The sequence below is a fragment of the Mycolicibacterium stellerae genome, from assembly GCF_003719305.1.
In the GTDB taxonomy this organism is placed as follows: Bacteria; Actinomycetota; Actinomycetes; order Mycobacteriales; family Mycobacteriaceae; genus Mycobacterium; species Mycobacterium stellerae.
The window spans coordinates 57,531-221,298 of record NZ_RARC01000008.1 but is presented as its reverse complement, the minus strand read 5'-3'; the positions used below and the strand labels follow the sequence as shown (position 1 = coordinate 221,298).

153 protein-coding genes, 1 tRNA gene and 3 pseudogenes are annotated in these 163,768 nt (G+C 66.5%); 63 read left to right on the top strand and 94 right to left on the bottom strand.

What is annotated here, in order from left to right; genetic code table 11:
• The 5 genes and pseudogenes from D6M19_RS13365 to D6M19_RS13345 all read left to right on the top strand — a co-directional run.
• A pseudogene (locus D6M19_RS13365) lies at positions 1-502 on the top strand (NADH-quinone oxidoreductase subunit L); the annotation flags it as partial.
• Positions 496-2,064: an NADH-quinone oxidoreductase subunit M gene (locus D6M19_RS13360; protein WP_123025696.1), complete on the top strand. Its 1,569-nt coding sequence runs from the start codon at positions 496-498 to the stop codon at positions 2,062-2,064. The pseudogene D6M19_RS13365 and the gene D6M19_RS13360, both read left to right, overlap by 7 nt.
• Entirely contained in the window at positions 2,061-3,644 is a 1,584-nt protein-coding gene (nuoN, locus tag D6M19_RS13355) for an NADH-quinone oxidoreductase subunit NuoN (protein ID WP_123025695.1), read from the top strand. Before D6M19_RS13360 ends, nuoN begins: the two co-directional genes overlap by 4 nt.
• A gap of 83 nt (positions 3,645-3,727) precedes the next feature.
• A complete protein-coding gene (locus D6M19_RS13350) occupies positions 3,728-4,519 on the top strand; it encodes an enoyl-CoA hydratase (RefSeq protein WP_123025694.1) in 792 nt (263 codons plus the stop codon).
• A 28-nt stretch (positions 4,520-4,547) separates the two neighbouring features.
• Positions 4,548-5,318, top strand: coding sequence for an SDR family NAD(P)-dependent oxidoreductase (locus D6M19_RS13345; RefSeq protein ID WP_123025693.1), 771 nt, complete (start codon positions 4,548-4,550; stop codon positions 5,316-5,318).
• A 3-nt stretch (positions 5,319-5,321) separates the two neighbouring features.
• Here the strand turns inward: D6M19_RS13345 and D6M19_RS13340 are convergent, their stop codons facing one another.
• Both D6M19_RS13340 and D6M19_RS13335 read right to left on the bottom strand, forming a co-directional pair.
• Positions 5,322-6,002 carry a PIG-L deacetylase family protein gene (locus tag D6M19_RS13340; RefSeq protein WP_123025692.1) on the bottom strand — a complete coding sequence of 227 codons (681 nt, stop codon included), beginning with the start codon at positions 6,000-6,002 and terminating at the stop codon, positions 5,322-5,324.
• A gap of 5 nt (positions 6,003-6,007) precedes the next feature.
• Complete coding sequence (locus D6M19_RS13335) at positions 6,008-6,610, bottom strand: TetR/AcrR family transcriptional regulator (protein WP_123025691.1); 603 nt, start codon at positions 6,608-6,610, stop codon at positions 6,008-6,010.
• Positions 6,611-6,651: 41 nt separating this feature from the next.
• On the opposite strand from D6M19_RS13335, the gene D6M19_RS13330 reads away from it, so the two are divergent.
• Entirely contained in the window at positions 6,652-7,788 is a 1,137-nt protein-coding gene (locus tag D6M19_RS13330; RefSeq protein WP_123025690.1) for a phosphotransferase, read from the top strand.
• Complete coding sequence (locus D6M19_RS13325) at positions 7,788-8,903, top strand: Rv3169 family protein (protein WP_123025689.1); 1,116 nt, start codon at positions 7,788-7,790, stop codon at positions 8,901-8,903. Before D6M19_RS13330 ends, D6M19_RS13325 begins: the two co-directional genes overlap by 1 nt.
• Positions 8,904-8,982: 79 nt before the next feature.
• Here the strand turns inward: D6M19_RS13325 and D6M19_RS13320 are convergent, their stop codons facing one another.
• From D6M19_RS13320 to D6M19_RS13310, 3 genes are all read right to left on the bottom strand, one after another.
• Positions 8,983-10,083, bottom strand: coding sequence for a ferritin-like domain-containing protein (locus D6M19_RS13320; protein WP_123025688.1), 1,101 nt, complete (start codon positions 10,081-10,083; stop codon positions 8,983-8,985).
• A 289-nt stretch (positions 10,084-10,372) separates the two neighbouring features.
• Positions 10,373-11,851, bottom strand: coding sequence for a flavin-containing monooxygenase (locus tag D6M19_RS13315; protein ID WP_123025687.1), 1,479 nt, complete (start codon positions 11,849-11,851; stop codon positions 10,373-10,375).
• A gap of 18 nt (positions 11,852-11,869) precedes the next feature.
• Positions 11,870-12,841 (bottom strand): TIGR03617 family F420-dependent LLM class oxidoreductase, encoded by a 972-nt coding sequence (locus tag D6M19_RS13310; protein ID WP_164478472.1) that lies wholly within the window; start codon positions 12,839-12,841, stop codon positions 11,870-11,872.
• 28 nt (positions 12,842-12,869) lie between these two features.
• Here D6M19_RS13310 and D6M19_RS13305 point away from each other — a divergent pair, with 28 nt between their 5' ends.
• Positions 12,870-14,270 (top strand): flavin monoamine oxidase family protein, encoded by a 1,401-nt coding sequence (locus D6M19_RS13305; protein ID WP_234834839.1) that lies wholly within the window; start codon positions 12,870-12,872, stop codon positions 14,268-14,270.
• Here the strand turns inward: D6M19_RS13305 and D6M19_RS13300 are convergent.
• The gene (locus D6M19_RS13300; protein ID WP_123025685.1) at positions 14,267-15,238 is read right to left on the bottom strand and encodes an alpha/beta fold hydrolase; all 972 of its coding nucleotides are present in this window, start codon (positions 15,236-15,238) and stop codon (positions 14,267-14,269) included. The two genes, D6M19_RS13305 and D6M19_RS13300, sit on opposite strands and share 4 nt — an antisense overlap.
• Before the next feature lie 63 nt (positions 15,239-15,301).
• Here D6M19_RS13300 and D6M19_RS13295 point away from each other — a divergent pair, with 63 nt between their 5' ends.
• Complete coding sequence (locus D6M19_RS13295; protein ID WP_123025684.1) at positions 15,302-16,273, top strand: NADPH:quinone oxidoreductase family protein; 972 nt, start codon at positions 15,302-15,304, stop codon at positions 16,271-16,273.
• Entirely contained in the window at positions 16,270-17,112 is an 843-nt protein-coding gene (locus D6M19_RS13290; RefSeq protein WP_123025683.1) for an endonuclease/exonuclease/phosphatase family protein, read from the top strand. Before D6M19_RS13295 ends, D6M19_RS13290 begins: the two co-directional genes overlap by 4 nt.
• Here the strand turns inward: D6M19_RS13290 and D6M19_RS13285 are convergent.
• The 5 genes from D6M19_RS13285 to D6M19_RS13265 all read right to left on the bottom strand — a co-directional run bounded on the left by D6M19_RS13285 (position 17,093) and on the right by D6M19_RS13265 (position 20,545).
• Positions 17,093-17,530 (bottom strand): hypothetical protein, encoded by a 438-nt coding sequence (locus tag D6M19_RS13285; RefSeq protein ID WP_123025682.1) that lies wholly within the window; start codon positions 17,528-17,530, stop codon positions 17,093-17,095. The genes D6M19_RS13290 and D6M19_RS13285 overlap by 20 nt on opposite strands.
• 87 nt (positions 17,531-17,617) lie before the next feature.
• A complete protein-coding gene (locus tag D6M19_RS13280; RefSeq protein ID WP_123025681.1) occupies positions 17,618-18,370 on the bottom strand; it encodes an alpha/beta hydrolase family protein in 753 nt (250 codons plus the stop codon).
• A 3-nt stretch (positions 18,371-18,373) separates the two neighbouring features.
• Complete coding sequence (locus tag D6M19_RS13275; RefSeq protein ID WP_123025680.1) at positions 18,374-19,273, bottom strand: NAD-dependent epimerase/dehydratase family protein; 900 nt, start codon at positions 19,271-19,273, stop codon at positions 18,374-18,376.
• Positions 19,274-19,293: 20 nt separating this feature from the next.
• The gene (locus D6M19_RS13270; RefSeq protein ID WP_123025679.1) at positions 19,294-20,166 is read right to left on the bottom strand and encodes an alpha/beta fold hydrolase; all 873 of its coding nucleotides are present in this window, start codon (positions 20,164-20,166) and stop codon (positions 19,294-19,296) included.
• A 25-nt stretch (positions 20,167-20,191) separates the two neighbouring features.
• Positions 20,192-20,545: a Fe-S protein gene (locus D6M19_RS13265; protein ID WP_123025678.1), complete on the bottom strand. Its 354-nt coding sequence runs from the start codon at positions 20,543-20,545 to the stop codon at positions 20,192-20,194.
• 289 nt (positions 20,546-20,834) lie between these two features.
• Here D6M19_RS13265 and D6M19_RS13260 point away from each other — a divergent pair, with 289 nt between their 5' ends.
• Positions 20,835-21,284 (top strand): STAS domain-containing protein, encoded by a 450-nt coding sequence (locus D6M19_RS13260; RefSeq protein ID WP_327389791.1) that lies wholly within the window; start codon positions 20,835-20,837, stop codon positions 21,282-21,284.
• Positions 21,285-21,324: 40 nt separating this feature from the next.
• Here the strand turns inward: D6M19_RS13260 and D6M19_RS13255 are convergent, their stop codons facing one another.
• Both D6M19_RS13255 and D6M19_RS13250 read right to left on the bottom strand, forming a co-directional pair.
• Complete coding sequence (locus D6M19_RS13255; RefSeq protein WP_206428517.1) at positions 21,325-22,641, bottom strand: aminotransferase class III-fold pyridoxal phosphate-dependent enzyme; 1,317 nt, start codon at positions 22,639-22,641, stop codon at positions 21,325-21,327.
• A gap of 126 nt (positions 22,642-22,767) precedes the next feature.
• Positions 22,768-22,911: a hypothetical protein gene (locus tag D6M19_RS13250; protein WP_123025675.1), complete on the bottom strand. Its 144-nt coding sequence runs from the start codon at positions 22,909-22,911 to the stop codon at positions 22,768-22,770.
• A gap of 219 nt (positions 22,912-23,130) precedes the next feature.
• On the opposite strand from D6M19_RS13250, the gene D6M19_RS13245 reads away from it, so the two are divergent.
• Both D6M19_RS13245 and msrA read left to right on the top strand, forming a co-directional pair.
• On the top strand, positions 23,131-24,132 hold the full coding sequence (locus D6M19_RS13245; protein ID WP_123025674.1) for an alpha/beta fold hydrolase: 1,002 nt from the start codon (positions 23,131-23,133) through the stop codon (positions 24,130-24,132).
• 77 nt (positions 24,133-24,209) lie between these two features.
• The gene (msrA, locus tag D6M19_RS13240) at positions 24,210-24,923 is read left to right on the top strand and encodes a peptide-methionine (S)-S-oxide reductase MsrA (protein WP_123025673.1); all 714 of its coding nucleotides are present in this window, start codon (positions 24,210-24,212) and stop codon (positions 24,921-24,923) included.
• On the opposite strand, the gene D6M19_RS13235 is transcribed toward msrA, so the two are convergent.
• A complete protein-coding gene (locus tag D6M19_RS13235; protein ID WP_123025672.1) occupies positions 24,896-25,300 on the bottom strand; it encodes a hypothetical protein in 405 nt (134 codons plus the stop codon). The genes msrA and D6M19_RS13235 overlap by 28 nt on opposite strands.
• A 119-nt stretch (positions 25,301-25,419) precedes the next feature.
• Here D6M19_RS13235 and D6M19_RS13230 point away from each other — a divergent pair, with 119 nt between their 5' ends.
• Complete coding sequence (locus D6M19_RS13230; RefSeq protein ID WP_123025671.1) at positions 25,420-25,791, top strand: hypothetical protein; 372 nt, start codon at positions 25,420-25,422, stop codon at positions 25,789-25,791.
• A gap of 9 nt (positions 25,792-25,800) precedes the next feature.
• Here the strand turns inward: D6M19_RS13230 and D6M19_RS13225 are convergent, their stop codons facing one another.
• From D6M19_RS13225 to D6M19_RS13195, 6 genes are all read right to left on the bottom strand, one after another.
• The gene (locus D6M19_RS13225) at positions 25,801-26,484 is read right to left on the bottom strand and encodes an alpha/beta fold hydrolase (RefSeq protein WP_123025670.1); all 684 of its coding nucleotides are present in this window, start codon (positions 26,482-26,484) and stop codon (positions 25,801-25,803) included.
• A complete protein-coding gene (locus D6M19_RS13220; RefSeq protein ID WP_123025669.1) occupies positions 26,481-26,858 on the bottom strand; it encodes a hypothetical protein in 378 nt (125 codons plus the stop codon). The genes D6M19_RS13225 and D6M19_RS13220 overlap by 4 nt, the downstream gene beginning before the upstream one ends.
• Before the next feature lie 1,053 nt (positions 26,859-27,911).
• Positions 27,912-28,550 carry a sigma-70 family RNA polymerase sigma factor gene (locus D6M19_RS13210; protein WP_234834838.1) on the bottom strand — a complete coding sequence of 213 codons (639 nt, stop codon included), beginning with the start codon at positions 28,548-28,550 and terminating at the stop codon, positions 27,912-27,914.
• Complete coding sequence (locus tag D6M19_RS13205) at positions 28,547-29,119, bottom strand: hypothetical protein (protein ID WP_123025666.1); 573 nt, start codon at positions 29,117-29,119, stop codon at positions 28,547-28,549. The genes D6M19_RS13210 and D6M19_RS13205 overlap by 4 nt, the downstream gene beginning before the upstream one ends.
• 18 nt (positions 29,120-29,137) lie before the next feature.
• Complete coding sequence (locus D6M19_RS13200) at positions 29,138-29,791, bottom strand: HD domain-containing protein (RefSeq protein ID WP_123025665.1); 654 nt, start codon at positions 29,789-29,791, stop codon at positions 29,138-29,140.
• Positions 29,788-32,634: a helix-turn-helix transcriptional regulator gene (locus D6M19_RS13195; protein WP_123025717.1), complete on the bottom strand. Its 2,847-nt coding sequence runs from the start codon at positions 32,632-32,634 to the stop codon at positions 29,788-29,790. Before D6M19_RS13195 ends, D6M19_RS13200 begins: the two co-directional genes overlap by 4 nt.
• Positions 32,635-33,010: 376 nt before the next feature.
• On the opposite strand from D6M19_RS13195, the gene D6M19_RS13190 reads away from it, so the two are divergent.
• The 4 genes from D6M19_RS13190 to D6M19_RS13175 are packed head-to-tail and all read left to right on the top strand — an operon-like array spanning position 33,011 to position 36,323.
• Positions 33,011-33,649, top strand: a complete 639-nt coding sequence (locus D6M19_RS13190) for an HD domain-containing protein (RefSeq protein ID WP_123025664.1) — start codon at positions 33,011-33,013, stop codon at positions 33,647-33,649.
• Positions 33,650-33,664: 15 nt separating this feature from the next.
• On the top strand, positions 33,665-34,927 hold the full coding sequence (locus tag D6M19_RS13185; RefSeq protein ID WP_123025663.1) for an MFS transporter: 1,263 nt from the start codon (positions 33,665-33,667) through the stop codon (positions 34,925-34,927).
• A gap of 11 nt (positions 34,928-34,938) precedes the next feature.
• Positions 34,939-35,877, top strand: coding sequence for an NADP-dependent oxidoreductase (locus D6M19_RS13180; protein WP_123025716.1), 939 nt, complete (start codon positions 34,939-34,941; stop codon positions 35,875-35,877).
• Entirely contained in the window at positions 35,874-36,323 is a 450-nt protein-coding gene (locus D6M19_RS13175; protein WP_123025662.1) for a cupin domain-containing protein, read from the top strand. Before D6M19_RS13180 ends, D6M19_RS13175 begins: the two co-directional genes overlap by 4 nt.
• Positions 36,324-36,350: 27 nt before the next feature.
• Here D6M19_RS13175 and D6M19_RS13170 read toward each other — a convergent pair whose 3' ends face one another.
• The 8 genes and pseudogenes from D6M19_RS13170 to pdxR all read right to left on the bottom strand — a co-directional run bounded on the left by D6M19_RS13170 (position 36,351) and on the right by pdxR (position 44,529).
• On the bottom strand, positions 36,351-36,587 hold the full coding sequence (locus D6M19_RS13170; protein ID WP_206428516.1) for a helix-turn-helix domain-containing protein: 237 nt from the start codon (positions 36,585-36,587) through the stop codon (positions 36,351-36,353).
• A gap of 192 nt (positions 36,588-36,779) precedes the next feature.
• Entirely contained in the window at positions 36,780-37,565 is a 786-nt protein-coding gene (trpC, locus tag D6M19_RS13165) for an indole-3-glycerol phosphate synthase TrpC (protein ID WP_123025715.1), read from the bottom strand.
• A 269-nt stretch (positions 37,566-37,834) separates the two neighbouring features.
• A complete protein-coding gene (locus D6M19_RS13160) occupies positions 37,835-38,017 on the bottom strand; it encodes a hypothetical protein (protein ID WP_123025660.1) in 183 nt (60 codons plus the stop codon).
• 46 nt (positions 38,018-38,063) lie between these two features.
• Positions 38,064-39,311, bottom strand: a complete 1,248-nt coding sequence (locus D6M19_RS13155) for a nucleotide disphospho-sugar-binding domain-containing protein (protein ID WP_123025714.1) — start codon at positions 39,309-39,311, stop codon at positions 38,064-38,066.
• Between the two features lie 121 nt (positions 39,312-39,432).
• Positions 39,433-40,212 (bottom strand): MFS transporter, encoded by a 780-nt coding sequence (locus D6M19_RS13150; protein WP_234834837.1) that lies wholly within the window; start codon positions 40,210-40,212, stop codon positions 39,433-39,435.
• Between the two features lie 49 nt (positions 40,213-40,261).
• Positions 40,262-41,884: an AMP-binding protein gene (locus D6M19_RS13145; RefSeq protein ID WP_164478468.1), complete on the bottom strand. Its 1,623-nt coding sequence runs from the start codon at positions 41,882-41,884 to the stop codon at positions 40,262-40,264.
• A 62-nt stretch (positions 41,885-41,946) separates the two neighbouring features.
• A pseudogene (locus D6M19_RS13140) lies at positions 41,947-42,878 on the bottom strand (NADP-dependent oxidoreductase).
• A 238-nt stretch (positions 42,879-43,116) separates the two neighbouring features.
• Positions 43,117-44,529: a MocR-like pyridoxine biosynthesis transcription factor PdxR gene (gene pdxR / locus D6M19_RS13135; protein ID WP_123025658.1), complete on the bottom strand. Its 1,413-nt coding sequence runs from the start codon at positions 44,527-44,529 to the stop codon at positions 43,117-43,119.
• Between the two features lie 981 nt (positions 44,530-45,510).
• Between pdxR and D6M19_RS13130 the strand changes: the two genes are divergently transcribed.
• Complete coding sequence (locus D6M19_RS13130) at positions 45,511-48,276, top strand: helix-turn-helix transcriptional regulator (RefSeq protein ID WP_123025713.1); 2,766 nt, start codon at positions 45,511-45,513, stop codon at positions 48,274-48,276.
• A 142-nt stretch (positions 48,277-48,418) separates the two neighbouring features.
• Here the strand turns inward: D6M19_RS13130 and D6M19_RS13125 are convergent, their stop codons facing one another.
• A complete protein-coding gene (locus D6M19_RS13125) occupies positions 48,419-51,148 on the bottom strand; it encodes a helix-turn-helix transcriptional regulator (protein ID WP_123025657.1) in 2,730 nt (909 codons plus the stop codon).
• Positions 51,149-51,239: 91 nt separating this feature from the next.
• Positions 51,240-51,347, bottom strand: a pseudogene (locus D6M19_RS35255) (IS481 family transposase); the annotation flags it as partial.
• Between the two features lie 112 nt (positions 51,348-51,459).
• Here D6M19_RS35255 and D6M19_RS34240 point away from each other — a divergent pair.
• Positions 51,460-51,681 carry a hypothetical protein gene (locus D6M19_RS34240; RefSeq protein WP_164478455.1) on the top strand — a complete coding sequence of 74 codons (222 nt, stop codon included), beginning with the start codon at positions 51,460-51,462 and terminating at the stop codon, positions 51,679-51,681.
• Between the two features lie 90 nt (positions 51,682-51,771).
• Here the strand turns inward: D6M19_RS34240 and D6M19_RS13115 are convergent, their stop codons facing one another.
• The 5 genes from D6M19_RS13115 to D6M19_RS13095 all read right to left on the bottom strand — a co-directional run bounded on the left by D6M19_RS13115 (position 51,772) and on the right by D6M19_RS13095 (position 60,899).
• Complete coding sequence (locus D6M19_RS13115; RefSeq protein WP_123025656.1) at positions 51,772-52,101, bottom strand: hypothetical protein; 330 nt, start codon at positions 52,099-52,101, stop codon at positions 51,772-51,774.
• Positions 52,102-52,738: 637 nt separating this feature from the next.
• Positions 52,739-52,812, bottom strand: a tRNA-Met gene (locus tag D6M19_RS13110).
• A 16-nt stretch (positions 52,813-52,828) separates the two neighbouring features.
• A complete protein-coding gene (locus tag D6M19_RS13105; protein ID WP_234834836.1) occupies positions 52,829-56,719 on the bottom strand; it encodes a bifunctional diguanylate cyclase/phosphodiesterase in 3,891 nt (1,296 codons plus the stop codon).
• Between the two features lie 67 nt (positions 56,720-56,786).
• On the bottom strand, positions 56,787-59,798 hold the full coding sequence (locus tag D6M19_RS13100; RefSeq protein ID WP_123025655.1) for a UPF0182 family protein: 3,012 nt from the start codon (positions 59,796-59,798) through the stop codon (positions 56,787-56,789).
• A 78-nt stretch (positions 59,799-59,876) separates the two neighbouring features.
• On the bottom strand, positions 59,877-60,899 hold the full coding sequence (locus D6M19_RS13095; protein ID WP_123025654.1) for a YlbL family protein: 1,023 nt from the start codon (positions 60,897-60,899) through the stop codon (positions 59,877-59,879).
• A 93-nt stretch (positions 60,900-60,992) separates the two neighbouring features.
• Between D6M19_RS13095 and D6M19_RS13090 the strand changes: the two genes are divergently transcribed.
• The 3 genes from D6M19_RS13090 to D6M19_RS13080 are packed head-to-tail and all read left to right on the top strand — an operon-like array spanning position 60,993 to position 64,610.
• Complete coding sequence (locus tag D6M19_RS13090) at positions 60,993-62,363, top strand: zinc-dependent metalloprotease (RefSeq protein ID WP_123025653.1); 1,371 nt, start codon at positions 60,993-60,995, stop codon at positions 62,361-62,363.
• A 56-nt stretch (positions 62,364-62,419) separates the two neighbouring features.
• On the top strand, positions 62,420-63,283 hold the full coding sequence (locus D6M19_RS13085) for a bacteriocin biosynthesis cyclodehydratase domain-containing protein (RefSeq protein ID WP_123025652.1): 864 nt from the start codon (positions 62,420-62,422) through the stop codon (positions 63,281-63,283).
• Positions 63,276-64,610: a macrolide-binding ATPase MABP-1 gene (locus D6M19_RS13080; protein ID WP_123025651.1), complete on the top strand. Its 1,335-nt coding sequence runs from the start codon at positions 63,276-63,278 to the stop codon at positions 64,608-64,610. The genes D6M19_RS13085 and D6M19_RS13080 overlap by 8 nt, the downstream gene beginning before the upstream one ends.
• A gap of 19 nt (positions 64,611-64,629) precedes the next feature.
• Here the strand turns inward: D6M19_RS13080 and D6M19_RS13075 are convergent, their stop codons facing one another.
• The 3 genes from D6M19_RS13075 to D6M19_RS13070 all read right to left on the bottom strand — a co-directional run bounded on the left by D6M19_RS13075 (position 64,630) and on the right by D6M19_RS13070 (position 67,457).
• Positions 64,630-64,941 carry a WhiB family transcriptional regulator gene (locus tag D6M19_RS13075; protein ID WP_123025650.1) on the bottom strand — a complete coding sequence of 104 codons (312 nt, stop codon included), beginning with the start codon at positions 64,939-64,941 and terminating at the stop codon, positions 64,630-64,632.
• A 138-nt stretch (positions 64,942-65,079) separates the two neighbouring features.
• Entirely contained in the window at positions 65,080-65,250 is a 171-nt protein-coding gene (locus D6M19_RS34235; RefSeq protein WP_164478467.1) for a hypothetical protein, read from the bottom strand.
• A gap of 101 nt (positions 65,251-65,351) precedes the next feature.
• The gene (locus D6M19_RS13070; protein ID WP_123025649.1) at positions 65,352-67,457 is read right to left on the bottom strand and encodes an ATP-dependent DNA helicase UvrD2; all 2,106 of its coding nucleotides are present in this window, start codon (positions 67,455-67,457) and stop codon (positions 65,352-65,354) included.
• A 99-nt stretch (positions 67,458-67,556) separates the two neighbouring features.
• Between D6M19_RS13070 and mrx1 the strand changes: the two genes are divergently transcribed.
• Positions 67,557-67,805 (top strand): mycoredoxin Mrx1, encoded by a 249-nt coding sequence (mrx1, locus tag D6M19_RS13065; protein ID WP_123025648.1) that lies wholly within the window; start codon positions 67,557-67,559, stop codon positions 67,803-67,805.
• Between the two features lie 108 nt (positions 67,806-67,913).
• On the opposite strand, the gene nudC is transcribed toward mrx1, so the two are convergent.
• Both nudC and D6M19_RS13055 read right to left on the bottom strand, forming a co-directional pair.
• Complete coding sequence (gene nudC, locus D6M19_RS13060) at positions 67,914-68,852, bottom strand: NAD(+) diphosphatase (protein ID WP_123025647.1); 939 nt, start codon at positions 68,850-68,852, stop codon at positions 67,914-67,916.
• Entirely contained in the window at positions 68,849-69,943 is a 1,095-nt protein-coding gene (locus D6M19_RS13055) for a potassium channel family protein (RefSeq protein WP_123025646.1), read from the bottom strand. Before D6M19_RS13055 ends, nudC begins: the two co-directional genes overlap by 4 nt.
• A 48-nt stretch (positions 69,944-69,991) precedes the next feature.
• Between D6M19_RS13055 and D6M19_RS13050 the strand changes: the two genes are divergently transcribed.
• A complete protein-coding gene (locus tag D6M19_RS13050) occupies positions 69,992-70,387 on the top strand; it encodes a DoxX family protein (protein WP_123025645.1) in 396 nt (131 codons plus the stop codon).
• On the opposite strand, the gene D6M19_RS13045 is transcribed toward D6M19_RS13050, so the two are convergent.
• Together D6M19_RS13045 and D6M19_RS13040 are read right to left on the bottom strand one after the other, a co-directional pair.
• A complete protein-coding gene (locus tag D6M19_RS13045) occupies positions 70,384-73,647 on the bottom strand; it encodes an ATP-dependent helicase (protein WP_123025711.1) in 3,264 nt (1,087 codons plus the stop codon). The genes D6M19_RS13050 and D6M19_RS13045 overlap by 4 nt on opposite strands.
• On the bottom strand, positions 73,644-76,781 hold the full coding sequence (locus D6M19_RS13040) for an ATP-dependent helicase (protein ID WP_123025644.1): 3,138 nt from the start codon (positions 76,779-76,781) through the stop codon (positions 73,644-73,646). Before D6M19_RS13040 ends, D6M19_RS13045 begins: the two co-directional genes overlap by 4 nt.
• 64 nt (positions 76,782-76,845) lie before the next feature.
• On the opposite strand from D6M19_RS13040, the gene D6M19_RS13035 reads away from it, so the two are divergent.
• A complete protein-coding gene (locus tag D6M19_RS13035; RefSeq protein ID WP_123025643.1) occupies positions 76,846-77,643 on the top strand; it encodes an alpha/beta hydrolase in 798 nt (265 codons plus the stop codon).
• A 2-nt stretch (positions 77,644-77,645) separates the two neighbouring features.
• Positions 77,646-77,942: an MGMT family protein gene (locus D6M19_RS13030; RefSeq protein ID WP_123025642.1), complete on the top strand. Its 297-nt coding sequence runs from the start codon at positions 77,646-77,648 to the stop codon at positions 77,940-77,942.
• Positions 77,943-78,224: 282 nt separating this feature from the next.
• Here D6M19_RS13030 and D6M19_RS13025 read toward each other — a convergent pair whose 3' ends face one another.
• From D6M19_RS13025 to D6M19_RS13015, 3 genes are all read right to left on the bottom strand, one after another.
• A complete protein-coding gene (locus tag D6M19_RS13025) occupies positions 78,225-79,079 on the bottom strand; it encodes a TIGR02569 family protein (RefSeq protein ID WP_123025641.1) in 855 nt (284 codons plus the stop codon).
• An 80-nt stretch (positions 79,080-79,159) separates the two neighbouring features.
• On the bottom strand, positions 79,160-80,338 hold the full coding sequence (gene moeZ / locus D6M19_RS13020) for an adenylyltransferase/sulfurtransferase MoeZ (protein ID WP_123025710.1): 1,179 nt from the start codon (positions 80,336-80,338) through the stop codon (positions 79,160-79,162).
• 87 nt (positions 80,339-80,425) lie between these two features.
• Positions 80,426-81,496, bottom strand: a complete 1,071-nt coding sequence (locus D6M19_RS13015) for a DUF3152 domain-containing protein (protein ID WP_407665332.1) — start codon at positions 81,494-81,496, stop codon at positions 80,426-80,428.
• Between the two features lie 113 nt (positions 81,497-81,609).
• Between D6M19_RS13015 and D6M19_RS13010 the strand changes: the two genes are divergently transcribed.
• Positions 81,610-82,263 carry an HTH-type transcriptional activator FasR gene (locus D6M19_RS13010; RefSeq protein WP_123025639.1) on the top strand — a complete coding sequence of 218 codons (654 nt, stop codon included), beginning with the start codon at positions 81,610-81,612 and terminating at the stop codon, positions 82,261-82,263.
• Here D6M19_RS13010 and D6M19_RS13005 read toward each other — a convergent pair.
• Positions 82,250-82,507, bottom strand: a complete 258-nt coding sequence (locus tag D6M19_RS13005) for a DUF3107 domain-containing protein (protein WP_123025638.1) — start codon at positions 82,505-82,507, stop codon at positions 82,250-82,252. The two genes, D6M19_RS13010 and D6M19_RS13005, sit on opposite strands and share 14 nt — an antisense overlap.
• A gap of 178 nt (positions 82,508-82,685) precedes the next feature.
• On the opposite strand from D6M19_RS13005, the gene D6M19_RS13000 reads away from it, so the two are divergent.
• Positions 82,686-83,408, top strand: coding sequence for a hypothetical protein (locus D6M19_RS13000; protein WP_123025637.1), 723 nt, complete (start codon positions 82,686-82,688; stop codon positions 83,406-83,408).
• A gap of 7 nt (positions 83,409-83,415) precedes the next feature.
• Here the strand turns inward: D6M19_RS13000 and D6M19_RS12995 are convergent, their stop codons facing one another.
• The gene (locus D6M19_RS12995) at positions 83,416-84,120 is read right to left on the bottom strand and encodes a ferritin-like fold-containing protein (protein WP_123025636.1); all 705 of its coding nucleotides are present in this window, start codon (positions 84,118-84,120) and stop codon (positions 83,416-83,418) included.
• A 222-nt stretch (positions 84,121-84,342) separates the two neighbouring features.
• Here D6M19_RS12995 and D6M19_RS12990 point away from each other — a divergent pair, with 222 nt between their 5' ends.
• Together D6M19_RS12990 and D6M19_RS12985 are read left to right on the top strand one after the other, a co-directional pair.
• Positions 84,343-85,806, top strand: coding sequence for a DEAD/DEAH box helicase (locus D6M19_RS12990; RefSeq protein ID WP_123025635.1), 1,464 nt, complete (start codon positions 84,343-84,345; stop codon positions 85,804-85,806).
• Between the two features lie 17 nt (positions 85,807-85,823).
• On the top strand, positions 85,824-87,035 hold the full coding sequence (locus D6M19_RS12985) for an Rv3212 family protein (RefSeq protein ID WP_123025634.1): 1,212 nt from the start codon (positions 85,824-85,826) through the stop codon (positions 87,033-87,035).
• Here the strand turns inward: D6M19_RS12985 and D6M19_RS12980 are convergent.
• Positions 87,032-87,865 carry a ParA family protein gene (locus D6M19_RS12980; RefSeq protein ID WP_164478466.1) on the bottom strand — a complete coding sequence of 278 codons (834 nt, stop codon included), beginning with the start codon at positions 87,863-87,865 and terminating at the stop codon, positions 87,032-87,034. The genes D6M19_RS12985 and D6M19_RS12980 overlap by 4 nt on opposite strands.
• A gap of 50 nt (positions 87,866-87,915) precedes the next feature.
• Between D6M19_RS12980 and D6M19_RS12975 the strand changes: the two genes are divergently transcribed.
• From D6M19_RS12975 to D6M19_RS12965, 3 genes are read left to right on the top strand one after another with little or no spacing between them, the layout of a single operon-like run.
• Positions 87,916-88,557 carry an acid phosphatase gene (locus tag D6M19_RS12975; RefSeq protein ID WP_234834835.1) on the top strand — a complete coding sequence of 214 codons (642 nt, stop codon included), beginning with the start codon at positions 87,916-87,918 and terminating at the stop codon, positions 88,555-88,557.
• Positions 88,554-89,651: an isochorismate synthase gene (locus D6M19_RS12970; protein WP_123025633.1), complete on the top strand. Its 1,098-nt coding sequence runs from the start codon at positions 88,554-88,556 to the stop codon at positions 89,649-89,651. Before D6M19_RS12975 ends, D6M19_RS12970 begins: the two co-directional genes overlap by 4 nt.
• Positions 89,648-90,130 carry a GNAT family N-acetyltransferase gene (locus tag D6M19_RS12965; protein WP_123025632.1) on the top strand — a complete coding sequence of 161 codons (483 nt, stop codon included), beginning with the start codon at positions 89,648-89,650 and terminating at the stop codon, positions 90,128-90,130. Before D6M19_RS12970 ends, D6M19_RS12965 begins: the two co-directional genes overlap by 4 nt.
• Here the strand turns inward: D6M19_RS12965 and D6M19_RS12960 are convergent.
• The 3 genes from D6M19_RS12960 to D6M19_RS12950 are packed head-to-tail and all read right to left on the bottom strand — an operon-like array spanning position 90,076 to position 92,758.
• A complete protein-coding gene (locus D6M19_RS12960) occupies positions 90,076-90,510 on the bottom strand; it encodes a hypothetical protein (RefSeq protein WP_123025631.1) in 435 nt (144 codons plus the stop codon). The two genes, D6M19_RS12965 and D6M19_RS12960, sit on opposite strands and share 55 nt — an antisense overlap.
• Positions 90,507-90,953 carry a type II 3-dehydroquinate dehydratase gene (gene aroQ / locus D6M19_RS12955; RefSeq protein WP_123025630.1) on the bottom strand — a complete coding sequence of 149 codons (447 nt, stop codon included), beginning with the start codon at positions 90,951-90,953 and terminating at the stop codon, positions 90,507-90,509. The genes D6M19_RS12960 and aroQ overlap by 4 nt, the downstream gene beginning before the upstream one ends.
• Positions 90,950-92,758: a bifunctional sugar phosphate isomerase/epimerase/4-hydroxyphenylpyruvate dioxygenase family protein gene (locus D6M19_RS12950; protein WP_123025629.1), complete on the bottom strand. Its 1,809-nt coding sequence runs from the start codon at positions 92,756-92,758 to the stop codon at positions 90,950-90,952. The genes aroQ and D6M19_RS12950 overlap by 4 nt, the downstream gene beginning before the upstream one ends.
• Before the next feature lie 76 nt (positions 92,759-92,834).
• Here D6M19_RS12950 and D6M19_RS12945 point away from each other — a divergent pair, with 76 nt between their 5' ends.
• From D6M19_RS12945 to D6M19_RS12930, 4 genes are all read left to right on the top strand, one after another.
• Positions 92,835-93,482 (top strand): TetR/AcrR family transcriptional regulator, encoded by a 648-nt coding sequence (locus D6M19_RS12945; protein WP_123025628.1) that lies wholly within the window; start codon positions 92,835-92,837, stop codon positions 93,480-93,482.
• A 173-nt stretch (positions 93,483-93,655) separates the two neighbouring features.
• On the top strand, positions 93,656-94,513 hold the full coding sequence (locus D6M19_RS12940) for a shikimate dehydrogenase (RefSeq protein WP_123025627.1): 858 nt from the start codon (positions 93,656-93,658) through the stop codon (positions 94,511-94,513).
• A 35-nt stretch (positions 94,514-94,548) separates the two neighbouring features.
• Positions 94,549-95,904 carry an MFS transporter gene (locus D6M19_RS12935; RefSeq protein WP_123025626.1) on the top strand — a complete coding sequence of 452 codons (1,356 nt, stop codon included), beginning with the start codon at positions 94,549-94,551 and terminating at the stop codon, positions 95,902-95,904.
• A gap of 78 nt (positions 95,905-95,982) precedes the next feature.
• A complete protein-coding gene (locus tag D6M19_RS12930) occupies positions 95,983-96,942 on the top strand; it encodes a diacylglycerol/lipid kinase family protein (RefSeq protein ID WP_123025625.1) in 960 nt (319 codons plus the stop codon).
• Positions 96,943-97,000: 58 nt separating this feature from the next.
• Here D6M19_RS12930 and D6M19_RS12925 read toward each other — a convergent pair whose 3' ends face one another.
• Positions 97,001-97,216, bottom strand: a complete 216-nt coding sequence (locus D6M19_RS12925; protein ID WP_123025624.1) for a hypothetical protein — start codon at positions 97,214-97,216, stop codon at positions 97,001-97,003.
• A 596-nt stretch (positions 97,217-97,812) separates the two neighbouring features.
• On the opposite strand from D6M19_RS12925, the gene whiB1 reads away from it, so the two are divergent.
• On the top strand, positions 97,813-98,067 hold the full coding sequence (gene whiB1 / locus D6M19_RS12920) for a transcriptional regulator WhiB1 (RefSeq protein ID WP_123025623.1): 255 nt from the start codon (positions 97,813-97,815) through the stop codon (positions 98,065-98,067).
• 110 nt (positions 98,068-98,177) lie between these two features.
• On the opposite strand, the gene D6M19_RS12915 is transcribed toward whiB1, so the two are convergent.
• Together D6M19_RS12915 and D6M19_RS12910 are read right to left on the bottom strand one after the other, a co-directional pair.
• Positions 98,178-99,674 (bottom strand): two-component system sensor histidine kinase PdtaS, encoded by a 1,497-nt coding sequence (locus D6M19_RS12915; protein WP_123025622.1) that lies wholly within the window; start codon positions 99,672-99,674, stop codon positions 98,178-98,180.
• Positions 99,675-99,698: 24 nt separating this feature from the next.
• Positions 99,699-99,914, bottom strand: coding sequence for a biotin/lipoyl-binding carrier protein (locus D6M19_RS12910; RefSeq protein WP_014208824.1), 216 nt, complete (start codon positions 99,912-99,914; stop codon positions 99,699-99,701).
• Positions 99,915-100,062: 148 nt separating this feature from the next.
• On the opposite strand from D6M19_RS12910, the gene D6M19_RS35250 reads away from it, so the two are divergent.
• Positions 100,063-100,155 carry a 50S ribosomal protein bL37 gene (locus D6M19_RS35250; RefSeq protein WP_003882799.1) on the top strand — a complete coding sequence of 31 codons (93 nt, stop codon included), beginning with the start codon at positions 100,063-100,065 and terminating at the stop codon, positions 100,153-100,155.
• Here the strand turns inward: D6M19_RS35250 and rsrA are convergent.
• Positions 100,152-100,445: a mycothiol system anti-sigma-R factor gene (rsrA, locus tag D6M19_RS12900; RefSeq protein WP_123025621.1), complete on the bottom strand. Its 294-nt coding sequence runs from the start codon at positions 100,443-100,445 to the stop codon at positions 100,152-100,154. The genes D6M19_RS35250 and rsrA overlap by 4 nt on opposite strands.
• Positions 100,442-101,104, bottom strand: coding sequence for a sigma-70 family RNA polymerase sigma factor (locus D6M19_RS12895; RefSeq protein ID WP_206428519.1), 663 nt, complete (start codon positions 101,102-101,104; stop codon positions 100,442-100,444). Before D6M19_RS12895 ends, rsrA begins: the two co-directional genes overlap by 4 nt.
• A gap of 254 nt (positions 101,105-101,358) precedes the next feature.
• On the opposite strand from D6M19_RS12895, the gene ybaK reads away from it, so the two are divergent.
• Together ybaK and D6M19_RS12885 are read left to right on the top strand one after the other, a co-directional pair.
• Positions 101,359-101,853 carry a Cys-tRNA(Pro) deacylase gene (gene ybaK / locus D6M19_RS12890; protein WP_123025619.1) on the top strand — a complete coding sequence of 165 codons (495 nt, stop codon included), beginning with the start codon at positions 101,359-101,361 and terminating at the stop codon, positions 101,851-101,853.
• 9 nt (positions 101,854-101,862) lie between these two features.
• Entirely contained in the window at positions 101,863-102,708 is an 846-nt protein-coding gene (locus D6M19_RS12885; protein ID WP_123025618.1) for an SDR family oxidoreductase, read from the top strand.
• An 84-nt stretch (positions 102,709-102,792) separates the two neighbouring features.
• Here the strand turns inward: D6M19_RS12885 and D6M19_RS12880 are convergent, their stop codons facing one another.
• Positions 102,793-104,334, bottom strand: coding sequence for an aldehyde dehydrogenase family protein (locus tag D6M19_RS12880; RefSeq protein ID WP_123025617.1), 1,542 nt, complete (start codon positions 104,332-104,334; stop codon positions 102,793-102,795).
• A gap of 45 nt (positions 104,335-104,379) precedes the next feature.
• The gene (locus tag D6M19_RS12875; protein WP_407665331.1) at positions 104,380-105,108 is read right to left on the bottom strand and encodes a YqjF family protein; all 729 of its coding nucleotides are present in this window, start codon (positions 105,106-105,108) and stop codon (positions 104,380-104,382) included.
• Between the two features lie 26 nt (positions 105,109-105,134).
• On the opposite strand from D6M19_RS12875, the gene D6M19_RS12870 reads away from it, so the two are divergent.
• Positions 105,135-105,917, top strand: coding sequence for a class I SAM-dependent methyltransferase (locus D6M19_RS12870; RefSeq protein ID WP_123025615.1), 783 nt, complete (start codon positions 105,135-105,137; stop codon positions 105,915-105,917).
• Positions 105,918-105,920: 3 nt separating this feature from the next.
• On the opposite strand, the gene D6M19_RS12865 is transcribed toward D6M19_RS12870, so the two are convergent.
• A complete protein-coding gene (locus D6M19_RS12865; protein ID WP_206428515.1) occupies positions 105,921-106,679 on the bottom strand; it encodes an SOS response-associated peptidase in 759 nt (252 codons plus the stop codon).
• A 62-nt stretch (positions 106,680-106,741) separates the two neighbouring features.
• On the opposite strand from D6M19_RS12865, the gene aroA reads away from it, so the two are divergent.
• Together aroA and rsgA are read left to right on the top strand one after the other, a co-directional pair.
• The gene (gene aroA / locus D6M19_RS12860) at positions 106,742-108,043 is read left to right on the top strand and encodes a 3-phosphoshikimate 1-carboxyvinyltransferase (protein ID WP_123025707.1); all 1,302 of its coding nucleotides are present in this window, start codon (positions 106,742-106,744) and stop codon (positions 108,041-108,043) included.
• Between the two features lie 3 nt (positions 108,044-108,046).
• Positions 108,047-109,024, top strand: a complete 978-nt coding sequence (gene rsgA, locus D6M19_RS12855; RefSeq protein ID WP_123025613.1) for a ribosome small subunit-dependent GTPase A — start codon at positions 108,047-108,049, stop codon at positions 109,022-109,024.
• 82 nt (positions 109,025-109,106) lie between these two features.
• On the opposite strand, the gene D6M19_RS12850 is transcribed toward rsgA, so the two are convergent.
• Positions 109,107-109,340 carry a hypothetical protein gene (locus D6M19_RS12850; protein WP_123025612.1) on the bottom strand — a complete coding sequence of 78 codons (234 nt, stop codon included), beginning with the start codon at positions 109,338-109,340 and terminating at the stop codon, positions 109,107-109,109.
• Positions 109,341-109,554: 214 nt separating this feature from the next.
• Between D6M19_RS12850 and D6M19_RS12845 the strand changes: the two genes are divergently transcribed.
• Both D6M19_RS12845 and D6M19_RS12840 read left to right on the top strand, forming a co-directional pair.
• On the top strand, positions 109,555-110,403 hold the full coding sequence (locus tag D6M19_RS12845; RefSeq protein ID WP_123025611.1) for an aldo/keto reductase: 849 nt from the start codon (positions 109,555-109,557) through the stop codon (positions 110,401-110,403).
• Between the two features lie 125 nt (positions 110,404-110,528).
• On the top strand, positions 110,529-110,783 hold the full coding sequence (locus tag D6M19_RS12840) for a hypothetical protein (protein ID WP_123025610.1): 255 nt from the start codon (positions 110,529-110,531) through the stop codon (positions 110,781-110,783).
• A gap of 30 nt (positions 110,784-110,813) precedes the next feature.
• On the opposite strand, the gene D6M19_RS12835 is transcribed toward D6M19_RS12840, so the two are convergent.
• The 7 genes from D6M19_RS12835 to D6M19_RS12805 all read right to left on the bottom strand — a co-directional run bounded on the left by D6M19_RS12835 (position 110,814) and on the right by D6M19_RS12805 (position 118,699).
• Entirely contained in the window at positions 110,814-111,464 is a 651-nt protein-coding gene (locus tag D6M19_RS12835; RefSeq protein WP_234834834.1) for a TetR/AcrR family transcriptional regulator, read from the bottom strand.
• A 28-nt stretch (positions 111,465-111,492) separates the two neighbouring features.
• Complete coding sequence (locus D6M19_RS12830) at positions 111,493-112,776, bottom strand: fatty acid desaturase family protein (RefSeq protein ID WP_123025608.1); 1,284 nt, start codon at positions 112,774-112,776, stop codon at positions 111,493-111,495.
• A gap of 75 nt (positions 112,777-112,851) precedes the next feature.
• Positions 112,852-113,994, bottom strand: coding sequence for a ferredoxin reductase (locus tag D6M19_RS12825; RefSeq protein ID WP_123025607.1), 1,143 nt, complete (start codon positions 113,992-113,994; stop codon positions 112,852-112,854).
• A gap of 44 nt (positions 113,995-114,038) precedes the next feature.
• On the bottom strand, positions 114,039-114,578 hold the full coding sequence (locus D6M19_RS12820; RefSeq protein ID WP_123025606.1) for a DUF6912 family protein: 540 nt from the start codon (positions 114,576-114,578) through the stop codon (positions 114,039-114,041).
• Between the two features lie 14 nt (positions 114,579-114,592).
• Positions 114,593-115,453 (bottom strand): polyphosphate kinase 2, encoded by an 861-nt coding sequence (gene ppk2, locus D6M19_RS12815; RefSeq protein WP_123025605.1) that lies wholly within the window; start codon positions 115,451-115,453, stop codon positions 114,593-114,595.
• Between the two features lie 44 nt (positions 115,454-115,497).
• Entirely contained in the window at positions 115,498-117,228 is a 1,731-nt protein-coding gene (locus D6M19_RS12810; RefSeq protein ID WP_123025706.1) for a BCCT family transporter, read from the bottom strand.
• A gap of 61 nt (positions 117,229-117,289) precedes the next feature.
• Positions 117,290-118,699 carry a WS/DGAT/MGAT family O-acyltransferase gene (locus tag D6M19_RS12805; RefSeq protein WP_123025604.1) on the bottom strand — a complete coding sequence of 470 codons (1,410 nt, stop codon included), beginning with the start codon at positions 118,697-118,699 and terminating at the stop codon, positions 117,290-117,292.
• Between the two features lie 174 nt (positions 118,700-118,873).
• Here D6M19_RS12805 and D6M19_RS12800 point away from each other — a divergent pair, with 174 nt between their 5' ends.
• Positions 118,874-119,446 (top strand): Rv3235 family protein, encoded by a 573-nt coding sequence (locus D6M19_RS12800; RefSeq protein WP_123025603.1) that lies wholly within the window; start codon positions 118,874-118,876, stop codon positions 119,444-119,446.
• Between the two features lie 33 nt (positions 119,447-119,479).
• Here D6M19_RS12800 and secA read toward each other — a convergent pair whose 3' ends face one another.
• The 3 genes from secA to D6M19_RS12785 form a co-directional block, all read right to left on the bottom strand.
• A complete protein-coding gene (gene secA / locus D6M19_RS12795) occupies positions 119,480-122,293 on the bottom strand; it encodes a preprotein translocase subunit SecA (protein WP_123025602.1) in 2,814 nt (937 codons plus the stop codon).
• 117 nt (positions 122,294-122,410) lie between these two features.
• Positions 122,411-123,082, bottom strand: coding sequence for a ribosome hibernation-promoting factor, HPF/YfiA family (hpf, locus tag D6M19_RS12790; protein ID WP_123025601.1), 672 nt, complete (start codon positions 123,080-123,082; stop codon positions 122,411-122,413).
• A gap of 299 nt (positions 123,083-123,381) precedes the next feature.
• A complete protein-coding gene (locus D6M19_RS12785) occupies positions 123,382-124,020 on the bottom strand; it encodes a ComF family protein (protein WP_123025600.1) in 639 nt (212 codons plus the stop codon).
• Positions 124,021-124,081: 61 nt separating this feature from the next.
• Between D6M19_RS12785 and D6M19_RS12780 the strand changes: the two genes are divergently transcribed.
• The 3 genes from D6M19_RS12780 (at position 124,082) to D6M19_RS12770 (ending at position 128,176) form a co-directional block, all read left to right on the top strand.
• Positions 124,082-125,389 carry a DUF2252 domain-containing protein gene (locus D6M19_RS12780; RefSeq protein WP_123025599.1) on the top strand — a complete coding sequence of 436 codons (1,308 nt, stop codon included), beginning with the start codon at positions 124,082-124,084 and terminating at the stop codon, positions 125,387-125,389.
• Positions 125,390-125,573: 184 nt separating this feature from the next.
• Positions 125,574-126,065: a (2Fe-2S)-binding protein gene (locus tag D6M19_RS12775; protein WP_123025705.1), complete on the top strand. Its 492-nt coding sequence runs from the start codon at positions 125,574-125,576 to the stop codon at positions 126,063-126,065.
• Positions 126,062-128,176: a xanthine dehydrogenase family protein molybdopterin-binding subunit gene (locus tag D6M19_RS12770; RefSeq protein ID WP_123025598.1), complete on the top strand. Its 2,115-nt coding sequence runs from the start codon at positions 126,062-126,064 to the stop codon at positions 128,174-128,176. Before D6M19_RS12775 ends, D6M19_RS12770 begins: the two co-directional genes overlap by 4 nt.
• 20 nt (positions 128,177-128,196) lie before the next feature.
• Here D6M19_RS12770 and D6M19_RS12765 read toward each other — a convergent pair whose 3' ends face one another.
• The 5 genes from D6M19_RS12765 to D6M19_RS12745 all read right to left on the bottom strand — a co-directional run bounded on the left by D6M19_RS12765 (position 128,197) and on the right by D6M19_RS12745 (position 133,591).
• The gene (locus D6M19_RS12765; RefSeq protein WP_123025597.1) at positions 128,197-128,634 is read right to left on the bottom strand and encodes a QcrA and Rieske domain-containing protein; all 438 of its coding nucleotides are present in this window, start codon (positions 128,632-128,634) and stop codon (positions 128,197-128,199) included.
• Between the two features lie 91 nt (positions 128,635-128,725).
• Positions 128,726-130,480 (bottom strand): MtrAB system accessory lipoprotein LpqB, encoded by a 1,755-nt coding sequence (lpqB, locus tag D6M19_RS12760; RefSeq protein ID WP_268812312.1) that lies wholly within the window; start codon positions 130,478-130,480, stop codon positions 128,726-128,728.
• Between the two features lie 20 nt (positions 130,481-130,500).
• Positions 130,501-132,150 carry an MtrAB system histidine kinase MtrB gene (gene mtrB, locus D6M19_RS12755; protein ID WP_123025595.1) on the bottom strand — a complete coding sequence of 550 codons (1,650 nt, stop codon included), beginning with the start codon at positions 132,148-132,150 and terminating at the stop codon, positions 130,501-130,503.
• A gap of 76 nt (positions 132,151-132,226) precedes the next feature.
• Positions 132,227-132,913 (bottom strand): two-component system response regulator MtrA, encoded by a 687-nt coding sequence (mtrA, locus tag D6M19_RS12750; protein WP_011895547.1) that lies wholly within the window; start codon positions 132,911-132,913, stop codon positions 132,227-132,229.
• Between the two features lie 48 nt (positions 132,914-132,961).
• Positions 132,962-133,591, bottom strand: a complete 630-nt coding sequence (locus tag D6M19_RS12745) for a dTMP kinase (RefSeq protein WP_123025594.1) — start codon at positions 133,589-133,591, stop codon at positions 132,962-132,964.
• 93 nt (positions 133,592-133,684) lie between these two features.
• On the opposite strand from D6M19_RS12745, the gene D6M19_RS12740 reads away from it, so the two are divergent.
• Complete coding sequence (locus D6M19_RS12740) at positions 133,685-134,041, top strand: heme-binding protein (protein ID WP_123025593.1); 357 nt, start codon at positions 133,685-133,687, stop codon at positions 134,039-134,041.
• Positions 134,042-134,257: 216 nt separating this feature from the next.
• Here D6M19_RS12740 and D6M19_RS12735 read toward each other — a convergent pair whose 3' ends face one another.
• From D6M19_RS12735 to D6M19_RS12705, 7 genes are all read right to left on the bottom strand, one after another.
• Entirely contained in the window at positions 134,258-135,517 is a 1,260-nt protein-coding gene (locus D6M19_RS12735) for a lipase family protein (protein ID WP_234834842.1), read from the bottom strand.
• A gap of 158 nt (positions 135,518-135,675) precedes the next feature.
• Positions 135,676-137,148, bottom strand: coding sequence for an adenosylhomocysteinase (gene ahcY, locus D6M19_RS12730; RefSeq protein WP_123025591.1), 1,473 nt, complete (start codon positions 137,146-137,148; stop codon positions 135,676-135,678).
• Between the two features lie 73 nt (positions 137,149-137,221).
• Positions 137,222-137,845 (bottom strand): TetR family transcriptional regulator AlkX, encoded by a 624-nt coding sequence (alkX, locus tag D6M19_RS12725; protein WP_234834833.1) that lies wholly within the window; start codon positions 137,843-137,845, stop codon positions 137,222-137,224.
• Positions 137,846-137,862: 17 nt separating this feature from the next.
• Positions 137,863-138,045, bottom strand: coding sequence for a rubredoxin (locus D6M19_RS12720; protein ID WP_123025590.1), 183 nt, complete (start codon positions 138,043-138,045; stop codon positions 137,863-137,865).
• 107 nt (positions 138,046-138,152) lie between these two features.
• Positions 138,153-138,323 (bottom strand): rubredoxin, encoded by a 171-nt coding sequence (locus D6M19_RS12715; RefSeq protein WP_123025589.1) that lies wholly within the window; start codon positions 138,321-138,323, stop codon positions 138,153-138,155.
• Positions 138,320-139,549, bottom strand: coding sequence for an alkane 1-monooxygenase (locus D6M19_RS12710; protein ID WP_123025588.1), 1,230 nt, complete (start codon positions 139,547-139,549; stop codon positions 138,320-138,322). The genes D6M19_RS12715 and D6M19_RS12710 overlap by 4 nt, the downstream gene beginning before the upstream one ends.
• Before the next feature lie 109 nt (positions 139,550-139,658).
• Positions 139,659-141,131, bottom strand: coding sequence for an amino acid permease (locus D6M19_RS12705; protein ID WP_123025587.1), 1,473 nt, complete (start codon positions 141,129-141,131; stop codon positions 139,659-139,661).
• A 73-nt stretch (positions 141,132-141,204) separates the two neighbouring features.
• Between D6M19_RS12705 and D6M19_RS12700 the strand changes: the two genes are divergently transcribed.
• Entirely contained in the window at positions 141,205-142,587 is a 1,383-nt protein-coding gene (locus D6M19_RS12700) for an FAD-dependent oxidoreductase (RefSeq protein WP_123025586.1), read from the top strand.
• Here D6M19_RS12700 and D6M19_RS12695 read toward each other — a convergent pair.
• From D6M19_RS12695 to D6M19_RS12675, 5 genes are read right to left on the bottom strand one after another with little or no spacing between them, the layout of a single operon-like run.
• The gene (locus D6M19_RS12695; protein WP_123025585.1) at positions 142,541-143,464 is read right to left on the bottom strand and encodes a cation diffusion facilitator family transporter; all 924 of its coding nucleotides are present in this window, start codon (positions 143,462-143,464) and stop codon (positions 142,541-142,543) included. The genes D6M19_RS12700 and D6M19_RS12695 overlap by 47 nt on opposite strands.
• Entirely contained in the window at positions 143,464-144,690 is a 1,227-nt protein-coding gene (manA, locus tag D6M19_RS12690; RefSeq protein WP_123025584.1) for a mannose-6-phosphate isomerase, class I, read from the bottom strand. Before manA ends, D6M19_RS12695 begins: the two co-directional genes overlap by 1 nt.
• Positions 144,691-144,694: 4 nt before the next feature.
• On the bottom strand, positions 144,695-145,768 hold the full coding sequence (locus tag D6M19_RS12685; RefSeq protein WP_123025583.1) for a TobH protein: 1,074 nt from the start codon (positions 145,766-145,768) through the stop codon (positions 144,695-144,697).
• A complete protein-coding gene (locus tag D6M19_RS12680) occupies positions 145,765-147,165 on the bottom strand; it encodes a phosphomannomutase/phosphoglucomutase (protein WP_123025582.1) in 1,401 nt (466 codons plus the stop codon). Before D6M19_RS12680 ends, D6M19_RS12685 begins: the two co-directional genes overlap by 4 nt.
• Before the next feature lie 39 nt (positions 147,166-147,204).
• Positions 147,205-147,618 carry a DUF3499 domain-containing protein gene (locus D6M19_RS12675; protein ID WP_123025703.1) on the bottom strand — a complete coding sequence of 138 codons (414 nt, stop codon included), beginning with the start codon at positions 147,616-147,618 and terminating at the stop codon, positions 147,205-147,207.
• Positions 147,619-147,735: 117 nt separating this feature from the next.
• Between D6M19_RS12675 and D6M19_RS12670 the strand changes: the two genes are divergently transcribed.
• The gene (locus D6M19_RS12670; RefSeq protein ID WP_123025702.1) at positions 147,736-148,158 is read left to right on the top strand and encodes a metallopeptidase family protein; all 423 of its coding nucleotides are present in this window, start codon (positions 147,736-147,738) and stop codon (positions 148,156-148,158) included.
• A 41-nt stretch (positions 148,159-148,199) separates the two neighbouring features.
• Here the strand turns inward: D6M19_RS12670 and D6M19_RS12665 are convergent, their stop codons facing one another.
• Positions 148,200-148,466: a WhiB family transcriptional regulator gene (locus tag D6M19_RS12665; protein ID WP_206428518.1), complete on the bottom strand. Its 267-nt coding sequence runs from the start codon at positions 148,464-148,466 to the stop codon at positions 148,200-148,202.
• Between the two features lie 435 nt (positions 148,467-148,901).
• On the opposite strand from D6M19_RS12665, the gene cofD reads away from it, so the two are divergent.
• From cofD to D6M19_RS12645, 4 genes are all read left to right on the top strand, one after another.
• A complete protein-coding gene (gene cofD, locus D6M19_RS12660) occupies positions 148,902-149,888 on the top strand; it encodes a 2-phospho-L-lactate transferase (RefSeq protein ID WP_123025700.1) in 987 nt (328 codons plus the stop codon).
• Entirely contained in the window at positions 149,885-151,225 is a 1,341-nt protein-coding gene (locus D6M19_RS12655) for a coenzyme F420-0:L-glutamate ligase (RefSeq protein WP_123025581.1), read from the top strand. Before cofD ends, D6M19_RS12655 begins: the two co-directional genes overlap by 4 nt.
• 22 nt (positions 151,226-151,247) lie before the next feature.
• Positions 151,248-151,787: an NUDIX domain-containing protein gene (locus tag D6M19_RS12650; RefSeq protein ID WP_123025580.1), complete on the top strand. Its 540-nt coding sequence runs from the start codon at positions 151,248-151,250 to the stop codon at positions 151,785-151,787.
• Between the two features lie 105 nt (positions 151,788-151,892).
• Entirely contained in the window at positions 151,893-152,744 is an 852-nt protein-coding gene (locus D6M19_RS12645) for a hypothetical protein (RefSeq protein ID WP_123025579.1), read from the top strand.
• 57 nt (positions 152,745-152,801) lie between these two features.
• Here the strand turns inward: D6M19_RS12645 and manB are convergent, their stop codons facing one another.
• The 3 genes from manB to rfbD all read right to left on the bottom strand — a co-directional run bounded on the left by manB (position 152,802) and on the right by rfbD (position 155,699).
• The gene (manB, locus tag D6M19_RS12640) at positions 152,802-153,890 is read right to left on the bottom strand and encodes a mannose-1-phosphate guanylyltransferase ManB (protein WP_123025578.1); all 1,089 of its coding nucleotides are present in this window, start codon (positions 153,888-153,890) and stop codon (positions 152,802-152,804) included.
• Position 153,891: 1 nt separating this feature from the next.
• The gene (locus D6M19_RS12635; RefSeq protein WP_123025577.1) at positions 153,892-154,773 is read right to left on the bottom strand and encodes a glycosyltransferase family 2 protein; all 882 of its coding nucleotides are present in this window, start codon (positions 154,771-154,773) and stop codon (positions 153,892-153,894) included.
• 74 nt (positions 154,774-154,847) lie between these two features.
• Positions 154,848-155,699, bottom strand: coding sequence for a dTDP-4-dehydrorhamnose reductase (gene rfbD, locus D6M19_RS12630; protein WP_123025576.1), 852 nt, complete (start codon positions 155,697-155,699; stop codon positions 154,848-154,850).
• Positions 155,700-155,765: 66 nt separating this feature from the next.
• On the opposite strand from rfbD, the gene D6M19_RS12625 reads away from it, so the two are divergent.
• The 5 genes from D6M19_RS12625 (at position 155,766) to D6M19_RS12610 (ending at position 160,435) form a co-directional block, all read left to right on the top strand.
• On the top strand, positions 155,766-157,238 hold the full coding sequence (locus D6M19_RS12625; protein WP_123025575.1) for an LCP family protein: 1,473 nt from the start codon (positions 155,766-155,768) through the stop codon (positions 157,236-157,238).
• Complete coding sequence (locus D6M19_RS12620; RefSeq protein ID WP_123025574.1) at positions 157,235-157,942, top strand: TIGR03089 family protein; 708 nt, start codon at positions 157,235-157,237, stop codon at positions 157,940-157,942. The genes D6M19_RS12625 and D6M19_RS12620 overlap by 4 nt, the downstream gene beginning before the upstream one ends.
• Positions 157,943-158,171: 229 nt before the next feature.
• Positions 158,172-158,336: a hypothetical protein gene (locus D6M19_RS34230; protein WP_164478464.1), complete on the top strand. Its 165-nt coding sequence runs from the start codon at positions 158,172-158,174 to the stop codon at positions 158,334-158,336.
• A gap of 105 nt (positions 158,337-158,441) precedes the next feature.
• A complete protein-coding gene (locus D6M19_RS12615) occupies positions 158,442-159,881 on the top strand; it encodes a multicopper oxidase family protein (RefSeq protein WP_123025573.1) in 1,440 nt (479 codons plus the stop codon).
• 146 nt (positions 159,882-160,027) lie between these two features.
• Positions 160,028-160,435: a hypothetical protein gene (locus D6M19_RS12610; RefSeq protein ID WP_206428513.1), complete on the top strand. Its 408-nt coding sequence runs from the start codon at positions 160,028-160,030 to the stop codon at positions 160,433-160,435.
• A 10-nt stretch (positions 160,436-160,445) separates the two neighbouring features.
• On the opposite strand, the gene D6M19_RS12605 is transcribed toward D6M19_RS12610, so the two are convergent.
• The 3 genes from D6M19_RS12605 to D6M19_RS12595 form a co-directional block, all read right to left on the bottom strand.
• Positions 160,446-161,606 carry an acyl-CoA dehydrogenase gene (locus D6M19_RS12605; RefSeq protein ID WP_123025572.1) on the bottom strand — a complete coding sequence of 387 codons (1,161 nt, stop codon included), beginning with the start codon at positions 161,604-161,606 and terminating at the stop codon, positions 160,446-160,448.
• A gap of 407 nt (positions 161,607-162,013) precedes the next feature.
• Complete coding sequence (gene purE / locus D6M19_RS12600) at positions 162,014-162,526, bottom strand: 5-(carboxyamino)imidazole ribonucleotide mutase (protein WP_123025571.1); 513 nt, start codon at positions 162,524-162,526, stop codon at positions 162,014-162,016.
• On the bottom strand, positions 162,523-163,674 hold the full coding sequence (locus D6M19_RS12595) for a 5-(carboxyamino)imidazole ribonucleotide synthase (RefSeq protein WP_234834841.1): 1,152 nt from the start codon (positions 163,672-163,674) through the stop codon (positions 162,523-162,525). The genes purE and D6M19_RS12595 overlap by 4 nt, the downstream gene beginning before the upstream one ends.
• Between the last annotated feature and the right edge of the window lie 94 nt (positions 163,675-163,768).

Sequence of the window (163,768 nt, the reverse complement as noted above, 5' to 3'; positions counted from 1 at the left end):
GCCGATGATCCTGCTCGCCGTCGGCTCAGTGGCATCCGGCGCCCTGTTCGCCATCGGCGGCACCCTGGCGCACTGGCTCCAACCCGTCGTCGGCGCCCACGAAGCACACCACGCCCTACCCGCCTGGCTCGTCACCATCATCGTGCTCTCCGTCGTCGCCATCGGCATCCTCATCGCCTACCGCATGTACGCACAAAAGCCGGTCCCCGACACCGCACCCCAGGAGGTATCGGCACTCACCGTGGCCGCCCGCAAAGATCTGTACGGAGATGCGATCAACGAGGCTCTGCTAATGAAATCGGGCCAGGTCCTGACCAAGGATCTGTTCTGGGTCGACAACAAGGGGGTGGACGGCGCCACAAACGGGCTGGCCACTCTGGTCGGGCGCACCTCGGACGGCCTGCGGCTGGTGCAGACCGGTTTCGCCCGCTCCTACGCCCTTTCGATGCTGGCGGGCGCAGCCCTCATCGTCGCAGTGATCCTGGCGGTGCAGCTGTGGTGACCTCAGTGCCTTGGCTGACGATCATGTGGGCGGTGCCGATGCTCGGCGCCGCGGCGGTGATGCTGATTCCGGCCACCGGTCGCGCGCTGGCCAAGTGGTTCGCGCTAGCGGTCTCGGTGGTGGTGCTGGTGCTCGCCGCCATCGTCGCTGTCGGGTTCGACCCGTCGGGCCAGCAGTACCAGTTCGTCGAAAACATGCCATGGATACCGTCTTTCGGAACGGGCTACATCCTCGGAATCGACGGCATCGCGCTGGTGCTCATCGTGCTGACAGCGGTCCTTGTGCCGCTGCTGATCGTCGCGGGCTGGAACGACGCCGATGACCAGGAGGGGTTGCGCGGCCGCTCCACACACACCTACCTCGCGCTGACCCTTGCCGTCGAGGGCATGGTGGTGATCTCCCTCGTCTCGCTGGACGTGCTGCTGTTCTACGTGTTCTTCGAGGCCATGCTCATTCCGATGTACTTCCTGATCGGCGGGTTCGGCGGCGAGAATCGGTCCAAGGCGGCGGTGAAGTTCCTGCTGTACAACCTGTTCGGCGGGTTGATCATGCTGGCCGCGGTCGTCGGCCTGTATGTGGTGACCGCCCAGAGCGATGCCTTCGAGGCGGGCACCTTCGATTTCCGCGCGATCGTCGCCGCCGTGACCAGTGGTGAACTGGCCGTCAACCCGGCCATCCTCAACGCCCTGTTCCTGGGCTTCATGTTCGCGTTCGCCGTCAAGGCACCGCTATGGCCTTTCCACCGCTGGCTGCCCGGCGCCGCCGTGGAGGCCACCCCGGCCAGCGCGGTGCTGATGATGGCGATCATGGACAAGGTCGGCACCTTCGGCATGTTGCGCTACTGCCTGCAGTTGTTCCCCGACGCCTCAGCGTATTTCCGGCCGCTGATCATCACCCTGGCCGTCATCGGCATCGTCTACGGCGCGATACTGGCCATCGGCCAGACCGACGTGATGCGGCTGATCGCCTACACGTCGATCTCGCACTTCGGTTTCATCATCCTCGGCATCTTCGTGATGACCAGCCAAGGCCAGTCGGGTTCGACGCTGTACATGGTCAACCACGGCATCTCAACCGCCGCGCTGTTCCTGATCGCCGGGTTCCTGGTGTCGCGCAGGGGAACCCGCCTTATCAGCGCCTATGGCGGCGTTCAGAAGGTGGCCCCCGTTTTGGCGGGCACATTCCTGGTCGCCGGGCTGGCCACGCTGTCGCTGCCAGGGCTTGCGCCGTTCATCAGCGAATTCCTGGTCCTGATCGGCACATTCACGCGTTACCCGGTGTTCGCGGTGGTGGCATCGAGCGCCCTGGTGCTTTCGGCGATCTACATCCTGTGGATGTACCAACGGATGATGGGCGGTCCGGTGACCGAAGGCAACGACCGGCTACGTGACCTGATCCCCCGCGAACTGGCGGTGGTGACGCCGCTGATCGCGCTGCTGCTGGTACTCGGCGTGTACCCGAAAGTTGCTCTGGACGTGATCAATCCGGCCGTCAGCCACACGCTGACCACCATCGACCAACCCGATCCCCCTGCCAAACTGGCGGAAGGCCGCCCACGATGAACCTGCCAACTCCCAGCGTCGAATACGGCCTGCTGTCGCCGATGCTGATTGTGATCGGAGCCGCCATCGCGGGCGTGCTGGTCGAGGCCTTCGTACCGCGCGAACGGCGTTACATCGTTCAGGTGCTCCTCAGCCTGGCCGGTCTGGTGGGCGCATTCGTCGCGGTGGTGCAGTTGGCCCGTGGGCTGCACGGCGCCGTCGGCCACCTGGCCGTGGTCGGAGCGGTTGCCATCGACGCCCCCACCCTGTTCCTGCAGGCCACGATCCTGGTGGTCGGAGTTCTCGGCATCCTGCTCATCGCCGAGCGGCGAATCCCCGCCGAAGACGCGTCGGAGTCCGAAAACGCTGTGGGCGGGCTCGATTCGTTCACCCCGCAGGCGTCCGCGGCAGTCGGAAGCGTCGCCGAGAAGGCGGCGACCAAGGCCGGCGTGATGCAGACCGAAGTGTTCCCGCTGACGCTGTTCGCGATCGCCGGAATGCTGATCTTCCCTGCGGCCGACGACCTTCTGGCCATGTTCGTGGCGCTCGAGGTGCTGTCGCTGCCGCTGTATCTGATGTGCGGCCTCGCCCGCCGACGTCGCCTGCTGTCGCAGGAAGCGGCGCTGAAATACTTTCTGCTCGGCGCGTTTTCGTCGGCGTTCTTCCTGTATGGCGCCGCGATGCTGTACGGCTATGCCGGCACGCTCAGCCTGAATGGGATCGCCGACGCGATCCACGCCAACACAGGCAAGGCGTCACTGGCGTTGATCGGTGTCAGCCTGGTGCTTGTCGGCTTGCTCTTCAAGGTCGGTGCGGCGCCGTTCCACTCCTGGATCCCCGACGTCTATCAGGGCGCGCCGACACCCGTCACGGCGTTCATGGCGGCGGCAACCAAGATCGCCGCGTTCGGCGCCCTTCTGCGCATCTTCTACGTCGCCGTGCCCGAGATCCGCGCCGACTGGCGACCGGTGCTGTGGGCGATCGCGATCCTGACCATGGTGGTCGGCACCGTTACCGCGATATCCCAGTCCGACGTCAAGCGGATGCTTGCCTACTCCGCGGTGGCACACACCGGGTTCATCTTGACCGGCGTGATCGCGCTGAACGAGTCCGGCCTTTCGGCGACGCTGTTCTACCTGTTCGCCTACGGGTTCAGCACGGTGGGCGCGTTTGCCGTCGTCGGCCTGATCCGCGACCGGGCGGGCGAGGAAGAGACCACGCTTGCGCGCTGGGCCGGGCTTGGCCGCCGCTATCCCATTGTCGGCATCGTGTTTGCGTTGTTCCTACTCGCCTTCGCGGGCATTCCGCTGACCAGCGGGTTCGTCAGCAAGTTCGCGGTGTTCAAGGCCGCCGGTGAGGGCGGCGCAATCCCTCTGGTGATCGTCGGTGTGATCGCCAGCGCCGTCGCCGCGTACTTCTACGTGCGGGTCATCGTGCTGATGTTCTTCACCGACCCGCCCGAGGATGCGCCGATCGTGGTGGTGCCAAGCATCTTCACCACGGCAGTCATCACGATCACCGCCGCAGTGACATTCGCGCTCGGCGCGCTGCCGCAGCCCGTGCTCGACCTGACGAACATCTCCAATCAGTTCCTGCGCTAGCCCCCTTTCCGCCCAAACCAACACATGGGCGAGAAAGTTCGAGAAGATCTCGCCATTACGTCCATCTCGACGAGAGGGAGGTCATGGCGCAACCGCTCGTCCTGATCGCCGATCACGGCGCGGTTCGGGTGCTGACGCTGAACCGGCCCGCCGCGAGAAATGCGCTGAGCCGCGCCCTCATCAAGGCCGCTTACAGCGCGTTGACCGAGGCCGACGCCGACGAGTCCGTCCGCGCGGTGGTGCTGACCGGCGCGGACCCCGCGTTCTGCGCGGGCGTGGATCTCAAGGAGGCGCAACGCGACGGGCTCGGCTACTTCGAGGAGTTCCGGTCGCAGAGCTGTATCGCCGCGGTGGCGAAGATGCGCACACCGATCGTCGGGGCGATCAACGGTGCGACGTTCACCGGTGGACTGGAGATGGCGCTCGGCTGCGACTTTCTCATCGCGTCGCAGCGAGCCGTGTTCGCCGACACCCACGCCCGCGTCGGGATCCTGCCCGGCGGCGGAATGACCGCGCGGCTGCCCCAGCTCGTCGGCCTCGGCATGGCCCGTCGGCTGTCGATGACCGGCGAGGTCGTCGACGCCGCCCGCGCCGAGAAGATCGGGCTGGTGACCGAGGTCGTCGCACATGAGCGGCTGCTGGAGCGCGCGCTGGAGCTGGCGGGCCAGATCGCCGAAGTACCGAGCCCAACGATGTTGGGGCTCAAGGAGATTTACACGACCGGAGCCGCTGCGGTGATCGATCCGGCGTTGGCCGCCGAGGAGAAGATCGCGTTCGCGCAGCACCGCGACTCCCCGGACTTTTCGGCTGGGCTCGGCGACCAGTTCCGTGCCGTGGCCGAACGCAACAAGCGCCAGATCGAGTCGACGGAATAGCGCGCCACGGGTCCCCGTTGTTGGGCCCATGGCATCCTTGACGGGTAAGACGGCGCTGGTGACCGGCGCTTCACGGGGAATCGGGCGGGCGATCGCACTGCGATTGGCCGGCGACGGCGCGGTCGTCGCCGTTCACTACGGAAGCAACGAGTCGGCCGCGGCCGCCACTGTCTCCGAGATCGAAGTCGCGGGCGGGGAGGCATTTCCCGTTCGCGCCCAGCTCGGCGTCGACGGTGACGTCGACGAGCTGTTTGACGGGCTGGAGAAGGGCCTCGCAGGCCGGCCACTCGACATTCTCGTCAACAACGCGGCCATCTCCACCTCCGAGGCCACCATCGAGGCGGCGACGCGCGACCAGTTCGACCGAGAGTTCGCGATCAATGTCCGTGCGCCGTTCTTCATCACTCAACGTGCGCTGCCGCTGATCCGCGACGGCGGGCACATCATCAACATCTCGTCCGGCGTCACATGGTTCGCCACTCCGCAGATCGTCTACTCGATGACCAAAGGGGCCCTCAACGTGATGGGCCGCGCGCTGGCGCTCGCTGTCGGCGAACGGGGAATCACCGTCAACAACGTGTCCCCCGGCGTCACCGACACCGACATGAACTCGTGGCTGCACGACAGCGAGGAGGCATCGGAGGGGGTCAAGCAGATCGTCGCGCTCAAGCGCGTCGGGCAGGCGGCCGAGATCGCCGACGCTGTCGCGTTTTTCGCCGGTAACGACAGCCGATGGGTGACCGGGCAGACACTCGACGTCAACGGCGGCCTCTGGCTGGGCCGCGGTGTGGTGCAATGAGGCTCAGCACTCCCGCTTGAGGATGAACTCCACCGAGCGGTGACCCTCCAGCCCCGGCAGCGGCGGAAGTGTCGTCATGTCAACCTGCTTGCGGGCTTGCTCGGCAACCGGCACGTCGGGGTTGTACACCGACAGGTAGACGTCGTGAGCGGCCAGCGACGCGACCGCGACGTCGATGAAATCGTCGACAGTCTCGCCGTGCGTGCCATATGGACCGTGCTCGAAGAACCATCGCGGTTTGTCCGGCAGCGAGTCATACGCCGCCGCAACGGCTAACGCGAACTCGATGTGGTCGCGCTGATTCGGCGCACCTGGCGCCCACTCCGGTCCGCTGTAAAGGGTGATGACGACGTCGGGGGCCAGTTCGGTGATCGTCTCGGCGATTTTCGCCCGCAGCTCGGGCGTGTTGAAGATCTGGCTGTCGGGGAAGTCCCAGAACTCCACATTGTCAACGCCCACGATCGCCGACGACCGTCGCTGCTCTCGCTCACGCAGCGGGCCGCACTCCTCCGGCGACATACCGGGGATGCCGACCTCGCCGCGGCACGCCAGCGCGTAATGCACGTGCTTGCCTTGCGACGTCCATTTGGCGACGGCGGCGGCGCAGCCATACTCGGTGTCGTCGGGATGGGGAACCAGGACCAGCGCCGTGGCCCAGTCGGTGGGAAACGGTTGATGGACCACGGATATCAGGCAATCACACCGTGGGCGACGATGGCAGTCGTCTGGTCAACCCAGTCGTCGTCGAGTTCCTCATCGGGCCACAACAGCAGTCGCAGCATGGTGGCGCCGCCGATCACCTCGATCAGCCGCTGCGGGTCGATGTCGGCGTGCACCTCCCCGCGGCGAACTGCGTCGGCCAACCGAACCCGCACGGCGTTGAATACGTCGGCGAAGCGCCCCATCACTCTCGCGTTCAACTCGGCGTCGGCGGTCATGTCGGCGATCAGACCCGGCAGCGCGGCGCGCACCACCGGGCTGGTGAACACACTGCCCGCTGCGGCGATCATCGCGCGCACGTCGGCACGGAAATCCCCCGCCGGTGTCTCGATTGCGGTCGGCGCCGCGGGAAACGCCGCCTCGTGGACGAGCTCGGCCTTGCTGGACCACCGGCGGTACAACGCGGTCTTGGTGGTGCCCGCCCGGTCGGCGACCGCCGCCATCGTCAGGTTCGAATAGCCGATTTCCACAAGCAGATCCGCGGTCGCGCGCAGTATGGCAGCGTCGATGCGTGGGTCCCTTGGCCGCCCGGCCGCTGGGCCCTTGTCAATTGAAGTCGGGTCTGCTTTCATAACGCTACCCACCGTATCGTAATTAGGCCGGAGGAATAACCTTGGCTACAGAACCGGCTGTCGAAGACGTCGGCCGACTCCAGCGCTCCGCACGAGACATCAGCACGCTTCCCGATGTGATGTCGCAGTGGCTGTCCACGGTGATGCCCGGCGGTACCAAGCCGGCGGTGACCGTGGAGAGCGGCGTGGACTCGAACGGGATGTCCTCGGAGACCATCATCCTGACCGGACGCTGGGACGCCGACGGCCAACGCCATGAGGAGAAGTGGGTGGCGCGCGTGGCGCCGGCCAATGAGGACGTGCCGGTGTTCTCGTCCTACCGGATGGACCACCAGTTCGACGTGATCCGGTTGGTCGGAGAGCAGACCGACGTCCCGGTGCCGCGGGTGCGGTGGCTGGAGCCGACGGGCGCGGTGTTGGGCACGCAGTTCTTCCTGATGGACTATGTGTCCGGGGTCGTCCCGCCTGACGTGATGCCCTACACGTTCGGCGGCAACTGGTTCGCCGACTCGCCCGCCGAGTCGCGCCGCGAACTGCAGGACAACACCGTCGACGTGCTGGCCAGGCTGCACTCGATACCCGAGGCCGAGGACACCTTCGGGTTCCTGGCCGATGGGCGTGACGAGCCAAACGCGTTGCGGCGCAACCTGGACTGGCTCACGGCGTGGTATGAGTTCGCGGTCCCCGACATCGGCCGGTCCCCGCTCGTCGAGCAGGCGCTCGAGTGGCTGGAGGCCAACTGGCCGCAAGACGTCGCCGCCACACAACCGGTACTCGTCTGGGGCGATTCCCGGGTGGGCAACGTCCTCTACGAGGACTACAAGCCGGTCGCCGTGCTCGACTGGGAGATGGCGACGCTGGGGCCTCGCGAGATGGACGCCGCGTGGATGGTCTTCGCGCACATGGTTTTCCAGGAGCTCGCGGGCCTGGCAGGCATGCCGGGTCTGCCCGACTTCATGCGTGAGGACGACGTGAAGGCCACCTACGCCCAGAAAACCGGCGTCGAGTTGGGCGACCTGAACTGGTTCTACATCTACTCCGGGGTGATCTGGTGTTGCGTCTTCATGCGGACCAGCGCCCGTCGCGTCCGGTTCGGTGAGATCGAGAAACCCGACGACGTCGAGTCGCTGTTCTATCACGGCGCCCTGCTGCGGCGCCTCATCGGAGGAGAAGCCTGATGCTCGGCCCCATGGATGAATTCCCGATCCACCAGCTCCCGCAGCCCATCGCGTGGCCGGGTTCGTCGGACCGCAACTTCTACGACCGGTCCTACTACAACGCGCACGACCGCACCGGCGACATCTTCCTGATCACCGGCATCGGGTACTACCCAAACCTGGGCGTCAAGGACGCGTTCGTCCTCGTCCGGCGCGGCAATACGCAGACGGCGGTGCACCTTTCGGATGCGATCGACCAGGATCGGCTCAACCAGAACGTGTTGGGCTATCGCATCGAGGTCACCGAGCCACTGCACAGGCTGCGGATCGTGATGGACGAGACCGAGGGCATGGCCGTCGACCTGACCTGGAACGGGTTGTTCGACGTTGTGCAGGAGCAGCGGCACATTCTGCGAGCCGGCACCCGAATCACGTTGGACGCGCAGCGGTTCGCCCAGGTGGGTTCATGGAGCGGGCACATCGCCATCGACGGCGAGGAGATCACCGTCGACCCGTCGGCGTGGATCGGCACGCGCGACCGGTCGTGGGGAATCCGGCCCATCGGCGAGGCCGAACCGGCTGGGCGGCCTGCGGATCCGCCGTTCGAGGGCATGTGGTGGCTGTATGTGCCGATGGCGTTCGACGACTTCTCGATCGTGCTCATCATCCAGGAGGAGCCGAGCGGGTTCCGGTCACTGAATGACTGCACCCGGGTGTGGAAGGACGGCCGCGTCGAGCAGCTGGGCTGGCCGCGGGTGAAGATCCACTACACGCCGGGCACCCGGATCCCTACGGGCGCAACGATCGACGCCACCGCGGCCGACGGCACTCCCGTGCACTTCGATGTGGAATCCAAACTGCCCGTGCCGATTCACGTCGGCGGCGGCTACGGCGGCGACTCGGACTGGATCCACGGCGTGTGGAAGGGCGACAAGTTCACCGAGCGGTTGACCTACGACATGACCGATCCCGCGATCATCGGGCGGGCCGGCTTCGGCGTCATCGACCACGTCGGTCGTGCGGTGTGCACTTCAGCGCACGGGACGCCGACGGAGGGTTGGGGTCTCTTCGAGCATGGTGCGCTTGGCCGCCACGACCCGTCGGGCTTCACGGACTGGCTCACCGTCGCGGACTAGTTCGATTGCGCGAAATCGACGTTTGGGCGCGTTCTCGGACTTTCTCGCCCAAACGTTGGTTTGGGCGGCACTTTTTGGGTCAGCTCGCGCCCGCCGCGATCACCTCGTCCACCTCGATAGCCCGGCTGGCCATCTCGGCGTGTGCCTTGTCCAGGGCCTCGGCCTGATCCTCATCGGCCTTCATCAGCGCATCGATGTCGAAACCGGCCATGTCGTGCACACCCATGTCCGTGAACGCGCGCTGCACCTTGTCGCCCCACAACCCGATGTCCTTGACGATCGGCACGATGCGGCTGAACAGGTGTGAGCGGAACTGGATCATCAGCGGCGACGTGTCGACCCACTCGGCACACGCTTTCACGTCGAGGCCGAGGGTCTCGAAGACCTCCTCGCCGCGGAACCGGTCGCGCATCAGGTAGCAGGCGTCCACGACGAACTCTTCGCGCTCACCCCGCTCTGCCTCGGTCAGCGCAGAGTAGTAGTCCTTCAACGAGATTCGCCCGAAAGCGACGTGGCGGGCCTCGTCCTGCATGACGTAGGCCAGCAACTGTTTGGCCATTGAGTCCGGCGGCGCCAAGTCACGCAGCACCCCGAAAGCGGCGAGTGCCAGTCCTTCGATGAGCACCTGCATGCCGAGGTAGGGCATGTCCCAGCGCGAGTCGCGCAGGGTGTCTTCCAGCAGTGCAGTGAGGTTCTTGTTGATCGGGTAGACCAGCTCGACCTTGTCCTGCAGGAACCGCGAGAACGCCTCGACATGCCGAGCCTCGTCCATGGTCTGGGTGGCCGCGTAGAACTTCGCGTCCAGGTCCGGGACGACCTCGACGATCTTGGCCGCGCACACCATTGCGCCCTGCTCGCCGTGCAGGAACTGCGAGAACTGCCAGGCTTGGAAGTGCTTGCGCATCTCGGCCCGACGTGAATCGTCTGCTGACTCCCACATCGGGCTTCCGAACAGCGGATGGAACTCGTCGGGCAGCCCGACCGGGTTCATCGGGTCGACGTCTTGGCCCCAGTCGATCCGCGACTGGGCGTCCCACTGCTTGTCCTTTCCCTTTTGGTACAGAGAAAGGAGCCGGGCGCGTCCGTCGTCGTACTCCCACGTGAAGCGTGCGTCACCGGCGCTGGGGACCTCCCACGAGTACGGCTCGGGCACGTCGGTGTATTTGTCCCTCGTGGTCATACGTTTTGCCGCCCCTCTGGTGGTCGGATACTGACGGATAAATTAATCAAGCACTGTTTTGCCGAAAAGAGCGCTCAATTTACAAAATCTCCCTCACCGGGGCGTCGTAACCCTGTCGGCGCAGACCGTCGCGTTCACATTGGCCACGGCAGAGCCACTGATCAACGTTTTGCAGCCGACTACTCGCACTTTGACTGCGAAACGTCGATCGCTGGTGCCTGTGGGATCGGCGCCCAAACGTTGGTTTGGCAGCCGAACGGGCGGATCAATGGTCGCCGAGCCGGACTTCCTAGGCCGTCTGAGTCGACTTGGCGTCGACACGACCGAACACCATGGACTCCTCGATGCGGTCGAAGCGGTGGTCGATCGAGTCCAACACGTAGTTGTGCCGCACATTCCACGGCCGGCGCGTGCCCGACTTCGGCAGCGCGTGCAGGGCCCGCTGCACGTAACCCGCGTTGATGTTCCATGCAGGCTTCTCCGGCATCGGGACGTCGCCCAGATGCGGGTAGGCGTGCGTGTAGCCATGAGAGTCCATGTACGCCAACAGCTTTGCCACGGCGCGCGCCGTCAGGTCAGCCCGAAGCGTCCATGACGCGTTGACGTAGCCGACGCACCAGGCTGCGTTCGGGACGTCCTCGAGCAGGTGCTCCTTGTAGACGAAACGATCCTGCGGCTTGACCTCTGCTCCATCGATGCTCAGCGCGACACCGCCGAGCGCCTGAAGTTGGATGCCGGTGGCGGTCACGATGACATCGGCGTCAAGTCGCTGCCCGGAGCGCAAAACGATGCCGGTCGCGTCGATGTGGTCGATGTGGTCGGTGACCACGTCAACCCCGCCGGCGGCGATGGCTTCGTAGAAATCGTCGTCGACCATGACGCACAGCCGCTGATCCCACGGGTCGTAGCGCGGGTTGAAGTGCACGTCGACGGGATAGTCCGCAGGCAGTTTGCTCTTTGCGTGGCTGCGGATGTACCGCCGGCTGAACCGGGGCGCCGCACGGGCGACTCCGTAAACCAGGACTGTCAAGAACTTGGCGAACAACAAGATCGCGGCATTGGCAGCCCGGCGCGGCAAGACTCTTCGGAACGCCTGCACCGCAGGGTTGATCCGCGGCGTGGACAGCAGGTAGGACGGCGAACGCTGAAGCATGGTCACGTGGGCGGCCTTCTCGCTCAGCGACGGGATCATGCTGACCGCGGTGGCACCGCTGCCGATGACCACAACCCGCTTGCCCGTGTAATCGAGTGACTCCGGCCATAATTGGGGGTGCACGACATCACCGGTGAATTCGTTGATGCCGGGAAAGTCGGGGACGTAGGGCTCGTCGTAGTTGTAGTAACCGGAGCCGAAGAACAGGAACCGGCCGCGGTACGTCGTCGGCTCACCGCCGGCGATCTCGGTCTGCACCGTCCAGGTGTCGGTCGCCGAATCCCAGTCGGCGGACATGACGCGCGTGTTGAAGCGGATGTGGCGGTCGATGCCGTGCTTGCGGGCCGTCTCAGTCAGGTAGGCCTGGATGTCGGGACCGTCGGCGACGTACTCCGGGCGGGTCCACGGCTCGAAGGGATAGCTCAGCGTGAAGATGTCGCTATCGGACCGAATGCCCGGATAGCGGTGAAGGTCCCAGGTTCCGCCGATCCGCGCTCGCCGTTCGAGAACCCGGTAGGACAGCTTCGGGTTCTTTTCGTGGATGCGGTAGGCCGCACCGATCCCGGAGATCCCCGCGCCGATGATCAGAACGTCGGAGTATTCGGACTCGGCCATGGGTTCCACGATATGTGGTCAGCCGCTGAGCGCGTCAACGATCTCGGCCAACGTCTCCGGCGCTACCGGACCGGGCTGATAGAGGCAGATCCGGTCGGCTATGCCGTCGACCCGATCACGGATATGGGCCGCCACCTCGGCGGGCGTGCCGCACGCGGCGATGGTGTGCAACACGTCGTCGTCGATGAGCGTGCCCATCTCCTGCCACCTGCCCTGCTTGGACAGCGCGTTGAGTTCCGGCTGCAGATCGCCCCAGCCGTGGATCTCGAGCACCGGGCGATAGGCGGGCGTCGAGCCGTAGAAACCGAGAAGCCGGCGCGCAGCCGTGTGGTCGTCGCCGACCGACACGATGATCTCGGGGATGACGGCGAAGTCCTCGACCGCCTTGCCCGCGGCGGCAAGACCCTCCCGCACCGCGGGCATCGTCACCTCGTGCAGGAACCGCTTGTTTCCGAAGGGCATCACGAGCAGGCCGTCGGCGTGCTCGGCGGTCGCGCGGGTCAGCCGCGGGCCAAGCGCACCGACGTAGATCGGCGGCGGCCCGTACGGGTTCTCGCCGGGGCTGAACGTCGGGGTCATCAGCGTGTGGCGGTAGTACTCGCCGCGAAAGTCGAGCCGTTCGCCGGTCTCCCAGGCCTGGAATATCGCCCTCAGGGCCGCGACGAGCTCGGTCATCCTGGCGACCGGCTTGTCGAAGTCGGCGCCGAACCGTTTCTCGATCTGGGTGCGGATCTGCGTGCCAAGGCCGAGCGCGAACCGGCCCTCGCTGAGCAGCTGATGGTCGATCGCCTGATGGGCGAGATGAATCGGATTGCGGGGAAACGCAATTGCGACGTTGGTCATCAAATCCAGGCCGCCGACGGTCGACGCCAGGGTGAGCGGCGAGAACACGTCGTTGGTGCCTTCGAACGTGAACACCCCGCTGGCACCCGCATCGCGGTAGGCCCGCGCCTGTTCGATCGCATTGATGGGCCCGAACAACGCTGTCATCACCCGCACGGCGTGAGAGCCTAGTCGCGTGGCACAAACCGCCGACGAGCGCTCGCGCGAGGAACCGATAGTCGACGTCGTCGTCGTGGGGGCCGGGTTCGCGGGCCTGACCGCGGCGCGCGACCTGGTGCGGCTCGGCTACGACGTCGTCGTGCTGGAGGGCCGTGACCGGGTCGGCGGGCGGTCGTCGACCACGACGATCGCAGGGACGCCGGTCGACCTCGGCGGCACATTCGTCGGCCCGACGCAGGAGGCGGTCGTCGAACTCGCCCGCGAGCTGGGCTGCAAGACGGTGCCCACCCACAACCGCGGCAAGAACCTGATCAAATGGCGCGGCCGGGTCCGCAGATACCGCAGCACGATCCCCCGGCTGTCCATGCTCGAACTCTTCGACGTCTCCCGGATCCAGTGGCGATTCGACAGGATCAGCCGTCGGATATCGGTCGCCGAGCCGTGGAAGGCGCCCCATGCGCTCAGCCTCGACGACCAGACGCTGGACCGCTGGTTGCGGTCCCTTCACGCGAGCGCCTCGACGCGCGACCTGATGGCGATCATGTCCAGGGTCACGTGGGGCTGCGAACCCGACCAGGTGTCGATGTTGCACGCCGTGCGGTACGTCAAGGCGGCAGGCGGGATCGGGCGCATGCTCGACGTGGAGGGTGGCGCCCAGCAGGACCGCTTCCCCGGTGGCACGCAGCAGATAGCACTGCGGCTAGCCGACGAGTTGGGTGAGCGCGTCCGGCTGAATGCGATCGTCCGGCGCATCGAACGGCATGCCGACACCATCACCGTCGGCGCCGACGGTGGAGACGTCACCGCCAAGGCCGTCATCGTGGCCATCCCGCCCGCTCACCGTGGCGCCATCGACTTCTCCCCCGTCCTGCCGCCGGAGTACGAGAAACTCGCACAGCACTGGCCGCAAGGAAACCTGAGCAAGGCATACGCCGCCTACGAGACGCCGTTCTGGCGCGCGAACGGGTGCAGCGGGGAGGCGCTGTCGGACGAGGGGCCGGTGTTCATCACCTTCGACGTCAGCCCCGAGGACCCCGAGCAGTCTGGCTCCTCGCGTCCGCAGGGCCCCGGCATCCTGTTGGGCTTCACCGACCCGCGCACGTTCGACTCGCTGCCGCCCGCCGAACGCCGCGAGCGCGCACTGTCGGGGTTCGCCGACCTGTTCGGCGACGAGGCGTTGCAACCGATCGACTACATCGACCACTGTTGGGGGACTGAGGATTTCGCGCCGGGGGGGCCGACGGCCGCAGTCCCGCCGGGTTCCTGGACCACCTACGGGCCGTGGCTACGCAAACCCGTTGATCAGATCTTCTGGGCAGGCACCGAAACCGCCGACCAATGGACCGGCTTCCTCGACGGTGCCGTCCGGTCGGGGCGCCGCGCGGCGGCCGAGGTGCACACCGAACTATCCGACTAGGACGTGGCTCGTTGCGGTTCGCTGACCGACTCGACGAGCCAGCGCAGATGCGCGTTCACCTCGTCGGGCCGCTCCAGAATCGCGCAATGCCCGCCGGACAGCTCGACGAACTGCGCGAGGTTGGGCGCCATCCTCGCGATGTGGCGCGACGAGGCCATCGGCAGCAGCCGATCCTTCTCGCTGCCGATCACCAGCGTCGGCACCGTGAGGTTCTGCAGCCCGATGTGCTTGTTGGTGCGCAGCGAGTCGACCAGCGTGCGCGCCCAGCCGCCGCGACCCGCGGGCGGTGTCTCGGTGAACAGCTCGTAGATGAACTCGGCGATCGCCGGATCCGCGCCCCGGCCGACGGCCATCATCTGCACGAAGCGCTTGCTCGGCCGCTCCACGCCACGCAGCAGGGGCGCCGCGCCGAAGTTCTTCAGCAGAACCTCCGCGGTGCGCACCCTTGCCCCGCTCAGGGTCGGCGGCACGGGCACGAGCTTGACGTGCCGCAGCAGGTCACCGGTGGTGGTGTTGATCAGGGCGACGGCGTCGGCGCGCTGGGCGACCCGGCGGGGGTAACGCTCCGACCACGAGCTGATCGCGATCCCGCCCATCGAATGGCCCGCGATGACGGCACGTTCGCCGGGCTTCAACGTCGCTTCCAGAACCGCGTCGAGGTCGGCGGCCAGGAAGTTGAGGCCATAGTTCGCGCGCCGGGTCGGCAAGCCGCTTCGGCCGTGGCCGCGGTGGTCGTAGGCGATCACCCGGTAGTCACCGGCCAGGTCGTTGATCTGGTGGACCCACACCCGGACGGCACACGTGATGCCGTGGGCCAGCACGATCGGATAGCCGTCCTCGGGACCGAAGACCTCGGCGTGCAGGGCGGTGCCGTCGCCGGCACGCACGGTCATCGGACGTGACGGCGGCAGGGCGTCGGCCGCGGCGAACCGCCGCGCCCTGTGCTTGACCCGCTGACGTCTAGGCATAGCGGCGAAATACTACCGTCAGGCGCCCACGGGCCTGTTCACGCGAGGTTGTTAAATGGGGCGATGCGCGCAATTCAGATAGCCAGCCTCGACGGTCCGGAAGCGGCGAAGCTTGTCGAGATCGATGAGCCGACCGACGGGGACGCGGTCGTCGTCGAGGTCCATGCGGCAGGGGTGGCGTTTCCCGACGCACTGCAATCCCGAGGGCTTTATCAGTACAAGGCGAAGTTGCCGTTCGTGCCGGGCGCCGAGATCGCCGGCATCGTGCGCAGCGCGCCGGCCGACAGCGGATTCACGGCCGGTGATCGGGTCGCCGGGCTGACCATGCTGAACGGCGCCATGGCCGAAGTTGTTGCGCTGCAACCGGATAGGGTGTTCACGCTGCCGGCCAACGTGTCGTTCGAGGCCGGCGCTGGCCTACTGTTCAACGACCTCACCATGCATCACGCACTGCTCACCCGCGGTCGCCTGGCCCGCGGTGAGACAGTGCTGGTGCACGGCGCGGCCGGCGGCATAGGAACATCCACGCTGCGGTTGGCACCGGCATGGGGTGCGGCACGGACCATCGCGGTCGTCGGCACCGAGGACAAGATTGCGATCGCCAAGGCCGCGGGCGCATCCGATGTGGTGCTGGCCGACGGCTTCAGGGACGCGGTCAAGGAGCTGACCGACGGGCGCGGCGTGGACATCGTCGTCGACCCCGTCGGCGGTGACCGTTTCACCGACTCGTTGCGCTCCCTGGCGCCGGGCGGCCGGCTGCTGGTGATCGGGTTCACCGGCGGTGAGATTCCCACCGTGAAGGTGAACCGGCTGCTGCTCAACAACGTCGACGCGGTCGGCGTCGGCTGGGGTGCATGGGCGGGAACGCATCCGGGCTACCTGGCCGAGCAGTGGGCGGAGCTCGAACCGCTGCTGGCGTCGGGCAAGGTGTCCGCACCGCAACCGGAGGTCTATCCGCTCGAGCGCGCGGCCGATGCGATCGCATCGCTGGAGAACCGGACCGCCAAGGGCAAGGTCGTCGTCAAGCTCCGGTGAGGCTGCTTCCGCGGCGCCGTGGCGTCAGAGTCGAAAAGTTCGATGTGGCGACGGGCCGGTGGGCTGAGCCCGCCGCATCAGGTGGCGCCGACCGCGATGAGCTGACCCTGGCGACATACAACGTCTGGAACGACCCCAAATACTTCGGGGAGCGCTATCTCGCTATCGCGCAACTGCTTTCCCGTCATGCACCCGACATCATGGTGTTCCAGGAAATCACGCCGCCTGCTCTGGACGTATTCGTGTCGCAGCAGTGGATTCGCGACGGGTACTCACGGGCGTCGGTGGTCGGTGGCGATGCGGGCAGTTACGGGATGCTTCTGCTATCCCGGCTGCCGCTTTCCCGCGTCACGTACACCCGGCTGCCGTCGCGCCAATCCCGCGGATTCCTGCAAGCCGAACTCACCCTCAACGGCAGGCGACTGGTGGTCTGCTGCATACACCTTGACAGCGGGAAGGCATCGTCGCGATTGCGCGGCTGGCAGCTGCGCAGGATTTTCGGCGCGCTGAAGATGGCGGAAGATGCTGTGGTGCTTGGTGATTTCAACATGCGCGACGCCGAAGACTCGCGCATAGCCGCACCGTACCGCGACGTGTGGCCGACCCTGCGGCCCGGCGAGGACGGCTTCACCGAGGACACGTCGATCAACTTGATGCGCTACGACATGAAGGACAAGCACAGGCACGTCCGGTTCGACCGGGTGCTCCTCAAAGGTCGGCAGTGGTCCGCGGCAAATATCGAACTACTGGGCACGAAGCCCATAGCCGCTGATCTACCGCGGGTGTTTCCGTCAGACCACTTTGGCGTGAAATGCCTTCTTACAACCCGTAATCCATAGGTGGGCCCTGAGGACCAACAGCCGACTTGTCGGCGACGGCCGTGGCGACGACGGTTCCACCCTGCCGGGTTCCGACCACCATCACCTCATCGTTGACGGTGAATGACGCTGCGGGGCTTGCACTTTGTCCGCTGCCGGTGACGGCGGTGGTGCTGGGGGTGACAGCGTAGGTGTTGATGGACCCGTCGGCGCTCTGCGTCGTCAGCGAGTCGGCCGTGACCTCAACCAACCGGCCCTGCTGGGTCAACGGTTGCTGCTGGGAGGCTTCCGGCGCCGGGGCATTGGCGGCGGGCGGCGCTTCTGGCGACACGAGTTCGACGATCGCAGCAGCCAGCACGCTGGACACGCCAACCGATGCGGCGATCGAACCGATTACGAGGTTGGACCTCGATACCTTCGCGCGATGTCTTCCACTCATGGGCCTTTCCCCGCAGCTCGACGACATAAGTCAGGTTCTCTATGAGCTACCCCAGCAAAACCGCGCTGAAACACCTAGGGGAGAAAGTCACAAGTACGGGTCCGACCAGGCGCTGATGATGCGGGCCGCCCGCGCCGCCTGGTTCTTGCCGGTCAGCAGATGGTCGGCGCCTTCCAGCGATACGAAACTGCGCGGGTGGCGGGCGGCCCGGAAGATCTCGCTGGCGTTCGCGATGCCCACGGTGTTGTCCGTGGGCGAATGCATTACCAGCAACGCGCGGCGCAATGTGCGGATCTGCTCGCGGAGGTCCGCGTTGCGGACGTCTTCGATGAAGTGCCGCTTGAGGGTGAGCGCCTTGCCGCCGACGGGGAACGGCGCCTCGCCCTCGGCCTCGATCCGCGCGATCAGCGCGTCGTAGTTGTGCTCGACGTGACCGGGGTCGTACGGCGCCCCGATGCTGGCCACGGCCACCACGCTCGGACAGTCATGGGCGGCGGCGAGCGCGGCCGATCCACCGAACGAATGCCCGACGAGCAGCCGCGTCTCACGGCCGGAGTCGTTCATGAACTCCACTGCGCGCACGGTGTCGGCCACCTTGTGGGAAAACGACCCGTCGCCCCAATCCCCTTCGGAATCACCAAGTCCGAGATTGTCGAAACGCAACATGCCGATGCCTTCACTGGCCAGCTGCTTGCAGATCCGGCTCGCGGCAGGGCTGTCCTTGCCGAGTGTGAAGCCGTGCGCGAAAACACCCCACCCGCGCACCTCGTCCTCGGGCACATCCACCAGACCAGCCAGTGTGGGCCCGGTGGTGCTCGGGAATTTCACACGCTCGGCCATCGGCTAACCGACCAGCTCCGGGTGGAACGTCGCGACCATCCGGCGGAAGCCGTCGCGCCAGTCGACCGTCGTCCCGCCGACGAGCTCACGCATCAGCGTTGCGTCGGTCGGGTTGCCGCGCAACGCCTGCAGGCTCTTCTCGAAGACCGGTTCCTTACCGATCAGCGTGCCGATGTAGGTGCACCACTCCTGGAGGCTGACGGCTTGTTCACCGCACCAGTTGACGGTGGGCGCAGGCACCGCGGCCTTCTCCAGCAGTTTCGGGAGCATCGCGATGATGTCGTCTTCGTGGATCGGGTTGTAGACGGCGGGGCCGCCCTCAGGCACGGGGATCGGGATGTCGCCCAGCATCATCTCCATGTGAAAGAACGGCCACCCGCCGTTGTTTCCGTACGGCACGTTGAGACGCGCGATGATGGCGGGGACGCCGAGCGCGCGCGACATCGTCCGGACGACGACCTCTCCGGCGATCTTCGAGATGGAATACGTTGGGAACATTGGCTTGTGATTGTCGCCCAGCGCGGCGCGCTCGGTCCGGGGTTCGTCGTCGGGCGGATCGTAGACGGCGGCCGACGAGCAGTGCAGAAAGGCCTTCGCGGTGCGGCAGTGCGCCATCAGCAGGCCTGCCGATTCGGCGTTGGCGCCCAGGTCCTTGTCCCATCTGCCGCTCTTGGCCACCGCCAGGTTGAGCACGTAGTCGAAGTCGGTCGGGAGTCCGGTGAAGTCCCCGGAGGCGAGGTTGACGGTTTCGCACCGAACGCCCGCCTTCTCCAGGCTTTCGCGCGCCGACGGGTCGCTGAAGCGGGCGATGCCCCACACCTCGTTGTCGGTCGCGAGGGCCTTCGCGATGGGTGCGGCAACCTGGCCGCTGGGTCCGGTGATGAGGATTTTCGATCCGCGCATGCGCTGATCGTAGGGAATGGCTAGCGTGTGGCGTGCCGGTTGAGGAAGTCGACGACGGCCTCGGCGAACAGATCGTTGCGATCACCGGCCACCATGTGTCCGGCCCCCTGCACGTCGACGAACTCGACCTGGGGGAAGCGGGCGAGGAACTCCTCGGCACGGTCCTCGCTGACGAGGTCGCTGACCTGGCCGCGCACCAGCATCATCGGCACGTCGTCGGCGAGGATCGCCTCAACGGCCGCGTGCATGCGGTCGGGGTCGGTCACCTCGAACGGCGGATTAGCGGCGGTGCCGTCGATGAACTGCGGATCCCAGTGCCAATACCAGCGGTCGCCGCGACGACGAAGGTTGGCGCGCAAGCCATTCAGGTCGCTGGGCCGAGGCCGATGCGGGTTGTATTCGGCGATCATGTCGGCGACCTCGCCGAGTGAGGCGAAGCCCTCAACCATCCGCTCGGCCATGAAATCGTGAATGCGGGCCGCGCCGGACGGGTTCATGCTCGGCACGATGTCGACCAGCACGACGGCGCTCGCGATGCCGCGCGACAGCTCACCGGCGAGCAGCATGGACGTGAAGCCGCCGAGAGAGGCGCCGACCAGGACGGGGTTCGGTGGCAGCTGCGCAAGTACCCCGCACACGTCCTCGGCGAACGTGACGACGCGGTAATCACCCTCGGCCGACCAGTCGGATTCGCCGTGGCCGCGGAAGTCGACGGTGATGGCCTGCCAGCCTCGGGTGGCCACGGCGGCGGCGGCACGGGCCCATGACCGCCTCGTCTGACCACCGCCATGCAGGAACACCACCGCGGGGGCCTGCGGATCTCCGAGCCGGTCGGAGACGATGCGGATGCCGCCGGGCGCCTGCGTCACGAACGGCTGCGGCGCTGTGGTCATCCTGAAGATCGTAGGGTGCGGCAATTCACCACAGGACCGCGATACCCGCTGCGGTCAGCGACAGAATGCCGATCAGGGCAAACAACGCACGCGGCACGGACTCCCCCGTGCGGCGTTGTCTCGCGTTGCCCATACCGAGCAGGCCGCCCAGCACGACGAGGATGACGAGCTTGACCCCGATCTTGGGATAGTTCAGTTCGATTCCGGCGGGCCACGGCGCTGCCAGCGCGAGACCGCTGACAAGCGAGAGCAGCAGGCCGTAGTCCATCAGGCGGGTGGTGCGGTACCGACGCGCCGCGGCTTCGGCCGCCCACGCGCCGAACGTAACCGCGAAGCCGACGATATGCAGCAAAACAACTACGTGCCGTAGTAGTTCCATGGCGGCAGCTTACCTCGCGACGAATTCAGTCGCGACAGCGCCGATATCGATGGCCACCGGGTGTCCCAGCGGAGAACAATGAATCCCAAAAGTCAACTTACGCAACGGCTTCTTGAGAGATTGCTGAACTTTCCGCCACATCGTGGAATTCGTAGTAGCCTCGATTTCGGTTGAGCTTGCAGCCGGTCGCGGTGCGCGGGGATCGAGGGCGCCGCTTATCCGGCCTTCAGACCGAAGGGCCGTTCGAGAACCACTCGAGCGTCTTCGTGCGCTGTGGAAGGAGTTCACCTTGACCACTGCCAGCCCTGTTCAGCTGCACGACGTCCGGATGCCATCAGCCGACGAGGTGCAGCGCAGCGGCAGAGCGGTCTTCAGTGCGCAGGAACTGGCCGACGGGCGCGTGCTCGTCACCGTTCGAGGCGACGTCGACGCCACCAACCGCCAGGCGCTCGGCCGCTTCATAGCGCGACACACCCGCGTCTCCAAGCAACTCATCCTCGATCTGACAGCCGTCGACTTCTTCGGGAGCCAGGGCTTCACGGCGCTGTACTACGCCAGCGTGCAGTGCGCCAGGCGCGATGTGGACTGGATGATCGCGGGCAGCCGACCGGTGCAGCGGATCCTGCGGATCTGTGACCCCGACGGTGAGCTCCCTCTGATTTGCGACCTCGAAGCGGCGCTTGCCAGACTGGACCACGTCGCCAAATGCAGGCACGCCGTGGCCTGGGGTGACGCCTGACACGTGTCCGAGCGCGGTGCCGTGTGGAAGACCTCTGCGGTCATCGGGAAAATTCGCCCTCGCTGATCTCGCAGACGGCCTCGCTGAACAGCCGCAGACCGCTTTGCGCCTCCTCGGCCGAAAGGACGAGCGGCGGTGTCATTCGAACGACGTTCTCGCCTGCCTCCAGGACGAGCAGGCCCTTCTGGAAGCAGCGGTTCTGGATCGCGTTGGCGACCTGGCCGTCGGGAAACTCGACACCGATGAAGAGGCCGACTCCGCGGACGTCCCGCATGACCTCAGGCTGGTCGGCCTGGAGCTTGCGCAGGCCTTCCAGGAGGTAGGTGCCGAGTTCGGTGGAGTTCTCGAGCAGGTTCTGCGACCTGATGACCTCAAGGGTCGCAAGGCCGGCCGCGCACGGCACGGGACTGCCGCCGTATGTGGAACCGTGCGCGCCTGCACTCCAAGCGGTCATGATCTCGTCGCGGGCGATGACGGCGCCAAGCGGAAGGCCCGAAGCCAGACCCTTGGCGCTGGTGACGATGTCCGGCTCGACCGAGGTGTGCTCGATCGCCCACATTTTGCCCGTCCTGCCGATGCCGGACTGAACCTCATCGGCGACCAACAGGATGCCGAATTCGTCGCACAGTTCGCGAAGGTCCTCCATCCAGCCGTCGGCCGGGACGATGATGCCGCCCTCGCCCTGAATGGGCTCGACGAATATCGCGGCAACCTCTGTCGGGTCGACCTCGTAGCGGAACAGGACGTCGCGTAGGAAATCGACGGTCGCGGTGTCGCGGTCACCGGATGCCCTGCGCCGCGGGTCCGCATAGGGAGCATGCAGCACACCGGGGAGAAGCGGTCCAAATCCCTTGTGATACTTGGCCTTCGAATCCGTCAGGCTGAGTGCGCCCATCGTCCGGCCATGGAAGGCGCCGTAAAAGCTGACGACGTAGGCACGTTTGGTGGCGTAGCGGGCCAGCTTGAGCGCGGCTTCCACCGCCTCGGCACCCGAATTGGACAGATACACGCGCGTCGGGCCCGATATCGGGGCCACGTCGCGCAGCGCCGCACACATCTCGGAGTAGATGGGCAGATAGAAGTCCGACGCCGAGTAGTGCAGGATCTCACCGGCCTGCCGCCGGATTGCTTCAACGACCGTCGGGTGGGCGTGGCCGGTCGAGCTCACCGCGATGCCGGCGTTGAAGTCGAGAAATACGTTGCCGTCGACGTCTTCGACGCTGGCGCCGCGGCCGCGCTGGGGAACGAGTGGGTACGCACGGGGCAGCGATGGACTGGTGACGGCTTCGTCGCGGGCGAGCACTTCGGTGGCAAGCGGCCCGGGAAGCGCGGTCTTGATGAACGGCGCGGTTTTCACGGACGAGATTCTGCTCGATGATCGGCTCGAGGGCCTCGGCTTTCGCTCAGAGCCGTGGCCGACACGAAAGCGGCCCCCGGAAGAATCTCCGAGGGCCGCTTGGACGGGCTGCTTTTGGCTGCCGCGTCAGCGCTCGCTGAATTCGTGCCGCTGGGCGATGGCCAGCAGTTCCTCACGAACAGTCGAATCGGGCAGTGCGTTGATCCGTGCATAGATACGCCGCCGACTGCGGGCGCGCTTCACATCTGCGCGGAACTGCGCGAAAGACATTTCCTCAACTCCTTATTGCCACCCCGGATCGCGGGGTGTGTTTGCTGTAGCGATCCACATGGGCGGATTACCCGTTAAGTAGAACGCCTTGATCCTCCTTGTTAATTCTAAGTTAATCAACTTTCGCGAGGTGATCTTGGCTACACACCGCGGGACGGTACTGTTTGCTGTGACGGGCGTCACTCGGGGCGCGACGAACCACCGTCGAAAGGCGGCATCGTGGACATCTTTGCGGACTGGCGCAACGGCGCGACGACAATGGAGTGGCGGTCGACAACCGAAGCCAATGACGGCGCCGACGTCACCGTGTTCGTCCGGCGCGCAGGCACACCCGGCGCACCGGCTCTGGTGTGCGTACATGGCTTTCCCACGTCCAGCATCGACTTCTACGCATTGGCGCGGGAACTAGGCGCCGAGTTCGACATTTTCGTCCTGGACTTCCCCGGCTACGGGCTGTCCGACAAGCCGCAGCCGCCCTATGTCTATTCGCTCTACGACGATGCGCGGCTGCTCGTCCACGCCATCACCGAAGTGTGGAATCTGACCGACTACTGGATGGTGACCCACGATCGCGGCAGCAGCGTCGGGATGATCGGTCTGGAGATGCTCATTGCGCGGCGTCGGGGCGCGGTGCCTGCAGGCGTCGTCATGACGAATGCCAACATCTACCTACCGCTCGCCAACCTCACCGCGTTCCAGACCGCACTTCTCGACGACGCGACCGGTCGCGCCACGGCGGCGGCGACGACGCCGGAGCTGTTGGCCGCGGGCCTGGGAGCGAGCACGTTCATGCCGCGGCGGGCCCTGCAGGATCCGGAGATCGCAGCGCTGGCGAAGTGTTTCGCGCACAACGACGGAATCCGTGTCCTGCCGGACACGATCCGATACCTGCACGAGCGCGCAGATAATGAAACCCGTTGGCTCGAGGCCCTTTCCAGGTGTGAAGTCGACCTGTCGCTGGTGTGGGGTGTGCACGACAACGTCGCGCCGCTGCGCGTCCCCAACCATGTGTGGCAGACGTACCTGAAAGACAAGCCGGGCCAAAACCGCTACTGGGTGGTGCCGACCGCCGACCACTACGTGCAGTGCGATGCGCCTGCCCAGTTGGCGCAGATCATCCGGACGACCGTCGACGGCTCCGATATCGCGCTGCAGACACTCGGCGACCAACCCGATGGCGCGGTCCTGGTGGACCAGAGCGATACGTCGTCCCGAAGCTGAGAACAATCGGTCTTACGGAAAAAGAACGTCGTTGCCCACGCGAGCCTCAATGCGTGATTCGCCTGGACACTGGAGCCATGCCACACAGGTCACGCACCCAATTCACCCTGGCGACCGTTCTCGGATTGGTCGGTATCGCCGCGGTGGCGTTGCTCGATGTACATCCAGCAGGCGCGGCGGAGTCGTTCGCGGTCCCGGCGCCAGCCGTCGACGAGCAGGCGCCTGCCGCAGGCACTGAGACCGCCGTTTTGGCAGGCGGCTGCTTCTGGGGTGTGCAGGGAGTGTTCCAACATGTCAGAGGCGTGACGCAGGCGGAATCCGGCTACGCGGGAGGCGCTGCGGAGACCGCACACTACGAGACCGTCGGCACCGGTTCGACCGGTCACGCCGAGGCGGTGCGGATCACCTACGACCCCACCCAGGTGACGTACGGCCGACTCCTGCAGATCTACTTCTCTGTCGTGACCGACCCGACTCAACTCAACCGTCAGGGGCCCGACGTGGGCAGCCAGTACAGGTCGGCGATCTTCACCCAGAACGCCGACCAACAGCGTGTCGCGCAGGCCTATATCGCTGCGCTGTCGCAGGCGGGCGTCTTTCCCGCGCCGATCGTCACGAGGGTCGAGCCGAACACCGGGTTCTTCCCCGCCGAGGGGTACCACCAGAACTACCTGGACTTGCATCCGACATCGGCGTACATCGCGATGAACGACATGCCCAAGGTCGCCGATCTGGCGCGCTTGTTTCCGCTGCGGTATCGCGATCAGCCCGTGCTGGTTTCAGTGGCCTGATTCAGCTTCGCCTCGACCCCGTGCGCAACGCGGTCCCCTTCGGCGGTGAGGTCCAGCCAGGAGTACCACGGCCACCTGTCCTTGTCGTCGTACCGCTCGACGTACTCGCCGCGAATCCGTTGCAGCGAGGCCTCCGTAGATGTGTCCCATGCGACGAAGCGGCCGCCGTCCCCGGTCAGGTCACCGATGAGAAACAGGCCCTCATCTGCCAACGTGCGAACCAGGTCCAACGTCTCGGCCTGGATGTCGGCCAGCGAAGCGCCGGGGTTCGCTCGTTCGACATACGAGTGGATCTGACCGAGGTCCACCCAGTCGTCAAGGGCGGATACCAGAACCTTTTCTCGGGGTGTGCTGGCCTCCCACACTGCGTCGTCCACACGCTTATCCTAAGCGTGATGGGCGCATGCTCAGGTCCCCCGTTTGAGACTGCGCTGAGCGCGGAGCCGCTCGATATTTCGCGCTCTCAACGCAAATTCGACGCCCATATAATTCTCCTATGGCTTCGGTTCAGGTCGACGCGGGCGGAATGGATACGCTGGCCGCTCACTGTCAATCGCTGGCAGTTGACGTGGCCGGGGTCAGCGCCTCTCCGGATCTATCGATGCCGTCCGGGCAAGCCACGGCGGTAGCGGTTCAGGCGGTGCACGCCGACGTAGCAGCGGCCGGTGCGGCGATGGTCGCACGCCTGGAAGCCACATCGGCCAAACTGGCCGCCGCGGCAGTTTCATTCACCGACCAGGAGACCAGTTCGGCAGCCGAGGTCGCCGCCGTGGCGCCAACGTCGACGTGGCCGATCATCGCTGTCGCATCTGGGTTACGTTGCGGCGAAATCGATTTCGCCTACCGTGAATCCTCGGACGTCCGGTGAAAACGCTATCTAACCGCAGGCTCGCCGAATGAGGGCGGCAACGGCGCGCGGTTGTGACATGTAGACGGCGTGGCTGGCGGCCACCTCGACCGTGGTGGCGCTGGCCCGCTGCGCCATGGCGCGCTGGGCGGACGACGGGATCATGCGATCCTCGGTCGCGATAAGGTACCAGGTTGGCTTGCCGCGCCAGGCTGGATGGGTGACCCGCCCCGCCATGGCGTCAGCCCCCCACGGGACCTGGGAGTCGGCCATGAATACGGCGTCTGCAGCGGGCAGGTCAGCACCGAACGAGTCGTGGAACTTCGCCCGGTCTTGGCACCAAAACCCTTCCGACACTGGGACGATCGGTGATCCCGGCGCGTCGGGATCCCCCCCGAGCGCTCGCACCGACTCACCCTCGTCGGGCGCGAATGCCGCGATGTAGACCAAGGCCGCTACCTTGTCGTGGACGCCGGCCTCCGTGATGACCGCGCCGCCGTACGAATGCCCAACGAGCACGACCCGACCGTCTTGCGCGTCGATGACCTGCCGTGTCGCCGCCACGTCGCCCGACAGCGACAGGGTGGGATTCTGCACGACGGCGACGTGATAACCGTCCCCGGTGAGCAGGTCATACACCGCCCGCCAGCTCGATCCGTCCACGAAGGCGCCGTGCACTAGAACGATGTTCCGCGCTCCGGAGCCCGTAGTCATGGAGACCTTCGTACATGACGACCACTGCTGTCGCCACAACGGCGGCAGCGACGCATCATCGTCAGGATGGCTGCGCTCGAGCTCATGCAGCGAGTTACGTCCGCGATGCCACCCCCGTAGACAGCCGAGAGAAACGTGTCCAGTTCCCGGGGAATATGAGGTCCCGAGGGTTCGATCATGATCTCGGTGGCACCGGCTTGGGCCATTTCGGTCACCCACTTTCTGACCGTGTCGGCGGACCCGGTCAGGGTGGCCGACGGAACGAAGAATTGGCCGCCGGCGTGCCAGGCTTCTAGGTCGGCGTCGCTCATCTCCACCATGTGGCCCTGGTGGACGTGCAAGTGGCGCAGCCGCTCGGGCAGCTTCTCGATCACGTTGAGACAGGCGCCCCGCCAGACAATGGCAATATTACGTCAGGGCGCTTGGCGGTGTACGTGAAGTGATATGTCGCCGCCCGTGGGGCGCCCACGGCCGCGCAGACCCGCTCGCTAGCCGGGCTTTCCCCTTCGCCGAGGACGGTGCCCATAGTTGGTATCACTGCGCGCGGGGAGTCGCGCCGGCCGGGCACGACGTCGAACATGGAGATTACTCCGTAGGAGCCCAGCCGTTTCGAAACATCGGCGCCCGTGCGCCCGATTGCGGCCAACAACAACGGGATTCGCAAGGGAGATCGTTTGCTTGCGCCGAGGTGAGAATCACCTTGATGGCCGCGCCTTCCCAGTTGGGAATCGGCGGCGCTGGCCGATGGCTGCGCGGCTCGAGAATCCAGTGCCGAACGAGTCACGACACGTCCGGGCGACAGTTGATGCAGTGACACCGTTTGTGCGCCATCAGGGTCTTCTGTTCGGGCTGTGGGCCCGCGCAGTCGGCGGGCGGCCTCGTGGTTCATCTGCGGTCGGGTCTTCTTGTTCCCTCGGTGTTCGCTCCGTCTTCGGTGGACCGTTGATCGGTCGGGGATGCTGCCGCCGCGTGGATGGCTGCACGCCGTCGACGACGCGTATGCCGGTCGTCTTGGCGGTGAGGGTTTGCGTTCTGTACACCGGCCAGCTGCTTAGATCGAAGCACCAAGGAGGCAATGTCTGATTCCCGTGTCGCCGCTTGCATTTGTCGTGTCCCGTTTTCGGCGACGGCAGCGGTAACACCTCTTCGGGCGGCCACACGGTTGGATCTCCTGGCAGGCTCGGTTCCTGACCATGCGGCGATATGCGCGGATGCCCGACGGTGACCGGACCGCCAGCTGCAGCGGCGGTACTGCCGTCATCGGTCGTCACCTGCAGGCCGCCCGCGGCGTCAGATGGACCCTCCGCTGACACCGACGCGGCGAAGATCAGCGACAGCGCAGCGGCCGAGAGTGCGATGGTCACGATCGCACTCGCGCCTGGATGCGGTCGCCGCCGCACGCGTTCACCTCGAGCTGCGCGGTGTCATCAGCCGGCCCGCGCCAGCTTGGCGAATCGCCGATCCGGACCGTGGCCGCGACGGCTGGTAGCCTCGACCAAGCTCGCACGCAGCCGTTTACGGCCTCGATGCAAGCGCGACATGACCGTGCTGATCGGGCAATCGCTGAGGGTGGCGATCTCTGCGTACGAGAGCCCGAGGACGTCGGCGTAGTAGATCGCCGTCCGCATGTCCACTCGCAGGGCGGCGAAAGCCGTCGTGACGTCCTCGCTCGGCATCGACGCCAGCGCAGCGTCTTCGGCCGACGGCGAAGCGCTGGACGCTCGCACGCCGACACCAGAGTGTTGCACGCCGAAAATGAATTCCATCGAGACCTCATCGGGCCGACACTTCTTCTTGCGGTGTTCGCTTATCCAGGTGTTGCGCAGAATGCGATAGAGCCATGCCGTGTGGTTGGTGCCGGCTCGGAACGAACCGAAGCCGGCATACGCACGAAGCAGAACTTCCTGGACGAGATCTTCGGCGTCCTGCGCATTGTGAGTGAGACGCAGTGCAGCCGTGTGGAGTTGATCAGCGAGCGGAAGCACGGTGACTTCGAAATGGTGCTCACGCTGATCCGACACTGGCTCCGTCGTCAGGCAGTCGTCGCCGGAGAGTCGCATGCTCATCGTGGCCCGCCGGAGACTGCCGCAGGATCAATCCATTCGACGGTGCTTGGCGTCTCCGACCGGGCCGCCGAGTTGACGCTTCGCGATTCCGCGCTCACCAACAGCGCCTCCTTCCCGAGGGTGTTCGCAATCGCCTCTAGAAGAGAACCGATCGACGTGTCCGCATCGTCTATCTGGTCGCCGATGCGGCAAATGGTGCTGTGCACCATAGCTATTCGATGCACCATCATGTTGGCGGCCGCCGTCGTGCAGCGCTCCCCAGGGTGCAACCCGGGGATTCTGGTTGGAAGCTCCGTGATGACCGGGGTGCGCCCGCTGTCGCCGTCCATTCCTCGCAACGCGTCGGCGACGGCATTGCTGGCCTCGCGGGCGGTCTGCACGATGGTCTCGAGATGGCGCTGGAACTCCACGAATCTCGTCCCGATGAAGTGCGCATGCGTTTCGATGCCCTGGACGTGCAGCTCGAAGAGCTGACCGAGGATGGCCTGCAAGTCTTCCCGAAGGCGTTCCGCGCTGGCGGCGTGGTGCTTCGCGGCTCCACGAACCGGCATGGTGATGATTCTCGTCATAGCAGTCCCGGTCCTTCGCTATTCGGGCCAGCTGCTCTGGAGGATGATGGTGACGAAGTCGTCGCGGACGAACGACGTGTCGAAGTGGGCGAGCACATCGGCGTTCACCGTGCCGAACGTGGTACGCGGCCGATGCTTCATACCGACTGTGAAAGCCTGCAGGATCTGGTGTTTGAAGTCTGGCCGTGGGTGCGCGGCGGTGACGGACGACAACGCCTTCGGCGCCAGGTCCTCGCGGCCGATGCCCAGGACGTCGGTCTCGACACCGGCGGTCACCAGGGCTACCTCCGGTTCGAGGAACTCAGGCACCGCCGGCGTGGTGTGCAACGCGATGCCGAGCCAGACCTTGCGAGCCTCGGCGGCATCGACACCGTGTTGGAGGAGGAAGTCCCGGGCGGCGTTCGCGCCGTCGACTTCGAAGCGGAGGCTCGAGGAGGTGCGGTAGCGTTCGGTCAGGCCGAGGTCGTGAAACATCGCGCCGGCGTATAGCAGTTCGAGATCGGGCTGAAGGTTACGGCGTTGCCCCTGCAGTGCTCCGAAGAAGAACACCCGCCGGGAATGGTTGAACAGCAGGTCGTCCTCGGCGTCTCGGATGAAGGTGGTGATGTCGCGTGTCAGTGGGGTGTCGGGAACGGTGATGCCGGCGACGCTGTCGACCAGTTCGATGCTCATGGGTGGATCTCCGTTCGTAGTGAAAGTTCGTCACTACTACTGTCGGCCGTGCGCCGGTGCGCCGCCATCACCCGGGGGGTGATCTTTAAGGATGGCTGTCGAGACTCGCTCAGCAGCCCTGGCAATTGCGCGCGTGACTTGATGCCGAGCTTGGCGAACGCACTGCGGACATGGGACTTGACGGTGTTCGGCGAGAGATGCAAGCGTTGGGCAACAACCGCATTCGTCGCGCCCTCGGCGATCAGGTTGACCACTTTCAGCTCCGCATCGGTAAGGCTGTCCCAGCCGGTCCTCTCGCGTGAGTGGGTGCCGATCCGGCGCGTCACCCCCAGTCGACGCAACGCGTGGGCCACTCTGCGGGCGGCGGCCGTTGCCCCGGCGGCAACGTACATGTCGAAGGCGACATTGAACTCATCGACGGCTTGAGCGTTCTTGCCCGTCTGCGCCAGTGCCGCACCGGCATCCTCGGCGGCACTGGCCGACGACAGCGGGCGCACGGTGCGCAGCGCGGCGGCCGCGTCGACCAGTGCGGCAGCGTCGCGTTCCAGGATGCCCCGGGTGTGCTGGATCACCGCGGCAAAGAGCGGGACGTCGTCGCTGTCGTGCTTGAGGATCTCGAGGCTGCCCAGAACCCGGGCTCGCAGCCCGGCATCGCCGGCCGCAACCGCCAATCGTGCAGTGAAGATCAACTGGTCGAACGGATTTGCCGACTGCGCACTGACCACTTGCCCGACTTCACGACTTGACCAGCGCACCGCTTCGTGTACGTCGCCGCAGTCCCATGCTGCCAACGCAAGAACGTACGCCGCACCCCCGTTCACGTGTGTCGGGCCTGTGGGGTTCGCCGCCCGTGCCTCGATCACCAACTCCTGCATCAAGTTTCGATCGCCGACACGGGTGGCGACCTCGGCCAGAACCAGCCACCGCTGCATGGCTATCTCGCTCATCGCGCCCCACAGTGGCGCTGCCACCGCATCCAACGTCGCACGCGCGGCGGCCAAGTGTCCGGCGGCCAGGTGGAACATCGCTTCCTGCGATGCCCACAGCACAGCCGCCACCTCGCTGCCCTCGCGGCGTGAGGCCTCCACTCCGCGCGTCATCACCTCCCGGGCTTCATCCGCTCGGCCGAGGAATTGCAACACGTTGCAGAGGTGTACCGCGGCCAACTCACGGGTGAAGGTCGGATCATCGCCGTCGGTTCGAAGGTCGAGCCTCTCGATCCGATTCAACGCCCGCAATGCCTCGCCATCGACGGCTTCGGCGATGGTCAGCGCTATTTGGCAGATGGTCCGGCTCTCCGGATCCCCGGTCGCCTCGGCGGCGGCGACGGCCTCGTTGATGACCGACTCGTCGCGAGGCAGACCGCTGACCGCATGGTTGCACGCCAGCCAGGCCAGATGACGGGCCCGGGTGGCATCGCTGACCTGGCTCAACTGCAGCGCGCGGCGGTTCTCCGCGATGCGCTCTTCGACAGCATCGGCCGCCCTGGGGGTGCGCAGGCGCGTTTGTGCTTCCTCCTCCGGTGACAACTGCTCCAGCGTGGCGGCCGCGAGGTCGTCGGCCTCCTGATAACGCCCGGAACGATTCAGCAGCCCAACGGTTTCCACCACCACCGCTCCGCGCTGCGGGTCATCGGCGGGCAGTAGGTCGAGGGCTCGTCTGCTCAGATCGGCCGCACCGCTCTTGTCACCGTTCGCCACGGATTTGGCGGCGTCGCGCAACGCAGTGACCGCCGCCTGATCGCCGACCTCCGCGCTGCGAACCAGCTGGGTCGCAACCTCTGCCGGCGCGGCACCCATCTCCATCATGACTGTTGCCGATTGACGTTCGATCGCACGAAGCAGCGACGGGGGCAACGATTGACGCGTCGCTTCCCGGAGGAGGTCATGACCGAACCTCAAGTGGTCGCGGTCTTCCACCAACAGGTCGGCGCGCACCGCCTCGTCCACGGCCGACACCAGAGCCGCCGGGCGCCGTGCCAGCATCTGCGCGAGGAGGGCCGCGGTGAAGCGATCGGGCAGCACGGCAGCCACCTGAACGGTTTCCTTCGTCTCGTCGGACAACTCGTCCAATCGCTGTCTCATGGTCAGGCTCAACCGCCGAGGCAGCGTTTCACCCGTCGCGACCGCGCACCCACGGCTGACGCGCAACCGGCTTTCCTCGGTCAGCCCTCCGAGCAGCTCTGTCACCAGGAACGGGTTGCCGTGTGCCTTGTCGGCCAACGTCAGCAGAGAGACGTCGGCACGCGCTCGAACCGCGTCTTCAATCATCTCGATGACCCCGGACCGCGACATGGCCGACAGCCGGACGAAGGTCGCCCCCTGCCGCTCCAACTCGGCTACGGTATCCCGGGCTGCCGGACTGCCGGCACCGGTTCGCGTGCTGAGGACCCACAGCACCGGCGCGTCGATCGGCGTCGTCGCCGTCAACTCGCGCAAGGCCAGGAGCGTACTGGTGTCCGCCCAGTGGACGTCCTCGAGAAGGATGACCAGCGGAGTTTCCGACGCGGCGACGCGAATCCCATTCTTGAGCACGTGCACCACCCAGTGGTGGAGGTCCACCGACGTGCCCAGCCGGCTAAGCGCCGTGGCATCACCCACGGGCGGGTCGGCATGCAGGGTGGCCGTGAACAGCGAGAAGAACGGCACCGTCTGCTGATACTCGAAGGCTTGACCAGACAAAGTTCGCGCCCCGGCCGCCGCGGCGAGAACCTTCGCCTCCATCATCAGTCGGCTCTTGCCGATACCCGGAGGCCCCTCGACGATCAGCACACCACCGCGGCCCTGCCCGAGTTGCTTCACCAGCGAGCCGACCGTGCTCAGTTCGGCCGCCCGCCCGCGCATCGGACGCAGGTGCTCGGCCGTCGACGTCTGTGCACCCTGCGCCTGCACAGACGAACTGAGGAGGCTCGTCACGCTCTCAGAATGCGTCGAACCGGCTGATGCTCGCATCCACCACTGGCTAGCAGCTAGCCATCGATCCGGCGGTGGCTTAGGTCAGGACGTACTCGAGCCGGCTGCGTGAGGTGATGTCGAGCCAAAAATCTGAACCGTCGTGCAATGCCGAGGGCGGACCGAGGCGTTTATGACTCATGTGTCATCGCATCGGGCGGTCGGCCCCTGACGACGATTGCGATCGTTGCCAACCGTCCACGTTCGAGGGATTCCCGGCCAAATGTAAGACCGAGTCCGACGACTACGAACCGAAAGCGCATCAGTCATGTCAGAAATCATTGCGGGTGTAGAAGTTCCCGACACGGCGGCGGTCGCGGAAGCGACCCGTCTCGCCCAAGAGATGACCAGCCCGCTCATCTACCACCACTCCCGCAGGGTCTTCTTCTTCGCACAGCACCACGCTCACCGGCTCGGCGTGAAACCCGACCCCGAGCTGCTCTATCTGGCCGCCATGTTCCACGACACCGGTCTCACGACGCCCTTTTCCGATGCGGTACAGCGCTTCGAGGTCGACGGGGCCGACCACGGACGCGAATTCCTGCTCGAACACGGCTTCTCCGCTGCGGACGCCGACACCGTGTGGACGGCGATTGCGCTGCACACGACACCGGGAATTCCCGACCACATGGGCCCAGAGATCGCTACCACGTACCTCGGTGTGCTGACCGACGTGATCGGACTCGGCCTCGACGGGCTGGACACCGACCAGGTGGACGAGATCCTCTCCGTACACCCGCGGGGCCATTTCAAGAACGAGTTCCTGCGCGCCTATTTCGACGGTTTCAAGCATCGCCCCGAGACGACCAACGGAACCGTGAACTCCGACGTTCTTGAGCACTTCATCCCCGGATTCCAGCGCGCAACCACTGTCGAGCGCATGCTCGGCTCGGCCTGGCCGAGCTGACCGGAGCATTTCGTCGTGGACACCGCGCTGACTGATGCGAGTCGCCTCCCAGGTGAGCGTCCCCTCGGACGAGGTGCCGCTTTCGGCCTGCTCGTGTTCGCCAATGTCCTGCTGATGGCATCGACCAGTGCGCCCTCGCCGATTTACCCGCTCTATCTGCAGAGATGGAGCTTTTCGGTGACGATACTGACAGTGGTCTTCGCCGTCTACGTGGCCGGCTTGATCGGTGCCCTCCTTACGGTCGGATCGCTGAGTGACCACCTGGGGCGCCGTCCGGTGCTGGTCGCGTCCCTTCTGGTGGCCGCGGTCGGGACGGCCATCTTCTGGGCGGCCGACGGGGTCTTCTCGCTCGTGCTCGCCCGGGTCGTGCAGGGCATCGCAACCGGGACGGCGACGGGTGCGCTCGCCGCTGGGTTGGTCGAGTTCTGCCCCGTGGGCCGGCCCCACGTGGGGCCGACGATGACGGCCGTGGGCACGAGCTTCGGGCTGGCCGTCGGCGGGGGGCTGGCTGGTTTGCTCGTCCAGGTGAGCCCGCGTCCCGATGCGGTGCTCTTTCCGACGCTCACGCTGGCGTTCGTGGTCCTCGCCGCGCTGGTCTTCGCGATCCCGGAGACGGCCATCCGACGCGCAGGAGGACTTGCCGCGTTGCGCCCGAGAATAGGGGTTCCCCGGGAAGCGCGGCGGGAGTTCTTCGCCGCGCTTCCCGCCATCGTCGCGGGGTGGTCGGTCACCGGATTGTTCCTCGCACTCGCACCGTCGCTGGTGCGTGACGTCCTGCACGTCCAGTTCGGCGCCGCAGGCGGCCTCTGCATCACAGTGCTGTTCATCGCCAACTGTGCGGGTGGACTGTGGGCGGCGCGGCGCCCCGCGCGAGCCGCCACCTTGCTCGGAGCGGTCCTGCTGTCGCTGGGCGCGGCGGGTTTGGCCGCTGCCCTGGTTTTCGCGTCCCCGTCCGCCTTCATCGGTGCATCGACCGTCTCCGGGTTGGGCGTTGGCCTGACCTTCAACGGGACGTTCCGCGGCATAAGCGGGACCACCACCGCGCACTCACGATCGGAAGTCTTTTCCGCCGCTTTCATAGTCAGCTATACGGCGCTGGGCCTTCCGGCTCTCGCCGCCGGGTTGGCGGCCCCTTACTTCGGCCTGGAAACCACTGGCTACCTGTACATCTCGTTCATTGCGGTGCTGTCCGTAAGCGCCGCGTTGCACGCCGCGAAGGCCACACTCACCACACGTCCGCCCGCGACAACACCTGTGGGCGTTCGAGAAACCGCGTGAAGAGGCTCGACATGCAAGCCATCACCGTACGAGACCGCGACGCCGGTGTCGGTGGGCTCACCCTGACCGAGCTGCCGTATCCGCACGCTGCCGAGAACGACGTCATCGTGCGCGTGCACGCCGCGGGCTTTACCCCAGGCGAACTCGATTGGCCCGGCACCTGGACCGACCGGGCCGGCCGTGACCGTACGCCCAGCGTCGCTGGGCACGAACTGGCCGGAGTAGTCGTCGAGCTGGGTTACGGCACCACTGGCCTCACCGTCGGCCAACGGGTGTTCGGCCTCACCGACTGGAGCCGCGACGGATCGCTGGCCCAATACACCGCAGTCGAGGCACGCAACCTCGCCCCGCTCGCGACCGACATCGACGACGCCGTGGCTGCTGCACTGCCGATCTCGGGACTGACCGCGTGGCAAGCGCTGTTCGTTCACGCCGGGCTCGCCACCGGCCAGACCGTCTTGGTCCACGGCGCTGCCGGCGGGGTGGGATCGATTGCCGTCCAGCTTGCGAACGCGGTGGGTGCTCGGGTGATCGGCACCGGACGGTCATGTGACCGCGACGTCGTGCTGGGCCTCGGTGCACACGCGTTCGTGGACCTGGGCGCTGACCCCGTGGAGGACGCCGGCGAAGTCGACGTGGTGTTAGACGTCATCGGCGGCGAGGTCCTCGAACGGTCAACCGCGCTGGTGCGCGCCGGGGGCACCCTCGTGACCATCGCGATGCCACCGACGGTGCGACCCAAGGACGGGCGCGCCGTCTTCTTCGTGGTTGAGCCCGACCGCAGCCAGCTTGCGCACCTGGCCCAGCGAGTGAGGGAGGGGCGGCTGAAGCCAATCGTCGGCGCCGTGCGGCCCCTGGCCGAGACGGCCGACGCGTTTGCCCCGCGCCGACGCATTCCGGGCAAGACGATCATCCAGGTAGCAACAGAGCAAGAAGGGAAACGTCCATGAGTCGAGCCGCCATCGCCAACGTCCTCCTGACCACCGCAGTCGCCGCCGTGGTCGCGGGTTGTACTCCTGGGACGGAAACCCGGGCCGACGCCGCCCCACCGGAACACCCGTCTGAGACCATGGCGCCCCTTTTCCAACAGGAACTCCCCAACGTGCCCGACAAGACGTTCACCTCGGCGATCGTGACCTTCCCGCCGGACGCACGTGCAGTCCCTCACCGCCACGGCGACGCGTTCGTGTACGCGTACGTGCTCGAGGGCACCGTAAGCAGCCAGCTCGAAGGCGAACCTGCCCGTGTTTACCACCAAGGAGAGAACTGGTCCGAACCGCCAGGCGCCCACCACCTGGCCACCGAAAACGTCAGCCCGACCGACCCGGCGAAACTGCTGGTCGTCTTCATCGCCACCACTGCAGACCCCCTCAAGGTCGACGATCAGCACGGGTGATCTGCGTAGCCGTCGCGGGGTCGAACGCTAGAGGTATCTCCGCGCCGCTGCATCTTGGAGCTGATTGCGAGATTTGATGCCAAGCTTGCTGAACACCTTGCCCAAGTGGTACTGGACCGTCTTGGCGCTGATGAACAGTCGCGCTCCGATCTCCGCGTTCGTCAACCCTTCGACGGCCAGCCTCGCCACCCGCACTTCCTGCGGCGTCAGCCCTGGGACGCTGTCCGCTGCCGCGCTGTGCTGCGCGTTCTCCCCCGTGGTCACGAGCGCACGTCGTGCCCGCTGGGCGAACCCCGCCATCCCCCATCCCGTCGAACATGTCGTGGGCGATGTGAAGTGGCTTGCGTGCGTCGAGGAGACGCCGTTCTTGGCTCAGCATTCGCATTCGGCAAGTCCCCTGTTTTCATCGAGGCGAGCCGAGTGCCGCCCCTGCGGCGGGGGATTGCTCGGCGTGGGTTAGACATTGGCGGCCTCGATGAAACGGCGGATGGCGGTGCGTGGGTCTCCAGAACGCACCAGTGCCTCACCGATGAGAACCACGTCGGCACCCCAGTGGTGGTATTGCGCGACATCTTTCGGGCTCGCCACGCCCGACTCTGCTACGCGTACAGATCCTTCGGGGACGAAAGCTACGAGCTCGGCGAATACCGAGCGGTCTACGTTCAAGGTCGTCAGGTCTCTAGCGTTGATCCCCAGGAGCTTCGCTCCGGCATCGACTGCACGGCCGATTTCCTCGGCCGTATGTGACTCGACAAGCGCCGTCAATCCGAGCTCGTCGCACAGTCCCAACATGTCGGCCAACTGGCTGTCACTGAGCGACACGACCATGAGCAGCGCGATGTCGGCACCATGGGCGCGGGCTTCCCACAGTTGATACGGGTCGACGATGAAGTCCTTGCGCAGCACCGCAATGTCGACGTGATTACGTACGGCGTCCAGGTCGGCGAGGGATCCTCCGAAGTGGCGGCGTTCGGTCAGCACACTGATCGCGGAAGCGCCGCCCCCCGCATATTGGCCAGCCAGAGCGGCTGGATCTGAAATGTCTGCAAGCTCACCTTTGCTCGGGCTCTTGCGCTTGACCTCCGCGATTATCGCCACGCCAGGTTCCCGAAAAGCCGGCATTGGGTCGAGCGCAGGCGGCATGTCAACAACCCTGGACCGCAGCAGTGACAGGGGCGTCTCACTCATCCGTTGTGTGAGGTCTTCGACAACACCCGCGACGATTTGGTCAAGAACGTTCATGTTCATTCCCTCCGACGTATGTTTCGGTGTACCTCGGTCCGGACCCCTTCCACGACCGCTGATACCCCCTCTGGTTAACAACGCGGTCCACATGGCCGTCGCCACTAGAAACCGCTCGGCGTCCTCGCGCGTCACGAGATCAAGCTTTCCTGCGAACACTTCCCAGCAGCGGGTGTTCGTGGACCGGGTCAGCCTGTTGGACTTCTTCCTCTCTGCCATCTGTTGACCGATCGAGACTGTCGTCGCGGGCGGTCCTGTGCACCAAGCATTTACAGACGCGCTTGCGCGATCATGTCTGCGTCGGCATACATGTCCCGTAGAGCGGGGTCATTGCCGCTGCTTGTCATCGTGACGGTGTGCAAATCGAGATCCCGCAGTTCGTCGATGAGTCGGCGAAAGTGCTCTAGCTTGCGCCAGGCGCCCGGGACGATGAACTGTGAGGGAAGAGTCATGACACCCTTTCTGAGAGTTGAGATTGGACTCGACAACCCCTGACGTTTATGCGGGACGCGATCGGAGTTGTGGTGAGGCGAGCAGCCGTTGTTCGATCAGGTCGGCGCCATGGGCCGCACCACCCGTCGCGACATATCCGGCCGCGACGCGGCGGGCACCCTCGGTCATCGCCATGGCCTGAATAACCTTGTCGCGCAACCGGGCAGCGGTGAGGTTCTTGGGCAGCAGCCAAGTGCCGCATTTCGCCATTTCCACGCGTCGGGCGACTTCGAACTGATCGCGTCCGTAGGGCACAACGCACGCCGGTACGCCTCGCGCCAGCGCCTTTTGGGTGACGCCCATTCCACCGTGGGTGATCGCGCATACCGCGCGGTCCAGCACCAGGCTGTGCGGCACGAACTCGCACACCGTGGCGTTGGCCGGTGCCGCGATGTCCGCCGGCACTCCAGCTGGGAATGTAGCTACGACGTGGACGGGCTGGTCCGCCAGTGCGGCGAGCGCTACGCGTGCCAGCTCGCCATCCCCCTGGTCCTCTGAGGACGTCGATGCCAGGACAATCGGTCGGTCGATTTGCGCCAACCATTCCGGCGCGGTCGAAGGCGCCGAGTCATAGGAGCAGGCGCCGATGAACTGGATGGAGTCATCCCAGTCCGGATGTGGGTAGTCAAACGGTTGGGCTGTGGCAACGAGAACCAACGGTGGACGACGTGCATAGTCGTCAATCGAGGTGAGCGGCGAGACACCGAGCCGGGCGCGGATGATGTTGAGCGGGCCGACCCACGAGTCAATCGCCGTGAACTTCCGTCGAAGCAGCGCGTCTCGCAGCCGACCGACCGGGCCCGGCCACGGCCGCAGCCCCGGCCCCCACGGCGGCACTCCCTGTGATCGCAGATATGGCAAGAAGGCCCAGAACGACGCCCAAGGCAACCCGCTCGCTTCGGCCACCGCGTATGCACCCCAGCAATTCGGGTCGACGATCAGCACGTCTGGGCGAGCGTCGTCGATCGCCTTGGTCAGATCGGGGACTTCATATTCCGCACGCCGCGCGAACAGATCTCCTACTCGCAACAACGCCTCCTGCGGATTCGAGGCGCCCCCGTCGTCCAAGGGCATAGCCTCGATCCGGGGATCGACTGGTGCAGTGTCGAATCCCATGCTGAGGCCGGCCTCGACTCCGTCGGCGAGGGTACGTAACGCGATGTCGTGCCCCCGGTTACGCAGCTCCGTGAGCAGCACGCTGATCGGAAAGAAATGACCCATCGCCGGGGTCTGGTACGCGAGTATTTTCGCCATATTGTGGCCTTTCATTGGACCAAGCGGAACATCGGACAATCGCCGCCGTGAAGAAGCCCAAAAGGGCAATAGTTGGCCAGGGCGTACTCCGCCTATCGTGACCGTCAACAGGATGAGTGCACTAATCATCACTAGCGCCATGACTCCGCCGCCAACACCCGACACGGTGCAACGCTCTTGATGGTGAGGCGTGCGACGGCACTCCTGCGGCAATCGCAAGAGAAAACGAGGCGAATGTGTAGGAATATGCGGCCGGCGATAAAGCAATGATCTTCCGCAACACGAAAGGTGATGCAGACGCGTAGGCGAACATTGCCGCCGCGATGAACGCGGTGGTGGCGGTGTACCCGACGTAGTGGCGATTGCCCAGCACACTGCACGCGTTGGCGACCAATGCCTTTAGCCCGCTGGGCCGGCGACGGCGTTTGGGCAGCGATTCGTCGACGAGGAGAACCACGCCCAGAAGAGACATAAGGTTCATCACAGCCAGCGCTACAAACACAGCACGCCACCCCACGGCGGTAACGATCACACCGCCGAGCACCGGCGCCGCTAGCGGCGCGAGCAATGAGGTGAATTTCATCGTTGAAAAGAGCTGCGCAGCAACGTGTCCCCGGGCACGGTCGGCGATTACAGCACGGGCGATGACGACGCCCGCCGCACCCGTGAAGCCCTGTACGAACCGCAGACATACCAGGATTTCAATCGCCGGAGCGAACAAGTCGCGCGCCATCTGAGGAAATGCGGACAAGTACATGTCGATCGAGAACGGAGCGATCGGGGTGAGTGCCGCCAGCACGGCGATGAGTCCCGGCGAAGTCCCCACTGACCGGTGCGGCCGCTCAGAGGACGGGCGAGCAATAGCTAACCCGTCAACTCGATTCATCTCGCTCACAGTCACTTTCACACTATGTCTCGCCCTGCAGAACGGCTCTTCTGTGAGCAGTTCATCAATCGGAAAGGGAGGCTTGACCGACCAGCCAACGCCGAAGTAGTTCCTTGCTGACCTTCCCATTACCATTGCGCGGCAACGCTTCCACGTATTCCAGTCGTGTGGGCAGGTACCACTCGGTCATACCCTCGTCAGTGAGGTACTGGCGCAACTCATCCAAACTGATCGGCGGTGTGGTGGCGGCGACCAGCACGGCGCATACCAACTCGCCGCCCTGTTCACCTGGATAGCCGACCAGCGCGACGTCCTTGATGCGGGGGCTCCTCAGAAGCTCGGACTCGACATCGTGCGCGGGAACCATGAATACTCCACCAATTCGGTCGCCGACGCGGCCCATCAGCCGGATCCCGCCGCGCCTGTCCGGAACGGCGAGGTCACCGGTGTCAAACCAGCCGTCGTCCTGCTCGGCGGTGATTTTCACGACCCCGGCGTCACGGCCGACGGTGGCTATACAGACCGCACTACCACGAGCGAACACACGCCCGGGCCGTTCAACGGTGATATCCGCGCCTGAGCGAAGGTCGAGCTCCATGCCTCTGATGGGACGGCCGTCGCTGTAGGCGGCCCAGTTCGGCGGATCATCGCGGCGGGTCACGGTTCCGGTGCCGATTTCCGTTGAGCCCCATCCACTCTGCAGAAGCACGCCGAAGGTGTCCGGTACCGCTGCGACGAGCGGTTTAGGGATGGTCGTGCCCACGCAGCGAACCGTGCGCAGCGCTGGCAACTGGGTGGGCTTTCCGTCGGTCACCGCAAGCATGTCGTAGACGAAGCTAGGAGCGGCCACCAATCCGGTGGTTGCGCTGTCGGCCAGGACCTGCAAGCCTCGCCGACCGGACCAAGCGTCGAGCAATACGACGGATGCGCCGGCAATCAAGGCTGATCGGGCCGCATCTTGCCCAACGGTGTGCATCAGCGCGTGCGGGGTGAACCGCACGTCCGCGCGTCCGAAGTCGTCTACCTGAATAACGCTCGATGCGGAGGCGTACAACGTGTTCTGGGTATGCAGCGCGCCCTTCGGCTCACCCGAGGTACCGGAGGTAAACAGGATCATCGCAACGCGGTCGGGGTCTTCGATCGCGTCGTCCAGCGCCACCGGATGGCGGTCCTCCCAAGGTGTCTCGTCGAAGAACGATCGGAAATCGACGTCCCCGGCGGCCGCGTCCCCGATCACCACACGGTGTTGCAGTTCGGGCAGCGCCGAAGCAATGTCCTTCAAGGCCGCAGCATGATCGAATCCCGCCCATTCGTCGGCGGTGGCGCACACACAAGCTCCGACGCGATGCAACACCCGCTGCAGCTCTCGCGGCCGTATGGTGGTCATTATCGGCGCCACAACCGCCTGCAGCCGAGTAGCCGCCAGCACGAAGGCGTGTGCCTGCCACCAGTTCGGCAGCTGACAAGCAACCACCCGTCCCGGCCGTACACCCAGCTCATAGAGCGCGCCAGCGTATCGCTCGACCCGACCAGCCAACTCGGCGTATGTGATGAGCCTTGCCTCGCCATCAGCCTGGTACGCCCGAATGGCTGTCGCCTGCGGTGTTTGGTCCCGCCATCGTCGCAGATCACTTATCTGACCCGAGTCGCGCCAAACGCCGGCGGCACGGTACCGAAGCGCCGCCACCCAAGGAGGGCGAATCGTCAGGTCGGATAGAGTCGAAATAGAACCTCCCGCAATGATTTCGGTCACTCGCCATCCCCATCGTCGATGACGCGGATGATCGTCTTGCCGCGACTGTGGCGGGTCGGGTCGAATGCTGCAAGAGCATCTTCGAGGGAATAGATCGCTCCGACGCGTGGCCTCAGCCGCCCATCTCGAAGCCGGCGCTCCAGCGCCACAAGCTCCATTCCATCGGGTTCGACGACGAAAAATATGACCCGTGCGATTCCGGTAGGAACCGGCGTTGGTTCAGTGATGCTGACGAGCGCACCGCCCGAACGGACCAACGTCGCCGAGCGATGGAGGGTTTGACCGCCGATCACGTCGAACACCATGTCGACTTCGCCGATGTCCTCTAGCCGGTTGTGGTGCAGGTCCACGAAGTAATGGGCGCCCACATCGAGCACGGTCTGGCGGTGGGCCGCGCGGCCGGTACCGATCACCCGAGCCCCCGCCTCACGGGCCAATTGCACAGCGACCGAGCCAACGGCTCCGGCGGCGTCGTGGATGATAATCGTCTGGCCGCCGCGAGTCGTCCGTGAACGAAGAGCCCCTGCCATGCGGTCAGGCCAGAGATCGGCAGGGCAGCGGCCAGAATGGGATCAACTCCGGGCTCCAGCGGCGCAAGGTTGCGTGCTTCCACCGCCACGAATTCGGCCAGCGTGCCGTTGCGGCACCAGTCGGTAATCCCGAAGACTCGTTGGCCGACATACAGTCCCGTGGTCCCATAACCCAACTCGGTGACCACCCCGGATGCCCCGTGGCCGGGAATGGTCGGCGTACGGTCACGCCCAGCCCGATCGGTCCAACTGCCTGGCCAGTCAAGTTCGCCGGGGGTGAAGCCCGCCGCACACACCCTGACAATGACATCGTTCTCGGCAGCGTGGGGGTAGGGCACCTGCGCTAGCGCGAGGCCGCCAATACCGGCAGCGCGCTCACGCGCGATGATCGCTTGCATCCTCTTCATCACACGAGTCCCCGAGCACTTGGACGACGCAAGGAATCGCGCGGCGCCGTCTCTTGCGGGTCGAGCATCGTGATCATGTCCACTCCGGCAGCGCAGACGCAGACCGCAAGAAAGCGGGTTCGGTGATCCTGGCGTTGCCTGCGACTATCACGCTTTCCACGCTAAGTACGGCATCGCGCTCAACGTGGGCCACTTAGCCGCCGCGATACGGGGCCACTTGATCCGAGTGTCACGGCAGCAGTCCAGTCAAGGCATCCAAAGCTGCTGACCATGCACTCGGTGCGGGTGCTGCAAAGCCGATCACCAAACCGTCGCGCTCGTCGTCGACTTCCGGGTGCCGAAAGAAGTCAAGTCCCTGGACGCCAAGTTGTCGCCACCCGAGTTGACGGACCAGCGCGCTCTCGTCGCCACCGGCCAGCTCGAGCACCACCTGCAGGCCCGCAGGCATCCCAGCCACCGTGCTCTTCGGTGATGACCGGGCGACGGCGACGACGAGTTGCTCGCGACGGCGCCGGTACTGGGCGCGCATGGTGCGAATGTGTCGGTCATAGGAACCCGACACAATGAATTCGGCCATCGCCAACTGTTCGACGAAGCCGGAGGTCTCCTCGGTTTCACCCTTCTGCCGGACCACCGCGTCGACGAGTCGTTCGGGCAATACCAACCAGCCGAGCCGAAGCCCCGGCGCCAGCGACTTGCTCACCGTACCCATATAAATGACGCGTTCAGGATCGCCGCCGTGCAGCGCGCCGACGGGCCTGCGGTCGTAGCGAAACTCTCCGTCGTAGTCATCCTCGATGATCACTCCACCAGTTCGTCGCGCCCAATCGATAACCCCCGCGCGGCGGTCGGAATGCAACGACACACCGAGCGGGAATTGGTGCGACGGCGTGAGCAGCACACCCCCCACGTCTGCCATGTTCTCCAGTGCTCTGACGTCAGCACCATCGGAGTCCACAGTCAATGGCGGGCAACGTAACCCCGTTCTGGTCAGCGACGCCCACTGTGTGGACAGGCCAAACGCCTCGACGGCGACGGCGGCGACGCCGCCGTCTGTCAAAGCACCGGCGACGAGCCTCAGTCCTTCAGCGGCCCCGCAGCACACAACGATGTTGCACGGTCGGGCCCGAACTCCCCGAGCGCGGGCCAGATACTGGGCAAGGGCGAGACGAAGCTCCGGCCGGCCATGCGGGTCGGCGTAGCCGAAAGCCTCAGATGGTGCCGCGTCCAACGCGCGCTTGACCGCACGGCTCCACGCCGCCCGTGGAAACGACGACAGGTCAGGATGGCCGGGCCGCAAGTCGTGGTCCAACAGGCGCGCCGCCCGGCGCCTGGGCGGTGCGGCGATGGACCGGATCGCCTCGGCCGTACGTGGGGAAACCACGGTGCTTGAGCCATGCTGCGACGTCAACCAGCCCTCGGCGATGAGTTCGGCATACGCACGCGCCACGGTATTCCTCGCCACACCGAGGTCGGCGGACAACGCGCGGCTTGACGGCAACCGGGTCCCCGGCACTAACCGCCCCGAACGGATCGCATCGCGAATGGCGTCCATCACACTGTTACGCACCCGGCCCCCAGCGCGATCCAGGAATAGATCCAAACCAGCGACCGAGCTACCCGGTCCTGTCGTTACGTCCATGTCAGTGCTCGCGGTGCAGACTGCACGCGGTCAGCGATGCACGCCAACCGGGACGCGGAGGCCGGCCTCTCGCAGCTTTGGGAGCACCGGCTCCTCGCGAGCGAGTGCATACGGGGCGCGCCGATCCACGATGCCCGCTGTCGGCGATACCGTCCAAGCGTCATATCTCCTATAACGCAAATCACCACGGTAACTGCGGCAATTAATGAACTGGGCTTCATCGGGTTGCAGCCGAAACACGTCGTTGTCGTCGAGACCACAACAGCCACCGCGTGTCGCCGCGCCTGCCCAGGCGCCGCTGCCGCCGTTAAACACCGGCCGACGCCGGGCTGGCGCCGCATCGCCATTCCGCGCCGGTTTTCGGGTTGGTACTCGAGGCAGGATCCTATTCGACTCTCGCACGGACATTCGAGACACAACGCCGCGGACGACGTGCCGAGCCCTGCGGCCGGTTCCAACACGCGGGAAGCCTGGGGCCCTTGGGAGCCCGGCCACGACAGGCGCAAGAAGCAAAGGGAAACCGATGACTACTGCCATGGTGCACCGACCCTGGCGCCGGGTGGGTCGGTTCTCCCACCCTGCGGGTCCGGCCCAACGCTGCTGCCCACCGGGCATGTGTGATGCGATCGGCTGTCGTCTTCACCCGTCTGTCTGAGAGTCCATCGACGGCGAAAAAAAGATGAGCTACGGCAGCGCCGACAACGCTGGACCGGGTACCTTACCGATCGCAGCCGATGGCGCGTGTGCTCGAGTTTGTTGCTGGCTGAATGATTGTTTAGGGCGCGATGATTACGCGGTCCGACGTCTGGCGGGCGACTGCACGCTAGCCGCGGGCCATCGGGCATCGGTACATGGCCGTGATCGGAAGCGGCAGTATCGCACCCCTGTCGAAGGGGTCGCTTAGCCAGGATGTGACCCGACGGCTTATTCGCTGTCGTTGTGGCCTAGCAGTCGGTGAAGGCCACCAGTACCGTCGTTCCCGTGCATTCATCGGAGGGGGGCGTTGCGGCGAGCTTGACGGGCCGTCGCGCGGAACGCCGAACCCTCGACCAGCTAGTGGCGGCGATACGCAACGGTGAGAGCCGGTCACTGGTGGTGTACGGAGACGCTGGCGTAGGAAAGACGGCGCTGCTGGAATACCTGGCCGGCCAGGCCACAGGGTGCCAGATCGCCCGCGCGGCGGGCGTCCAGTCAGAGATGGAGCTCGCGTTCGCTGGGCTGCATCAACTGTGCGCGCCGTTGCTGGATCACCTCGACGGCCTCCCGGTGCCCCAGCGCGACGCCCTACGGTCCGCGTTCGGCATGAGTGCGGGGCCGGCCCCGGACCAGTTCCTGATCGGACTCGCGGTCTTGAGCCTTTTATCGGACGCGGCCGAGCGGCGGCCGCTGCTGTGCGTGATCGATGACGAGCAATGGGTTGACAGCTCCTCGGCGAACGTCCTGGCTTTTGTCGCCCGCCGCCTCGGGGCGGAGTCAGTCGGCATGGCCTTCGGCGTGCGAGTGCCCGGTAAAGAACTGACGGCCCTGGCTGAGCTACACGTCACCGGCCTGCCGGTTGCGGATGCACGGGAGTTACTGGACTCTGCGCTGGTCGGGCCGATGGACAGCCGGGTCCGCGACCAGATCGTCGCCGAGTCGCTCGGCAATCCGCTGGCATTGCTCGAGATCTCACGAGGCCTGACGGCCGCAGAGCTGGCCGGCGGGTTCGCCTTACCCGGTGCGGCGTCTGTCTCGGGTGACGTCGAGACGAGCTTCCGACGCCGCATCACCGCACTCCCGCCCGAAACTCAGCGGCTGCTACTGCTCGCGGCCGCGGACCCGACCGGGGATTCGGCGCTCGTATGGCGGGCGGCTGAGCAGCTAGGGATTGAGGCCGCCGCGGCGGGTCCTGCTGTCGAATCAGGTCTCGCCGAGATCGCCTCCCGCGTGCGGTTCCGGCATCCACTGGTGCGCTCGGTTATCTACTCCTCGGCATTGTCTGCGCAACGGCAGGCCGTGCACGGTGCACTGGCGCAGGCCACCGACAGGGCCTTAGACCCCGACCGCCGAATCTGGCACCTAGCCGAGGCTGCTAGCGGACCCGACGAGAACATCGCAGCGGAGCTGGTGCTGTCGGCTGAGCACGCACAGGCGCGGGGCGGGCTGGCCGCCGCGGCCGCGTTCCTCGAACGCGCCACGCTGCTGACGCTCGACGAGGATCGAAAGGTTGAACGAGCGCTCGCTGCGGCAGGAACAAAGCTGCAGGCCGGCGCGTTTGAGGCGGCGACGAACCTGCTGGCGGCGACCGAGACCGGACCGCTCAGCGAGCTGCAACAAGCCCGCGTCGACCTCGTGCGCGCTCAGCTCGCGTTCGCCACGAGCCGCGGAGGTGAAGCTCCGCTTCTCCTACTCAGGGCCGCCCGCCGATTCCACCCGATCGAGCCGAGCCTCGCCAGAGAGACCTACCTCGACGCCATTTCCGCGGCCGCCTTCGCCGGTCGCCTGGCCACGCCCGGTGGCCACGTCCTCGAGGCGGCCCGGTCCGCTGCCACAGCCCCGCGCCCAGCGCATCCGCCCCGCGCGCCGGATCTCCTGCTGGACGGGTTGGCCGCGAACTTCTCCTACGGATACCCGGCAGGCGCGGCCGACCTGCGAGCGGCGCTGGCCGCCTTCGGAAGCGGTATGTCGCTCGACGAAGAGCTGCGCTGGATGTGGCTGATCAACCTTGCAGCCCTCCATCTGTGGGATGACGAGGATTGGGACGCGCTCTCCGCCCGCTACCTACAGCTGGCGCGCAAGGCCGGCGCGGTAAACGAGCTCCCCCTTGCCTTGAGCACGCGCGCCCTCATGCTGTCGTTCGTCGGTGATCTGACCACCGTGAGCGCGCTGGTCGACGAACAGCACACGGTGACCGAAGCCACCGGAATCGGTCTCGCACCCTACGCCGGCATGAGGCTTGCCGCGATGCGCGGCCAGCGGGCACAGACCCTCGCCCTCGTCGAACAGACAGCCGCAGAGGCGCCGCAGCGAGGCGAGGGGATTTCGGTAGCGGTCGCCGAGTGGACGAGGGCTGTACTTTACAACGGCCTGGGCAACTACTCGGAGGCAATGGCGGCCGCGAAGCAAGCCCTCTATCACCAGGAGTACCCGGACATCCGGTATCCGGGCGTGGCGAACTGGGCCGCTGCCGAGTTCATCGAGGCAGCGGTTTACAGCGGAATGGTCGAGGCGGCGGCGGAGGCAACTCGCTGGATCACCGAGATGACGGGAGCCAGTGGCACCGCGTGGGCGCTTGGGGTCGAGGCGCGCTCGCGGGCGCTGTTGGCCGAAGGCGAGGATGCCGAGCGCCACTATAAAGAAGCGATCGCTCATCTCGGCCCCAGCCGCGTCCGTACCGAACTCGCCCGCACGTACCTGCTATACGGCGAGTGGTTGAGACGCGAACGTCGGCGCAGCGATGCGCGCGAATATCTAGGCACGGCCCGTCAAATGCTCGACGAGATGGGTATGGCGGCATTCGCCGATCGGGCTCAGCGGGAGCTGCTCGCCATCGGCGGCGCCGCTCGAAAGCGCACACTCACCGCGGGAACCGCGGACTTGACCACGCACGAGCGACAGGTAGCCCGACTGGCGCGGGACGGCTTGTCGAATCCCGAGATCGGGGCGCGCCTGTTCATCAGCCCTAAGACCGTCCAGTACCACCTGAGCAAAGTCTTCGTGAAGCTCGAAATCACCTCGCGCAGTCAGCTTGTCGGCGTCCTTGTCTAGCCGATGTTCACGGCTCGTATCCTTTCACGCCGGTCGCTACACATCGAGCTCTCCTGCGACGCGGACACTGATTTCGCATCGGCCCGTGCCTGGCCGGCACCCAGCCGGCTGACGAGTCATTGGGCCGAACTGGGCCCTCTTGCTAGCGCCGCTCGCTTATCAGCGCTTCATGGAGCTGGCTACGTGAGCTGATGCCGAGCTTGGGGAAAACGTTGCTCAGGTGGTACTGGACGGTCTTAGGGCTGATGAACAGGCGCGCCCCGATCTCCGGGTTGGTCAGCCCATCGGCAGCCAATCGCGCGATCTGTGCTTCCTGCGCCGTCAACTGTGGGCCGTTCAGGGCCGCGGTGCGCTTACGGGCGGTCTCCCCGGTGGCAAGCAGCTCACGGCGGGCCCGCTCGGCGAACGCCTCCATTCCCATCTCGTCGAACATGTCGTGCGCGAAGCGCAACTGCGTGCGCGCATCGATGCGGCGGCGCTCCCGGCGCAACCATTCCCCATAAAGCAGACGGGCGCGGGCGAGTTCTGTGCGGATGCGGGTACGACCAAGTCGCTCGATCGCGCTGCGATACAAACGCTCAGCTTCTGCACCGTCGCTCAGCAGCGCGCGTGCCCGCGCTTCGACGCCAAGCGCCCAATCAGTGTTACTGGGACCTGTGATCTCGGCAAGGCGACTAAGAGCATCGGCTGCGATTTCCGTCGCGCCGCTGCGTACGCCTGCTTCGACGAGCTCGGCGGCGGCCCAGCTCGACACACTGCCGAATACGGGCTCTTCGGCGGTGTGTCGCACAGCGACGATGGCGTCACCGTAACGGCCGAGGCCGTTGTTCAGCACCGCGGTTGTCCACTCGGCGACGGTTAGTCCGATGCCCTCCCCTCGGGTCGTCGCATCCTTGGTCGTGGCCGCCGTCAATGCCGCTACCGCAGCTCGGTCGCCGCGAAATGCGGCGAGTGCGATTGCGCCGTTAGGAGAGAGGCTGCTACCGGTCGCCTCGGTCACCGACTGCACCTCGCGTACGAGTATTTCTGCGGCATTCAGTTCGCCTGCGAATACATGCATGACCACGCGCGAAGTGAGGGCGAGCGGCAGCTCGGTCAGCGCGCCGCTGGACCGGGCAAGCTCAACATGACGCGTCGAGAGACGCTCCCAGCTTTCATCGTCCCAGACGTGCAGGGCCGCGATGCCAACCTGCCACAAACACCTCAGTAGGTTGTCTGACGACGGTCCGTCGTGCGCGCAGCTGACCGCACGGCGCAAAATCGGCAGAGCCGCCGCATTGCCGTCGATGAAATATGTAGCGAGACCTTCCAGCAGAAGGTCGGACAGTAGCGGAGTCGATGCACGCGGTAATGCCTCCACGGCTCGAGCCACGTCCAGCACCCCGGCGCCAACGGCCAATCTTCCAGCGAAGATCGCGGCGGATAAGGCCTCCAGGTAGGTCGCGCGGGACAATGCCGCGTCGATCGGCTCGAGCCGTTGAGCGGCCTTCAGCAGCAGCGGCGGGGCGTCGCTGCCGCGGCCGGTAACGTAGGCAAGCTGGGCCCGGATGAGGGCGGCGCTGGCAATCTGAAAATCGGTGAGCGACATCCCCTCGGCCATGGTCAGCAGATCCAGCGCTGCATCGAAAGCACCCGCGTGCACCTTGGCCGACGCAGCGGCCAGCGCCCGCTCCGCCCGTCGAGCAGGTTCGAGCGTCAGCAACATGGCGCGCTCGAGAAACGCAGCCCTGGCAGCCAGTCCACCACGCGCTCGCGCCCGGTCAGCGGAGCGCTCCAACTCAGCGGCGACACCCTCGTCGGGTCCCTGCGCCGCCTGTGCCCGATGCCACGCACGCCGGTCCGGGTCGCTATCCAGATCGGTCACGTCTGCCAGAGCTTGGTGCACCACCTGTCTCTCTTGAAGGGGCGCTGCCCGGTAGGTCGCCGAGCGTACGAGCGGATGTCGAAACCGCACCCGAATGCCGAACTCTGCCAGGCCGTCTGCGACAGCGGGTAAGGCAGCGCCGGTGCCGATCCCCAGCCGAGCCGCGGCTCGCCACATCAGGATCGGATCACCTGTCGGCTCAGCTGCTGCGATCAACAACAGCCGTCGGGTCCGCTCGGGCAACGCGGCAAGGCGGCGCTCATAGCTTTCTTCGATGCGACCCGAAAGCCTTAGCGCACTGGGCATCCCGAATCCGGCGACCAACTCGTACTCGGTTAGATCGCGAGGAAGTTCCAGAAGCGCGAGCGGATTACCCCGTGTCTCGGCGACAATCTGATCGCGCACCCGCTCGTCGAGCGGTACGGCCCATGCCACTTCCAGCAGCTCCCGGGCGTCAGTGTCGCGCAGACCTGTTAGCTCCAACTTGGGCAACTTAGACATTTCGAGGTCAAGGACGCGCGTCGCCATGATCAAGACAACGGATTCGGCGCCCAGCCGCTTGGCCACAAACGACAGCACTTCCGCCGAGGCGGCGTCGAGCCATTGCATATCATCGATCAGGCAGACCAGCGGCTGATCCTCCGCGACATCTGACAAAAGGCTCAAGACGGCCAGCCCGATCAGCAGCCGATCCGGTGCAGGGCCGGTGCCCAGGCCAAACGCGGTACGGAGAGCATCCCGCTGGGGCGGCGGGAGATGATCGAGGCGATCCAGCGTCGGTGCACACAACTGGTGCACTGCGGCATGCGCAAGCTCCATCTCGGACTCGACACCGGCCGCGCGGAGTAAGCGGCAGCCCGCGGCATGCGTGACTACATAATCCATCAACGCCGATTTACCCACGCCCGGATCACCGTGCAGCACCAGCACCCGGCTCTCCCCCGACCTGCCGTCATGCAGAATTTCGTCCAACAATCCGCATTCGGCGCGGCGATCGATCAGCTCCATCGCTACAGGTCCCACCTCGGCTGCACCCACATAGTTGCCGGCTCCAACTCTCCGAAGTACGGCCGTTGCCGCAGTGCGGGTAGGCCGCCGGCTAGTTGTGATGTCCAGAGAGGTTGGTCAGTCGGGTGACTGGTGGCTGGCCTCCGATGGCTGAGTGGGCTCGGTGGTGATTGTAGAAGTGCAGCCATCCGGGCAGGGCGTTGTGCGGTTGAGGCGTAGAGGCGGTCGTAGGCCCAGCCGTCGGCCACGGCACGGTGGAAGCGCTCGATCTTGCGGGTCCTGATCAGGTGACGTCCTGGCAGGCTGGAGACATGACGAACAATAAGAAATGGGCGGTAACCATCCATCGGGCGGGCGAGGGCCCCAGCACCCACGGGTACGAAGGACCTGACGAAGAGTCTGCGCTCAAGTTTGTGGCCGAGGAGCTCGAACTCGACGTTGACGACGAAGGAAACGTCACGGGCGACCCCCAGATCACCCGTCTGACGGTCGAGGACGACCCCGAAATGCTCATCCATCACGAAGAGCAGTAGCCAAGAAAACCAAACACCCCGTCGATCACCGCTTCGCGGCGCGGAAAGGTGAGGCTTCGTTCGGCCGCTAGGTGGTGATCGCCGCAAAGATCATCCCTCGCCGCCCAGCTCGGTTTTGTGGCGTTCGGTCTTGGCGGCGTCCTCGGTCATTGCCGACTCGTCGAGCCACTTCTGGACATCGCCACCAAGGCGGTCGGCGCTCAGGTGGGCGAAGTCGAGGGCCTGTACCGCCATCGCTGCTAGGACCTTCATGGCCCGTCCGCTGCGGTGGATCTCCATCATCAGCGCACTGAGTGCTTGATTGTCTTCGGCGCACAACGCCGACAGGTAGTGGCGGGCATCAGCGAACTCGCGATCGACGTGGGCCATCTTCCTCCGGAATACGTCGGGCGACGCCAGGTCGTCGGGCGAATCGATCATGGCTTTCACTTTCGCTGGTGGGTGACCAACTCATTTTCGGGGTTAGCTTGTGCTGGTGGTATCTTTCTGCGCTTTTGACTTGCCTACGATCGGATCACGGCGGTGGAAAGCAGGCGCGGTGTCCTTCGCAAGAAGCCTGCTGATTACAGCTGGCTGCCCGCCGGCGTTGCGGCCTAAGAAGTCTCCCCGCGCAAGCCTTGAGCGACCTTCCAACTCCGCATTCGCCGAGCCTTTTTAACGCTCGCTAGTTCAGGATTGTGGACCTCTTGGGTATGAGCCGAGACCCGTCTATGGAAACGACAAATGTCTGTTCGCTGCCATCCCGCTGTGCGAACTGACGATGCTCAAAGGAATGCCGACGGTGCACCTGCGGGAGCCGCCCGATGGATAAATCCGACCTTCTGCTGTCGCGCGCGGGCGGACGGCAAACCCATGCCGATACGCGACTACAGCCGCGCGTTCGCCGCAGAGCGAAGCCGCCGGACTTAAAGCGCCAGACCGCAGCATGGTTTTCGGCACCTGTTCCGCCCAGCACATGCGGGCGCATAACTCGTTAGCCTTGCGAATGTTCCCAAAAGCGTTCCCAACCCCAATGAAAACGGCCCCCGGAGAGTTCTCCGGGGGCCGTTTTGCCTAGTAGCGGGGACAGGATTCGAACCTGCGACCTCTGGGTTATGAGCCCAGCGAGCTACCGAGCTGCTCCACCCCGCGTCGGGTGAACGCCACGTTACCGAAGGTCAGGGTGCAGAGCCAAATCGCTGACCGAGAGCGGGGGCGTGCAGCGCTCGATCCAGGCGATCAGCTCGTCGGCGGGCAGCGGCGGCGTGTGCACGTAGCCCTGGGTGATGTTGCAGCCGTATCGACGCAGCGCCAGCAGGGTGGCCTCGTCTTCCACCCCTTCGGCGATCAGATCCGCGCCCAGGCTGTGCGCCAGCGCGACCGTCGATCGCACAATGGCGATCGAGCGTGGGTCTTCAGCCAGCCGTGAAACGAACACGCGATCGAGCTTGAGCTCGTCGACCGACATGTCCTGCAGGCGGGCAAGCGACGACCAGCCGGTGCCGTAGTCATCGAGGGAGATCCGCACACCGAGTCGCCGGAGGGCGTGCACGGTATTGCGGGTACGAGCCGAGTCATTTGCGAAGGTGCCCTCGGTGATCTCCAGGATCAGCGCTTCTGCCGGCACGGCGTGACTCTTCAGCAGCCCGTCGATGGTGTCGACCAGATCGAGGTCCAGCAGGTTGGCCACCGACAGGTTGACCGCGACCGTCATGTCGACACCGTCGCCCTTCCAGGCCCGCACCTGACCGAGCGCCAAGTTGACCACGCAGTTGGCGATCTGACGCATCAGGCCGGCCCGTTCGGCGGTGGGCAGGAACTCCTCTGGAAGTAGCAGACCGCGACTCGGGTGGCGCCACCGCAGGAGTGCCTCGACGCTGTGCACTTGCCCGTTGTCGGCGCGAATCTTGGGCTGGTAGTAACACGTCAGCTCGTCGTTGGTCAGTGCGGCACGCAGCTCCCCGATGAGGTCGTCGTCATGGTCCTTCTCCATGCGCACCTTGCCCGGGTCGTGCACCAGGATCTTGCTCGACCCGGCCCTGGCATCCAGCATCGTCGTCTCGACGCAATTCAGCAGGTCGTTGGGATGCTCACAATGGTCGGGGTACAACGCAATCGAGATGCTCGCGTCGACCTGCAGGGTGATCGGATCGAGCTCGAACGGAGCACGCAACTCCTCGAGCATCGCGCCCGCCCGCGCCCGCGCAGTGGTGACGTCGAGGCTGTCGGCGAACAGGATGGCGAACTCGTCACCACCCGTTCGGGCGATCACGTCACCGGACCGGACGGATCGGGACAGTCGCTCCGCGATGCGAATGAGCAGCTGGTCGCCGACATGTCGACCTGCGAAATAGTTGATCTCCCTGAACTGGTCGATGTCGAGCAGAAGCAGCGCGCGGCTCGACCGTGTCCGGAACACCCCCGACGACTCGTCGACGGAGACGGCCGTCAACGTCGTGGCCAGCGACCTGCGGTTGGGCAGCCCCGTCAACTCGTCAGTCATCGCCTGCCGATGCGCCTCCGCCGTCGCGCTGACATCGCGGAACGTGACCGCGAATCGCCAGGCGACCGCGATCAGGGTCAGCGCCGCCAGCGTCACCGCGACTCGGCTCTGGTTGGCCAGCACGGCCATGACCAGTGCGATTCCACCGCACAGGACGGCCGGAACATAGGCCGCCAGACCGGGTTTCGGACGAGGGCTGGCACCCGAGGACGAAAGCCAACTGGAAACGGCGATAAGCAATGCGGCGATCAGCCAGCAGGCATCGACCCATGTGCCCTCCAAATACGTGCCTGCCGACGCCTGAAAGAGGTAGATGGTGTCGGCGATCGCAAACGCCATGAAACCGGCGACGAGAAGGCCCCATCGAAGTTCGGCACGCCAGCCGAGAATCGGAAGCATTCCCGCGGTCAGTGCCAACAACAACAAGTCACCAACGGGATAGGCGAGCCCGACGAACACTGCCGCCGGCTCACCCTGCAATGCCGCATTGATCGGACCGGTCGCGACCGCCGCGGAAACCGCTCCGAGCGTCAGCCCGCAGATCAACGCGTCCAACCGGAACGCGGTCGGGACGCGAGTGAGCCGGTCGCGCATCAGCAGGACAATTCCGGCGTAGACCAACGGATAAAAGGCAAGGTATAGCGGGTCTGCCGCAGACAATATCTGACCCTCGGGCACCCAAGCGGCGTACACCACGTCGCCTGCGGCGGAACACGCCATGCCCGCTCCGATGAACAGCCACGGCCAACGCTCGGTGCGGACCTGGTACGCACGAAGCAAAACAAACGCCGCCGCCGAGATGTTCAGCGCCGGATACATGACACTGTCGAACGCCGTGATGCGCCCGGCATGGTCGCGTAAAAGAGTCGACGCCGTGAAGACCGCGACGCCGAGCGCCAGCACGCCGAGGGCCACGCACATCCCGGGTGACGGCCATCCGCCGCCTCCAGACGGTTCCTTGCCCGCCCTGTGTCCATCGCCCGGAGCCGCCCCGCCACCGGTCAGTGGAACCCCATCCCATCGTTCGACAGGCTCTGCTGTGCGCTCCTGAAGTTCCCACGGGGCCGGAAGATCGGGCACGAAGCTTCGCACACACCCGCCACCGTCCCGTTTGGCCGCGTACATCGCCAGGTCGGCGTTCAGCAGGAGGTCGTCGGAGGTCTGTACCGAATTGGCGGCGGCCACCGTCAGCCCGATGCTCGGCCGAACAGTCTGCGGGACGCCGCCGAGGATGATCGGAGTGCGGCACGCGTCGAGCACGCGGTTGGCCGCCGCCAACGCGTCGGTGTGCCCCTCGTGGATCGCTGCGAATTCGTCACCCCCGAGACGCGCGATCGTCCACGTCTCACCGAGCACGCTCGTCAGACGCCCCGCAACCCGGATCAGCAACTCGTCGCCCGCTGGATGGCCCAGCGCATCGTTGACGGCCTTGAAGTTGTCGAGATCGAGACACAACACGGCGACAGGTTCGCCGCTTCGGCGCCGCCGAGCGATCGCACCGTCCAGCTTGTCGAGGAAATTCGCGCGGTTCGCGAGACCGGTCAGGTTGTCGTGAAACGCCTCGCGGGCTACCTCGGCGAGAAGACGCTGGTTCTCTGTGAGCACGAACAGCTGACGGATGAGCACCGCCGTCACCAGAATCGCCTCGGCGATGAACAGCTGCCGGTGGTCGCGGTGAGAGAGTTCGAAACTGACACCGGCGATCCCGGCCGCCAACAGCGGCAGATACGGCAACCACACCCGGACGCCGGACTGCAAGTCCATCGCCGACGGCTGAGCGGGCTGTTCGTCGATGCTGAACAACGCCGCGAAGCCCAGCATGCCGAACCCCGCCGCACGGACGACATCGACGAGGCCGCCGTCGTGGTAGCCCCCTACCCCGGCCAGGTAGACACTGGCGATGTCCGCCAATTGGATCGTTGCCATCCCCGCCGCCAGGACGGTGACGCTCACCCGGGCAAGCGGCCGTGACCACACCACGATCGCGGTCGTCAGCAGGATCACGTCGACCGTGATGTGCAGGACGGTCAAGCCTGGCGCGCCACCACCATCGGACAGTTTCCTGAGTACACACACCCACGAGACGACGAACAACGACGTCGCCATGATGACGCTGTCGAGTATCAATCGCCTGCGTGGGGCCTTGTCGAGATCGCCCATCAGCAGCAGGCATGCATAGGCCGCCACCGGAAACACGACCAGAAAGCCCTGTGTCAGCGACGGATGCCACGACTCGCCGTCGCCCCGGACCTCTTCGAACATCCGGACGACCAAGCCGATGAGCCACGCCGAGAGTGCGACTATGAGGGCCACCCAGCCGTACCGACGGCGCCCCTCGGCGGAACGGGCGGCGTAGGCGGCACAGGCCACCGCCAAGACGAGGTACACCAGATAGGCGATTTCATCCAGCGACTTGGTCGGGTAGTTGTCCTCCCACGAAAACACTGCCCAAACGACCATCACCGCCGAGGCCCCGAAGAAGACCGCCGCCGCGATCCGGCCGATAGGGCCCAACCGCGCGAACCGACGGGATGCGGCTCGCGCCCATTGACTCATGGAAAGATGAAAAAGGCCGATATCCGATTTTGCCCTGAATTTCGGTTGGTAGCAAACGCCGAACGCGTTACTTCGTCGTGTCGTACCTCTTCATCGCGTCATCTAAGCGCTGCAACGCAGTGCCGAATTCGCCGAAATCACCGCTTTGCTGTGCGGTTCGCAGCGCACCCAGAGCCGACTGTACGTCCTGCAGGGCCGCGGCTTTGCCAGGCGACAGCTGGGTCGGTCCACCCGGCCTCGGCACCGCCGCGACGGGCGTTGGCACCTCCGGTGGCGTGGCCTGCTGGTTACCCGGTTGGGCGGCAGGCTGACCATCCGATTGGGGTGCGGCGGCAGGTCGGCCGCCCGGTGGGTTCGCCGGCGCTGGACCGGTTGCGGTGGCATCGGCGCCAGCCCCGAACAACTCGGTGAGCGCGTCACGCACCGTCGGCCCGTAGCCGACCCTGTCCTCATACATCATCGCGACACGGATCAACCGCGGATAGGACGACGCCGCGTCGCTGGCGCCGGGTGAGGCGTACACCGGCGCAACGTAGAGCAACCCGCCGTCGGCCACCGGCAGCGTCAACAGGTTGCCCCAGCGGATCCGGTTCTGGTTGTCGCGGCCGATGACGCCGAGGTCCTGGCTGACCGCGGTATCGGTACTGATCGCGTTGAACGCCAACTTCGGGCCGTTCACCTGACCCGGGATCGTCAACACCGTGATCTTTCCGTAGGTGTCCGGATCCGAGCTCGCGCTGATGTAGGCGGCGAGGAAGTCACGCTGGAAGCGGTTCATCGCGCTGGTCAATTGAAACGAGGCCGATTTGTCGTTCTTCGCAAGATCTTTCGCGACGATGTAGTACGGCGGCTGGTAACTGCTGGCCGTCGGGTTCGGATCCTGCGGCACGTTCCAGAAGTCCGATGTCGAGAAGAACGTAACCGGATCGTTGACGTGATACTTGGCCAGCAGCGCGCGCTGCACCTTGAACAGGTCCTCGGGATAGCGCAGGTGCTCCTGTAATTCGGGGGTTATGTCACTCTTCGGGTGGACCACGCCGGGAAAGATCTTCATCCACGCCTGCAGCACCGGATCCTGTTCGTCCTGTGCGTACAACGTCACCGTACCGTCGTAGGCATCGACGGTGGCCTTGACCGAGTTGCGAATGTAGGAGACCTGTTTGTCGGGCGCGAGCCGGTTGAACGCCACTTCGGTGGAATCGGTGGTGACGCTCGACAACGACGTCAGCTCCGAGTACGGGTAGTTGTCCAAAGTCGTGTAGCCGTCGACGATCCAGACCATCCGCTTGTTGACGATGGCCGGGTACATGCTGGTGTCTGTGGTCAGCCACGGCGCGACCGCCTTCACCCGCTCGGACGGATCGCGATTGAACAGGATCTTGCTGTCCGGCCCGATCGGACTGGGGAACACCAGCTTTCGTTCGGAGAACTTCGCGGCGAACACGGCGCGGTTCAGCCAGTTGCCGATCGGCACGCCACCCTTGCCGCTGTAGGTGTAGTTCTTCGTCTCGGTGTTGGTCTCGTAGTCGTACTCGCGGTCGTTGCCGCTCTTTCCGACGATGGCGTAGTCGTCGGGCGTGCCCGCGATGACCGGCCCGAAGTAGACGCGCGGCTGCTCCAGAGGCGCGGGCCCAGGCGAGACGACGCTGCCGTTGGCGCCGACGACACTTGCCAGGAACTCCGGGTAGCCGCCGTTCTGGTTGGGGTCGTTGGCGACGCCACGAACCGTGTTGGCGGGCGACGCGATGAAGCCGTTGCCGTGGGTGTACACGAAATGCCGGTTGATCCAGTCACGCTGGTTGTCGATCAGCCGGTCGGGGTTGAGTTCACGCGCGGCGACGACATAGTCGCGCAGATTCCCGTCGGGACCGTTGTAGCGGTCGATGGACAGCTGATCGGGGAAGTAATAGAAGTTCTTGCTCTGCTGGAACTGCGTGAACGCGGGGCTGACGATCGTGGGGTCCAACAGCCGGATGTTCGACGTCGTCGCACGGTCGGCCGCCACCTGCTGGGCGGTGGCCGGTGCGTTGCCCGGGTAGTCCCGATAGGTGACCGTCTTGTCGGTCAAGCCGTAGGCGTCCCTTGTCGACGTGATGCTACGGCTGATGTACTCGCTTTCCTTCTGTGCCGCATTGGGTTTGACGCTGATCTGCTCGACCACCAGCGGCCAGCCCGCGCCGACCACCAACGACGACAACAGCAACAGCACGACGCCGATCGCGGGAATCCGCAAGTCGCGCAGCACAATCGCGGAAAACACCGCCACCGCGCAGATCAGCGCGATCGCCAGCAGGATGAGTTTGGCGGGCAGCACCGCGTTGATGTCGGTGTAGCCCGCGCCGGTGAATGGCTTACCGCTGCGGGTGTTCGACAACAGCGCATAGCGATCGAACCAGTACGCGATCGCCTTGAGCAGCACCAAGGTTCCGACCAGGCTGATCAACTGGATGCGGGCAGACCGGCTCAGCGCGCCGGTCCTGCCGGAGAGCCGGATACCGCCGAACAGATAGTGGCCCAACAGGTTGGCGATCAACGCCAGGAAGACCGCAACGAACAGATAGCCAAGCACCATCTGATAGAAGGGCAGTTGGAAGGCATAGAAGCCCAGATCCATGCCGAACTGCGGATCCTTGATACCGAAGTCGCCGCCATGCAGGAACAGCTGGATCCGCTCCCAGTAGGTCTGGGCCACGATGCCTGCGAAGAAACCGATGACCGCCGGGACGCCGATACCGACCAGCTTCAGTCGCGACATCACCGCCGTGCGATACCGCGCCACCGGGTCGTTGGGCCCGGCGGTCGGGACGAACACCGGGCGCGTGCGGTACGCCAGCGCCAGCGCCGCGAAGACGATAGATCCGACCAACGCCCACACCACAAGGAAGACGACGAGCTTGGTGAGCAACTGCGTGGTGAAGACCGAGCGATAGCCCAGCTCGCCGAACCACAACCAGTCGACATAGGCGTCGACGAGCCGTGGCCCGATCAGCAGCAGTAAAACGACCGCCAGGGCGACCGTGATCAGAATTCGGCTACGTCGCGTCAGCTTCGGCATCTTGGCCGCGGGCCGCATACCCACTCGTCAACTCCCGGTCTTTGCCCATGCACGTCTTGTATGAGGTGCCACAACTCTACGCATCGGTTTCCCGCGGCCCGATCAACATCGTGGGGCTTCGCCACCGGCAGAAAGCGCCTTGAGCGCGTCGACCGCATCGCCGAGTTTCTCGACCCTGACCAGATCGATGCCATCTTCGTGCGCCGACTTGGCCTCTTCGCAGTTGTCGGCGGGGACCAGGAACACCGTCGCACCGGCCTCGTGAGCGGCCAGAATCTTGTGAGTGATGCCGCCGATGGAGCCCACCTTGCCGTCGGCGTTGATGGTGCCGGTGCCTGCGACGAACCTCGAGCCGCTCAATTCGCCGGTGGTCAGCTTGTCGATCACGGCCAGGCTGAACACCAGGCCCGCCGACGGGCCCCCGACGTTGGCCAGGTTGAACTCGATGGTGAACGGCGCCCACGGGGCCTCGACAACACCGATGCCAAGCACGCCCTGCTCCTTATCCGGTGCCGAACCCAGCTTGACCGTCGTCACCCCGGGTGGCGCGTTCTTCCTGCGGAAGTCGAGCACCACCTCGTCGCCCGGCTTCGTCTTTCCCATCAGCGACTGAAACTGCTCCAAATCGGTGACCCGGGTTCCGTTCACGCCGTCTATCGCGTCGCCTTCTTTGAGCTTGTCCGCCGATGCCCCGTCCTTGCTGACCGTCTCGACGGTGACTGCGGGCGCGTATTTCAGGTAGCCAAGCGCGGCGTATGCGGCGCTGTCCTCCGACCGCTTGAAATCCTGGTTGTTGGCCTCATCGATCTCGTCCTTGGATTTATCGGGCGGGTAGACCAGGTCGCGCGGAACCAACTGCTCACGACCCGACATCCACAACGTCAGCGCCTGCCCGAGCGTGAGGTTGTCGCGCTGAGACACCGTGGTCATGTTCAGGTGCCCGGTCGTCGGGTGCACATCGGTGCCCTCGATGTCGACGACCTCTTTGCCCTCGACCTCGCCGAGGGTGTCGAACGTCGGGCCGGGGCCCAGTGAGACGTAGGGCACCGTCACCAACGCCAGCAGCACGCCGAAGGCGACGATCGGCGCCACGGCCACCAACAGCGTAGAAATCCGCCTGTTCACGCCAGCAACATTAGACGGCCCGCCGAGTGCGGTTCACTCAGAGCGTGACGGTGTGCGCCGCACGACGCGGCCATGGTGAGTACCGTTGGGGACATGTCTGACCTGCCCTTCGGCTTTTCGCCCGGAGATGACCCTGAGCGCGACAAGCGCAAGAAGGATCCCGATTCGGGGTCCGGCTCGGGCTCCGGAAACGACCCGTTCGGCTTCGGTGGCGGTGAATTCGACATGTCCCAACTCGGTCAGATCTTCAGCCGCCTCGGCGATATGTTCAGCGGCGCGGGCAACGTGATGGCCGGCGGCCAGCAGTCCGGCCCGGTGAACTACGACCTCGCCCGGCAGCTGGCGTCCAGCTCGATCGGTTTCACCGCCCCCATCCCGGAGAAGACGAACGCGGCGATTGGCGACGCCGTGCGCCTTGCCGAGACCTGGCTGGACGGGGTGACGGCGCTACCCGCAGGCACCACCAAGGCCGTCGCCTGGACACCCAACGACTGGATCGACAACACTCTGGACACCTGGAAACGGCTGTGTGACCCGGTGGCAGAACAGATTTCGACGGTGTGGGCGTCGGCGCTGCCTGAAGAGGCCAGGGCGATGGCCGGCCCACTGCTTTCGATGATGACGCAGATGGGTGGCATGGCGTTCGGCTCGCAGCTCGGCCAGGCGCTTGGCAAGCTCAGCAGCGAAGTCCTCACCTCCACCGACATTGGTCTGCCGCTAGGCCCCAAGGGTGTCGCCGCGTTGATGCCCGATGCCATCGAGTCGTTGTCCGAAGGCCTCGAGCAACCGCGCAGCGAGATCATGACGTTCCTGGCGGCGCGGGAAGCCGCCCACCATCGTTTGTTCAGCCATGTGCCATGGCTGGCCAGCCAATTGATGAACGCCGTTGAAGCGTTCGCCAAGGGCATGAAGATCGACATGAGCGGCATCGAAGAGTTCGCGGCCGGATTCAACCCCGCGTCGTTGACCGACCCGTCGCAAATGGAGCAACTACTCAACCAGGGCATCTTCGAGCCGAAGGCCACCCCAGAGCAGACCGCCGCGCTGGAACGGCTGGAGACGCTGCTGGCGCTGATCGAGGGCTGGGTGCAGACCGTGGTGAACGACGCGCTTGGCGAACGGATCCCCGGCGCCTCCGCGCTGAGCGAGACGCTGCGCAGGCGGCGGGCCACCGGTGGTCCGGCCGAGCAGACGTTCGCGACGCTCGTCGGCCTCGAACTACGCCCTCGCAAGCTGCGGGAGGCCGCGGCGCTGTGGGAGAAGTTGACGGAAGCCGCCGGTATCGACGGGCGCGACGCCGTGTGGCAGCACCCCGACCTGTTGCCGTCGTCGAGCGACCTCGACGAGCCCGCCGGGTTCATCGACCGCATCATCGGTGGCGACACCAGCGGCTTCGAGGAGGCCATCGCCGACCTCGACAAGGGACACGAGGACGACAATGGCGAGGGCGACAAGAAGGGCTGATCCGCCTGCCTGTGGATAACTCCTGGCGAGGATGGCCGGCGTGGCAGAGTCGGTCCATGACGCGCTATGGCCTCAATCCGGCCACGCCCGTGTTGTCCCGGCCCGACGGGGTGGTCCAGGTGGGCTGGGATCCACGGCGCGCGCTGCTGGTTCGGCCGCCATCCGGGATGACCACCGCGGCGCTCGCCCACCTGCTGCGAGCGCTGCAATCCGGCGCCACCCTTGCCGATGTCCAGGCCGCCGCCGGCGGTGTCGACGCGACCACGATCGCCGACCTCGTCGCCGGACTGGTCGACGCGGGAGTGGTGAAGGCGATGCCGCGGCCAGCCACCCGCTCGGCGTCGATCCGGATTCACGGCCGCGGTCCGCTGTCGGACCTGCTGACCAGTGCGCTGCGCTGTTCGGGCGCCCGGATCAAGAACAGCAACCAGCCGCACGCCGCCGTCACCGCAGAGACCACCGACCTTGTCGTGCTGTCGGATTCACTGGTCGCCGATCCACGGATGCTGCGGGAACTGCACGCCGCCCGGATCCCGCACCTGGCGGTGCGGGTGCGCGACGGCGCCGGTCTGGTCGGGCCGCTTGTGGTGCCAACCGTGACCAGCTGTCTGAGGTGCGCGGATCTGCATCGCAGCGACCGGGATGCCGGCTGGCCAGCCGTCGCAGCGCAGCTCCGCGACACCGTCGGCAACGCCGACCGGGCAACCGTGCTGGCCACCGCGGCGCTGGCGCTCAACCAGATCGATCGCGTCATCGCGGCGGTGCGCGGTGGCGTACGCATCACCGACATCGATCGCGCACCGCATCCGCCGTCGACACTGGACACCACACTGGAGTTCGACGTCAGCACCGGCTCGACCATGGCGCGCAGGTGGATGCGGCATCCGCGGTGCACTCAGTGCTCCGCCGGTCATGGATGATGGACGGGTGAGCGACATCAAACGCGGCGGGGCAGCGCGCAACGCCAAGCTCGCCGGTCTCGGGGCCGGTATGGCGGGACGCGCGGCGCTCGGAATCGGCAAGCGGCTGACCGGCAAGTCCCGCGACGAGGTCAACGCCGAGCTGATGGACAAGGCGGCTCAGCAACTGTTCACCGTTCTCGGCGAGCTCAAGGGCGGCGCGATGAAGGTCGGCCAGGCGCTGTCGGTCATGGAGGCCGCGATCCCCGAGCAGTACGGCAAGCCCTACCGCGAGGCGCTGACCAAGCTGCAGCGGGAAGCCCCGCCGCTGCCCGCAGCCAAGGTTCACCGCGTGCTCGACGGCCAGCTGGGAACTAAGTGGCGCGAGCGGTTCTCGTCGTTCGAAGACACCCCGGTCGCGTCGGCCAGCATCGGCCAGGTGCACAAGGCGGTCTGGTCCGATGGCCGCGCGGTCGCCGTCAAGATCCAGTACCCGGGCGCCGACGAGGCGCTGCGCGCCGACCTGAAGACCATGCAGCGCATGGTCAGGGTGCTCAAGCAGCTGTCCCCCGGCGCCGATGTGCAGGGTGTGGTCGACGAGCTGATCGAGCGCACCGAGATGGAGCTCGATTACCGCTTGGAGGCCGACAACCAGCGCGCGTTCGCGAAAGCCTATGCGGGACATCCGAATTTCGTCATCCCGCACATCGTGGCCAGTGCGCCCAAGGTGGTGATCCAGGAATGGATCGAGGGCATCCCGATGTCGGTGATCATCCGCGACGGCACCCAGGAGCAACGCGACCTGATGGCCACCCGGCTGTTCGAGCTCACCCACGACGCGCCGCGGCGGCTGGAGATGATGCACGGCGACGCACATCCCGGAAACTTCATGCTGCTGCCCGACGACAAGATGGGCGTCATCGACTTCGGCGCCGTGGCCCCATTGCCGGGCGGGTTGCCCGTCGAGCTCGGCCTCATGCTGCGTTACGCGCTGAACAAGGATTACGACAATCTGCTGCCGACAATGGAGCAAGGCGGGTTCATCCAGAAGGGTGGGCAGGTCTCGATCCGCGAGATCGACGACATGCTGCGCCAGTACGTCGAGCCGGTCGAGGTCGACGTCTTCCACTACAGCCGAAAGTGGCTGCAGAAGATGACCGCATTGAACATGGACAAGGCGGCCGGTCAGATCAAGGCTGCCCGACAGATGGACATACCGGTCAAGCTGGCCATCCCGATGCGGGTAATCGCGTCGATCGTCGCGATCTCCTGCCAGCTCGACGCGCACGTGCCCGTCAAAGCCATTGCGGCCGAACTGGTTCCAGGCTTCGCCGACGAAGCGGCATAGGCCGGGAACCGGCAGCCTGCTAAGCGGCTGCCGGCTCCTCGGCATTCTTGCGTGGACGCCCCCGCGGACGCTTGCGCGCGACGATCGTGCCGCGCTCGAGGATCTCCCCACCCCAAACGCCCCACGGTTCGCCACGGTCCAGCGCCGCTGACAGGCACTCCCGTCGGATCGGACAATCTGTGCACAGTGCCTTGGCACGCTCCAGATCGACGGGACTCTCCGCGAACCACAAGTCGGGATTTCCGACATGACATGGCAGGTCCGGCAGCGTCCTCGTTCGGCATGTCTCAAGCTCGATGCGATTCGCGCAAGCGGTCATCGATCCCGACATGGCTCTGTTCACCTGCTTCCTGGTCGTTGATCTTTGTTTCTTTCGGATCTGTGACCAGGTGTTCGGGGGTGTCCCAAAAACTTTGGCCACGGATCCGGTGATTTCGGGTCCGTGGCCATTTGGCGTTTCGAGGGCTTTCTAGATGTGACCCCGATTCACGGACGCGACAATCGCGGTGGCGGTACGCGGCTTGCGCGGCGAAATCGCAGCGGCAGCGGCATGCGCCGAGGCGGCGTCGGCAGCGATGACATGGAGGGTTCGCGCCATGCCGGCTACGCCAACGCTGGAAAACGCATTGATGTTCGTCATGATTGCAGCAACCCTCCTCTGTCAACTCGGATGATCTTGAGGCTAAGCGTAGCAGCCGTTTTGCACAACCAATTTTCTGACCTGCGGGTTTGGCATGATTTTTACGAGGATTGGCGGCCTTTGACCAACGCGAGCACGTCCGGACCGAACTGCTCCAGCTTGCGGGCGCCGATGCCCGGTATCGAGACGAGCGCGGCCTCGTCGGTCGGCAGCGTCTCGGCGATCGCGATCAGCGTGTTGTCGGTGAACACCACATAGGCGGGCACGCTCATGTCCTTGGAGGTGCGCAGCCGCCAGTCCTTGAGGTCGGCGAGCAGCTGCTCGTCGATATCGGACGGGCAGCCCTCGCAGCGGCGCAACATGACGGCCGCCGGGGTGGTCAGGGTGTTGTTGCAGACGCGGCAGCGCGGCGTCGGGCCACGCGCCTTCTTCGGCTTGCCCGGGTTGTCGGCATGCGAGTTCGGTGCGATGCCGTTGAGGAAGCGCGACGGTCGCCGACCCTGCCTTCCGCCGGGATTGCGAGCCAGTGCCCAGCTCAGCGCCAAATGCACTCGCGCCCTTGTTATCCCGACGTAGAGCAGCCGCCGCTCTTCCTCGACGGCCTCGCTGTCCTGGCCGTGCGCCAGCGCGTGCGAGATGGGCAGTGTGCCGTCGGCGAGGCCGACCAGGAAAACCGCGTCCCACTCCAAACCCTTGGCCGCGTGCAGCGAGGCCAGGGTGACGCCCTGCACGACGGGTGCATGCCGGGCGTCGGCACGCTGCCGCAACTCGGTGAGCAGCGCGCGCAGATCGAGCGAAGGCCGTTGCGCCACTTCGTCATCGACGAGCTCGGCGAGTGCGGTCAGCGCCTCCCACCGCTCCCTGGCCCGTGTTCCCGACGGTGGTTCGGCGGTCAACCCCAGCGGATCGAGCAGCTCGCGCACCAACGGTGGCAGTTCATCGCCCGACGCGTCGGCGCCGCGTTCGGCCGCGCGCTGCATCGCCAGCAGCGCCTGCCGGATCTCCTGGCGGCTGAAGAAGCCTTCGCCGCCGCGCACCTGGAACGCGACGCCCGCTTCGGTCAACGCCTCCTCGTACACCTCCGACTGGGCGTTGATCCGGTAGAGCACCGCGATCTCCGACGCCGGGGTGCCGTTGTCGATGAGGCGCGTGATCTTCTTCGCGACCGCCGCCGCCTCGGCGACCTCGTCGGGATGCTCGGCGAAAGACGGCTTCGGGCCCGGGTCACGCTGGCCGATCAGGTGCAGCTTGCTGCCCGCCACCCGGCCGCGGGCGGCGGCGATCACCTGGTTGGCCAGCGACACCACCTGTGGCGTCGACCGGTAGTCGCGTTCCAGCCGTATCACCGCGGCGTCGGGGAAGCGCCGCGAGAAATTCAGCAGGTACTTCGGGGTTGCCCCGGTGAACGAGTAGATGGTCTGGTTGGCGTCGCCCACGACCGTCAGGTCGTCGCGCTCACCGAGCCAGGCGTTGAGCACCCGCTGCTGCAGCGGGGTGACGTCCTGATACTCGTCGACGACAAAGCAGCGGTATCGATCACGAAACTCCTCGGCCACCGCCGAGTCGTTCTCTATCGCGGCGGCGGTATGCAGCAGAAGGTCGTCGAAGTCGAGCAGCGCCGTGCCGTCGCTGCGGGCCTTCAACGTTTCATAGCCCGCGTAGACGCCTGCCACCTTCGCCGCGTCGAGCGGGATGTCGCGGCCCACCCTGGCGACGGCGGCCGCATAGTCCTCCGGGCTGATCAGCGACGCCTTCGCCCATTCGATCTCGCCCGCCAGGTCGCGCACGTCGTCGGTGCTGGCCTGCAACCCGGCGCGGCTTGCGGCCTGGGCGACGACGGAGAACTTGCTGTCCATCAGCTGCCAGCCGGTGTCGCCGACCACCCTCGGCCAGAAGTACTGCAGCTGGCGACGTCCCGCGGCGTGAAACGTCATCGCCTGCACCGACCCGGTACCGGATCCGTCGTCCAGCGCGCGCAGCCTGCTACGCATTTCGCCGGCCGCGCGCTGGGTGAACGTGACCGCCAACACCTGGCTCGCGGCGACATGTCCCGCCGTCACCAGCTGCGCGATGCGCCGGGTGATCGTCCGGGTCTTGCCGGTACCTGCACCGGCAAGCACACACACCGGACCACGCGCGGCCAGCACCGCTTCGCGCTGCTCGTCGTCGAGGTCATCGAGGTGCGAGCACGCAGCGTCGACCGACATGGGCTACATCATGGCAGGGCTTACCGACATTGGCGGGGACCGTGTGCCGCGTGGCCGAGTTTGGGCATTTTTGCGGGGCTCGGATACGTTGAACGCGTTATGACAGTCAGCGACGCGCCGCTCACCATGTACACCACATCGTGGTGCGGCTACTGCTCCAGGCTCAAGATCGCCCTCAAAGCGCAGGGCATTTCCTACACCGAGGTCGACATCGAAAGCGACCCGGCTGCTGCGGAATTCGTGATGTCGGTCAACCGCGGAAACCAGACGGTGCCGACGGTGAAGTTCGCCGACGGGTCCACCATGACCAACCCGAGCGCACGCGACGTCAAAAAGAAGCTCGGCTAGAGCCGCTATCCACCGCGCCGAGAGAGCTATCTACCGCGCCGAGATCGACAAAATGGCGCGCTCTTCTCGCACAAATCCGCCCAATCGTTGGTTTGGGCATCATGAGCGTCAGTCCAGGGCGGCCCAGGACTCGATGATCTCGCGCGCGATCGAGATCGACCCGGGCAGAAGCAGGCGCGACTCCGAGCCACTGTTCCAGTCGCCGTGTTCGAGCGCCTCGCGGATCTCGGCCCTGCTGAACCACGCAGCCTCGGCGATCTCACCGTCGTGGAAGGCGAACTCCTGCTCGGGGTCGCCGATGGCGTGGAAGCCGACCATCAGCGAGCGTGGAAACGGCCACGGCTGGCTGCCCAGATAGGTGACATCGCGCACCGTCAGCCCAACCTCCTCGGCGATCTCGCGCGTGACACACGCTTCGAACGATTCGCCTGCCTCGACGAATCCGGCCAGGATCGAGAACAACCGCTCGGGCCACACGGTCTGGCGGGCCAGCACCGCGCGGTCGTGTCCGTCGTGGACCAGGCAGATCACTGCGGGGTCGATCCGTGGGAATTCCTCGTGCCCGTTGACCGCGTTGACCCGCGACCAGCCGCCCTTGACGGGCTTGGTCGCCGAACCGTCCACGGCGCTGAACCGTGCGCTGTCGTGCCAGTTCAGCAGTGCCGCCGCGGTGGCCACCAATTGTGCGCTGACATCGTCGAAGATGTGTCCGGCCCGGCGCAGGTCGAGGACTTCGGTCTCATGCTCGGAATCCTCGGGAGCCACCAGCGCGCTGCGCACCGCCCAGGCATGCCTGCCGTCGTTCATCCGGCCGAGGAATACCGCACGTTCGGGGGGCTTGTCGCCCAGCGCGGTCGCCTTACCGAGCACAACCCGGCCGTCGGAGATCAGCACCTGGTTGCGCGAATCAACCCGCAGCAGAACGGCATCCGCCCAGCCGGCCACCGCCGCGTCGATGTCGGTACGCACCGTGTCGGCGCGGTCGGCACCGACACGGGACAGCAGCGGCACATTGCGCAGCGAGAAAGACGTCAACCGATCGCTCATCGGTCGGGTTCGGCGCTGCGGACGTACAACAGCCGGTCTCCGAGTTCCAGAGAATCGACCTGAGGATCGTCGACGCGCAGCAGCTTTCCGCCGCGCACCACGCCCAGCACGATGTCGGGGTTGTGCCGTGGCGAGCCGCCGACCTCCTTGGTCTCGACCTCGCGCTCGGAGATGGCGAATCCCGCGTCGGGCGTCAGCAGGTCTTCCATCATCTCTACAACGCTCGGCGTCTGCACGGCTATGCCCAGCAGTCGGCCGGCTGTCTCGGAGGTCACCACCGTCGAGTCCGCCCCGGACTGTTCGAGCAGGTGCTGGTTCTCGGCTTCCCGGACCGCGGCGATGATCTTGGCGTTGGGCGCCAGCTCACGTGCGGTGAGCGTGACGAGGACGGCGGCGTCGTCGCGGTTGGTGGCCACGATGATCGCCTTCGCATGCTGGGCGCTGGCCAGGCGCAGTACCTCCGAGTCGGTCGCACTGCCTCGGACGGTGACCAGGCCTGCGCTCTTGGCACGCTCGAGGGCCGCGGGGTCCTCGTCGACGACCACGATGTCGGCGGGCGCGACGTCGTCGCCGACCATCGCGGCGACCGCCGTCCTGCCCTTGGTGCCGTAGCCGACGACGATGGTGTGGTTGCGCACTTTGCTCCTCCATCGCTGGATCTTCAGTGCCTGGCGCGACTGCGTGGTCAGGGTCTCGACAGTGGTACCGATCAGCACGATCAGGAAGGCCACCCGCAGCGGCGTGATCACCAGAACGTTGACCAACCGGGCCGACGGGGTGACCGGGGTGATGTCGCCGTAACCGGTCGTCGACAACGACACCGTGGCGTAGTAAATGCAGTCCAGCAGCGACAGCGGATTGTTGGCGTTCGGGGTGGACTCCACGTCACGGTAACCGTGCCGATCCAGGTAAACGATGAGCACTGCCAAGATCAGCGCCGACATCGCATAGATGATCCGGCGGATGATCCGCTGCGTCGGGCTGACGAACGGCTCGGGAATCCGCAGAATGTCGACCAGATCGGCATCCGGTCGAGTGGTCAGATTCTGGTCGATGGCGGCCAGCCGCCGACGCAACCTACCTTTGGCCACGAGACCCTGTCATCGATCCCGGTAGGGTGCGCACGCCATTATGTAATCATGACCTCTCCCGCAGCCGAACCGCAGCAGATCGCCAACGCCACGCGCGCGTCCCGGATGGGCGCGATGCTCGTCGGCATGGGACTGCTGCATTTTGCGGCGCCCAAACCCTTCGACTCGATCGTTCCCGCCGAATTGCCGGGTAACGCGCGGTTCTACACCCACGCCTCGGGCGTTGGGGAGATGGTCACCGGGGGGCTGCTGCTTGCGCCGCGCACCCGCAAGCTCGGCGCGCTCGCCGCGGTCGCGCTGTTCGTGTCGGTGTTCCCGGCCAACGTGAACATGTGCCGGCTGTGGAAGGACAAGCCGCTGCCGATGCGGATCGGCGCGATCGCCCGGCTTCCGCTGCAGATCCCGATGATCATCCAGGCGCTGAAGATCTACCGGAACGCTTAGGCAGCCGGTAACTCCAGCAGGGCTGCCAGGTCGTCGAAGTCCGGCAGCGTGTCGGGGACGACGATCTGCCCCGACCGCACATAGTGAAACGCGGCGCGGACGGATTCGGCAGGCACGCCGCGCAGCGCCGCCCACGCCAACCGGTAGACGGCGAGCTGAACCGCGGCGTGGCGCTTGGCCTCTGGAGTGTCTGGCGGATCGCCGGTCTTCCAGTCGACGACTGTGGCGCCGTCAGCGTCGGCGAAGACCGCGTCGATACGGCCCCGCACGACCGTGCCGCCGATGACCATGTCGAAGGGCACCTCGACGTCCACCGGGATGCGCGCCGCCCACGGCGACGCCATGAACGCGGCCTGCAGTTCGGCGAGGCTGTCGGCGTCCTCACGTGCCAGCTGCCCGTCGACCGCCCCAGGTAGATCGTCGAGGTCGAACAGCCGCTCCGCGCCGTAGAACCGCTGCACCCAGTCGTGGAATGCGGTGCCAAGCAGGGCATGCGGGTCGGGGCGGACGGGGACCCTGCGGCGCAACCGACGCAGCGCGCCATCGCGATCGCGGCCCAGTTCGACCAGACTGCTCACCGACAGCGCCGCAGGCAGGGTGGCGGGCCGTTGCGGCGCGACCCGGTCCCGCTCGGCGAGCAGTGCGTCGACGTCGGCGGCCCAGTCGTCGGGACCGTCGGTGGGCGCGTCGGCGGGCGCGTCGAGCCCGCCCGTCAAAGCCCGGCGCACAAGGGCCGCCCCGCGATCGACATCACCGCGGCGCGCCCCCGCCGGATCGGCAGGCCATACCGCCTCGATCACCCTGTCCCGCAATGGATTCGGCTCACCTTCAGCAGGTGTCGGCGCCCAGTGTTCGACCACACCGCACGGCTCACCGGCCTGCGCCGAATCGTCGATGATCTCCTTGAGTTCGCAGAGGAACTCCGAGGGCCCCCGCGGCTTGGCCTCCGACGGGCCCCAGTGATGACCGGACAGAAGCAGTGTGTCCTCCGCACGGGTGAGCGCCACGTACAGCAGCCTGCGCTCCTCATCGACGCGGCGCTGATCGAGGCGGCGCTTGTGCTCGGATATCTTGTCCGACAGGAGTTTCCGATCGTTGACGTCGGACGTGTCGAGCACCGGGACACCGTGGGCGCCCATGATGGCACGATCACCGCGCAACAACGGCGGCAGGTCGCCCGCATCGGTGAGCCACGTCCGCATCGATGCCGTCGACGGAAACACCCGTCCGCTCAGATGAGGAACGGCAACCACCTGCCATTCGAGGCCCTTGGCGGCGTGCACAGTCAGGATCTGCACGCGGTCGTTCGCGACGGTCAGTTCAGGGGGTGCCAGCCCGTTCTCCACCACCATCGCGGCGTCCAGGTAGGAAAGCAGATCCGACACCGTCGCACCCGGCCGCGCGGCCGCATAGTCGGCCACCACATCGGCGAAGGCATCGAGGTGTTCGGTACCCGTCCAACCTGCAGACGGCGTGCGGGCCGCGCGGGCCTCGGCGTCGACGCCGAGCACTCGACGCACCTCGGCGACCAGATCGGGCAGCGAATGCGCGAGATGCGAACGCAGCCCGGTCAACTCATGGCCCAGTGCGATGATTCGCCGATGGCCCTCCGACGAATAGTCGGCCGCGGCCCCCGGGTCGCTGATCGCGTCGGCCAGGCAGGCGGTATCGGCGTCAGGAGCGGCCTTGGCGACGATCTCGTCGCTCGACGAGGCCTCGCGCGGCCCGCCGACACCGTCCAGTTCGACGGCGCGGCGCCAGAGCGCGGAGATGTCGCGGCCGCCGAGCTGCCACCGCGGCCCGGTCAGCACCCGCATGGCGGCCGCACCCGCGGCGGGCTCGGCGGCCAGGCGCAGCATGGCCACCACGTCCGCGACCTCGGTAACCGTGAGCAGCCCCGCCAGCCCGACCACCTCGACCGGCACTCCCCTTGCTGTCAACGCGTCGGCCATCGGCGCCGCATCGGCGTTGCGCCGCACCAGCACCGCTACGGTGGGCGCTGGGGTGCCCGCGTCGCCTGCCTCGCGGTAGCGGAGGGCGATGTGGTCGGCTACCCAGTCGCGTTCGGCTTCGACGTCGCCGAGCAGTGCGCACCGGATGGTTCCTGGTTCGGCGCCCGGCCTTGGCCGCAGCGGCTGAACCGCCACTGACCTGCGCCTGGCTTCGGCCGACACCGCGTTGGCCAGATACAGCGCCCGCGGCGGATTGCGCCAGCTGGTGCGCAGCTCCAGCGTCGGCGCGGGACTGCCGTCCGAGCGGGGGAAGTCGGTGGTGAACCGCGGCAGATTGGTCGCAGACGCCCCGCGCCAGCCGTAGATCGACTGAATCGGGTCGCCGACGGCGGTCAGCGCGAGTTCGTCGTCCACCCCGCCCCCGAACAACGACGACAGGGCCACCCGCTGGGCGTGGCCGGTGTCCTGGTACTCGTCGAGCAACACGACCCGGAAGCGTCGGCGCAGTTGCTCCCCGACCTGCGGGCAGGTCGACGCCAGCCGGGCGGCCGCCGACATCTGCATGCCGAAGTCCATCACCTTCTCGGCCCGCATGCGCTCGTGTAGTGCGTCGATCAGCGGCACCAGCACGGTGCGCTCGGTCTGGGTGGCCAGCATCCGCAACAGCCATTGGCTGGGTCCGCGGTCCCGCTGATACGGACCTGCAGGCAGCGTGTGCACGAGCCGTTCCAGCTCGACGTGGGTGTCTGTCAGCTGCCCGGTGTCGACGAGGTGCTCGGCCAGCTGACCGGCCAGTCGCAGCACCATGGTGGTGATCGCGGCAGGCGTCTTGTCCGTGTCCAGGGCACCCCGGTGTTCGGTGACGACGCGAAACGCCAACTGCCACAACTCTGTTTCGCTCAGCAGTCGGGTGTCGGGCTCCACCGGCAACAGCAGACCGTGCTCACGCAGCAGCGTGCCCGCAAATGCGTGATAGGTGCTCACCGTCGCCGGATCATCGGCCGCATCAAGGCCACCGGGCACGATGCCCGCGCCTGCAAGCCGCGCCAACCGGGAGCGGACCCGCCGCAGCAGCTGCCCGGCGGCCTTGCGGGTGAATGTCAGGCCGAGCACCTCACCGGGCGAGGCGTAGCCGTTGGCGACCAGCCACACCACCCGGGCCGCCATCGTCTCGGTCTTACCCGCCCCCGCACCCGCGACCACCACAAGCGGACCCGGTGGTGCGGCGATGACCGCCGCCTGTTCGTCAGTCGGAGCGAAAAGCCCGAGAGCAGAGGCCAACTCGGCAGGATCGAACTTCGCCGTCACGACGTCGCCGTCCCGTCGGCCGTCGCTTGAGCCGGGCAGCTCCTTCGCACCGGGCAGTGTGCACAGCTGTCGTTGACCCGGGCCGTGAACTGCGGTCCCTGCGTCGCCGCGGCCGCCTTGGCGACCAACTCGCGCCACTGCCCGCGGGCCTGCGGTGTCAGCGGATCCTGTTGCCGCTCGGTCGGACCAGCCGTTCCCGCCTTACCGAGGTAGACCAGCCGCCCGCCACCGGGCGAATCCCCCTCCTGCAGGACGCCTTCGGCGATGGCCAGCTGATACATCGCGAGCTGCGCGTGACGCTGCGCGTCGTCCTTGCTGACGGGGCTCTTTCCGGTCTTGATGTCGACAACGACAAGGCGGCCGGCAGCATCGCGCTCGAGCCGGTCGAGCCTGCCGCGCACCCGCACCCCTGTGCCGTCGCAGTCGAGAACGCCGTCGACATCGACCTCGGTACCCACCTCGGTGAGCTCTTGACGTGTCTGCTCGCGCCACTGCGCGAAGGTGGACAGCATCGACCGGTGCCGCGCCAGCTCGTTGTCCGCATACCACGTCGACTCGAACGGCAGGTCCCCCCAGACCCTTTCGATCTCGGCGACCATCTGGCTCTCGGTCATGCCAGGATCGGCGACCAGGGCGTGCACCAACGAGCCGATCGCCGAGCGCACATCGCGGCCGTCGCTGCCGCCGTGCCGTTCCAGCAGCCAGCGCAGTGGGCAGTCGGCCAGTGTCTGCAACGTCGACGGCGACAGCCGCACCACATGGTCGTTCCCGGACCACAGCGGCTCGTCGGTGCTCGGCGAGGTCATGCCGTACCACTGCTCGGGATCGGCGCCGGAAACGCCTGCCGCGGCAAGGCGTGCCAATTGTGCTGCCGCACAAGCCCGAATCGCGTCGTTGGCCTCGCCTTCGGGTGCGCAGATCACCGCGCGGAGCCTGCCGACCAGCGGCGCAGGAGCCAACACCCGCGGGGCGTGCACCGGCTCGGAGTCGTGCGTGTCGGCATCCGTCGCGAATTGTTCGAGCTCGGCGAAGAACGGTGAGGGCAGCATCGCGTCGTCGCCGCATTCGCTGTCGACGGCCGTCACCAGCAGGCGGCTGCGGGCGCGCCCCATCGCGGCGATCAGCAGCCTGCGCTCCTCGGCGAGCAGCGGTGCCCGGCTGGAGACGCCGGTGGCCCCTACGGCTGCGACCACCCCGTCGAGGACGTCGACGAGGTGCTGGGTACCGAGCACGCCCCCTCGCGGAGTTGTATTGGGCCACAGCCCCTCCTGCAGGCCCGCGATCACGACGACGTCCCATTCCCCGCCGAGCGCGGCGTGCGCGCTGACCAGAGTGACACCGTCGACATCGGCTGGTGGATCGCCCGCCGCAGGCAGCGAGCCCAGCGCGCACACGTGTTCCACAAGGCCACGCAGGGATGCTCCGGCGGTCCGTGACACGTACCGCTCCGCTACGTCGAACAGCGCCGTGACGGCGTCCAGGTCGGCATCGGCATTCGCGCCAGCCGCGCCGCCCCGCTCACTCGCCGCCAGCCAACGCTTCTGCAGACCGGTGCGGTGCCATGCCTGCCACAAGGTGTAGCGAGGGTCCGCGCCGTCGGCATGGCTGCGCCGCGCCGCGGCGAGCACCGCTTGCACCCTCTGCAGCGGACGAGCGAGATTGCCTGACACACAAGAATTCTCGGATTCCAGCGCATCGACAAGCAGTTCTCCGAAGTCGCGTGGCGGGTCCGTTCTATCTGCCCGGCGCAGCGCCCTGCGCAGTTGCCGCAGCGACACCGGATCGACCCGGCCGATGGGACCGGTCAGCAGCTGGGTGGCGCGGTCAGCGTCGAGGCCGTCGGCCACGGCCTCGAGCACGGTCAGCAGCGACCGCGACGCGGGCTGCTCGGCGACCGGCACCCCCGACGGCGGCATGACCACGGGTACACCCGCCGCGGTGAGCGCTCGGGACAGCGCCGCGCCGCTCTGCCGCAGCGAGCGGACGATTACGGCCATCTGCGACCACGGCACCCCATCGACCAGATTGGCTCTGCGCAGCGTGTCGGCGATCAGCGCGGCCTCGGCGTGCGGCGACGCGGCCAGCCGCACGGACATCGAGCCGAGATCGTCGCCCGCACCCAGCAGTTCACGCCCCTCCCCCGCGCCGGGCAACCGCCGCGCGACGCCGGTGACGGCCCGCGCCACCGAGGGGGCGCAGCGGTGCGACTCCCGCAGCGTGATGACCGGATCGTCGTCGTCACCTACCAACAGGGCGGGATCGGCGCCCCGGTAGGAAAACACCGACTGGATGGGATCGCCTGCGATGACGGCCAGCTCAGCGCTCGCCGCAAGCACCCGCACCAGGCGCGCCGCCTGAGGGTCGAGGTGCTGGGCGTCGTCGACAAGGAGCAGCTTCACCCGTGCGCGTTCGGCGGCGAGCAACTCGGGGTCGACGGCGAACGCCTCGAGTGCGGCGCCGACGAGTTCGGCCGCGCCAAGCGCGGGCACGGTGGCCTGCGGGGCGGCCATCCCGACAGCCGACCGCAGCAGCATCGTCTCCTCGTACTGCTGAGCGAACTGTCCGGCGGCCAGCCACTCCGGACGGTTGGACAACCGGCCTATGCGTTGCAACGCAAGGGGATCGACGCCGCGCTCGGTACACCGTGCCATCAAATCGCGTAGCTCGGTGGCGAACCCGACGGTGCTCAACGCAGGCCGCAGCTGACGGGGCCAGGCGACGGCGGCCCTTTCGCCGTCCTCCAGATCGCCCGCGAGCAGTTCGCGGATGATGCCGTCCTGCTCGGCGGTGGTGATCAGCCGCGGGGGCGGGTCCCCGTTGCGCTGGGCGGCGAGCCTCAACACCGCGAACGCATACGAGTGCACCGTGCGGACCAGCGGCTCACGAACGACGGCGCGACTGCCCGCCTGCAGCAGCGCCGACGTGATGGCGGCCCGCGCCTGCGCGCTGAGCCGTGCCGAACCCGTCAGCAGCAGAACGGATTCCGGCTCAGCACCGGCTGCGATGTGGGCGGCCGCGGTCTCGATCAGCGCGCGGGTCTTGCCGGTGCCCGCGCCGCCAAGCAGCCGCACCACACCGCGAATGCCGGATTGGGCCAACACTGCCGACGTGAACGCGATGTGTGGTGCGGACATGTGGGCATGACACCACGAGGGTCCGACAAGCCTCCGCTCACGGCGTGCGCTTAGCATCGACGCCGTGGCCAGCAACTCGCATTTCCTCAATGTGCATCGATTCGGCCCCGAGCAGCCGGCGCAGATTCTCGCCGTGCACGGGCTGACCGGACACGGGCTTCGGTGGCGGACGCTGGCGACCGAGCACCTGCCCGGCTTCTCGATCCTCGCACCGGATCTGCTGGGGCACGGCAGGTCGTCGTGGGAAGCCCCGTGGACATTGGAGTCCAACGTCGCCGTGCTCGCCGAGCTGCTCGGCACCCACACCAGTCGCCCCGTGGTGGTCGTCGGGCACTCGTTCGGCTGTGCGGTGGCGCTCAGACTGGCCGTCGCGCGCCCTGACCTCGTGGCGTCGCTGGTCCTGCTCGACCCGGCCGTCGGCCTCGACGGTGCGTGGATGGCCAATATCGCAGACGACATGATGGCCTCGCCGTTCTACCTTGACCGCGACGAGGCGCGAAACGAGAAGGCGTCCGGGTCGTGGGCCGACGTTGATGCCGCCGAACTGGACGCCGAACTCGACGAGCATCTGATCGAGCGGCCGGACGGCCGGTGCGGCTGGCGGATCAGCATCCCAGCGATGATGTCCTACTGGAGCGAGCTGGCACGCGATTTCGTGGTGCCGCACAAGGGAATACGGACGACACTGGTCCGGGCCACCCGGACCAGTCCGCCCTATGTGACCGAGGCGCTCGTCACCGCGCTGCAGGAGAAGCTCGGCCCGCGGTTCTCGCTGGTCGATTTCGACTGCGATCACATGGTGGCCCAGGCCAAACCGGTCGATACCGCCGCGGTGATCCGCGACCGCCTCGAACACGCCTAGCCATGGCCGCCATCACCGACGAACAGGTCGAGGCGGTGCGCGCGCTGGTCGCGTCGATCCCGGCTGGCCGGGTGGCCACCTACGGTGACATCGCCTCGGCGGCGGGGCTGCCGAGCCCGCGCATCGTCGGATGGATCATGCGCACCGACTCCTCCGACCTGCCCTGGCACCGGGTGATCTCGGCGTCGGGGAGGCCCGCCAAGCACCTGAGGGACCGGCAGCTGGAACTGCTGCGCGCAGAAGGGGTGCTCGCGGTCGACGGACGGATCGCGTTGGCGCACGTGCGCCACGGCTTCTGAGTCCGGACATCGGCCGCACGAGCGCCGCGGCTTGGAACACCCGGCGAGTTGCCCGCCTTCGGGCGACATTGTCGCCAATAGTTAGAGGGGTGTCGGCTTCGACGACATTGTCGCCAAGAGGCGGGCACCACGCCGGTGGTCCTTCCCGCCGCACCGGCATGAAATTCCTGTCACGCCGGTGGTCCTTCCCGCCGCACCGGCATGAAATTCCCGAATTCTGCACACGTGTCGTGGTATTCCAGCTGTGCGCGACCATTCTGCAGAAGTCAGCGGCGCCGAGGCTCAGAGCATCAGCCGCACGAGCGCCGCGGTGCGGGCCAAACCGGGAAACGCGGCGGCCGTCGACCGTGGGTGCAGGGCGTGCACGGCAAGCCTGAACATCAACGCGCGCAACAACATCTGCGGCCACTCCGGCAACGGCGCCCACCGCTCGATCAGGCCGTCGTCGGCCTCGCCCCACGAGATCGCGTCGACCACCACAACGCCTGCCGCCCACGCCGCCGGACGCCAGTACGGCGTGATGTCGGTGATGCCGGGCGCCGCCGTCCCCGCGAAAAGCACTGTGCCGTAAAGGTCGCCGTGCACAAGCTGGCTCGGGCTCTTCGTCGGCTTGCGCAGTCCGGCCAATTGGTTGATCAGTTCGATCGACCGCTGACTGTCCGCCGATCCCGGGGAAACGCGTGCGCCGGGGGCCAGCGACTGCAGCGGGCGTTCCTCCCATGCCGCCCGGTCGGCGGCGATGAACACGTCGACGTCTGCCCACGGCGCGACCGGCGGCTGCGTCAGGAACCGGGGCCGCTCCAACTTCGCCGTCGCCTCGTGTAGCCGCACCGCGGCCGAGACGACCTCGTCATGGCGCGGCTCCGGGGTACCTGCGACAAAGGTGTCCGCGCGCCAGCCGGCAACGACATACCGCCCGTCGGTCGACCGGACCGGCCTGGCGAGCCGGACGCCGTCGACGAAAAGTGTCTCTCGGACCTTCGCCGCCCATGCGGCGCGGGCATGGTCGGCAACCATTGACAGCACGACTTCGCCGCACCGCCAGCCACCCTCCCAGCCGGCGCCGAGTTGCACGGGACGCAGGCCACTGACGCCGAACGCCACCAGCACATGATCTGGTGGGCGTTCGTCATTCACAGCGCCAGGCTACCGTCGGCGCAGGCCAGAAAGCCTTCGCTGACCAGCTGTGTCCGCCAGCTGTTTAAGCCTGGACCCAGTCAGTACATGACCATGTCGGGCTCGAGCTGTTTACCCCACGCCACGATTCCACCCTGCACGTGAAGCGCGTCCGAGAAGCCGGCCTTCTTCGCGATGGCCAATACCTCGGCCGAGCGCACGCCGGTCTTGCAGTAGAACACCGGGGTGCGGTCGACCTGCAGCCTGGCAAGCGCTTCACCCGATTCAAATTCCGACTTCGGGATCAGCTCTGCGCCCTCGATTCGGTTGATGTCCCACTCCACCTGCTCGCGGACGTCGATCAGGGACACCGACTTACCGGAATCGATCATCTCGCGCAGCTCGCGCGGGGTGACGGTGGAGTCGGCCGCGGCCTCGGCGGCAGCGTCGGAAACCACACCACAGAACTCCTCGTAGTCGATCAGTTCGGTGATCTTCGGCGTCGCCGGATCCTTGCGGATCTTGATGGTGCGATAGGTCATGTCGAGCGCGTCGTAGACCATCAGCCTGCCGAGCAGCGGTTCGCCGATGCCGGTGATCAGCTTGATCGCCTCGGTTCCCATCACCGACGCGATCGACGCGCACAGGATGCCGAGCACGCCGCCCTCCGCGCAGGACGGCACCATGCCTGGAGGCGGCGGCTCCGGATACAGGTCGCGGTAGTTGAGGCCGACACCGCCTGGGGCGTCCTCCCAGAACACCGACACCTGGCCCTCGAACCGGTAGATCGATCCCCACACATACGGTTTGCCTGCCAACACCGCCGCGTCGTTGACCAGGTAGCGGGTGGCGAAGTTGTCGGTGCCGTCCAGGATCAGGTCGTAGGACTCGAAAAGGTCGACGGCATTGTCGGGCTCCAGCCGGACCTCGTGCAGCCGCACGTCCACGAGCGGGTTGATCTCCCGGATGGAGTCACGCGCACTCTCGGCCTTCGACCGGCCGATGTCGGATTGCCCGTGGATGATCTGGCGCTGCAGGTTGGATTCGTCGACCACGTCGAACTCCACGATGCCGATCGTGCCGACGCCCGCGGCCGCGAGGTACAGCAGCGTCGGCGAGCCGAGCCCACCGGCGCCGATGACCAGCACACGCGCGTTCTTCAGCCGCTTCTGACCGTCCAGCCCGAGGTCGGGAATGATCAGATGGCGGCTGTAGCGCGCAACCTCTTCGCGCGTCAGCTCAGCCGCGGGCGCTACCAGTGGCGGCAACGGTGTAGGCACCGATACCCTCCTCGATTCGAAGTCGGGGTTGCTTTCCATCACAACAGTTACCCAGCTCAACGGCAATCACGGCCAAGACCTTCCCGGCTAAGGGATGGGGTACGGCCACGGGTTGGGCTTGCAGGTCTTGCCGTCCGCCTTGACCCATTCCGGGTCGAAGCGGGAATTGTCGTTGTCGCTGGTGGAGAAGGTTTGTTGCATCATCACCGGTGCCAGCTGGCCGTTCTCGGCGCACGGCTCGTGACGCTGATAGCCGATCGCGTGGCCGACCTCGTGATTGATCAGGTACTGGCGGTAGGCGCCCACGTCGCCCTGGAACGGCACCGCACCGCGTACCCAGCGGGCCTCGTTGATGAATACCCGCGGCTGGCCGTCGGGGGTGAAGGACGGGTTGTAGCAGGACGTCTCGATGGGAATCTCGTAGCCGCAGCCCTCACGCAACGTCATCGGCGTGGTCAGCGACACCCGGAAGTCGGGCTCGCCGCTGTCGATTCGGGTGAACGCGAACTGCGGGTTGTGTGTCCAGCTCTTCGGGTTGGCCAGGGTCTGGCTGACCATCCGCGCGAAGTTGTCATCGCCGCCGAACGAGGTGGTGTCGATGCCGTCCTCGACCTCGACGGTGTAGGTGAACGTCTTGGTGGTGCCCTCGCCGGCCTTCGGATCGGCGCCGGGCACGATGTGCCAGGTCTTGGCGCCTGCCTCGGTGTAGGGGCCGCCGTCGGGCAGCATGCCGGTCGGCAGGTTGGCGTCGAACTGGGTCAGCCCCTTGGGCGGTGCGCCGACGATCGCCGTGCTGGCCGCATCGATAGTGGGCGGCCCCTGCGCGGGACCCGACTCCTCCCCGGTGCCCGACACACTGGTTCCGGTGACCGTCGAATACACCACCCACACCGTGAGCGCGACGAGTGCGGGCAGCGCGTAGGCCCGCCAGCCGTAGGTCGAGATGAACCAACCGAGCCAGGTCTGCTTACGCCACCGGCGCCGCTCATCCCGGTTCGACCTGGGCCGGCCGGAGTCCTCGGCGAGCGGATCGCGCTGAGCGCGCAGAGGCTCGCGCCACTCGTCCCGCAGCACGGGAACACGTCCTCTGTTGGACTCGGGGTCGCGACGCGGTTGGCCTCCGGCGCTCCGCATGCGGCGCCCCGGGTCGTAGGTCACCGGACCAGGATGGCATAGACCTGCGCCGCACCACCGTCCTGACGCGTACCTCCACCAACGGGTAGTAGTGTCGATGCGAACGAGGCCGGGTTGCGGCCAGATAGTAGGGAGCGATGAGCGATCTCGCCAATGCCACCGAATCGAGGGGTGGCGGGGCAGCCCCCAATCGGCGTGGCAGCCGGCTGCCACGCGACGAGCGCCGCGGACAGTTACTCGGCGCTGCCAGCGAGATTTTCGTCGACCGTGGCTACCACGCCGCAGGAATGGACGAGATCGCCGATCGGGCGGGTGTCAGCAAACCTGTTCTCTATCAACACTTCTCGTCGAAGCTGGAGCTGTATCTCGCGGTGCTGGCCCAGCACGTCGACAACCTGGTCTCCGGTGTGCGCCAGGCGCTGCGCACCACCACCGATAACCGGCAGCGGCTGCGCGCCGCCGTGCAGGCGTTCTTCGACTTCATCGAGCACGACGGCCAGGGTTACCGGCTGATCTTCGAGAACGACTACGTGACCGAGCCACAGGTGGCCGCGCAGGTCAAGGTCGCCACCGAGTCCTGTACCGATGCGGTGTTCGACCTGATCAGCAGGGACTCCGGCCTCGAGGCCCACCGCGCCAGGATGATCGCGGTCGGGCTGGTGGCGCTCAGCGTCGACTCCGCCCGCTACTGGCTCAACAACGACAGGCCGACCACCAAGGACGCCGCTGTCGAGGGGACCGTGCAGTTCGCCTGGGGCGGCCTGTCACACGTGCCGCTTACCCGTTCTTGACCGCCTCGGCGCCCACGACGCCGACGCCGAATCCGACCCGCCGAATGTCGGCGGCACCAATCTCGACGTAGGCGATCTTGGCTGCCTGTACCAGGAATCGACGACCTTTCTCGTCGGTCAGCGCCAGCACGCCCGAATCCTCACCCAGCGCATCGGTGATCAGCTTCTCCACCTCGGTGGGCGTCTGCGCGCTGTTGAAGCTGATCTCGCGCGGGCTGTCCGTGACACCGATCTTGACCTCCACGCTGGGTCCTCTCTGAGTCTTCGCTTTATCGAATTCGTTCTCCTGAGAAAGGCTAGTGGACACGTCTGGGTGAACTGAGTCCGGACCGTTACCAACACGCTGGGCTCGTGACCTCATCTGTCACTTCTGCATCGATAGCATCAGGCCTGCATCACTCGAACGGACGAGGATTACGCGCATGAACAGGCCTTCTTCGCCTTGGGCAGCCGGATCGGTCACCGACCGGATTCACGACGACGTGGACGACGAATTCGTCGACGCCGAGGACTACGACGCGTACGCCGACTATGACGACTACGACGACGATGACTACGACGCCTACGGCGGTTACGCCGTCGATCACGACGACCGACGCTGGCTGTGGGTGGCCAGCGTCGCGGGCATCGTGCTGCTGATCGCCGTGGCGGGCACGTTGATGATTCTCAGCGGAGGCGACAGCGGCACCACCTCTGCGACGGTGTCCCCGTCCACCAGCAGGCCCGTCCCGTATCCCAGCGATGCGCCAAGCAGGACGCCGTCGGCGACCGCGTTGCCGCCCGAGACCATCACAAGCGTCACGCCGACGCCGACCGCCGCGCCGCCAAGCGCCATCGCCGAGCCGACGGAAGTCGCGCCGCCACCCGCGGCCAGCCCGGGCACCGTCACCTACACCGTGACGGGGAACCGTCAGCTCTTCGATCTGGTCACGATCATCTGGACCGACCAGCAGGGCGCTCTGCAGACCGACGTGAACGTCGCACTGCCCTGGACGAAGCAGGTGACACTCGATCCGGGGGTATCGCTCACCTCGGTCACCGCGACCAGCGTGGGCGGTCAGCTCAACTGCTCGATCACCGACGGTGCGGGCGAGACGCTGGTGGCGCAGAACAACAACACGATGATCACCAACTGCACCCGCTGAGCCGGCGTCAGGCCAGGCCGAGCTCCTGCATGCGAGAGCTGTGCGTGCGCTGCATACGTTCGAAGAACTCGGTCAGCTGGCCCAGTCCTTCGGTGCCTGCCAACACCAGGTCGACGAGCTCGTCGTGGTCGGCCATCACAAATTGGGCCTGGGTGATCGCCTCGCCGAGCAGCCTGCGCGACCACAACGCCAGCCGATGACGCTGCTTCTGACTCGAGGTGACCGCCTTGCGGACCTCGGCGACGACGAACTGCGAGTGGCCCGTCTCGGCGAGCACCGCGCGGACGACGTCGGCGACTTCGGATGGCAGCACGTCGGCGATCATGAGATGGAAGTCGGCCGCAAGCGCGTCGCCGATGTAGGTCTTCACCAGCGCCTCCAGCCAGGTGCTGGGAGTGGTGAGCCGGTGATAGTTCTCCAGCGCCGATGCGTATCTCGTCATCGCAGGAACGACGTCGACGCCTCGACGGGCGAGTTCGTCGTGCAGCAATTCGTAGTGCGCCATCTCGGCGGCCGCCATGCTGGCCATGTTGATCCGGCCGAGCAGGTTGGGCGACATCCGTGCCTCGTCGGTGAGCCGGTAGAACGCGGCCACCTCGCCGTAGGCCAGCAGCGCGAAGAGCTCGTTGACCCCGGGATGGTCGGGCGAAACGCCCGACGCCGCCGACGTGGCGATGTGCTCCGGAGATGCCGCAGGCTGCGTCGAACTCATGCGCCCAACTCTAGACGGCGACCGGCTGACTGACCGCCCGGCAAACCCTACCGGTATCATGGGTGCGGGCGGTGGCTGCAGACAGCGGCTCGCTACCCAAGAAATGTGCGTGCACGACGTTGGCCCGCCTACCTCAGCGCAGGGCCCCGCGAAGTTTTCTCGACATACTCGTGCGCGCGTGGACGCAACGAGGAATGAATCGAAAGGCTTCGTCTACCAAGCATGACTGTACTCAATCCAACATTTGCCAAACTCGGGGTCCGCGACGAAATAGTTCGCGCACTGGCCGAAGACGGCAAGGAACATACATTTGCCATTCAAGAGCTGACCCTGCCGCTGGCGATGGCGGGCGACGACTTGATCGGACAGGCCCGCACCGGCATGGGCAAGACGCTGGCGTTCGGCGTGCCGCTGCTGCAAACGATCACCACCGACACTGAACGTCCACTGACCGGCGCCCCGCGGGCCATCGTCGTGGTGCCCACCCGCGAACTGTGCCTGCAGGTATACGGCGACCTCTCGCTGGCCGCGAAGTACCTGACCGTTGGCGACCGCAAGCTGTCGGTGGTGGCGATCTACGGCGGGCGCGCCTACGAGCCGCAGATCGACTCGTTGCGGGCCGGCGCCGATGTCGTCGTCGGCACCCCGGGACGGCTCCTCGACCTGGCTCAGCAGGGGCACCTGCAGCTCGGCGGCATCTCCGTGCTGGTGCTCGACGAGGCCGACGAGATGCTCGACCTCGGCTTCCTGCCCGATATCGAGCGAATCCTGCGGCAGATCCCCCAGTCGCGGCAGTCGATGCTGTTCTCGGCGACGATGCCAGATCCGATCATCACGCTGGCCCGCAGCTTCATGAATCAGCCGACGCACATCCGCGCCGAGTCGGCGGCGTCGTCTGCCGTGCACACCACCACCGACCAGTTCGCCTACCGCGCCCATGCGCTGGACAAGGTGGAAATGGTCAGTCGGCTGCTGCAGGCCCGCAGTCGCGGCGCCACGATGGTCTTCACCCGCACCAAGCGCACCGCGCAGAAGGTGTCCGACGAGCTCGCCGAGCGCGGCTTCAAGGTGGGCGCCGTGCACGGCGACCTGAACCAGAGCGCCCGCGAGAAGGCTCTCAAAGCCTTCCGCACCGGTGAGATCGACGTGCTGGTCGCCACCGACGTGGCCGCCCGCGGCATCGACATCGACGACGTCACCCACGTCATCAACTACCAGATCCCCGAGGACGAGCAGGCCTACGTGCACCGCATCGGCCGCACCGGCCGCGCGGGCAAGAGCGGTGTCGCGGTCACCCTGATCGACTGGGATGAACTGGCACGCTGGGAAATGATCGACAAGGCGCTGGGTCTGGGTCACCCGCATCCGGCCGAAACCTATTCCAGCTCACCGCATTTGTACGAAGAGCTGGACATCCCGACCGATGCGGCGGGAAGGATCGGCCCGGCTGCGCCCGCAAAGGCCGCCAAACGGCCCCCTCGCGACGCCGCCGAGGCGCCAGCACGCACCCGCACCAAGTCGCGTCGCCGCACGCGCGGCGGCAAGCCGGTGAGCGGTCACCCGGAGGGCGATAAGCCTGCCGAGACGTCCGACAACGGCGACAAACCCGCCGCAGAAGGCGAAGGGGCCACCCGCAAGCGTCGCCGTCGTCGCCCGCGCAAGGCCGCCGCGGCGACCGCCAACTAGCACGGTCCCGCCCGCCGATGGTCAAACCCGAGCGTCGCACCCGGGCCGACCTCATTGCCGCCGCGGCGATCGCCGTCGTGGTCGCCGTCGTCGCCGCGCTGATCTGGTGGACCAGCGACGCAAGGGCCACCATCAGCAGGCCCGCCGCGTCGCCGGTGAAGACACTCACACCCGCCAAGGTCGTTCCGGCGTCACTGCGGGAACTGTGGACGGCGCCGAGCCCGAAGACCACGATGCCGCTGCTCGCGGGCGGCAGCGTGGTGACCGGGGCCGGCCACCAGATCGACGGCCGCGACCCGAAGACGGGATCGGTGTTGTGGAGCTACACCCGCGACCTCGACCTGTGCGGGGTCACCACGGTGTACAACTACGCGGTCGCCGTCTATCCCGACAGTCGGGGTTGCGGCCAGGTGACCACCATCGACGGGCAGACCGGTATGCGCGGCCCTGGCCGAACCGCCTACGCCGACCCCGAGATCGCGCTGTCCTCCGACGGCACCACGGTGCTCGCTGCAGGGGCCAGCAGGCTCGAGCTCTGGCGTTCCGACATGGTCCGGATGATCAGCCACGGCGCGCTGGACGCCCCGATCAAACCCGGCGTTCCAGGCCCGGTGCTGTGTCGACTGGGATCCGCGGCGGCCAGCAATGCTGCGGTGGCGGTGCTCGAGGCGTGCCCCGACCAGCCCGACGTGCGGCTGACGGTGTTGCGGCCCGCCAAGGAGGAGGACACCCCCGACCTCAAGTACGTGCCGCTGCCCGGCGTCAAGGAGGACTCCGGCGCCAGGGTGGTCGCCGTCTCCGACACCACCACCGCCGTCTACGTGCCCGTGCCGAGGCCGTCGCTGATGATCGTCGACGAAACCGGGTCGACGACGGCCAACCTGCCACTGCCCAAGCCACCGTCGCCGGAGGCCGCCGCAACCCACCCCGGTGACCTGATCACGTGGTGGACCGGCAACGCCGTGATGGTGTTCTCCGCCAGCGGCATGCAGTACCGCTTCACCGTCGGCCCGGCCGGGGCCCACGTGCCGATCGGACCGGCGACGATGATGGCCGGGCGGTTGATCATCCCGGTCAGCGACGGCGTCGGCGTCTACGACCCGACGACGGGTGTCAACGAACGCTTCATCCCGTTGCGGCGCCAGCCTGCGCAGTCGGCAGTGGTGCCCGGCGTTGCCGGCGCCGTGCTGCTGGAGCAGCGCGGGCCCTCGCTCGTCGCGCTCGGTTAAACCTCGGGCGCGAACGTCGCAAGCGCCTTGCCCGACTTCCAGTGCTTGAGCAGGGCGGCGGCCAACTCACGGTAGGCGACGGCACCCTTGTTCTTCCGGCCTGCCAGCACCGAGGCACCCGACGCGGTCGCCTCGGCGAAGCGCACCGTGCGGGGAATCGGCGGCGCAAGCACCGGCAGGTCATACCGGTCGGCGACGTCGAGCAACACGTCGCGGCTGTGGGTGGTGCGTGAGTCGTACAGCGTGGGAAGCGCACCAAGAAGCGTGAGATCGGCGTTGGTGATCTGCTGAACGTCGGTGATCGTGCGCAGGAACTGGCCGACCCCGCGATGTGCGAGGGTCTCGCACTGCAGGGGAACGATCACGTCGTCGGCGGCGGTCAGCCCGTTGAGGGTGAGCACGCCCAACGACGGCGGGCAGTCGATGATCACCACATCGAAGGGCTGATCCGATGTCGCCGCCGCTGCGGCTCCGACACCGAGTTTCGCCAGTGCCCGTTTGAGCGCGTACTCGCGGCCCGCCCGCATCAGCAGCATCGCTTCGGCGCCTGCCAGGTCGATGTTGGCAGGCAGCAGCGTCATTCCCTCCGATGTCGACACCAGCGCCGCGGACGGCTCCACGTCGCCGAGCAGCACCTCATGGATCGACACCGCCAGCTTGTCGGGGTCCTGGCCGAGCGAGAACGTCAGGCATCCCTGGGGGTCCAGGTCGACGAGCAGCACCCGTCGCCCTTTCTCCGCCATCGCCGCACCCAACGACGCCACCGTCGTCGTCTTGGCTACCCCACCCTTTTGATTGGCGACCGCAAGTACTCGCGTCACACTGTCCATACAAGCACGCCTACAGACACCGGCGCCCCGCGTGGGGCAGAATCGCCCACGTGAAGGTGGCCCGGAGCCGCGATGGCGGCGACATCAGGCTGCAGCACCGGCTGCTTCTGCTGCGACATGGCGAGACCGAGTGGTCGCTCAGCGGCAAGCACACCAGCCGCACCGACCTCGACCTCACCCAGACCGGTCGAGGTCAGGCGAAGGCGGCCGGCGAGACAATCGCCCAGCTGAACCTGGACAACCCCTACATCATCAGCAGCCCGCGTAGACGCGCCATCGTGACCGCCGAGCTGGCCGGGCTCGACGTCGACGAAGTGAATCCGCTGATCAGCGAATGGGATTACGGCGACTACGAAGGCATGACCACCCCGGAGATCCGCGAGGCCGTGCCGAACTGGCTGGTCTGGACGCACGGCTGTCCAGGCGGCGAAACCACCGCCGCGGTATGCGAACGGGCCGACCGGGCGATCGCGTTGGCATTGGAACACATGGCGACACGCGATGTCGTCTTCGTGGGACACGGGCACTTCTCCCGCGCGGTCATCACCCGCTGGGTCGAGCTGCCCGTATACGAGGGGATCCGGTTCGCGATGGCCGCGGCGTCCATCGCCGTGTGCGGCTACGAGCACGGGGCACGACAGCTCAACGCACTCGGGTTGACCGGGTATCCGAATCCGACCGTGTTCACGTGACCCGCGAGCCGACGTTCGTCCTCGCCACAGCTGGCAGCGCCGTCGTCGCCGAAGGCGTGCACACGGCATACAAGAGCATCGCGGACGCGCGCACCTCGCTGACCTCGCACAGCACCCCGATCATCGTGGGCGCCTTGCCGTTTGACATATCAAGGCCTGCCGCTCTGATGCGGCCGCAGGACGTGGCTTTCCTCGACGCGCTTCCGATGTGGCCGTTGCGGCCGCTGCCCGCTGTGCGGGTGGCCGAGACGCTGCCCGACCCCGATGAGCACCGCGCCAGGATCGCTGCGGCGGTGCAGCGGCTGCGGGACCCGGCGAGCGGACTGCACAAGGTGGTGCTCGCCCGCGCGTTGCGGTTGGTGGCCGACGGCCGGCTCGACGCGCGCACGATCATCGACCGTCTCGTCTCCGCTGATCCGGCGGCCAACGCCTATCTCGTCGACCTGACGGCCGCGGGCGGCGACTATTCGGGGACCGTGCTGATCGGCGCGAGCCCCGAGCTGCTTGTGGCCCGCCACGGCGAACGCGTGGCCTGCGCACCGTTCGCGGGTTCGGCGCCGCGAATGTCGGATCCGGATGCGGACCAGGCCAGTGCGGACGCCCTTGCCGCGTCGGAAAAGAACCGCCACGAGCACGCGCTTGTCGTCGACGCGATGCGCACCGCGCTCGATCCGCTGTGCGTCGATCTGCGAATTCCGTCTACTCCCAAGCTGAGTCGCACCGCCGCGGTCTGGCATCTGTCCACACCCATCAGCGGACGGCTGCGGGAGAAGTCAACGACCGCTTTGGATCTCGCACTTGCCCTGCACCCGACCCCGGCGGTCGGCGGAGCGCCTGCAGCAGCAGCTGCGGAACTGATCGGCGAGATCGAGGGTGACCGGGGATTTTATGCCGGCGCCGTCGGCTGGTGCGACCAACGCGGCGACGGCCGCTGGGTGGTGTCCATTCGGGGTGCGCAGCTGTCGGCCGACCGTCGCACCGCCGTGGCGCACGCAGGCGGCGGAATCGTCGCCGAATCCGATCCCGACGACGAAGTAGACGAAACCACAACGAAATTCACCACCATCCTGTCGGCCCTGGAGGCCCAACCATGATCATCCGGCGAGCGGAGCCCGGCGACGAGGTCGAGTTGACGGCGATGATTCACGAGCTCGCCGAGTTCGAACAGGCCGGCCATGAATGCACTGTCACCGAATCACACTTGCGCACAGCGCTTTTCGGCGATATGCCGACGGTGCACGGCCATATCGCCGTGGAGGACGGGCAGGCCGCCGCAGGCGCGCTCTGGTTCCGCAACTTCTCGACGTGGGACGGCGTCGCCGGCATCTACCTCGAGGATCTGTTCGTGCGCCCGCAGTTCCGCCGTCGCGGGTTGGCCCGCGCGATGCTGGCCGCACTGGCCCGCGAATGCGTCGAGGGCGGCTATACCCGGTTGTCGTGGGCGGTGCTCGACTGGAACGTGAACGCGATCGCGCTCTACGATGCCGTCGGCGGAAAGCAGATGAACGAGTGGATCACCTATCGGGTGTCGGGCCCGGAGTTGTCGGCTCTGGCCGAGCCGCCGGAGTCGTGAGCGCCGCTGAGCCACCGCACGGCCGACGGGCTGAACAGCAGCGCCAGCGTGACGATCGCGACGATGGCGAGACCGATGCCGTAGATCAACCGCCCAGAGCCGACGCCGAGATACCAGGCCACCGGCAACAGCAGCAGCTGGGCGAACACGGCGACGCCACGCCCCCAGCGGTGGCCGGTCCACAGCGCCCAGCCCGCCGCGAGTACGGCTCCACCGAAGATCACGAACCATCCCGCGGTGCCGAACATGTTCAGGCCCGGCTCGTCTCCGCCTCGGATGCCGCTCACGACGTAGACGATCGCGGCCAGCACACCCGTCGCCCCTTCGAGCGCCACCAGAACGGCGGCCCGCCGAACAGATGTCGGCGGGGGCACCGTCACGGCGTGTGCCCTTGCGCGAGATATCGGACGGCGGCCGCGTAGCCTTCCGGACCCGCCCCTGCCACCACCATCTCGGCGACCGCGGAGACATACGAGTGGTGCCGGAACGGCTCCCTGCGATGGATGTTCGACAGGTGCACCTCGGCCACCGGCAGGTTCACCGCGCTCAACGCATCGGCGATCGCGATCGACGTGTGGGTCAACGCACCGGGATTGATCACGATGCCGCAGCAGTCGTTGCGGGCATTGTGGATCTCGTCGATCAGGACGCCCTCGTGGTTGCTCTGCACCGCCCGCACATCGAGCCCGTGCTCGGCGGCGGTCACGGTCGCGAGCTTCTCTATGTCGGCGAGCGTGACGGTGCCGTAGACCTCGGGTTCGCGGGTGCCGAGCAGGTTCAGGTTGGGCCCGTTGACGAGGAGCAGCCTGTGCCGATGTGTCACGTGCGTACGGTACCGACACCCGCGCCGCGCTGGGCGGCCAACCGCACCGGCGCGTTGTCGGCGCCATAGCCGTCATACCGTCCGCGCCGCTGTACGAACTCGAAGAACACCGTGCCGACCGTGCGGGTGTAGAAGTGCACGAAGTCGCCACCAGCATCCCTGTCGTAGAGCAGGTTGAGTTCGCGGTAGGTGTTGACGGTGGCGTCGTCGAGACCGAACCGCCCGGACAGGTAGTCGTAGTAGTTGTCAGGAACTGCCAACAGCTGCGCCCCGTTCGCCCTCGCGGCGCGGGCCAGGCCGACGACGTCGGAACACGAGAACGCCACGTGCTGAGGCATACTCGCCTCGCCGAGAATGTGCGGCGCGACGTTCAGCAGCAACCGCACCGCGTCGTCGGCGGTGCGCATCGACTGGCTCCGCACCAGCCCGTTGGGACCGGGCACCTCGGCGGGGGTGTCGGCCGACAGACCGAACACGCTGGTGAAGAACAACACCGCGTCGTCGAACGTCTGCCAGGGTTGCGCCAGGTTGACGTGGTCGATGCCGCACACTGGGGTGGCCGCCGCGGGCAGGCCGTTCTCGAACTCGTCGACCCAGGCGGAGTCGCTGACCCAGTACATCTCGGTGCCGTCGGGTGCGACGGCGGCGCCGAGCGTCTGCTCGCTGGCGTAGGTCCTGCGGTAGGCGACGGGCGCCATCAGTTCGGCCGCCCGGCGAGAGGTGGCGACGGCGTCGGGCACCTGCAGGCCGACGGCCGCGACGTGCGGAATCTGGTCGCGCGCCTGCTGTTCGTTGAGCACGACGCGGGCGTCGCCTGCCGACCACAGCGACACCGGCTTGGTGCGGTGCCGACCGCCCGGCGTGAAGCCGAGCTGCTGTAGCGCCACCTCCACCTCGCTGGTGTCCTCTGCCTTGATCTCGACGAAGTCGAAGCCGGTCGGCGGCTTGGTCTCGGTGAGGGTGGCAAGGTCACGGCGCCAGCCCTCGGGCGCCAGCGCGGCGGTTCTGTCCTGCAACCACAGGAGTGAGCGCAGGGCGTGGACGGCGGTGCGGTCGGGGTCGGTCTGCCGGAAGGTGTCGTTGAACACCTCGAGCGACAGCGGTCCCTGGTAACCGGTGGCCAGCACGTGGGATAGGAACCCGGGGAGGTCGAACGCGCCCTCGCCGGGGAACAGCCGGTGGTGGCGGCTCCACGAGAGCACGTCCATGCTCAGCGCGGGCGCGTCGGCGAGTTGTAGGAAGAAGATCTTGTCCGCCGGGATGTCCTCGATCGCCGACGGGTCGTGGCCGCGGGACAGCACGTGGAAGCTGTCGAGGCAGACGCCGACGTTCGGGTGGTCGGCGAGGGCGGCGACGCGCCAGGCGCGCCGGTAGTCGTCGATGTACCTGCCCCAGGCCAGCGCTTCGAACGCGACCTTGATGTCGTATCGCGCGGCCAGGTCGCCGAGGCGACGCAGTTGGTCGGCCGACACCTCGTCGGAATCAACCGTCGCGGTCGCGACATTGCTGCACACCAGGACGAGGTCGATGCCGAGGCGTTTCGCCGTCGCGAAGGTGGCGGCAGCGCGGCGCAGGTTCTCGGTGAACAGCTCCTCGTCGACGCCCTCGATATCCCGCAACGGCTGGTAGAGGTCGAGCGACAGCCCGAGCCGGCTGCTCAGCGCGCGGATCTCCTCAGGGCTGTGGTCGTTGGCGATCAGGTCGGGTTCGAACAATTCCACCCCGTCGAAGCCGGCGGCCGCGCAGGCGTGCAGCTTCTCGGTGAGCGACCCGCTCAGTGAGACGGTTGCGATGGACGTCTTCATGGGCTCAACCTTCCGACCAGATTAATGTACGGAATGGTTAGTTACATCACAAGCGCCAGCCGGTAAGCTGCCCGTTGTGACCGCCGAGCCGCGTCCCGAACCGTTGCGCGACGCCGAGCGCACCCGGTCCGATCTGATCGAAGTGGCTACCGCGGTGTTCGCCGAGCAGGGTTACTCGGGCGCCCGCGTCGACGAAATCGCCGAGCGGACCCGGACCACCAAGCGGATGATCTACTACTACTTCGGCGGTAAGGAACAGCTGTACCTGGCGGTTCTGGAGAACGCCTACCGCGGCATCCGCGAGGCCGAGCAGCGACTGCAGGTCGACCATGTCGACCCGGTCGACGCCATCAGGGCCGTGGCCGAGATGACCTTCGACCACCACATCGCCCATCAGGACTTCATCCGGCTGGTGGCCATCGAGAACATTCACCGCGGCCAGTTCATCGCCCGCCTCGACACGCTGCGCACATTGGGCGCGCCTGCCACCTCACTGCTCGGGCAGATCCTCGACCAGGGCCGTGAGCGGGGAGTTTTCCGAGACGACGTGGATGCGCTCGACGTGCACATCCTGATCAGCAGCTACTGCGTGTTCCAGGTGGCCAACCGCTACACCTTCGGCCACCTGTTCGATGTCGACTTCACCGAACCGGACACCCACGCCCACCTGCGGCGGATGCTGGGCGACGTGGTCGTCGGCTGGCTGACGTCCCGGCATCAGTGATTTCGGCGCGCTGACCGACGCTCACCGCACGTGAGCGCGCCGAAATCACTCGCACGTAGCGACGCGGATCACATTCACCTCTTGACGAGACGCGCGCCACTGTGTTGGACTTCACGTACGTACTAGTTCGTACATTACGGAAGCTAGTTCGTACATTACGGAAGCGGAATCCAATGGCGCATCGTCCCTATCTGGTCGGGCTGGTCGGCACGGGTGTCGGCCCATCGCTGACCCCCGCGCTGCACATGGCCGAGGCAAGCGCTCAAGGCCTGGACTACCTCTACCGCACCATCGACCTGACCGCCGTCGGCATCGCCTCCGAACGAATCGGCGAGGTACTCGACTGGGCCCGCGCACTCGGCTTCGACGCGCTGAACGTCACCCACCCCTGCAAGCGCATCGTCATCGAGCACCTCGACGATGTCGACGACGTCGCCGCTGAGCTCGGCGCGGTGAACACCGTCATCTTCGACGGACCTCGTACGGTCGGATACAACACCGACACAACAGGTTTCGCGCTCGGATTCACCGAGGGCCTGCCCGGCGCGGCCACCGACAACGTGGTGCTGATCGGGGCGGGCGGCGCAGGCGCCGCAGTCGGCGACGCGCTGCTGCGCCTCGGCGCCGACCACCTGACGATCGTCGACCTCGACGTCGAACGGGCCACCGCGCTCGCGCGCGAACTGGCCGCCATGCGTCCAGAGGCGCGGGTCGACGCGTCGTCCCCGGAGAAACTGGCCGTGCTGCTGCCCGCCAGCGACGGCGTCGTGCACTGCACTCCCACCGGCATGGCCGAGCACCCCGGCATGCCGCTGGACCCCGAGCTGCTGCACCCCGGCCTGTGGGTGACCGACATCGTCTACCGGCCGCTGGACACCGAGCTGCTTGGCGCGGCGCTGGCTGCGGGATGCCGCGTCTGCGACGGCGGCCACATGGCCGTGCACCAGGCCGCAGAAGCCTTCGCGCTTATCACCGGCGTCAGCCCCGATGCCGAACGCATGTCCCGCCACTTCCGCCGCCTCGTCGGCTGACCAAAACAACCACCGAGAGAAGAAATAGGAGAATCATGAGCGGCATCGCAACCACCAAACCCGATGGCACGGGCGGTGATTCGCAACGGCGAACCCCCGGACGCGCCGCAGTGGCCAGCTTCATGGGCAGCGCCGTCGAGTACTACGACTTCTTCCTGTTCGGCACCGCGGCGGCGCTGATCTTCCCGAAGGTGTTCTTCCCTTCGGGCGACGACGCGGCACAGGTTCTGTCGTTCGCGACATTCGGTGTCGCCTACGTCGCACGCCCGGTCGGCGCCTTCGTCCTCGGCCACTTCGGCGATCGCATCGGCAGGCGCAACGTGCTGATGTTCACGCTCGTGTTGATGGGTGTGTCGACCTTCGCGATCGGCTGCCTGCCCACGTACGCCGCCGCCGGCTGGCTCGCGCCTGCGCTTCTGGTCCTGTGCCGCCTCCTGCAGGGTTTCTCCGCCGCGGGAGAGCAGGCCGGCGCCAGTTCGCTGACCCTGGAACACGCCCCTGATCACCGCCGCGCGTTCTTCACGTCGTGGACCCTGACCGGCACGCAGGGCGGCCTGATCCTGGCCTCGCTTGTGATGATTCCGTTCGTGTCGCTGCCCGACGACGCCGAACTGTCCTGGGGGTGGCGAGTCCCGTTCTGGCTCAGCGCAATCGTCGTCGTGGTGGCCTTCTTCATCCGTCGGCGGCTGCATGAGACACCTGAGTTCGACGAGGCAAAGGCCACCGGTGCGCTCGCCCGGATGCCACTCAAGCCGCTGCTGCAGAACCACTGGAAGGACGTGCTGCGGGTGTTCTTCTGCGCGTTCATCGCCGCGGTGTCGACGGTGATTACGACTCTGGCCATCGCCTACGGCAAGAAGGTCGGCCTGGAAAGCGCCATCACGGTGTGGCTCGTCGTGGTCGCCAACGTGTTCGCGCTCGGTACTCAACCGCTGTTCGGCATGCTCGCCGACCGGATCGGACGCAAGCCGGTGTTCATCTACGGCGCGTTGTCGTCGGCGGCCATGTTGCCCTTCTACCTGCTGTCGATGAGCAGTGGTAACACCGTGCTGACCTTCGCGCTGGCGGTCGCCACCTTCGCCTTCGGGTACGGGGCCGCGAACGCGGTCTGGCCGTCCTTCTACGGCGAGATGTTCAGCACCCAGGTGCGGTTCTCCGGTATGGCGATCGGCACCCAGCTCGGCTTCCTGGTCGCCGGCTTCGCGCCTTCGATCGTCACTGCGCTCGGCGGCGTCCGCGAAGGTGGCTGGGTTGTCATCAGCGTCTTCACCGCCGTCGTCTGCGTCATCGCGACAGTGGCCGCGTTGACCGCGCGGGAGACCAAGGACGTTCCCACCGCACTGCTCGGGCGCAAGCTGCCCGATTCGCAGAAGGCTCTGGTGAACGGCTGAGCACGACCACGTGCACGCGGATGTCCATCGAGCTGGGCTGAGCCGGCCCGACACCTGACCCGGATAGGCTCTTGGCTCGTGCGCGCCGTGCTGATCGTCAACCCCAACGCGACGTCGACCACGCCCGCCGCTCGCGATCTTCTCGCCCATGCGCTGGAGAGCCGGGTCAAGCTGACCATCGCCCACACCGACAGCCGCGGTCATGCCATCGACATCGCCCGCGACGCGGCCCGTGACGGCATCGACGTGCTGATCGTGCACGGCGGCGACGGAACCGTGAACGAAGTCGTCAACGGCGTCCTCGGCGAGTGCGGCCGGACACCGCCCAAGAACACCCCCGCGGTCGGCGTGGTGCCCGGCGGGTCGGCGAACGTGTTCGCCCGTGCGCTCGGCATCAGCCCGGACCCGACCGAAGCCACCAACCAGCTCGTCGACCTGCTTGGCGAGCACCGGCGGAGAAAGCCCTGGCGGCGCATCGGCCTGATGGACTGCGGCGAGCGCTGGGGCGTCTTCACCGCAGGCCTCGGGGTGGACGGCGACGTGGTGGCGGCCGTCGAGGCCCAGCGGGACAAGGGCCGCAAGGTCACCGCATCGCGCTACGTCCGCGTCGCCGTGCGGGAAATGCTGGCCAACGCCCGCAAGGATCCGTCGCTGACGCTTCATCTGCCCGGTCGTGACCCGGTTTCCGGCGTGCATTTCGCGTTCGTGTCCAACGCCAGCCCGTGGACCTATGCCAACACCAGGCCGGTGTGGACGAACCCCACCACCACGTTCGACACCGGGCTGGGCGTTTTCGCCACGACCAGCATGAATGTCTGGGCCAACCTGCGGCTGGTCCGGCAGATGTTGTCGAAGAAGCCCAAGATCGTGGCCAAGCATCTGATCCGCGACGACGACCTCGCGTGGGTCAGGGTGACCAGTGACACCCCGGTGGCCTGCCAGATCGACGGGGATTACCTCGGATTGCGCGACGATGTCACGTTCCGGTCGGTGCCCGAGGCCCTCGCGGTGGTCGCACCGCCCGCGAAAAAACTTTGAGCGAAAGAAGTTGTGAAGCGGATACGAAGCCGTCCCCTCCGCGGCTTCGTATCCGCGATTAGGACGGTAGGTGCCGCGTGCCCGGGGGAATACAGGGATTTCCCTGGCCGGTGGGCGCGTTCACGGCGACGAGCAGCCGTATCGGGTGCCCAAGACCATGCAGTTGCGCTGCCGCCTCGCCAAGCGCGGCGACGACGTCGTCGAGGCCCGCCCGACGGAAGGCGGGCTGATACCACTCCATGAGGAAGCACCCTCGCGTCGCAGGAGTGGTCACCGCATCGACGCTACTGGCCGTGCGTGTCGTCCGAAGCAGGGTTTTCCCTGGTATCGGCGTCGCCGAGTCGCGAGTGCAGGTGGGCACGCGAGCGGATTCCGAGCGGTAGGCGCTGCTCAGGTTCATTTCGACGGTTTTGGGTGCCAGGAACGGGCGACACCATCACCGTCACCCAGATCTCCGTTGCCCAAGCACCGACAGTTGTCGTCTGATGTCACAACGGGCAACTACCAGCCCCGCCGCGTGCCAGATCGACAGGGGTTATCTCGGATTGCGGCGAAGTTGTGACGTTCCAGACGACGCGGGAGGCGTTCAGCTAGGTCACAGCGCCCCTGAAATGTCGTTGAGCTGCATCGATCGCGGCGGGCTGGCTCAACGAGAGCGCAAGTGGGTTGAGTGTAGTACAAACGAGTGAGGCGATTGCGAACAGATTGCCGTAGTGAGATACCCCACGAGTTACCGAACGGTATTGACACCTGTTCAGCGTGTGGGAGCATCGAAGTAAGCAACAGTGCAGAAACAATTTGTTCGCACGCGTTAACAGCCGAAGAAAAGCTCGTGCGCCCCGCTGCGCACATAGTGAGGAGAGTTGAAACATGGATTGGCGCCACAAGGCGGTCTGTCGCGACGAGGATCCGGAACTGTTCTTCCCGGTGGGAAACAGCGGTCCGGCGCTTGCGCAGATTGCTGACGCGAAGCTCGTGTGCAACCGCTGCCCGGTCACGGCCGAGTGCCTGACCTGGGCATTGGACTCCGGCCAGGATGCCGGCGTCTGGGGCGGGATGAGCGAAGACGAGCGGCGCGCACTCAAGCGACGCAACGCCCGCACGAAGGCCCGCACCGGCGTCTAGCCTCACCGCAATCTCACGGAAGCGGCCCCGGCAAAAAGTCGGGGCCGTAACTGTGTGCAATTGCAATTGTCCGATTTGCGCAACGATCGGCGATTTAGGTAAACGGCCGGCTACTGCGCCAGTCGCGCACGCCTTCCGATCGGAACGCGCAGCACCACGTCGGTGCCGCCGGTGGACGAGGCGTGCATCCCCAACGAACCGTCGAGTTCGGCCGACACCAATGTCCGGACGATCTGCAGCCCCAACCGGTCGGCCTTCTCGAGACTGAAGCCCTCCGGCAGGCCGCGGCCGTCGTCGTGGACGACAACGTCGAGCCAGCGCGCTGAACGCTCCGCACGAATGGTCACTTCTCCGGCGTCGGTGGTGCCGTCGAAGGCATGCTCGATGGCGTTCTGCACCAGCTCGGTGATCACCATGACCAACGCCGTCGCACGGTCCGCATCGAACACCCCGAAATCACCCGTCTTGCTGATGCGGATCGGAGTGTCAACGGTGGCAACGTCATTCATCATCGGCAGGATCCGGTCCACCACGCCGTCGAGGTTGACCTCCTCATCCACCGACATCGACAGCGCGTCGTGCACCAGCGCGATCGACGACACCCGGCGCACGGACTCGGTCAGGGCCTCTCGGCCCTCGGCGTTGTTGGTCCGCCTAGCCTGAAGTCGCAGCAGCGACGCGACGGTCTGCAGATTATTCTTCACCCGGTGGTGGATCTCGCGGATCGTGGCGTCCTTGGACAGCAGCGCACGGTCGCGGCGCTTGATCTCGGTGACGTCGCGGATGAGCATCGCCGCACCAACCGCTTCGCCGTGCACCACCAGGGGCATTGTGCGCAACAGGACGGCCGCACCTCCTGCGTCGACCTCCATCCGCATGCTGGATCCGCCGACGAGTGAGTCGCGCACGTGGTCGGCCATTTCCTGCGCCTCGAACGGGTCGGAGATCAGCGGCCTGGTCACCGCGACCAGGTTCTGCCCCTCCAGTTCGGCGGTCAGGCCCATCCGGTGATAGGCCGACAGCGCGTTCGGGCTTGCGAATACCACCACACCTGCCACGTCGAGCCGGATGAACCCGTCACCGACCCGGGGGCTGGACCGCGAGATCGAGAGGTCCCCGACGTTGGGGAAGGTGCCCTCGGACAGCATGTGCACCAGATCGCCAGCGCAGTCGAGATAGGCGCGCTCCAGCGGGCTGGCCTTGCGTGCGGCGAATGCGGTCTGGTGGGTGAGAACGGCGACGATGTTGTTGTCGTAACGAACCGGCACCGCCTCGCTCGAGATGGAGTTGCCTGGCGCTGAATCGGCTTGCCCCTCTTGGCTTTCCCGCCCGATCGCGCCCGATTTGAACGCCGCGGTGACCAACGGCATATCGCCGTCTGCGGCGAGCGTGCCCACGGCGTCGGCCAGCAGCACGGTCGGTGCGGTGTTGGGCCGGCACTGCGCCACACAAACCAGGGCGCCGTCGTCGCGGCGCACCCACATCAGATAGTCGGCGAAGGACAGATCGGCCAGCAGCTGCCACTCACCGACCACCGCGTGCAGATGGTCGACGGCATTGCCGGGCAGCATTGTGTGCTCGGCGAGCAGATCACCGAGGGTAGACATCGGGCCCTACGGGGAAAACCAGCGCTAGCTGATCACTGCGATGAGGTCGCCGGCCTGGATGACGTCGCCAACGGACACGCTCACCTTGCTGACGGTCCCCGCCACTTCGGCGAGCACCGGGATCTCCATCTTCATCGACTCCAGCAGCACCAGGGTGTCGCCCTCGCCGATCTGATCGCCCTCGTTCACCACGACCTCGAGCACACTGGCCACGATCTCGGCGCGAACATCCTCGGCCATCTTCACCTCATTCACATTGGCTGCCTGCCGCTCTATCGAACCACAACCACATGGGGGCAGACTGCTCACCGGCTCATGAGAGAATGGAGAAGACGCGCCCCGCTGGATGCGGGCGTACACAAACCCCTGATCACACGGAGGTAGAACCATGGCCAAGCGTGGCCGCAAGAAGCGTGACCGTAAGCATTCGAAGGCCAATCACGGCAAGCGGCCCAACGCCGGCTCGAAGTCGGTGCGCTAGCCGCGGGTGATCGTGGTGCGGCTGATCTGGATCCGCAGCCGCTGGCGGAGCCCCTCGGGTGCCTTCTCACCGCTGCATTTGGCGGCGATCAGCCGTTTGACGCGCTCCTCGACCCCGTAGTGCCGTAGGCACGCCGGGCACTCCTCGAGGTGGTGCTTGAGCTTGTCACGGCTTTCTGCGGTGCATTCACCGTCCAGCAGCGTCCATACCTCGGCGATCACCGCCGCACACTCGGGGTGCTCGGGATCTACCGGGCCTACTGGAGGGGACCAGCGTTCGTCGTCGGTCATGACGACACCTCCTCGGGGGTGTCGAGCTGTCCCCGAATGAAACCACGATCCTTGGCCACATCGGCCAGTAACCCGCGGAGTTGGCGCCTGCCCCGGTGCAACCGGGACATCACAGTGCCGATGGGCGTGTCCATGATTTCGGCGATCTCCTTGTACGGAAAGCCTTCGACGTCGGCGTAGTACACCGCCATCCGGAACTCCTCCGGCAGCGCCTGCAGAGCTTCCTTGATCTCGCTGTCCGGCAGCAACTCCAGCGCCTCGACCTCGGCCGACCGCAACCCTGTCGAGGTGTGTTCGGCGTTGGCCGCCAACTGCCAGTCGGTGATCTCCTCGGTCGGATACTCCGCGGGCTGGCGCTGCTTCTTGCGGTAGCTGTTGATGTAGGTGTTGGTCAGGATGCGGTACAGCCAGGCCTTGAGGTTTGTCCCCTCACGGAATGAGCGGAAGCCGGCGTAGGCCTTAACCATGGTTTCCTGCAGCAGGTCCTCGGCATCGGCCGGGTTGCGCGTCATCCGCAGCGCACCGCCGTAGAGCTGGTCGAGCAGCGGAATCGCGTCGCGCTCGAACCGCGCGGTCAGCTCTGCGTCGCTCTCTTCGGCTTGCGCGGGCGCCGACGTTTCCGGCGCCGAGTCGGGTCCCGAGGCGTCGATGTCGGTCATCTTGGGGAACACCGTCCCTTCCGTCGAGGCGCCGCCAATCACGTCGAGCAAATGCACCTGACGCACTGGGCCGTCTATGGCCAATGTTGGCACCGAAGTAACCACCCTTCTTGATCCTAGAGGTTGAGGTCGACATCTTTTCTTCGCTGGCCCGGCGCAAGGCCGTTACCACCTCGGTCAACAGCGCCGATGGCCACAGTTGTTCCCCGGGTCACCGGCCTCCGCGGGGTCGGTACCGGTTCTAGGCTGGGTGCGTGGCGCGTGCGGCGACCCCGGCGATCAAGGCCCTTCTGGCCGCGGAAATCCCCCATGAGGTGCTGCGATACCACCACGACCCGCAGAACGAGTCGTTCGGCGAAGAGGCCGTCGCCGAGCTCGCCGGGGTCGATGGGGTGGATCCGGAGCAGGTTTTCAAGACGCTGGTCGTCGCGCTGCCAAAAGCGGGGCTGGCCGTCGCGGTGCTGCCGGTGCCGTTCCAGCTGTCCCTCAAGGCCGCCGCTGCGGCACTGGGCGTTGCCAAGGCCACCATGGCCGACCGGGCTGCGGCCGAACGGTCGTCGGGCTACGTGATCGGCGGGATCTCCCCGTTCGGCCAGCGCAAGCAGCTGCCGACGGTCGTCGACAGCTCGGCGCTGCGGTGGGACCGCGTGTTGTGCAGCGCGGGCAAGCGCGGCTGGGACGTCGCGCTGCACCCGCAGGACCTCATTGCGCTCACCGGTGCGGTGATTGCCGATATCCGCACGTCCTAAGGTGTCCCCATGACGCTTGCCGGCAAAACCATGTTCATCTCGGGCGCCAGCCGTGGCATCGGGCTCGCGATCGCCAAGAAGGCCGCCGCCGACGGCGCCAACATCGCGTTGATCGCCAAGACCGCCGAACCGCACCCCAAGCTGGAGGGCACCGTCTACACCGCGGCCAAGGAGATCGAGGAGGCGGGCGGGCAGGCGCTGCCGATCGTCGGCGACATCCGCGACGGCGACTCGGTGGCCGCAGCGGTGGCCAAGGCGGTCGAACAGTTCGGCGGCATCGACATCTGCGTGAACAACGCGTCGGCGATCAATCTCGGTTCGACCACCGAGGTTTCGCTCAAGCGGTTCGATCTGATGAACGGCATCCAGGTGCGTGGCACCTATGCGGTGTGCCAGGCATGCATCCCGCACATGATCGGCAGGGACAACCCGCACATCCTGACGTTGTCGCCGCCGATCCGGCTGGAGCCCGAGTGGCTCAAGCCCACCGCATACATGATGGCGAAGTACGGAATGTCGTTGTGCGCCTTGGCGTTGGCCGAGGAGCTGCGCGGCGATGGAATTGCGTCGAACACGCTGTGGCCACGCACTCTGGTGGCGACCGCGGCGGTGCAGAACCTGCTCGGCGGCGACGAGGCGATGGGTCGCGCCCGCAAGCCCGCGGTGTACGCCGATGCGGCATATGCGGTCCTCAACAAGCCGTCGCGCGAGTACACCGGCAACGCGCTGCTGTGCGAAGACGTGCTTCTGGAGTCGGGCGTCACCGACCTGTCGGTGTATGACTGTGTGCCCGGCTCGGACCTCGGCGTCGACCTGTGGGTCGATACGCCCAATCCTCCTGGCTACAGGCCTTAGCCCTCAACCGAATTCGAGCTGACCGTCGACTGCGCGGATTTGTACGCCGCCGCGGCGTGTCGCGTACGAAACCGCACAACCGGCCTATGCGCCCTTCGGCTTGAGGCCGAATCGTCGCCGCCCGCGTGCCGCGGCGGCCCGCACGACGGCCATCGTCGCCCGGTATGGGCGGCGCTTGTATGGAAACCACAGCAGCTCCCGGGCCTGCGTCGCAATGCGCGGCGCGGTAATCGCCTGGGTCCGGCAATATTTCAGCAATCCATACGCTCCGCCGTTACGCGCTCCGATCCCGGAGCGCTTCCATCCCCCCATCGGAAGCGCGAAGCTGAACCCGTTGGCCAAGGCGTCGTTCACGTTGACCGCACCCGCTTCGAGCCGACGGGCCACCCGCTCCCCACGTGCGACGTCTTTCGTCCACACCGTCGCCGAAAGCCCGTAATCCGAGTCGTTGGCCAGTCGGACCGCCTCGTCCTCGTCGGCCACCTTGACCACAGGCAACGTCGGGCCGAACGTCTCCTCCGTCATGCACGTCATCGATTGGTCGACGTCGACCAGCACGGTGGGCTGGTAGTAGGTGCCCGCGGCGCCCGGCTTGCCGCCGGTGGTCACCCGTGCACCCGCGGCGACCGCTTCGTCGACGTGGCGCGCGACCTTGTCCCGCTGCACGGCGGTGGCAATCGCGCCGACATCGAAGCGGAAGCGATGGTCGTCGTCACCCTGGCGCAGCCGACTCACCTTGTCGGTGAGCTTGGCGACGAACTCGTCATAGACGGGTGCCTCGACGTAGACCCGTTCGACGGAGACGCAGGCCTGGCCGGAATTGAGCATGCCCGCCCATGCGATGCCGTTGGCCGCGCGCTCGAGGTCGGCGTCGGCGAGCACGATCGCCGGGTCTTTTCCGCCGAGTTCGAGGCTGAAGGGGATCAGTCGTTCGGCACAGGAGACCGCGACCTTGCGGCCGGTCGCCGTCGAACCGGTGAACTGCACGTAGTCCGAGTTGGCGATCACCGCGGCGCCTGTCTCTGCGTAACCGTTGACCACACCAAGGACCGGCGGTGCACCGATTTCGGCCCAGCCGCGGGCGAATTCGGCGGCACACAGCGGTGTCACCTCCGACGGCTTCACCAGGAGCGCCGCACCGGCGGCCAGGGCCGGTATCCCGTCGATCACCGCGTTCATGAACGGGAAGTTCCACGGAATGATCAGGCCCACAACCGGATAGGGACGATGGACCGTGGTCAACCGCTTGACCTTCATCAGCGGACTGTGCGGCTTCGGATGGCTCTCGGCCAGGAAGTCGGCGGCGTTGCGCGCCCAGTACTGCACGATGTCGGCCGACATCGTCGGCTCCAGAAGTGCCTCGGCCATCGCCTTGCCGGACTCCGTCTGCACCAGGTCGCTGATGCGCTCGGCATTGTCGAGGATCCAGTCCTGGAATTTCAGCAGCCATTCCTTGCGTCCGCCTGCGCCCATCGCCTCCCATTCGGGCTGGAACAGTCGTAGTTCGCGGGCCTTGGCGGCAACGGCCTGCTGGCCGTCCACTGGAACTGAGCCGATGACGGAGCCATCGGCGGGTTTGCGCACTTCGATCGTGGTGAGCTGCGGTTTGGAATGCAGATCGGTCATGTGCAACAGCGTCCCCCACCAGCGGAACGCGGTGTGCGTAATCGGCTACTTGACCTTCGCCGGCCGGCCGAAGCGCGCCTGCACGCCGGGCGAGAACAGCGCCCGCAGACGGTCGCCTGCGACCTCTATCCCCGCGGCGGCCATCAGATCGTCGTCGACCCCGATGACCTCGGCCGATCGCAACGGCCACGGCCCGTGCTCGTTGGGCACCCACCACGTCCGGCCTGCCTTGCGGGTGTGCGCACCCCACCTCGCGGTCAGCCAGATCTCCAGCGGGGTCGGTTCCACCACTTCACCGATTCGGACCATCAGTTCGCTGCGCAACCCTCGTCGCGGCCATCGGCGTTGGCTGTCATAACGGATGTGGTCACCGGACCGGTCGATGCGCATCCGCGACCAGGTGTACGGCACACCGAGGGTGGCGCGCATGACGGGCACCACCGCAAGGCGCGCAGTCTCCAGTGATCGGAACACGACGCCGTGGCGGCCCGCGTCGTCGATCGAGTACAGCCGGACGTTGGTCTCGTGAAAGGTGCCGAAGTACGGCACAGGCAGCGCGGTGCCCACCGCCGTCGCGCGCATCGTGAACGGAATCAGCCCCGCATACGTCTGGCCGTCGAACAGGTCGGGGCGGGTTCCCGGCGGCAACAGGTCAGCGACGTCCTCAGGTCGCACCGGCCAGTGCACGAACGTCAGGTCCGCCCAGAACTGTTGGAAGAACACGGGCCGAGCAAGCGGCGGCGCGGTGACGGGATAGCCGGTCAACGACGTCACCACCCCATCGTGACACGCTTGGCGTCATGTCCTCCCCCACCTCATGGTCATCCGGCCGCTACGACGCGATCGGCGATCGCATCGCGGCGATCGGGGCCGACGTGGTGTCCGCGGTAGCGCGCCGGCTGCCGCTGCGTGGCGCCGCGGTGGTCGACCTGGCCTGCGGCACCGGCAACGTCGCGCTCGTCGCGAGCGCAGCAGGCGCGCGGGTGACGGGCGTCGACATCACCGGTGAGCTGATCGCGCTCGCCGCGCAGAAGGCCGAGGCGGCAGGCCTGACGGTCGACTGGCTGACCGGCGACGCCTCCGACACCGGGCTGGCAGGCGGATCGTTCGACGCGGTGATGTCGAATATGGGCATCATCTTCGTCGAACCCGCCAGCCAGGTCGCCGAGATCGCGCGGCTGCTCAGGCCGGGCGGCGTGGTGGGCTTCTCCTCGTGGGTGCCCGATCGTGACATCCCGTTCTACAAGCCGGTCGTCGCGGTGCTCGGGACACCGCCCGCCTCGGCATACTCCCCCGATCAGTGGGGTATGGCCGACGTGATCACCGACCGGCTCGCCGCGGACTTCGACGACATCGTGATCGAAACAGCCACGCACACATGGCATTTGGGATCGGTCGACGACGCAATGTATCTGTTGGAGCATGAGTCGCCGATTCACGTCTCGCTGCTGGGGAACCTCGACGAAGTCAAGCGCGGCGAGCTGCTGGCCGCCTTCGAGGACGCGATGCGCGCGAGCGTCGGCGCGGACGGCCGTGTGGCGTTCGATGGGCCGTATGTGGTGGTGACGGCGCAGCGCCGGTGACGCCTACAGCAACGTCGCTTGCTCGGCCTCCGGCTCCGCCGGCTCGATCAACTCGGGGCCGTTGTTGCGGACACTGTTCACCAGCCGCGACACCTCGCGGATCTCGATCCGGTCGAGGTCGCCGTGCCCGCGAAGCAGGCCCTCGTCGACGGGTGCGTCCGGGTCGAGCCAACGGTCCCAGTCGCTGCTGCTGATCGTCAGCGGCATCCGGTCGTGGATCTCGGCCAGCGGGCCTGCCGCGTCGGTGGTGATGATCGTGGCGCTCAACAGCGGCGCAGAGTCCTTGCTCGCCCCCTTGGGCCGCCACGTCGACCACAGGCCGGCCATGAAGAGCGGCTCGCCGTCGGCGCCGTACATGTAAAACGGCGTCTTTTTGCCCTTCTCGCCGCGCCACTCGTACCAGCCATCCATCGGGACCAGGCAGCGCTTGCTCTTCGCCGAGTTTCGGAACGCGGGCGATTTGGTGATCGTCTCCGCGCGAGCGTTGATCAGCAGCGGGCCCTTGGTATCGGGAACACCCTCCGAGGCCTCCTTGGCCCACGGCGGTACAAGGCCCCACCGCATCAGCCGGATCCGCCGCGTCGACTCGTCGTCGGGCTCGCTGTGCCGCTTGACGACGGTGCTGATCGTGGTGGTCGGCGCGACGTTGTAGTTCGGCCCGCCCGCGTCCTTGCCTTTGGTGGCCGCAGTGGCCTCATCGATGGCCTGGATCTTCTCGGCCAGCAGCGCCGGATCGGTGGTTACCGCGAATCGCCCACACATATAGCCCATGGTGGCAGAACGCAGCGACAAGGCAGGATGGAGTGGTGACGGACCGCGCACCTGTGGGGCAACAAAGCAACTGGCGGGCACCGACGACGACGGGCCCGGTGCACGCCACGGTGACGGTGCCGGGCAGCAAGTCGCAGACCAATCGGGCGCTCGTGCTCGCGGCGCTGGCCACCGCACAAGGAGCCTCCACGATCAGCGGTGCGCTGCGCAGCCGGGACACCGATCTGATGATCGGTGCGCTGCGCACCCTCGGCGTCACTGTCTACGGCGACGGCGACGAGCTGTCGGTCAGCGGCCGCATCAACCCATCGGTCGGCGCCACGGTCGACTGCGGCCTGGCGGGCACCGTGCTGCGATTCGTTCCGCCCGTCGCGGCGCTGTCCACCAGGACCGTGGTGTTCGACGGCGACGCGCAGGCCCGCGCCCGCCCCATCGCGCCGCTGCTGGATGCGCTGCGCGGGCTCGGTGTGCACCTCGACGGTGACGGCTTGCCGTTCTCGGTGCGCGGCTCCGGAGCGGTGGACGGTGGCCTGGTCGAGATCGACGCCTCGGGGTCGTCGCAGTTCGTCTCCGGGCTGCTGTTGTCCGGTGCATCGTTCACCGACGGGCTGACGATCGTGCACACCGGCGAGTCGGTGCCGTCGGCCCCGCATGTGGCGATGACCGTGGCGATGCTGCGCGATGCGGGCGTCGACGTCGATGACACGCAGGCCAACCGCTGGCGGGTCTCCCCCGGCCCGATCTCCGCGCGGCACTGGGTGATCGAGCCCGACCTGTCCAACGCGGTGCCGTTCCTGGCCGCGGCGGTCGCCAGTGGGGGGATCGTGCGCATCGCGGGCTGGCCGGCGGCCAGCACGCAGCCGGCCGACGCCATACTCGGCATCCTCGAGAAGTTGGGTGCCATTGTGCGGCACAGCAATTCGTATCTCGAGGTGCAGGGTATCGGTGTCTACGGCGGTTTCGATGTCGACCTGCACGATGTCGGCGAGCTGGCGCCTGCGGTGGCGGCGCTGGCCGCGCTGGCCTCGCCCGGGTCGGTATCCCAGCTCACCGGCATCGCCCATCTGCGCGGTCACGAAACCGACCGGCTAGCCGCGCTGAGCGCCGAAATCAACGGTCTCGGCGGTCATTGCGAGGAGATCCCCGACGGCCTCGTCATCACCTCCCGGTTGATGCGCGGCGGCGTGTGGCGGTCCTACGCCGACCACCGGATGGCGACCGCGGGCGCGATCGTCGGGCTGCGGACGCCTGGCGTAGAGGTCGAGGACATCGGTACCACCGCGAAGACGCTGCCGGACTTCCCGCGGATGTGGGCCGGGATGCTGGCCGGCCAGGCGTCCATGCCAGGGGCATGAGGTGTGAGCAGGGAATACGACGAGTCCGACGTCCGGATCCGACCGGGTCGGGGTTCCCGGCCGCGCACCAAGATCCGCCCCGACCACGCCGACGCCAAGGACGGCATGGTGGTGACGGTCGACCGCGGGCGATGGGGCTGCGCGCTTGGCCGCGACCCCGACCGCATCGTGACGGCCATGCGGGCACGCGAACTGGGCCGAACGTCGATCGTGGTGGGCGACGACGTGGGCCTTGTCGGCGACCTCTCCGGACGCGCGGACACCCTGGCGCGCATCGTGCGGCGCGGTGACCGCCGAACGGTGTTGCGGCGCACGGCCGACGACACCGACCCGACCGAGCGCGTGGTCGTCGCCAACGCCGACCAGCTGCTGATCGTCGTCGCGCTCGCCGACCCGCCGCCGCGCACAGGCCTCGTCGAACGCACGCTCATCGCGGCATATGCGGGTGGGCTGACGCCGATCTTGTGCCTGACCAAGACCGACCTCGCACCGCCTGAGCCCTTCGCCGCGCAGTTCGCCGGACTGGACCTTTCAATCGCGATCGCGGGCCGCGACGATCCGCTCGATGCCGTTGCGCCACTGCTGGTGGACAAGGTGACGGTGCTGCTCGGCCACTCCGGCGTCGGGAAGTCCACGCTGGTGAATCGGCTTGTGCCGGAGGCGGATCGGGCCACCGGCGATGTGTCCGGCGTCGGGAAGGGGCGGCACACGTCGTCGCAGTCGGTGGCGTTACCGCTGCAAGGTTGCGGCTGGGTCATCGATACGCCGGGCATCCGGTCGTTCGGGCTGGCCCACATCGAGCCCGACGACGTGATGCTGGCCTTCTCTGATCTGGCCGAGGCGATCGAGGACTGTCCCCGCGGCTGCGGCCACCTCGGCCCGCCCGCCGACCCGGAATGTGCACTGGACACGCTGACGGGGCCCGCGGCCGACCGGGTCGCGGCGGCGCGCCGCCTGTTGGCCGCGATGCGCGAAGGCTGACTACCCCCGAGACACCACGCGGGCCTGCTGGACACAAGAAGCCCCCTCCGATACCGGAGAGGGCTTCTTGCGCGATGGGCTATCAGCTGCCGTTGAGGGCGTGGATGTGCCACGCGCCGTGGTGGTTGTGCCAGCCCGGCTTCTGCGTCGGGGCGGGCTTCGCCTTGACGCTCGGGGCGTAGGAGTAGCCGGGGCCGGTCGCGCCGTTGGTGGTCGCGGCGCTGGCCATGCCTGCCAGGCCTACAGCGGCGCCGCCGAGCAGGCTTCCTCCGACGGTCAGCAGGACGAGGTAGCGGGCGAAGACGTTCTTGATCATTTCGAGTTCTCCTGTGTAAGTTAGCTTTTCGGTTGTCTGCCGGTGTGTTCCGGCGATGACTCAAGAATGCCGGAGAGCAAAGGCGCTGTATGTCCGGCGATCGGGCCGAGCATCGGATGAACCGGGTGTCCCCCGATCGGTGGACATAAATCGCGAGACGGGGGTGTTTGACCCGATCGAGTACCGGGCAGGCTGACCTTGAGGAGGATCAATTGTGAGCGAAGTACCGACCATCGAACTCAACGACGGTGCCAAAATCCCGCAGCTGGGGTTCGGCGTCTATCAGATCGAGCCGGGCGAGACCGCCGAGGCCACCAGGAAAGCGCTGGAGCTCGGCTATCGGCACATCGACACCGCCGAGATGTACCAGAACGAGGCGGGCGTCGGGCAGGGCATCCGCGACGCAGGCATCGACCGTGCCGAGGTGTACGTCACCAGCAAGCTGAACAACGGCTTCCACAAGCCAGACGACGCCCGGCGCGCATTCGACTCAACGCTGGCCGAGCTCGGCTTCGACTACGTCGACCTGTTCCTGATCCACTGGCCGTTGCCGACGCTGTACGACGGCGATTTCGTCTCGACGTGGCAGACGCTGGAGGAGTTCAAGAGGGACGGCCGGGCCCGCAGCATCGGGGTATCGAATTTCCAGGTCCCCCACCTCGAGCGGTTGGCAAAGGAGACCGAAACCGTGCCCACGGTGAACCAGATCGAGGTGCACCCCTACTTCACCAACGACGAGGTGCGCGCCTATGGACAGCAGCACGGGATCGCCACCGAGGCGTGGTCGCCGATCGCGCAGGGCGCGGTGCTCGGCGACCAGGTTGTGCAAGGTATCGCCGACGCGACGGGCAAGTCGCCCGCCCAGGTGGTGTTGCGCTGGCACATCCAACGTGGTGACATCGTGTTTCCGAAGTCGGTGACACCGGCGCGCATCAAGGAGAACTTGGATATCTTCGATTTCGAGCTGAGCTCCGACGACGCCGACGCCCTCACCGAACTGAACAAGGGCGAGAAGGGACGAACCGGCCCCAACCCGGACAGTTTCGACTACATTCCCAGCTGACACACAGGTCCCATTGGACTATCTGGTCTCATTTGGGCGGATACTCCCATTGACGAGCCCGGGAACTGGACGATATAGTTCAGTTCGTATTTCTATGTCGTTCCACGCTACGAACAGGACCCCACATGAAGACAGGCTGGTCGACCCGTCGAGTCGCCGCCTCACTCGGTATCGCTGCCATCATCTCGATGGGAGCGCTGACCGCGTGCGGTAGCGAGGAGAAAGAGGCTCCATCCGAAACATCAACCACCACAACGACAACCACGACGCCGGCAAGCCCGACGGAGAAGGCGCCGCGGCTCGATCCCACCGGACCGAACCCGTTCTCGCCCGAAATCAAGGCGCCGCCCGCGCCGACCGCCCCTCCGGGCGACAACTAGCTAAGACAGCAGTCAGACCGAGCGGGCCAGTCAGCGACTGGCCCGCTCGCTGCTGTCTGGGGCAAACGACATGATGTGGGAGATCGCAGCATTGAGCGATATCTGCATCAGACGCGGGTCGTGCGCGGTCTGGGACAGCAGGTAACCGCCCTCGACGGCGGCCAGAAGCCCGGTCGCCAGCGCGGGAGCGTCGATGTCTGTGCTCAGCACCCCATTGTCGCGCATCCGCTCCAGTGCGCCCGCCAGAATCGCCCGCCATTCGGCGAAATGCTCGGCCAGCGAGGCCCTAGCCTTGTCGTCGGTATCCGACAGTTCGGCGGCCAGCGACCCCAGCTCACAGCCCCACAGGCCACGGCGCAACACACAGCGCTGCACCATCGCGTCACGCCATTGATGAAGCCCGCGTAGCGAATCCACCTTCTCCAGCCGCAACCGCTGCCAGGACAGAATCTCGTCGGCGCGCAGCGTGATGACTTCGTAAACCAGCTCGGACTTGTCGTCGAAGTGCTGATAGAACTGCGACTTGCTGGTCGCGCTCGCGGCAAGCACCTCGTCGATGGTCGTCGTCGCGACGCCCTGGGCATGCATGATCTCAGCGGCGGCGAGCACGATCCGGTTACGGGTCGCGACACCGCGGGAGGTCAGCCGTGACCTCGCCCCGCGATTATCTGGCGGCGACACCGCCTAACTGTAACCCGCTGGTCCAGTCTCAGGCTGCCAGGTCGTCGGAGCCAGCCGCTTGCTTGGCCGCGCGCCTATCGCGTCGCCACTGCCGCACCGTCGCGATCGCGGTGTTCAGACCGCGACGTCGGCCGGTGGCCGGATCGATGGCCGCGAAGCCGGGCTCCAGGTCGGTGAACATCCGCTCGCTGCGCGTCTCGGGTGCGTCGTCGGCGGTGTCGCGCAGGTAGCGGTCCGGCAGTGACAGCTTGGCGATCGTCCGCCATGTCTTGCCGTACTGCACCAAGAACGATCCCGTCGTGTACGGCAGGTCGTACTTGTCGCACACGTCCTTGACCCGCAGCGAAATCTCGTGGAGCCGGTTGCTCGGCAGATCCGGATAGAGGTGGTGTTCGATCTGGTAACACAGGTTGCCGCTCATGAACCGCAGCGCCGGGCCGTTCTCGAAGTTGGCACTGCCGAGCATCTGGCGCAGATACCACTGACCCTTGCTCTCGCCGACCATGTCGGTTTTGGTGAATTTCTCTGCGCCGTCAGGGAAATGACCGCAGAAGATCACTGCGTTGGACCAGACGTTGCGGATGACGTTGGCCACCGCATTGGCCTTCAGCGTCGACATGAAGCTCGCCCTTGGGGACAGCGACGTCAGCGCCGGGTAGGCGATGTAGTCCTTGGCCACCTGATGACCGGCCTTCACGCCGAATTCCTTCACCCGTTTCATGGTGGCGGCGCGGTCGTCGCGACCCTTGGAGATCTTGCCGAGCTCCAGGTGTTGCAGGCCGACACCCCACTCGAACCCGATCGCGAGGATGGTGTTGTAGAGGATGTTGCCGAGATTGAACGGTTTCCACCGCTGATCCCTTGTGACGCGAAGCGTGCCGTAGCCGACGTCGTCGTCCATGCCAAGGATGTTGGTGTACTTGTGATGCATGAAGTTGTGGGTGAAGCGCCAGTGCTTGGACGCCCCGCCCATATCCCACTCCCATGTAGAGGAGTGGATCTCGGGATCGTTCATCCAATCCCACTGGCCGTGCATGACGTTGTGGCCGATCTCCATGTTCTCGATGATCTTGGAGACGCCCAGAGTGACGGTCCCGGCCCACCAGGCCGAGCGCTTCGATCCGGCGGCCAGCATGAGGCGGCCTGCCACCTCGAGCGCCCGCTGCGCGGCGATGGTGCGGCGGATGTAGCGCGAGTCGCGCTCACCCCGAGAGTCCTCAATGTCCTGGCGGATGGTGTCCAGCTCGAAAGCCAGATTGTCGATGTCGGCTTCGGTCAAGTGCGCGAATGCCGGAACGTCGGTGATAGCCATCGTTGGGCCCCCTTCCCTTTTGTAGTACCTACTCTAACGTAACCTACGGTCGCGTAGGTTACCAGCCAGTAAAGTCTATGCGTCCAGCACGCAATCGCCAGATGCTGCGGAAATGCACGTCTGTACCCGGCTTCCCGGTTCGTGTTCCACGCCTGTGCGCAGGTCACGCACGTGTCCATCAAGCAGCCCGACGACACAGGACTGACAGATCCCCATTCGGCAGCCGAACGGCATCCGGACACCCGCGCCCTCGCCCGCGTCCATCAGTGGCGTCGCGGCGTCCACGGTGACCGATTTCCCGCTGCGGGCGAACTCGACCGTGCCGCCCTGGCCGTGCACCGCCGTGCGGGCGGCCGCGAAGCGCTCCTGATGCAGCTGCTCCTTCAGACCGGCCGACGACCAGAGATCCTCGGCGGCGGTCAGCATTCCCTCCGGCCCGCAGGTCCAGGTCTGGCGGTCGCGCCAGTCAGGCACCTCGTCATCGAGCCGGGAGAAGTCGAGCCGGCCCGCCTCGCGCGTCGCGCGCACGCGAAGCCGGTATCCGGGGTGGTTGCGCGCAAGCTCGGCCAGCTCGGCGGCGAACATCAGGTCGGATTCCGTTGGCGCGGAATGCAAGTGCACGATGTCGGTGATCTGGTCTCGCCGCGACAGCGTGCGCAGCATCGACATCACCGGGGTGATACCTGACCCGGCGGTGATGAAAAGTACGGCGGCCGGCGCCGGATCGGGCAACGTGAAGTTGCCCTGCGGCGCGGCCAGTCGCACGATCGTGCCTGGCGCCACCCCGCCGACGAGGTGCGTCGACAGGAACCCCTCGGGCATGGCCTTGACCGTGATGGTGATGGTTCGGCTTGGGCCCGATGTCACCGGGCTCGAGGTCAGCGAGTAGGACCGCCACCGCCAGCGGCCGTCCACCAACAGTCCGATGCCGACGTACTGACCGGGTTGGTAATCGAACGAGAAACCCCACCCCGGCTTGATGACCAGCGTCGCGGAGTCGACGGTCTCCGGACGCACCTCCACCACACGTCCCCGCAGCTCACGGGCCGACCACAGCGGGTTGGCGAGCTTCAGGTAGTCGTCTGGCAACAGCGGTGTGGTGATCCGCTCAGCGATGGTGCGCAGGGCGTGCCAGCCCGGGTGTTTCTTCGCGCCGGCGATCTTCGGTCGCACGGTGTCGGCGACATTGGCCGACACCTTTATGGAGTTCTTGGCCACGCAACCTACGGTACCGTAACTTACGCTTCCGTATCCACTCGAAGCTAGAGAAATTCAAGCAGGAACGGCAGTTCCTGGGTGGCGTACCAGGCCAGATCGTGGTCCTGCGCATCGCCGACGGTCAGCTCGGCGTCCTCGTCGCCCAGATCGGCGGCGTCGATCGCGTCGATCGCGGCCAGCACGGCCTCCTCGGCGGCTTCGTTGTCGACGTAGACGGCGATCACGTCGTCGATGGCGACCGGCCCCGTCAACCGCACCACGGCGTCGTCGAGGTCGGGGCGGGCCTTGACGTCGTCCACCTCGGCGACCAGCACGGCGCGCCGCGGCGGCAGCTCCGCGGGCGCAGCCGTTCGGTCTGCGACATCGCGATCAGCCTCGTCGCCTGCCCCGGCCAGCAGCCGCACGGATGCCAGCGCCGCCTCCCGCAGGGCCACGTCGGCCAGTTCCTCGTCGTCACCCTCGGCGTAGGACTCGCGCAGCGTCGGCGTCACCGCGAATGCCGTGCCGTTGACGGCGCGCAGCTCCCGGCCGGAGACGAGCTGCGCCAGCATCGCCAGGGTCGCAGGAACGTAGACACGCACCAGGGGAGGTTAGCGTGTCATTCGGCGTCCCCCATCAGCGCGACGACGTGGTCGTCGACGTACTTCGACAGTTCCCGCGGTGGTCGCTGGTAGTTACCGCTGAGAACGGGCCGCTCCGGCAACTCGACCTTCGAGTGTTCGACGTCCTCGTACTCCAAGGTCGACAACAGATGGGCCATCATGTTCAACCGGGCATGCTTCTTGATGTCGGATTCGACGACGTACCACGGACTCGCGGCCGTGTCGGTGTGCACCATCATCTCGTCCTTGGCCCTGGAATAGTCCTCCCAGCGGTACACCGATTCCAGATCCATCGGACTGAGCTTCCATTGCCGCACCGGGTCATTGAGCCTGGACTTGAACCGCCGCAACTGCTCGTCATCCGAGACCGAGAACCAGTACTTCCGCAACAGGACGCCGTCCTCGATCAGCATCTGCTCGAAAATCGGGGTCTGCCGCAAAAACAGCGAATGTTCTTGCGGGGTACAGAATCCCATGACCTTCTCGACGCCCGCCCGGTTGTACCACGACCGGTCGAACAACACGATCTCTCCCTTCGCGGGCAGTTGCGCGATGTAGCGCTGGTAATACCACTGGCCCCGCTCACGATCCGACGGCGCCGGAAGCGCGGCGATCCGGGCGATGCGCGGACTCAGATATTCGGTGATCCGCTTGATCGTTCCGCCTTTGCCTGCGGCGTCGCGCCCTTCGAAGACTATGACGACGCGGGCGCCGGTATGTCGCACCCACTCCTGGAGCTTCACGAATTCCGTTTGAAGACGGAATATTTCGGCCTCGTAAACCTCTGGCGAAATCTTGCGCTTCTTGGGCTTGCCTGCCTTGGCGCCCGATTTACCGTTCGGCTTTTTCGTACCCATCCGCGCATCGTAGGAGCCATCGACGTTTGTCGCGCGGCGAACCGTCAGCTCCTCTTGGGATCCTTCTCCACCGAGATCATGAAGTCGTCGCCGTGTTCGGTGACGCCGTGTACGACGGCGCTGTCCACCGCGTCTGCGGCGTATCTGCGGCGCACCATCAGTGGATCCTGACGCAGGTCCTTGACCAGCGCGACGGCCAGGCCCACCATCACGAGCACAAACGGCAGTGCGGCGATGATGGTGATCGTCTGCAGGCCGGTGAGTGCGTCCTCCCCGCCGACCAGCAGCATCACCGCGGCGACGGCGCCCATCGCGACGCCCCAGAAGATGACGGTGCCCCTGCTGGGTTTGATCGTTCCCCGTTCGGACAGCGAGCCCATCACGATCGAGGCGGCGTCGGCGCCGGAAACGAAGAAGATCGCCACCAACACCATCACCAGCACGCTGGCGATGATCGCAATCGGATACTGGTCGAGCAGGCCGAACAGCTGCGCCTCGATGCTGCCCTCACCGGCCAGGTCGACGCCGTCCTGCTGGACCTTGATCGCCGCGCCGCCGAACACGCAGAACCACACCAAAGACACCAGGCTCGGCACCAGCAGCACACCGGTGACGAACTGACGAATCGTGCGGCCACGCGAGATCCTGGCGATGAACATGCCGACGAAGGGCGTCCAGGAGATCCACCACGCCCAGTAGAAGATCGTCCAGGACTGCAGCCAGGTGTCGACATCGGTGCCTTCGGCCCCGGTACGCGCCGACATCATCGCGATGTCTTGGAAGTAGCTGCCCAGTGAGGTGGGCAGAAGGTTGAGGATGAAAATGGTTGGCCCGACTACGAACACGAATGCCGCGAGCAGCAAGGCAAGCACCATGTTGATGTTCGACAGCCACTGAATGCCCCTGGCCACACCGGATACCGCCGACAGCACAAACGCGACAGTGAGCACCGTGATGATGACGACCAGCACCGTGTTGCCGGTCTCGCTGACGCCCGCGACGATGTGCAGCCCGCTGCGGATCTGCAGTGCACCGAGCCCGAGTGAAGCCGCCGAGCCGAAGAGGGTCGCGAAGATCGCCAGCATGTCGATGACCTTGCCGCCCGGCCCGTTGGCGCGGTTACCCAACAGCGGCTCGAACGCCGCGCTGATCAACTGCATGCGGCCCTTCCGGTAGACGCCGTAGGCGATCGCGAGCCCGACGACCGCGTAGATCGCCCACGGATGCAACGTCCAGTGGAAGAGCGTGGTGGCCATCGCGGTCTGCACCGCCTCGGGATTCCCGGCGGCACCGGTGCCCGGCGGTGGCGTCGCGAAGTGGGTGAGCGGCTCGGCGACGCCGAAGAACATCAGGCCGATACCCATGCCCGCGCTGAACATCATCGCCACCCAGGAAATGGTCCGGAACTCGGGCTCCTCGTCGTCACAGCCCAACGGGATGGCACCGAACCGGCCAAGCGCAAGCCACAGCACGAACACCACGAACCCGGAGGCGGTCAACACGAACAGCCAGCCCACGTTGTCCATCACCCAGGTCAGTGCGGACCCCGATGCGCCGGCCAACGTTTCGGTGCTGACGAAGCCCCACACCAGGAACCCGAGGGCAATTACGGCGGTGACGCCGAACACCACCTTGTCGAGCCCGCGGTTGCGGGCGTGCCGTTCGTCATCGATCGGTACCGCGAAGATCGGATGCGATACGGGCTGCCCTGCTGTGGTACGCGCCGGGGCGGCGGAGTCTTTCGAGGTTTCAGGAGATTCACTGCTGATGGTCATGGTGAATTCATTCGAACCGGGTTGCACGCCTTCGTCAATACCCCGCCGCGCAACGATTGCGTTACTGAGCGGCTTCGAGCAGTTCGTCGAGGGATTCGCGCAGCAAAGACGGCAGGACGTCGACGTCGCTCATCGCGTCGCGATCGGCGTTGATTCCGAAATAGAGCATGCCGTTGTAGGAGGTGACGCCGATCGCCAGCACCTGGTTGTTCAGCAGCGGCGGCACCGCATAGGTCTCGAGCAGCTTGGTGCCCGCGATGTACATCTGCTTCTGGGCGCCCGGCACGTTGGTGATCAGCAGGTTGAACTGCCGCGCGGGGTATGTGGTCGCGACCCGAATTCCCATGGCGTGCAGGGTCGGTGGCGCGAAACCGGACAGGGTGACGATGGTCCTTGCATCGACGAGGCTGGCGGCCGTCGGGTGCGACTCCGTCATGTGCGCGATCTGGGATAGCCGCACCACCGCGTTGCCCTCACCCACGGGTAGGTCGACGAGGAACGGCGATACCTCGCTGATCGCCTGACCCGGACCCGACGAATCCAGCTCTTCGTCCGGGTACACCGACATCGGAGCCATCGCCCGCACGGTGGCCGTCGGCGCAACCGGCTCGCCCCGCGACAGGAGCCAGTTCCGCAGGGCACCCGCGATCACCGCGAGCACGACGTCGTTGACATCGCAGTCGTAACGGGCGCGCAGGTTTCGGTAGTCCTCCAGCTTGGCGCTGGCAACGGTAAACCGGCGGTTGCGCGACACCTTGGCGTTGAGCGGGCTGGACGGCGCGGTGCCCCTGGCGAAGGTCCGCGCGGCGGCGCTGAACCGCCTGCCGACCTCGAGCAGCTCCCCCGAGTTGGTGGCCATCTCGGTGACCGCGGATTGAACGGCCGCTATCTGCGCGCCCGGCCGGGCGATCCACTCACCGACGGCGCCCAGCAACAGCTGGGCGTCGCCAGGCTCGCGTGCCGGGATCCAGATATCCTCCCCGAACATTGGCGGCTTCTGCGAGCGGTCGGCGATCACGTGCCCGATCTCGAGCGCCGTCATTCCGTTGACCAGCGCCTGGTGCGACTTGGTGTAGATGGCGAGGCGGTTTCTGGCCAACCCCTCGACCAGGTACATCTCCCACAGCGGACGCGTCTTGTCCAGCGCGCGAGACCCCAGCCTCGCCACCAGCTCGTGCAGCTGCGCATCGCTGCCCGGGGACGGCAGCGCTGACCTGCGGACGTGATAGGTGATGTCGAACTCGCGGTCGTCGACCCAGACCGGCCGCGCCAGCCCGAGGGCCACCTCTCGCACCTTCTGCCGGTATCGCGGAATCTGGGGCAGACGCTGTTCGACCGTTGCCAGCAGGCTCTCGTAGCTCAGCCCGCCGCGAGGCTTGCGGAGAATCACCAGCGAGGACACATACATCGGCGTCGAAGAGTCCTCCAGGCCGAAAAACGACGCATCAGACGCCGACAACCTGGTCACCATATGCGGCGCTACCCCTCCCCTAGACCCACACCGAACCCCGACACGGTAACCGCCGAATCTGTACGTACGCATCACGGGTGCGTGCGGGCCCCGCCAGCCATGGGATCATGGACAGGTCTGTTCCTCTCCAGCAGACGTCGCTTGCAGTCGTTGAAAAAGTGCTGGAGAGGTCCGTTGACCGCATCGCAGATCCCGTTCGAGGCGGGCGCGTTCACCACGCCCGTCGTCGACTACGAACCACCGCCATACGATGTCGCCGGCGGCCCGGCTCCGCCATTCGATGTCGCCGGCGGCCCGGCTCCGCCATTCGATGCATGCCCGACGCCTGCCTCGTTGCACCGCTCGTCTCGGCGTGCACAGCGGCAGGTGCCCACCCACGTCGCACCGCCTCCGGCGGCTCCCCATGTTGCGCCGCCTCCGGCAGCGGCTGCCTTCGCCGATGCCGTGCTGCGACGGGTGCTCGAGGTGATCGATCGGCGCAGGCCGATCGCTGCGCTGCGGCCGATGCTGACGCCCCCGCTTCTGGACATGGTGTTCACGCTGAACAGGGCAGCCGGGCCGGACAAGGCGGCGGTGCTGCGGCGGGTGCGGCTGCGCACCGCTGCCGTCGATGACCGCCAACCACACCAGCCGACGGCCGCCGAGGTGTTCGCGACCTACACCAGGGGACAACGGGTTCGGGCCATCGCGGGCCGCATCGAAGTCACCGATGGCCGCTGGCGCATGGTGGCCCTTCAGATCGGGTGATGGACCGGTGCATCCAGACACCGTCGGCGTCGACTAGCCCTTCTTCGCCGACTTCGCCTGCTTGCGTGCGGCCTCGCGACGCTCACGCCTGCTGGGTGCCGCATGCCTCGGGCTACCGTTTCCGCCGTGCTGCTGCACCTCCGCAGACCCGTCCTCGGCCGGGCCGGTATAGGTCAGCGGCGGCGCATCGTCGTCAATTCCCTTGGTGCGCAACGCCGGCGCCTGCTGCCGCTCCTTCGTCGCGACGCCACCCTCTTGGGCTCGCGAAGCGGCCTCTGCGGCGAATTCGGCCAGCCCGGTCGGTGCGGCGACGGGAGCCACCTGCGCTGCAGGCGCGGTGGGCACCGCTTCGACGGTGACGTTGAACAGGAAGCCGACGGCCTCCTCTTTCATCGCGTCGAGCATGCCGTTGAACATGTCGAAGCCCTCGCGCTGGTATTCGACAACGGGATCCTTCTGCGCGACGGCCCGCAGGCTGATGCCCTCCTTGAGATAGTCCATCTCGTAGAGGTGCTCACGCCATTTCCGGTCGATGACGTTGAGCAGCACATTGCGCTCGAGCTGGCGCATCGCGCCTTCGCCCGCGAGTTCCTCCAGCTGCTTCTCGCGCTCGGTGTAGGCCCGCTCGGCGTCGGCGACCAACGCGTCGAGCAGCTCCTCGCGGGTCAGCTCGCCTGGCTCGCCGACCGCGTCGGAGTCGATCAGGTCGTTGTGGTCGATGCTGACCGGGTACAACTGCTTCAACGCCGTCCACAGCGTTTCGAGGTCCCAGTCCTCGGAATAGCCCTCGGAGGTCGCGCCGTCCACGTAGGCCGTCAGGACGTCGACCATCATCCCGTGCGCCTGCTCCTTGAGGTTCTCCCCTTCCAGGATGCGCAGGCGCTCGGCGTAGATGACCTTGCGCTGCTGGTTCATCACCTCGTCGTACTTGAGGACGTACTTGCGGATCTCGAAGTTCTGCTGCTCGACCTGCGTCTGGGCGCTCTTGATGGCGCGGCTGACCATCTTGGCCTCGATGGGCACGTCGTCGGGAAGGTTCAGCCGGGTCAGCAGCGATTCGAGCGCGGCGCCGTTGAACCGCCTCATCAGCTCGTCGGCCAGCGACAGATAGAACCGGGACTCCCCCGGGTCACCCTGGCGGCCGGACCGGCCGCGCAGCTGGTTGTCGATGCGGCGAGACTCGTGCCGCTCGGTGCCCAGCACATATAGGCCGCCCGCGGCGATGACCTCCTCGGACTCCGCCGCCGCCTCGTCCTTCACCTGCAAGCGCAGCTCATGCCATGCGGCGTCGTACTCGTCTGCGGTTTCGACCGGGTCGAGGCCCTGGTCGCGCAGGCGCTTGTCGGTGAGGAAGTCGACGTTGCCGCCGAGCACGATGTCGGTGCCGCGGCCCGCCATGTTGGTGGCCACGGTGATCGCGCCGCGGCGACCGGCCTCGGCGATGATCCCGGCCTCCTGCTCGTGAAACTTCGCGTTGAGCACGTTGTGCGGGATGCGGCGCTTCTGGAACTGCCGCGAGAGGTACTCCGAGCGCTCCACGCTGGTGGTGCCGATCAGCACCGGCTGACCCTTCTCGTAGCGCTCGGTGACATCGTCGACGACCGCGATGTACTTGGCCTCTTCGGTCTTGTAGATCAGATCGGACTGGTCGGTGCGGACCATCGGCTTGTTGGTCGGGATCGACACCACGCCGAGCTTGTAGATCTCGTGCAGCTCAGCGGCCTCGGTCTGGGCGGTACCGGTCATCCCGGCGAGCTTGTCGTAGAGCCGGAAGTAGTTCTGCAGCGTGATGGTGGCCAGCGTCTGGTTCTCGGCCTTGATCTCGACCTTTTCCTTGGCCTCGATGGCCTGGTGCATGCCCTCGTTGTAGCGGCGGCCCAGAAGGACGCGGCCGGTGAACTCGTCGACGATCAGCACCTCGCCGTCGCGCACGATGTAGTCCTTGTCGCGCATGAACAGCTCTTTGGCCTTTATCGAGTTGTTCAGGTAGCTGACCAGCGGCGAGTTGGCGGCCTCGTACAGGTTCTCGATGCCGAGCTGGTCCTCGACGAATTCGACGCCGAGCTCGTTGACGCCGATGGTGCGCTTGCGGATGTCGACCTCGTAGTGCTTGTCCTTCTCCATCATCGGCGCCAGCCGCGCGAACTCGGTGTACCAGTTCGACGACCCGTCGGCCGGGCCGGAGATGATCAGCGGCGTGCGGGCCTCGTCGATCAGGATGGAGTCGACCTCGTCGACGACGGCGTACGCGTGTCCGCGCTGCACCATCTCCTCCACGGTGTGCGCCATGTTGTCGCGCAGGTAGTCGAAGCCGAACTCGTTGTTGGTGCCGTAGGTGATGTCGGCGCTGTAGGCGACGCGACGCTGATCGGGGGTCATCTGCGCGAGGATCACGCCGACTTCGAGGCCGAGGGAGCGGTGCACCCGCCCCATCCACTCGCTGTCGCGTTTGGCCAGGTAGTCGTTGACGGTGACGACGTGCACACCCTTGCCCGACAGGGCGTTCAGGTAAGCGGGCAGCACACACGTCAGGGTCTTGCCCTCACCGGTCTTCATCTCCGCGACGTTGCCGAAGTGCAGGGCGGCCCCGCCCATCACCTGCACGTCGTAGGGCCGCTGGTCGAGGACGCGCCAGGCGGCCTCGCGGGCCACCGCGAACGCCTCCGGCATCAGGTCATCGAGGTCCTCGCCGTCGGTGTAGCGCTTCTTGAACTCGTCGGTCTTGGCGCGCAGCTCGGCGTCGGAGAGCTTCTCGACGTCATCGGACAAAGTGTTGACGTAGTCAGCCACCCGCTTGAGGCGCTTGACCATGCGGCCTTCGCCGATCCGGAGCAACTTATCGAGCACGCTGATTTCCCCTGTGGGTCTGATGGATCTCGTGATGTATTAGACGAGGTCCATCGTAGGTGACTCGTCGAACTGGCCCCTCGGCCGAGGTCAGGCCAGGCGAATCAGCCCACCGGCTCAGGCGAGCCGAATCAAGCCGTAGTCGTAGGCATGCCTGCGGTACACCACGCACGGTTTGTCGCTCTGTTTGTCGTGGAACAGGAAAAAGTCGTGCCCGACCAGTTCCATCTCGTAGAGCGCATCGTCCACGGTCATCGGCTTGGCCGGGTGTTCCTTGGTGCGGACGATCTGGCCGGGTTCGTGGAACTCTTGGCCGTCGACCGCCTCGGATTCGTCGCCTGCGCCCTGAACGAACGCCTCGGGAGCCGACACCTTCGTGGCTTCTGCCAGCGACACCGGCGTCTTGTCGCCGTAGTGCACCTTGCGGCGATCCTTGCTCCGCCGCAACCGGTTCTCGAGTTTGCAGACCGCCGCCTCGAGTGCGGCGTAGAAGCTGTCGGCGCACGCCTCGCCCCGTACGACGGGCCCGCGGCCCCGTGCGGTGATCTCGACGTGCTGACAGTTCTTGCGTTGGCGCCGATTGCGCTCATGGTCGAGTTCGACGTCGAAGAGGTAGATGCTGCGGTCGAATCGCTCGACGCGCGCCAGCTTTTCTGAGACATAGATGCGGAAGTGGTCGGGGATCTCGACGTTGCGGCCCTTGACGACGACCTCGGCATGAGGCGCGGGCGCGTTCTCTTCGTCCTCAACGATCATCGAGCGGTCTGTTTCCATGGAACGGATTGACATGCTTGGCGACTCGTTTCTGTTTCGCGTCGCACGCGCACTGCGTGCCTACCTGGCAGAAGATGCACCGAAAGCGCCTGTTATCTCGCCGCTCGCCGGTACAAGGTGTCGATCAGTCACCTCCTACCGCTGGGCGATGGTTGGCGCTTCTTGCCAGAGCGCCGCCGTGAGGTGTTCACGGGCGTTGGACCCGACGGTAGTCCGTGTTCACCCGGTAGTGCCAGTAAATTCGCCTACCTGTTTTCAGTTCTTCACACCGGTTTGATCTCGAAGAAATTGGCCGCGCCGTCAGGGGTGAGGAGTCATGCGTTCGCCAGCGCAAGGACGGCGAACACCCGGGCTCCAGAAGTTTGCAGGACGCGCACCGATTCGGCTGCGGTCGCGCCGGTGGTGACGATGTCGTCGACCAGCACCACGTCGCCTGTCAGCCGCTGCACCGGCCCGCGCAGCCGGACCCGGCCCGCCACGTTTCGCTGGCGCGCCGCGCCGGACAGCCCGACCGAGTCGCGGACCATGGTCGTCATCCGAAGGGCCTGGACGACCCGCGCGTCGCGACCATCCGATGTGGCAGCGAGCGCCATCCGCGTGACGGGGTCTCCGCCGCGCCTGCGGGCCGCGTAGCGGCGGGTTGGTGCAGGCACGACGGTCAGCGGCGGGCCGAGCACGCCCCACGTCAACAGCTGCCGCAGCCCGCCCCGCAGCGCGGCGCCGAGCGGGTCGATCAGGTCGGCGCGACCGTGCTCCTTGACCGCCACGATCGCGGCGCGCCGGGCGCCCGCGTAGCGGCCGAGCGAGAAGACCGGCACGCCTTGGTGCACTCGGGGGGTGACGACGTGCGGTTCGTCGGCGCGAACCGCAAGCTGCCGCGCGCAGGCGTCGCACCAGCGGGTCGACGGGGCGCCGCACCCCCCGCACTCCAGCGGAAGAACCAGGTCGAGCACTCGCCCAGTCTCGCGGCGGGCGGTGACATCGATTTCGCGCGCTGCGGGTACTCCACAGGTCATGGCCGACGCTCGTGAATCCTTCATCGTCGAATGCCTCGAGGATGCGTTCTCCGATCTGATGCAGGCCGACCCGGATGCGTTCCGCACGAAGTTCCGCAAGATGGCCGCCGAACCGTTCGCGTTCTACCGCGGCAGCGCCTGCGTCTTCTACGCCGACGTCGCCGATCGAGAGGACCGATGGGCCGACGAGCGAACCGGCCGCGTCTGGATTCAGGGCGACCTGCACGCGGAGAACTTCGGAACCTACATGGACGGCTCCGGGATGCTGATCTTCGACGTCAACGACTTCGACGAGGCCTTCGTCGGGCACTTCACGTGGGACCTGCAGCGGTTCGCGGCAAGCGTGGCCTTGATGTGCTGGCAGAAAGCCCTGTCCGACAGCGTGATTCGTGATTTGATCGCGGCATTCACCCGGTCGTATCTCGATCAGGTGGCCTGGTTCCGGCAGACCGAAGACGACTCGACGTTCTCGTTGAACCTCGACACCGCCCGCGGTGCGGTGCTTGCGGCGCTGCAGGACGCGCGCCTGTCTACGCGCTACGAGCTGCTGCACAGGACCACTCATGTCGACGGGGCGGACCGCCGTTTTCGCGAATTCTCCGGTGTCCGCCGGCTCGATGAGGCCGAATACGACAAGGTCAACGCCGCCTTCGCGGCCTACCAGGAGACCATCCCGAAATCGAAGAAGTTCCGCGAAATCGCCTACGACGTGAAGGACATCGTCGGCAGGACAGGCTTCGGCATCGGCAGCGCGGGCCTGCCGAGCTACAACGTGCTGATCGAGGGCTTCAACCAGGCGCTCGATAACGACATCGTGCTGTCGATGAAGCAGGCCAACGTCGCTGCGCCGAGCCGCGTCGTCGACGACGAGGCCGTGCACAAGTACTTCAAGCACCACGGGCACCGCACCGCGGTGTCGCAGCGGGCGCTGCAGGCACACGCCGATCCCCTACTCGGCTACACCGAGGTCGACGGAATCGGTTACGTCGTCGCGGAGCTTTCGCCGTATGAGTCCGACCTCGACTGGAGCGAGCTGACCGAGCCTGACGAACTGACCGAGGTGATCGAACAGCTCGGCCGCGCGGTGGCCAAGGTGCACTGCGTCGGCGATGCCGACAGCGACCAGGAGCTGGTCGGATTTCAGACCGAGGATGCTATCGCGGAACTGATCGGGGACCGCGCCGACGAGTTCGTCGACGACATCGTCGAATTCGGGCTTGACTACGCCAAAACCGTGCGCGAGGACCATCGGCACTTCGTCGAGGCGTTCCGCGAGGGCAGGATTCGCGGCGTCACCTCGGCCTGATCGGTCGCCGAGCCTGCCGACAGATCGCCATCTCATGAATTTTCGCGATCTCCCCGCAGTTTCGATCGTCATGCGCGCATCGGTCGTCAAGCGCGCGCACCAGGAACTTGGACGTTTGATGTCGAAACACTGTGTGTGACGCATCTTGCTGGCGCCGCGCGCGCCCGCCGGTGATTCTGGAGTGATGGCACACGAGGGGCCTGCCGCCTCGACCGTCACGGTGAACGGTCGCCAGCGGGAGCTCGTCACCGAGCCTGACACGCCGCTGCTCTATGTGCTGCGCAACCACCTCGGCCTCAAGGGCACCCGGTTCGGCTGCGGCCTCGGCGTCTGCGGTGCCTGCCTCGTGCTGGTCGACGGGGACCCCGCCTACTCGTGTGACACCCCGATGTGGTCGGTCGAAGGCAAGGATGTGACGACGGTCGAAGGCCTCGGCGTCGACGGCCAACCGCATGCGGTCGCCCGTTCGATCGTCGCGCAGCAAGCCGCGCAATGCGGCTATTGCATGTCAGGGATCGTCGTGCGCGCCGCGCATCTGCTCGCCGGCAACCCGGACCCGTCGGAGGCCGACGTGCGTGCGGCGCTTGACGACAACCTGTGCCGCTGCGGTTCCCACAACCGCGTGGTTCGCGCCGTGCTCGCGGCGGCGGCCGAAATACGCGGTGGCACACCATGACCGGCGATACGCCGCTGCCGCCGACGTTGGCGGCCAACCCGCGCCTCGGCGACTGGCTGCGAATCGGGGCCGACGGCACGGTTGAGGTGCGCTCCGGCAAGGTCGAGCTCGGCCAGGGCATCCTCACCGCACTGGCGCAGATGGTCGCCGAGGAACTCGACGTCGACGTCGGCCGGATCGAGATGACCGCGACGGCAACAGGCCTCAGCCCGGACGAAGGTACGACGGCGGGCAGCCTGTCCATTCAGCAGTCGGGTGCCGCGCTGCGCGTGGTCTGCGCAGAGGCGCGCGACCTCTACCTGTCCATCGCCGCGGAGAAGCTCGCGGTCCCCAAGGAGGACTTGTCCGTCGCCGACGGACGGATCACCGGTCGCGACGGCACGGCGACCACATACTGGGAGCTGGCCGACGAGTCCGTGCTTGACCGCCCCGCCAGTGGCGGCGGCAAACCGAAACCGGAGTCCGATTACCATGTCATCGGCACGGACGCGTCACGAATCGACCTGCCGGACAAGCTTTTCGGGCGCCCGCGCTACGTACACGATTTACAGTTGGACGGAATGCTGTACGGCCGGGTGGTGCGCCCTCCTTCGCGGGGCGCGACGCTCACCGCGCTCGACGACACGCCGACGCTGGCGCTGCCCGGGGTGGTCACCGTGGTGCGCGACGGCGATTTTCTGGCCGTGATCGCCGAGCGCGAGGAGGCCGCGCTGCGGGCGGCCGACCGGCTGTGTGCCGATGCAGTCTGGGAGCAGACGCCGTCGTTGCCGGACGAGGACGACCTCCCGCGGTTTCTGACCGAGGCGCCCGCCGACACCACCGTCGTCGCCGAAGGCCAGAAGTCGCTCGACGCGGTGCGGCGGTCGTGGTCGGCCACCTACCATCGTCCGTTCATCGCGCACGGTTCGATCGCACCGTCCTGCGCGGTCGCGCTGGCGGGTGACGGCGCGCTGGAGATCTGGTCGCACAGCCAGAGCGTCTACAACCTGCGCCGGGAGATCGCGCGCGAGTTGGGCATGCTTCCCGAGCAGTTGGTGGTCCGCCACGTCGAGGGCGCCGGGTGCTACGGGCACAACGGCGCCGACGACGTTGCGATGGACGCGGCCCTGCTGGCGCTGGCGGTACCGGGCCGGCCGGTCCATGTGGTGTGGTCGCGCGCCGACGAGCTGGCGTGGGCGCCGCTCGGAAGCGCAGGCGTGGTTCGGGTTTCGGCGCAGACGGCGATCGACGGCGCGGTGCTGTCCTGGCGGCACGAGATCTGGAGCGGCACCTTCGTCAGCCGCCCCGGCACGACGGACCCGCCCGCGTTTCTTGCCACCAGCCACCGCGACCGCACGGCGATGCACTCCGGCACCGAACCGCCGCTGGAACGCGGCGGTGGCACGCGCCGTAACGCCGTGCCTGGTTATGACTTTTCGTCGTATGAAGTCGTCAACCACCTGATCCCGGAGATGCCGTTGCGGACCTCTGCGCTCCGCTCACTGGGGGCTCACCTCAATGTCTTTGCCGCCGAGTCGTTCATGGACGAACTCGCCGCACAGGCGGGCGTCGACCCCGTCTCCTACCGGCTTGCCCACCTGTCCGACCCGCGCGCTCGTGCTGTGGTGGAAGCCGTCGCGCGCCGTTCTAATTGGGGTCAATGGGCAGCATCGGACTCGATCGGTCACGGCATCGGCTACGCACGGTACAAGGGCTCGAGTGCGTATTGCGCCGTGGTCGCAGAGGTGGAGGCCGTCGAGCAGGTGCGTGTGCGCCGGTTGACCATCGCCGTCGACGCGGGCCTCGTCATCAGCCCGGCCGGGGCGACCAACCAGATCGAGGGCGGCGCGGTCCAGGCGACCAGTTGGACGGTCAAGGAGCGCGTCCGGTTCGACCGGTACACCGTCACGAGTGACAACTGGGAGAGCTATCCGATCCTGCGGTTCTCCGAGGTGCCCGCCGTCGACGTCGAACTCATGGCCGGCGACGGACACCAACCCCTCGGCGTCGGCGAATGCGCGCAGGGCCCGACGACCGCCGCGATCGCCAACGCGCTGTGCGACGCGATCGGTGTGCGCGTGCGATCGCTGCCACTCACCAAGGAGCAGATCGTCGCGGCGATGCCGGACTGAAGTCTTCCGTCACCGGGCGATCACCCTAAGACGATCGAATCACCCTGCACCGAAATCGTTTTCGGCTCAAGCGGTTCGGTCGCCGGCCCCTTGGCGACGGCGCCGTCCAGGGTGAACTTGCTGCCGTGACAGGGGCAGTCGATCGTTCCGTCGGCGACCTTGTTGACCGCGCATCCCTTGTGCGTGCACTTCGACGAGAACGCCTTGAAGTCACCCGCCGACGGCTGCGTGACCACGACGTCGCCGACGATCACCCCCGAACCGACCGGCACGTCGGCGGTCTTGGTGATCGCACCACCAGTCGGCGGATCCGCGGATGGCGGCGTCGTCACCGCCTCGCTACTGGCTGCGGGCTTGTCGCCGCCACCGCTGCACGCGGCAAGTGTTCCTGCGGTCAATAGGAGCCCGGTACCGCGGATCATCTGTTGCCGGGGCATCCGAACGTCGTCAAGGGGCATGGTGAAACCTTTCGGCGGGCTGGGCCTTAAGTGACAGCAAACTCCACTCGATGCACTCTTGTCTGCACAACGGCGAAAGCGACGCGGTAGTTCAGCCCGGCAGGACGGGTATCGCGCCTGGCGTCATCAACGGGCGGACCTCCACCCATCGGGGGTCGTTCTCGGCCGCTGAACCCGACAGTTGCAGGATGCCGCGGGCATCGGCCACGTACACCGTCGACGGGTTCGCGGCCACCGCACCCACCGGCATCAGCAGGTTGCGGCTCGGGCCGTCGGAGTTCACCCCGTCGAGGTTGACGTAAGACACCGGGTGTTGCGCATCGGTGCGGCTGACGACGATGTCGTCGCCCGTGCGCCAGCACAGCGACACGACGGTGTCCTTGAGGCCGAAGCCAAGCCTGCGGGGGTAGGTCAGCGCGAAGCCTCCGCCCAGTGTCTGCTCGACGCTGGCCAGAATCACCTGGCCTTGGATCAGGATCGCCGCGCGTGTTCCGTCGCGGGACAACTGCAGGTCGGCGATCGGCCCGGGGAACCGGGTGGACACCGCTGTGGAATCGACCGGTATGCGGCCCGGCTGCCCGGATGCGTCCTGCACGGTGCGCACCACGTTGTTGCTGTCCACCACCACCCATACTGCGTCATCCAGCGACCAGGTGGGCCGCGACAGCGTGCGACCGTCCATCGCCTGCAACGGGTTTCCACCGATCGGACCGACCCACAGCGAAGACGCCATATCCGGTGCACCCGCATTCAGCGTCACCACCGATGCCGCGTCCTGGCCGCTGCGCGACACCGCAGCCGCGGTCTGATTGGGCGTCGCACCGAACGGGCCGGGAACGCGCGGCGCCCGTTGTCCGTCCAGCGCCACCAGCGACCCGTCGACCAAGGCGTGCAGCCCGGCGGCCGCCCCGTCTGCCGCACCGGGGTCGGTGGCCGCGACGTCGGAGGTCCGCCAGCCCTCGGCGAACCGGTCGTCGAGCGCCGCGCCGTCGGCGTTGATGACGTAGGGGCCGTTGATTCCCGCACGGGAGAGCGTCCAAATGATCTGTGCCGCAAGAAGTTGACGGCTGTGGGGGTCTGTGGTCGACAGGTTCTCCAGGTCGACGCGAGCACCGCCGTAGCCGCGGCCGACCCCCATCTTGCCGCCGTCGGCACGGGTTACCGGTCCGCGCAGGCGCAGCGGCGGGCCGAGCAGGTTGCGCACGGTGTTCGCCATCTCAGGACGGGGCCCTGCGATCAGCTTGGTGACCAGCTCGGTGGCCAGCTGGTCCGGATCGGATACCGCGACATAGCGGGGATCGGGAACCACGGTCTTCCCGGTCGGATCGGCGAAGTACAGCGTGTTGCGCTTGTACGTCTCCTGAAACTGTTGCCAGTCAAGGAAAACACCGTTCGGCAGCTTGTCGATGCGCCAGCCACCAGGCGTCTTCACCAATTCGATCGGGCCAGGGTCGGGCAACGCACCCTCGCCGGTCTCGAACACCCCGATGTCGGAAAGCGACCCGAGGATGTCGGCGCGCATGCTGACCGAAACCTTTTCGGGTCCGCGCGTTTCGACGAATACGACCCGGTCGATCAGCAGCGCGCTGCCCGCGTCGTCCCAGCCGTTGGACGCCGATTCGGTGAGGAACTGCCGCGCGGCGAGATGGCGGTTCGACGGATCGGCGGTGGCCTTGATGAACTCGCGCAACAGCACATCGGGGTCCATGTTGGCCGTCGGCTTCGGCAGGCTCGGTGGTGCGGGGCGGTCGACCGTCCCGATCGCCTGCGGCGCCGACGAGCTGGGCACACCTGCGCATCCGGCCAACACCATCGCGCACGCGACGGGCGCGCACGCGAGGAGCAGAGGCCGCACGAGGAGGCGCTTCACACGCTCTCCCCCGCCGGTTGCCGGTCTTTATCCGACCTCCGTGGCTTGCGTTCGCGCCCAATGGGTTTCAACGGGAGCGGGCTTGTCGTCACCTTGTGGCCGCGAATCAGCGGCAGGGTGAGCCGGAAGCACGCACCCTTACCGGGCTCGCCCCACGCCTCGAGCCTGCCCTGGTGAAGCCTGGCGTCCTCGATGCTGATGGCCAGCCCCAGCCCGGTGCCGCCGGAGCGGCGAACCCGCGACGGGTCGGAGCGCCAGAACCTGCTGAACACCAGCTTTTCCTCGCCGGGCCGCAACCCGACGCCGTAGTCGCGGACGGTGACCGCGACGGTGTCCTCGTCGACGGCCATCCTGATCCGCACCGGCTTGCGTTCGGCGTGGTCGATCGCGTTGGCGATGAGGTTGCGCAGGATGCGCTCCACCCGGCGTGGGTCGACCTCGGCGATGACCTCCTCGGTCGGCACGTCGACGATCAGGTCGATCTGGGCGTCGCCCGCGAGGTGGCCGACGCTGTCCAGCGCGCTCTGCACGGTGTCGCGCAGGTCGACCGCCTCAACGGACAGCTCCGCCACGCCTGCGTCGTGCCGGGAGATCTCGAGCAGGTCGTTGAGCAGCAGTTCGAACCGGTCGAGTTCGCTGACCATCAGCTCGGTGGACCGCCGAAGCGCGGGCTCGAGTTCTTCGTTGTGGTCGTGGATCAGGTCGGCGGCCATCCGAACCGTGGTCAGCGGGGTGCGCAGCTCGTGGCTGACATCGGAGGTGAAGCGGCGCTGCAGGTTGCCGAACTCCTCGAGCTGGGTGATCTGCCGCGACAGGCTTTCGGCCATGTCGTTGAACGACACCGCCAGGCGCGCCATGTCGTCCTCGCCGCGCACCGGCATCCGCTCGGTGAGGTGACCTTCGGCGAACCGTTCGGCGATCCGCGAGGCCGACCGCACCGGCAGCACGATCTGGCGGGCGACGATCAGCGCGATGGCGGCGAGCATGAGCAGCAGCACCACGCCGCCGGTGGCCATCGTGCCGCGCACCAAGGCGATCGTGGATTCCTCGTTGTTCAGCGGAAAGACAAGATAAAGCTCGAGGTTGGTGACCGGCGACGACGTCGGGGTGCCGATGATCAGGGCAGGCCCGGAGAAGCCTTCTGTGTGCACCGTCGCGTACTGGTAGCTGACCTGGCCTGCCTTCACGAAGTCGCGAAGGGCGTTGGGGATCTGCGCGACGGGTCCGGCGGCGGTCGCGGCGCGCGGTCCGTCACCGGGGACGACGAGGACGGCGTCGAATGCGCCTGCCAGGCCCGCTCCCGCGTCGGCCTTGCGATCGATAAGGGTGTTGCGGGCCAGCTGCAGGCTGCTGTCCAGCGACCGGGTCTCCTCGCCGCCGACGATGCCACTGACGGTGTTGCGGGCCCGTTCGATCTCTTCGGTGGCCGCGCGCACCTTGACCTCGAGGATGCGATCGGTGATCTGGCTCGTCAGCACGAAGCCGAGCACCAGGATCACGGCCAGTGACAGCCCGAGCGTCAGCGACACCACCCGCAGCTGCAGGGAGCGGCGCCATGCAAGGCCCAATGCTCGACCCAGCGCACCCAATCCGCGCAGCAGTGGTGCAGATCGCCGATGAATGCGCCGCCTCGAGCTGAAGATCACGGCGACCGCCGACCGGTCAAGGTCACGACCGCGGCTGAGCCGCGCAAACTCACGACCGCGGCTGAGCCGCGCAAACTCACGGAGGTCCGGCCTTGTATCCCACTCCTCGAACAGTCAGCACAACTTGCGGATTCTCAGGATCCTTCTCGACCTTCGCCCGCAGACGTTGGACATGCACGTTCACCAAACGGGTGTCGGCGGGGTGCCGGTAGCCCCACACCTGTTCGAGAAGCACATCACGAGTAAACACCTGCCGCGGTTTGCGTGCCAGCGCCACCAACAGGTCGAACTCCAGCGGTGTCAGCGAAATCTGCTCGCCTTGCCGGGTCACCTTGTGGGCGGGTACGTCGATGTCCACATCGGCGATGGAAAGCATCTCGGCTGGCTCGTCTTCGTTGCGGCGCAGCCGGGCGCGCACACGGGCGACCAGCTCCTTCGGCTTGAAGGGCTTCATCACGTAGTCGTCGGCGCCGGACTCGAGGCCCAACACCACGTCAACGGTGTCGGTCTTGGCCGTCAGCATCACGATCGGCACCCCGGAGTCGGCGCGCAGCACACGGCATACGTCGATTCCGTTCATGCCGGGCAGCATCAGGTCCAGCAGGACCAGATCGGGCCGCAACTCGCGCACGGCGGTGAGCGCCTGGGTGCCGTCGCCGATGACTGCGGTGTCGAACCCTTCACCGCGCAGCACGATCGTCAGCATCTCGGCGAGCGAAGGGTCGTCGTCGACGACCAGAATCCTTTGCCTCATGGAGTCCATGGTGTCACCAAATCGCGATAAATCGCTGATAGCGCGCCCGCGAGTCGGCTATTTACCCAGCTCGGCAGCTAGCGCGGCGCCGTCGATGTGCGGTCCGGCCACGAACCACCGGCCAACCCAGCCCGTCGCTGCCAGCTCCGAGTAGACCAGGCCGGTACGCCGCTGCAGGCCGTCGTCGCGCTCATAGGCGTCCTTCGCCCGGTCGGCTTCGGTGTTGGCGCGGTGCTCCGCGCGCTCGGCGGCCAGCTCGGCAGGCACGTCGAGCAGCACCTGCCAGTCGGGTACCGGTAGCCGCAACCGTCCGTACTCGAGTTCGCGCACCCATGCCACCACATCGCCGTCGGAGTCCTGGTGCAGACGTGCCGCGCTGTAGGCGGCGTTGGAGGCGACCCAGCGATCGAGGATCAGCACGTCGTACTCCGTGTGTAGGAGTTCGATCTCCTCGCGCGCACCGGCGCGGTCCATGGCGAAGAGCACGGCCATCGCATACACCGAGCCCGACAGGTCGCCGTGCTGGCCGTGAAGCGCCTCGGCGGCGATGTCGGCGGGCACCGACTGGCCGTAGCGGGGAAACGACAGGCTTGCCACGGTCCTGCCGTCGCCCTCGAACGCCGCGCGTAGGCCCTGGGTCAGGGTGCGCTTGCCCGCACCGTCGACACCCTCTATCGCGATGAGCACGCCGCGAGCGTAACCCTCTGGTTCTCTTCAGGTTTCCTGCGAGACTGCTTGTGATCGGCGCAGCGGGACACAGCGTGCTCAAAACTAAGAGGTATGAAGCTCTTCGTGTGTACCGCGATGATCGGCGCGGCGCTGTTCGCAGGCACTCCGCTGGCGTACGCCAACGAGGACCCCAACGCCAACCCGCCCAACTGCAGTGCCGCCGATCTGGAATTCGCGCGGGCCGGTGTGCAGCAGGCGACGGCCGACTACCTCTTCGGCCATCCCGACGTGAACAACTTCTACAACAGCCTCGAAGGGTTGACGCGCGACCAGTCGACGCCGAAGGTGCAGGCGTACATGAAGGCGCACCCGAAGACAAAGGCGGACCTGACCGCTATCCGGCAGCCGCTGATGGACATCAAGAATCGCTGCGGCAACCCGGCCCCCCCGCCGCCTCCGACTCCCTAGAACTCGCCGCCGCGCACCGGTCTCGGACGAACGGCGTGCGGCGTCGACACGGTGCTCCCTTCGACGTCGACTGGCCCTTTCGTTCGGCCGCCCGCCTTCGAGCGACTTTGTCGCCAAAACGTTGGATCGCTAAGTGCTAGCGACTTTGTCGCGCAGAGGCGGGCACCTCGATCGTCACGTCCGCGAAGGGGCAGGGCGGCCACGGGCGCTACCGCCCTAGAACTCGTCGCAGTTGGGTGTGGTCGGTAGTCCGTTGAACCGGTCGGCGATCCACTGCATGCCGCGTTCACCGTCGACGAGCATCGGCAGTGCGTGGTTGATGATCGCCTTGTTGAGGAACGGCGGTTCTTCGTTGGTGAAGAACTGCACATCGGCCCCCTGTGCGCACCAGTCGCGGCCGAGCTGGTTGGCGCCGGTCCACGGGACCAACGGGTCGTAACGATTGCTCAGGATCATCACGGGCGCATTGGGTTTGAAGCGGCCGAGTCGTTGCTCGTCGAACAGGGAGGAAAACGGTTCTTCGTTGACGAGCTGGTTGATGTCCTCGTTGAAGTAGGGCTGCAGATGGCGGAACATGAACTTCGTGAGCGTCTCGGCGACACACTGATCGGCCACCTTGAAGATGAAGTCCTCGCCGCGGGGCGTCAACTTCGCGCGGATCGCGTCGGCGTGCTCGGGGTAGGCCGTGATGACCGAGTTGAGCGCATAGCCGACGGCGCCGACCAGGACGCTGCCGTCGGCGTAGGGAAAGAGTTCCTTGAGATCGGCGGGCGGCGCGCCCGCGTAGGTGCCGACGACCTTGAGCTCCGGTGCATACGACGGCGCGAGTTCGGCGGCCGACGCCGCCGCGCCGCCGCCCTGCGAGTAACCCCAGAACGCAAGCGGGCCATCGGGGTTCAGCGAGGTGTCCGGCAACCGTTTGGCGGCGCGGGCCGCGTCGAGCATCGCGTTGCCCTGTGGCACGCGGCCGACGTAGGTGTGCAGGCCCGGTGTGCCGAGGCCCTGGTAGTCCGTCATCACGATCGCGAACCCGCGCGCGACCATCGTCGAGACGAACAGCTCCTCGTAGTTGAAGGCGAGGTCCAGGTACGGCCGCCAGTGGATGCCCTGGTTGAACTGACGCGAGGGCGCGCACTGGTCACCCTGACCCTGGGTGCCGGGCCCGTACACGAGCAGCGGACGCGGCCCGCCGCCGGGCCAGTCGTTATACGGTTCGAAGTACGTGCCGGTGACCGCCATGGGATTGCCGTGAACATCGGTGCTGCGGTACATGATTCGGGTCGCGTCGGCCATGATCATGCCGAGTTGACCGGACGGCTCGAGCACCAACCGGGACGGCTCCGCCCGGATCAGGTCACCCGGTGCGCCAGGCGGAAGCGGGTCGGGCGGGGTGTAGAACTCCTGATACTCGTCTTCGTTGAAGTACGGATCGTGCGCATCGTTCGTCGGATCGTCGGCGAGTACAGGCGGCGCGATCCCGACCGACCCGATCAACAGCAGCGTGAGCAGAACCCCCACCGCTGCCCGACCCACGGGCCGACCCTATCGACGACATTGCGGACAGTGCGCGGTTTTCGGACTTTCCGCGATCTGCCTGGGCCCATGCGAAGCCGCGGACAGTCTCGAGCGTCTGATCAGTAGCGGTAGTGCTCCGGCTTGTACGGTCCGTCGACGTCGACGTTGATGTACTCGGCCTGCTCCTTGGTGAGCTTGGTCAGCGTGCCACCGAGCGCCTCGACGTGGATCCGCGCGACCTTCTCGTCGAGATGCTTGGCCAGCCGGTACACCTCGTTGTCGTACTCGTCGTTCTTGGTCCACAATTCGATCTGGGCGATCACCTGGTTGGAGAAGCTGTTGCTCATCACAAACGACGGGTGACCCGTCGCGTTGCCCAGGTTCAACAACCGGCCCTCGCTGAGCACGATGATGGAATGGCCGTCCTCGAAGACGAACTCGTCGACCTGAGGCTTGATGTTGATCCGGCGGATCTTGGGATCGCGCTCCAGGCGCGCCATCTCGATCTCGTCGTCGAAGTGACCGATGTTGCCCAGGATCGCCTGGTGCTTCATCGACTTCATGTGCTCGAGGGTGATGATGCCCTGGTTGCCGGTCGCGGTGATGATGATGTCGGCCCAGCCGACGGCCTCTTCGACCGTCTTGACCTCGAAACCATCCATCAGCGCCTGCAGCGCGTTGATCGGGTCGATCTCGGTCACCGCCACGCGCGCGCCCTGTGCCTTGAGCGCCTCGGCGCAGCCCTTGCCCACGTCGCCGTAGCCGCAGACCAGCGCCGCCTTGCCGCCGATCAACACGTCGGTGCCGCGGTTGATGCCGTCGATCAGCGAGTGCCGGGTGCCGTACTTGTTGTCGAACTTGGACTTGGTCACCGAATCGTTGACGTTGATCGCCGGGAACTGCAGTTCGCCTGCAGCGGCGAACTGGTAGAGCCGCAGCACACCGGTGGTGGTCTCCTCGGTGACACCCTTGACCGACTCGGCGATCTTGGTCCACTTGGACTTGTCGGTCTCGAAGCGCTTGCGGATGAGCGCAAGGAACACCTTGTATTCGTCGGAGGCGTCGTCCTCGGTGGGCGGTACCACGCCCGCCTTCTCGAACTGAGCGCCCCTCAGCACCAGCATGGTGGCGTCGCCGCCGTCGTCGAGGATCATGTTGGCCGGCTCGCCGGGCCAGGTCAGCATCTGCTCGGCGGCCCACCAGTATTCCTCGAGGCTCTCGCCCTTCCAGGCGAAGACCGGGACGCCCTTGGGCTCTTCCGGAGTGCCGTGCGGCCCGACGACGGTCGCGGCCGCCGCATGGTCCTGGGTGGAGAAGATGTTGCACGACGCCCACCGCACCTCGGCGCCGAGCGCGACGAGCGTCTCGATCAGCACGGCGGTCTGCACGGTCATGTGCAGCGAGCCGGACACCCGCGCGCCCTTGAGCGGCAGCACATCGGCGTACTCGCGGCGCAGCGTCATCAACCCCGGCATCTCGTGTTCGGCCAGCCGGATCTCCTTGCGGCCGAACTCGGCCAGGGACAGGTCGGCCACTTTGTAGTCGATGCCGTTGGCCACATCAGCGGTCAGCCGCTGCTCAGTCGTCGTCATACTCAATCTCCCCGCGCAATTAGTTAGCTTGGTTACATATTAGCTCGCACGGCCTCGCCGTCCCAAGCCGCGGCTAATCCGATTCGATGACACCGTACCGTTCGGCGAATGGTGTCATGAGACGTGCCAGGTCGCGGGCCACATCGTGGTCGGCCTCGGGCGGCATCGAGACGTAGCTCATACACAACCGCACGATGGCCCGCGACAGCACGCCGGAGTCCTCCTCGCTGGCGCGCAGCCAGCTGTGCATGAACGTCGACGTCAGCCGTGACGAGCAGTGGGAGATGATCGGGCCGCTGTCGGTGGTGATGAGCTGCAGCAGGTCGGGCTTGGTACCGCCGGTCAGCAGCGAGATGACCAGCGGGTCGGCGGCCGACTCGGTGAAGAAGTCCCGGAAACCCTCCAGGAAGGCGGCGTAGATGTCGCCGACGTTGCCGTTGATCGCCTTCTCGACGGCGTCGACGAGACGGTCGGCCAGTCGCATCGCGTAGCCCTGCGCCAGGCCCTGCCGCGAGCCGAACTCGTTGTAGATGGTCTGCCTGCTGATGCCTGCCGCGCTCGCGACCGCCGACAAGGTGATCGACGACCAGTCCCGGGTCAGAAGCAGGTCGCGCATGCCGTCCAGAATCGAATCGCGCAGCAGCACCCTCGACGCCTCGGCGTAGGGGATGCGCTGCGCGGTCCGACCCTCGTTCACAGCCGCAACGGTAACGCTCAAGAGCGGGCGACCTCGACCATCTCGAAATCGGACTTGGCCGCGCCGCAGTCCGGGCAGCTCCAGTCGTCGGGGATGTCGTCCCACCTGGTGCCGGGGGCGATTCCGTCCTCCGGCCAACCCTTCTCCTCGTCGTACTCGAAGCCGCACTGCACGCAGACGAACAGCTTGTAGTCGTTCATGAGATTTCCTTCCTGGTTGGGTTGCTTGCTCGCGTCTTGGGTTGCTGCTTGCGTCGACTCTGCGGTGAGGGGTGGTTCTCTCGCACTTTTGCGCCCTCAGCGCAGTGTCAATGAACTCGAGCCGGTTCGAAGTCCACCTTCTCGCGGACCGCACAGTCGGGGCAGGTCCAGTCGTCGGGTATCTCGCTCCATCCCGTTCCCGCCGGAAACCCCTCGCGCGGAGCACCTTTCGACTCGTCGTAGGTGTAGTCGCAACCGGGGCAGCGATAGGTGCTCACTGCGGCACCCCCGCGCCGTAGCGGGCCAGCATCTTGTCCCGCATGCGCGGCGACATATTCACCCGGGTGATGTCGCCGTCGTAGTGCGCGAGCACCCGGTGATCCATCACCTTGCGCCACAGCGGCGGGAAGTACGTCAGGCCGATCATCGACGCGTAGCCGCTGGGCAGGTTGGGCGCACCTTCCATGCTGCGCAGCGTCTGATAGCGCCTGGTCGGGTTGGCGTGGTGATCGCTGTGCCGCTGCAGGTGGTACAGGAACAGGTTGGTGACGATGTGGTCGGAGTTCCAGCTGTGCACCGGCGCGCAGCGCTCGTAGCGGCCGCTCTCGAGCTTCTGCCGCAGCAGCCCGTAGTGCTCCAGGTAGTTGACGGTCTCCAGCAGCGTGAAGCCGAACACCGCTGAGATGACGACATACGGGATGAGCGCGAGACCGAACACGGCGATCAGGACGCCGTACAGCACGATCGACATCGCCCACGCGTTGAGCACGTCGTTGGACCAGTGCCACGGGCTCTTGCCCGCCCGCCGCAGCCGCTTGGCCTCCAGCTCCCACGACGACTTCGCGCTGCCCCACACGCTGCGCGGCAGGAACTCCCAGAACGTCTCACCGAACCGGGCCGACGCGGGATCCTCCGGGGTGGCGACGCGGACGTGATGGCCGCGGTTGTGCTCGATGTAGAAGTGGCCGTAGCAGGTTTGGGCCAGCGTGATCTTGCTCAGCCAGCGCTCCAGCTCGTCCTTCTTGTGGCCCATCTCGTGGGCGGTGTTGATGCCGACCCCGCCGAGGACCCCGACCGACAGGGCGAGCCCGATCTTGGCCGGCCAGCCGAGCCCACCGTCAAACCCCAGCCAGCTGAGGTCGGACGCGGTGAACAGATAGGCGCCGAAGATGACGCTGGCGTACTGGAACGGGATGTAGATGTAGGTGCAGTAGCGGTAGTACTTGTCGTTCTCCAACCGCTCCATCACTTCGTCGGGCGGGTTCTGGCCGTCAGGCCCGAACCGCAGGTCGAGCGCGGGCAACAGGATGTAGAGCAGAATCGGCCCGATCCAGAACGGCACCTGGGCCGCGACATGCCAACCCCACTGGTTGAACGCCCACACCAGCGGCATCATCACGAACAACGCGGTCGGGGCGATCAGCCCCATCAGCCACAGATGCCGTTTCTTATCCCGCCACTGGTCGATTTCGGTTTGTGAAAGTGCGACGTTGCCTCGATTCATGCACTTGACTATAGGACGACTTTTGTACGCTGTCTAGACACAGACGCTTACTTTGTAAACTCGCCTTCCATGATTTCGGCGGTTTAGGTGCGCTCGTGGCCGCAACCAGTCACGCCGAAGCCGCGGCGTCCCGCTGCGCGAGCGCCGAGTGGCGGCGGCCGTACAGCATGTAAACGGCCATGCCGAGCGCCATCCAGATCAGGAAGCGGATCCAGGTCAGCGCCGTCAGGTTCAGCATCAGCCACAGGCAGGCGACGATCGCGGCGATCGGCAGCCACGGCACCAGCGGCACCCGGAACGCGCGGTGCAGGTCGGGGCGGCTACGCCGAAGGATGATGACACCCGCCGAGACCAGGACGAACGCGAACAGCGTCCCGACGTTGACCATCTCTTCGAGCTTGGTGATCGGGAAGAAGGCCGCCGCGGCCGCCACGACGACGCCCACGATGATGGTCAGCCTCACCGGGGTGCCGTGCGAGCCGGTCTGGGCCAGCTGATGCGGCAGCAGCCGGTCGCGCGACATGGCGAACAGCACCCGGATCTGACCGAGGATCAACACCATGACGACCGTCGTCAGCCCGGCCAGCGCGCCGACGCTGATCAGGGTGGCGGCCCAGTCGATGCCGTTGAGGCTGAACGCCGTCGCGAGGTTGGCGTCCTCGCCCGCCTTCGCAAGCTCGGTGTATTTGACCATTCCGGTCAGCACCGCGGCCACCGCGACATAGAGCACGGTGACGATCGCCAGCGTCCCGAAGATGCCGCGGGGCACATCGCGCTGCGGATCCTTCGTCTCCTCCGCAGTGGTCGCGACGACGTCGAACCCGATGAACGCGAAGAACACGATCGATGCACCCGCCAACAGGCCGTACCAGCCGTAGTTGCTGCTACCCGCCCCGGTGAGCAGCGAGAACAACGACTGCTCTCCCGCGCCTCCGCCGGGTTCCGCAGGCGGAACGAACGGGGTGTAGTTCGACATCTTGATGTAGAACGCCCCGACGACGATGACGACAAGGACGACGGCCACCTTGATCAGGGTGATGACGGCGCTGACGTTCGACGACAGCTTGGTGCCAAGCGCCAGCAACGTGGTGACGATCGCGACGATGACGACCGCGCCCCAGTCGATGGTCAGCGGCCCCAGTGCAATCTCACCGCCTGCAAAACCGAACACCTCACCCAGATACGTCGACCAGCTCTTGGCGACGGTCGCGGCGCCGACCGCGAACTCGAGCACCAGGTCCCAGCCGATGATCCAGGCCACCACCTCGCCGAAGCTGGCGTAGGAGAAGGTGTAGGCGCTGCCCGCGACGGGAACCGTGGAGGCGAACTCGGCGTAGCACAGGGCCGCGAGCCCGCAGGCGATCGCGGCGAGGATGAACGAGATCGATATCGCAGGCCCGGCGATGCCGCCCGCGGTGGACGCGGTGATGGTGAAGATGCCAGCGCCGATCACCACCGACACCCCGAAGACGATCAAGTCCCACCAGGTCAGGTCCTTGCGCAACCGGGTTCCCGGCTCGTCGGTGTCTTCGATGGACTGCTCTACGGACTTCGTTCGCTTGCCAAGCAATACGCGATCCATACGCCTTACCCTTTCGTGACGCCGATCCGAAGGTAGATCGGCGCACGTTGAGTACCCACTACCATCGGCGCCCATGGGGCGGAGTGGGAACCACGCTGTCGTCATCGGGGCGAGCATCGCCGGCATGTGCGCGGCGCGTGTGCTGTCGGACTTTTATGACCGGGTCACGGTCTACGAACGCGACGCACTGCCCTCCGATGCCGCCAACCGCAGGGCCGTGCCGCAGGGCAGGCACGTGCACCTGTTGTTGGCGCGCGGCGCCAAGGAACTCGAACGCCACTTCCCCGGCCTGCTCGACGACATGGTCGCCTGCGGTGTGCCGATCCTGCAGAACCGGCCGGACTGCATTCACTTCGGCGGGGCAGGCCATGTCCTCGGTACGTCTCGTGTGCTGCGCGACGAGTTCACCGCCTATGTGCCCAGCCGCCCGCACCTGGAGTGGCAGATCCGCCGTAAGGCCACGGCCATTCCCAACGTCGAGCTGGTCTCGGCCGGGGTGGCCGAGCCGACGTACGACGCGGCGCGGCAGCGGGTGTCCGGGGTCCGGCTGGACGCCGGTGACGACATACCTGCCGATCTCGTCGTCGACGCCGCAGGCCGCGGGACCCGCCTTCCAGTCTGGTTGGAGCAGTGGGGATTCGACCGTCCTCCCGAGGGCAGTGTCGATGTCGGGATCAGCTACGCCACCCATCAGCTGCGCATTCCGGACGGACTGATCGCCGAGAAGGTGGTGGTTTCTGGCGCATCCCGCAACCAGACGCGCGGGCTGGGCATGCTGTGTTACGAGGACGGCACTTGGGGCCTGACCACCTTCGGTGTGGCCAACGCCGAGCCGCCGCATGATTTCGCCGAGATGTGCGCGCTGGCCGACGAAATCGTTCCCCCGCACATCGCGGCGGCCGTCCGCAAGGCGCAGCCCATCGGCGATGTCACGTTCCACAAATTCCCGGCCAGCCGGTGGCGCCGGTACCACAAGCTGGACCGTTTCCCGGCGGGCATCCTGCCGTTCGGCGACGCCGTCGCCAGCTTCAATCCGACATACGGGCAGGGCATGACGATGACCTCGCTGCAGGCGGGCCATCTGCAACGGGCGCTGGAGTCGCCAGACACGGACCTCGCCCGCGAATTCAACGCGGCGACAGCGAAGTCGACGTATCCGGTGTGGACGATGAACGCGATCGGGGACCTGGTACTGCACGGAGCCGCGGGAAGGATGCCGTGGTGGTACCGGCCGGTGGGTGAGCTGTTCGACCAGTTCCTCGGCGCGGCCGAGACGGATCCCGTTCTCGCCGAATGGTTTCTACGCCGGTTCAGCCTGCTGGACAGCCTCTACATGGTCCCGTCGGGGAAGTTGGTCGCCCGGACCATCGGGCACAACATGCGCTTGTTGCTCGCCGAGAAGCGGGCGGCTAGGAGCCGGCGAGCGCACGATCGAGATCTGGTTCCAGGTAGATGACCTGCACGGCGGGCACCGCCGCACGGATCGCCGCTTCTGCCGCGTTGATGGTGGCGGCCACGGTGGCCAAGTCGGTCGACGGCGCGAGCGCGATCTTCGCACCGACCAGCAATTCCTCGGGGCCCAGGTATTGCGTACGCAGGTGGATCAGGCGGTCGATGTTGTCGGTCTGCTCGAGCGCCGCCCGGATCGCCCGATCCTCTTCCCGGGTGGCGCCCTCGCCGATCAGCAGGCTGTGCATCTCGATCATCAGGACGACGGCGATGACGCCGAGCAGCACGCCGATCCCGATGGTGCCGACGCCGTCCCACACGGGATCTGACGTCAGCATCGTCAGCCCGACACCGGTCAGCGCGAACACCAGGCCGACGAGCGCGCCCGAATCCTCAAGCAGGACGACCGGAAGCTCCGGGTTGCGCGAGTTGCGGATGAACCGCCACCAACTGCCGGATCCCTTCAGCGGTCGCGACTCCTTTACTGCGGTGCGAAAGCTGTAGCCCTCCAACAGGATTGCGACAGCCAGGATCACGATCGCCACGATCGGCGAGGTGAGCTCCGACGGGTGCGAGATCTTGTGGTATCCCTCGTAGAGGGCGAATACCGACCCGAGCGTGAACAGGACAAGCGCCACCACGAACGAGTAGAAGTACCGGCTACGGCCGTATCCGAACTGGTGCAGCGGGTCCGCCGCCCTTCGCGACTGGCGCTGCCCAAGCAGCAGCAGACCCTGATTGCTGGTGTCGGCGACCGAGTGCACCGACTCGGCCAGCATCGACGAGCTGCCGGTGATCAGAAAGCCGACGAACTTCGCGACGGCGATACCCGCGTTGGCGATCAGGGCCGCCAGGATCGCTCTCGCGCTGCCCTCGGCGGACACTAGATGCCCACGGTCGCGCGGAACAGCTTGGTCGGACGCTGGGCGACGAGCCTGATGGGCCCGTCGTCGGCCGCCACCCACGCCGCGCCACCCCGCTCCAAAGTCACCTCGCCCGCCTTGGCGTGCAGCACCGCCGAACCCTCGCTGCACAACAGGATCTGCGGCCCGTCGTGGCGCGACGGCGCGTCCACCTGGTGGCCGAGACGGTCTCCGTCGATGCCCAACACCGACACCGAGAACTCCGGCGCCGCGGTCTCGTAGACCGTTTCCATCCCGTCCTGCGACATCTTCGGGCGCAACACCGCCTCATTGGCCGGCGTGAAATCCAGCACCCGCAGCAGCTCGGGGACGTCGACGTGTTTGGGCGTCAGGCCACCGCGAAGGACGTTGTCGGAGTTGGCCATTACCTCGATACCGACACCGTGCAGGTACGTGTGCAGGTTGCCTGCGGGCATGTAGATCCCCTCGCCCGGGCGCAAGGTCAGCCGGTTCAGCAGCAGCGAGGCAAGCACACCCGCGTCGCCGGGGTACCGCTCCCCCAACTCGAGCACGGTCCTGGCCTCCGCCGCGAACTCCTTCTTCCCGGAGCGGACGTAGTTGATCGCACCGTCGATCACGGCGGGCACCAGCAGGTCGAGATCCGGTTGCGGCGCGGTGATCCAGGTGGTGAACAGCGCCCGCAGACCGTCCGCGTCCGGCTGGCCGGCCAGCAGGTTCACGAACGGATCCAGGTCGGAAACCGCAAGCGCCCGTATCAATTCCACCGATTTCGCGGCGGGCCGGAAGCCGGCGAGCACCTCGAAGGTGCTCAGCGCCACCAGCAGTTCCGGCTTGTGGCTGCGATCGCGGTAGTTGCGGATCGGCGAGGACACCGGGATGCCGAGCCGATCCTCCCGCGCGAAGCCCTCTGCGGCCTGCTCGGCGCTCGGATGGGCCTGCAGGGACAACGGTTCGTCGGCGGCAAGCACCTTCATCAGGAACGGCAACGTGTCGCCGAAGCGATGTCGAACCGCACCGCCAAGCTGTCCTTCCGGATCGGAGCGCACGGCATCCAGCAGCGAGTGCTCACCGGAGTCGGTCTCCAGCCACGCCGGGTCGGCGGGGTGCGCGCCGAACCACAACTCAGCCTCCGGATGGGCCGTGGGACTTGGCTTTCCGGTGAATTCGGCAATGGCTGTCCGCGAACCCCATGCATACGTCCGCAGCGCTCCTCGTAACAGGTTCACGCGCCTAACCTCGAACCAGTCGCAGGTAGGTGGCCGCCATCTCGAACCGGACGGCCAACACCGCCAATTGCTGCTCGGGACGCCCCGCCTTTACCGGTGCGTCGGCAACGTCGGGCACGTCTTCGGCGCCGACGATGTCGATGTCGTCGAGTCCGGCGACCCGTGCCGTCACCACCGCACGCTCGGCTTGCAGTGTCAGCGCGATCACCCTGGCGCGCTCCGGCAGTGGGCCGTCGATCTCGTCGTCGTGAAACAGGGCGGCTTCCCGGTCGGCGTTGGACGCAGCGCCCAGCCCTGTGCGTAGGGCGACGATGACGTCGGCAAGCCCGACGGAGGCGACCGCCTGGAGCGCGATCCGCAGCAAGACCGCGCCTGCGTGACGGGCGATGGCGAGCGTGGCCGCATTGTCGCCGGTGAGCACGACGGCGCGCCCGGTCATCCGGTCGGCCAACGTCTTGGCGGGATTGGTGAACAGTTCGCGTCCTGCGCTGTTGCGCAACGCCTCTGCGTCGAGTTCGTCGGCGAGCGCACCGAGATCGGTGCTCAGGCTCGGGTCGACCGCATAGAGGACCGCGAGGCCCGCGGCCAGATACCGGGCCAGACCGAAGTCGTCGGGAACCCACAGCCTTGGCTCGAGCACGGCCGCGCGCCCCGCGGTGGCGTCGCGCAGCGGACCGTCGTATGGCGCCACCACGACCACCCTGGCGCCGCGTCGCACCGCGGTCGCCGCCGCGCCGACCAGTGCGGGGTCACCGGGATCGTCGCCCGCGACGACGAGAAGGTCCAATGCACCGATCCACGGCGGCGCCTCTGCGCAGACGACGATCGGCGCCGCGGCCGAACCGCCAAGCGCCGCAGCCAGAATCGAGCCGGCCGTCTCGGCGTTGCCGCGACCCGCGACCCAGATCAACGTGCGCGGAGGGTCGCCGGCGACGGACTCGAGCGCGCCCTCGGCGACCGCTGCGGCGGTCGCGCGCACCTGGGCACCGGCCATCGAAGCCCCGCGTAGCAGCCCACCCCGGTCGGCGGCCAGCAGGCCCTCGGCATCGTCGAAGTCGATAGTGGCAGGCGCGATCATGTTTGAGTCTCTGCCGGCGCCGTCGTTTGTGCCGCGATTTCGGCGGCCACCTGCCCGACGACCTCGTCGACGTCTTCGGTGCTGCGCCCTTCCACGTTGAGCCGCAGAAGCGGTTCGGTGTTGGAGGTGCGCAGGTTGAACCAGTTGCCGTCGCCCAGATCGACGGTCACCCCGTCGAGGTGGTCGATCGATTTGATGCGGTCTGAAAAGGATTTCAGTACCGAGTCGACGCATGCGTGCGCGTCGACGACGGTGAAGTTGATTTCGCCCGAGGCTTCGTAGCGCTGATAGTCGGCCATCAGTTCCGACAACGGCCTGCGCTGCTCGCCGAGCGCCGCCAACACGTGAAGGGCGGCCAGCATCCCGGAGTCTGCGCCCCAGAAGTCGCGGAAGTAGTAGTGCGCCGAGTGTTCCCCGCCGAAGATCGCACCGGTTTCGGCCATCAAGCCCTTGATGTATGAATGGCCGACGCGGGATCGCACCGGGGTGCCACCCCGCTCGATGACCAGTTCGGGCACCGCCCGTGAGGTGATCAGGTTGTGAATCACCGTTGCGCCGATCTCCCTGTTCAATTCGCGTGCGGCGACGAGGGCTGTCACCGCTGACGGCGAAATCGGATGCCCGGATTCGTCGACCACGAAACACCGGTCGGCGTCGCCGTCGAATGCGAGCCCGATGTCGGCGCCGGTGGCGATCACGTGGTTTTGCAGGTCGACGAGGTTGTCCGGGTTCAGCGGGTTGGCCTCGTGGTTGGGGAAGGTGCCGTCGAGTTCGAAGTACAGCGGCAGCAGCTCAAGCGAGGACAGCGGGCCGAGTACGGCGGGTGTGGTGTGGCCTGCCATCCCGTTCCCGGCGTCGACGGCGACCCGCAACGGCCGCAGGCCGGACAGATCGACAAGCGAGCGCAGGAACTCGCCGTAGTCGGCGAGCACGTCGCGGTCGGTGATGGAGCCTGGCGGCCCGTCGAAAGTGGGCACGCCCGCGATGACGTCGTCGCTGATGGTCGTCAGCCCGGTGTCCTTGCCGACGGGCTTGGCGCCTGCGCGGCACAGCTTTATGCCGTTGTAGGCAGCGGGGTTGTGGCTGGCGGTGAACATCGCGCCGGGGCAGTCCAACATTCCGGAAGCGAAATAGAGCTGATCCGTTGAGGCCAGCCCGATCCGCACGACGTCAAGGCCTTGGGACGTTACGCCGTCGGCGAACGCGGCGGCCAGCGTCGGCGAGCTGGCCCGCATGTCGTATCCGATCGTCACCTGCCGGGCGCCCTCGTCGCGCACCATCCGCGCGAAGGCCGCTCCGACATCGGCGACAAAGCCCTCGTCGATCTCCTCGCCGACGAGTCCACGCACGTCATACGCCTTGATTACGTGGTGGACTGCCGCGGCCGATCGGGACATAGCGTCAGCCTATCGGTCGCGGCCGCGACTACTTCACTGTTACTCGGCCGGGTCGGGTAACACCCGCAGGTGGCCGCGCTTGCGGCCGTTCGACTCGGGACGAGGGGCGGGCGGCGCCATCAGCGCGCCGCCGTGGACGCCGGTGACGGGATCGGTGAAGCCGGCCACCATACCGCCGACGGGCGCCTCGCGGCCCTCGCGGACCGCCTCGGCGAGAGCGATCAGATCGTCCTCGTCCGGATGGGTCGGCAACGGCCCGGCGTGGCGGACCAGCTCCCAACCGCGGGGGGCGGTGATCCGGCCGGCGTGGCTCACGCACAGGTCCCATGAATGCGGCTCCGAGACCGTGGCCAGCGGGCCAACCACCGCGGTGGAATCGGAGTAGACGAACGTCAGCGTCGCGACGGCATAGTGCGGGCACCCGGGCCGGCAGCAGCGACGGGGAACATTCACGAACGAGAGGCTATCGCGGGAGAAACCCGCGGCGGTGCCGGACACGCAGCGGTCGGCGGCCCGACTTCCAACCGTTACAGTTCTCGGGTGGCCGAGCGATCACGCCGAGGCCGTGAGATGCGCGGTCCGTTGCTTCCCTCTACCGTGCCCGGCTGGCGCAGCCGGGCCGAGCGGTTCGACATGGCGGTGCTCGAGGCCTACGAGCCGATCGAGCGGCGGTGGCAGGACCGGGTGACTGCACTCGACGTCGCCGTCGACGAGATCCCGCGGATAGCACCCAAGGACCCCGAAAGTGTGCAGTGGCCGCCGGAGGTGGTGGCCGACGGTCCGATCGCGCTGGCCCGGCTGATTCCGGCGGGCGTCGATGTCCGCGGGAATTCTACTCGAGCGCGAATCGTGTTGTTCCGCAAGCCGATCGAGCGACGGGCGAAGGACACCGTCGAACTCGCCGAGCTGTTGCATGAGGTGCTGGTGGCCCAGGTCGCCACATATCTGGGCGTCGAGCCTTCGGTCATCGACCCTTCGATCGACGACGAGTGATGCGATCGTTCAAATTGCCATGAGCGCTTGCGCGAAGAGCGTCAGATGATGCCGCGCTTGAGGCGACGGCGCTCCCGCTCGGAGAGGCCGCCCCAGATGCCGAAGCGCTCGTCATGGGCCAGGGCGTAATCGAGGCAGGCGTCGCGAACCTCGCAACCCAAGCAGATGCGCTTGGCCTCCCGAGTCGAGCCGCCCTTCTCGGGGAAGAACGCCTCTGGATCCGTTTGCGCGCACAGCGCGCGCTCCTGCCATTCGTCGTCTGAAGTTGCCGGCGCTATCGCGTCGAGTTCTGGACGCTCAGGCACCAGACTCAATTGGGGACGACCCAACGCTTCGTACGACGCAGGCCCGGTATTGGTGTGCGGGATATTGCCTACGGAGCCAATTACCCGACTGTCGAATGCTGCATGCTGACCGAAATCGACCTGCTCAAAAGACATCTTCCCCTCCTCACACTTAAGTCTCACTGATCCGCTATGAGCCCCACGATCGAAATGTGCGGCGATCCCAATTCGAACATGTGATCGAATCTCGGTCTGCGACACCGGAACCGGCCGGCCAACCGAAAAATGACACTGATGTGATTACACACTTGTTAGCTGCCGGGGTCAAGCGCTAGAACCGATTTTCATACCATCTCGTTATCTGATTTCGGCGCGTCGCTGCTCCGGCGTGTCTGTCACAGCCTCATATCGCCTGGCTGCCGAGACCACTTCGTGACCGAACGCCTACTCTCGGTCGTTGTGAAGGTCACCGTTCTGGTCGGCGGAGTCGGCGGCGCGCGATTCCTGCTGGGCGTGCAGCACTTGCTCGGCCTTGGCCAGTTCGCTGGCGGCCAGTCACAAGATCATTCGCTGTCCGCGGTTGTCAATGTCGGCGACGACGCATGGATGTTCGGCGTGCGAATCTGCCCAGACCTCGACACCTGCATGTACACCCTCGGCGGCGGTATCGACCCCGAACGCGGCTGGGGCCACCGCAACGAAACCTGGCATGCCAAGGAGGAACTCGCCGCCTACGGAGTGCAACCGGACTGGTTCGGGCTCGGCGACCGCGACCTGGCCACCCATCTGGTGCGCAGCCAGATGCTGCGGGCCGGCTACCCGCTGTCGGAGGTGACAGAGGCGTTGTGCAAGCGCTGGTCCCCCGGCGCGACCCTGCTGCCCGCCTCCGATGACCGCAGCGAAACACATGTCGTCATCACCGATCCCGAGACCGGTGAACGAAAGGCGATCCACTTCCAGGAATGGTGGGTGCGGTACCGGGCGCAGGTGCCGACACACAGCTTCGCTTTCGTCGGAACCGACAAAGCCACGGCGGGGCCAGGGGTCACCGACGCGATCGCTTCGGCGGACGTGGTGCTGGTTGCACCGTCCAACCCGGTGGTCAGCATCGGCTCGATCCTTGCCATACCGGGAATCCGCGGAGCACTGCGGTCGACATCGGCGCGCGTCATCGGCTACTCCCCTATTGTGGCGGGAAAACCGTTGCGCGGCATGGCAGATGAATGCCTTTCTGTGATCGGGGTGGCCAGCACGTCGGAGGCGGTCGGCGGGTACTACGGGCCGCGTTCGGGCGTCGGCATTCTGGACGGCTGGCTGGTGCACGAGGGTGACACCGCCGAGATCGCCGGTGTCGACGTGCGGTCGGTGCCGCTTCTGATGAAGGATCCGGCGACGACGGCCGAAATGGTCTGCGCCGGCTTGGATCTCGCGGGATTGAAGCCATGACCGAGCACGGTTCGGCCGCCGCTATCGAGCTGCTTCCGGTGACCGGCCTGCCCGAGTTCCGCCCCGGCGACGACCTCGCCGCCGCAGTGGCCGCCGCCGCACCGTGGCTTCGCGATGACGACGTCGTCGTCGTCACCAGCAAGGTGATGTCAAAATGCGAAGGCCGTATCGTGCCAGCGCCGCAGGATCCTGAACAGCGGGATGCGCTGCGGCGCAAGTTGATCGACGAGGAGGCAGTGCGGGTGCTTGCCCGCAAGGGTAAGACGCTGATCACCGAGAACAACCTCGGTATCGTGCAGGCCGCCGCGGGCGTTGACGGCTCCAACGTCGGCTCAACCGAACTCGCCCTGCTGCCCGTCGACCCCGACGGCAGCGCCGCTGCGCTGCGCGCGGGGCTGCGCGACCGGCTCGGCGTGACCGTCGGCGTGGTCGTCACCGACACGATGGGCCGCGCCTGGCGCAACGGCCAGATCGACGCCGCCATCGGCGCAGCGGGTCTGACGGTGTTGCACGGGTATGCGGGGGCGCAGGACGTACACGGCAACGAGCTCGTCGTCACCGAGGTCGCGGTCGCCGACGAGATCGCCGCCGCCGCCGATCTGGTGAAGGGCAAGCTGACCGGGATCCCGGTCGCCGTGGTGCGCGGGCTGACACCGCGCGACAACGGATCCAATGCCCGCGCGCTGCTGCGACCCGGCGAAGAGGATCTTTTCTGGCTGGGCACGCAGGAGGCGCTCGCGTTGGGTCGCGGGCAGGCGCAGCTGTTGCGCCGCTCGGTTCGGCGGTTCAGCGCGGAGCCCGTCGCACCCGACCTCATCGAAGCCGCGGTCGCCGAGGCGTTGACCGCGCCCGCCCCGCACCACACCCGCCCGGTGCGGTTCGTGTGGATGGCCGACCCAACAGCCAAGATCGCCCTGCTGGACCTGATGAAGGACAGGTGGCGAGCCGATCTCGCGGGCGACGGCAAGGCGGCCGACGCCGTCGAACGTCGGGTTGGCCGCGGCCAGATCCTCTACGACGCACCCGAACTGGTGATCCCGTTTCTGGTCCCCGACGGTGCGCACAGCTACCCGGACGCCGCACGTACCGCCGCCGAACACACCATGTTCACCGTCGCGGTCGGGGCGGCCGTTCAGGCGCTTCTTGTCGCACTGGCCGTCCGCGGGGTGGGCAGCTGCTGGATCGGTTCGACGATCTTCGCCGCGGATTTGGTCCGCTCCGAGCTGAGCCTGCCCGACGAATGGGAACCGTTGGGCGCCATCGCGATCGGCTACCCCGCCGAACCGCTGGGCCCACGCGAGCCGGCATCGACCGACGGCCTGCTGGTGCGCAAGTGACCCGCGCACACCAGGAGCATGGATGACCTTGCGGGAGTCCACAATCGAGGCGCTAACCACGTGGGCGGCGCCCGACCCCGCGCAGGACGCGCTGCGGCATGCGGTGTTGTCGTTCGTGCTCGGCCGCGAGGATGCCTGCAAGAGGGAATGCGTGCCCGGCCATGTCACCGCCTCAGCGCTGGTGCTCGACCACACCGGGACACGGGTCCTGCTGACCCTGCATCCGCGGTTCGGCCGTTGGCTTCAACTAGGCGGGCACTGCGAGGACGGCGACCCCGACATCGTCGCGGCCGCGCTGCGCGAAGCGGCCGAGGAGTCCGGTATCGGCGGGCTGAGGATGGACACCGGTATCGCTGCGCTGCACGTGCATCCGGTGGTCTGCTCGCTGGGCGTGCCGACCCGTCACCTCGACCTGCAGTTCATCGCCCATGCCCCACCGGACGCCGAAATCGTCTGCAGCGACGAGTCTTTGGATCTGCGCTGGTGGCAGCTGGACGTACTGCCCGACGACACCGACTTCGGGCTCGCGCAGCTGGCGGCTGCCGCGTCACGTCGGCGATAGCGCCGATTTTGCAGACAGGGCTGTGATGCCACGTTATCCACAGCCCTAGCCGCAAAACCGACCGCCGGCGCTTCATTTGTCGGGTCCGCTCTTCAACATCACGGTGTGGTCGAAGTCTTCAAAGGTAGTGAGGCGCTGGCAGGCGGCGGGTTGACCCGCGCGCGATTGAGATGGAATTACCGCGCGCTGTTCCCCGACGTCTATGCGCCGAAGGAGGCAGCGAACTCCCTGCGAAGCAACACCATCGGCGCCTGGCTCTGGTCGAGACGTGACGGGGTGATCTCGGGGCGGGCCGCCGCGGCCCTTCACGGGGCGAAGTGGGTCGACGACGATACGCCCGTCGAGATGATCTGGCGTTGCGGCCGGCCTCCTCCGGGAATCATCGTTCGCAACGAGCTGATCGAGGACCACGAGATCGTCGAGATCGCGGGCTTGACGGTGACATCGCTTCAGCGGACGGCATGGGACATCGCCAGGCACATGCCACGCGATATCGCAGTGAGACACCTCGACGCCCTTGCGAACGCCACCGACGTCAAGGCTTCCGATGTACTGCTGCTCGGCGAGCGCTATCAGCGGGCCCGCGGTCTGCCCCGTGCGAGAAAAGCTCTCGCATTGGTGGACGGCGGAGCGCAATCCCCCAGGGAAACCTGGCTAAGGCTGCTGCTCATCGACGCTGGAAACCCGCCGCCGCGAACGCAGATTCGGGTGACCGATGGCTTCAACGAGGCATTCATCGACATGGGATATGACGAGCCGAAGGTCGGTCTCGACTACGACGGTCAATACCATTTCACCGACCGCGGCCGGTATGTCCACGACATCGGCAGGGCTGAGCTGATCGACGGGCAGGGCTGGATCGACATCCATGTGGTCGCCGAGCACACCAGGGGCTACATCCTGCACCGCGTCGGGGAAGCATTCAGCCGTCGCGGCTATCGCCCGAATTTGCGCTGACGGTCGTGGTCCACGCAGTAGCACAGCCCTCCGTGCAAAATCGAGGCCCCGACGCAATCAGACGTCGGTCGAGTAGCGGATGCCACCGTCGGGGATGGACACCCCTGGCCACACCCGCGCACCGCGCAGCAGTTCGCAGCGCGCGCCGATATCGGCCCCGTCGCCGATGACGCCGTCGCGGATCAGCGCGCGAGGCCCGATGCGGGCACCGAACCCGATGATGGACCGCTCGATCACCGAACCCGCCTCGACCCGGACCCCGTCGAAGATCACCGCGCCGTCGAGTCGTGCGCCGGGACCGATTTCGGCGCCCCTTCCGACGACGGTCCCGCCGATCAACAGCGCACCGGGAGCCACCGCGGCGCCGTCGTGCACCAGCGACTCCCCCCGATGGCCCTGCAGTGCGGGCGACGGCGCGATGCCGCGAACCAGGTCGGACGAGCCGCGGACGAAGTCCTCCGGCGTTCCCATATCGCGCCAGTACGTGGAGTCGACGTACGCGCACACCTTGAAACCGTCGGCCAGCAGCTGCGGGAACACCTCGCGTTCCACCGACAGTGCCCTGCCCTTCGGCAGCCGGTCGATGATCTCGCGCTTGAACACATAGCAGCCCGCATTGATCTGGTCGGTCGGCGGATCCTCGGTCTTCTCCAGGAACGCGGTGACGACCCCGTCGGCGTTGGTGGGCACGCAACCGAACGCCCTCGGATCGCCGACGCGGACGAGATGCAACGTCACATCGGCGCCGTGGTCGTGATGGGTGGCGAGCAGGGCGCCGAGGTCGGCACCCGAAAGCACGTCGCCGTTGAAGACCATCACGGTGTCGTGCCGCAGCTTGTGTGCGACGTTGGCGATCCCGCCGCCGGTGCCCAACGGCTCGTCTTCGACGACATATTCGATCTGAAGGCCCAGCTTGGAGCCGTCCCCGAACTCCGACTCGAACACGGCTGCCTTATAGGAGGTGCCGAGCACGACATGCTCGATGCCCGCCGCCGCGATCCGGGACAACAGATGGGTCAGGAACGGCAGGCCTGCGGTGGGCAGCATCGGCTTGGGTGCCGACAGCGTCAGCGGCCGCAACCGGGTGCCCTGCCCGCCGACAAGGATGACGGCGTCCACAGCCGCGGGGTTGACGGAATCCGCCACGCTAATGCCGTCCTCTCACCTTCCGTCGACTGCTTCTGACTGCCAGTCGCGAGCGCACTTCGAGCGCGCCTCTCATCGTCCACCTCAGCGGCGCCTGCCACGGCTTGTTGTGCCGGTCAGAGAGGAAAGTGTAGGTGCTCCTGTGGTGTGCGGCCAAGTTGCGGGCGGGGTCGCGGCCAGTGGAGTGGCCCTTGTCGTGCAAAACCTCCGCAGAAGGAACGTATACGTTCTGCCAGCCGGCCTTGCCGAGCCGATCTCCCAGGTCGACGTCTTCCATATACATGAAGTAGCGCTCGTCGAAGCCGCCGACCTGATCGAAGGCGGCGCCGCGCAGCAACAGACAGGATCCAGACAGCCAGCCGACCGGGCGTTCGCTGGGCTCGAGCCGGTCCTGGCGATAGGCCGCCGTCCACGGGTTGGACCGCCACACCGGACCGATCACGGCGTGCATGCCGCCGCGGATGATGCTCGGCTGGTGCCGCGCCGACGGGTAGACCGAGCCGTCGGGATCGCGGATCAGCGGGCCAAGCGAGGCCGCCCTCGGCCAGCGCCCCGCCGCCTCCAGCAGCGCGTCGATGCTGCCGGGGCCCCACTGCACGTCCGGGTTGGCGACGACGAACAGGTCGAGGTCAGCGGAATCGTTGCGGAGCTCCGCGACGGCCCGGTTCACCGCCGTGCCGTAGCCGAGGTTCCCGCCGGTGCGCAGAAGCCGGGTGTTGGGGAACCGTTCCAGCGCCTCCTCGGGGCTGCCGTCGGTCGACCCGTTGTCGGCCATGATCACCCTCACCGGCCGTTCGGTGGCGTGCGAAAGCGTCGCGAGGAACCGGCCGAGGTGGGGTCCCGGCGAATACGTCACCGTCACCACTGTCAATTCGTCGCTCACGCGACGACCGTCAACTCGTCGCTCACGCGACAGCTACCAATTCGTCGCTCACGGCGTCGAGGGTATCGGGACGGTTAATTTCTGATCGCCTCGGCCAACGCGTCCCGCCACGGCCGCAGCGGCGTCAAGCCCGCCACCGCAGCAGCGCGGCTCGAAAGCGCCGAATACGGTGGCCGCGCTGCGGGCCGCGGCGCGTCCTCGCTCGACACGGGTCGCACCCGGTCAGGATCGGCTCCAACGTCCTCGAACACCGCGCGCGCCTGCTCGAACCGGCTGGCGGCGCCGTCGTTGGCGACGTGCAGCAGCGGCGGCACCGTCGGTCGCCCGACGATCTCCAACAGCGCTGAGCCGAGGTCCGCGACGTAGGTCGGCGACCCGATCTGGTCGACGACCACGTTGATCGGGCCGTCACCCGCCGCTAGCTTCCGCATTACCGCGACGAAGTCGGACCCGACGCCGGTGTACACCCACGCCGTCCGCACCACATGGGCATCCGGCAGCGCCGCGTGCACCGCGTGCTCGCCGGCCAGCTTGGTCTTGCCGTAGACGCTGAGCGGCCCGGTGGCGTCGTCGACGTCATAGGGCCGGGGCGCGCCGTCGAACGACCCGCTGAACACGTAGTCGGTCGAGATGTGGATCATCCGCGCGCCAACGGCAGCGCACGCACGCGCGACGATGCCCGGCCCGGCCGCATTGACGGCGTGCGCGCGCTCGGGATCGCTCTCGGCGGCGTCGACCGCGGTGAAGGCCGCGCAGTTCACCACAACATCGCCGGGCGCAACGAAACGTCGCGCCGCGTCGGCGTCGGTGATGTCCCATTGCGCCGAGGTCAAGGCCAGCACGTCGAGGCTTCGCCGCCCGGCTTCGGCCGATAAATAGCGCCCGACCTGCCCGCCAGCACCCGTGATAACGATCCGATTACCCACCAGCTGAGTCTGGCACGCCGAAAGCGGCTACCGGATCTGCGGCCCGAACCCAAGTAACCTGGGCTGATGCCATCCCGGGTTTTGCGGACCATCGCTGTCATCGTGGCAGCGACGGTCGTCATCGTGACCGGCGTGGCGTGGAGCAAGATCCGGTCCTTCGAATCCGGCATCAACCACATCTCGTCGGCCGCCCTCGGCGGTGGCGGCGAGGACGGCGCCATCGACATCCTGCTGGTCGGGCTGGACAGCCGCACCGACGCGCACGGCAACCCGCTGTCTCAGGAGGAGCTGGCCGCCCTGCGGGCGGGCGACGACGAGTCGACGAACACCGACACGATCATCCTGATCCGCATCCCCAACAACGGGAAGTCGGCGACCGCCATCTCGATCCCGCGCGACTCGTACGTCGAGGCGCCCGGCATCGGCAAGATGAAGATCAACGGCGTCTACGGGTCGGTCCACCTGGAGAAGATGAAGCAGCTGGTCGAGGACCAGGGCGTCGACCCAGCGGTCGCGGAGCCGGAAGCCAACGAGGCGGGCCGCGAGGCGCTGATCAAGACCGTCGCCAACCTCACCGGCGTCACCGTCGACCACTACGCCGAGATCGGTCTGCTCGGCTTCGCGCTGATCACCGACGCGCTCGGCGGCGTCAATGTCTGCCTGAAAGATGCTGTGTACGAACCACTTTCGGGTGCCGACTTCCCCGCCGGCTGGCAGAAGCTGGATGGCCCGCAGGCACTGAGCTTCGTGCGGCAGCGCCACGACCTGCCGCGCGGCGATCTCGACCGGGTGGTGCGTCAGCAGGTGGTGATGGCTTCCCTTGCCCACCAGGTGATCTCGGGCAAGACACTGTCCAGCCCCGCCACCCTCAACCGCCTGCAGGAAGCGGTGCAGCGGTCGGTGGTGCTGTCCGACGGCTGGGATGTCATGCAGTTCGCCGAACAGCTGCAGAAGCTGGCGGCGGGCAATGTCGCGTTCGCGACCATCCCGGTGCTGGACGAGAACGGCTGGAGCGACGACGGGATGCAGAGCGTCGTCCGCGTCGATCCCAGCGAAGTGCACAAGTGGGTCGACGGGCTGTTGCAGGACCAGGACGCGGGCAAGACCGAGGAGCTCGCATACACGCCGAGCAAGACCGCCGCCGAGGTGGTCAACGCCACCGACATCAACGGGCTTGCGGCATCGGTGTCGACGGTGCTGACCGAGAAGGGTTTCGCGCAAGGGCCGGTCGGCAACCACGACGAGGGCGTCCTGGCGACCAGCCAGGTGCTAGCCAACGCGGTCGATGACCTTGGCGCACAAGCGGTTTCGAAGGATCTGGGTGGCCTGCCAGTGACCGCCGACCCGACGGTTCAGCCGGGGACGGTGCGGGTGGTGCTGGGCAACGACTACACCGGCCCCGGCTCCGGACTTGACGGCACCGACCCGACGCTGGAGACCGTCGACCCGGCGGCCAGCGACTCGACAGGCGAGGACGCTCCCCCTGCCCCGTCGCCGATCATCACCGCGGGTTCGGACAACCCGGACTGCGTGAATTGACGAATCTCAGCTCCGCCCTGCTCGACCCGCTTCTCAACCGGGATCCCGTCGGCCCGCGGATCACCTACTACGACGACGCGACAGGAGAGCGGATCGAGCTGTCGACGGTCACTCTGCTCAACTGGGCGGCCAAGACCGCCAACCTGCTTCGCGACGAACTGGGCGCAGGACCCGGCAGCCGGATCGCCGTGCTGTTGCCCGCACACTGGCAGACCGCGGCGGTGCTGCTCGGCGTCTGGTACATCGGGGCCGAGGTCGTGCTCGGTCCCGGCGAGGCCGACGTCGCGCTGTGCACGGCGGACCGGTTGGCCGAGGCCGAGGCCGCCGTCGGGCCGGGTGAGATCGCCGTGCTGTCCCTCGACCCCTTCGGCAAGCCCGTCGCCGACCTGCCGGTCGGGATCACCGACTATGCGACGTCGGTGCGCGTGCACGGCGACCAGGTCGTCCCCGAGCGACAGCCGGGCCCGGCGCTGGACGGCCGTTCGGCCGACGAGCTCCTCGCCGCCGCAGCCGATTCCGCCGCCGCGCAGAACCTGAAAGCAGATGACAGGGTTCTTTCGACCCGACGCTGGGACAGCGCCGACGAGCTAACCGACAACCTGCTCGCGATTTTCACCGCAGGCGGGTCGTTGGTGCAGGTCGCCAATCCGGATCCGACCCAGCTGGATCGGCGCAGGCAAACGGAGAAGACGACCCGCGGCTGATTCTGGACTCTGTCGATCAGAGCAGAGTCTCCTGAAAGTCCGCTTAGGAGGTCTCTCACATTTTCCTCGGCGCGAGTTTGGTGGCTTCTTAACGGAGCAGTGCTTGTGGCCTCGCTCCGCACAAATAAGTGATTGGGGAAATGAAATGCCTGTCATTCGGCGACCCGGGAAAAGGGTAAAGACGTACGCGGCTCTGGTGGGTGGCGGCGCCATGGTTGCCATGGGCGTTGTGAGTGTCTTGACGGGCGGCGCCAGCCCAGCCGCTCCGGCGGTGGTGTCGGCACCGGGGATGACCCTTGGCGATACTGCGACCGTCGCGTACTCCGCGACGGAACAGACCTCGATGGCCGTGCCGGTCGACAAGGCGAAGCCGTTCGGCGGGTCGGGCAGCTAAAGCTATCTAGCATCGAGCCAGCCGGCAGATCGCGCTGCCGGCGGTTTCGACAATCTGTCCGCAGTCTCGGCACATCGCCGGCACGGAAGTGCCACGCTCAGCTTCATGATCAACCGGCGAAACTTCCTGGTGCTGACGGCGGCCGCCGGGGTGGCGGCGGGGTGCTCGTCGCGAGCGGCCGAGGCGCCGATCGCATCGCCCAGGGCGTCGCCGCCGCCCGCGCCGGCCGTCGACCTGAAATTCGAGCCCGCCGAGACCGATATCGACCTCGGCGGTGTGTCGGTGCGGACGTGGGCATACAACGGGCGGGTCCCTGGGAACGAGATACGCATCCGCAAGGGTGAAACGCTGCGCGTTGCGGTGACGAACAAGCTGCCCGCCGACACCAGCGTGCACTGGCACGGGCTGGCGATCGTCAACGACATGGACGGCGTTCCGCCGCTGACGCAGTCGCCGATCCCGTCGGGCGGAGACTTCACCTACGAGTTCATGGTGCCCGACGCGGGAACGTACTGGTATCACTCGCATGTCGGCACGCAGTTGGACCGCGGTCTCTACGGCCCGTTGATCATCGAGGATCCGGCCGAAAAGGCCGACTACGACGAGGAATTGGTCGTCGTGCTGGACGACTGGATCGACGGCACCGGAACTAACCCGGACCAGGTGCTTGAGAACCTGCGCAAGAACGGGATGAAGCCGATGGAGCCCGGCGGGCCCGGTGTGAGCCCGACGACGCCGCTCGGCGCCGACGGCGGCGACGTCACCTATCCGTACTTCGTCGTCAACGGCCGCGTCCCCGCCGACCCCGAGGTGCGCGACTATCGCGCCGGACAGCGCGTCCGGCTGCGGGTCATCAACGCCGGATCCGACACCGCGTTCCGCGTTGCCGTGCCGGACACCGACCTGAACGTCATCGCCACCGACGGCTATCCGGTGATGCCCATCAAGACGAAGTCGGTCATCCTCGGCATGGGTGAGCGCGTCGACGCCGTGTTCACCGTCAACGCGTCGGTTCCGGTGGTCGCCGTGCCAGAGGGCAAGCAGGGACATGCCCAGCTCAACATCCGCGTCGGTGGAGCGCCGAGCGCTGCGAAGGTCGACGACTTCGTCGCCGCGGTGCGCAAGGAGCTGGTGCTCGACACCGCGACCCTGTCGCCGACTCCTGAGGTGACGTTGCCGGCTCGCACGCCCGACCAGGTGATCGAGGCGCGGCTGAGCGGGCCGGGCGCCGGCTATACCTGGCCGTTCAACGGCAGGCTCTACGATCCGACGGCCGACGGCATCGGCGTGAAACCCGACCAACGGGTACGGATGCGAATGATCAACGAGTCCATGATGTTCCACCCGATTCACCTGCACGGGCACACGTTTGAGGTGGTGGGTCGCGACGGTCCGCGCGCACGCAAGGACACCGTGCTGGTGGCGCCCAGGAATACCGTCGAGGTGGATTTCGACACCGTCAACCCGGGGAAGTGGATCACCCACTGCCATAACACCTACCACCTGGAGGGTGGCATGGCCGGCTGGATCTTCTACGAAAATTAGCTGAGCCGTAAATTCAGCAAATCCCCAAGAGCCATCCGTGGGCCAGGGCTGCGAACTACACCTGTGTGTTCACTGAACTGTCATACCGAAGCGTGCAATACTGGCTACGAACAGCGCGTCACGCGCTCTAGAAGCGGGGAATCGCCATGAGTTCCACCGTCGCTGCCATCCTCACGATGGTGGGGCTCACGGTGTGGCATCTCCGCACGCGGCGCCATCCGTGCTGGTCGGCGAGCGCCGACGCCCGGTTTTACATCGTCGCCGGATATCCGGCTGTGGCGATCGCGGTCTTCTGGCTGGTCGGGGCCGCCACAAGAACGGGCTGGGAATGGGCGATCGGCAACGCGTGGGCGCTGGCGGCGATGGTGTCGTTCGTTTGTGGATTCAATGCCCTGCACAGGGCATGCGAGCAACAACAAGAAGCGTCGATGACGATCGAATCGATTGACTCCGATGCCGACGCCGATGCCGACTCCGACGTCCGTGCCGACAACGATTCCGATGAAGCCAGGCCGACACGCCGTCAGGGCTCCAACGGCAGCAGCCACGCCTGACCTGCGACTCCTACTTCAACAACGCCCGCGACATCACGACGCGCTGAATCTGGTTGGTGCCTTCGTAGATCTGGGTGATCTTGGCGTCGCGCATCATCCGCTCGACGGGGAAATCCTGGGTGTAGCCCGCACCGCCGAACAGCTGCACGGCGTCGGTGGTGACCTCCATCGCGACATCGGAGGCAAAGCACTTCGACGCCGAGGAGATGAACCCCAGCGCCGGCTCGCCGCGCTCAGCGCGCGCCGCAGCGGTATAGACCATCAGCCGCGCCGCTTCCACCTTCATCGCCATGTCGGCGATCATGAACTGCACACCCTGGAAGTCGCTGATCGACTTGCCGAACTGCTTGCGGTCCTTGGTGTATGCGATTGCCGCGTCCAGCGCGCCCTGGGCGATACCGACGGCCTGCGCCCCGATCGTCGGCCGGGTGTGATCGAGGGTCTTCAGCGCGGTCTTGAACCCGCTGCCGGGCTCCCCGATGATTCGGTCACCGGGAATCCGGCAGTTCTCGAAGTACAGCTCGGTGGTCGGTGACCCCTTGATGCCGAGCTTGCGCTCCTTGGGCCCGACGGTGAAGCCCTCGTCGTCGCGGTGCACCATGAACGCCGAGATGCCGTTGGCACCCTTGTCCGGATCGCTGGACGCCATCACGGTGTACCACGTGGACTTGCCGCCGTTGGTGATCCACGCCTTGGTGCCGTTGAGGATCCACGAGTCGCCGTCCTGCTTCGCGCGCGTACGCATCGCGGCCGCATCGCTACCGGCCTCCCGCTCCGACAACGCGTAGGAAGCCATCGCCTCACCGGACCCGACGGCAGGCAGTACCTGCTTCTTCAGCTCGTCAGACCCGCTGAGAATCAGGCCCATGGTGCCCAGCTTGTTCACCGCAGGGATCAGGGAGGCAGACGCATCAACTCGGGCTACCTCTTCGATGACGATGCAGGTGGCCACGGAGTCCGCGCCCTGTCCGCCGTACTCCTCGGGCACGTGGATAGCCGAGAAACCCGACTGGCTGAGGACCTTGAGGGCCTCCTCGGGGAAGCGCGAATTTTCGTCGACGTCGGCGGCGTACGGCGCGATCTCCTTCTCGCACAGGTTGCGCAACACCTCGCGCAGTTCGTTGTGCTCGTCGGGCAGCTTGAACACGTCGAAATCGGGGTTACCACCCATGAGAACTCCTTGCTACTCACCGGTAATTTTACCGTGATCGCGCCTGCACGAGGAAACCGCGCGTAGGCAAACGGCAATCTCGCCCGGGACACCGCAGTGTCACAATACGGCCAAGTTCTCAGGACAGTTTCAGGACGGTCATTGCACACTCCCATGTACGCCGGTTAGTTTTGCTACCTATGCAGGCTCCCCTTGCACACCAATTCATGCAGATATCTGTCGATGGGCGTCCCTTCCGACGCATTGCTGCATGCGACTGCGGATGGCACGGCAAGCCGCGTTGGTTCCGTGGTTCTTCGGTCGTGGAAGCCGGCACACACGCCGCCCAGACCGGCCACATCCCGATGCCGAAATACGTTTCGCGCAAGCAGTCAGACGATGTCGACCCGCGGGCTTTGTAGCCGCCGCTATTCCGAATCCCCCATCAGCCGCCGGCGTAACGCGTCGTCTTTTTGCAACACCAAGCCTTCCAGGTCCTGCTGGAACGCAACCATCCGCCCACGCAACGCCGAATCAGCAGCGCCGAGGATGCGGACCGCCAACAGCCCGGCATTCCGGGCTCCGCCGATAGACACCGTCGCCACCGGAACGCCCGCAGGCATCTGCACGATGGACAGCAGCGAATCGAGGCCGTCAAGGTGGGCCAGCGGCACCGGGACGCCGATCACCGGCAACGGCGTGGCCGACGCGACCATCCCGGGCAGGTGGGCCGCACCGCCTGCGCCTGCGATGATCACCTCGATGCCGCGGTCGGCCGCCGTGCGCGCATAGTCGAGCATGCGTTCGGGTGTGCGGTGCGCTGACACCACGCCGACCTCGAAGGGAATGTCGAACTCCGCCAACGCATGTGCGGCCGCTTCCATCACCGGCCAGTCGCTGTCGCTGCCCATGATCACGCCGACCCGTGCCGGTGCATTCATGCGTGTTCGTCCCATCCGTCGGTCCATTCCGCGTGCGACAACCAGTGTGCCGCCCGGGTGGCCCGTTCACGAAGCTTCGCCACGTCGTCGCCGACGACGTTGACGTGCCCGATCTTGCGGCCTGGGCGCTCCTCTTTGCCGTAGAGGTGCACCTTGGCGTCGGGGATCCGGCCGAACAGATGGTGCAGTCGTTCGTCCATGCCCATGTCTGATTTGTCTTCTGCGCCAAGAACATTGGCCATCACCGTCACCGGTGCGAGCGGTGTGGTGTCGCCGAGCGGGTAGTCGAGCACCGCGCGCAGGTGCTGCTCGAACTGACTGGTGCGCGAGCCGTCCATCGTCCAGTGCCCGGAGTTGTGCGGTCGCATCGCCAGCTCGTTGACGACCAGTGCGCCGTCGACGGTCTCGAACAGCTCGACAGCCAGCAGCCCGACCACGCCCAGTTCGGCGGCCAACCGCAACGCCAGCTGCCCTGCCGCGCTTGCGGTCTCGCTATCGAGATCCTGTGCTGGCGCGATCACCTCGACGCAGATGCCGTCGCGCTGCACGGTCTCCACCACCGGCCACGCGGCGCCCTGGCCGAACGGCGACCGGGCCACCAGCGCGGCAAGCTCCCGCCGCATATCGACGCGCTCCTCCGCCAGAACCGCGATTCCCTCGGCGAGATTGCGCGCCGCGAAGTCGCGCGCCTCGTCGAGATCGCGGGCCAGCAGCACCCCGCGACCGTCGTAGCCGCCACGGACGGTCTTGAGCACGATCGGTTGGCCCAGGGCGAACGCATCCAGCTCGGCGGGGTCGGTCACCTCGGCGTAGCGCGGAATCGGCGCCCCGATGGCCTCCAGCCGCCGTCGCATCACCAGCTTGTCCTGGGCGTGGATCAGCGCCTCGGGTGGCGGTGCCACGTTGACGCCCTCGGCGACCAGCTTCTCCAGCAGATCGGTCGGCACGTGTTCGTGGTCGAAGGTGAATGCCTGGGCGCCTTCGGCCGCACGACGGAGTGCGTCGAGGTCGGTGTGCGAACCGATCACCACATCGGGCGTGACCTGCGCCGCGGGGTCATCGGGTGTGACGGCGAGCACACGCAGCGCTTGACCCAGGGCAATAGCTGACTGATGGGTCATCCTGGCCAGCTGTCCGCCGCCGATCATGGTCACCTTGGGTACCGGCACAGCGTTCATGGTGTCATGGCGTGCGCCGCCGTGACCTGCACGGGTAAGCGTCGGGTGCGTTGTTTCCGTACAC

What these genes read in the sequence shown, in the direction of transcription:
- D6M19_RS13225 (WP_123025670.1), bottom strand. Translation starts at nt 26,484, where the DNA reads ATGACTACGGGCTCCGGAGCGCGGAACATCGTTCTAGTGCACGGCGCC.
- D6M19_RS12865 (WP_206428515.1), bottom strand. Translation starts at nt 106,679, where the DNA reads ATGTGTGGGCGATTCGCGGTAACCACCGATCCGGCGCTGCTGGCCGAG.
- D6M19_RS12880 (WP_123025617.1), bottom strand. Translation starts at nt 104,334, where the DNA reads ATGACCGATCTGCATTCCAAACCGCAGCTCACCACGATCGAAGTGCGC.
- D6M19_RS13230 (WP_123025671.1), top strand. Translation starts at nt 25,420, where the DNA reads ATGGCTTCGGTTCAGGTCGACGCGGGCGGAATGGATACGCTGGCCGCT.
- D6M19_RS13190 (WP_123025664.1), top strand. Translation starts at nt 33,011, where the DNA reads ATGTCAGAAATCATTGCGGGTGTAGAAGTTCCCGACACGGCGGCGGTC.
- D6M19_RS12700 (WP_123025586.1), top strand. Translation starts at nt 141,205, where the DNA reads ATGGGGCGGAGTGGGAACCACGCTGTCGTCATCGGGGCGAGCATCGCC.
- D6M19_RS12770 (WP_123025598.1), top strand. Translation starts at nt 126,062, where the DNA reads ATGACCGGCGATACGCCGCTGCCGCCGACGTTGGCGGCCAACCCGCGC.
- D6M19_RS12680 (WP_123025582.1), bottom strand. Translation starts at nt 147,165, where the DNA reads ATGTCCCGATCGGCCGCGGCAGTCCACCACGTAATCAAGGCGTATGAC.
- D6M19_RS12780 (WP_123025599.1), top strand. Translation starts at nt 124,082, where the DNA reads ATGGCCGACGCTCGTGAATCCTTCATCGTCGAATGCCTCGAGGATGCG.
- pdxR (WP_123025658.1), bottom strand. Translation starts at nt 44,529, where the DNA reads ATGGACGTAACGACAGGACCGGGTAGCTCGGTCGCTGGTTTGGATCTA.
- D6M19_RS12870 (WP_123025615.1), top strand. Translation starts at nt 105,135, where the DNA reads ATGTCCTCCCCCACCTCATGGTCATCCGGCCGCTACGACGCGATCGGC.
- D6M19_RS13090 (WP_123025653.1), top strand. Translation starts at nt 60,993, where the DNA reads ATGTCTGACCTGCCCTTCGGCTTTTCGCCCGGAGATGACCCTGAGCGC.
- D6M19_RS13175 (WP_123025662.1), top strand. Translation starts at nt 35,874, where the DNA reads ATGAGTCGAGCCGCCATCGCCAACGTCCTCCTGACCACCGCAGTCGCC.
- D6M19_RS12840 (WP_123025610.1), top strand. Translation starts at nt 110,529, where the DNA reads ATGAAGACAGGCTGGTCGACCCGTCGAGTCGCCGCCTCACTCGGTATC.
- D6M19_RS13250 (WP_123025675.1), bottom strand. Translation starts at nt 22,911, where the DNA reads ATGTCTTTCGCGCAGTTCCGCGCAGATGTGAAGCGCGCCCGCAGTCGG.
- purE (WP_123025571.1), bottom strand. Translation starts at nt 162,526, where the DNA reads ATGAATGCACCGGCACGGGTCGGCGTGATCATGGGCAGCGACAGCGAC.
- D6M19_RS13070 (WP_123025649.1), bottom strand. Translation starts at nt 67,457, where the DNA reads ATGTCGGTCGACGCTGCGTGCTCGCACCTCGATGACCTCGACGACGAG.
- D6M19_RS12980 (WP_164478466.1), bottom strand. Translation starts at nt 87,865, where the DNA reads ATGGACAGTGTGACGCGAGTACTTGCGGTCGCCAATCAAAAGGGTGGG.
- D6M19_RS12885 (WP_123025618.1), top strand. Translation starts at nt 101,863, where the DNA reads ATGACGCTTGCCGGCAAAACCATGTTCATCTCGGGCGCCAGCCGTGGC.
- rsrA (WP_123025621.1), bottom strand. Translation starts at nt 100,445, where the DNA reads ATGACCGACGACGAACGCTGGTCCCCTCCAGTAGGCCCGGTAGATCCC.
- D6M19_RS12625 (WP_123025575.1), top strand. Translation starts at nt 155,766, where the DNA reads ATGCCATCCCGGGTTTTGCGGACCATCGCTGTCATCGTGGCAGCGACG.
- D6M19_RS13295 (WP_123025684.1), top strand. Translation starts at nt 15,302, where the DNA reads ATGCGCGCAATTCAGATAGCCAGCCTCGACGGTCCGGAAGCGGCGAAG.
- D6M19_RS13085 (WP_123025652.1), top strand. Translation starts at nt 62,420, where the DNA reads ATGACGCGCTATGGCCTCAATCCGGCCACGCCCGTGTTGTCCCGGCCC.
- D6M19_RS35250 (WP_003882799.1), top strand. Translation starts at nt 100,063, where the DNA reads ATGGCCAAGCGTGGCCGCAAGAAGCGTGACCGTAAGCATTCGAAGGCC.
- D6M19_RS12740 (WP_123025593.1), top strand. Translation starts at nt 133,685, where the DNA reads ATGAAGCTCTTCGTGTGTACCGCGATGATCGGCGCGGCGCTGTTCGCA.
- D6M19_RS34235 (WP_164478467.1), bottom strand. Translation starts at nt 65,250, where the DNA reads ATGACGAACATCAATGCGTTTTCCAGCGTTGGCGTAGCCGGCATGGCG.
- D6M19_RS13310 (WP_164478472.1), bottom strand. Translation starts at nt 12,841, where the DNA reads ATGACAGCGTTGTTCGGGCCCATCAATGCGATCGAACAGGCGCGGGCC.
- D6M19_RS12910 (WP_014208824.1), bottom strand. Translation starts at nt 99,914, where the DNA reads ATGGCCGAGGATGTTCGCGCCGAGATCGTGGCCAGTGTGCTCGAGGTC.
- D6M19_RS13050 (WP_123025645.1), top strand. Translation starts at nt 69,992, where the DNA reads ATGACCTCTCCCGCAGCCGAACCGCAGCAGATCGCCAACGCCACGCGC.
- D6M19_RS13030 (WP_123025642.1), top strand. Translation starts at nt 77,646, where the DNA reads ATGGCCGCCATCACCGACGAACAGGTCGAGGCGGTGCGCGCGCTGGTC.
- D6M19_RS12650 (WP_123025580.1), top strand. Translation starts at nt 151,248, where the DNA reads ATGACCTTGCGGGAGTCCACAATCGAGGCGCTAACCACGTGGGCGGCG.
- D6M19_RS12595 (WP_234834841.1), bottom strand. Translation starts at nt 163,674, where the DNA reads ATGATCGGCGGCGGACAGCTGGCCAGGATGACCCATCAGTCAGCTATT.
- ahcY (WP_123025591.1), bottom strand. Translation starts at nt 137,148, where the DNA reads ATGACGACGACTGAGCAGCGGCTGACCGCTGATGTGGCCAACGGCATC.
- mrx1 (WP_123025648.1), top strand. Translation starts at nt 67,557, where the DNA reads ATGACAGTCAGCGACGCGCCGCTCACCATGTACACCACATCGTGGTGC.
- D6M19_RS12765 (WP_123025597.1), bottom strand. Translation starts at nt 128,634, where the DNA reads ATGCCCCTTGACGACGTTCGGATGCCCCGGCAACAGATGATCCGCGGT.
- D6M19_RS12670 (WP_123025702.1), top strand. Translation starts at nt 147,736, where the DNA reads ATGCGCGGTCCGTTGCTTCCCTCTACCGTGCCCGGCTGGCGCAGCCGG.
- D6M19_RS13080 (WP_123025651.1), top strand. Translation starts at nt 63,276, where the DNA reads ATGGATGATGGACGGGTGAGCGACATCAAACGCGGCGGGGCAGCGCGC.
- D6M19_RS12830 (WP_123025608.1), bottom strand. Translation starts at nt 112,776, where the DNA reads ATGGCTATCACCGACGTTCCGGCATTCGCGCACTTGACCGAAGCCGAC.
- D6M19_RS13280 (WP_123025681.1), bottom strand. Translation starts at nt 18,370, where the DNA reads ATGGCCGAGCGTGTGAAATTCCCGAGCACCACCGGGCCCACACTGGCT.
- D6M19_RS13350 (WP_123025694.1), top strand. Translation starts at nt 3,728, where the DNA reads ATGGCGCAACCGCTCGTCCTGATCGCCGATCACGGCGCGGTTCGGGTG.
- D6M19_RS12895 (WP_206428519.1), bottom strand. Translation starts at nt 101,104, where the DNA reads ATGACCGACATCGACGCCTCGGGACCCGACTCGGCGCCGGAAACGTCG.
- D6M19_RS12985 (WP_123025634.1), top strand. Translation starts at nt 85,824, where the DNA reads ATGGTCAAACCCGAGCGTCGCACCCGGGCCGACCTCATTGCCGCCGCG.
- D6M19_RS13115 (WP_123025656.1), bottom strand. Translation starts at nt 52,101, where the DNA reads ATGATCGATTCGCCCGACGACCTGGCGTCGCCCGACGTATTCCGGAGG.
- nudC (WP_123025647.1), bottom strand. Translation starts at nt 68,852, where the DNA reads ATGAGCGATCGGTTGACGTCTTTCTCGCTGCGCAATGTGCCGCTGCTG.
- D6M19_RS12915 (WP_123025622.1), bottom strand. Translation starts at nt 99,674, where the DNA reads ATGTCTACCCTCGGTGATCTGCTCGCCGAGCACACAATGCTGCCCGGC.
- D6M19_RS13300 (WP_123025685.1), bottom strand. Translation starts at nt 15,238, where the DNA reads ATGCCTAGACGTCAGCGGGTCAAGCACAGGGCGCGGCGGTTCGCCGCG.
- D6M19_RS12610 (WP_206428513.1), top strand. Translation starts at nt 160,028, where the DNA reads ATGAGTTCCACCGTCGCTGCCATCCTCACGATGGTGGGGCTCACGGTG.
- whiB1 (WP_123025623.1), top strand. Translation starts at nt 97,813, where the DNA reads ATGGATTGGCGCCACAAGGCGGTCTGTCGCGACGAGGATCCGGAACTG.
- D6M19_RS13040 (WP_123025644.1), bottom strand. Translation starts at nt 76,781, where the DNA reads ATGTCCGCACCACACATCGCGTTCACGTCGGCAGTGTTGGCCCAATCC.
- D6M19_RS12950 (WP_123025629.1), bottom strand. Translation starts at nt 92,758, where the DNA reads ATGAAGACGTCCATCGCAACCGTCTCACTGAGCGGGTCGCTCACCGAG.
- D6M19_RS12990 (WP_123025635.1), top strand. Translation starts at nt 84,343, where the DNA reads ATGACTGTACTCAATCCAACATTTGCCAAACTCGGGGTCCGCGACGAA.
- D6M19_RS12965 (WP_123025632.1), top strand. Translation starts at nt 89,648, where the DNA reads ATGATCATCCGGCGAGCGGAGCCCGGCGACGAGGTCGAGTTGACGGCG.
- hpf (WP_123025601.1), bottom strand. Translation starts at nt 123,082, where the DNA reads ATGTCAATCCGTTCCATGGAAACAGACCGCTCGATGATCGTTGAGGAC.
- D6M19_RS13105 (WP_234834836.1), bottom strand. Translation starts at nt 56,719, where the DNA reads ATGAGTCAATGGGCGCGAGCCGCATCCCGTCGGTTCGCGCGGTTGGGC.
- D6M19_RS13180 (WP_123025716.1), top strand. Translation starts at nt 34,939, where the DNA reads ATGCAAGCCATCACCGTACGAGACCGCGACGCCGGTGTCGGTGGGCTC.
- D6M19_RS13210 (WP_234834838.1), bottom strand. Translation starts at nt 28,550, where the DNA reads ATGAGCATGCGACTCTCCGGCGACGACTGCCTGACGACGGAGCCAGTG.
- msrA (WP_123025673.1), top strand. Translation starts at nt 24,210, where the DNA reads ATGCCACACAGGTCACGCACCCAATTCACCCTGGCGACCGTTCTCGGA.
- D6M19_RS13200 (WP_123025665.1), bottom strand. Translation starts at nt 29,791, where the DNA reads ATGAGCATCGAACTGGTCGACAGCGTCGCCGGCATCACCGTTCCCGAC.
- trpC (WP_123025715.1), bottom strand. Translation starts at nt 37,565, where the DNA reads ATGAACGTTCTTGACCAAATCGTCGCGGGTGTTGTCGAAGACCTCACA.
- D6M19_RS12655 (WP_123025581.1), top strand. Translation starts at nt 149,885, where the DNA reads ATGACCGAGCACGGTTCGGCCGCCGCTATCGAGCTGCTTCCGGTGACC.
- D6M19_RS13160 (WP_123025660.1), bottom strand. Translation starts at nt 38,017, where the DNA reads ATGACTCTTCCCTCACAGTTCATCGTCCCGGGCGCCTGGCGCAAGCTA.
- D6M19_RS13325 (WP_123025689.1), top strand. Translation starts at nt 7,788, where the DNA reads ATGCTCGGCCCCATGGATGAATTCCCGATCCACCAGCTCCCGCAGCCC.
- D6M19_RS12805 (WP_123025604.1), bottom strand. Translation starts at nt 118,699, where the DNA reads ATGGTGACCAGGTTGTCGGCGTCTGATGCGTCGTTTTTCGGCCTGGAG.
- mtrA (WP_011895547.1), bottom strand. Translation starts at nt 132,913, where the DNA reads ATGGACTCCATGAGGCAAAGGATTCTGGTCGTCGACGACGACCCTTCG.
- D6M19_RS12810 (WP_123025706.1), bottom strand. Translation starts at nt 117,228, where the DNA reads ATGACCATCAGCAGTGAATCTCCTGAAACCTCGAAAGACTCCGCCGCC.
- D6M19_RS12605 (WP_123025572.1), bottom strand. Translation starts at nt 161,606, where the DNA reads ATGGGTGGTAACCCCGATTTCGACGTGTTCAAGCTGCCCGACGAGCAC.
- D6M19_RS12710 (WP_123025588.1), bottom strand. Translation starts at nt 139,549, where the DNA reads ATGAATCGAGGCAACGTCGCACTTTCACAAACCGAAATCGACCAGTGG.
- D6M19_RS12615 (WP_123025573.1), top strand. Translation starts at nt 158,442, where the DNA reads ATGATCAACCGGCGAAACTTCCTGGTGCTGACGGCGGCCGCCGGGGTG.
- D6M19_RS12705 (WP_123025587.1), bottom strand. Translation starts at nt 141,131, where the DNA reads ATGGATCGCGTATTGCTTGGCAAGCGAACGAAGTCCGTAGAGCAGTCC.
- D6M19_RS13205 (WP_123025666.1), bottom strand. Translation starts at nt 29,119, where the DNA reads ATGACGAGAATCATCACCATGCCGGTTCGTGGAGCCGCGAAGCACCAC.
- D6M19_RS12850 (WP_123025612.1), bottom strand. Translation starts at nt 109,340, where the DNA reads ATGATCAAGAACGTCTTCGCCCGCTACCTCGTCCTGCTGACCGTCGGA.
- D6M19_RS12935 (WP_123025626.1), top strand. Translation starts at nt 94,549, where the DNA reads ATGAGCGGCATCGCAACCACCAAACCCGATGGCACGGGCGGTGATTCG.
- D6M19_RS13275 (WP_123025680.1), bottom strand. Translation starts at nt 19,273, where the DNA reads ATGCGCGGATCGAAAATCCTCATCACCGGACCCAGCGGCCAGGTTGCC.
- D6M19_RS12685 (WP_123025583.1), bottom strand. Translation starts at nt 145,768, where the DNA reads ATGATCGCGCCTGCCACTATCGACTTCGACGATGCCGAGGGCCTGCTG.
- D6M19_RS13155 (WP_123025714.1), bottom strand. Translation starts at nt 39,311, where the DNA reads ATGGCGAAAATACTCGCGTACCAGACCCCGGCGATGGGTCATTTCTTT.
- D6M19_RS13125 (WP_123025657.1), bottom strand. Translation starts at nt 51,148, where the DNA reads ATGGAGCTGATCGATCGCCGCGCCGAATGCGGATTGTTGGACGAAATT.
- D6M19_RS13010 (WP_123025639.1), top strand. Translation starts at nt 81,610, where the DNA reads ATGAGCGATCTCGCCAATGCCACCGAATCGAGGGGTGGCGGGGCAGCC.
- D6M19_RS12720 (WP_123025590.1), bottom strand. Translation starts at nt 138,045, where the DNA reads ATGAACGACTACAAGCTGTTCGTCTGCGTGCAGTGCGGCTTCGAGTAC.
- D6M19_RS13000 (WP_123025637.1), top strand. Translation starts at nt 82,686, where the DNA reads ATGAACAGGCCTTCTTCGCCTTGGGCAGCCGGATCGGTCACCGACCGG.
- D6M19_RS13345 (WP_123025693.1), top strand. Translation starts at nt 4,548, where the DNA reads ATGGCATCCTTGACGGGTAAGACGGCGCTGGTGACCGGCGCTTCACGG.
- D6M19_RS13285 (WP_123025682.1), bottom strand. Translation starts at nt 17,530, where the DNA reads ATGAGTGGAAGACATCGCGCGAAGGTATCGAGGTCCAACCTCGTAATC.
- ppk2 (WP_123025605.1), bottom strand. Translation starts at nt 115,453, where the DNA reads ATGGGTACGAAAAAGCCGAACGGTAAATCGGGCGCCAAGGCAGGCAAG.
- nuoN (WP_123025695.1), top strand. Translation starts at nt 2,061, where the DNA reads ATGAACCTGCCAACTCCCAGCGTCGAATACGGCCTGCTGTCGCCGATG.
- D6M19_RS13320 (WP_123025688.1), bottom strand. Translation starts at nt 10,083, where the DNA reads ATGACCACGAGGGACAAATACACCGACGTGCCCGAGCCGTACTCGTGG.
- D6M19_RS12775 (WP_123025705.1), top strand. Translation starts at nt 125,574, where the DNA reads ATGGCACACGAGGGGCCTGCCGCCTCGACCGTCACGGTGAACGGTCGC.
- D6M19_RS13270 (WP_123025679.1), bottom strand. Translation starts at nt 20,166, where the DNA reads ATGACCACAGCGCCGCAGCCGTTCGTGACGCAGGCGCCCGGCGGCATC.
- D6M19_RS12995 (WP_123025636.1), bottom strand. Translation starts at nt 84,120, where the DNA reads ATGAGTTCGACGCAGCCTGCGGCATCTCCGGAGCACATCGCCACGTCG.
- D6M19_RS34240 (WP_164478455.1), top strand. Translation starts at nt 51,460, where the DNA reads ATGACGAACAATAAGAAATGGGCGGTAACCATCCATCGGGCGGGCGAG.
- D6M19_RS12940 (WP_123025627.1), top strand. Translation starts at nt 93,656, where the DNA reads ATGGCGCATCGTCCCTATCTGGTCGGGCTGGTCGGCACGGGTGTCGGC.
- D6M19_RS13315 (WP_123025687.1), bottom strand. Translation starts at nt 11,851, where the DNA reads ATGGCCGAGTCCGAATACTCCGACGTTCTGATCATCGGCGCGGGGATC.
- D6M19_RS13195 (WP_123025717.1), bottom strand. Translation starts at nt 32,634, where the DNA reads ATGCGCGGGCGGGCGGCCGAACTGAGCACGGTCGGCTCGCTGGTGAAG.
- D6M19_RS13265 (WP_123025678.1), bottom strand. Translation starts at nt 20,545, where the DNA reads ATGGAACTACTACGGCACGTAGTTGTTTTGCTGCATATCGTCGGCTTC.
- D6M19_RS13335 (WP_123025691.1), bottom strand. Translation starts at nt 6,610, where the DNA reads ATGAAAGCAGACCCGACTTCAATTGACAAGGGCCCAGCGGCCGGGCGG.
- D6M19_RS13075 (WP_123025650.1), bottom strand. Translation starts at nt 64,941, where the DNA reads ATGTCGGGATCGATGACCGCTTGCGCGAATCGCATCGAGCTTGAGACA.